Source organism: Rhizobium sp. WSM409, assembly GCF_057653825.1.
Window position 1 is genome coordinate 396,056 of record NZ_JBYGKP010000002.1, and the last position, 228,366, is coordinate 624,421.

Genomic DNA, 228,366 nt, shown 5'->3' on the forward strand with positions numbered 1-228,366 from the left:
CGCCCCATGGCGCAACGCTGACGCTCGACCTCACCCATATCCTGTCGGGCGGGCGCCGGGTCCGCGGCATCGTCGAGGGCGATTCCAATCCCGACGTGCTGATCCCGTTGTTGATCGACCTGCATCGGCAGGGCCGCTTCCCGTTCGACAGGCTCATCACCTTCTATGATTTCGCCGACATCAACCAGGCGGTGGAGGATTCGGAAAAGGGCATCGTGCTGAAACCGGTCGTGCGTCAGCCGGCCGTCTGACATCGTTCAAGGGAGGAAACAATGAACACCGTCACCCCAATCGCCACCGATACCAGCCCCGATGTCATGAAGGCGCTGCTTGGCCGGCAAAGGGCGTCGTTCCTGAGGGATGGCCCGCCGGGCATCGACACCCGCATCGATCGCATCGACCGCGTCATCGCCCTTCTTGTCGATCATAAGGATGCAATCGCCGCTGCCCTGTCGGAGGATTTCGGCAGCCGCAGCGTCGAGGCGAGCCTGCTTCTCGATGTCTTCACCTGTGTCGGTTCGCTCAAATACGCCAAGGCCCATCTTGTCGAATGGCTGAAGCCCGAGCAGCACGAGGCATTGTTCCCGGACGCCGTGGCCGAAGTGGTCTATCAGCCGAAGGGGATTGTCGGGATCCTGAGCCCGTGGAATTTCCCCTATCAGCTCGCCCTTGCGCCGCTTGCCGGCATTCTCGCCGCCGGCAACCGCGCCATGATCAAGCCGTCGGAGGTGACGCCGGCCTCGGCCGAATTGATGGCGGAACTCATTGCCGGGGCCTTCGACGAAACGGAAATATCAGTCGTTCAGGGCGGACCGGCGACGGGCACGGCCTTTACATCCCTTGCCTTCGACCACCTGATCTTCACCGGCGGAACCGCGGTCGCCCATCATGTCATGCGCGCGGCGGCGGAAAACCTGACGCCGCTGACGCTGGAGCTCGGCGGAAAGTCGCCCGTCATCGTCGGCCGCTCGGGCGACCTCGCAGACGCGGCGCGCCGGGTCATGACCGTCAAGACGCTGAACGCCGGCCAGATCTGCCTTGCACCTGATCATGTCTATGTGCCCGAGGAAAGCGTCGAAGCCTTTGCCGGCCACGCGGTCGCGGCGGTCGGCGCGATGTATCCGGCGCTGAAGGAAAATCCTGACTACACCTCGATCGTCAATGCTCGCCACCACGCCCGCATCCAGGGCCTGATCGACGATGCCAGGGCCAAGGGCGCGAGGATCGTCGAGATCAACCCGGCGGCAGAGAATTTCTCCCAGCAATCGGCCCACCGCATGCCTCCGACCTTAATACTCGATCCCACGGAAGAGATGCGCGTGCTGCAGGAAGAAATCTTCGGACCGGTGCTGCCGGTCCTTCCCTATCGCGATATCGCCGACGTCATCGATCGTATCAATGCCAGGCCGCGCCCGCTCGCTCTCTATTACTTCAGCCAGGATCAGCAGGAGGAGGCCCGCGTGCTCGACAATACGACTTCCGGCGGGGTGACGGTCAACGACTGCATGAGCCACGTCACGGCGGAAGGCCTGCCCTTCGGCGGCGTCGGCCATTCGGGCATGGGTTCCTATCACGGCAAATTCGGCTTCCTCGCCTTCTCGCATCCGCGCGCCGTCTATCACCAGAGCAGGATGGTGCAAGCGGAATACATGATGCGGCCGCCCTATGGCGATGCGATGCGTGGCTTCTTGGCGGCGGCGATCTGCAAGTAGTCGAAGAAGCGTTGGACGATGCCGTCGGCAGCCGCGGCTGCTGGCGGCATGGGATGGCTGCTTGCAACGGCCCGATTGCGCAGGCTTATCCGGATAACGGTATATTGTGTCATTGGGATATGTATCCCGACGCAGAGGATGCTGTTGTTAAATATACCTTATGCAGCGGCTGCTAGGCGTTGAACCGCAGGGCGTTGCGGACATGATGTCTCTTGCCGTGCTGGAGCATGACCTTTCCATAGATGTTGCCAAATCTGGCAGCGGGCCTCTCTGCCCATACCTAATCGTCGGGGCGGACGCCTGCTTTCCTGTCATCGCATTGCTGCCGACCGGCCGGGAGACGCGTCTGCGAAGGAATATGGCTTGATAGGTCTTTGATTTAACGAAGCTCAAACCAGTGTTGCCCTATGATTGGTTCGATACATGTATTGGAAGGTGGATCCAACGCAGTGAATGGCATCTGGACGCAATTCGGTGGCAACCTGTCATTCGTGTGCCTGGCGATTTCGCTCTGGGCGCATTTCTCGATCCAATTTCAGCGTCGTTCGGTCACACAGGAAAAAATCGCCTTCGGAATCATAGCCGGCGGCGCCTCCATCGGCTCCATATTGCTGGCCGTCGAAGTCAATCCCGGCATTTATATCGACATCCGCTTTTCGCCGCTTGCTTTGGCGGGCATGTTTGGCGGACCGATCGCGGCCGCCTTTGCGGCGTCGCTGGCGATAGTCTTCCGCTTCTGGGTCGGCGGCGCGGCAATGATCGACGGTCTGATCGCAATTGCTGTCGCGACCGGTATCGGCCTGGCTGCCAACGTCTGGATCCGCAAGAGATCTCCCGAGCTCAAAGACGTTGCGCTGCTGAGCCTCGCGCTCGGCGGCGCACTTATTGTTTTGATGGCGGTGCTTCCCACCCTGGTCCACGCCCGCGTATTGGCCATCATCGGTCTGCCGATGACGGTATTGAACTGCCTGGCGACGGTGCTGTGTGGTTTCGTTCTGTTGAAGACGCAACAATGGGAGCTGGAGCGAAGCATCCTGGTGACCGCATTTTCGCAGTCGCCCGATTATCTCTACGTGAAGGACCGAAACAGCCGGTTCATCACCGTCAATGAAAATATGATCCGCCTTTTTCGTTTCAGAACCACGGCGGAGATGACCGGATTGTCGGATTTCAATCTTATCTCGCGGCCGCGCGCCGAAGAATTCTATTATCTCGAACAGCAGGTCATGGACACCGGGGTGCCCCTGATCGACTCCGTCGAGCGTATCGAAGACAGATACCTGCTCGCCTCCAAGGTACCGCTGAAGGATAGGCAGGGACGGGTGATCGGCCTGGCTGGCGTCACGCGTGACGTGACGGAGCGGACTGCTCTGGAGCGGGAATTGCGCAGGAGCAAGAACATGCTGTCACATGCGATGGCCGGCATGTCCGATGGCATCGCCATGTACGACAGCAAGGGTTTTCTGGTTTTTTGCAACGACCAGTATCGCGCCGCCTTCCCGCTATCCGGAGACGCCCGCGTGGTTGGCGCCCATATCAGCGACATCCTTCGCCGCGTTGCCGAAACCGGCGAGCGCACCGGTATCCCGGACGCTGACCGCGAAGAGTGGATCAGGTCCGTCAGTGCGACGTTGCACAGCAACAAGGACGAAGAGGTTCAGCTTCACAACGGCGACTGGCGCAGCATCCGGACAAGGTTAGCGGAAGACGGCACGGCGATGGCCGTTGTCTCCGACATCACGGCGACCAAGCAGGCGGAAATCGCCCTCCGGCTGTCGGCGGAGCAGCTGAAGTCCCTCGCCGAGACCGATGGACTTACTGGCATGGTCAACCGCCGGGCCTTCGACGAGGCTTTCGCCCGCGAGACCGCAGGCAGCGCCAGGAAAAACACGCCGTTCAGCCTTCTGATGGTCGATATCGACCGCTTCAAGGCCTATAACGACACCTATGGTCATCCCGCCGGAGACCAGTGCCTGCGTGTCGTCAGCAGGTGTCTTCGCCAGTCCGTAAGCCGCCCGGCCGACATCGTCGCACGCTACGGCGGAGAGGAATTCGTGGTTCTGCTGCCTGCGACCAGTGCGAGGGGGGCGATGATCGTTGCCGAACAGTTCGCGCGTCTCCTAAGCCAGGAAAATATCGTTCATACCGGCAGTGAATTCGGCCGGGTGACCGCCAGCATCGGCATATCCTGTGCGACGGGAGCCACCTTGAGGATCAACCCGAACCGCCTCCTGAGCGAGGCCGATGCCGCGCTCTACGACGCCAAGACCCAAGGCCGCAATCGCATCCTGGCACATTCGCCCGAGGAGCGGCACGCCATCAAGGACGTCGGCTAGTCGAATCCTTGATAGGTTTTTCCTATCGAGCCATCGCGCGTGCGCCCTTGATGTTTTCCCCGCTTCGACAATACAGGGCGCCATGGACACAAAATTCATTGGTAAGAAGTCGGCAGCAGCCGGGGGCTGGGGCGCTTTGAAGAGCTGCGGCAAGCGCTTGCTGCAAAGCGGCATGCCGATTTCAGGGGCGCGGACGATGCTGAAGGCGAACCAGCCGGATGGATTCGATTGCCCGGGCTGCGCCTGGGGCGATCCGGAGCACGGATCGTCGTTCGAATTCTGCGAGAACGGCGTAAAGGCCGTCGCCTGGGAGGCGACGGAAAAGCGGGCAACGCCCGCCTTCTTCGCGGAAAGGACTGTATCGCAGCTTCGCCAGTTGACGGACTATGAACTGGAACTCAATGGCCGCCTCACGCATCCGATGCGCTACGATGCGGCGAGCGACCGTTACCTGCCGGTCGCGTGGGCGGATGCCTTTGCCGAGATCGGCAGCATCCTGAGGGGGTTCGATAGCCCCAACCGGGCGGAATTCTACACGTCGGGCCGGGCGAGCAACGAGGCCGCCTTCCTGTACCAGCTGTTCGTGCGCGTCTACGGCACCAACAATTTTCCCGACTGCTCCAACATGTGCCACGAGGCGAGCGGCATCGCCATGCGCCAGGCGGTCGGTGTCGGCAAGGGTACCGTGCTGCTGGAGGATTTCGAAGAGGCCGACGCGATCTTCGTGATCGGGCAGAACCCGGGCACCAACCATCCGAGGATGCTCGGCGATTTGCGCCGGGCGGCCATCCGCGGCGCGCGCGTCGTCGTCTTCAATCCCATCCGCGAACGCGGCCTGGAGCGCTTCTCCGACCCGCAGGACAAGGTCGAGATGCTGCGCGGCGGCTCGACCGATATCGCCAGCCTTTATCTGCAGCCGCAGCTCGGCGGCGACATGGCCGCGGTGCGTGGGATGGCGAAGGCCGTGCTGGCCGCGGAAGACGCAGCCGTCGCCGCCGGTCTGCCCTCCGTTCTCGACCACGCATTTCTTGTCGAACACTGCGCGGGTTTTGTCGAATACCGGGCGGCGGTCGAGGCGACGAGCTGGGCTGACATCGAGGACCAGTCGGGACTGAGCCGGCAGGAGATCGAACGGGCAGCCGATGTCTATATCAGCGCCGAGCGGGTCATCTGCACCTGGGCGATGGGCGTGACCCAGCATCTGCATTCCGTGGCGACGATCCGCGAGATCGCCAACTTCATGTTCCTGCGCGGCAATATCGGCCGGCCGGGGGCAGGCCTTTGCCCGGTTCGCGGCCATTCCAACGTGCAGGGCGACCGCACCGTCGGTATCAACGAAAAGCCGGCGGACGATTTCCTCGATGCGCTGGAGAAGCATTTCCGCTTCACCGTTCCTCGCGAACATGGTCACAATGTCCTTGCCGCGATCGGCGCGATGCTCGATGGCTCGGCCGAGGCCTTCATCGGGCTTGGCGGCAATTTTGCCCGCGCCACGCCCGACAGCGCGCTCGTTGAAAAGGCGTTGCGGCGGCTGAAGCTGACGGTGCACATCGCCACCAAGCCCAACCATTCGCATCTCATGCCCGGCGAGGTGGCCTTCATCCTGCCGTGCCTCGGACGCACCGAGATGGATCTGAACGCGGCGGGCAACTCCCAGCTTATAAGCGTCGAGGATTCGATGAGCATGGTGCATGGGTCTGCCGGCATCAATCGTCCGGCCTCGCCGCATCTCCTCTCGGAAGTCGCCATCATTGCCGGCATTGCACAGGCGACGGTCGGCTCCGCCGTGGTCGACTGGGCAGAGCTTGCCGACGACCACGACCGTATCCGCGATCATATCGAGGCGACCATTCCAGGCTTCGAAAATTACAATGCGCGCCTGCGCAAGCCGCGCGGTTTCCACCTGCGCAATACGGCAGCCCATCGGGAGTGGGATACGCCGGCCGGCAAGGCATCATTTTCTTGCGAAGCGCTTCCGAAGGAGACGGTGCATCAGCGGGCGCGAAAGGGTGAGGGGCGTTTCGCCCTGCAGACGTTCCGGTCGCACGATCAATACAATACGACGGTCTACGGTCTCGATGACCGATATCGCGGCGTCTACGGGGAGCGGCAGGTCATCTTCATTCATCCAGCCGACCTCAAGGCGATGAATGCCGAGGCCGGTGATCGGATCGACGTGGTCGGCGAGCATGATGACGGTATCGAGCGCATCGCCGAGAATTTCCGGTTTGTGCCCTATGACATTCCGCGAGGAAGCATCGCGGGTTATTATCCCGAGCTGAACGTGCTCGTGCCGCTTGGCAGCGCGGGCGTGGAAAGCGATACGCCCACCTCGAAATCCATCATGGTGTCCTTTCGCCGGCGACAAGCCGCGTGAGCCAAGAGGCCTCGGAGGTCGATCGCTTTCTTGCTCTCGTCGCTGCGGCGCAAGGCAGGGATATCGAGCTGACATCCGTACAGGCCGGTCTCCTTGTCGCCGCGGAATTGGGGATTGCGCATGACAGCCGCGCCTTTGCGCGCCTGCTGGGGATCGCGCATTCTCTCGTGCTCAGGGAACTCAACGCGCTCGCGGAACGCGAAGGGGTGCTGCAGATCGTGAAGCGGGATCTAAGGACGATGAGAGTGCACTACACATTGCCGCCGCCGCCGGATGAGGCGTAAACGCCCCTGCGCCGCAAGCGGCCGCTATCGACGGATCACGCGCTTCCTGGTGTCGGAAGGGTATTCTCCGTATGTGGTTTTATAGACTGCCGAAAACCGGCCGAAATGAAAGAAGCCCCATTTGAGGCAGATGGCCTTCATGGTCTCCTTGCTCTCGGGATCGAGCAGCTCCTGGCGCGCGGCACGCAGCCGAAGCGTCAGCAGATAGACGGCGGGAGAGGTTCCCCTGAACGCACGAAAACCGGTCTCGAGCGCCCGGCTGGATACGCCGGCGGCTTCGGCCACCTTCGGCATGGTGATCGGCTGATCGATATTGGCGTGCATGAATTCGATCGCCCTGCGGACATGCCGGGGGGCGATCAGGGCGGGGCGATTCTCCAGGAAATGCGACAGCCGGTGCGGCACCAGGCGCACGACCAGATCGGCGAGCGCCTGCGTCATATGCGCCATGGCGATCGGCGACTGCAGCAAGGGGCCATCGTCGCGCATGCCTGAGATGATCGTCTCCGTGAGATTGCCGATCAACCGGCCTTCAGGCTTGGACAGATCCAGTTCGGGCAGCAGGTCGAGGGAGCCGCTGAACGGCATCTCGAACGTCTGGCCGATCGTCTGCAGGATGACAGGCCAGTTGATCAGCAACTCGTCGATGACGTTCGATTGCCCATGCATGATGACGCTGTTGGGCTCGAAATTGTTATAGAGAAGCAATTTTCCTTGCCCGGCCTCGGCGATGCGGGACGATCCGTAGGTTACCCCCATGCCGCCGCTGCGCGGCACGACGATCGACAGATACTCCGCCGTATCGGCGGTCGGCTCGATATTGAACTGAAACTCCGCCTCATGATAACCGGTGAGCAGGACTGCTTTTTCACAGACCGAGAAATCCAATCCCCAATGGAAGTCCTGGGCGCGGCCGACGGGCTCGGCATCAAATGCGCCAAAAGCGCCGCCCAGCGTTTCGACCATGTTGTCGAAGGACGAACCACTAAATCGAAATGAAAATGGGGGAGGGCTATTTTCAGTCATGCTGCTCCCATTGTTCGGCCCGGCTGTTTCGGCATGCTCTTTTCCAAGGCTCGCAGGTGCCAGCGCGACGCGCGGCCGACCCGAATCTCGGATTTGTGCGCGTACCTCTGCCAGCCTTGCCGGTCGTCATGGATGGTCGTCCCCCGCCGCGGCGCTGCATCTGAGTCCGCAGATGGAACGGATGAGCGGGGCTTGGATGTATATTAGGCGATTATTGGATAAAGTGCAGCAGCTTGCAGCAGAGCAGGTGGATCTCCGCGTGCGATCGGCATCGAGGTCAGCGGCTTGCGCTAGACGATGCAGGCCGAATCCGGGCACGGTAAACGTCAAAAGACCAACCCGTTGAATACATTAGTTCCCATCCAGATCAGGAACTGACAGAACCCGCGGCCATTGGCAAGACTTCACGCTGCCGGTCATAACGACAACCCGCTGGCAAACGATCCCGCTGATGGAGCGATTCTACAGCTGTATCCGCCGCGCCGCAGGGTGACCGCGGCGATCTGGCCGAGATACGCATCATCTGAAACTTATAGAGAACGCCCCATTCGAGAGCCGCGCAGTCGCCTGCCGAAGGTTCTTAGTGGACCGCTTAAAGATGGCCTTCGGCAGGCAGACAGGCATGCAGGCATACGCACGGGATGGAGTGCGTATGTAAGATCCCTTCCATCCTTTGGGGGGTCATGGGATGGATGGGCTTGGCTTTTAGACCGCAAACCATCATGGCCTTGGTCGGGTTTCATCTTACTGTTCCTTAGCTATGGAGCAATTGTCTGGCCCCGATATTGTCGGCCAACCGGCTTTTCGTGACGCAGTCTGGACTGATCTTGCGCAAAATGTACATGAACCGGTCCCGCTGAAGCCGCCTGTTGCGCGCAATGAACGCCGGCATGATGCCGCCGGGCGCGATGCATTCGGTTCTTTCCGTTGAGCAATGATTTTCTCACTGAAGGCATAAGCGACGGATCGTTTCCAGCACGCCTATGTCGACGTCAAGACGATCGGTTTCCGCGACGCTCGCGGGCATCGTCCTGTCTCCGGGGATACGGACTCCCCTGGAACGCAGCCGTTCCAATTGAGCCTTGGCGCGCTCCGGGAAATCCGAATCCGCGGCCGCGGGAAAGAGCGCGATCACCGTCATTCCCGCATTCACCGGGTGCTCGCCCGAGAGAAAGTGGCCGGCATCGAGCGACCACGCGGCCCCGGAAAGACCCGCCGAAAGCATCTCGACGATAAGGGCGATATTGCCGCCCTTGTAACCGCCGAAGGGCAGGAGAGCACCGAGCATCGCCTTAACAGGATCGGTGGTGATGGCGCCGGTTTCGTCGATGGCCATGCCGTGAGCGATCGGCAATTGCGCCTTTGCCGCCTCGGCAAGCGTTATGAACGCCGTCGCACTCGTCGCCTGGTCGATGACGACAGGCGGCAAGGGTTCCGGCATGGGCACGCCGAAGGCGAGCGGATTGGTGCAGTAGACGCGCTCGCCGCCCTCGGCGGCGGCCATCAAGGCCGGTCCGTTGGCAGCGGCGATGGATATCAACCCGTCCTGAGCGAGGCGCCGGACGTAGTATCCCAATTCCCCGGCGGTATAGCTGTTTCTTTGCGTAAGGACTGAGATGCCGAAGGTTTTCACGCACTTTACGAAGTCGTCGTAAATGAGATCAAACCCGAGCTGCGCTATGCCGCCGTCCGCATCGGCCTGGATCAGGGCTGGCAGCACATGGTTGAAGCGGGGCTTGGCGTCGCCATTGATCCGCCCGTCGCGCAGGCTGGTGAGATAATCGACGAAATGCGGAAAACCGAGCTCAGTGCGCCCGAAGCAGGCGGCCGACAGCGTTGCATCGACAAGCGCCTTCGCCATGGCCGGGCTGCCGCCGCAGGCGAGACAGGCTTCGAGCGCCAGTTGCCGGAGCTCGTCGATCGGCATTCTCATCTTCTGCCCGGCCATCACAGCGCCAATGCCGCTCGTCTGCCCTCATAGAAGGCATAAGGCGCCTGGCGCGGCGCAGCGCAGTCCCCGATCTCCACCACCTGACGATCGTTTGAACGCAGTTCATCGCCCAACCAATTTGCTGCCGCATTGGTGGTGGCGAGCACCAGGCTGTCGCCTTCCTCGAAGAAACGCTCGCCGGTATTGTGATCCAGCAGGGTGACGCCCTTACCGTGCCATTCCAGCACGCTGACCTCCAGAAGCCATTTGACGCCCAGCGTCTTCAACGTCCGGCGCAGCGGGACGTCGGCGGTGGTGCGCTGAAGCTCTTTGCCGATGAACGGGTCGGGCGAGAGCATCGTGACCAGGTGCCCATCTTCGGCGAGCTTCCAGGCGGTTCCGCAGCCGCGCCAGCCGCCGCCCTCGTCCAGCAGCAGAACTCTCTTCCCCGGCCTTGACTGCCGCGCCATGACGGCCTCGACGGTGAAGACGTTTCCTTTTTCGATACCGGGCAGCGTCGCAACTGAGGGCAGAGCCTTCTGGAAGCCGGTTTCGGGTGAATAGGAACCCGTTGCCAGGATGACGGCGTCTGCGCCGATGGCCTCGACATCCGATGCCTCGACATAAGAGTTGAGCCGGATATCGACGCCGAGCTTCGTCAGCTGCCGCTCGTACCAGCCGATGAGGTCGAGGATTTGCGCCCGGCGAGGCTGCATGCCGGCGAGCAGGAAATTGCCGCCGAGCCGGCTGGATGCTTCGGCGAGGATGACCCGGTGGCCCCTTTCAGCGGCGGCGCGGGCGGCTTCCAGGCCAGCAGGCCCGGCGCCGACCACCAGCACCGTCCTCGGCTGGCCGGCCGGTGCGAAGCGGTCGCCGCCCCATTGGTATTCCGTCCGGCCGATGGGTTGATGAGACAGCTTATCCAATAATCGCGCGAACGCCGGCCCCAGCACATCTGGTTGCACGAAATGCAGCCACGAACATCGTCGGGGCGGTCCTCGCCGGCTTTTCGAGCCAGATGCGGATCGGCAATCTGGCCGCGCACGATCGAGACGAGGTCCGCCGCTCCTTCTCCAAGAACGGTTTCGCCGTTCTCCGGCGTTCTGATATGGCTTTCGGCAATGACGAGCGCATGTTTGACCGATCGCCTGATCGTTGCGGCAAGATCGGCGCCGAGCTTCTCCTGGTAGAGAAATGTCGGCATCAGCTTGTGGAAGTCGAGATAGCCGCCCGAACCGCAAGTCACATAGTCGACGAGGCCGAGATCGTCATGGAGAGCGACGATCTCGGCAAGCTCGTCCCGCGTCAGCGCAACGCTATGATCGGGCTCATCGCTGATCGCAAGCCCGATGATGAAATCCTGACCGCACACTGCCCGGATGCGGCTCATGATTTCCCGCGAGAAGCGGGTCCGGTTCTCCAGCGAACCACCCCATTGATCCTCTCGCCGGTTCGACCAAGGCGTCCAGAACTGCTCGATCAGGCCGAGATAGGCCGCCCAGACTTCGACGCCATCGAAACCGGCCTCGCGACAGCGCCGCGCCGCCTGCGCGAAACCGTCGATGGTTTCCCAAATCTCAGCCTCGCTCATGGAATGCGAGCCATCGCTGTCGTGGTAACTGGGCAAGCCGGAAGGAGACCAATGCGGGTGGTATGAATTGTCGGAATCCCCATGCGCGCCGACATGGTAGAGCTGCTGGATCGCGACCGCGCCGTTTTCCTTGATCGCGGTCGTGACCTTGCTGAAGTGAGGGATCACGCTGTCGTCGCCGGGAAGAAAATTTCCGCGCGTCAGCACGGCCGCGGGATGCACCGGCATCGGTTCGACCACGATCATCGCGGCGCCACCGATCGCGCGCTCGGCATAATAGGCGACGTGGCGTTCGCCGGGTACACCGTCGCTCGCCATGTTTGCCGTATGCGCTCCGAAGACGATCCTGTTGCGCAAGGTTTGTCCGCGCAGGCCGATCGGCGAAAACAGACGCGGGAAGAGCTTCGACATGGTGATTCCCAAGCGTCAGGCGGCTGACTTCCAGGCTCCTGCGATGGCGACGCGCCCGATATCGGCGTCGCCAACGAACCAGAAAGACGGCCGCATTTGGAGCTTCAAAGTGCGACCGAGAGGGCACTGTCGCGTCGGGGAGCCACCTCGTGCGAGTTCACCATCGCGCCCGCGAGCTGGCGGAAGGTAACAAGCCCCAATGCTTCCCCGGATGGTGAAACCACCCTGGCATCGTCGTGCGCCTCCGATGCTAGAATCCGGACGGCGTCTTCGACGGTCGTGCCTGATGCGATCGTCAATCCACCTGGGACCGCGCCGGAATGCAGGGATGTCATGATGGCATCGACCTGGATGACCCGGCCTCGATTGACCTCCTTGACGAAGTTGGCGATGTAGGCGTCTGCCGGACGCAGAACGATGTCCTGGCTGGTGCCCTGCTGGATGACTTCGCCATCGCGCAGGATCGCAATCTGGTCGCCCAGCCGAAGGGCCTCATCGAGATCATGGGTGATGAAGACGATGGTCTTCTTGATCTCCTTCTGAATGTCGAGAAGGACCGACTGCATATCGGTGCGGATCAAAGGGTCGAGCGCCGAATAGGCCTCGTCCATCAGCAGAACCGGCGCATCGTTCGAGAGGGCGCGTGCCAGCCCGACGCGCTGCTGCATGCCGCCCGACAGCTGGTTGGGATATTTGCTCTCGAAGCCCTTCAGGCCGACCCGCTCCAGCCAGCCCATGGCGACGTCAACGGCTTTCGAGCGCTCCATGCCCTGCACTTCGCGGCCGAAGATAGTGTTGTCGAGGACATTCCGGTGCGGCAGAAGCGCGAACTTCTGAAACACCATTGCCGTCTGGTGGCGCCGAAACGTCCGCAATTCGGTCTCGTTCATTTTCACCACATCGACGCCGTCGACAAGCACTTCGCCGGCGGTTGGATCGATCAGACGGTTGATGTGGCGGATGAGCGTCGATTTGCCCGAACCCGAAAGGCCCATGATGACCTGGATGCGGCCCGAGGGTATCTCGACATTGATATCTTTCAGGCCCAGCACGTGGCCGTGCTTTTCATTGAGCTCGGTCTTCGACAATCCCTTCTTGACGGCATCGACATGAGCGCCGGGATTGGGACCGAAGATCTTGTAGAGATGGCGGATCTTGATGCCGCCGAAACGATGATCAGCCATGGACGATCTCCCGATGCTTCTGGAGCCGCTTGCCATAGGCCTGGCTGACCCGGTCGAAAATGATGGCGATACCGACGATGGCAAGGCCGTTGAAAATACCCAGGGTGAAGTACTGGTTGGCGATTGCCTTCAGAACCGGCTGGCCAAGGCCCTGGACGCCGATCATCGAAGCGACGACGACCATGGCGAGCGCCATCATGATGGTCTGGTTGATGCCGGCCATGATGGTGGGAAGCGCCAGCGGCAGCTGGACCTTGAACAGCTTCTGCGAGCTCGACGTTCCGAACGCATCGGCTGCCTCGAGCACGTCCTTGTCGACCAGGCGGATACCGAGGTCGGTCAGCCTTATCATCGGCGGGATGGCGTAGATGACGACGGCGATCAGTCCCGGCACCTTGCCGATGCCGAGCAGCATGACGACAGGGATCAGGTAGACGAAGCTCGGCATCGTCTGCATGACGTCGAGGATCGGATTGATAACGCGCTGCAGCCGGTCGGAACGCGCCATCAATATCCCCATCGGAATGCCGATGGCGATGGAGAGCACGGTACAGACGAAGATCATCGAGACCGTCCGCATCGTATCGTCCCACATGTCGAAATAGCCGATCAACAGCAGTGTGACGAGACAGCCGAGGACGATCTTCAGGCTGCGGCTTCCAAACCATGCGATGACAAGGATGATTGCCGTAATGATCGGCCACGGCGTCTGCGTCATGAAGCGGTCGGCGGCGATCAGGAAATGCTGCAGCGGGGAGAAAAGGCTTTCGATCGCGTCGCCATAGCTGCGGGTAAATGCGCGAAAACCGTCATCGATCGCCTTCTTCAGATTGCGAAGGGCATCGTCATCCATATGCGGGAATTTATAAAACCATTCCATTCGGTTCCCCTTTTTCTTCAAAGAGCCGTGGCAGTCTTTTTGATTTTATCGGCAGCGAGAGGCGGTGCGCATCAAGCGCACCGCAGTAGTCGGCGTTAAAGAGCAGCTTCGATCTTCGTGGCTGCCTCAGGCGAGACCCACTTGGTCCAGAGGTCCTTGTTTTCTTTGAGGAAGTGCTTGGCACCGTCCTCGCCGGTCGCCTGGTTGTCGGTCATCCACGCCATCAGCTTGTTGACCGTGTCATTGCTCCAGGAGCGCTTCGTCAGGTAGTCCATGACCTCCGGCCCGGCCTTTTCCGAAAAAGGCTTTGCAACGAGGGTGACGATCTTGTCGACCGGCCATGCGTTCGGCTTCGGATCGGGGCAATCGGCGACGGTGTTGCAGCGCTTCCATTCGGCGGCGTCATTCGGCACGCCGGCTTCGAGCTTGACCATTTCATACTTGCCGAGCAGCGCGGTCGGCGCCCAGTAATAGCCGGCCCAGCCTTCCTTGCGTTCGTAAGCCTTGGAGATCGAACCATCGAGGCCGGCAGCAGAACCGGTATCGACGAGGGTGAAGCCGGCCTTATCGGCTTCGAAGGCCTTGTAGAGCTGCGTGGTCACCACGGTGCCGCCCCAGCCCTGCGGGCCGTTATAGATGGCGCCCTTCTTCGCATCCTCAGGAGCGGGGAAGAGTTCCGGATGCTTCAGCACGTCGCCGATGGTCTTGATATCGGGATGAGCGTCGGCCAGATATTTGGGAATCCACCAGCCCTGGACGCCGCCATCGGGCAAGGGAGAGCCGACCTGGACGATACGGCCTTCATCCGTTCCCTTCTTGACGACATCGGGCAGCAGGTCGATCCAGGCTTCCGGCGCGATGTCAGGCTGGCCCTTTTCGGCCATCGAGGTAATCGTCGGGACGGTATCGCCGACGGTGATTTCGGCATCACAGCCATAACCTTCGTTCAGGATGAACTTGTCGAGGTTGGAGAGAACCTCTGCACTCTGCCAGTTCATGCTGGCGATGGTCACCGTGCCGCATTCGGCGGCGCTGGCGAAAGACGCCCCGCCAATCAGGCCGAACGTCAGACATGTCGATGCGAGTAGTTTTTTCATTCTCGTTCCCTCTGTTTAGCGGCCGGTTTTGCTGAGCGGGGCGCCGCAGGACCCACTCCAACGGTTGTCAGGAAGCGTCTCCCATACTCACCGATTTCTTGAATGCTGCCGATAGTCCCTCCGCAACCGAAGCGTCGAACCCGGCAGCGCGCATGCCTTCGATGGCCGCCCCGGTGGTGCCGCGATAGCCAACAAAGGTTTGAACGACATCGTCAGGAGAATCGTCTTGGCGCTCCAACAGGCGGCCGGCGCCCGTGATCACGGTGTTGACGGCGCGGCGCGCAATCTCCGCCGGCAGGCCATTGGCGACGGCGTCGCGCATCATGGCGGCGGCGAGCAGCGCCGGGAATGCCGGTCCAGACCCGGAAAGGCCGGTGAGGTAATCGATGTCGCTTTCCCTTGCGACCTCGTCCTCAGATCCGCATGCCTGAAAAATCGCGCGGACAAGCGCTCGGTCGTCTTCGGTGACATCGCTCGCGCCAATCCACGGCGTATAGGACTTGGCGACTTCGGCAGCGGCATTCGGCAGAGCGCGGACGACGCGACCGGTGTTGTGGCACTCGGAAAGTGCGTCCAGGCGGATGCCCGCCATGACCGAGATGACCAGCTTGCCGCCGGCATCGACATCAAGAGCACGCCAGTCATCAGGACGGACGGAAAGAACGATCACGTCCGAGCGGTCGGCAAGCGCCTGACTGTCGGTGGTCAGGAAAGAATTCGGGAAACGGCGCGGCTGCTCACTGCGATAGGAGAGGGAGAGATTTCGAGGTTCGACCAGGCCGCCATCAAGGATCGAGCCGGCGATTGCTCCGCCAAGCCAACCGCCGCCGCCAATGATACCGATCCTCAAGGAAACGCTCATCCCGCCCTTCCCTAACCCGGCCTGTAGCCATGCCGCGAGAAGAAGCGATCGAGCTCCCTCTGCTGCGGCACTTCGCCGGTGTAGATCGCGATATATTCGGGTATCCGTTTCATGCGGACGGCGAGTTCCTCCCTGGCTTGCATGGAGATATATCCGATCTGCACGAGGTAAGTTGTTCGCGCTCGGACATCCGATGTCGCTTCTGGTAGCCCGAACCGGATAAACATCAGCTTGAGGGCTTCCAGTCGAAGCTGGTCGGCTTGCCGGACCTCGGCGAGAATCTCGTCGGACTGCAGCGCCCAGCTGCGCACGGCGAATTCGAACCTGGCGTCGAACAGCTCATTGTTGAGCCAGCAGTCGAAGACGTTGAGCATCGCCTCGGCAAGCGATTCCGCGTAGGCTTCGGACTGCTTGATGATGTTGCCGGTGTTTTTATCGCGCCACCGCGCCACGAGCCCGGCCAGCAGTTCCTCCCGGTCCTTGAAGAACCAGTAGAAGCTCGTGCGCGAAAGGTTGAGTTTCTTCGCCAGCGGCAGAATTTTCACCGAATCCACGCCGGAATCCAGCAGCGAGTGGTAAGCTGCTTCCAGCCATCCCTCCTGCGATCCGCGCCAGCCAGTGTCATTCAAAGCCTGATCCATGGATGATCTCCTATCAAATTGCGAGGCGGCGCACAAGAAAAATGTACATCTGTGTCTAAAGTAACGACCCAGTTGTTTTCATTATTGACACATATGTACATTATGCTTAGCGTCCCCTCCGATGTTTTAATCCGGAACCACGGCCCATGTCGAACGATCCCCTTCTTCAGCCCTACCAGCTCAAGCATCTGACGCTGCGCAACCGTATCATCGTGACCTCCCACGAGCCGGCCTATCCGGAAGACGGCATGCCGAAGGAAAGGTATCGCGCCTATACGGTGGAGCGGGCAAAGGGGGGCGTGGCCTTGACGATGACGGCCGGCTCGGCCGCGGTGTCCAGAGACAGCCCGCCGGTCTTCAACAATCTGCTTGCCTATAAGGACGAGATCGTACCCTGGATCAGGGAAATGACCGACGCCGTGCATGAAGAGGGGGCGGCGATCATGATCCAGCTCACCCATCTCGGCCGGCGCACGCGCTGGGACAAGGGCGACTGGCTGCCGGTCGTGGCGCCATCGCATCAGCGCGAGGCGTCCCACCGCGCCTTTCCGAAAAAGATGGAAGATTGGGACATCGAGCGCATCATCAAGGATTTTGCCGATGCTGCGGAACGCATGAAGGCGGGCGGCATGGACGGTGTCGAACTGGAGGCCTACGGCCATCTGATCGACCAGTTCACGTCGCCGCTCACCAACGAGCTCGAAGGACCCTATGGCGGATCGCTCGATAACCGTTTGCGCTTCTGCCTCGACGTCTTCAAGGCGATCCGGCAAAGGGTGGGGAACGACTTCATTCTCGGAGTGCGCTATACCGCCGATGAATGTCTTCCAGGCGGCACCGGCAAGGGCGACGGCATCGAAATCTCCAAGCGCCTGAAGGCAAGCGGCCTCATCGATTACCTCAATGTGATCCGCGGCCACATCGATACCGATGCGGGTCTCACCGACGTGATTCCGATCCAGGGCATGGCGAATTCACCGCATCTCGATTTCGCCGGCGAAATTCGCGCCGCGACCAACTTTCCGACCTTCCACGCGGCGAAAATCCCTGACGTTGCCACCGCGCGCCATGCGATCGCCTCCGGCAAGGTCGACATGATCGGCATGACCCGCGCCCACATGACCGACCCGCATATCGTCCGCAAGATCATCGAAAAGCGGGAAGACGATATTCGTCCCTGCGTCGGCGCCAATTACTGTCTCGATCGCATCTACCAGGGCGGGGCCGCCTTCTGTATCCACAATGCCGCCACCGGCCGCGAACTGACCATGCCGCATATCGTGGCGAAGGCCGACGCCAAGAAAAAGGTCGTCATCGTCGGTGCCGGCCCGGCCGGTCTGGAAGCGGCGCGCGTCGCTGGAGAACGCGGCCACCAGGTCGTGGTTTTCGAAGCGGCCAACAATCCCGGCGGTCAGATCCGCCTCACCGCCCAGAGCGAGCGCCGCAGGGAGATGATCAGCATCATCGACTGGCGCATGAGCCAGTGCGAGAAATACGACGTCACCTTCCACTTCAACACCTGGGCGGAAGCCGATACCATCGAGGCCGAGAATGCCGATGTCGTCATCATCGCGACAGGCGGCTTGCCGCATACCGAGGTTCTCGCCAGCGGCAACGACCTGGTGGTCTCGTCATGGGACATCATCTCCGGCGACGTGAAGCCTGGAACCAATGTGCTGATCTTCGACGACGCCGGCGACCATGCCGGCCTGCAGGCGGCAGAGTTTCTTGCCAAGGCAGGCGCAAAGGTCGAGATCATGACGCCGGACCGGTCCTTCGCGCCCGAGGTCATGGCCATGAACCTGGTGCCCTATATGCGCTCTCTGCAGAAGCATGACGTGACCTTCACCGTCACCTACCGTCTCGAAGCCGTGGAGAAGAGCGGCAACCAGCTCGTCGCCCATGTCGGCAGCGATTACGGCGGGATCGCCAGGCAGCAGAGCTTCGACCAGATCGTCGTCAATCATGGGACCATTCCGCTCGATGATCTCTATTTCGAGCTGAAACCCAGCTCGAGCAATCTCGGCGAAATGTCGCATGATCAGCTTCTTTCCGGAGAACCTCAGTCCGTCATTCGCAATCCTGATGGCAAGTTCCAGTTGTTCCGGATCGGCGATGCGGTCGCCGCACGCAACACCCATGCCGCCGTCTATGACGGGTTGCGCATCGCAAAAGATATCTGATCGCAAGCGCGGGCCGCTTGCCGGCCGATCGTCTCCAGAGGTGATGACATGAGTTCACGCAAGGAAAGCCTCCAGATTTTCCTCGATGCGGCTTTCGTGGCTTTCGACGAGTTCGCCAAGGCCCCGGAAGCCCGCCGCTCGATCCGTCAGATTTTTGCGGCGCTGGAGCGCCCGGGGGCTGCGCGCGTGGGGGAGGGAAGCCGATTGCCGGTTTGCGCTCAGCTTGATGTGGCGCTCTCGATCGATACGGCCTATCCTTCGCTGACGCGATTGATCGACGGGTTCAAAGGCATCGAGCCAAAGCTTGAATGGCGTCAGCGCACCAAGTATGACCACACGGCCAGCGACAATTTTGTCGATGGGCATGCCAATGCGATGATTATCGGCCCGGGAGGATTGGAGGAGCGGAGCGACCTGTGGATCGGTGTGACGTTGATGGCGCCTCACGTGCGCTATCCGGATCATGATCATGCGCCCGAGGAAGTCTATCTCGTGCTTTCCGAGGGAGAGTTCCAGCAGGGGGAAGGGAACTGGTTTTCGCCTGGTATCGGCGGATCCTTCTACAATGTCCCTGACATCAAGCATGCCATGAGGTCGCTCGACACGCCGCTCTTCGCCTTCTGGGCATTACTTGCCGAACGGCCAGCAGTTTAGAAATAAAGGGGGGTTGCCCATGAAAATTCTCGTGCCAGTCAAACGGGTTGTCGACTACAACGTGAAGATCCGGGTGAAGCCGGATGGCACGGGTGTCGAGCTTGCCAATGTGAAGATGTCGATGAACCCGTTCGACGAGATCTCGGTGGAAGAAGCGCTGCGGCTGAAGGAAGCCGGCAAGGCCGAGGAAGTGGTGGTCGTTTCGATCGGGCCTGCCAAGGCCGAGGAGACGCTGCGCACCGCACTTGCCATGGGCGCCGACCGGGCGATCCTGGTCGAGACCGACGATCAGATCGAGCCGCTCACTGTCGCCAAGATCTTGAAGGCTGTCGCCGATGCCGAACAGCCGGGGCTGATCATCGTCGGCAAGCAGGCGATCGACGACGACAGCAACCAGACCGGCCAGATGCTGGCGGCGCTGATGGGAACCGCCCAAGCGACCTTCGCCTCGAAGATCGAGATCGGGGACGGCAAGGCTCAGGTGACCCGTGAAGTCGATGGCGGCCTGCAGACGATCGAGATCAAGCTGCCGGCGGTGATCACATCAGATCTGCGCTTGAACGAACCGCGTTATGCCTCGTTGCCTAATATCATGAAGGCGAAGAAGAAGCCGCTCGACAAGAAGAGCCCTGATGATTTCGGTGTCGACACCACGCCGCGCCTCAAGGTCTTGAAGACCGAGGAGCCATCGGGCCGCAAGGCCGGCGTCAAGGTCAAGTCGGTCGCCGAACTGATCGACAAGCTTAAAAACGAAGCCGGCGTGCTGTAATCAGCTTGGAACAGGAGCCATCATCATGACCATTCTTCTTCTGGCTGACCACGACAATGCCAGCCTGTCCGATCAGACCGCCAAGGCGCTGACGGCAGCATCCAAGATCGCCAAGGAACAGGCAAGCGATATTCACATCCTCGTCGCCGGCAAAGCTGCCAAGCCTGCCGCCGATGCCGCCGCCAAGCTTGCCGGCGTCTCCAAGGTGCTGCTGGCCGAAAGCGATGAACTCGCCAACAATCTGGCCGAACCGCTGGCCGACCTGATCGTCTCGCTGGCTGGCAGCTACGACACGATCCTGTCTGCCGCCACCTCGGTCGGCAAGAACGTGCTGCCGCGGGTCGCCGCTCTTCTCGATGTCGCCCAGGTCTCCGAGATCATCGAGGTGATCTCGTCAGATACCTTCAAGCGGCCGATCTATGCCGGCAATGCCATCCAGACGGTGCAGGCGAGCGATGCCAAGAAGGTGATCACCGTGCGCACCGCATCCTTCGCCTCCGCACCGGAAGGCGGCTCGGCAACGATCGAGGCGATCCCGGCGGTTTCCGATCCGGGACTGTCGACCTTCGTCAGGGACGCGCTGTCGGCCTCCGACCGTCCGGAACTGACCTCGGCGAAGATCATCATTTCCGGCGGCCGGGCGCTCGGCTCGGCGGAAAAGTTCAGGGAGGTCATCCTGCCGCTTGCCGACAAGCTCGGTGCTGCCGTCGGTGCAAGCCGTGCGGCCGTCGATGCCGGTTATGCGCCGAACGACTGGCAGGTCGGTCAGACCGGCAAGGTGGTGGCGCCGCAGCTCTATATCGCCTGCGGCATTTCAGGCGCCATCCAGCATCTGGCCGGCATGAAGGATTCGAAGGTCATCGTCGCCATCAACAAGGACGAGGAGGCGCCGATCTTCCAGGTCGCCGACTACGGATTGGTCGCCGATCTCTTCGATGTCTTGCCGGAATTGCAAAAGGCGCTCTAGCGGGGGAGACCGAACGTGGCGCGCGTCGTGGGACGTCCAATCAAACCTGGTGCCGACCTTCTTCTGAACGATGACGAAAAGCCGGCATACATACGGCTGCACGACATCGGGAGGGAGAGGCGCTCTCGGCCGCTGCAGGAATTCCTCAATGATGTCGGCGGGCTGATGTTGTCGGCCGAGGCTCCTGCCGTCGCCAGTTTCGTCGCGGGCAAGGTCCTCCAGAAACTGCTCAAGACCGGCAAGGTGCGTCCGGAGGGCGGGCCTCTTCCCGGCGCGCCGGAAGGGCTTGATGACGCCATCGGCCATCTTGCAAAATCGGGACGGAAATACGAGGCGATCGCCGGCCAGTTCCAGAGTCTCGCCGATAAGCTGCTCTGGAGACGCGGCCGCTCCGGTCCGTTCGCAAGCCTGAATTTTGGCAATACGCACTCCCACGCAGTCTTGGTCGGTCCCGGCGGCATGGAGGAACGCGCCGATCTCAGGGTCGGCGTGATCTATATGGATCGCTATACAAGATTTCCCGATCATGTTCAGACGCAGCCCCGCGCCTTCATTCTGCTTTCGCCGGGTGAAATCCGCCTTGGCGATTCCCATTGGTTCTCCGCCGATATCGGTACGGTCTTTGCGAATGACGCCGGCGAATCCTTCGCGATAAGATGCACAGCCCGGCCGCTGCTGGCGGTCTGGTGCCAGGTTGAGCGGGAGAGGTGATAGGCCCTTGGCGACAATGAGCCTGAGATGAATGAAAAGCGCGAAGGCGAGAGCATGATATCTCGGCTGTGACGCAGCAGCAAATCGGTGAGAAGCCGGCCCCTTCGAATATGTAAGCATCAGAATTCAATTTAAGAGGAAGGATATCAAAATGGACGTTCGCGCCGCCGTTGCCGTTCAGGCAGGAAAACCGCTCGAAGTGATGACCGTGCGACTGGAAGGGCCGCGGGCCGGCGAAGTGCTGGTGGAGGTCAAGGCGACCGGCATCTGCCACACCGATGATTTCACTTTGTCGGGCGCCGATCCGGAAGGCCTCTTCCCGGCGATCCTCGGCCATGAAGGCGCCGGCATCGTCGTCGATGTCGGTCCAGGCGTCACCTCGGTAAAGAAGGGCGACCACGTCATTCCGCTCTACACCCCGGAATGCCGCGAGTGCTATTCCTGCACCTCGCGCAAGACCAATCTCTGCACCTCGATCCGCGCGACCCAGGGCCAGGGCGTGATGCCGGACGGAACCAGCCGCTTCTCGATCGGCAAGGACAAGATCCATCACTATATGGGCTGCTCGACCTTTTCGAACTTCACCGTGCTGCCGGAGATCGCCCTTGCCAAGGTCAATCCCGACGCGCCGTTCGACAAGATCTGCTACATCGGCTGCGGTGTCACCACCGGCATCGGCGCGGTCATCAACACCGCCAAGGTGGAGATGGGCGCGACGGCGATCGTCTTCGGCCTCGGCGGCATTGGCCTCAACGTGCTGCAGGGTCTGCGTCTTGCCGGTGCTGACATGATCATCGGCGTCGATATCAACCCTGACCGCAAAGCCTGGGGCGAAAAGTTCGGCATGACCCACTTCGTCAATCCGAAGGAGGTCGGCGACGACATCGTGCCCTATCTCGTCAACCTGACGAAGCGCCACGGCGATCTGATCGGCGGGGCCGACTACACGTTCGACTGCACCGGCAACACCAAGGTGATGCGCCAGGCGCTGGAAGCCTCGCACCGCGGCTGGGGCAAGTCGATTATCATCGGCGTTGCCGGCGCCGGCCAGGAAATCTCCACCCGTCCGTTCCAGCTGGTCACCGGCCGCAACTGGATGGGCACCGCCTTCGGCGGCGCGCGCGGGCGCACCGATGTGCCGAAGATCGTCGACTGGTACATGCAGGGCAAGATCCAGATCGATCCGATGATCACCCACACCATGCCGCTCGAAGACATCAACAAGGGTTTCGAGCTGATGCACAAGGGCGAAAGCATCCGCGGCGTGGTCGTGTACTGAGCCATGAAGACGATCTCGACCGAAAATTGTCATGGCGGCACCCAGGGCGTTTACGTCAATCGCTCGGATGTCTGCCAATGCGACATGACCTTTGCGGTATTCCTGCCGCCGCAGGCCAAAGCACGCAAGCTGCCGGTTCTATGGTACCTTTCCGGTCTGACCTGCACCCATGCGAACGTCATGGAAAAGGGAGAGTATCGGCGTCTTGCCGCAGAACTCGGCATGATCATCGTCTGCCCCGATACCAGTCCGCGGGGCGATGCCGTCCCGGACGAACCTGGCAATTGGCAGTTCGGCAAGGGTGCCGGCTTCTATCTCGACGCCACCGAGCCGCCATTCGCACAGAACTATCGGATGTACAGCTACGTCGTCGATGAATTGCCCAAGCTTATCGCGGCCGAGTTTCCGGTCGACATGGACCGACAGGGCATCTTCGGTCACTCGATGGGCGGACACGGCGCGATGACGATTGCGCTCAAGAACCCCGGACGCTTCGGCAGTTGCTCGGCTTTTGCGCCGATCAGCCATCCCTCGGTCTCCGGCTGGTCAAAGCCGGCATTCCAGAAATACCTCGGATCGGATGAGACGGCCTGGCGGGCATATGATGCCTGCTCGCTGATCGAAGACGGGCACCGGTTCCCGGAATTCCTCGTCGACCAGGGCACGGCGGATAGCTTCCTGGAGGATGGATTGCGCCCCGAAGAGCTCAGGCAAGCGTGCGAGACGGCTGGCATCAGCCTGCGGCTTCGCATGCAGGAAGGCTACGGCCACTCCTACTTCTTCATTTCGACATTCATGGAAGACCATCTGCGCTGGCACGCGCGGAGATTGGGAGACTGATTGCAGAGCTTGGCCGGGCATATCGCAAACGGCCCAGAAGGGGAGGAGAAACCCATGACCAGCATAGCCATACATCCGGCAGTGGATTCAGGCTTTCGTGCGACTGACGCAGCTTTCGCAGGCGGGACGCTCGTCTGCAAGTGCGCCAGCAACCCCGTGAAGGTCAGGATCAAGAGCGACATCGCCCATAATCACGCCTGCGGCTGCACGAAATGCTGGAAGCCCGAGGGTTTCGTCTTTTCAGTGGTGGCAGTTGCGCCGACCGAAAGCGTCGAAGTTCAAGAGAATGGCGACAAGCTCGCCGTCGTCGATTCCACCGCCTTGATCCAGCGCCACGCCTGCAAGGAATGCGGCGTGCATATGTATGGGCCGGTCGTGCGCGAACATCCGTTCCAGGGATTGTCGTTCGTCCATCCGGAACGCTTTCAGGAAAGCGGCTGGGCGAAACCGGGCTTTGCGGCCTTCGTGTCGTCGATCATCGAAAGCGGCTTCGACCCCGCGAAGATGGACGCCGTCAGGGCGCAGTTGAGGACGTCCGGCCTCGAGCCTTACGATTGCCTAAACCCTGGCCTGATGGACTACATCGCAACCTGGATGGCCAAGAAGAGCGGCGTCCTGGCTGCGTGATTGGCTAAAGCAATACCCAGCAAAAGTGCGCCGCGGTTTTGCGTCCGGGATTGCGTAAAAACAAAAGAGAGCATTTCCGTGACTTGAGAGAAAGCGGAAATGCTCGGGGAACGCCAAGCCGGCGCTCCCCGACAAAACCGCCGCTATCCGGATATCGAGATACTCCGTGATGCCGCGCGCCGGCCTGCCGGCGGCCAGGCTTCCGACGCCTGATGATCAAGGTTGATGCGCATAAAAACCGCATCAGCCTCGACTGCATAGAAATCCTCGCAGACCTGCCACCATAATCCGCTTGGGAAACTTCGCGTTGGCCGCCGCCGCGCAACGGCGATCCTTGAAACAGCGCTTTGAAATGACGCCTGACGCGCGCCCGGGACGCTTTGCTCGGCATCATTGTGTATTTAAGAAATACTCATTGTGTACGCAGAGTACACAATTGTTGACTCGCCGCGGGAGGCGTGCCATCTTCACGGCGTAGAGCAACCAGCGGCCGGAGAGCGACGATGGCGAAGACACCGAAGAGCAATCTCTACGAAGATCTGAAACGGCAGATTCTGACGATGGAGCTGGATCCGGATGCCGATCTGGACGAGGCCAGTTTGAGCGAAAAATACGGCCTCTCGCGGACGCCGGTCCGCGACATATTCCGTCGCCTTGCCGGTGAGGGCTATATCGACATCCGCGAGAACAGGGGCGCGCGGGTCATCCCGATGAACCACTCCACCCTGCGAAATTTCTTTCTTGTTGCGCCGATGATCTACGCGGCGATCGGCCGCCTCGCAGTGCAGAACTTCAAGCCTACTCAGCTTTCAGACCTGAAGCAGACCCAGGAGCGGTTCCGCGCCGCGAGCGAGAACATGGACGCTCTGGCGATGGTCCTCGAGAACAATCGCTTTCACGAAATCTTCGGCGAAATGTCGGGCAACGTCTATCTGCAGCCGAGTCTCGGCCGGCTGCTCATCGACCACGCGCGCATCGGCCACACCTTCTTCCGGCCGAGGAACGAGGACATGAAGCGGCGGCTTCAAGTGGCCGTCGGCCATCATGACAGCTTCATCGACGCGCTCGGCGCTCACGACGAAAACGCCGTCGTCGACCTCGTCTTCGAACACTGGGAATTGTCCCGCGAGAACATGGAAATGTTCATCGCCCCGCAAGGCCTCAAGGCGGACGCCTTCCTCGGCGGCCCCGCCACGCAATTATTGGAGAAATCGTCGTGAAGTTTGAGGGGATCTATACGCCGGCGGTGACGCCGCTCGACCAAAATGGTCAGATCGACAGGGCTGGATTTGCCGCCGTGCTCGAATCGCTGATCGAGGCGGGCGTCCACGGCATCATCGTCGGCGGCTCGACGGGCGAGTACTACGCCCAGAGCAGCCAGGAGCGTTTCGAGCTCGCCGCCTATGCGAGGGACGTCATCGGCACGCGGCTGCCGCTCATTATCGGAACCGGCGCCACGCGGACCGAAGATTCGGTCGAATACGCAAAGGCGGCCAAGGAAATCGGCGCGGACGCGATCTTGGTGTCCTCACCGCCATACGCGCTGCCGACCGAACGCGAGAATGCGGTCCACGCCCTGACCGTCGACCGCGCGGCGAACCTGCCGATCATGCTCTACAACTATCCGGCCCGCATGGGCGTGATGATGGGCGAGGAGTATTTCTCCCGCCTCGGCAAGTCGAAGAACGTGATCGCCATCAAGGAAAGCTCCGGCGACATGGGCAATCTGCACCTGCTTGCCCGGAAATTTCCGCATATTGCGCTGTCCTGCGGCTGGGACGACCAGGCGCTCGAATTCTTCGCCTGGGGCGCGAAGAGCTGGGTCTGCGCCGGCTCCAATTTCCTCCCGCGCGAACATGTCGCCCTCTATGAGGCCTGCGTGCTCGAAAAGAATTTCGACAAGGGTCGCGCGATCATGATGGCGATGCTGCCGCTCATGGATTTCCTGGAATGCGGGAAGTTCGTTCAATCGATCAAGCACGGATGCGAATTGATCGGGCTGAATGTCGGATCGGTCCGCGCGCCGCTGCGTCCGCTCAACTCCGAAGAAAAGCGAACCCTTCAGACCGTCGTCGCCACGTTGAAGCGCACGGTCGCCCAGATCACCTCGGGAGCAAATCATGCATGAACCCTTGACCGCCTCCGAATACAAGGCGATCGCCGCCGGCCTTCAGTTTCCAGCGAATGCCTTCATCGACGGCGCATTTCGTCCGGCCAATTCCGGGCAGACATTCACCTCGACGAATCCCGCGACGGGCGAGGTTCTCGCCGAGATCGCCGCATGCGACGCCACCGATGTCGACGCCGCCGTCGCCAAGGCAAAGCAAGCCTTCGACGACGGCCGCTGGCGGCTGCGTTCGCCAGGTGAACGCAAGGCGGTGCTCCTCAAGCTCGCCAGGCTGCTGGAGGACAATCGTCACGAACTCGCCGTCATGGAGAGCCTCGATAGCGGCAAGCCGGTCGGCGAATGCCAGGCGGTCGATGTTCCCGATACCATTCACACGATCCGTTGGCACGCCGAACTGATCGACAAGCTTTATGACAACACCGCGCCTGTCGGCGCCAACGCACTGACGATGATCGTGCGTGAGCCGGTCGGCGTCGTCGGATGCGTGCTTCCGTGGAATTTTCCGCTTTTGATGCTGGCCTGGAAGATCGGCCCGGCGCTTGCTGCCGGCTGCTCGGTGATCGTCAAGCCTGCACAGGAGACGACGCTCACCACGCTGCGCGTTGCCGAGCTTGCCCATGAAGCGGGCATTCCAGCCGGCGTGTTCAATGTCGTGACCGGCGGCGGCAAAGAGGTCGGCGAGCCGATCGGCATGCACATGGATGTCGATATGGTGGCCTTCACCGGATCGACGCCCACCGGGCGCCGCTTCCTGCGCTATGCAGCGGACTCGAACCTCAAGCGCGTCGTGCTCGAATGCGGCGGCAAGAACCCCGCCGTCGTTCTCGACGATGCCGAAGACCTGGACCTCGTTGCCGAGCAGGTCGTCAACGGCGCCTTCTGGAACATGGGCGAGAACTGCTCGGCCACGTCGCGTCTCATTGTTCATTCCAAGGTCAAGGACGAGCTGCTGAAGCGCATCGGCGCCTATATGCGCGAATGGAAGACGGGCGATCCGCTCGACCCTGCAAACCGCATAGGCGCGCTTGTCAGCAAGGCCCATTTCGAGAAGGTGAAATCCTTCCTCGACGACGCCAGGAAGGAGAAGCTGACGGTCACCCACGGTGGTGAAACGCATGGCGGCATCTTTATCGAACCGACAGTGGTCGAGGGTGTGACGCCTGCCAGCCGTCTTTTCCAGGAAGAGATCTTCGGGCCGGTGCTTTCGGTCACCACCTTCAATTCGCTTGCCGAAGCAATCGCTCTAGCCAATGACACGAATTACGGTCTGACGGCGTCCGTCTATACCGGCAGCCTGAGGAACGCCATCAAGCTCGCGCGCGAGATTCGCGCCGGCGTCGTCACCGTCAACTGCTTCGGAGAAGGCGACGCCAGTACGCCGTTTGGCGGCTACAAGGAGTCCGGCTTCGGCGGCCGCGACAAGTCGGTCTTTGCCCATGACAACTACTGCGAACTGAAGACCATCTGGATCGATGTCTCGGAACGCTCTGTCGACGAGACCATCCGATGACCCGCCATGTGATCAAGCGCTTGCCGATCGACACCGGCGTTTCGGGATGGGAGGCGATCAGCGAACGCGCCTTTCCCGCAACAGCGCTTGAGCACGACATGACCGCGGACTGGCTAATCGTCGGCGGGGGGTTTGCCGGCTTGTCGGCGGCGCGCCGCCTTTCGCAACTGCGCCCTGAGGACAAGATCGTTGTCCTCGAGGCTCGCGAAGTCGCCAAGGGACCGGCCGGGAGGAATTCCGGCTTCATGATCGACGTGCCGCACAATCTGTCCTCAGGCGAATATTCGGTGGCCGACGAAGAGGCGACCAAGGACGAGATCAGGCAGAACCGTCTGGCGATTTCCTTCGCAGCCGATGTCGCGGCGGAATACGGCTTGTCCAGGGAAACCTTCGATCCGTCGGGCAAGGTGAATGCGGCCGCCTCCGAGCGGGGGCTCGGGCTTAACGACAACTACAGGAAGTCGCTCGAAAAGATTGGCGAGGAGCATCGCGTTCTCGATGCCGATCAGATGCGGGAGATGACCGGCTCGCGCTATTATCGCGGAGGGCTCTTTACGCCAGGCGCCGTGATGATCCAGCCGGCCGACTATATCCGCGGCCTGGCGCGCGGACTTAGCTCGAAGGTCGTCATCCACGAGCACTCGCCGGTGCTGGAGCTTTCGCGCGAGGGCAGGTCCTGGAAGGCGAAATCCGGCCGCGGATCTGTTTCCGCGCCGAAGGTCATTCTCGGCGTGAACGGCCATATTCAAAGCTTCGGCCATTTTCGCGGACGGCTGATGCACATCTTCACCTACGCGTCGATGACATCAGCCTTTTCCCAGAACGAGTTCGGCGGCGATGTCACCGGCGCAGATCGTTGGGCGCTGCTGCCGGCCGACCCGATGGGAGCGACGGTCAGAAAGATCACCACCGATGGCCGTTCGAGAATCGTCATCAGGACCAGGTTCACCTATGACCCGAGCCTCCAGGTGTCGGAGAAGCGGGTCGCCGGCGTGGCGGCCGAGCAGCGCCGGTCATTCGACGCGCGCTTTCCCGGACTGGAAAGCCTGCCGATGGAATATAGCTGGGCTGGTGCTCTCTGCCTCAGCAGAAACCATGTGCCAGCATTCGGCGAGGTCGAAGAGGGGCTTTTTTCCGCCTGCTGCGAGAATGGTCTCGGCACTGTCAAGAGCACGCTCGCAGGGATGATGGCGGCCGATCTGGCTGCCGGCGCGGGTAGCCCCGAACTCGACCGATACAGGAACCAGCCGGAACCGAGCAAATTACCTCCCGAGCCCTTTGCGTGGCTGGGGGTCAATTCGGTTATCCGCTTTCAGGAATTGCGTGCAGGCCGCGAGGGATGATCCCTCGCCGCGCAATATGAAGACTGCCCGCTCGCAGACTTCAATGACAATGGGAACGAAAAACAGGAGTAAGAACAATGAAGACTTTGTGGAAGGCGCTCTGCGCCGCTGCGATGATCGGGGTCAGCATCCTTCCTGCTCGCGCGGAAGAAAAGACGATCACCATGGGCACGATGTCGTGGGAGGACCTGACGCCCATCACCGGTATCACCAAGAAAGTTCTCGAAGACGCCGGCTATACGGTCAAGGTGACCGAGTTCTCCGAATGGGGCATCGCCTATGCCGCTCTCGCCAAGGGTGACATCCAGGTCCTCACCTCGCAGACGGACTATGTTGCGCAAGACTACTGGGACAAGAACAAGAACCGGCTCGAGAAGATCTCACCCGTTTCGCACGGCCTCTATCAGGGCGTCGCGGTTCCTAAATATGTCCCGATCGACTCGCTGGAACAGCTCAACGAAAACGCCGACAAGTTCAGCGGCAAGATCATCGGTATCGAACCGGGCGCCGGCCTGATGCGCGATACTTCGAACGCGGTCAAGGATTATGGCCTCAAGCTCCAGCTCGTCGAGGGCAGCACCGCCGCGATGACGGCGGCGCTGAAGTCCGCCTATGATCGCAAGGAGTGGATTGCGGTGACGATCTGGGAGCCGTCATGGATGGTCCAGAAGTACGAGGTCAAGTACCTCAAGGATCCGAAGGGCGTATTCCCGCCGCCGCAGAGCTATTACTGGATCGGCCATAAGGGCTTCTCCGCAGAGAACCCGCATGCGCGTGAAGTGATGGCCAGTGTCTACGTGCCGATTGCCGACATCACCGCCATCAACGGCGCAGTCAATGAAGGCAAGACCATGGACCAGGCCGTGCAGGATTGGATCGGCGCGCATGCCGACCTGATCAAGCGCTGGGAAAACATCAAGAAGAACTAAACGCGTCGTGGCCGTCCGATCCGTCGGGCGGCCACCCTGAAACCTAATGAAGAAGCCAGCGCTGAATGGCTCGATGGGGATCGCTATGAAAACCGTAAATGCCGATATCAATGACGTCCTGATCGACTGCCGATCCCTTTGGAAAGTCTTCGGTGACAAGTCCGCTGCGGCAATGAAGTCGATCAAGGAGCGCGGCCTCGGCAAAAAAGAGGTCCTGAAGGAGTTCAACTGCGTCGTCGGCGTGTCCGACGCGAGCATTGAGGTCCGGCGCGGCGAAATCTTCTGCATCATGGGCTTGTCGGGAAGCGGAAAATCGACACTCATCCGCCTTCTCAACAAGCTGATCACGCCGAGCTCGGGCAAGGTCCTCGTCAAGGGACGCGACCTCGCCGCCCTGTCGCCGGTCGATCTCCGGCAGATGCGCGCCAGGAACATCGGCATGGTGTTTCAAAGCGTCGCTCTGTTGCCGCATCGGACGGTCCTCGAAAATGCGGCCTTCGGCCTCGAGGTTCAGGGAATTGCCAAGCCGGAGCGAAACAAGACCGCCGTTGCAGCGCTCGAGAAGGTCGGCCTCGCCGACTGGGTGAGCCGATATCCGAACGAGCTTTCCGGCGGCATGCAGCAACGCGTCGGGCTGGCCCGCGCGCTTGCTTCCGACCCCGAGATCATCCTGATGGATGAGCCGTTCAGCGCTCTTGATCCACTCATACGGCGTCAACTTCAGGACGAATTCCGGCAGCTGACGAAAGCCTTGGGCAAATCCGCGGTGTTCATCACCCATGATCTCGACGAGGCGATCCGGATCGGCGATCGCATTGCGATCATGAAGGACGGCGTCATCATCCAGACCGGCACGGCCGAGGAAATCATCCTCAACCCGGCGGATGCCTATGTCGCCGAATTCGTCGCCGGCATATCCCGCCTTCATCTGATCAAGGCGCATTCCGTCATGCGCAGCGTCGCAGAATTCCAGCAGAGCGCGCCGCATTCCGACATCGCGTCGCTGGCGCGCACGACGCCGGACGCTGATATCGACGAACTCATCACATTGACGATGCAGTCGGAGCGCGATGCCATCGCGGTCGTCGACAATGATCAGATCGTCGGCGTGGTGACGCCACGCAGCCTGCTGATGGGCGTCAAGGGAACCTCCACCCACGATCTCACGCCGGCGTCCCACAACTGGAGCTGATTGACATGGATAGTTCAGGCTTCACCGATCTTTTTGACGAATGGACGGACGCCGCGCTCGAGTGGGTGAGCGACAATGGCGAATTCCTTTTCGATTCTATCAGACAGCTTCTCGAAGGACTCTATGACGGGATCCTCTGGCTCCTGCAGCTTCCGCCTTTCTACCTGATCGCGCTGATCGTGGCGCTCATCGGCTGGCGGTTGGTCAATGTCTGGTTCGCTCTGCTGAGCGGCGCTGCACTGGCGCTTTGTTTTTCCATGGGCCTCTGGCCAGAGACGATGAGCACGCTGGCGCTGGTATTGACCGCAACCGCACTCGCCCTGGCGATCGGGATCCCAATCGGTATTGCCGCCGGATTTTTCCCCGCCCTCGATCGATTCATGGAGCCCGGCCTGGATCTTATCCAGACGCTTCCGCCATACATCTATCTGCTGCCGGCGATCGCCCTGCTCGGCTACGGACCGGCGACGGCACTGATCGCGACGGTGATCGTCGCCGTGCCGCCGGCGATCCGCCTGACGTCTCTCGGTATCCGGATGACGCCCAAGGAGTTCAGCGAACTTGGAGAGGCGCTCGGGATGACGCCGGCGAAGATGTTTTTCAAGATCCGCCTTCCCTTTGCGCTGCCGAGCATCATGGCAGGCATAAACCAGAGCCTGATGATGGCCTTCGGCATGGTCGTCATCGCCGGCATCGTCGGCTCCGGCGGGCTTGGCGAGACGATCTATGGCGCGATCAGAACGCTCGACATCGCGACCTCTATCAATGGAGCGATCGCCATCGTGGTACTGACCATGGTGCTTGACCGGATAACCCAGAGCGCGGCTCGCTTTGGAACGGGGAGGAAGTCATGAACCCATCCATCCTGCAGTTTTCGCCCGGCGCTTTCCTGGCGCCGTCAGTCGATTGGCTCAACACCAACCTGCATCCGCTGTTTGCGGCGATCAGCTATCTGATCGAAGCGGTTCTTTCCGGATTCGAGGCGCTCCTCCTCTTCGTGCCGCCCTATGGGCTTATCGCGATCGTCGTCGTCCTGGCATTCGTCGCCGTCGGTCTGCGCGCCGCGATCCTCGCGGGGCTTTGCCTGGGGTTCTGTCTCCTCATGGGACTGTGGACGGCATCGATGCAGACCCTCTCCCTGGTCACTGTCGCGGTTCTGATCTCCGTGCTTATCGCCTTCCCGGTCGGCGTCCTGTGCTCGCGCCACAAGACATTGGAGGCAATGGTTCGCCCGGTTCTCGACGTGATGCAGACCGTGCCGCCGTGGGTCTATCTCATTCCTGCGGTGATGATCTTCAGCCTTGGACGGGTGCCGGCAATCATCGCCACCATCGTTTATGGCATTCCGCCGATGCTCCGCCTGACCACGCTGGCGTTCAACCAGGTGCCGAGAGAATTCGTGGAACTCGGCAGCGCCATCGGCGCGCCTCCCAGCTCGGTGCTTTGGAAGATCGAGATCCCCTTGGCCAGGCAGACGCTCCTGGTTGGGCTCAACCAATGCATCCTTCTGTCGCTGGCGATGGTCGTATTGGCCGGGCTCGTCGGCGCCGGCGGTCTCGGCGCCGAGGTAACGCGCGGCCTGACGCGCATGGAGATGGGGCTTGGCCTGCGGGCGGGCCTGGCGATCGTTGCTGTCGCCCTTCTGCTCGACCGACTGTCCCGCGGCCTGCTCGACCGTGACAGGCCACGGAAGGCAGGATGAGCAAGGACATGAAAAGGTGAGAAACAGCTTCTTCTGTATCGATGCGCATACCTGCGGCAATCCCGTCCGCCTCGTCGCTGGAGGCGGTCCGCTGCTTCCGCATGCGCCGATCGGTGAGCGTCGGGAGATTTTTGTCCGGGACCATGACTGGGTGCGCCAGGCGCTGATGTTCGAGCCAAGGGGGCACGACATCATGTCAGGCGCGATCATCTATCCGGCCTATCGGGAGGATTGCGATTTCGCCGTTCTTTTCATCGAGGTGAGCGGCTGTCTGCCGATGTGCGGCGCCGGCACCATCGGCACCGTGACCGCCGCGATCGAGGAGGGGATCGTCAAGCCGCGGGAGCCCGGCCGGGTTGCCATCGAGACGCCTGCAGGAAGGGTCGACGTCACTTATGAGGAGAAGGGCGGATATGTCGAATCCGTTCGTCTCCACAACGTTGCGAGCTATCTTCATGAGGCTGATGTCGACGTCGACGTGCCGGGAATGGGCCGTCTGCGCGTCGACATCTCCTATGGCGGCAACTATTATGCGGTCATCGAACCGCAAGACAATTGGAGCGGGCTCGACGGCATGACCGCATCCGACATTGTCGGTTGCAGCCAGAAGCTCAGGTCAGCACTTGCCGATATCTGCGATCCCATTCATCCCGACGACGCCAGGATCCGCGGCGTGCATCATGCCATCTGGTGTGATCGCCCCGTCAACGACACTTCGGATGGACGTTGCGCGGTCTTCTATGGCGAGAAGGCCATCGATCGCTCGCCGGGCGGCACCGGCACTTCCGCCCGCATGGCCCAGCTCTATGGGAAGGGACGGCTTACCGTCGGGTCGAGATACCGGCATGAAAGCCTGATCGGAACCGTCTTCGAGGGCCGGGTCGAAGCCGAGGCACGCATTGGGCCCTATAGCGGTATTCTTCCAAGCATTGGAGGCTGGGCACGCGTCATCGGCCACAACACCATTTTCGTTGACGATAGGGATCCGCTAGCGCATGGCTTTCAGATCCGATGAGCGCGTTTTCGTCTGAAAAGACGGGCGGTGCGGTAAGAGCGGCGAGGAGATGACTATGCGACCCGAGCAGCATCGACAGGCAGACGACGCCGCGAAGTCGGCTGGCCGGCTCAAGGTCGGCGTCGTTCTTGCGCGATCCTTCACGCTGTCCGCTTTCGCGCTCTTCGTGGACACGCTACGGCTTGCCAGCGACGAGCAGGATCGTTCCGGAAGGGTCCTTGCCGACTGGCAGGTGATCGGCAGCACGCGGCACCTGATCACCGCGAGCTGCGGTGTCCAGGTCGCTCCGACGTCCGATTTCGTCGATCCGTCGAAGTTCGATTACATCGTGGTCGTCGGCGGCCTTCTGACGGTGGAAAACCCTGTCGACCAGGAGACCATCGCTTTTCTCAAGCAGGCGGACGCCAAGAAGGTGCCGCTGATCGGCGTGTGTACGGGGTCGTTCATTCTTGCTGCGGCAGGCCTGATGAAACGGCACGAATGCTGTGTGAGCTGGCTGCACTACAAGGAGTTTCGGGAGCGGTTTCCCGACCTCAGCGTTCGTTCCGATCGGCTCTTCAATCTCGATCGCCAGCGCGGATCCTGCGCAGGCGGCAGCAGTTCGGCCGACATGGCGGCATTGCTGGTCAGGAAATGCATCAGCCGCGACGCCGAACGAAACGCGTTGGAGGTCCTTCAGATCGAAAAGGCCCGAACTTCAGCGGATATACAGCCCCGGCGTCCGCTCTACGACGACTATGACGACGCCCGCGTCAAGGCGGCAATGATTACGATGGAACAGTTCGTCGATGGCAGCATGTCTATACAGAAGCTTGCCGCCACGGTTGGCCTGTCACGGCGCCAACTGGAGAGGATCTTCATCGACAAGACGGGAATGTCTCCCGCCAAGGCCTATAATCGTGTTCGCATGGAGCGGGCAAAATCGATCCTTGCCCAGTCGAAGGCGCCAATGATCGAGATCGCGCTGGATGTCGGCTTTGAAAACGCCTCGCAGTTCACCAGAACCTTCAAGCGCACATTCGGGCAAACGCCGTCGCAGCATCGCGCAGCCGCTTCGAGAGCGCACTAGAACAGGATGATTTTAGGCGGGGTCGGCCTAAAAGCTGAATCCTGTTCTACATTAAATAGTTAGAGCATGATGTCGTCCGAAAACCGCTCACACTTTTCGGCATCATGCTCTAGGCCTATTCAGATCTCTTCCCACGGAAATGTGTCCAGCCGCTCCGCTCCCCTTGCCGTGATCAGAGCCTGAGTTTCCAGCTTGATGCTCTCGGATCCGGCTTCGGCAATCAGGCTTTCGACGTTAAGCACCATGCCCTCCTCGATGATGCCGCTGAAATCCGGGTCGAAATCCGGATGCAGAAGGATCCCCGGCCATTCGTCCGCCATTCCGGTTCCGTGCAGAGCAAGCGTGTATCGATAAGGCTGGTATTTCTCCGGAATCCGCCACGACAGCGCGTTGAACTCCGCAAAGGTCATGCCGGGTTTCAGGATTGCGAGATTGTGCTCGATCTGATCCCTGGCAGCGGCGTAGAGTTCCTTCTGCCTGGCGTTCATCGCGACGTGTCCCGCTGTCCACGATCGCGAGAGATCGGCGCAATAGCCGTATGGTCCGATCATATCGGTGTCGAAGGATATCATCTCCCCGCGTTTGACCACGTAGTCCGAACATTCCTGATGCCAGGGGTTTGTTCTCGGGCCCGCGGTCAAGAGCTTGGTCTCGAGCCACTCGCCGCCACTGCGCGCGTTTTCGAAGTGAAGCTCGGCCCAGATCTCTCTTTCGGTGCGGCCGGGCTCGGACACCTCGTACATCCGCGCCATGCCCGCTTCGCAGACACGGATCGTCCATCTCATCAGCTCGATTTCCTCAGTGCTCTTGATGGATCGCGCCCGCTCGGCCAGTTCCTGACCGTCTAAGAGCGTGAAGCCGCGTTCCCGCAATTCGAACGCCCCGGCGGGTTCGAGCCTGTCCACGGCCACGCGCTTGTTGCCGCCATTGCGGCTCACGAGGTCCGCGACCTCGTCCGTCCAGGCTTTCAGGCGGGGTTCTATAAGGTTGCCTGATGTGAAGAATATCCAGGATTTCGCCGGCCGGATCTCGTCGATGCCGGGAAGCCCGACATTGACGTGTTCGGCGCCTTCGAATTCGAAAAGTATCGCCGGACCATCGGCCAGGATCAGAGCGTAGCGCGAGGCGTTGTGCATCGTCCAGATGCTCATATTCGATGAATCGAAGGCATATCGGATGTTGACGGGATCGTAGAGAAGCAGGGCGCCGCAATCCCATTCGCGCATCTTCGTGCGCAGGCGTCCCAGACGATAGCGGCGAGCCCGATCGAGTGTCGTGGCCGGCAAAGGACTGATAAGAGGCCGATCCGCTCCCTCAGGATTGAGATATGCCTGCTTTCGCTCATCCTTGAAGACTGCCGGGCCGGCCAACTCGGCGGAATCGCTTTCCTCTCGCAACATTTCAGTGAGCCCCTGTTGTCGGTGAATGACGCGGCGTACCGGGCGCTCAGCGCTCAGCGCTCAGCGCTCAGCGCTCGATGACGAGATCGCTGAGCGGCTTGGAGCAGCAGGGCAGAAAGAAGCCGGCGTCGATTTCCCTCTGACGAATTCCGCCATTGTGGTTCATGTCGACCGTGCCTGACGTAAGCTTCGACTTGCAGGTGCCGCAGACGCCATTCGCACAGGACGACGGGATCCTGACGCCTGACTTCTTGGCACAAGAGAGCACGCTCTGGTCGCCTGTTACCTCGATGCTGCGGGCCTGTTTCGAGAAGGTGACCTGAAAGACCCTCGTAGCTGCCTCCTGAACCGCGGGGATCTCGGCTTCGTCGATGACCGCCGCGTCGAAGCTTTCCTCCAGGTAGTTTGAGGCGGCGACGCCGAGCTCGGCGGCAATGCCGCGCGCGGCGGCCATGAACGGGGCGGGGCCGCAGCACATCACGGTTCGCTCGGCGATATCGGGAACTGCCAACCGCATATAATCTTTCGAAATGCGACCGGTCAGACCGGGCCAGGACGGCTCGCCGGCCACGGTCTCCGGGAGGAACTGGAGGCGAAGGCCTTTCAGCCTGCGGGCGATGCAGGCCAGTTCGTCGCGAAAGATCAGATCCTGTGGCGTCCGGCCGGCGTGCATGAAGACGACGTCGGCGGGTTCGCAACTGTCGGCGATCTCCCGCAGAATGGACATGACGGGGGTAATGCCGGAGCCGCCGGACAAAAGCAGAAGCTTGCGTCCCGACGTCTCGGGCCTGACAAAGTGGCCGAGCGGCCCGTTCGCCTTGACGGTCGCGCCGGGAACCAGGGTGTCATGAAGCCAGTTGGAGATCTTTCCGCCGGGAACGCGCTTCACCGTCACGGAGAAGGCGTTTGTCCGATGCGGCGAGGAGGAGATGCTGTAGCACCTGTTTTCAGCGTCTCCACTATGTTCCAGGTCGAACAGAAAATACTGCCCGGCCTTGAACGCGAACCGCTTGCCTTCGCGCGATGCGAAGGTGAATGTCTTGACGTCGTGGGTTTCCTGCTGGACGTCGAGGCAGATGAGCGCGTCGTCTTCCTCCGGGTTCCAGACGTCGTGAAGGGCGGCCCTGGCTACGGGCATCTGCGGGCTCCTAGTATCCATGGGCGCGCATCCGATCGATGTACCAGCTGGCGAACTTGTCGAGGTTCGTCTCGGAAAAGCGGGAGTAGGGGCCAGGCTGATAGGCCGGGTCGAGAGTGCCTGCATGGGAGCGCGCGACGAGATCGGCGTCCTGGTCCGTCGTCGCGACCCAGACATCCGTCAGCTTGTCGAGATCGTAGTCCACGCCTTCGACGGCGTCCTTGTGGACCAGCCACTTGGTTCTGACCAGCGTCTTGCCCGCCGAGAGCGGGATGACGGTTGCCACCACGGCATGGTCGCCCATGAAGTGGTTCCAGCTGTTGTGGCCCCAAAGATGCGTGTCGCCGAGATCCTTGCGGGTCATATGCCCAAGAAGCTTGGAGGACGCGGCGGTGGCGTCGTGGGTTTGGGATTCGCCGGCGCCTGCGATGATCAGCCGCTGGGTGCGGAAGTTGGTGGCGCAGTCGGCGAGCTGCTCGACGGCCGCCGAGGGAAAGCCGTCGGACTCCCACGCGTTTGTGCGCTCTTCATACAGCCTGAAATGCTCCTCGGCCTGTTCGCGATCCTCCGGGCTCAGCGTCTCGGGGTCGAAGCCGAAGTCGAGATCGACGAAGGAGACGCAAAGCTCCGGATGGTTCGCGGAGCAATGGTAGCATTCGCGATTGTTTTCCATCGTCAGCTTCCAGTTGCCATCCTCGATGACATCCGTTTGGAAGGCAACCTTTGCGTTCCGGATGTCGTAGGGGGCGAGGCGCTCGGTCATGGCCTGTTCGAGGAGAGCAATGTCCTCGGGCGGATTGTCGGAGAGACAGACATAAATCAGCCCGCCGATCGACTTGAAAGTGACGGGCTTGAGGCTCCGACACTCCTTGTCGAAGTCCTTGCCCATGTGAGGCGCGTAGCTGAGCTCACCCGTCAGTTCGTATGTCCAGGTGTGATAGGGACAGACGAGCTTCGAGACGATCGACTTGCCCGGATCGAGAAGGCGGGAGCCGCGATGGCGACAGACATTGTGCAGGACGCGAATTTCTCCGTCGTCGTCACGCAGAAGGATCAGGCTCGTCTTGCCGATATCGATCACCGTGGCGTCACCGGGTTCGGGGACATCGCAATCGAGACCGACACAGATCCAGTGATTGTGGAAGAAGACGTCGATGTCTGCTTCAAACACGTCTTCTCTGACGTAAAGGCCGGCCGGCAGGGAGTGACCGTTGGCACGAGCGTCGAGAAGGGCAGAAATGGACGATGGGAGCTTGTTTAGCATCAGAACCTCTTATGCGAGAGTTTCCCCAGATTGCCCTTGCAGTGCCGATGTTTCAACGGCATAAAAAATTAGGTTCGCATAAGTTTTTGTCATGCGATGAGGGGTTCTGTGATGCACTTTAGAAGACGGATCCCGTCACTGACGGCACTGGTGACCCTGGAGGCGGTGCTCAGAAAGAAGAGCTTCACCACGGCCGCGACCGAATTGGGTGTCACCCAGGCGGCGGTCAGCAGGCAGATTGCATTGCTGGAGGAGGAATTCGGCCAGCCCCTATTCGTGCGCAAGCATCGAGCGATCGAGCCGACGGCGGCATGCATCAACCTCGGAGCCACGCTTGCCAAGAGCTTTGCCGATATTGCCGAAAGCGTGGAAGCGCTCCAGTCGCGCAGCCAGGACGTGTTGACCATAGGGGCGACCGTTGCATTCTCTTCTTTCTGGCTGCTGCCGCGGCTGGCCGAGTTTCGCCGTGCGAACCCCGGCATCCTGGTGCGGGTGATATCCCAGGACAGCCCGATCGCTCTCGATGACGGAGAAGTCGACGTGGCAATTCGATATGGTGTGCCTCCCTTCACCGATAGCACCGTCATCGCCTCGCATGGCGACGTCATCTGCCCCGTCTGCTCTCCCGACCATCTCAAGCGTCGCGGAAATGGTCCGCTCGGCTCCGCCGACGAATTCATCGAAACGGACGTTCTCGATCGTTCCTGGTATAGCTGGGCGCAGTGGTTTTCGCTCACCGGCGCCAATCTCGAGGTAAAGCCGTCGCTTCGGTTCAACCACTATACCGAAACCATCGCAGCCGCGCGCGCAGGCCAAGGGATTGCCTTGGGATGGCGTATGCTGGTGGGCACCTTTCTGGAGGATGGAACCCTGGTGCAGGTCGACGGCGGCGAGCTTGCCGCGGAGGATCGTTACAACGTGATCGTGCCTATCAAAGCCAAGCGAAGCAACGCACGCGACCTTGCCGCCGCCTGGCTGACTGCATCACTGCACGGGTGATCAAGCCATTTTACAAGCCCAGTCCCACGGCTGCGGTTCGGTGAACGCCTTTCGGGACGAAGGCGAAGCGATCTGCCAGTCCCAGGAAATCGGCCGCCAGGTGAATGACGGAAAGCCACATTTCCGTTCCCTGCAAGCTCGGTTCACCACCATCGGCAAACGGGAATCCCTCGCCATCCCGCCATCTATCCAGCGCCCTTGAGATGACCTTGCGGGCGATCGCCTCGCCGTCGGCCCGTCTGTAGTCGGTCTGCCGGGCAATCAGCAGCAGAGGATGAATCGTATCGAGCAGGTTGCACGCATTGTATTTTGCAGCAACGAAGCCCTTGTGGTTGCGATAGTTGAGATGAACCGTTTCGAGTGAGGCGTGCGGGTGGGGAAGTGCCACGCCGAACTGGGCGTAGGTGCCGCGCGTCAGGCGATAAAAGCCGTTCACCGGTTGAAGCCATCCTTCCGCCGCGGTCGGTTCACCCCACAACCCCGAAACGCTGTTGGCATTGCGGCTTAGCCATTCGAAGAGCGCCTGCCGTGAATGCCTGATGCCGAAAGACTTCGCATTGAAGTACATGGCAGTTCCGATCGCATCGGCCACGCTTCCGGCGTGCCATGCCCGGGTCGACCAGGGCAGGGCGCTCAGCCATTCATCCAGTTCCCCGGCCTCGAGCTCGACTGCGTGGACCGGCTGGCGCGGACCTGAACCAAGCAGTTCAAGTGCATAGCCAACCGCAAGGACGTTATAGAGCGCCTTTGGATCATCCCTAGGGGTCTTGCCATGCATGCGCGCATGCTCTTCCGGGAAAAGGCCGGTCTCTCGGTCTTGAAGACCTTGGAGACGCTCGACGGTCTCCGCCGCATCGAGATCGGGCGGCAGGTGGCCGAAGCCGGCAGCGATCTCGATTGCATCGCAGAGATGCCGGATCGCCGGTCTGCGGATGCCGTCCGCTTCCAGCAATTCATAGGACCCTCGCGTTTTCCAGCGTGCAAGGATGTCCGGCCACTGGTCTTTCGCTTTCTGGCCGAGCCTCACCAATTGATCTTCGATGTCGCCGGTGCCGGTTTTCGTCGGCGCCGAGCCTCGGCTTCGCAGCACCCGGGCGGGCACGCCACCGGCAATTGCCATGGCGGGAATGTCTCCAGCGACCACCGCTCCGGCGGCGATCACCGCGCCGTTTCCAATCGTGGCGCCATCGAGGATCACGCAATTTGCGCCGATCCAGACATCGTCGCCGATCACGATGCCGATGCTGACGACGCCCTGGCGGTGTATAGGAATGGTCGGATCGTCGAAGCCATGATTGAAGCCGACGATCGATGCATGCGAAGCAATCCGAACGCCATGACCGCACGTCACCGTTCCGGAAACACAGGCATAGGGATTGATGGTGCAATCGTCGCCGAGGATCACATGGCCGCGAACGAGCGCGTGCCCGGCGATCCAGGACCGCTCGCCCATCGTCAGGCTTTCGGTGAAGATTGCGGCATGCTCGGCAATGTAGGACGTCTCGGCCAGTTCCGCACTGCATGATCGCCTGAGTTCCGCCTTGCGGGCGAGGTGAGTGGGATGACGGAGGTCAGACGCAATGTGTTCCCAGGTCAGGTATTGAAGCCTGCGCGCTTCCTTCTCTTCGCTCACTGACGATTGCGGGCTATTGACGTGATCCATTCTGCTCCTCATTCCCGGGTTCAACCGCAGAATATTCGTCTGACTCAGCGATCCATTGCCTCGCTGCATCAGACGGCCTGATCCGTCGAAAATCAAGACTTCCGACAATGGCGGCGCAGCCCTCGTTGAAATGGGGTCCGGCCTCCCGGCGACCGATGCGATCACAAGCGCTCATAGCGGTTTGCCGTGTGGGCGGCCGAATTCGCGATTTGCAGAGGCGTCATGCGCCACGCACCGATCATCGGCAACGCGCTGAGCCATCTGGAAACCGTGAAGTCGAGTTAAGCCGCGTTCAGAAGTTCAGCGCTAACCGGCATTCCCATATGAAAGCCCTGGACGCGGTCGATGCGAAGATCCTTGAGAAGGGAAAATTGTGCTGCAGTTTCGACGCCTTCCACCAGGATCGTATTCCCACGATTGCGGATGAGAGCAATCATGTCCTGAAGCATCGTCAGACCGCGTGGGTTCGAGCAGTCGTGCAGGAAGGTTCTGTCGACTTTGACCGTCTGAAACTCGATTGCCCTCAGCCAAGAGAGGCCCGCGAAACCGCAGCCGAAGTCGTCAAGCCAGATCTCGACGCCGAGTGCCCGCAGATCGGCAATGCATTTAAGCACCTCCGACTGCATATCCATGTCCAGGCCCTCGGTGACTTCCAAGGCTAGTCGCGACCCGCAAACCCCGCACCGATCAAGGATATCAGCGACACTGGCAGCAAAGCCGGGGGAACGCAGTTGTATCGGCGACACGTTGACGCTGACGGTCGCCATGCGATCGGTCATCAGTATATCCCGGCATGCCGTCTCGATCGCCCACCTGCCCAGTTCGAGGATAGCACCACTTCGTTCGGCAACCGGGATGAATGTCTTCGGCGAAATCGCGGTGCCGTCCGGCATCCTGAGGCGCATCAAAGCCTCGACAGCCCTTGCTTTCCCGTTCGTCACGTCGAAGATCGGTTGGTACACGAGCGAGACCAGTTTGCGATCGATGGCGGCCGCCAGCAGCGGGACGAGTTTGCCAGCATGGTCGTCGGGGCGAGGCAAAAACGGATCAAAACTGCGAATGCAGTTTCGGCCACTTGCTTTGGCATTGTAGAGAGCAAGGTCGGCTTCACGGACTATTCGTTCAACTTTCTCTCCAACTTTCTCGCGGGTGAAGGCGACGCCGATGCTGACGGTTACGGTCGACATATCATCTGGTCGCTCGTCGTGAGCAATCGCCAAAGACTCGACTTCCATTCTGATCTTCTCGGCGAGAGTCATCGCAACCTTGGGAAGGGCAGCCGGCATGACCACGATAAACTCCTCGCCACCATACCTGCCGATCATGCCATCCGACGACCCGACAACCGCCTTCAGCGCATTGGCGATGACAGTCAGGCATCGGTCTCCTTCCTGATGTCCGTAGCGATCATTGAAGCGTTTGAAAAAGTCGACGTCGATGAGGAACACGGAGAAGTCGCGGCGTTCGTCTTTCCAGGCGGCCCAGCATTCGTCGAGCCGCCGATCCAGCGCGCGTCTGTTGCCTATGCCTGTCAGGTAGTCAGTATGTGAAAGCTCGAGCAGTGACCTTCCGCGCTCGGACGCTTCCCAATGCTGGTGGCGAGCTTCCGCCGCGTTCAGCAACACATTTCGACGCTCCACGTTCAATCGCCAATTGACGAACGACGTGAAGGCAAAGCACGAAATGTAGAACATGCCGAAGGCAAGCTTGTAGGTCTCGCTTGAAGGAAAAAATTCCACGATCGTAATGAAAAATGCGCATAGAACGAGGCCCGAGGTGATCACCGAAAGCCGAAACGGGAAACTGAAAAACAGGTTGGCGCCCATCATGAAGATGGCGCCGAATATCATGTAGTATGACATGGCGGTGACGTCGCGTGTGGCAATCGCCGGGTAAAGCCAGCCCACATAGCCCACAAGAAGTGCAGTGGCACATGTGATGTCAAGCCAGACGGTTTTCGCGTTTGCCAGGCGCAGGGTCTCGAAAACCAGCAGCGCGATCGTTGCAACGACGAATCGCGCGGCGATCGTCACAGGCGCGACATCGGGGATCAGCCATCGGTCGGGAAGTGCGAAGGCCACATAAACGGCAACCGCGATCCAAAGACCATGTCGTGAGCTCCGCCTTCGGACAGCATCATTTTCAGTTTTCAGAGACTTGAGGGCCTCAGCGAATGAAAAACTGGCGGTGGATTCGTCGTGCTGGACATTAGCGTAAGGCGCGGTCATGCAATAACACCGGCCTGACAACCATCTAAAGTATGTTGAAAAGTAAGCCATACTTCGGCGCCCTCCAAAATCGCGTTCGGCAATCTGCAACCGGTTTGTCTTATTGCTTAGCTTTGTTAGAGGGGTAGCATCTGACCCGCAAGAGTAGAATTACCCTTATCCCGTGTGGATTCTAGTCGCATCCTATTTCGAGGTTGATTATGCTTAACGCTATATCAAGGGGGTCTCGAAATGGCACAAAGCCTGGTCTTGGACGGTGAAAGTCTTGTTGCGCCCGGCGAAATTCGTCGGATCGCAAGGAGGGTTGCTGCCCCAGATCCCGGCCAACTGATCGTTGCCAGAGCCGAGCTTGCCCTCAGCCTTGACGTGTCGACCCGTCAGTTCAAATCCGGCGTCCCCCCCCATGCGATCATCGAGCGTCTTGCCGAAGCCTTGCATCAGATACGGCGGCGCTTTCATCCGGAGGTGTGGGACGTCATCGTTCCGATCGCACAATCTCATCCGGTTGCTCACTATCTTCATCAAGATCCATTAACGCGCTGGTCGTTCGAAAAACCGCGCGGCTATTCTGGTGACGCACGCCTTCTCGACTTCATCTACGGCCGACCTGAGATTGAGGACGCAGTCTTATCATCGAGCAACTTGGGACGCTCGATCTACGCCTACACTCGAAATGCTTCGTCGTCCGTCGCGGTGAGGGAGCGTCGAGACATTCTGGCTCGCCGCGTTGACGAAATCGCTTCGGCCCGGCCTGGTTCCACCGAAGTCCTCGCCATCGCCGCCGGGCATCTCCGTGAGGGGCCTTTGTCGTGCGCGCTCAGCGCCGGCGCGATCAGACGCTGGGTGGCGTTGGATCAAGACCCGATGAGCGTTGGAACCGTCGCCCGCGATTTCGCCGGCACGTCCGTCGAGGCGGTGAACGGGTCGGTCAAATCCCTGCTCGGTGGGAGGCATGCGCTTGGAATGTTCGATTTCGTTTATGCCGCGGGTCTCTATGACTATTTGCCAGACGCAGTAGCCGTAAGGCTGACCAAGAAGTGCGTCAGCATGCTGAAGCCTGGCGGCACATTCCTATTTGCCAACTTCTCCCCGGAGACGGACGTCGATGGCTATATGGAGACCTTCATGAACTGGGCGCTGCTGTTGCGGTCAGAACGAGAGATGGGCTTGATCGCCAGTGAAAGCGTGACCGGGACGGATGTGAAGGTGTCTGTTTGGCCCGGCTCAAACCGCAGTATTGTCTACTGTGAAATTCAAAGACCGCATTAGGCCGCATGTCTGCCGTCCAATCCGGTAGTCTTCGGGCAGTCATTTAGTTCAAACCCGGGGCGACCCTATCAGAGGCTGCATGAGAAAGGGCGTGGCTGCTCTCAGCCACGGCCTTCGAGTTGTTTATCGGCCGGGGCAAATCAGACGGCCCATGGCTGTGTCCAGTGTGGTCGTGCCCTTCACCGGCTCGCCCTCGAACCGGATCCAGCCTTCGTTGAAGCCATCGATCATACGCATCCGCGGGAGGGGGTTCTGCATGCCCTGATCGGTGAAAATCTGCTCCCAGGTGTCGCGGGCGACCGGCTCCGCCCGGACGGGTTTGCCGAGGACGGACGATAAGACAGCGGCGATATCGTTGGGCGTGACGCCCTCTGGCCCCATCAATTCGACGACCTGCTTGCCCACCCACTCCTGCTGCAGCAGTTCTGCCGCCTTGGCTCCGACGTCGAAGACAGAAACCATCGGATAGGGCTGATCGAGCGGCTGCAGGAAGCTCGAGAGGACACAGGTCTCGCGCGCCGGCGCGATATCCCAGGCCGTGTTCTCCATGAACCAGCCGGCACGCAGAAAGGCGATCGGCATTGGCAAGGCAGATAACTTCTGTTCGACGAGACCGAGCTGACTCAAGAGGTTAGGTTCCCTGGCCTGTGCGCCGATGGTGGAGAGGCAAACGACCTTGGCAGGACGAGACGAATGAAGCGCGGTCTTCAGGGCGGCAATGACAGCGCGCACTTCCATCAAGCCAGGGGTCGGATCGAAGGTCGGCGGGATCAGCAGAAAGACGCCGTCGGCGCCGGCGAAAGCCTTGGTGAGCGCATCGGCGTCGGTCATCTCGGCCAAGGCCAGTTCCGCGCCTTTGTCCTTCCATTCCGCTGCTTTCTCCGCATTGCGCGCGACGGCGCGTATCGGCACCCCCGCATTCAGCAGACGCGCGGCGACAATGCCTCCGACTTGGCCTGTTACTCCGGTGATCACAAACATGGTTGGACTCCTTTGCTGCCTTCACCGCCAGCAGGTTGGCGGTGTGTTACGCTAATCATGTCCTTTGGCGGCATTTGACTGAAGCGCGCTTCTGTCACATGATTGGTGACTAAAAATCACGGATGCCCGATGTTTGACGGACGATTATTGAATGGCGTGAGCGTACTGGCCGCCGTTATCCAGAGCGGAAGTTTCGCGCGGGCGGCGGAGTCAATGGGACTATCGGCGTCGGGTGTCAGCCGCGCCATTTCCCGACTGGAGGGGCGGATCGGTCTGCGGCTGCTCGACCGGACAACACGCACGATGCGGCTGACCGATGACGGCGCGCGGTTCTACGAACAGGTGGCCCCACTCTTGAGCGGTATCGAAGAGGCTGCGCAGACAGCTGTTGGCGCCAGACAGGCGGTGCGTGGCCGACTGCGAGTCAATGTCGATCCATATTTCTCACGCCTTGTGCTCGGCCCCCGGCTCGGCGCCTTCCTCGATCGTTACCCGGATATCCAGATCGAGATCATCACCCGCAACGAGATCGGCGATCTTGTTGCTGATGGCATGGACGTCGCGGTGCGCTTTGGCGAGCCTGCACAGAGGTCGCTTATTTCGCGCCTGTTGATGCAGACGCGCGTGATCACGATTGCGGCTCCCGCTTATATCGAGCGATATGGTCGGCCGAGCCGTCCACAGGATTTGAGCGAGCATACCTGTATCCAGTTCCAGGACCCGCTGACTGCAAGGCCTTTCGAATGGGAGCTTCGGTGGGGTGAAGAGGTCGTCTCGATCGAGACCCGCAGCCGCATTTTAGTCAACGATGCCGGCACGACCTTGGCGACCTGCCTTGCGGGGATAGGCATCGCGCAAGTCTTCTCACTCGGGATGGCGGATTATCTGAGCAATGGGCAGCTCGTGAACCTCTTTCCCGACTGGTCGGACGAGACATTCCCGCTCTACGCCTTCTATCCCTCGCGTCAGCATATTCCGGCTAAGGTCAGGGCCCTTATAGATTTCTGCGTCGAGATCATCAAATAGACGGAGGCGCCGCGTCGCCACTGCCGGCTTAAGCCGGCCGCGGCTTTCTGGTTCTGGGAAATTTATCGTCTATGGGTTCTTTCATGCTTGGGAGGAAGTCGATGTGATATCTCCGGCCGTAAGATGCGTTCTATGCGGACCGGATACTCGCCGCGCACCAGCAACGGCTCGAAGCCATTGTCGAAGCGGCCGAGCCGGATCAGCCCGTCCCAGCGGTAATCTGCGTAGAACAGGGCCAGGTTACCCCACGGTTTGAAGTAGCAAAGGTCGCCCGGCTGCTCGTTTCCGAAAGCACCGCTGCCTTCTTCGGTCAGCTTGCGCGGCAAATGGACGATCTTTTCGTTCCTGCTGTAGTCCTCGATCGTGAGGTTCAAGGGCAGCATGGAAACGAGATCGCGCGCAGTCGGATTGTCGAAGAGTGTCGCGGTCAGGCTTAGCTTGTTGAAGCCTATCCTGATCCTGACGTCTGTCGCCTCGGGATCCCCCGGGCCGCGGTCGTTCTGCCCTTGCGCCACGAGAGGGAGAGCGGCGGCCGCCAAGGTTCCACCCAGCACCGCGCGACGGCTCATGACTTTGGATGTCGTCGACATTGCGCGCCTCGCGTCAGACAGGTTGAGCCGTCGGCCGAAACAGGATTTCGTTGATGTCGACATCGTCTGGTTCGTTCACCGCGAAGGCGACCGTTCGGGCGAACGTGTCCGCGCTGATGGCGATCTTGCTGACGAACACCTTGGCGCCCGCCTGGATGTCCTTTTCGCTGATATGTTCCAGGAGTTCTGTGCTCACTGCGCCGGGTGAAATGATCGTGGTGCGGATATTGTATGGCTTCACTTCCTTCCGCAGCCCTTCCGAGAGGGCGCGCACGGCAAATTTCGTCGCGCAGTAGACGGCGGCACCCGGATCGACCACGTGACCGTAGACGGAGGATACGTTGATGATGTGCCCAGACTTCTGCGCCTTCACGTGCGGAAGCGCTGCTGCTATGCCGTAGAGCACCCCTTTGATGTTTACGTCGATCATGCGATCCCACTCATCAACTTTGAGCCGTTCGAGCGGCGCAAGTGGCATCAGGCCGGCATTGTTCAGCATCACGTCGATGCGGCCGAACGTGTTGACGGCGGTGTCGACAAGCGTCTTGACCTGAAGTTGGTCCGTGACGTCGGTTTGGACTGCCTTGGCTCTATAGCCTTTGGCGGACAGCTCCTCAGCCAGCTTGGCGATGCGGTCGCTACGTCGCGCGCCGAGGACGACGGACGCGCCGCGTTCGGCAAGGTGACGGGCGGTGGCTTCGCCAAGTCCGCTGCTTGCCCCGGTAATGACGACCACTTTGTTTTCGATTCCTTGGGACATGATGATCGCCTGTTATGAGGTTTCTGAAGGTTCAGGAACGGCGACCGGCGAGCGCGGCAAGGACTGCCGAACCGGCAAGAAGGCAGGCAGCCAGAAGGAAGGTGCTCCACCATCCCACGGTGTCGAACAGCATGCCGCCAGCGAAAGCGCCGCCGGCAATGGCAAGTTGGATCAGCGCCACCTGCAGCCCACCTGCCGCTTCCAACTCACCGGGGACGATAGCGGCCATCCAGGTGTTCCAGGCGACCGGAATCGGCGTCGAGAAAAATCCCCACATGACGAGCAGGGATGCGGTAACCGCCGCGAACGGCCCGAGAGCGATCAGCAGCAGGGCAAGGACCGCAAGAGTAGCCGGCAAGCCTACGAGAACGAGGAGGAGGTGGCGCCGGGCGACGAAGCCAATGACGGAGGTTCCAGCCAGTCCGCCGACGCCGAGGCCGAGAAGCACCATGGACAGAACATTCAATTCCAGTCCTGTGACGCCTTCGAGGAACGGACGAAGATAAATAGACAGCGCGTTCTGGCCGATGAAGGCGAGAGCGGTCGCCGCCATTCCAATCGCGAATGTGCGATTGCGCAGCAGCCCGAATATTCTGGCCACCGAGACGGTTGATGTCGCCGGCATCCTCGGCAGGACGACCAGTTGCCAGACGAGCGCGGCAAATCCAATCGGTACCGTGATGAAGAAGGTTCCGCGCCATCCGATCAACCCGCCAAGAAAACTGCCGAGCGGCGCGGCAAGGACGAGGGCGAATGCGGTGCCACCTTGAAGAAGCGCAATGGCCTTGGGCAGGTCACGGTCTGACGTCAGGCGTGCCAGAATAGCCGTCGACAGCGACCAGAAGCCGCCGATCGACACGCCGACCAGGGACCGCCCGACGAGAAAGACAAGGAAGTTGGGTGCGAGGGCAACCGCCAAGCTCGATACAACAAGAACCGCGGTATAAAGCAAGACGACAGACTTCCGGTCGATCTTCGCCAGGAAGGCGTTGCCGAAAAGGCTGGTGACAACCGCGAAGACCCCCGACACGGTGATCGCCAATCCGGCCTGCCCCTCTGACACCGAGAGGTCCCTGGCGATCGGGGTCAGAAGGCTCACAGGGAGAAACTCCAACCCCACCAGAAGGAAAGTGAGAAGCGAGAGACAGGTCACAGCAGACCACGAGGTCGCCGTGTCGTCCGTCAGTGAGGTCTCATTCAATGTCAACTCGACGGTCATTCATGTTCTCCTGTCCGTTGCCAGATAGATAGCCGGACTGGTTTTGCGCGACTAGAAGCTATAATCTGAACATCGTAGTGAAGGAGATTCAACAATGCGGCGCGACGAGTTCACGGAAATGCGTGCGTTTCTGGAGGTGGCTCAAGAGCGGAGTTTCACGCGCGCTGCGTCAAAGTTGGGAGTGACTCGCTCGGCGTTGAGCCATACGATCAGCGCGCTCGAGGCGCGGCTCGGCGTCCGGCTTCTCTCCCGCACGACGCGTGACGTGGCTCCCACGGCGGCCGGTGCGCGTCTCATGGAAAGTATTCAGCCGCATTTCGAGAGTATCGCCGCCGGGATCGGTGCCCTCAGGGCGCTGCGCGACAAGCCTTCGGGCACAGTCCGCCTCGTATGTCCCGATGACGCCGTGGAGCTGGTCTTCCGTTCGAGGCTGCCGGCATTTTTACGGGAATGCCCCGATATCACCGTGGAACTCATCGTCGACAACGGTTTCACAAATATCGTCGAGCGCCAATTCGATGCCGGCGTGCGGCTCGGCGAAGCGATTGCGCGCGACATGGTGGCCGTTCGCATTGGACCCGATATCTCTTACGCCGTGGTCGGATCACCCGGATATTTTGCGGCCCGCACCGTGCCTTCGACCCCGCATGACTTGACGGACCACAATTGCGTCAACCTGCGTCTCCCGACGTCAGGCGCTCTCTATGCCTGGGAGTTTGAAAAGGATGGCCGCGAGTTCAGCGTACGTGTGGAAGGCCAGCTCGTGATGAGCAACATAGGGCCGGCGATCAATGCCGCTCTCGATGGCGCCGGGCTGTCTTATGTGCCGAGAGACCTCGTCCGGCAATATTGTGACAGCGGTCAACTGAACGAAGTGCTCGCGGATTGGGCGCCAACATTCCAAGGATATCATCTCTATTACCCCAGCCGGCGCCATCCATCCCCTGCTTTCTCCGCCTTCGTCGAAGCTTTTCGCTACCGGCATCGGTAACCAACACTCATGTCGGGAAGCTCTGCCGGACAACGGGGCGCAGCACGCTGCGCCCCTTGCTTATCGAAGGTTGCCGAGGGCTGTTACCGGGCGCTGTCGATGATTGCGCCGCCGTCGGGGGTAAGGCTGTATCCCGTAATGAATTGGGAATCCTTGCTGGCCAGGAACAGCACCACCGGGGCAATGTCGTCTTCCGGCGAGCCGAAACGAGCGAGCGCATTCGTCGGGGGAGGGATATCCTTTTTCTCGGCGCCCCAGGTGTCCGCGATCGGCAGAACGTTGTTCACGGTGATGTTGTCGGCACCCCATTCGCGTGCCGCCGTGCGAGTCAGCGCACGTACCGCCTCCTTGGCCATGTTGTACGGACCGTAACCAGCCAACCCCACGGTGCCGGCCATCGAACCGAAATTGATGATCCGCCCGTCTCCGCCTTCTCTCAGGTGAGGATAGCAAGCCTGCATGAAGCGTAGATATGCGATCGGCCCGGTGTCGAAGTTCCGTTGCAGTTGCTCGACCGAAAGGTCGATGACCGACGACGAGACCGCAGAACCATCGAAAGCATTGTTCACCAGAATGTCGATGCGGCCATATGTTGCGACAACCTTGTCCACCGCGGCCGTGATCTGATCGGCTTCACCGACGTCGCAGACGACGCCGAGGGCGGTGCCGCCCGCTTCGGCGATATCATCGACAACGCGTTCGACGCCTTCGGATGTCCGCGAAAGAATTGCGACCTTCGCGCCTTCGGCCGCAAACAGCTTTGCGGTGGCGCGGCCAATGCCGCGGCTTGCGCCAGTGATAACGGCAACTTTTCCATTGAGTCGACCCATGTGTATCTCCATTTGATAAGGCTTGGGAATCGTCGAGGCGTCAGAGGGCAGCGGCCTGGACGTAAGGCGAAGGGACGTTGCGAGCGTCGTTCTGCGTCATGAACGAGGTGATCAGCAGCGCCAGGCCGATCGCCGCTGGCAGAGCACCGACAGGTTTTCGAACGCCGATATGCGCGAGGCCCGACAGCAGCAGGTGAAAGAAGATGCCGGCATAGGCGAGATCGCTGAGCGGCACGCTGACGCGCGAAAGGATCGCGATCGGGCCGACGACCTTAACAATGATCATGAACGGAACGAGGTTGTTCGCGCTGTATCCGAGTTCCGTCAGCGCCTCGCGAACCCACTGTTTCCTTGTGGCGTACATGTAGGCTGAAGCGAGGTAGAGCGCGGATAGAAGTGGCGTGCTGATCCAGTATCCGTAAAATTCAAGCATAAGCTCATCCCTGTCGCTGCCCACGCAGCAACATTCCTCTCGTCGAGTCTGTCGGTTTCTATGTGAGAGGCGCTCCTTTTACTGCGCCCCCCTGATGCACGGATGGAAAATGTCGTCTAAGGTCTATCTTTGCAAGTAGGATGAATTACTTGCAGCTAGTATGGAAAACCAGACTATGGCCGATGGCGAAATCAATATGCATGAGGAGATGCGTCGCGCATTCGCGCTGCTCTCCGGCAAATGGAAGCTGGAAATCATGTGGCTGCTCCATCAGCGGGTCCACCGGTTTGGCGAACTGAGAAAGGCTATTCCCGGCATCACCCAACACATGCTGACGGCGCAGCTCCGCGAGCTCGAAGCAGACGGCCTCGTGTCCCGCACCATCTTTGCGGAGGTTCCTCCGCGCGTCGAATATGAGATCACGCAAAAAGCGCGGGGCCTCGGTCCCACCATGGAAGCCTTGACGGCATGGTGGAATGAGTACGGCAGGAGTGTGCCGGTGAAACCGAGCACACGCGGTCGGAAAGCCAGAGATGGCTGAACTGCCTGTGGGTCGATTGCTATCCTTGCCGCAACCGCTTTAGCCAGTGCTTCATGCGAATGCTCGGAACGATCGGAATGATCACATTCACGAAAAACTCGAACCGGACTTGTCCCAGCCTTCCTTGATCGTTTCCATTGCGACATTCGTCGATGTGCTGGCAACGTGAGGCAGCGTCGAGATGCGCTCGCCGAGGACGCGGCGGTAGCGGCCGATATCGCGGGTGCGGATCTTCAGCAGATAGTCGAACCTGCCGGCGATCATATGGCACTCTTCGACTTCGCTGATCTTCTTGATGGCATCGTTGAAGCTCTTCAGCGCGTCCTCGCGGGTATCGGAAAGCTTCACCTCGACGAAAGCAATATGGTCGAGCTGCATTTTCGACGGATTGAGGATGGCCTTGAAGCCTTCGATATATCCGTCGCTGATCAACCTTTTGAAGCGGATCTGGCACGGTGTCTTCGACAATCCGACACGCGCGGCCAGATCGGTGATCGACAGCCTTCCGTCCTCGGCGAGTGCAGCGAGGATCTTTCTGTCGAACTGGTCCAATTCACTAAAGATGTCGGTTTCAGCGGCCATTTGACCTCTCAAGAGTGAATTAATAAGTTCATACAGCCTGTAAATGGCTGAAATCAAGTGAGATCGCGATTTGAGGCTGTGGTAGATTGTGGGCCGGGCAGAAGAGTGCTGAAATCGGTATCGGCGCCGCGCTCAAAACGGGGATCATTCATGCACAACAAAGAAGCGGATGACGATCGGGCGCCGGACCTGCTCGCTCACTACCGGCCGCTTGCGATCAGGGCCGTGGCCGCGGCGCTCACCCTCAAGCGCGACAGACCGGATGCCCGCCCGTTGCGAGAGACGGAATATTCCGGCCCCGCCTGCACGGACGATGATCAGTGGGACGACGAGCCCGGCATCTCGTTCATCCGTTAAACCAGATATCGATTGATAGGTACTTTCATGGTGAACGCAGCGATCGACCCCGCCCCCTGCAATAATCCGACCGACGGCGCGCCGTTTTCCGGCTTTGCCCCACCGATCCGACCGCAATCCGAACTTCGCCAGGCCATTACGGCTGCCTATCGCCGGCCGGAAACCGAATGCCTGCCGCCGCTCGTTGCGGCAGCGCGCGTCTCCGAGGCCAAACGCTATGACATTCGCAGCACGGCTCGCAGCCTGATCGAAGCATTGCGCGCCAAGCATAAAGGGACCGGTGTCGAAGGGCTGGTGCAGGAATATTCGCTCTCCAGCCAGGAAGGCGTGGCGCTCATGTGCCTCGCCGAAGCGCTGCTGCGCATTCCCGATACCGAAACCCGGGACGCGCTGATCCGCGACAAGATCGCCGAGGGCAACTGGACCTCCCACATCGGCGGCGGTAAATCCATGTTCGTCAATGCCGCAACCTGGGGGCTCGTCGTTACCGGCAAACTCACCTCGACGGTCAACGACCGAAGCCTGTCGGCAGCGCTGACGCGGCTGATCGCGCGCGCCGGCGAACCGGTCATCCGTCGCGGCGTCGATATGGCGATGCGCATGATGGGCGAGCAGTTCGTCACCGGTGAAACGATCGCAGAGGCGCTGAAGCGCGCCCGGCCGCTGGAAGCGCGCGGCTTCCGTTATTCCTACGACATGCTGGGCGAGGCCGCGACGACGGGCGCCGATGCCGAGCGTTATTACCGAGATTACGAAAAGGCGATCCACGCCATCGGCAAGGCGTCGGACGGGCGCGGCATCTATGACGGCCCGGGCATTTCGATCAAACTTTCGGCCCTGCATCCGCGCTACGTGAGGTCGCAGGCCGGCCGGGTGATGAGCGAGCTGCTGCCGAAGGTCAAGGCGCTGGCCGTTCTCGCCAAGACCTATGATATCGGCCTCAATATCGACGCCGAGGAGGCCGATCGGCTGGAGCTTTCACTCGATCTCCTCGAGGAGCTTTGCTTTGCCCCTGATCTTGCCGGATGGAACGGGCTGGGCTTCGTCGTGCAGGCCTATGGCAAGCGCTGCCCCTTCGTCCTCGACCATATCATCGATCTCGCCCGCCGCTCCGAGCGCCGGGTCATGGTCCGTCTCGTCAAGGGCGCTTACTGGGATGCGGAGATCAAGCGCGCCCAGCTTGACGGTCTCGACGACTATCCGGTCTATACCCGCAAGATCTACACCGATGTCGCCTATGTCGCCTGCGCGCGCAAGCTGCTCGATGCTCCGGATGCGGTCTTTCCGCAATTTGCCACCCATAATGCGCAGACGCTCGCCACGATCTATCGTCTGGCGGGTCCTGATTTCACCGTCGGCAAATACGAGTTCCAATGCCTGCACGGCATGGGCGAACCGCTCTACGACGAGGTCGTCGGAAAGGAAAAACTCGACCGGCCCTGCCGCATCTATGCGCCTGTGGGAACGCATGAGACGCTGCTCGCCTATCTGGTTCGGCGTCTTCTCGAAAATGGCGCCAATTCCTCCTTCGTGCACCGCATCTCCGATCCGAATGTCTCGGTCGAGGCGCTGATCGCCGATCCCGCCGAAATCGTTGCAGCCATGCCCGTTATGGGTGCCCCCCACGCGCAGATCGCCTCGCCAAAGGCTCTTTACGGCAACGCCCGGACCAATTCCGATGGTCTCGATCTCTCGAACGAGGCCACCCTTTCGGATTTGGCTGAGGCGCTCGTCTCCACGGCTGCTGCCCCCTGGCATGCGTTTCCGCTCCTTGCCGACGGCTCTACGGATGGGGTGACGCGTGATGTTCTCAATCCTGCCGATCACCGTGATGTCGTCGGCACGGTGACCGAGGTGAAGGTCGAAGAGGCTGCGCGCATCGTTCGCATGGCGGCCGAGCATGCGCCGCAATGGGCCGCCGTGCCGCCGGCCGAGCGTGCCGCCTGCCTGGAGCGGGCCGCCGACATCATGCAGGCCCGCATCAAGGTGCTGATGGGCATCGTCATGCGCGAGGCCGGTAAATCGGCGGCCAATGCCGTCGGCGAAGTGCGTGAGGCCATCGACTTCCTGCGCTACTACGCCGAGCAGGCGCGCAAGACGCTCGGCCCCTCGCATGCGCCTCTCGGCCCGATCGTCTGCATCAGCCCGTGGAATTTCCCGCTGGCGATTTTCACCGGGCAGGTCGCCGCAGCCTTGGTGGCAGGCAATCCCGTGCTTGCAAAACCGGCCGGCGTCACGCCGATCATCGCTTCGGAAAGCGTGAAGATCCTCCACGAGGCGGGCGTGCCCGTCGGTGCCTTGCAGTTCGTGCCCGGCAGCGGCCGTCTCGGCGCCGGCATGGTCGGGGCGGAGGAGACGGCAGGCGTCATGTTTACCGGGTCGACCGAAGTTGCCCGCATGATCCAGGCGCAACTGGCCGAACGGCTGTCGGCAGGCGGCAAACCGATTCCGCTGATTGCCGAAACTGGCGGCCAGAACGGCATGATCGTCGACTCCTCGGCTTTGGCCGAGCAGGTGGTGGCCGACGTCATTGCGTCTGCCTTCGACAGCGCCGGTCAGCGCTGCTCGGCGCTCAGGGTTCTCTGCCTTCAGGACGATGTCGCCGACAGGACCCTCAATATGCTGAAGGGCGCCTTCCGCGAACTGACGATCGGCCGTACCGATCGGCTGAGCATCGATGTCGGCCCAGTCATCAACGACAGCGCAAAGACGGAGATCGACCAGCATATCGAGCATATGCGCGGCTTGGGCCGCAAGGTGGATCAGCTGCCGCTGCCCGAAAGTGCTGCGGCGGGAACCTTCGTTCCACCCACAATCATAGAAATCAAGTCCCTGGCAGACCTGACGAAGGAGATCTTCGGACCGGTTCTGCACGTCATCCGCTTCAAGCGAAACGGGCTCGACCGTCTGATCGACGACATCAACGCATCGGGTTATGGTCTCACATTCGGGCTTCACACCCGGCTTGATGAAACGATCGCGCATGTGACCAGCCGCATCAAGGCTGGAAACCTCTACGTCAATCGCAACATCATCGGCGCCGTCGTCGGCGTGCAGCCGTTCGGCGGCCGCGGCCTGTCGGGAACGGGTCCGAAGGCCGGCGGTCCGCTCTATATCGGCCGGCTCGTGCAGCGTGCGCCCGTGCCGCCGCAGCAGGATTCCGTTCATACGGACCTCGCCCTTCGTGACTACATCGGCTGGCTCGACAAGAAGGGCCTGTCGGGCGAGGGGGAAGTGGCGCGTGGATATGCGAGCCGCTCGGCGCTCGGGCTCGAACGCGAACTCACCGGTCCGGTAGGCGAGCTCAATCTCTACGCGCTCCATCCCCGCGGTCGTATTCTCCTCGTGCCGCAGACCGAAGGCGGGCTTCATCGCCAGATCGCCGCAGCCCTTTCGACCGGCAACCACATCGTCGTGGACGCCGGTTCCCTATCGAAATCAGTGCTGGCGGATCTTCCATCGGCTGTCGCCAGCCGAATTTCCTGGACCTCGGATTGGGAAAAGGACGGGCCGTTCTCAGGTGCCCTCGTCGAAGGGGATCGCGACAGGGTTCTCGCCGTCAATCAGAAGATCGCTCACCTGCCCGGTCCGCTGCTGCTGGTCCAGGCCGCGACGAGCGAGGAATTGGCGAGCGATCCCGAAGCCTATTGCCTGAATTGGCTGCTCGAGGAGGTGTCGACCTCGATCAACACCGCGGCTGCCGGCGGCAATGCAAGCCTTATGGCCATCGGCTGAGTAGAACAGGAGGGCGCAGAAAATGCGCCCTCGAAACTCCAGGCGGAAAAGAGGGCCTCTTCCCATACCGGCGGGCCCTACTGAGCGCTACATGACCGGAAGCGTGTCATTCCAGTAATATGCGTAGACGATTCACGTCATGCAGGTGGAGAGAGGTTCAGTCGAAGAAGCCAGCATCCTCTTCCCTGAGATATCGCCTGGCCGCCTCGGCGTCGATATCGAGGCCGAGCCCCGGCGCTTCCAGTAGGTCCACCATGCTGTCCTTCACGATCTGCGCCGGCAAGCCGATGACCAGATCCTCCCACCAGGGGTCGGAGGCGCTCGGATATTCGAAGGCGATATAATTTGCCGGCAAGGTGGCGCAGACATTGATCAATGCGCCGAGCCCCAGCAGGCCGTTAGCTGTGCCGTGCGGTGCCATCAGGATCGAGTGCATGTAGGCGTGCTCGGCGACCCATTTGAGCTCGGCAATACCGCCAATATCGGCTGGATCGGGGCCGATGACGCGTACCGCCTGCGTCTCGATCAGTTCCTTGAAATTGTGCCGCAGGTAGATCTGCTCACCAGTGTGGATCGGCGTCGAGGTGGAAATTGTCAGTTCCCGATAGGCCTGCGGATTGACCCACGGCACATAGTCGCCGGTCAGCATGTCCTCGAGCCACATCAAATTGTACTTCTCGACCGCGCGCGCGAACTTGATCGCATCGGGCAGCATCCAGCCCGGACCGCAGTCGAGCGCCAGGCTGACTTTGTCGCCCAGCACTTCCTTCATCGCGATCACGCAGTCGAGCATATGATTGAAGCCGCGCTCGCTGATCATGCCCTGATCCATGGCACCGTGATAGCCGGCCTTCTTCTGCGTCACGCCGTAGTGGAAATCCTCGATGGTGTCCTTCATGTTGGAGTGGAACGAGATCCCTTGTTTGACCATGAAGAAGTTCTGCGGCTGCTCCATCATCCATTTGACGTCAGCGGCGTAATCCTCCGGCCGGTCGCCGGTGCGTTTCTGGCGGATCGAGCCGTTGTAGACGCGCACCTTGTCGCGCACCTTGCCGCCGAGCAGTTTATAGGCGGGCACGCCCGCCGCCTTACCGGCAATATCCCACAGCGCATGCTCGATCGCGCTCACCGCCGCGCCGTAGGGCTTGAAAGAGCCGCGTTGGCGGATCTTCAGCATCACTCTCTCGACGTCGGTCGGGTCCTCGCCGATCAGCGCTTCGCGGAAATGCAGCACAAAGGGCTTGAGGTAGGACTTGGTGAACTCGACTTCGCCCAAGCCATAGAGGCCCTCGTCCGTGACGATGCGGACGATCGGATGTTTGCCGATAACGGCGCAGCGCAGATCGGTGATCTTCATCTTCGTTCCTTTTCGCCTCAGCTCCAGGTGCGATCCCAGGAATATTCGTCGTCCCAGCGATCCGTGGGCTGCCAGATGCCGGTGACGCCCGGCTGCAGATGTTGCGAGATCATTTCGTCGACGACGTCGTCAATCCCCAGGCCCGGCTTATCCGGAACAGTGATAAACCCGTCCTTCACCAGCGGCTTGGGAAGGCCGGTGACGATATCGTCCCACCAGTCGACATCGGCGGAATGGTATTCGAGCGCCATGAAATTTTCAGTCGCCGTCGCCACGTGTGCGGCGGCCATCGCAGCGATTGGACTTTCTGCCATGTGGATGGCCATGGCGACACCATGGTCCTGCGCCATGTCGCCGATCTTCTTGGTCTCGAGGATGCCCCCACTGGTGAGCAGGTCGGGATGGATAACGGAGATACCGCCGCTCTTGAGCAGAGGCTCGAAGCCCTCCTTGAGGTAAATGTCCTCGCCAGTGCAGATCGGCACTGTGGTTGAGTCCTGCAGTTGTCGGTACTGCTCGGTATACTGCCATGGGATCACATCCTCGAGCCAGGCTGGCACGTATTTTTCAATTCGCCTGGCAAGACGAATGCCGTTCTGCACCGAGATGTGGCCGATATGGTCGATGGCGAGCGGAATATCCATGCCGATGACCTCACGAACCTCGGCAATGTATTGCTCAAGGAAGTCGAGGCCCTTGTCGGAAAAGTGGAGGCCGGTAAACGGGTGCGGGACGTTATGCAAATCATACGTAGCGTTACGCACGCGCCGCTCTTCAATGGTCTTCAGCGGGCCGCGGCCGGGGTGGCTGCGGTACCCTTCAAGGGAACCGGCAGGAGACACGACCGCACCGGGCACATCTGCGATCTGCATCAGCCCCAGATCCATCTTGAGGAAGGTGAAGCCGAGCTCCATGCGCTGCTTGAGGCGCCTGCCGGTCTCGGTGCCGCTGGGCACGGTGGCATCGGTGTCGCAGTACACGCGCACTTTGTCCCGAAACCGGCCCCCGAGCATCTGGTAGATGGGGACGCCATAGGCTTTGCCGGCAAGATCCCACAACGCGATTTCGACCGCCGATACGCCGCCGCCTTGCCGGCCGTGCCCGCCGAACTGCTTGATCCGGCGAAACAGGCGGTCGATGTCGCAAGGGTTCTCGCCAAGCAACCGGCTCTTCAGCATCAGCGCGTAGGTGGCGCTGGCACCGTCGCGCACCTCGCCAAGCCCGACGATGCCCTGGTTCGTGTAAATCTTGAGCAGCACTGAAGTGAACGGCGCGCCGACAATTTCCGCTACCCGCATGTCGGTAATGCGAAGGTCGGACGGCTTGGAATGCGTATTCACCCGATTAAGCGCCTCGTCGGCTCCATCTGCCTCTGGCATGATCTATCCTCGTTCTGTCGGCGGGGTTCGTGCGCGCACGGCTGCGGCGGCATAGAGACTTGCTAATCGAGACTTGCTAATCCAGCTCTATCTCGTGATTTTGAAGGTAGTCGCGGTTGATTTCAATGCCGAGACCAGGCTTGGGCGTAAGCTTGAGGCTGCCGTTCGAAACATCGAGTGGTCTGTCGATAAGATGATCGTATTTGCCGAGGTTCCACTCCGACGTTTCGAGTTTATAGAAGTTGGGAACGGTCATCATCACCTGCGCTCCCGCAACCACGTTGATCGGTCCTGCGGCGTCATGCGGCGAGACCGGGATGTAGTAGGCTTCGCATAGGGCAGAAATCTTCTTGAGTTCGGTAATGCCGCCGGTCCAGGTGACATCAGGCATGATGTAGTCGGCGAGCCTGTTTTCGAGCACCGGCACGAAATCCCACTTCGTATGGCCGCGCTCGCCCCACGAGATAGGTGCGCTGACCTTCTCACGGACCTGTCTGAGAGCGTTGAGGCTCTCCGGTGGACAGGGCTCCTCGAACCAGTCGATCTGACCAGCTTCCTCGAGGCTCCGACAAAGGCGAATGGCGGTGGGAACGTCGAACCGGCCATGCGCATCGATGAGAATGTCGACATAAGGGCCCGCCGTTTCACGGATCAAAGCCGTGAGTTCGGCGGCTTCGCGCTCATCCTTGCGGGTCATGCTGCCGTCGAGGTAGCCGTCCCGCTGTTCGCGCGCCTGTCCATCGCCGCTGCGGCCCTGGTATGGGAAAGGATCGAACTTGAGCGCAGTGTGGCCGGACTCGACGATGTCTCGAATTTCCCGGACCACAGCCTCTTTGCTGGTGAACTTGGCCTGGTTGGGATGGGTGTAGAGCGCGATTTCATCGCGTACCGGTCCACCCAACAGCTCGTAAATCGGCTTGCCCAAGACTTTGCCTTGGATGTCCCAAAGGGCTATGTCGATGGCGCTGACGCATTCGACTGCGGCGCCGCGACTGCCCATGTAGGTGAAGCTGCGGAAAATCTTGTGCCACAGATACTCGATACGCGCCGGGTCCTCGCCTGTCAGAGCGGCACCGATCTGGCGCAGGATCGTGCAGAGGGCGCGATTGGCGAGCCTTGTCGTGGTGGTGATCTCTCCCCAGCCGCTCACCGCCTCGTCGGTCGTCACCTCGACGAACAGAAACTCTCCCCAATAAGAAGCATCGGATCTGATTAGCCACGGCCGAACGCTGGTGATTTTCATCTCGACTGCCTTTGCTTAAGTGGTCGGGATAACGATATCCCAGGCTATGTATTCTATCCTGCCCGAGCGGCGTTACGCGCACGCATGTGTTCGAGGATGTGCCGGCCGGAGCCCTCGACATGGCGTGCAATGAGTTCGGCTGCCTCGCTCGCATTTCCCGCTTTTACATGCGCGATAAGCTCGCGATGCTCGCTAAGGATCGCGGCACGCCGGGCGAGCGTGAAGTTGAAACGCCGGCTCACGGCTCGAAGCACTTCGCGATGCTTCCACCAAAGCTCGGCGGCATGGCGGTTGTAGTGCTTTTGGTACATGACGGTGTGAAAGGCGGTGTCCAGCTCGCTGTGCCTGAACGTGTCGGCGAAGTCGTTTTCTTCAATCAGGCCCTGGATTCGTTCGAGCTCAGCAATGTCTTCGACGGTGGCCATATTCACGAACCATCGCGTCAGGGCCGGCTCGATCAAGACCCCGATCTCGTAGATGTCCCGAACAAAATCCTGGTCTATGGGCCGCACGCGTGCTCCGCGGTTGGGAACGAGAGTGACAAAGCCCTCGCCACGCAACAGTTGCAGAGCCTCGCGCACGGGGTTGGTTGAGGTACCGTGGCGCCGGGCGAGATCGGTGACCACAAGCCGCTGGTTGGCAGCGAGCCGCCCTTCGATGATGTCTTCCCTGATCAGTTGATAAAGCGAGGCGCCCTCGCTGGAGGCCCCGATGGGGTCGATCCCTTCGGGGGGCTTTGCTTTGAAATCGCTTGTTTCGGCCAAGACGGTCCCCAATCAATACACATATTGGTCCGATATCACGCAAGGCTTCTCGAAACAATGTACGATTTCTTCAATTGACAGGCAATCTACAATCTGAAAACGTATGATCTGGTCGAAGGGATACATTGGGTGGAAGTCCCGCGGCCGGGAGCAAAGACCGCTTGCCTCGACGCAAAGCGGCTTGGGAGAACCTGGAGGATACCTATGACGAGGATTTCACTCGGCGGTGCCGCCGTGCGCGCAACTGTATCCACTGCTTTGATGCTATCGTTGATGTCCGCGTCTGCACTGGGCGCGCCGGTCGACCTGAGCAAGTGGTCGCCGGAATATGTGCGCTCCATTGCCGGCACACAGGACTTTGACACGGCGGGCGATTGCGCCAAGGTCACCCCCCTCGACTACAAGGGGCGACTGACTTTCTGGTATCAGGGCGTGTTCGAGGGTGACCCCGACCTCCTGCGCCAGTATTACAAGGAGTTCTTCGAGACCTTCCGCAAGACCTATCCAAACATCCAGCTTGAGGAACAAGCCCTCACCTATAACGACCTGCTGGACAAGTTCCGCACCGCGCTCCTTGGCAATGCAGCGCCAATGGCGGTGCGTCTGCAAATCCTGGGCGGCACCGAGTTCGCCTCGAAGGGCTATCTGGAACCCCTCAAACCCGAGGACGTAGGATATTCGACCGACGACTTCTGGCCCGGTGCAATGAAGGCCGTAACCTGGGAGGGGGTGACCTACGGCATCCCGACCAACAACGAGACGATGGCGTTCATCTGGAACGCCGACGTCTTCAAGCGTGCAGGCCTCGATCCGGAAAAGGCTCCGGCAACCTGGGACGACGTCGTCAAATATTCCAAGCAGATCCACGACAAGCTCGGCATTGCCGGTTACGGCCTCGTGGCGCGCAAGAACGCCGGCAATACGCCGTATCGCTTCATGCCGCAGCTGTGGGCCTATGGCGGCGGCGTTTTCGACGAAGCCACCGCCAATCCGACCTACAAGCAGGTCCAGCTCGACAGCCCGCAGAGCAAAGCGGCATTGCAAGCCTCCTACGATATGTATGTCCGCGACAAATCGGTTCCGGTTTCGGCGCTCACCAATCAGCAGGCGGATAACCAGCCCCTCTTCCTCGCTGGCCAGCTCGGCATGATGGTCTCGCACCCCTCCGACTACAACGTCATGCTCGACCTGCAGAAAAAGACGACGGGCAGCGACAAGGACAAAGCGCAGACCGTCATCGACAATATGCGCTACGGCCTGATTCCGACTGGCCCCGACGGCAAGCGTGCCGTCGTGTTTGGGGGCTCGAACATTCACATCCTGAAGCCCGAATATGTCGAGGGCGGCAAGGTCGACGAGCCGGCTGCAAAGGCTATCAGCTGCATGTGGGCAAGCCCCGAATGGTCGCTGAAAATGGCTTATGCCGGCTCGAACCCGGGAAACCTTAACGGCTTCAAGACCAAATGGATGAAGGAACGCCTGGACAGTATCAAGTTCCTTGATGTCACGACGTCGATGCTTCCATACGGCATCCCGTTTCCGGCGCTGCCACAGTCCCCCGAGATCATGAACATCATCGTCCCGGACATGCTGCAGAACGCCCTCACCGGAGCCATGACTGTCGACCAGGCAGCGGACGACGCAGCCAAGAAGGTCAAAGACCTAACGGATGGCGGACTCTAGTCCGCGCCTGCCGATCTGACCGGCTGCGCCTCGATCGCAGCCGGTTTCTTCCGAAGAACAAGGGCAGGGCACAGTGACGATCTTGACTAGCAAGGCCGAGGCGCGCCGAAGACTGCAACCTGACGGGCACGGCGTGCTGCGAAAGATTTGGGAGCATCGCGCTGACTACGCGTACGTGCTTCCCGCAATCGCCGTGATGCTCATCGTCATAGCCTATCCGATCTACTATACGATCGAGCTGTCGTTCTTCAACACGCCGCCTGGCCTGCAGCTCCGCGACAAGATTTTTATCGGCTTCGACAACTACACCGCCATCCTCACAAGTCCGGTGTTCTGGACAGTCACCTCGAACACTCTGATCTGGACGTTAGGATCCACTTTGATCTCATTTGTCCTGGGGTTTGCCTGCGCCCTGGCGCTTCATCGCGACTTTGTCGGTCGCGGCATCCTGCGGGCCATCCTGATTATTCCCTGGGTCATCAGCGCGGTCGCCGCGTCCTATATCTGGAAGTGGATCTACCATTCGGACTTTGGAATTATTGGGGCGGTGCTGGTCGGCCTCGGATTGGCCGACAGGCCGCCGAATTTCATCGACAGCGTCAGCACAGTGCTGCCCTCCCTGATCGTCGTCAATATCTGGCGGGAGTTTCCGTTTGCCATGATCATGATGATGGCTGGCCTGCAGACGGTTCCCGATCAGCTGCTGCGCGCCGCAAAGGTTGACGGAGCCAATGCATGGCAGCGGTTCTGGCACGTCACTTTCCCGCATTTGAGAAACGTTTCGACGGTAACGATCCTTCTGCTGGCCGTGGCCAACTTCAATTCATTCATCATCCCCTGGATCATGACCGGCGGCGGGCCGTCGAACGCATCGCATATCTGGATCACCCACATTTATGAGCTCGCCTTCGGCCGCCAGCGCTGGGGGGTGGCATCGGCCTATTCGGTGCTGCTGTTCCTGATCCTGATGTCGTTCGGCTACTTTTACGTCCGTGCTCTGAGCGGTAACGAGCGGAAGGATGGGAGCGCATGAGCACGATTGCCGAGACTGCTCCTCGGGTCAAAGCCCGTCGCCGCATGCGCATCGACGGATGGCGGTGGGGCGGACGCATCTTCCTCGTTTTCATGATGCTTTACACGGCGTTGCCGATGATCTGGATGCTGATCACCTCGATCAAGTCAGGCTTCGCGGCCATGCAATTCCCGCCGCAATGGTGGCCTGACCAACCCACCCTTGCCAGCTATGAGAAGCTGCTCGATCCGCAAAACAGCGTCGGCCAGGACTTCCTCCGCTTCTTCTGGAACAGCCTTTTCGTCTCCACCGCCACGACCATCCTTTCGGTCATCGTGGCAGTACCTGCGGCCTACGCGTTTTCGCGCTTCACCTTCCCGGGCCGAAACTTTCTGTTCTTCGCCGTCTTGCTTCGCAACATGTTCCCGGCGGTGATCTTTCTCGTGCCGCTCTTCATCCTGATGCGCGCGATCGGGCTGGTGAACACGCATGCGTCGCTCGTCCTCACCTACCTCACATTTGGCCTTCCGCTGGCAATCTGGCTCCTCAAGGGCTTCTACGACAACATTCCGGTGCAGCTCGAGCAGGCGGCGCGCATCGACGGCGCGACGCGGTTCCAGGCCTTTGTCCTGATCGTGATGCCGCTCTCGACGCCAGGAATCATCGCCACGGCGATCTATTCCTTTATCGGCGCGTGGAACGAATACATCTACGCATACACCTTCCTCTCCAAGAACGAGCAGTTGACGCTGCCGGTCGGCATCCAGCGCTTCTTTTCGGAAAATACGACGGACTTTCCGGGCCTGATGGCGGCCAGCTTTATGATGAGCGTGCCCGTCGTGGTCCTGTTCCTCGTCCTGCAACGATACTTCGTACGCGCCCTCACGGAAGGCGCAGTCAAGCACTAGAGGAGTTGCCGGTGGCCCACGTGGTCCTTAACGATCTGGTCAAGACCTATGGCAGCTTCAAAGCTGTCAACAACGTTTCGCTGACGGTCAACGACGGCGAATTCGTTGCGCTCGTCGGCCCTTCAGGCTGCGGCAAGACAACCACGCTCAATCTTGTGGCGGGGCTCATCCCCATTACATCTGGCGACATCGTCATCGGCGACCGGGTGGTCAACGACCTCGACCCCAAGGACCGGGACATCGCAATGGTGTTCCAGAACTACGCGCTCTATCCGCAGAAATCGGTCTACAAGAACCTGGCCTTCCCGCTGCAGATGCGCAAACTGCCAAGGGACGAGATCGACAGGAAGGTCAAGGAAGCAGCGCGCGTGCTCGACATGACGCAGCTGCTCGAGCGCAAGCCACGCGAACTTTCGGGCGGGCAACAGCAGCGCGTGGCGCTCGGCCGTGCCCTCGTTCGCGATCCGGCGGTATTTCTGATGGATGAACCCCTCTCCAACCTCGACGCAAAGCTGCGCGTGCAGATGCGCTCAGAGATCAAGCGTTTCCACCAGGACCTCAAGGCGACGATCATCTACGTGACGCACGACCAGCTCGAAGCGGTAACCATGGCCGACAGGATGGCGGTGATGAACGGCGGCTACCTGCAGCAATACGATTCACCGGCGCAGGTCTTCGCCCATCCGGTGAACATGTTCGTCGCCAGCTTCGTCGGCAGCCCGGCGATGAGCCTTGTTCCGCTGGAGGCATCAACGGCAAGCGGCAACACTGTGTTGACCAGCGCGGAGGGCTGGCACTTCGAGCTCTCGCCACACAACGCCCAGAAGGTCTCAAGGGCAACAACCAAGAAAGTCGTGCTCGGCGCACGTCACTCGGCGATCAAGCTGCACAAGAGTGCGGTACCAGGAAGCATCCCTGCCAAGGCCTATACGGTGGAGCCGACCGGAGACGTCACCTTCGTACAGGCGTTGCTGTCTGGCGCCATCGTCAACGTCAGCGTGCCGCCGACCATTACCGTTGCGCCCGACGAGCAGATTTGGCTCGAGTTCGACCAGGAGCGGATGCATCTGTTCGACGGCGAAACAGAAATGGCCCTCAAGGCCAACTGAGACCAAGCGGATGCGTGTGAAACGAGGGCGTGGATGACTACGAAGCTTAAAATCACGGCGATCAAGCCCTATCCAGTATGGGTAGGAACGCGCAACCAGATGCTGGTCAAGGTCGAGACTGACAACGGCATCTTCGGCTGGGGCGAGAGCGGCTTGAGCGGTCGCGAGAAGGCCGTGGCCGGCGCGATCGAGCACTATCGCGAGTTTCTCATCGGCCGCGACGCAATGCAGATTGGTCGGATCTGGCAAGAAGTCTATCGTAGCCAATATTTCGAAGGCGGACGCGTTCTGCAGGCGGCGATTTCGGCCATCGACATTGCCCTTCACGACATCAAGGGCAAGGCGCTGGGGGTGCCGGCCTACGACTTGCTGGGCGGCAAGCAGCGCGACCGCATTCCTACCTTCGCCTCGACCGGTGACGAGGCCGAGGGCGATGTTGCCATCGAACGAGCCCGCGAACTACGCGCACAGGGATGGCAGGCGATCCGCTTCTTCCCCATCGGGCAAAACAGCAAGGACTTCTTTGAGCCGCGGGAGTCGATCGGCGCGACCGCAACGATGCTAAACAAGGCGCGCGAGGCGCTGGGCGACGACGTCGTCCTCGGCATCGACTATCATCATCGGCTATCGGTGGCAGAGGCGGCGAGCTTCTGTAACAAGCTCGGCCGTGGCGTGATTGATTTCCTCGAAGAGCCGATACGAGACGAGACACCGGAGGCCTACGAATCCCTGCGCACGATGACCGACATCCCGTTCGCCATCGGCGAGGAATTTGCCAGCAAGTGGCAGTTCCTGCCCTACATCGAGCGTGGCATCCATCAGTTCAACCGGCTTGATATTTGCAATGTGGGTGGGCTCACCGAAGCGATGAAGGTCGCTGGTTGGAGCGAGGCGCACTATGTGGACCTGATGCCGCACAATCCCCTCGGCCCAGTCTGCACGGCCGCGACCATCCATCTCGCCGCCGCGGTGGCGAATTTCGCTTGGCTCGAGACCAGGGCGCCCGAAGCAAAGCTCGGCTTCGACAATTCCGAGTTTTTCCCCGTGCAACCGCGGCTTGACGGCCCCGACTATCCGGTCAGCGATCTGCCGGGGCTCGGCGTCGAGGTCAACGAAGAGGCGGTCAAGGCGGAGAGCTTTCGGTTCTGGGAAGCACCTCACCTGAAGCGCCGCGACGGTTCTGTTACGAACTGGTAGTTCACCACCGGAGTCTAAAATGACGCATACTTCCGACATTACGCGACCTCCCAAAGATATGATCGACGCACTGAGGGAAATCGGCGCCGCGACGGTTTCCGGCACGCTTGGCCACATGGGCTTCCGCAATCCGCACATGGTCGGTCCCGTACCGCAGAACCGCGGGAAGTCGATCGTTGGGCCGGCGCTGACGCTCCAGTTCATGCCGCAGCGGCCAGACCTCTTCACCGAGGGGGAATATGCCGATCCGGAGACGCAGTTGCACCGGCACGTGCTCTATCACGCGCAGGAGGGCGATGTGGTCGTGGTCGACGCGCGCGGCGATATGAGTTCGGGTGTCTTTGGCGATATGATGTCGACCTATTTCAAAGGCAGAGGCGGCGCTGGCATTGTAATCGACGGATGCATGCGCGATCGGCCCAATGTCGAGAAGCTAGATCTCCCCCTATGGCTGCGTGGCTGGACTCCCAACTACCATGTGCAGACCAGCATCTATCCCAATGCGGTCAACGTTCCGATTGCCTGCGGCGGTGTCACGGTCATCCCCGGCGACATCATCGTCGCCGACGATGATGGGGTGGTGGTGCTTCCAGTCGCAATGGCCTCGAAGGTAATCGAAGAGTCGCAAAAGCACCACGATTGGGAGGAGTTTTCGCGAGAGAAGCTTATGGAGGGCGGGTCGTTGCAGCGCTACTATCCGCTGCATGATGATGCCCGCGGAGAGTACGACGAGTGGCGCGGAGCAAACCGCTTGGAGAACCCCAGTTAGCCTATCGATTACCCGAGGCGGGCAGCGACCTGCCGCATCGACTTGCGCACCGCGTCAAGAAAGGCGTGGTCGGCGTTCTCCATCAAATGCGAGCGGTCGGCAACCTGATCTGCGTGTGGCAGGGCTTGTGCGGTTGTCCGGGCATATCACGACCGCCGTCTCGTGCGACGATTCCGAGCTGGGGCTGCTGGAGCAGCCAGGCATTGGCGGTCGCCGGTTCCCGGTCGGCGAAATGCGGTCGTCTTTTCTGCGTTTAAAATCGCAAATGAACGTGCCTTATCGATGATTGCGGCGCGACGCATCATGCACTGCTTCCACTTTTAACTCGCCAGGGACCGGATCGGAAAGCCGAAACTGTGCTCGCATGGTTTTGTTCGCCGATTGACAGATAGATGTTCGAAACGCCGAGCAGTGCGCGTAAAAGCCGCTTGACAAAACACGTCCGCCGCGAGTATTGGGTAATCGATAACCCAAGGAGGATGGCGAGGATCGTGGCAGTATCTCTTTCTGACATCGCGGAACGTGCGGGAGTCTCGGTGAAGACGGTTTCCGGCGCATTGCACGGCGGCTCCGCCCGCATGTCGGACGATACGCGTCAGAAGGTCAAGGCCATTGCGGAAGAACTCGGCTACGTGACCAACCTTGCGGCGCGTGGCGTGCGTCAGGGCTGGCTACCGCTGGTCGGAGTCGTCTCTGACGGCCTCATCACGTCGCCCTTCGCCACCGAGATCGTGCGTGGCCTCGACGGGGCGGCCCGCAGCGCCGGCATGGCGGTCTTTGCGGTCAACCACCGCAGCGGCCAGTCTATCGGCTCGGTGCTCGACGAGGTGCAGCAGTTCCGGCCGCGCGCGGTTGCTTATGCCGCCATGTACCACAAGGATGTCGCCCTGCCGGACAGGTTGGCGGGCGCCGTCGGCGTCATGATCAACTGCCGCGAGGCTACCGGCCGCGTCACCGCGCTGGTGCCGGACGAGGAGGGCGGCGCGCGGGAGATCGTGCGTTATCTCCTCGTCGCCGGCCGCCGTCGCATCGCCTTTATCAACCTGCCGGGCATTCTCGCCGGTACGCTACGCGAGATGGGGTTTCGTGCGGCGCTTGAGGAGGGGGGCATTGACCCCGTCGGCGTGTTGCCGGCGGTGCGCCGCAGCGTCTACAGCGACCGCGCGCCAAGCCTTGTTGCCTCTCATGTGGAGGCGCTTCTGAAATCCGGTCAACGGCCTGACGCCATCTTGTGCGGCAATGACCGCGTGGCGATGGAAGTCTATGCGGCGCTTGCCCGTGCCGGCCTTCGCATTCCGGATGATATCGCGGTGGCAAGCTTCGACAACCAGGTCGAGCTGGCCTCGCGGCTGGACCCGCCATTGACGACGATGGCCCTGCCGCACCGCGCCATGGGCCGCCTTGCCATGGAGATCCTCCTGGCCGAGCAGCCCGAACCGCCGCATCTGCGGAAACTGCCGTTCCATCTGGTCGAACGGGCATCCGTCTGAACATCGAATAGTGCCAAACAGGAGGAGAATACGAAATGAGGATTTTGATGGGTAATCGTTTACTTTCCGCACTCCTAGCGTCCGCTACCCTGGTCGCGACCGCCGTTTTCGCCGAGGCGAAGACCGTCATCCACGTCATGCACCAGGGTGATCCCGGCTGGGTAAAGGCCTATGGCGACGTTGCCACCCGCTTCGAGGCCGTCAATCCCGATGTCGACATCGAGATGATCTACGCGCCGCACGATGCCTATAACGAAAAGTTCAGCGCCGCCGTCATGGCCAAGCAGCTGCCCGATATCATGGAACTCGATGCTCCGTTCCTCGCCAATTATGTCTGGTCCGGCTATCTACAGGCCGTCAAGCCGCTGATTGACAAGGACCTGCTCGATGACATGACGGATTCGAATATCGCCCAGGGCACCTATCCGATCGACAAGGACCTCTATGCGATCGGGCTCACCGACTCCTCGGTCGTGCTCTACGGCAACAGGAAATATCTTGAAGCCATTGGCGCCCGCATTCCGAAATCGGTCGATGATGCCTGGACCCGCGAGGAATTCGAAGGCTATCTCGAAAAGCTTTCCAAGCTCGAAGGCGTGAAGTGGCCGATCGACACCTTCCGAGGTTACGGCATCAAGACCGAATGGATCACTTATGCCTACGGCCCCCTGCTCGAAAGCGCCGGCTGCGACCTGATCGACCGCAAGACTTGGAAGGCCAGCGGCACGCTCGATGGCGAGGCCTGCGTCAAGGCGCTGACGATGATGCAGGACTGGGTGAAGAAAGGCTGGGTCGTACCGACTTCGTCAGGCACCAACCAGTTCTACGCCGAGGGACAGCCGGCCGCGCTCGCCATGGGCGGTCACTGGTTCTACGCGGAGGCGTCGGCAGCGATGAAGGACAATATCGTCGTCATGCCGCTGCCGAAGATCGGCGACAAGGGCGTGAGCCCGAACGGAACCTGGATCTGGGGTATTTCCGCGACCTCGAAAAACCCTGAGATCGCCGGCAAGTTCCTGAGCTTCCTTTTGAAGGACAAGGAGTACCGGGAGTACGCCAAGACCCAGTCCGCCTATCCGGGCTTGAAAAGCTTCGCCGCCGAATCCCCGCTCTATGCGGAAGGCGGTCCGCTCGCCGTCGCCTTTGAGCAGGCTTCCAAGACCGCGGTCGCCCGTCCGCCGCACCCGGCCTATCCGACGATCACCTCGGCCTTCATGCAGGCCGTCGACAAGATCTTCAACGGTGGTGACGCGCAGGAAGCGCTGACGGCCGCTGCCGAGAAGATCGACGAGGATATCGAGGACAACGCCGGTTACCCGCCCTTCGACGAGCAGAAGTAAGGGGTTTTGACGGGGCCGGCTCGTCCTGCCGGCCCTGGACTATCTCGGGAGGATGACCGATGAGGAGGAAACAATGACTTTGCAACAGACCTCCACCCCCGCTTTGCGACGTCCGGCCAAACGCCGCGACAACAAGCGGCTCTGGCAGGAAATGGCGATGATCGCGCCTGCCTTTCTGCTTATGGCGATATTCCTGATCACGCCGTTCCTCTTGTCCTTCTGGACGGCGATGACCAACCAGCCGCTCGTGCCGCGCCCGACGCCGGTGCGCTTCGTCGGCCTCCTGAATTTCGAGCGCGTCTTCACCGATCCGCTGTTCTGGACCTCGCTGTGGAACGTCACGCGCTTCACCGTATGGGTGCTGCCGCTGCAGTGCGGCCTCGCCTTCCTGACCGCGCTCCTCTTGCATCGGAAGCTGCCAATGCAAAACCTGCTGCGCGGCCTGTTCTTCCTGCCGGCGATCACCTCCATGGTGGTGGTCTGCGTCATCTGGGGCACGCTTTTCCAGTACCCGAGCGGCCCGCTCAACCAGATCGTCGGTTTCCTTTCCGGCGGCACGATTCAGCCAATCGACTGGCTCGGCGACCCCAACTGGGCGATGTTCTCCATCGTGTTGCTTTCAGCCTGGCAGGCCTATGGCTTTCAGATGATCATCTATCTCGCCGGCCTGCAGGGCATTCCCGAAGAACTATACGATGCCGCCCGCATCGATGGGGCAAGCGCGCTGCGCCGCTTCTGGCACGTCACTATGCCCGGTCTTCGCCCGACCCATGTCTTCGTGCTGGTCATCACCACGATCCAGGCCTTCAAGCTCTATACGCAGGTGGCAATCCTCACCCAGGGCGGCCCGAACGAAAGCACCGAAACCGTTGTCCACTACATGGTGCGCGCCGGCTTCGAGGAGCAGAAACTCGGCTACGCATCGGCAGTGTCCGTCATCCTCTTCGTCATCGTTCTTCTAATCGCGCTCCTGCAACGCAAACTCCTGAGGCGCTTCGATGTCTGATCTCGCTTTGACCCAGCCCGTCCCGCTGGCAATCGCAAGGGGCGACGGCAAGAGAAGCCTGCGCATCGTGCAGAGCCTCTGCATCCTGGTCATCGCGCTGGTGATGATCTCGCCGCTGTTCATGCTGCTGATCGCCAGCCTGAAGGACGACCGCTTCCGCATCCTCGCTGACATGGGCAGCTTCCGCGCCTTCTGGGTCAGCGACCCGACGCTGTCGAACTACAAGGAGGTCGCCCATTTCTCCGGCGAACTGGCCTATGGCCGATATCTCTTCAATTCGTTGGTGATCCTCGTCGCCACTGTCGTCTCAGGACTGGTCGTCAATTCCATGGCGGGCTTCGTTCTCGCCTGGGGCTCGCTGCGCGGCAAGGCGGCGCTCTTGGCGCTGGTCGTCGCGCTCTATGTCATCCCGCAGGAAAGCATCATCATGCCGCTCGTCGTCATGATGTCGCGGGCGGGGCTGACGGATACCTTCGCGGTGCAGATCCTGCCCTGGGTGGCAAGCCCGCTCTATGTCTTCCTCTTTTACCAGTTCTTCGCGCAACTGCCGAAAGAACTCTATGAAGCGGCGGAAATGGATGGCGCGTCGACCTTCCGCATCTACCGGTCGATCTATATGCCGCTCAGCCTGCCGGCGCTCGCCACGGTCTCAATCCTCATGGGCATCGAAAGCTGGAACCAGTATCTCTGGCCGACGCTGGTCACCCAGACCGACTATGCACGGCCGATTGCCGTCGCCATCGCCACCTTCTTCGGACAGGACAGCATCTACTGGGACCGCGCCATGGCCGCCTCGGTGCTGATGATGATCCCGGTCCTCATTCTCTATCTGGCTTTCCAGCGCTGGTTCGTCAGTTCATTCGTCGGCTCCGCCGTGAAAGGTTGATCATGTCTCTGCAGGCAAAATCCGAAACGTCAGCACCTGAAACCATTGAAGCGGAACTGCCCGAAGGTACGGTGCTGCATCTCTGGCTGAAGGCGCGCCATGCCGGCGGCGAGGCGAAGCTCTTCGTCGCCGTTGATGGCAACGACATCGGCGAGCCCTCGACCCACCGCGCAGGGGAATTTGAGTTCTTCGCTGTGACGCTCGCGAAAGGCGGTCGTGCCACGCTGTCTTATGATGCGACAACCACAGCGCTCTCCGTCGCTTACGCCTTCCGGCCGGAAACCGTGATGAAGGCGGGCATCCGCGTCCTGCACAGCGATGCCCGCACCTCCGCCCCCGACGTACCCGACAGCTACCATTTCCGCCCGCCCTTCGGCTGGATGAACGATCCGAACGGTTTTGGACGGTTCGGCGGAAACGCTCACCTCTTCTACCAGCACTATCCTCATGAGCCGCGGTGGAACACTATGCACTGGGGCCATGCCGTCTCGAAGGATTTCGTCCGCTGGACGCATTTGCCCATGTTCCTCTTCCCGGCGGCGCATCTATCGGAAAAGGACGATGGCCGCGGCGGCGCCTTCTCCGGCTCGGCGATCCCCGGCACCGGCCCGGAAGGCGAGGAGATCCGCGTCTTCTACACCGAGCATGTGCGTGACCGTCTACCGGAAGAGCAAATCCAGCTTTCCGCCGTCAGCCGCGACGGCATCGTCGCCGGCCCGTCGGAAATCGTGATGCCGCTGCGCCCGGAAGGCTTGAACCTCACCACCGATTTCCGCGACCCCTATGTCTTCAAAGGCCCGGACGGGCGCTGGAAGATGCTGCTCGGCAGCCGCGACAGGCAGGGCGGCGTCGTACTGCTCTATGAAACCGCAGACGCGCAAGGCGCCGATGGCTGGACCTTCCTCGGCATCCTCCATCGCGAGGACGGTTTCGGCATGACGGCGGCGGAATGCCCCTGCATGGTGCCGCTTTCCGGCAAAAACGCAGAAACCCGCTGGGCGCTGATCTTCGGTCTGCTCACCAGCCGCGACCCGGCCACCGGCCGCCGCAACCTCACCTCCGTCACCGTCGGTGGTTTCGATGGCCGCACCTTCGTCGCGGAATTCGTGCAGGAGTTGGATTTCGGTTCGGATGCCTATGCTTTCCAGGCCTTCGTTGATGGCGACGAGCCGGTCGGCATCGCCTGGCTCGCCAACTGGACGGATTTTTCCAAGAAGGACGATTTCCCGACGGCCATGACCCTGCCGCGCCGCATGTTTCTCGACGGCGACACCGTGCTGACTCCGCCGGTCGCAGCCGTCGAAAGCCTACGCCATCGGTTGCTGGACGACACCGCGCTTGCCGCCGGCAAGACCGTGCCGCTCGGCACCGGCGCCGTCGAGATCGTGCTTGATCTCACCGCGCCGGGCGCCGCCTTCGATCTCACCTTCGATCATCCGGATGTCGATCTCGGCGTGAAACTCGACGCCGATGGTCTGGCGATTGTCTTCGATGCCCGCACCGGTATGAGGCCGCCGCGTTACGTCGCCGCCGGCGCGAAACCGTCGAGCCTGCGCATCTTCCTCGATGCCGGCTCCATCGAGGTCTTCGCTGACAACGGTCGCTGGACGGGGTCCAAACGCATTCCGAGCTTTGCCGCCGCACGTTCGGCAACGCTCGCCGGCGCCGTCGCCGGGGCCGGCGTCTGGCAATTGAAACTGTGAGGGAGGACAGACAATGGCATCGGTAGCAATCGACCGGGTTCAGAAGCAATACGGCGCGGCCTCCGTTATCCACGGGGTTTCCGCAGATATCGAGGACGGTGAGTTCGTCACGCTCGTCGGGCCGTCCGGCTGCGGCAAGTCCACGCTTCTGCGCATGCTGGCGGGGCTAGAGGATATCAGCGGCGGTGAAATCCGCATCGATGGCCGCGTCATGAACGACGTCGCGCCGAAGGAGCGCGATATCGCCATGGTGTTCCAGTCCTACGCGCTCTATCCGCACATGACGGTGCGCGAAAATATGGGCTTTGCCCTGAAGCTGCAGGGGCGCGATAAGGCGACAATCAACAAGCTGGTGAGCGAGGCCGCCGGCATTCTCGCACTTGAACCCCTGCTGGAGCGCCTGCCGAAACAGCTTTCCGGCGGCCAGCGCCAGCGCGTCGCCATGGGCCGCGCCATTGTACGCCATCCGAAAGTGTTCCTCTTCGACGAGCCGCTGTCCAACCTCGACGCCAAGCTGCGGGTGACTATGCGCAGCGAGATCAAGGAGCTGCATCAGCGCCTTGGCACGACTATCGTCTACGTGACCCACGACCAGATCGAGGCGATGACCATGGCCGACAAGATCGTCGTCATGCGCGCCGGCCGCATCGAGCAGATCGGCAAGCCGCTCGATCTCTACGACCGCCCGGATAACACCTTCGTCGCCGCCTTCATCGGCTCGCCGTCGATGAACCTCTTCGAGGGCGGCATCAGCGACGGCGGCTTCCGTATCGGAGGTGGCGTTTCCCTGCCGCTTCCGCCGCGATTGAGCCAAAGCGCGGCGCGCACCTACGGCATTCGCCCTGAGGACCTCGAAATTGCGGAGACGGGCATTCCGGCCACCGTGCTGACTGTCGAGCCCACCGGTGCGGAGACCCATCTTTCGGTGCGTGTCGGCACGGAGACGGCAACCATCGTGCTGCACCGGCGGGTGGATTTAAAACCTGACCAGCAAATCCACCTCGCGCCCAAATCCGAGAAAGTCCACCTCTTCTCCGCCGAAGGCCGTCGGATAGACTGATCCCCCGGCCCCTCCTGCTGAGCCGCGTCCGTCATTTGACGGCCACGCCTGGTATCCTCGGACGGCTTCCGCGTTATCCAGACAGAGCACAGGTCGAAACGACGCTCGATGAAAAGGAGCTTCTTCGCGAAGAGGTACTTAACGCTCTGGAAATCCAGATAATACCGAGAATATGCATGGCAATGCCATCCAAAGTGGCCGTCACATACAGAATTCAAAACCCGAATCTATCAATGAACTTGAACCAAGCTCTGAAAAAGAGCAGGGCGAAAGCTTGCGGGACGAGCCGCAGACACAGAGTATGAAGCGTGAAGGGCCAAAGCCGGTTGTTGAACCGATTAACTCGTTTCCGTTGGGCATAGTTCTTCGAGCCCGCCCACAAATTTTGGACTAGGGGCCAAACGGCGGCATATCGCATTGGCGCGAGCTGATGACAGCTGCCCTGGTGGTCCGCTCAATGCTGGGCGTAAGCCCCTCAGCCGATGAGGAAGCTTGCGAAGCCATGGGTCCTCGAAATGCCGCGGCAGCGATGGCGTGCATTCTGGAATGCTCAAACTTACGTCATTCGTCGATGTCGCGACCGATTTCAGGAGCATTGGTAGCGCAGGGCTCGCCTCATGATACCGGAATAGGGGTTTGACGCTTATTCCAACTCGTAGATCATGCCGGCGTGCTCGCAGGCGCGGGCTACGAGTGTGGGGTGCAAGACCACGAACCTCAGCGCCTGCGGGTGACTCGAGAACGCCAGATGATTTTTCTGCAGGTGACGCTGCGACTAGCAGGAGGCGGCAAAAACCCTCTATTGCCCATAGTGAGAGCATGCTCTATATATCCGAGAGGATCTATATCATTCAGGATATGAAAGGACGGAATGGACGGTCGATTTTCATGGTCGCTTCAAGAGTGAGGTGACCGACCTGCCTGCCGATGTTCGGGTGGAGTTGCTGGCGTATTTGGTACTCCCGCGCCAGAAAGGCTTACGACTAGGCCGTCCTGAGGTTGACACGCTCGGAGGTTCCAAACACGTGAACATGAAGGAACTACGTATCAAGGTATTGAAGGTTCAATGGCGGTTCGCCTTTGCTTTTGATCCCGAGCGAAAAGCCATCGTCCTTTGCGGCGGAGCGGAGAGCGGCATGAGCCAGAAACTCTTCTACAAAGACTGATTGATCTGGCGGACAAACGATACGACGAGCACTTACGCGAGTTGGAGAAGAAACATGGATGACCTCGACAATCTGATACAGACGCTTCCCGAAGCCGAACAGCACGCTGTTGCAAAGCGTGCTGAGGAACTTGTCACGGCGCACAATTTGCGAGAACTGCGGGCGCTCGCCGGACGGACGCAAGAACAGGTGTCTGCCGGGACCGGATTTAAGCAGACGAACGTCTCGAGGCTAGAAAAACGTGCGGATATGAAGCTTTCCACACTTCGCGAATACGTTGAGTCACTCGGTGGCACATTGAGGATCGTTGCGGATGTCGCGGGCAAGAAAGTCGATCTGTCCAGCATTGCTAAACGATCTCGGCACGGTTCAAAACTCTGATTGGCAACCGTCGATTGACGCAGCCCACATTGATGCTTGTTTGTTATCGAAATCAGCACTACAGCATCCGGGCGGCCCGCCCGCTTCGCCGCGTCGCGTTGATAAAATAACTAGATGCCTGCTGAACCGAGCGATGGCGTAACTTTTCCATTGCCTCGGGGAGGGGAATACCGCGGTTGGCCGCCTCGGAGAGATAACCACCGCAGCCCAGGCGGACCCTTCCCAACGAGCGCCGCAGCCAACTCATAGGCGGGAAAAGGCTGCCCAAAGTAATCTATCCATTATTTTTGGGTGGCCAGCGCCTCGATCATCACGACCAGTCTTCGAAGGTCATCGCTTTGAAGTGCCTTGAGCGCCACGGCTAATCTTTCATGGAACAGCTCATCCGTCGTTCTGACGTTCTCCTCAGCATTGTTACCAAGCAACTCGTCGATGCTCACGTTCAATACCGAAGCGATGCGGACCAGGGTTGCCAAGTCCGGTTCACGACGGCCGGTAATGTAGTTTCCGTAGCGGCGGTCGCTAAGGCCAGCGCGACGAGTTACCTCCGCGTTCGAAATGCCAAATTGTTCAGCGCGTCGTTTGAGATTTGAAGAGAATGGCTCCATGACCACATTTTGTTCATGACAAACCACACGGGTCTCTATGTACGATACGTGGTGCCTAGTGAGAACGGTACGTGCGGTGACTGATGGAACTACGCCAGCTCTCCTACTTCGTCGCGGTGGCCGAGGAACTGCACTTCGGCCGGGCGGCAGCCAAGGTGCGCATCGCCCAGCCGGCGCTCTCCAACCATGTGCAGGCGCTGGAGCGGGAACTCAGCTGTCCGCTGTTCATCCGCTCGACCAGACGGGTGGAACTGACCAGGGCAGGGGAGATCTTCCACGAGCGCTGCGTCGGGATCCTGAGCGAGGTCGATCTGAGTGCCGAGATCACCAGGGCGGTGGCCGGCAAGACGATCCGGCAGATCAGGATCGGCACCGTTTATCCGGCCACCACCGGCGTGCTGCCGGCGTTTCTGGCAAAGATCGCCCGCAAGTATCCGGATATCCGCATCCATATATCAAGCGGCAACACTGGCGACATCATCCGCGGCCTGGAAAACGGCCAGATCAATCTCGGCTTCATTAGACCGGTGGAAAACATCGGCTCCTTGCGCTTCTCCTCGATCGCCCATGACTGCCTCGCGTGACGACATCGTCGATATCGCGAGGTCGTTGGCGCGGCCGGGCAGGCGAGGCGAGGGGCACCACGGGTACACCAAAAGCGGAACGGCTTGCCGGGGGCAGTCGGTCCCGGGTTCCGCTCGTTCCCGAGCGGCGCTCCGCTAACCCTCCTGCGGCTGCCCTTTTAACCGGTCAAGCCGTGCGCGAACGGGCGCCGGCGCGGGCGCGCCTTCGCCTGGTATGCTCATTGTTTGGAGGGGACCCTTGCCGTGGCGTCGACGCAAGAACGGCCAAGCCGTCCGTCAGAATTCCGGCGACTGATCTTACAGATCGATGCCGGGCTTGCCAAAACGAGCGGGAGCGAGATGTCCACAGGGGCGGCCCGGTCCCCACCGGCGGCTCTCTGATTGCACCGACGCCCGCTCCTGCGCCGGCCGCCCCGCAGCAGATTGCACCCGCGAAGCCACTTCCCGGAAACTCGAACAAGGTCAGGCGGATCGTCATCCAGGTGCAGTCGGGATTGACTGCCTACGGCTATTACGCTGGTTCCTCGCTTCCCTTCAAGGCGACAAAGATGGGTTTCGCCGACGAGCAAGGGCATGTCCATCTGAGATATTAGCGCCGTCCTTTGGCTGCGACGATCGCTTCCGCCAGTATGATACATAGCTGTAGTTCTTCGAGCGTCATGCCGTTCGCGGCATTTGCAAAGCGTTCCAGGAGATCTGTCGTTTCAGCAATTGCGTCGGCGTGTCCTACGACGCCCAGCAGCCAATTTGGTGTTGTGCCCAGCGACAACGCTATTCTTACCAGTATCGCTAGGTCGGGTTCTCTTCGGCCGGCCACATAGTGCGCATATCGGCGCTCATCGAGGCCTACCCGCCTTGCGGCCTCGGCGTTCGATATGCCTAGCTGTTCAGCTCTTTCCCGAAGCCGCTTTGAAAGAATCTCCATGGGAACGATTTGTTCCCCATTGATAACGATCTGGCCACGAACGATATGGAGTGTTATAACTACAAACTGTAGTTTTGGAAATTGAAAGGTCGGATTCATGGAACTACGCCAGCTCTCCTACTTCGTCGCCGTGGCCGAGGAACTGCATTTCGGCCGGGCAGCCGCCAAGGTGCGCATCGCCCAGCCGGCGTTGTCCAACCATGTGCAGGCACTGGAGCGGGAGCTCGGCTGCGCGCTGTTCATCCGCTCGACCCGGCGGGTGGAACTGACGCGGGCAGGGGAGATCTTCCACGAGCGCTGCGTCGGGATCCTCAGCGAGGTCGATCTGTCCGCCGAGATCACCAGGGCGGTGGCCGGCAAGACGATCCGGCAGATCAGGATCGGCACCGTCTATCCCGCCACCACCGGCGTGCTGCCGGCGTTCCTTGGAAAGATCGCCCGCAAGTACCCGGATATCCGCATTCATATATCAAGTGGCAATACCGGCGACATCATCCGCGGCCTGGAAAACGGCCAGATCAATCTCGGCTTCATCAGACCGGTGGAAAACATCGGCTCGTTGCGCTTCTCCTCGATCGCCCATGAGCGCTATCTCTTGGCGGTGGCGAGGACGAACCCACTGGCGGAGCGGGCGGAGATTGGTATCGACGATCTGCGCGGGGAGAAGATCATCGCCTTCAATCGCAAGAACCTCTCCTACACCGAGCGGTACTTCAACGAGAAGTTCGAGGAATACGATCTGACCCGCAACATCGCCTATAGCTGCGACGACACCTATTCGCTGGTGTCGCTGGTCTCGGCCGGGCTTGGCATCGGCTTTGCGCCGGAATGGACCGAGGGCCTGCCGAACCGGGCCTTCGAGCTGAAGGCGGTCAGAGGCATCGACTTCAGGATCGGCCTCGGTGTCGCCTGGAGCAAGGACGACCCAACCGCCTCGCGCGATGACATCGTCGATATCGCGAGGTCGTTGGCGCGGCCGGGCAGGTGAGGCGAGGGAGCCCACGGGCGCCGTGGCGGTCCCCATGGCCCCGATTTGCGCACTGAAATCAATCTCGCATCGATAAGAGCTACTTATCGATGGTTGGCTCGACAACTATCAATCATACGATGTGAGGAACTGTAATATCCATATAGAGTTTCTTTAGCGAATCATTTACCATAAAATCAATGGTTTACGATCTCGCGAAAATCAGCATGACAGCCCTGATGCGCCCGGCGTTCGACGCCGGTATCGCGCTGACGCGTTTGGACGAGCGTACCGCCCGTTCACCGGTCGGCCAGGGATGGATCGAAAGATCCCATTTTGCCGACGCGTGCGCTTCGCTGTGGATCGACGGCGAACTCGTCCATCTGGAAGACCTCGTCCTCCACGACGCCACGAAGGATATTCGCACACCTACCCACGAACTGACAATCGCCCGCGACGTGTTGCGAACCCGTCGGCGGATCGCCGGCCAATCACCGGATTGGGCGCTCGCTACCGACGGCATCCGCTCGCTGCGGAAAACCTCGGAGATCGGGTCGGGCGGCGGGGACGAGGCGACGACGGCCAAAGTTATTTGGCCGGCGGCCGCGATCCACGCGGAAGGGGAGGGGGAGGAAGGTGACGACGTCGAAAATCTCCCCGGCATCGACTATGCCGCCATCGATGCGGTGCTCGCCCGATCAGAGGCGGCGATCGAGAATGTAACACGGCCTGGCCGTGGCGGCGCGGCGGAAAAAGATCCGTTGGTCTATGACCTCGACTGGGACGAGGACGCCCGGCTGGAAGAGTGGCGAAGCGTGTTGCAACAAACGCAAGACTTGCCGGCGGTGCTGCAGGCCATCATCGCCCTCGATGCCTGGAACGAACTGTCCGTCCTTCAGCATGCGCCCTGGCTCGGCCGGCTGCTGGCCGCGTCGATATTGCGCCAGACCGGCGTTACCACCGGTGCCCATCTCGCCGCCATCAATCTCGGCCTCAAAACCATTCCAGTCGATCGTCGTCGGCATCGCGACCGGGAAACCCGAATGCTGGCCATCGCCCAAGGACTGATCGAGGCCGCGGAGATCGGGCTCAAGGAGCATGACAGGCTGGCGCTGGCTCGAACACTGATGGAGCGAAAGCTGGAAGGGCGCCGGACATCTTCAAAACTGCCGGAGCTGGTTGAGTTGGTGATGGCCAAACCGTTGGTGTCGGCAAAAATGGTGGCGAAGACGCTTGATGTGACGCCGCAGGCGGCGCGGCGGATTGTTTTGGAACTGGGCTTGAGGGAGATGACGGGCAGGGGGAGGTTTCGGGCGTGGGGTTTGGTCTGAGGCAAAGGTCCGACCAACTTTCCGGTTGATGGGAAAGAATGGAGCATTCACGCGAATGCTCGGCGGTTGCTGTGCTCGGTTGCAACTGACGGCTCACGCCGGATAGCCTTTGGCGCGAAGACCATGCTCTGCGGTCAATGTCTGCTGGAGAAATTGTGTTGAGAAAGGTGGTGCCTTTTCAAGTCATCTTGTATTCGCGAGTAGAACATTTACGGTTGTAGACAATGATTTGCATTCGCCTTACAGGGTTTGATTTTGTCAGCTGTTCCAATCTTCGCAAAAGTTTCTGCCAACGGTGGTTGCGCCGATGTGGTGTTTGTTCATGGCCTGACCGGTGATCCCAAGGAGACCTGGTCGTCCAAAGGCACAACCGAACCTGAAGGTGAGTACTGGCCGCACTGGCTCTCGGCAGACCTCCCACACCTAAACTATTACACGCTCGGGTACCCAGCAAGCATATTTGCGCAGTGGGCGAAGAAGGAAATGAACCTTTTTGACCGAGCAAAGAACGCGCTCGAGACTCTGACTGTATACGGGTTTGGAAGCAGGCCGATCGTATTCATTTGCCACAGCCTCGGTGGTCTCCTCGTCAAACAAATTTTGAGAACGGCAAATGACTCTTCAGATGATGATTGGAAGAAAGTTGCTAAAAGTTGTGCAGGGATTTTCTTTCTTGCGACACCACACAGCGGCTCGTCGCTTGCCGATTTGCTAAAAATGTTTTCCGCATGCTTCGCATCGCCGCACGTCAACAAACTGCAGAAAGACTCTTCTGACCTTGATGAGCTCAATGCCAGCTTTCGGTCTTTGTGCCTGAGCCAAGCGATCCAGATCTCCGTCTACCATGAGATGCACAAAACCGCGAAGATTGCGCTTGTGGTCGACCCAAAGAGCGCGGATCCAGGTGTAAACGCTGTAATGCCGGTCGCTATCGACGCGGACCATCTAAGCATTTGTAAGCCTATCGACAGGTTCGACATCGTTTACGCGAGTATCAGACATCGTTTACAGAAGATAGCTCCATTGCCTGCCAGCACTTCGGAACCTTCGGTATTGTTCGATGATGATGGCCTGGATGAGGTCAGCGAGCATGATCGCAGAGACCTTCTAACGAAAATGATCACAGCAGGCCGGGAGGGTGAATATGCTTTTGCGAATGACTCCCAGAACCGGTTTGCACGCAACTTTGTCCAGTCTGGCCTTAGGACAGCGACAAACGAGCACCATTTGAACCTTCTGTCTGATATCGAGCAACGCTTCAACGCGCTCATTTATCATCCGCTGATATGCACCGGCGCGGATCTCGCAACGATTTCGATGGCAGTGCAAACGCATGTAATTGACCCTCTTGCAGAAAAGTATGCTGAGCAGAGAGCTACTTCGAAAACAGTGATGAACGCCCTCTATTTCCTGACGGAGCGCTGTCATGTTCGGTGGGACAGGGCATGAAGTACCGCCTTTGGTATGCACAACTCGATGTGTACGATACCGTAAGACGGTACGTCGCTATTTTGAGCAGGTGGAAGGCCGACACGCTGACGCGGGACCGGCTGTTCGTTTCTGACTTCTATCTCGTCAATCCGAGCCTTTTACATAAGACGCAAATGTCTGCCGATGTTCGCCGTGCGTTCAACAGTTTGCAAGTATTGAAGCCAGAAGACTGCTTTTTAGATTACCCGTCGCCTGCGCTTCTCTACAATAAGATGGCGGGGATCCAAGTCCAAGCACTGCACAATCTTATTGGTAAAGGTCTTCTGGATATTGCTGCTATAGACAGCGGCCAGTGTGTTTTGAGCTCCGCCGGTGCAACGTTTGCAGATGAAGTCGGGGATCAACTTGTCTTGCCAGGCGAAGAGGCTGTGCTGAATTTTCTTACCATTGAGTTTGCAACAATTGGTCATGGCAAAGGCGGACTTCGCTCAGTAACAGGCCTCCGAAGGACAGGAACATAAATCGTGGTCTCTTTTTTCGCCCTGAAGCGCTTGCAGATCACGCAAGGTACTCATGTCGCTTACGATCAGACATTCCACCGCGGTGTGAACATCATTCGGGGCGAGAATAGTTCTGGAAAATCGACAATCTCCGACTTCATTTTTTACGGGTTGGGCGGGGAGTTTGATCGGTGGAAGGACGCCGCTCGCTACTGCACAGCAGTCCGAATTGAAGTTGAGTGTGAACAGGCGATTTTGACAGTTCATCGGTCCGTTGGTACAAAGCTCGAACCAACCTTTGTCTTCTACGGTGGGCTCGAAGAGTCCTTGGGTAAAGGGGTAGATCATTGGCAGAAGGTTCCTATTCGGAGGCCCGCTGGTGGCAAGGAACTGTCATTTACCCAGGTTTTGTTTCGTGCATCGGGTATTCCTGAGGCACCCAATGCAGCCAATTCAAACATTACCATGCATCAGATTCTGCGATTGCTCTATGCGGATCAGCAAACGCCGCCTGGGAAGCTCTTCAGATTTGAGAGCTTCGACACTCGTGATATTCGCGAAGCAGTTGGCCAGCTAATAATTGGAGTAAATGGCTATGATCTTTATGAGGGACAGATTGCGCTCCGCGAATTGAAGGCGGAGTACGCTGAAAAGGATAAGCTCTACAGCGCAGCACTTCTCGCTCTCCCGTCCGCAGAGGGACTGGCGTCGATTTCCGCTTTGGACATCAGGTTGCGAGAGCTGGCGACCAACCGAGATAGAATACTTGCTGAGGTCAGAAACGTAGATTCGCTTGTCGCAGAAGAGCAGTCGCAACAGTTTGTGTCAGAGCGCCGAGCCATGCTGACTCGCGTGAGAAAGCTAGCGCTTGACGTACAAGAAAACGAGCAACGGATACTCGATCTTACTGATGAACAGGGAGAGATAGAGCAGTTTATTGACCATTTAGAGACTCAGTTGGCCACGTTGAATGCGGCGAGCACACTGGCCGACAAATTGGGGAGCATCGAGTTTCAGTTTTGCCCCGCTTGTTTGAAACCTCTTTCTGACGTCGATGGTCAGCATTGTGTCGTTTGCCACGAAGTCGTTGATGATGACAAAGCCAGGTCGAAGTATTTTGAAATCAAAATAGACAACGAGCTGCAAATTAGAGAGTCGCGGCAACTTCTGAAATCAAAAGCCGCTGACCTTGAGGCGCTCCAAAGCGATGGTCGAGGATTAAGGAGATCATATGCCGCGGCGATCGCCGAATTTTCGAGCCGGTACGACGTCAGTAACTCGCCACGCGAAAGCTTTTTGGCGGAAAGGAATAAGCAGCTTGGTCGTCTTGAGTCGGAAGCGGCATATTTGGAAGAACTGCGATCTTCAATCGAGAGGCTTGATGAGTTGTCAAAAGCAAGAGCGAAACTGAACGATGACATCGAAATTCTTCAAGCTCGCTTGAGACGCCTGGAGGCTTCCTCAAATGCTCGCACAGTAAAGGCGATGGAATCGGTAGGTTCGATTGGGCGGCGTTTACTGATGAGCGACCTTCAACGGGAGGATACGTTCGAAAATCCATCCACATTTTCGGTCAACTTCGGCGACGATGCTATGCTCGTTGATGGGAAAATGAATTTCGCGGAAAGCAGCAATGTCGTTCTGAAAAATACGGCGATACTTTCGTTGCTTCTGGCCGCCACCTATGACGCAGCGTTCTGGCACCCCAAATTTCTGCTGATGGACAACATCGAAGATAAAGGAATGGAGCAGGAGCGCAGCCACAACTATCAAAAGCTAATCGTGAAAGAGTCCGACAAGGCAAAATTTCCACATCAGATCATTTTCACGACGTCAATGATTTCTCCAGAGCTGGAAGACAGCGGGCTTACAGTCGGTCCGAAATATACGCGGCAAAATAAAACGCTGACCATAGTGTAACTTAAGATTGGGATCTCAAAAATGGGCGTAGCGAAGCCAGTAAAGTTGCGGAGCGGTATGAATTTTGACAAGGCGGGAGATGCCGAAAATTTCTACCAGGCAATACTCAACACTGGGGATTTGCGTGTTGCTCTGATTGGAGCCGAGCACGAGGCTGTCGACGCGCTTTTTCGTGATTACTGTGCTGCCGAAGAATGGACCATGCCCGGGGAACCGGTCGAATTCTATCGAGACCTAAATCGCGCGTACGAGCGGACTACAAAGAGCTTCTTCGTGCGTTACAATCACGGCGAGGTGGACGACTTCAGCTACATTAAGGCAATCCGAGCGGTCGCTAACTGGAAAAGAGAAACTTAATGCAGCCTGCCTGGCTCGTAACCGATTCTGCCATTTCCTGCGTCGTCTGATCTATCGGATGAGGAAAAAATCCATTTGGCCACTAGCTGTCCTAGCGGCGCTCATTTGCGGCATCTGCAAGATTCAACCCCTCAACGCTTTCCGAATGGAAAGGGCACTACTTCACCCGTGCCGCTTGGGGTCCGTGACGAGTGATTACCGCTAATCCGCAATGTGACTACCTCAGCTACCTCTCGTTCGAACCAACCTTGCGGTAGACTGCAAAGAGCCTCGATGTCTCCCGCTGAGATGGTGAACTCTGTCGCCAAAAGGTCGGCCTTCCCCCTAATACCATTCTCAACGATCAGCGTCAGACTGTCACGCAATGCCTTTGGAGCCGGAATTGGCCACTGCTGATCAAGGGGCTCGCCTTTAGCCCAACCCTTGGCGGAGTAGAGTTTATAAAGTTGACGAGAATAGTCTTCCGGTATGATTTCCAGATCGGAAAGCCTTTTGATCTGAGCTTTGATGGAAACTCTCCAGCGTTCCTTGAGCGTCGTTAGCATTGCAAGTGAAGGGTGCCTCACTTCGTGAGGATAGGTCGTTGAGGGTAAGAGTAGAGCGCTTGCGAGGCGGAAGGCCTGCTTCTCGATAATACGAAGATTTTCTTCAAACTCAGCCTCGGAAACATTCTTATGCAGTACCGCATGGGCCAATTCATGCGCTGCATCCATCTGCCGGCGAGGAAACGACATCTTGTCAGTCGCGAGCAGAACATGAGGACGCTCGTCGATCGGTGACCAACTGCACAGTCCATCGAGCTTAGTTGTATTCATGGGAATGGTTGCGACAACGACGCCTATGCGCTCCATCAAGGCAACAACATCGCCACAGGGACCTTCACCCAGATTCCAGTGCCGTCGAAGCTGCAACGCGATCCGCTCGATGTCGTCGTCGCGCAATTCGCTGTAACGACCGCCAGAAAGCACATCGGGGATATCGACCTCAGGGAGATCAACGTAGTGCCCAAGGACGAAACTGGCTTCTTGAAGCCAGTGCATCTGCGCCTTTTGGTAATTCAGATCTCGAACCAGGGTGCTTGCAAGCGATCGCAAGAAGGTTGGTTTTTCGCTTGCAAAACGAGGGCGTAGGAAGAATTCTGGTCGAACTTCAAGCTCATCCGCAAGACGGATCAAAGTCGCATAATCTGGACTTTGATCGGCGCCTTCGTCTTCCCAACGGGAGACAGAGGTAGGGCTCACGCCCAAGCGTCTTGCAAGTGCCGACATTGTCGTCACGCGCCTCGCGTCACGCGCCTCGGTCAAACGGGCGGGAATGAACCCCGGAGTGCCAATTCTCATAGTTTTGAATCCAACAAGCTCCGTACTTGACGGTACGGAGCATCAAACGTTTTGCAGGGTTTAACCTAACGAGCGACTTTATTCACCCGTGCCGTCTTCGGATTCTTTGTCTTGCCGTGTTTCCGGAGGAACAAACAATTTTCGAGCCTGGCGAAGTTTGACTACGCTACCGCCGCCATGCAGATCCTGCGGGCCGGCCGCTGGCGTCTGCGCACCATATCCGCCCAGGAAGTTCTCAAGGGACTCGTACAAGAGAAAGTCTTTGTAGTCCGAGCCAATAACGCCGATCGCAATCTCTTCGATCATGCCGGCGCGCTCGCGGTCTCTCGCCGTCAGAAACAAGGCGAAGATATCTGTCGGTTGCGGACTGCGGTCATCAGAGAATAGCGTGTGTTGAAGGCTGACGTTCAACGTCACGCCGGCCGCACGGGACATGTTTTTCGGAGGGATTTTTTTGCGTTCAGGCATGGAGGCGAAGCCGAGAATAACGCCGATTTTGGGGCCAACAAATCGGGCAAATGGCTGAAACACCTTGAGGTCTGTCCCGACCATCACACCGTCAGTCAGAAGGTGCCCGCCGTGAAGCTGCACGACTTCCTCGTAGCCCTGCTCTTGCAAACGAAAGCGGATCTGCCCCTCGGCTTCGCGACTACGCTTTGGATTCAACGAGAATTCGCGCTGTACGACGTCATTGGCCTTCAACGCCTCTGCACGAAGCCGATCTTCTAAGTCGAGCAGAAGGTCCTTCGGAACCGCATCAAGGATGGTCTGGCGGACGTCAATCATGCGATTCCCTTTCGTGATAAGGGAAATGATGCCACATTTTTTGCGTTTTGCAACTGTTATACCAATATTTATCGCGGGAAGGCGGTTTCATCGAGTACAAGTCGTTGAGCGCAGACCCACTAACGCGGCATTTCGCTGACGCAGCCGTCGGCAAGTAAGGCTTCCTCGCTTCAAGAAGCCGAAGCGCCGGATCTCGATCCGAAGCGAGCAGGTGCTACTCTCTTGCGTGCAGCAGATCTGCAAACGTAGCGGATCGGATGCGTCGGCACGATTTATGCCGGTATCGATCCTATTCGCGACCTGCAGGTCAGCATAATGTCTCTGCCCGATGGTTCAGTGTCAACATCTAACTGAAGGCGGGCGAGTTCGGCCGAAAGCGATGAATCCGCCCATTGTCGTTCAATGTTTCTAAAATCTCTGCAGCTTCTGCGGCGGATTTGCCAAAGTCCGAGCGTAGAACCGACGAAATGACCGCATATTCGTTCCGGATGTTTGTGCAGAAAATTCCAGGATCGTCACTTCCGATCACTACGGTCGGTCTGTTTTTCAGCACCGGTCCCGTTAATCCCAGCCATCTGAAGATGTGGTGTTCAGCCATCGTTTGATAGATGCTTATCCTCATGTTACTTGTCGGGAGTGCCTCAAGCGCAATGCCTCGTCGCGTTATCTCAGAGAGAACAATGTCCTGAAGGGCACAGAGCGCAGGTATTGACACGAGGTCGGTCACGCTTTCGCAAAGTGGCCTCTTTGTTTCGTCAAGCAGATGCCGCTTTCTGTAGAAAGCGTATCCAGATGCGGCATGTTCGACCCGGTCGGCAACCAGATCGAGCTCCCGGGCACGGAGTTTGTCCATTACTTCCTGTGCCAGCACACGGGCCTCTTTAACAACATTGGCCGGCGTGACAGGCAGCAAGCGCTGCGCAAGACGGTGCTCGATCCGCCTGATTTCGCGGATATCAAGATCTCTGAGTTGCCAGGCTTGCGACAGGACGACCGGGCTCACGTCCAGACCGTAGATATCGTGCGAAAGTCGCGTGATCATATCCGTCAATCTCCCGACATCTTCTGCAAAGCCGTCGAGCTGAACCAGGTTCTGCTGCGCGAAAACAGCGTCATCCAGAAGGTCGTGCCGATTGAGCATTATCCGGTCGGGGGTCCGCGCACGCCAGAGGGTGGGATCAACGCCAAGTGCGATCGCGTGACCGATGCGATCGCCCGCGCGCAGGTCAAGATATGCTATGGCCTCCGCGACAGAGCGGATCCCCGAAACCAGATGGCGGAAATCTTCGCCTACATGAAAAGTTGCTCTGCCGACGCCTGCCTGCCGCATGATTCGAAAAGCCGGGGCGAACGGTTCCGGCGGCGCGTGTAGTTCGTTCGAAGCTGCGTCAATCCCGACAAGAACGGTTCTGATTAAGTCCCTTCGTGCAATCAGTTCACGAAGATGACGCGCTTGTCTATCTAGATCTGCGCGCAGGTCACTGTCCAAATATCCTCTGGAGTTATCTTTCTGACCACTGGGCGGCTTCTTGATGAAATGCGCAACCAGCGAAAGTTCTGCGTCGGGACGACCGCGTCTTGCGCACCGATCGCCGTCACACGGCTGTGAAACAAGACATGGTGGCACCTTGCCATGCAGCTTGCGCAAGTGCCCACGATGACTGCAGCCGCGAAACGCAAGATAGTCTTCAGTAATCTGAAGCACGAGGTTTTCGGTTTCGGAAATGCTGCTTTTGGGGGCAAACCGACCCTCCAGATGTGACAGCAAAGTGTGAGGTGAGGCGATGTTGAGCTGACGGAAGCGTGCTTCGTAATGCCGCTCAAGTTTTTCGCGTGTTCCGAGCAGGGTATATTTCTGGAACTGGTCGAACCCGGACTCTTCCGGCTGCTGGACCGCCAGGCGCGTTACCTGATTGAGGAGCAAAAAGTTGAAATAAAGACCTGTCCCGATGATCGTGTCTGATCGATTGTGACGAAGGTGCGACAGGCAACGATAGAGCCATGCCGCTTCGTTGATGAGCCGGCTGTATCGACGCCGACCGTAGAGCTTTGAACTCGGATGTTCGGACAGCGATGACTGTCGCTCATAGTTCCATTCTCCATCGCTGAGATCGGCTGTCATCGCCTCAGTCAACTTGGAAAGACCACGCAAACGCGACCCATAGTCTGGTGCCGCACCAAGTATATCGGCCATGTAGTGACGTACGCGTCTTAAAGCACGCATGCGTTCGTAGAGCTTATAAGGAGTCAGTCCAAACTCCAGTTGCTCATAAAGCTCTGCTACTGGAAGCTTGCTCTTTCGGGAAGCTGCCAAAAGCTCTCCGTAGAATCCGTCAGGATCGGTGCAGGCGTCGGCCCAGACGATATCCAGTTCGGTGCTGCCGTTCAGATGCATATGCAGTTCGTTCAAACCCTTTCGCTCGATAAGATCGTCAAGCGCGAGGTCATGCGGACCCAGGACAGCCGTGTCGCCAATCTCGCGTTCGAGATCTACGCGCGGATCAAGCGTGGAATTGCTGGTCGCCCGGTCTTCGTTCACGAGAAAAGCGATAAGAACGGCGAGCGGTGAAATGAATGGCAGGAGCTCGTGCCATTCGGCAAACCGGTCGAGGCGCACGACGATCTTTCCGTCCCGGCGCTCCAGATAACGCTCTGCAAGCCTGGTGAGCGTGTGATACGGCAGCTCGCTAACCGTACCCACGTCACTCATACGATCGGCCAGATAGCCCTTATAGAAGTGATCGGGAAAACCGAAATTGGTTCGACGCTCCGTAATGAAGATCCTGCGTTTTGTCTCGGTGATTGACGGAATAGCTCCACGGCAAAGTTCTGCCAATCCGTGGCTGTCGCTGAAGGCACGCCGATCAATCAGGGCCGCCATCAGGACTTATCCACGTTGTCACCGCCGGACGGAACAGGCCTGCCTCGAACGACCAGGCGACGTGTAGCCGGCTTCGGCTCGGCTGCACGTGCAGCTTTATGGCCTTGCAAATAGACGCTGTTCAGGAGGAAAAACAAACCGTCGAATTGCACTGTTCGACCGTCATTCGGCTGGCGAAAGCTCACGCTGTAGTCGAGTTCGATACCTGTGAAAGCGCGTGATTGTTGCCGGTAGAGATCAAAAATCTCGGCCGCTGCGTCGCGGCTTTTCGATCCTGTGAGATCCGCCTCGTGTCTTGCGAGAAAGTAGCCCCAAAGGGGGCAGGCAAAAACCCAACGAAAGAAACGAACCTCGTCGTCAGAAACATCGTCTTCGTCTTCGTCGGTATTGGCGTCCACCTCTCTGATGTCCAGCTCCTGAAGCATAGCCAGAAATGGTTCGTTTGAACGGATCGGGTTATCGGCCATCTTCGGGCCGATGGTGTTGCCTTCGGCGCGATAGGTCTCGACCGCCAGCGCGTGTAGAAAAGCGATAATTGAGCGATGCATCAACACGCCAAGATAACGCGTTTTGGTATGACGAAGTTCGTCACGAATGGAGTCGAACGCATAGGAAAACCGCGTCCATACGCGCGCCAGCGTTATCGGCGCCAGAGACAGCGAAGCGGCATCAAGCGCATCGAGCCACCGGATCAATGCGTCTAGCGCCTCGTCGTTCGAAGCCCAGGAATCTGCGCCCGGTTCCTCCGGTTCGCCCGGGAGATTAGATGAGATTTCACCGTCCTCATCTACATTGCTCCCGGCCGTGCTGGTGGCCGCTCCACCGGGTGTAGGATAGCTCCGCGGCATTCCAGCCGTGACTAAAAACTGATCGAGGCGGCGGCGAAGTGTGCGGGGCGTGAGGTTGCCACGGTTCACTCCGAGTATACCACTGATGAAACCCAGAATCCGGAGCAGGGAATAGCTGCCATTGTCGGATTGCTGACCGCTTGTGATCCGGCTTGCCGGGATCATCGCAATCGACGCGACCTGGCCACTTAATCCGGCTCGCAGGCTTTCCAGCGTGTTGCCGAATACAGGAACGAAACCCGCTTCTCCTTTACCATTGTAGGAATAGTCCCAACCAGACTGGGCCAACCGCGAATGGAAGCCACGAAGCGGTGCTGGTAACTTCTGAAGTGCACGGTTGACAGAGTTCTCGTTCTTGGACCCTAATTCTCGCCTGAAGCTCTCGAAATCGAAATTGCCATAGAGTTCTGAAGAGGCAGCTCCGGTTTCGCGAATGCGTGGGCCGGCTGGCACAGCGGCACCGCTGATGCGTATTCCCCGGGCGATTTGTTGTCCTTCAGCTGCCTCCCATGCAGCCAGGCGGCCAACAGTCTGCAGAGGTTCCTCTTTGCTGCGGATGTTGAGATGATCGAGAAGCTCTTTGAGCCGCTCAGGCGTTGTGATGTCCCCGCGATCAATTTTTTCACGGATTGTACAAACCTTCAGCCAGTAATCGAAAATCGCTCTTGGCTGCCGACGAAACAGGTCCACGAGTGTTGCGCCGACCGACATCGCGGCAAGATCACTACTCTCTTCGAGACCTTCCGGATAGAACCGCGCCATCGGGCGCCAAAGGTCCTTTTTCGTCATCCAGCCCGCAAACACTCCGAAAATCCGGTCGGGTTCGGGATTGCGCAACTCGTTTTCATCGAAATCAAGTACCATAAGACCGGTCGATGCGACATGACGAAGCGTGTCCAATGCTATCTCGTACTGTTGCGATTGGTCGCCGCGCCCCCCGTTAGACGAAAGAGGCCATACTGACGAATACAGCTGGAGACTACTGCGCATGGGCAGGCGAAGCATGATCGACCGTATCGTTGCGACATCCTCCGGGGCGCCAAGCCCCAGCAGGCGTTTCGCGTAGCGCCGCGACACCATTCGCTCTGTGATGGCTTTCGTATTGCCATTTGTGAAGGATATGGATGCGCGCTCGGCGTAATAAGTCAGAGGCTGCAGATCGATCCTGTTTTCGGGGCGGACAATTTTCACAAGATACTGATCCTGGAGCACGTCAATCATCGGTGCAATCTGATCACTGTAGGACTGATTTCGTGGAACCTGCCGCTCTGCATTGATGAAGTCCGAAGTCATCTGCTTCCATTGCTGCTGTCGGACAAGCAGATTGTAGAGTTTCATGTCACCAGCGAGCAAAAGCTTCAATCGGGGTGTCGCAAGATATTTTCGGATCGCCTCGAGTACCGGCCAGCCGCGCTCAAACGAGGTATCGACGTCATCCACTGCCAGCACAAAGGCATCTACGGTCAGGAAACGACAAGCCTCGCTGACATAGCGATAAAACGAGCGTTCGAATGCCGCCGCTGCGCTAGCGCGATCCAGCCCTTTGTCCAGCACATAGTCAGGATCGACCCATTCCTTGCCGTGAAGCGATTCATCACCGATGCCGTCGAGGAGCGTCAAGCCGGCCGCGAGTTCACGCAACCGCTGCTTGAATACGCGATAGTGGTCTTCGGCCGCAGGCCTGTCGGCTCTTTTCGCCTGGTCTACCGCTGCTTTGATCTTTTCAATGATCATTACAACGATATTCTGTTTGGTCTCGATCAGGGTAGGATCGACAATGCCAAGGCTATAGAGTGATGCCGGACCACCCTCCATTTCCATGTTTTCAAACAGCTCATTGGGAGCCTCACCGGCCTGCCTCTTCTCGATGAACCGCAAAACATCCGTCAGGAATGTCGTTTTTCCATCACCTCGTCGCGCGCTGATCATGACTGTCTCATGGCGACGGGACTTCATTACATTGAGAGACGATGGGCGATACCCCGAATTTCTCTCCAGAGGTTCGTCATCTTCCGGTCGGCGATAGAGCTTTTCTATCACGCGTTTAAAGGCATCGCGGCGGACTATTTTGTCGAGCTTGAATTCGCCGTACATCGAGGCGAGATCTATCGTAATCTTGTCGGGCATCTGGAGCCAATAATGCGAGGGGTTGAGGGTAAGCAGTCACGGAAACGAACTGAGTCCTGATAGCTGCAAACCTACTAAGACGAATCGGTCGAGTTCAAAATGATGATCAGAGATTGCATAGTTTCACGAAACTTCAACTGAAATTTCCGCTTGGCTGGTGGAGTGGTTTTTTGGCTTGCCTATCCAGGTCGCTGGAAGCGTGAGTGCACTGGGCTTAATTGACCGAAATCGGCGCCAAAAGACTTATTTATCAACAGCCTAATGCTGAACGGACTACGGGGCGAAGGTTCATTCTGGTTCAAGGCGTAGGAGCGTCCGCTGTCCCAGCGGAATAGCAAGTCGGCTGGAGCTAGCTGAGAAGTTCAGGCACTTGCTGTGTGCAACGGCATTGATGGTGGTCGCATGGAAGCCGCGCCATAGGCGGGGTGTTGAGCCACAAAATGAATGGACGCGACGGCTTCTTTCAGAACACGCCGCGTCGATTGCCGTCTATGTTCTGCCATTCGCCGTCGCCGGACCGATCTGCGACGCAATTTCGGTCACCAGATCAGCGGGGAAACCACCTTCGCGAGCGTGCCTATAAATGATCTCGGCGCTTTCCGCCTCGTGGACGCAGTAGATCTTGTCGCCGGCGACATAGCTCGTCACCCATTCATAGGGCACGCCGAGGCCTGCAACAACATCGTTTGACTTAGCCGAGATGCCCTGAAGCTGTTCGGCATTGAGCTTGGATGCTCCTGGGATGTTCCTCTCGATCAGGTATTTTGGCATTTTCACGTCTCCTCAATGGATTTCATGGTCCTCACCATGAGATTGATACCCTGAGGTAGGAGAGACCGCTTCGGGGGATGTCCCTATTTTCTCTTTGCGCATTCCCCATTTTTTCCGCTTAGTTGCGTTCAACGCCGCTGGATGATGATGGGCATACGTCATGCAACTCTTGGAGCGCGCCGAACAACTCGAACAACTGCAGTCGCTTCTGAGCGAAGCTGCTGAGGGAAATGGCCACGTCGCCGTTTTGGTGGGCGAGGCCGGAGCGGGAAAATCCGCGCTCGTCAACATATTCACCGATCTCGTTGGTAAGACTACACGGGTCTTGCGGGGTGCATGCGAGAATTTCGGCACGGCAGAACCGCTCGGCCCCTTGCGCGACCTCGTTCGCGAAGCTGGGTGGGCCTTGTCGGAGACGCTTTCGTCCACCGAAAGTCGGATCGCCTTGTTCTCCGAGGTCTTTCGACTGTTGAGCGTGGGAGCGCCCACGAGCCTGATTGTGATCGAGGACATCCACTGGGCCGATGATGCGACACTGAACCTCATTCGATATCTGGGGCGACGGATCCGCGACGCGCATGTCTTGATTCTATTGACGGCACGGGACGATGATGTTGGTTTACAATCACGTCTGCGGAAAGCCTTGGGCGATATCCCAGCCGCCAGTCAGAGGCGAATAGACGTCCCTGCATTGAGTAGGGCTGCCGTAAGTGAACTTGCAATGCTACGCGGTTTTGACGGTGATGAGATTTTTCGTGTCACCGGGGGCAATGCCTATTTCATTACCGAGCTGATCGAGGCGGGCGACTGGAAGGTGATGCCGAGAACCGTTCGCGATGCCGTTCTTGCGCGTGCGGAGGGCCTAACGGCTCCTGATAGGGATATTCTTGCCGCAGCCTCGATCTTTCCCGATGCAGTCGACCTCAAGTCTCTCGACGCGATTTGCGGCGATGGCGCCGAAAAATCCTTGCAGGCATGCCTCGACTGCGGCCTGATGCGTCGGGTTGATGGAACATACTCGTTTCGTCACGAGATCACTCGCCAGGTGATAGAGCAATCTTTGTCGCCCATTCGCCGGCGTGGGTTGAACGCAACGGCCCTGGCAGCCTCCCGTCATGCCGGACATGTGCCGTGGGTGCGGTTGATACACCATGCGAATGAAGCGCAGGATCTCGCTGCCATCTGTGAACTGGCACCGCAGGCGGCAGCAGAAGCGGCAAGGCTGGGTGCCCATCGCGAGGCGATCAAGCACTATGAACTTGCATTGACTCACGCCTCTGCTTTTGATGAAAAGCAGCGGGCAGACCTGTATGAACACCACGCCTTCGAATGTCACCTGGTCGGCCAGGTCGAGCGGGCCATAGTTTCGCAGAAGAAAGCGCTCGCTATTCATCACCGCCTCGGCGCGCCACTGCGGGAGGGCGAAAGCCTGCGCTGGCTGTCTCGACTCAGTTACCTCGCAGGCAACCGCAAGGATAGCGATGCCTATGGAAAGGAGGCCGTGGATCTCTTGGAGGCGCAGACTGAGGGAGCAGAGCTCGCCATGGCATATTCCAATCTCTCGCAACTGAGTATGCTCGCAGGCGACACGGAGACAGCGTGCCACTATGGGGAGAGGGCGATCGGCCTGGCGCAATCCGAAGCTATCGGCAGACCCGATATTCTCTGTCATGCACTGAATAATGTTGGCACCGCAGTCTTGTGGCGTGACCCCGATCAAGCCCGGCAGCTCCTTGGACGTAGTCTGGAAATCGCGCTCGCTCACCAGCTCGAGGAGCACGCAGCTCGTAGTTTCACCAATCGAGGCTGGATAGAGCTGCGTTTGCATTCTGTCGCAGACGCGGAGGATTTTCTCGGGCGCGGAATTAGCTACTGTATCGAACACGACCTCGACACGTGGCGTGACTACATGCGTGGCGAACAGGCGGAGTTGTTCACTTATCTCGGGCGCTGGGACGAGGCGGAGCGGGCGGCCAGCTTGGTCGTCGGCAATGTCAATGCTGCTTCTTTATCACGATACCCAAATGTTCTTGCGCTCGCCGTTCTCAGGACACGACGTGGTGAGCCGGCAGACGCATTGCTGGAGGAACTGTCGCGTTTTCTTGAGACGGGCAGGGAGCTGCAGAGGCTGGCACCCTATGCCGAGCTGGTAGCGGAGCGGGCTTGGTTGGGCTTGGAGGACATCGGACGAGCCTTGAGTTTGCTCGATCAGGCCATTGCTCTTTCCAGGGATGACGCCGCAGTTTCGCTGCTGCTTGTCTGGAAACGAAAACTTGGAGCAGACGTTTCGCTCTGCTCGGACTTCGACGGAGATGAGGTCGTTCGCCAGATGCTGGCTGGTGACTGGGCGGCCGCAGCGGAGACCTGGAACGAGAGGGGATCGCCATATTGGCAGGCCATGACACTCCTCGATGGTGACGATAATGCCGTCTATCACGCACTAGACCTGCTTGAAGGCATGGGAGCCTCGGCAGTTGCCCAGCATGTCCGCGCGATCATACGTGGCCGACTTGGCCGTGTTGCCGCCCGTGGTCCAAGGGCCAGCACGAAGGCCAACCCGGCCGGCCTGACGATGCGCGAGATGGATGTGTTGCGATGGATTGATCTGGGTAAATCCAACGGTGAGATAGCTGCGTTGCTGTTCGTCTCGGCCAAGACGGTGGATCACCACGTTTCTTCGATCCTCGCCAAGCTCAATGCAAGAACGCGGACAGCTGCTGCATCTCACGCCCGTAGTCGGGGTTTGCTTTCATAACCACAACAAAGCCAAGAATAAGATATTTGGAGGACTATTTCATTCGACGACAGGTCGCCGGTGTCAGTACCGGAGCAATACTCCCCATTAGTGCCGTTTGAATCTTCCCCAGGTGCTGCGGCCGCTGGTCTTCCGGGGCGCGCCCCGGAAGACCAGCGGCGCGTCATCGCCGATACTCCTTCCGATGGTCGGAAGGGGGACATTGGTGATCAAGCTGAGGGAGACGATCATGATCCTGGATCTGCATCAGCAGGGGCTGACGGTGTCGGCTATTTCCAGAGAAACAGGCATCGATCGCAAGACGGTGCGCAAATACATTGAACGAGGCCTCGAGGCTCCGGCTTATGGGCCGAGAAAGCCTCGCGCGACGGTGATCGATCCGTTCGCTTCATACCTGCGGGAGCGGGTGAAGACCTATCCCGGCCTCACTGGCAGTCGGTTGCTCCGAGAACTCCGGGATCGAGGTTATGCCGGCGGTTACACCGCCGTCACGGACTTTCTTCGTGACGTGCGACCTCCGGCAAATCCAGGTTTCGAAGTTCGTTTCGAGACGCCGCCTGGCGAACAGGCCCAAGTCGATTTCGCCCAATTCCATGTCGTTTTCACCGATGAGCCAATGACGCCAAGGATCGTTTGGTTGTTCTCGATGGTGTTGGGTCACAGCCGCCTCATCTGGGCCCGCTTCGTCATGCATCAGAACTTGCCGACCGTCCTGCGTTGCCACATCGCCGCTTTCGAGGCGATTGGTGGTGCGCCGCGGGAGGTGCTCTACGACCGGATGAAGACTGCTGTTATCGGCGAAGGTCAGACGGAGGGCATCATCTACAACCGTGCTCTCATCGACCTGGCCCGCCATTATGGATTCCATCCTAAGGCGTGCAAGGCCTACCGAGCCAAGACAAAAGGCAAGGTCGAGCGGCCGTTTCGGTATATCCGCGAGGACTTCTTCCTCGCTCGTTCGTTCCGCAATCTCGACGACATGAACGCCCAGCTCCGGCACTGGCTCGACACCGTCGCCAATCCAAGGAAGCACGCGACGACCCAGCGTGTCGTCAACGAGGCCTTCGCCGAGGAGCGTCCGTATCTGCGGCCGCTACCGCTGGCACCCTTCAAATCCGTTCTGAAGCTGGAGCGCCGCGTATCGCGGGAGGGCATGGTCAGCGTCGGCGGCAACACCTACAGCGTTCCGGATGCGACCCGCAGTCGAACGGTGGAGGTCCATTCGCTTGCCGACGAGGTCCGCATCTTCGAGAACGGCACCCTGATCGCCGCGCATCCTGTCCTCGAGGGCCGCAAACAACGCCGGGTTCATCCTGACCACCGACGAGCACTCACGCCGCAACAGTGGCCACGAACACGAGGCGAGGCCATTGTCGTCAAGCCCGCCGGCGACACCGTGCTGCAGCGGTCTCTCGCCTTCTATGACGCCGTCGGTAAGGTCTTGGCAAAGGAGAACCGCCCGTGAGTGCGACCCTCGATGCAATACCGTCCATGATCGACCGTATTCGCCATGATCTCGTGGGCCTGAAGATGCCGCGCGCACTGGAAGCGCTCGACCATGTCGTGCGACGCCTCGAACATGGCGAGCTGTCTGCACTCGAAGCGATCGATATCCTTCTTTCCGAGGAACTGACCCTACGCGAGAACAGCCGCATCAAGACGGCGCTGCGGATGGGCAGGCTCGCGACGATCAAGACACTCGCTGGTTTCGACTTCACTTTCCAGCCTTCGCTCGATCGCGATCGCATCTTCACTCTGGCGCAGCTTGGCTTCGTCGATCGACACGAGGCCGTGCATTTCCTCGGCCCACCTGGAACCGGCAAGAGTCATCTTGCCACGGCGCTCGGCGTCGAAGCCGTCAAAGCTGGAAAGAGCGTCTACTTCACGAACCTTGCCGACCTCATCGGTTCGCAGGCCCGTTCCGAACGGGAGGGTCGGCTTCAGGAGCGCATTCGCTTCTTCTGCAGGCCAAGCCTGCTCATCGTTGACGAGATCGGATATTTGCCGGTCGTCCAGGGTGGCGGCAATCTGTTCTTCCAACTCGTGAACGCCCGATATGAACGAGGTGCGATGATCCTGACATCAAACCGCGGCTTCGCTGAATGGGGCGATGTCTTCGGCGATCCCGTTGTCGCCACCGCGCTTCTCGACAGACTGCTTCATCACGCCGTCGTCGTGCAAATCGAGGGATCGAGTTACCGGTTGCGCCAGCATGCCGAACTGATGCCGGAGCATGTTCGCTCCAAAGCTCTCATTGCTCCGCCCGCATTCGCTCCACCTCAAAAGCCGCGCGGGCGGCCGCCGAAAAATCCTCAATTCTCCCTGGCATCCACGTCGGCATAAGTGGGGAATTTTACTTCGGCACTATTGGGGAAAATTCACGCGGCATTGACAGCCGGCTCGTATCTCAATCAAGACCTCCAAGACCCTGGTAGTCTCATTACTTGCTAGGTTCGGATTCCTCCTGCGCGCACTCGACCAGCACATCAATGGCTTCCCGTGCCATCGGGCCGAGATGTCGGCCCTTTTACCAAAACACAACGTAGTGGTACAGGGCGCTCGGTTCAAAGGGGCGGACCACGACGCCGGGCGCCAGTCGAAGACGTTTTCATCTAGCGGCAAGCGACCAACGCCCAGATCCGCCCGTCCTTCGAGGACATGGTGGGTTAGCGCCATATTGCGGGCTCGGGCAGAAAGGAAAATCGAGACGCTATGGGATCCGGTCGGCACCTTGATCCCCCCGCTTCACACCGAATGCGCAAATGACTTAAAGCCGCAAGCTATAATCCCGATTGAATAGGATCTGCCCTAGCCACGACTTTTTCGACGAAACTGACAAACGCGCGCGCTTTGGCACTTGCCAAGCGGCCAGATGGGTAGACGGCCCAAAGATCGATCGGTGGAAGCGTCCAATCCGGCAGCAGACGCTGCACCGCACCCGTTGCCAGCTCCGGCGCAAACATCCAATCGGACGTGACCGCTAAGCCCATATCAGCAAGGACGCCGGCTCGGATCCCTTCCGCGGCGCTAAGCCTAACGCGGCCACGGACAGTCACGGAGGCAACCTCTTCCCCTCGCCGAAATGCCCAGGTGTCGTCGAGCTGGCTGTAGACCAAGGCGTGATGATTGACCAAGTCCGCTGGTATCTGGGGCATGCCCGTCCGCTCTAGATAATCCGGAGTAGCGACTACTGACCGGGTGCCAGTCGCAAGCTTTCGTGCGACTGCTGTGGAGTCTGACAGGCCACCCATGCGAAGCGCTATGTCGATCCCTTCGGCGACGACGTCGATAACGCGATCATCCAGCAGTATGTCAATATCGAGTGAAGGGTGCTGCGCCAGGAACTCCGGCATTCTCGGTACGATCATCAACCGAGCAAAGGTGGTTGCTGCCGAGACCCGCAGTCTGCCAGACAGGCCCGCGCCAGCGCCACGAGCCTCAAGCTCAGCTTCATCGACTTCTTGGATAGCAATGCGGGCGCGCTCGTAAAAACGTAAGCCGGCATCCGTAGGCGCCAGCGAGTGCGTCGACCGTATTAATAGGCGCACCTGCAGCCAATCCTCAAGCTGCGCAACCGTCTTAGACACTGCAGGCTGCCCAACGCGCAGTTGCCTGGCCGCCCCTGAAAACGAGCCGGTGTCGACCACGCGAATAAAGGTCGTCATTGCCTGCAGTCGATCCATCATTCCTCACAAGAATAACCATTATCTCCTCAAGCAGTCTGACGCCCGGCCTCAGGAATGGCAATATTCATTTCATCGGCTGCAACGAGATTTCCTCAATCGCCCGATGAGTTCAATCAATCCGCTTTCAGCGGTCATCATGGAGCATGCTATGTCTAGTCTCGAAGGCAAGGTCGCAGTCATCACCGGTGGTTCGAGCGGTATCGGGCTGGCGACCGCCAAGCGCTTTGTTCGCGAAGGCGCATACGTGTTCATCACCGGTCGCCGCGAGTCCGAACTTGCCAAGGCAAAAGCCGAGATCGGCAACAATGTATCGACGGTGCAGGGCGACGTCAGCAGCCTTGCCGACCTCGACCGGCTGTATGAAACGGTCAAAGCCGAAAAGGGCGTCGTCGATATCTTGGTCGCAAACGCTGGATTTGTCGAACACGCCAAGATCTTCGACCTTTCGGAAGCCCATTACGACAAGACCATGGACATCAACGTCAAGGGTGTCGTCTTCACCGTGCAGAAAGCTCTGCCGCTCATGAGCCGGGGAGGTTCTATCGTTGTGATCTCCTCGATCGTCAACGTGAAGGGCATTCCCGCGCACGGCATCTATACTGCCACCAAGGCGGCCGTCCGTGGTCTCGTGCGGGTTTGGGCCCAGGAGCTCAAGGAGAAGGGCATTCGTGTCAATACCCTGAGCCCTGGCGCAACGGATACGCCGATCATTCGTGGTCAGTTCGACAGTGATGAAGCATCGGAAGCCGCCAAAGGTGTCTTCGCCTCGATGACACCTCTTGGCCGGCTCGGCCTTCCAGACGAACTCGCAGCCGGCGCCTACTTCCTGGCGTCAGACGAGTCGTCTTACGTCACCGGTATCGACCTGCCCATTGACGGGGGCCTGGCCCAGGTCTGACCGACGACTAGACCCGAGCCTGCGGACCAATCGGCTCCGCAGGTCAGCTTCCTCTCAACGCGTAAGAGGCTCTTTCCCGGTCAAGCGCAGAGGTCATACATACCTTTCCGGAATGCTCGCCTCAAATTTGAGGAACCCGTGATCGTGAGAGGTCCAATGCAGTCAGGTTTTCGAGGCTATCATCGCTGTTCGGCGATCTACGGGCCGCCGAAGACCACAATGCCGGCCAGCCGGAGGTCGCCCAGGCGCCTGAGCCAAAAAGCCTCCGAGGCCGCCGTCAGAGCGGACGAAGTCCTTCAGCCCATGACATCCCGAACCAAACAGCAGAATCCGGCGCCTTGCTCCAAGCGATCAAGGCGTCGAGCGCTGCGGCGACCGCATCTCGCGAAAGACCAGTCGCTACGATCTCGTCGATCGCTTCGTCGACGATACTCGCGATGTTGCGAACCACGTCATCGAAATCCGGATCGCCCGCGCACCCGCCGAAGAAGACGAACGTGTTGCGGCGGGGAAGGAGTTCCGCCTGGTGGAGCAACTGCACGAGGCGGCGCCCGACGACCGGATCGTTGCCGTGTCTGTCATAGGTCCGTTGATAGGCGGCCCATACCGACGAGAACCCTGGCGGCTCCGGCCACAGCCTGAGGCTGTCGTAGTCGTCGTCGGAGAGGATGACCCGCCCGCCTGGTCGAACCGCACGTGCCATGTTGCGGACGACCGCCAGCGGGTCCGGTATGTGCTCAAGGACGAAGCGGGCGTGCGCGACGTCGAACTGCCCCACCTCGTCTTCGCGAAGAGGAGGATCGAGGACGTCACCCTTTCTCATCTCGATCATCGCGGTCTCGCCGTCGGCCGCCGCCTGACGTAGCGCCTCGGCGATTTGTTCTGGACTTCGCTCGATCCCCAGCACAGGGACGCCGGTGGCCTGCGCCATCATCCGTGAATACTGGCCAAGGCCCGCCCCGAAGTCGACGACGCGTTCACCGGCGGCCAGCCGCGCGGCATCGATGCAACGTTCGTTGAGCCGCTTATTCAGGGCTGTCAACCGCTGTTGCTCCGCCTCGCTCGACCCATGCGTATAGTGGGATGATGACATTTGCTGCCCCCGCTGATGGCGTTGCAACGGTGCCAGAAAACCGGGCGGAGTCAATGAGGGCTTGCGGAAATGCCGCCGCTCCCCATCTCGAATCCATACCTCGAAATGGAGCCTCGAGATGGACGACATCCTCACCGAATTGTTTGCCGACCCGATAGTTGAAATCATCCCGCCGGAGCGGGAAGACCGCTTCGTCGAAGAGCGACCGTCATGCCTGTGTTGCGGGCGGGCGGCTGTCATGAACGACGACTGTTGCGGCATTTGCGAACAATGTCTTCGAAGCTGACAAGGCAATGTTCCGTTCGACTGAAACCTGAATCAGATACCCCACTCAAGGCCAAGTTGGAAGAGGCAACGGCGGAGTACCGGCGGGGCGACGCCGTGCTCTGATTATTAGCAGTAGGGCGGCACGTCGCAGCGTCAACTACCCGTGAATTGAGGGTACCGATAAAGTGCCAGACTTTCCAGTGACGACTGTGGAGCCACTAGGGCAGCAGTCCGTTCTCTCGATATGTCGCAATGATCTCCTCATACAGCGAGACATTGTTTCGGGTATGCGCGATGAGCTGCGCGCCTTGGACAGCGGCGTAAATGGCCTTTGCCCGACGCTGGTTTTGCTCCGTCTCATCCGGATCGCGCATGGCCAGCACGCGTTCAAGCCAGCGTTCGTTCATCTCGCCGTATTTCACCACTTCAGTTTGCACTTCTTCCGGAAGCTGGTTCCGCTCGGCGCCTAGCATTCCGGCAAGGCACAGACGGTTGTCGGCACGCAGGGTATCGGCGAAGACCTCGGTGTAGCGCGCCATGCATGTCTCGACATCGAGCCCCTGCGTCAGCATATCCTCGAGAACAGCCCAGTAATGCGCCGTATAGCGGTTGGCGAGAGCCGCACCCAGTTCGCCCTTGGTCGCGAAGTAATAGTGAATGCTGGCGCTCTTGATACCGACATCCTTGGCGAGCTCACGAAAGCTGAGGCCGCCATAGCCAAGATCCTGCACGGTCAGCCGTGCCGCCTCCATGATCCTATCCTTGGTATCCGCCGTCATTGTCGTCTCCTGCTTTCGTTGCCCAAATATTTTATCTACCTGACGACAGATAGACGTTGACAAGGAAAATTGCAAGGCATAGGTATGGCTCCACAGACTACCTGACGACAGATAGATAGTGAGACCAACCCGACCAGTCAACTCAAAGGGAACTCCACAATGTCCGACAAGCTTCACCTCTTCACATCGCCTTCCGCTTTCCCAAACCCGCAGCGCCTGCGCCTGTTCATGCACGAGAAGGGCATTGCCGACCGGTTCGAGGAACAGATCTACAACATGAGCCCAGCCGGCGAGCAGCGCCAATGGAAGCATGTCAAGATGAACCCTTGGGACGAGACGCCCACCCTGAAGCTTTCCGACGGCACCTACATTGCCGAAACCGACGCCATCGCGCGCTATCTCGACCAGTCCATGCCGGGCCGGAAGATCATGGGCGAAACGGCACGGGAGCAGGGGCTGGACACCATGTGGGGCAACCGCATCTGGGTTCACATCCTTTACCGCATCGTCACCGCCTTTCACGTCCTGCACCAGGGCCTTGGCCCCAAGCTCGAACTGACCACCAATCACGCCTGGGGCGAGCATTGCCGCAAGGAGGCCCTGGCCCACGCCGGCCTGGTTAATCAGCATCTGGCCGATGGCCGTGAATGGATGCTCGGCGGCGAGGCTCCAACCTTCTCGGACATGACCATGGCGGTCGCCATCGCCTTCTCGAAATTTCCCATCAACGCAACGCCGCTCGACGAACGCTTCGAGTATATCGACGCCTATTGGAAGCGCTGGCAGGCGCGCCCATCCTTCCAGTCCGCCTATGCCGACCGCCAAAGTGGCGTAACCGAAATCGACGAACGCTAATCGTCGGCGCAACCGGCAGCTCCGTGACCTGCCGTCCCCCCAAAACCTTAAGCCATCAATCTCGCAGCTTGCACGTCAAGCTCAATCAAAGGAGACCACCATGCCCTTCGCACGTATCGATCTGATCAAAGGAAAGACCCCGGAATACCGCGCTGTCGTTGCCGACATCGTCTACCGCGGCATCGTCGATGTCCTGAAAGCGCCGGACGGCGATCGATTCATCGTTGTTAGCGAGCATACCGCCGACAATCTCATCTACGATCCGAAGTTCCTCGGATTCGAGCGCTCGCCCGACTTTCTGCTGATCCAGGTGACCAGCACGGTCGGCAACGACAAGCCTTCGAAACTCGCATTCTTCCGCTTCCTCGCCGATGAACTGAAGGAAGAGCTCTCCGTCCGTCCCGACGACATCATGATCAACATGCTCTACGTCGATCGCTCCGACTGGTCCTTCGGTAATGGTGAGCCCTGGAACTGACAGCTTGGCGTGACGATCGCCCAAGGGGCGATCGTCAATGAAGCGATTTCTTCGCGTGACACTTGAGATCGATCAATCCATCAAACCTGGGAAAAGGCAAACCAATGACAATGTCAATCGAACAACTCAAAGCCGATGGCTGGATGAAGGAAGCCAACTACATCGGGGGTGAATGGGTCGGCGCCGACGATGGCAGGACTTACGCGGTGGAAAATCCGGCGACCGAGGCCTGGATCGGCGATGTCCCATGGGTCGGTGCGGTCGAAACCCGCAAAGCCATCGACGCAGCGCAGTCCGCGTTCGTCAGCTGGTCGCGAACAACGGCGGCCGAGCGCGCCGCGCGGCTGCACCAAATGGCGCAGATCGTCTACGACAATCTAGACACGTTCGCCACCATGCTCACTCTGGAGCAGGGCAAGCCGCTGGCCGAAGCCCGCGCAGAAATGAAGCTGGGTGCGGACTATATCCAGTGGTTTGCCGAAGAAGCGCGGCGCATCAACGGCGAGATCGTGCCGTCCCCTTGGAAGGATCGCCAGATTTTGGTGACCCGCGAGCCGGTCGGTGTCGTCGGTGCGATCTCGCCGTGGAATTTCCCCTTCTCGATGCTTTCTCGCAAGGTGGCGCCGGCGCTGGCTGCGGGCTGCACCATCGTCATCAAGCCCTCCGAGTTCACGCCGTTCTGCGGCTTGCTCTATGGAATTCTGGCAGAAAAGGCCGGTGTGCCTGCAGGTGTGGTCAATGTTGTGACCGGTGATGGCGCTGCAGTCGGCGGGGAACTCACCAGCAACGTGAAGGTTCGCAAGATCACCTTCACCGGCTCCACGCGCGTCGGCAAATTGCTTTACAGGCAATCTGCAGACACCATGAAGAAGTTGTCCATGGAATTGGGCGGCAATGCGCCGACCATCGTCTTCGATGATGCGGATCTCGATCTCGCCGTCGAACAGGCTATCGCCGGCAAGTTCCGCAACAGTGGCCAGACCTGCGTCTGCACCAACCGCTTCTATGTGCAGGACGGCATCTATGACGAATTCGCCCGGAGACTGACCGAGCGTGTCAGGCAGATGAAAGTCGGCAACGGTTTTGAAGCCGGCGTTGAACAGGGGCCACTCATCAACCAGGCGGCCGTCAAAAAAGTTGAAGCGCATGTCGAGGACGCCAAGGCCAGGGGTGGACGTATTCTTATCGGCGGCCAGCGGCACGCGTTGGGTGCGACGTTCTTCGAGCCGACGGTGATCGCCGACGCCACTTCCGAAATGCTCATTGCCCACGAGGAGACATTTGGCCCCGTCGCAGCGCTGTTCCGGTTCAGGCACGAACAGGAGGGCATTGACGCGGCTAACGCTACCGAGTTTGGCCTTGCCGCCTACTTCTTCACGCGTGACTTGGCTCGCACGTTTCGCGTTGCCCGCGCGATTGAGAGCGGCATGATCGGCATCAACGCCGGGGTAATCACGACGCCGGAAGCCCCGTTCGGCGGGGTCAAGGATAGTGGGATTGGCCGAGAAGGCTCCTCCCACGGCATCGAGGACTATCTCAACATCAAGTATCTGAGCCTGGGCGGGCTTTGATGATGCATTGGGTTCGTTTTGAGGCGCTATCGATCTCAAAACGGACCACCCCGTCACGTTCCGGGTAGCAAAAGCTCATTGAGCCTTTGCGATCTTGACAGTGACCTTACCGGGCCGATCGAAGACCGAAACGTCGCCTTGGACTTGTCCCAGGATCACGATGCCCGGCTGCGGCACGCGTCCGTCGCGGTAGTAGATCACGAAATCCCCAGAGCTCCACAAACCCAAAGTACCGGTGGAAAATTCGCGCTGACGGGGAGCAGCCGGCAAGGCGGTCGGCAGGTCACCCGTCTTTTCCTGACGAAGATGATCGTCCATCTCGATCGTCAACGGCAGCATCGTGGCAAGCGCGCGAGCGGAGGCATTGTCCGCCAGTTCGGCTGAAACATTGCCCCAGTCGGACGAAATCAGAATGCGTTCCTGTGCCAAGGCGGATCCTCCAAGGTTGAGCGTGAGTGCGGCGGCGGTAAAGCCTGCGCTAAAAATCGGTTTCATGTTTGACCTTCCGTTCTACGAATACGCGTCTTATCGAGCAGTCTTAGACAGGCCATAGCGTAGTGGGAGAGCATGGCCACACCCGCCATCACAACTGTCCAGTGCGCGAAAAATGGCGAGACCCCGTTGGTGAAGTCCCAGAACTCCAGGCTGTAACCAAACGTCAGTTTGGTCGACACGCCGAGCACGACAAAGCTCCAGGCGCCAAAACACAGAAGCAACAGGGCCGCTAGCCGCAGTATGCCAGACCTGATCGGCGATGGAGAGAGCCTCAAGACGTTTCCTGTCACCGTCATGACTCGGGTCCAATGGGTTCCAGCATGAACGGCAACAATAACGGCGACCCAGTATGCCGAGAACCAGTGAAGTTCGATGACGCTCACGTTATTGGTGAACTGCGCGAAGCTGAGAACCGCCCGTGAGATCAGCACGCTGGTGACGACCAGCACCGTCATAGTTATCCCAAGCCAGATATGCGCCACCAGGACCACCCATCGGCGCGCGTCGTAACGGCCGTTGCGGAGCATCAAGAACCAGCGCCGGTTCGTGGTCAGGTGCCACCCAAGCAGGCCGAATATCAACGTGCCGAAGATTTCATGAGGACCGTTGTCGAGCCACCAATAGGCGAGGGCCGATATCAGGAGGGCCGCCATGGCGGCAGGAAGAAGCAGTCGATCTCTGGCTGACCTCAACATCGGAGCTCTCACCTCCGTCACAGCGGATCATCGTCTGACATCGCGCCGCTCATCGTGAACATGAACTGCTCGGACTGTTTCGAGCGATGACAGGAGTAGCATCGGGCGACATTCTCGTCGGCCTTAACGCTGCGATCCGGCCAGAACCACTGGTATTCCCACTGATCCGCGCCGGCACCGATCTTCTGGGCCACGAGGTAACGGGTCAGAACATCGCTCTGATAATCGACGAGAACCATATGGGTGCCGGTTGGAACGGGTTGCCCGGCCTTAAGTGCTGCAAGTGCCGCCGGGTTTGTCAGCATATGCTCGCGGGTGATCCCTCGCCGAACCGTCGTGTAGTGCTCGAGCTGTTCCAGCGGCGGAAACGTCACGGAGTTGGACGCTGCAAACGCTGGGGTTAGCGACAGCTCGGTGTCAACAATGAAGTAGCCAGTGAGGACAATGGCGAGCGGCGCAACCAGCAAGGCGGACCGGCGAAACACTTTCATATCTTTTCCTTCAAGTCGTGCGGTGGAAGCAGACAAACGCCGCACCGGCTGTCGCTCACAATCGGCGGATCTGGAACGCCTCCACGCAGACTGCAAAGTCCGCGTGGGCAACGAGCAAAACCTCAGTCGGTTCGTTTGCTATGCGAGGTGCTGATCGAAGAAGCCCTTCAGCTTGTCGAAGGGGATGAGATCGACGCGGTCATAGAGATCAACGTGACCAGCCCCCTTGACCCAGACGAGTTCCTTCGGCTCGGACGCGCGGTTATAGGCGTCCTGGCTGAATTCCTTCGAGTGGGCCTGGTCGCCCGAGATGAACAGCATCGGCCGCGGCGAGATCGTCTCGATGTCGTTGAACGGATAGAAGTTCATGAACTTGACGCTGCTGCTCAGCGTCGGCTTTGTCGTCGTTTCGCGAGCCACACCAGCAGGCGTGAATTCACCACGCTGCGTGCGATAGAAGTCGTAGAACTCGCGCTGGATTGGATCTGTATCAGCCGTCAGTTCGAGCGTGGTGCCGCCGATGTACTGGATATTTGCACCATCCGATTCAGCCCAACGCTGTTCAGCCGCGGTCGCGATGAACTGCTTGCGCTGCTCGACCGTCTGCGACTTGTTGAGCGCGTCCCGGAAGGCTGCACCCATGTCATACATGCTGACGGTGGCAACCGCCTTGATCCGCGGGTCGATCTTGGCGGCGCTGATGACGAAGCTGCCGCTACCGCAAACGCCGATCGCGCCGATATTCTCTCGATCGACGAAGTCACTCGACCCGAGGAAGTCGACGCCGGCACTGAATGCTTCGGCATAGGCTTCCGGTGAAACGAGATTGCGCGACTGGCCTTCGCTTTCTCCCCAGAAGGGCAGGTCGATCGACATGGCGACAAATCCCTGCTCGGCCATCTTAGTGGCATAAAGATTTGCGCTCTGCTCTTTAACCGCACCCATGGGATGACCGACGATGATGGCAGGGCTTTTTGCCGTCCGGTCGAGATCCTTGGGGAGATAGAGATTGCCAGCGACAGACGTCTGGTACTGGGTTTTGAACGTGACCTTGTGCCGGGTCACCTTGTCACTAGTGTAAAAATTGGATGCGCCGTTGGACATGTCCTGCGCTCTTGCTTCCATGATATCGAACATCGACATGGCGCCAAGCGCGGCCACGCCTGCGCCAGTCATCTTAAGCAGGTTGCGGCGGTCGATACCGGTGCTCGAGATTCGAGTGTCGTCGTCTGGAACGTTGTTGTTTGTCATTTGGATATCTCCTGTTGTGGTGTCGTATTGAAATGCAATGATGGATAACCGCTGGCTCAGCGGCGTGTTGACCGCCAGGCCGCGACAGCCAACAGGGATGATCCGGCAAGCAGGACTGCGGCGAACAGGAAGGTTGACCACCAGCCAGTGGCGTCGAACAGCACTCCGCCCGTAGACGCCCCGAGGGTGATGGCGAGCTGAATGGTTGCGACCTGCAATCCGCCGCCGGCCTCCGCGTCGTCAGGCATGGTGCGGCTTAGCCACGTACCCCACCCGACCGGGGCCGCTGTGCCGAACAAACCCCAGCCAATTAGAAGGGCGGCTGTGGAGGTAGCGGATGATCCGCCGGCAATCAGGCCTAAGGCGATCAACGCCATGATGAGCGGGATTGCCACGAGAATGGGAAACAGCCGCTTCTGAAGCAGATGGCTGATGAGATATGTTCCGACAACACCCGCCAAGCCCATCAACAGCAACAGAAAGGAGAGGGTCGATATCGACACTGCCGTTACCGTCTCCAGAAATGGCCGCAGGTAAGTGAAGAGCGCGAATTGGCCCATGAACAGCAGCATGACCGAGGCCATGCCGATCGCGACCTGTGGGCGGGCAATCAGCCGGAAGACGTTAGAGGATCCCTCGTTGCGCTGCGGTGGCAACGACGGCAGGCTGATCCACTGCCAGACGAGCGCAACAAGGGCGAGCGGAACGACCGCGAAGAAGGCGCCCCGCCAACCGATATAGCTGCCAAGCAGGCTTCCGAGCGGCGCGGAGATCGTCGCGGCAATGGCATTGCCCGCGTTCAGCATGGCCAGTCCCTTGGGGACAGACTCCTCAGGGACCAGCCGCATGACGATCGAGGTCGACATCGACCAGAAGCCGCCGATGGCAACCCCCAGCATGGCACGTCCTATCATCAGCACGAGATAGTTCGGGGCAAAGGTGACGATGGTTCCTGAGATCACCAGGATCAGCGAGAAGGACGCGAGAACCACTCGCCGGTCCCATCGACGCGTCAGCCCGGCCACGAAGAGACTGGTCAGGACGGCAAAGATCCCCGAAATCGAAATCGCTTGGCCGGCATGACCTTCGGTAACGCCCAGCTCAGAGGCGATTGGCGACAGAAGGCTGACCGGCATGAATTCCGATGCGATCAGCACGGCGACGCATAGGGCCATCGAAACGACAGCGCCCCAGGCGGCCTTCGGCACAGCCGAGTTGGCAGGCGCCACCGCGTTCGGTCCGGCTTCGCCATCGAGAAATTCTGTGTGTGTGAGAGCTTGCTGTGTCATGGCGGCAATATATGCCGAGCGCAGTTCGATGATTAGTCATTGCAATTCGCTTGGACTTATCGATCTATGACATGAATGGACGATGCAGGAGGCGGCGATGAAACGCGAAGATCTCAACGACATGCTGTGGTTTCTCGCGGTTGCGGAAGAGCGAAGCTTTACGAAAGCGGCTGCCAAGCTCGGGACATCGCAATCGACAATCAGCCACACGATCAAGAAGCTTGAAGCCCGGATGGGACTACGTCTTTTGACACGCACTACCCGCAGCGTAGTTCCAACAGAGGCCGGAGAGCGGCTCATCCGCTCGCTGGCGCCACGGATCGAAGAGCTCGAAACCGAGATCGACGAACTGATGGAAATCAGGGACAAGCCGACCGGCTCAGTTCGCATCACCCTGTCAGATCACGCCCTGGAGAGCGTCGTCTGGCCGAAGCTTCGGCCTGTGCTCAAGCAGTATCCGGACATCAAGGTGGAACTGAACAGCGATAACGGCTTCAGGAATGTCGTCGAGGAGAAGTTCGACGCCGGCGTGCGCCTTGGTGAGAGCCTGGACAAGGATATGATTGCCGTTCGCATCGGTCCTGACTGGCGCTTGGTCGCGGTCGCCTCTCCGGATTATCTTAAGAAGCGAGCCGCCCCAGAAACGCCCCGTGACCTCGTTGGTCACGACTGCATCAACCACCGGCAGGCCCGGGCAGGCGGGCTCTATGTGTGGGAGTTCGAGAAAGACGGTGGAGAGGTCCGGGTCCGGGTCGATGGCCAACTGACGTTCAATACGTCGTATGCCATGATCGACGCGGCCGTCAGCGGGTACGGGATCGCTTATGTGCCGGAGAGCCTCGTCGGAGATGAATTTGCTTCCGGAGAGCTTGTCCAGGTTCTCGACGACTGGTCGCCGATGTTCCCGGGCTATTATTTGTATTATCCGAGCCCCCGGCAGAATTCGCCAGCGTTCAGAGTTATCGTCGAAGCATTGAGGACCTGAGGGTCCGCCAGCTGCCTCATCCAATAAGCCATCATCGTTGAATGTCAGCTTTACATTTCTCGAACCAAAATAATCGCGAGCATCGGTTCTAATCAGCCCGGAACCCTTCTTCACTCATTTCTTCGGAATAGCTTTCGGTTTCGGTTGATAAAGCCGCCGTTTGACGTTCGCCCGTAGAGCATTGCGGACATCTTTATCCGTCATCGAAAGGTCGAACCATTCGGGATCAAAGTGGCCACCGCACCACCGAATGGTTTCGGCGTATTCAGGATCCTCCCGGTCGGCAATAATCTCCAGAAACCGCTCATAACCCGACACACCGCCGACATCCTCGGGCGGTCGCGCTCTCTTGCCATCGACGCAGGTCCCGTTTCTGGGTGAGGTCGCAAGCGTCAGGAACTCCTCAATGATGACGGTGTGCCGCCAGCCATCACCGAAATCGTAGTGGTAGCTGAAGTCGGAACCTTCCTTGAAGTCCAGCAATCGAACTTCTCTTTGATCGAAAACCCTAGGATCGTCGTCGGTCGCATCCTCTGTCAGGATCTCGACGTCCCCGTACCGCAGGCCGCCAACACGGAACTCATAGAGATGATAGTTCCACCAGTTGAATGCGGCCTGAATGGCTAAATGAAGTTGCTCTAGGTTCCAATGCACAGGCAGGACCAATCGGCGCCAGACGTCCGGCTGGATCGGCGGCAGCTGCTGTGCGCCCGACGCCGCAAATAAATGCTTGCCTAGCATAATGCGTTATGGCGCATATGACGGCAGGTGTGGAATACGGGTTGCATTGTCTCCTATGGTTGGCGAGCTCGCCCGAGGCGCCGCTTAGCAGTCGCGACCTGGCAGATTTTCAGGGAATTTCTCCGAGTTTTCTGGCGAAGGTATTTCCGAAGCTCGAAAAGGCAGGGATCGTATCCGCCTCCGAGGGTATCAAAGGGGGGTACCTGCTCGCAAAGCCGCCCGGAGACATCACGGTTCTGGAGGTCGTCGATGCGATCGAAGGCAGGAAACCTCTGTTCGATTGCCAGGAGATTCGAGGGCGCTGCGCGGTCTATCGCGAGCGGCCGCCGTCATGGGCGATGAAAGGCGTGTGCGCTATCCACGCGGCGATGCTGCGTGCGCGCGGAAAAAGCGATGCGGGATTCGCTCGCCAGCCAGACGCTGGCCGATATCGCCGCCGAGTTCGGTCCAAAGGCGCCGCCTGAGTTTTCCGACGACGTTCGCGATTGGTTCGCGGACCGGACGAAGGGACGGACCCGAGGTGGTGCAGCAGAGGATTGAGCGTTGTCCTGAGAAGCTGGAAGAGCAGGTCCTGTGTGGTGGCTAAGAATACAACCGTGCGGCGCTGAGACGCCGGCGCAACCGCAAATGAGGATTTAAAGTGATGCAGGAGATTTTCGACATGGCCTGCCACGACGTCTCTTACTCGCCGACGAGCGTGGTAGAGCCAATGAACTGCCGTGCTGGGAGTTGATCAGATGCTACACAAGCTGTCGCTGCGGAAAGTCCGCTGGTTCTGGTCGTCGATGATGACGAAGATGTGCGCAATTCCCTTCAGGAACTGATGGAATCGGTCGGCCTCGATGTCGCCTGCTTTCCTTCACCGCGCGAGTTGATGAGCGCCGGCCTTCCCAATCGGCCGGGCTGCTTGGTGCTGGACGTCCGCATGCCGGGCGCGAGCGGACTCGACCTACAGCACCAACTGTCGACGCGTGGGGTCACGAAACCTATCGTGTTTCTCACTGGATACGGCGACATCCCGATGACTGTCCAGGCCATGAAGGCTGGAGCCGTCGATTTCCTGACGAAACCCGTGCGGGATCAGACCCTTCTGGACGCCGTTATTGCCGGTATCCAGCGCGACGTGGAGCAAAGGGCGCAGGCGGAAAACATCCAGCAGCACTCCACCCGCTTTGCGACCCTAACCCCACGCGAACGCCAGGTCCTTGGCGAAGTCGCGCGCGGGCGGCTCAACAAGCAGATCGCGTTTGAGCTCGGAATTAGCGAGATCACCGTGAAGCTCCACCATAGCAATGTGATGCGCAAGATGCGGACTATTTCCGTCGGCGAACTGATCCGTGCCTGGGATTCACTGCCTTCCAGCTAGCGTGACAGACAGCAAGTCTGAACTTGGCCCCTGCCGTCGAGTGCCTGACGTCCATGTCCATTCTCCGCAAAGGTCTAGTCGCGAAGCACAGCGCCGGGCTTGCTGTTCTTCGTCACTTCGCAGAGCGCGTGAGACTTTCGAGCTCGTTCTACGACTCATGCGTCCATCATCGCTGCCGTACGTAACCCTCCCTCGTAAGTGATTTGCGCGGCGGTGAGTTCAGGCACGGCGTCTAATCACCCGATCTATCATACCTGTACTCTGGGACTAGGTGCCTGATGCCTGTGTTCGATAGGCTGGCGGCCTCCCGTAGCGCATTCTCCTGACCGGTCGAAAGGCACAAACAGGAGACATTAGATGCGCAGTATTCTCAGAATTCTAGTGCTTGTCGCAGCGGTGGGCACGGCGGGGATCGCAGTCACACAGGCCGCGGAACCGCGAGCAAAGCCGACGATCGTCCTGGTGCATGGCGCGTTTGCCGAAGGGGCGAGCTGGAACGGCGTGATCGGCGTCCTTTCCAAGGACGGCTATACGGCGATCGCCGCCGCCAATCCACTTCGCAGTGTCGCAAGCGATGCTGCTGCTGTTGCAAGCGTGCTCCGCTCGATCCCGGGACCGATCGTGCTGGTCGGTCATTCCTATGGTGGGCCTGTCATCACCGAAGCGGCCAACGGAAATTCGAATGTGAAGGCCTTGGTCTACGTAGCGGCCTTTGCTCCTGAAACCGGCGAATCCAGCGTGAGCCTATCGGCAAAATTTCCCGGCAGCACCTTGGCCGATGCGTTGACGACCACTTCGCTGCCAGGCGGGGGCCAGGACCTCTACATACGGCCGGACCGGTTCCACGACCAATTCGCCGCCGATGTGCCTGAAGGCGAAGCGCAGCTGATGGCGGTCACCCAGCGTCCCATCGCGCAGACCGCATTGGCCGAACCATCGAGGGTCGCTTCATGGAAGACGTTGCCATCTTACGCGATTTACGGTTCCGCGGACCGCAACATCCCGCCGGCAGTCATGGCGTTTATGGCGAAGCGCGCAGGAGCCTTGAAGACCGTTGTCATCGAGGGCGGATCGCACGCCCTGCCGGTCTCCCATCCAAAGGAAGTTGCCTCGCTGATCGAGGAAGCAGCCTCCGCACAGTAGTGCGGGCGCGCGACCCTGCAACCACAATTTCAAACTTGAAACCAGGAGATTGAACATGAAAATCGTCGTCATCGGAGGCACAGGCCTCATTGGTTCGAAGGCCGTCGAACGGCTGCGCAAGAAGGGGCACGAAGTACTCGCCGCGTCTCCGAGCTCCGGCGTAAATACCGTCACCGGAGAAGGCCTTGCCGAAGCTGTGGCCGGTGCGCAGGTTGTAGTCGACCTGGCAAACTCGCCGTCCTTCGAAGAAAAAGCCGCCATGGGATTCTTCGAAGCGGCCGGCCGCAACCTCTTCGCCGCAGAAAAGGCCGCAGGCGTTCGCCATCACGTCGCCCTCTCGGTCGTCGGCACCGACCGCATGCAGGCGATGGGATATTTCCGCGCCAAGCTGCGCCAGGAAGAACACATCCGGAGTTCTGGAATTCCCTATACGATCGTCCAAGCGACGCAGTTCTTCGAGTTCGTTGGGGCCATTGCCCAGTCGACGACCGAGGGGACAAATGTTCGCGCGCCGACCGGCGCTTTCCAGCCAATTGCAGCGGACAACGTCGCCGATGCCATGGCCGATACCGCTCTGGCCGAGCCGGTTAACGGCGTGATCGAGATCGCCGGTCCGGAGCGGGCACCGATGAACGAGTTCATCGCGCGTTACCTCAAGGCGACCGACGACCCGCGCACCCTCGTGCCTGACCCGGACGCTCGGTATTTCGAGGTCGCGATCGATGCCCGGACGCTGGTTCCCGATGCCGGCGCTCGCCTCGGCGCCATCCGCTTCGAGGACTGGCTGAAGTCCCCCGCCGCACAGAAGAAGTAAGCGCTCGCAAATTCCTCTCAGTCTCGCCGGCCCGAGGGGCCGGCAGACGCCAGCTCAATAAGGAGACAGAAAATGATCAGGACTTTTCTCTTTGCGACGGCTCTCGTATTCGCCACCAGCCCTGCGGTCCTGGCCCACGACGACGGGGGAGATGAAAAGGTGACGGTGGTCTTTGATCAGCCACTGCCGAACGTACCCGGCAAGAGCATGAAGGGCGTGCTTGTCGAATACGCGCCAGGCGGCACTTCGCCAGCCCACACCCACCCGAATTCCGCATTTATCTATGCGACTGTACTGGAGGGAGCGATAACCAGCCAGGTCAATAACGGGTCCGTTACGGTCTACCACGCCGGCGAGAACTTTTCCGAGTTTCCCGGCGATCATCATGCCGTCAGCGAAAATGCAAGCAAGACGGAGCGCGCTCGCCTGCTTGCGGTGTTCGTGGTCGATACCGACGAAACCAACCTGACGATCTACGAAAAGTAGTCCGGCGAGGCACTTGCATCGTTCTCGAGGTGGCACCGATAGCGGCCGCCATCCCGAGAACGAACCATAACCAATACTGACATACCCGGCTGCGCCAGCCAGCGCCGTCAGGAGGGGCCCATGCGCATCGAAAAACTCTATCCCATGACATCGGCTCGCCTGATGGTGATCAATGTCGCCACCACGCCGCAGTCTGCTGCCCGGACGCTTTCCAATCCGGGGATCGGATTGGCTGTCGTCAGCGAAACAAGTGGCAATGCGGCGGGCGTACTCAGCAAATCCGACCTTATTCGCCATCTCACGGATATTGAGCAGAACGCCAGCATCGAGACGCTAATGAGCCGCAACATCATTTTCTGCAGCCCGGCCGACGAATTGCAGGCCGCATGGCAGGTCATGGTTGAACACCGCATCCAGAACATGCCGGTTCTCGGCGCAGACGCGAAACCGCTGGGGGTACTGGATATCCGTGATGCCCTGAAGGTGCTCTTCGAATAGGAACAGCTGCAGGAACATATGCTGGCAAACTACATCGCCGGCATTGGTTACTGATAGCCAATATCGGGATGATCGCCATGCTCCATGCATATCTGGTTGAAATCGCCGCGACGCCGTTGGCATGGCTCATCATTCTTGGCCTGACCGGAATAGCCGTGTGGAAAGCAATCGGCTCGGTACGTTCCAATCTGCGGCTGGTGGTGCAGATTATCTTTTTCACCGCCATGACGTCTGTCCTCGTTCTTGGAGATATTCCGCTAGGTCAATCGGAACGTTTGCGCTTAGGCGACGAACGAGCCGCTTTTATCGTCTTCGCCCAGTTGCTGTGGTGGCTTCATCTCTCATGGGCTGTCATCGGGTTTGTGCGGATCTATCTTGTTCTGGAAGGCCGGCCGCGCGAGGCCCGTTTGCTTCAAGATATCGTCGTCGGCGCGGTTTACCTGTGTGCCACGCTCGCCGCACTGGCTTTCGTTTTCGGCGCCCCGGTCGGAACGCTGATCGCGACGTCCGGCGTCATCGCCATTGCGCTCGGCCTTGCTCTTCAGAACACGCTCGGCGACGTATTTTCCGGTGTCGCTCTCAATCTCGGGCATACCTACGCGCTGGGCGACTGGATTCTCCTTGAGGACGGTACTGAAGGAAGGGTCATCGCGAGCACCTGGCGCTCGACCCAGATATTGACGGGCGCCAACAATATTGTGGTTCTACCGAACAGTGTTCTTGCGAAGCAGAAGCTGACCAATGTCAGCCGGCCCGACGAAACGCATCTGCTCAATATGATGGTGCGGGTGGTCCCGACGCAGGCTCCTTCGATCGTCGAAGAGGCGATGCTGACGGTTCTGGCAGGGTGCAATTCGATCATGCGCGAGCCGCCGCCACTGGTTTCGCTAAATGGTGTGGATGCGACAGCGTTGGAAATCCACCTGTTTTTCCGGGTGAGCAATCCGATGCTGAGAATGAAGGCGCGAAACGAGGTGATCGACCGCTTTTACCGGCATTGCAGGTCCATCGGTCTGCAGCTCGCAATGCCGTCTTCGGCCATCGCCGCCGGGGTTCAGTCGGATCAAATCAGCAGGCCGCGAGAAGAGATCCTGGAGGAGATGCTCGATGAAAATCCGATCTTTTCCAGCCTAACCCGGCTCGAAAGAGAAAAACTGGCTCAGTCTGGCGTAGACCGTGAATACCGCAAAGGCGATCTCATTGTCTCGCAGGGGCAGGCGCTGCCATCGATGATGATTGTCCGCACTGGGGTGATATCGATGCAGCACGACCAGCAGGAAAAGCGGCGACTTTCCTCGGGCGACTTTTTCGGAGAGACGGGCCTCTTCGCCGGAATGCAAGAAACCTACGCGCTGCAGGCGCTCACGCGGGTGACCGCCTATGAGATCGACCAGAAGAGTTTTGCGCACCTGATCGCCGACCGGCCGGCAATAGCTGAAGAGGTCTCGGCGATACTGGCTGCAAGTTCCGACGACGTCGGCCAGCTGCCGTCGGTAGCGATCAAACACGAGCGGAGTGCTTCCGCTTTCTTGAAATCGATCCGGACGATCTTCAGCACCTGAATGTCGGCCACAGGCCGAAATCCACCGAAAACGCCGAAGGAAAACGAGACAATGGTCGTGAAACTCTTTTACGCGCCTGGCGCCTGCAGCCTGGCGAGCCACATCTGCCTGATCGAGGGCAAAGCGCAATTCGAAGCCGAACGTGTCGACCTGAAAACGAAGATAACCGCATCCGGTGGTGATTTCCGCGCGGTGACCGCCAAGGGATATGTGCCGGCGCTGATGCTTGATAGTGGCGAGGTCGTCACTGAGAACGTTGCGGTGCTGTCCTATCTCGCCGGAGAACTGCCTGCCCTTGGCGTCAGCGGTGAGTTCGGCCGTATCCGACTTATCGAGGCCCTGGCGTATCTCTCGACGGAAGTCCACAAGCGCTTCGAATCTCTGTTCTCGGGCGCAGATCCGAAAGAACAATCCGGAGCTAGCGCCTCTATCACTTATCGCCTCCGGTATCTAGCCGACCGGATGCGCGAAGAATACCTGTTCGGCGATCAGCCGAGCGTAGCCGACTTCTATCTGTTCGTGATGATGCGATGGGCCAGTATGTTTGGTGTCGCAATTCCGACGCCACTGTATGGACTCTATAAGCGCCTGTTGGCGCGGCCTTCGGTCCAGACGGCGTTGGAAAGCGAGGGCCTGGCCATCTCCTGATGACCGCCCGCGTTTCTTCCCGACAAGTCACTCAGAGGGACTATGATAGGTCGTTAATCCCCACCTTGCGAGCATTGCGTCTCGTTGCTGCGTGAGTTTGGTAAGTACTCGACCACCGTCGGATTCGTATTGCCTCGCCAACCTCGCCCTATTCTTCGGCACAGGTGTTTCTGCCAGACGCTTCGATATACCATTCTCCCCAGATGGCTGTGGTGCTGTCACGCAATCAGGCGCACCACGGTGATCTCGAATGTCATGGGATCCGGGGTGAGGCATGTCGAAGCTTGCGGGAATATCGGGAATGGATAGGCGCGGTGGATCGCAAGAGCCGCCCCGTACCAAAGCAGTAGAAGCCGCGAAGCTGGCCGAGCGGATCACCGGCAATGCCTGGGCGACCGATGCCATTGGCAATTTTATCTATTTGACACCGGCTGCGCTTGCTCCCTTGAAAGCCAGCCTGGAAAGCCTCAATTGGCCGCCGGACAACAATTCGTCTGGCTGGAGGCGGATTATTCACCCGGACGATTACGACGCGGCCGCCGAGGCATGGCGTCGGTGTTAAAAGACGGGCGAGCACTATAGTGTCGAGCATCGGATGCCGCGTGCGACCGGAGGTTATGGCCAGGTGCGCAGCAGCGGCCAGCCGACATATGACGCGGACGGTGCGATCGCTGGCTGGTACGGCACGTTCATAGACATCGACGCGCCGCCGCGGACCCTCGAGGTTGAGCTGCGCGAGCGAGAACGCCAACTGCAGCAACTGATCGACTCCGTACCGGCGCTGATCTGGAGCACGATGGCCGACGGAACTCCGACCTATGTCAATAAGCCCTTCACCGAGGTCACCGGGGCCACGCTTGAGGACATCACCGCGCCGGATCGATCTGCGTCGCTTGGCGTCGTTCACGCCGAAGACAGGGCGGCGGCGCGAGAGGCCTTCCTCCGTTCCGTGGCATCAGGTACGCCCTATATCCAGAGGTATCGCCAGCATCGCGCCGATGGCAACTATCACTGGACCGAGACGCGAGCCCATCCCTTACGGGATGAAGCAGGCCTGATCGTCCAGTGGTATGGCGTGAGCTCAGACATCGATGACCTCATAGCCACTCAGGACGCGTTGCGGGAAAGCGAACAACAGCTTCAGCAGCTCGTTGAAACGCTGCCTGCTTTGATCTATTGCGCTTTGCCGTCGGCAAGCCGATCTATCGCAGCAAGCGTCTCCGCGAGTACCTCGGCCTCAACCTCGAAGAAACGGATGGTCTGGGTAAAACCCGGCTGGAGGGCACTCTCGACGCTGTGATCCATCCCGACGATCTGGTTGAGGTCAAGCGGCGGTACGCTCATTCACTAGCGACTGGCGAGCCTGATTTGTTAAGACACCGGCTGCGTCGCTTTGACGGGGTGTACCGCTGGGTAGAGACCCGGGCTTCGGCGATGCACAATGGAGACGGTGAGATCGTTCAGTGGAACGGTATCTGTCTGGATATCGAGGATCAGGTGAACGCGCGAGAGGAGCTGAGCCGCGCCCAGGAAAATCTCACGCGATCAAGCCAGGCCGCCAGCCTCGCAGAATTGTCAGCCTCGATCGCGCATGAGGTAAATCAGCCGCTTTCCGCCGTCATGAATTATTCCAGTGCATGCCAGCGATGGCTCACCGCCGGCCCGCCCAATATCGAACGCGCGCTGAAGGCGCTTGATCGTCTGGTTCAAAGTGCCAATTCCGCAGCCGATGTCGTCAGCCGAATTCGTGCCCTCTTCAAGCAATCGACGGACAAGCGCGACAGCGCTGAGCTTGGCACGGTCGTCAGACAGGCACGTGACCTGCTCGCAGAGGAGGCGGGGAGGCGGCGCATCACCATGAATATCGAGGGCGAGAGCGGTCTTCGGCTTGTCCCGTTCGACCGGGTGCAGATACAGCAGGTGTTGGTTAATCTCATGCGCAACGGCATGGATGCGATGGCTTCCGTTTCGGGCGAACGTGTTCTCGATATCCGGGCCTTCCGGGCAGGGGATATGGTTCGCATCGAGGTCAAGGACAGGGGGCGAGGCATCCAGTTCCCGGACAAGATTTTTGAGCCGTTCTTCACCACAAAAGACGACGGGATGGGAATGGGCCTCGCTATATCGCGCTCGATCATCGAATCGCATGGTGGCCAGTTATGGGCAGAAAAGAATGAACCGCTCGGCGCGATACTCGTTTTCACACTGCCGCTCGACGTGGCGAAGATGCCATGACCAGGTAACTGGGCCTTAGGGAGGACGGTATGAACAAACCTCTAGTAGCGATCGTCGACGACGACCCGACGGTACTTGCTTCGCTGGTTGAACTCCTGGAATCGGCGGAATTCCGAACGCGAAGCTTCCACTCGGGTGAGGCGCTGCTCGCTTACGGCCTCGAAGGCGTCGAAGTCTTGATTAGCGATATAGGGATGCCTGGCGCCGACGGTTTCGAACTTCGGGATCTCGTCAGGCAAGCAGATCCGCAGCTGCCTGTTTTCCTGATTACCGGGCGCCATGAAATCGCGGACCAGGACCGCGCCCGGGGCATTGACGGGTTTCTACGAAAGCCGTTCGATGGGCACGCCCTCGTTGCGGCCGTTCGCAATGCCCTGAGCGACCGACAAAGCTGATCCAAATGATCAATTGGCAAATGTCATTTCAGCTCGTCAAGAGACGAGCCCTGGCGAGCAATGCCAGGTGGTGGAAATGGATTTGGCCTCTACTTAACCTTCGGGCTTGTAAACTAAAAACAAGGCCACCCTATCCTCTGCGGTAGGCTCTCCTCTGCCTTGACCCAATCGACCGTCCAAATGCTCCTCAATACACTTCGCTGCATGGTTCGTGCGCGGCACGTTCCAGTCCCGAAAACAGGAGCGCATCATGACGCAAGCAGAAGCAACCGCCGGTACAATGGGTCACCAGCGGACAAACACGAGCCTGGAAAACACGCAACGTGCAGGCCGACCGGCAACCCAGGAACTGGTCCCGTCTCGGTACGCGGTGAAGGTCGGCGATATCGAAGTGTTGGTGATCAGTGACGGCGTGCTACCCCTCCCAACCAATATGTTGGGATACAACGCCGACCCCGCAGACCGTGCAGCGTGGCTGAACAATATGTTCCTGCCTCAGGAAGCCTTCGACTGGGCGCTAAATGCAGTGGTGGTGCGCAGCGGCGCACAGGTTATACTCATCGACGCAGGTCTTGGTCTCGATCCTGAACTGAACCTGCCGCGGGCTGGGCAGCTTGTGCAGCGACTGGAGAGCGCCGGCATCGACCTCGGCTCCGTGACCGACGTCGTCCTTACCCACATGCATATGGACCACGTCGGCGGGTTGCTCGTCGATGGCGTGAAGGAAAAGCTGCGCGCGGACCTGCGCATTCATGTGGCCGCCGCCGAGGTCAAGTTCTGGGAGGCACCCGATTTCACGCATGTCAAAATGCCTAACGGCTTTCCCGATGCACTACGCGCAACTGCCGCACGGTTTGCCGAGGAATACCATGACCAGCTGCGTCTCTTCGATGAGGAACATCAGGTGGCTCCCGGTGTTGTCGTCTCTCGCACCGGTGGCCATACTCCAGGACACAGCGTGGTGCGCGTCGCATCCGGAAAAGACAGATTGATGTTTGCCGGCGACGCCGTATTCGCGGTTGGCTTCGAACATCCCGACTGGTTCAACGGCTTCGAGCACGATCCCGAAGAGGCTGCTCGCGTACGGGTCGGACTCCTAAAGGAGCTGGCGGCAACAGGGGAATTGCTGGTGGCCACGCATATGCCATTCCCGTCGGTCGGGCATGTTGCGGTCGACGGAGACGCCTTTCGTTGGGTCCCCGTTTTCTGGGATTATTGACCACGCGATGGCCTAAGTCCCATCCACGCGACTGCATGCGATCCCACTGTCGATCGCATGCGGCTCTCGCGGCAGAGCGTGGACGATGCCAATGCGCAAGGTTTTCCTCAATTCTTCACGCCACAAATCCCAGGGGAAGGTTACGTCATGACTTCGAAGCAAACACGGATAATCGCTGATGTCTTGGTTCCCAGTACGCCGCTCGTAGACCGGGCGATTGAGTATGCGCGGGATATTTGTGAACCCTACCTTTTCAATCACGTGATGCGATCCTGGCTCTTTGCGGCGAAGATCGCCGAGATACAGAAATTAGCGCACGACGCAGAAGTGCTTGCAGCCGGCACATTATTACATGACATCACCCTCAACGACCGATTTGAGGGGCCTCGCCGTTTCGAAGTGGAAGCCGCCGATCTCGCTCGAAATTTTGCGACTGAAGCCGGGCTCGATGGACGGCGCGCGCAACTGATCTGGGACAGCGTGGCTCTTAACTCGACGCCTTCGATCGGGCTCTACAAGGAGGCAGAGATCGCACTTTGCACGACCGGAATCTGCTTTGATGTCGTGGGCCTCAAATACAGCCTCATCCCCTCGTCCGAGGTGCGAGCGATCATTACCGCGTTTCCCCGGCTTGGGATGAAGAAAAAAATGACCGCATGTTTTTGCCACATTGCCAAGACGCAGCCGGAAACCACCTACGACAATTTTGTGCGGGATTTTGGCGAGCGGCTGGTCCCTGGCTACAAGGGTCCTTCCTCGGTCGATCTTGTTGCCGCGGCTCCTTTCGATGAGTGATGCAGCAAGATCGGGCGTCATTGATGCCGATGCTAAAGGTTGGCTAGGATTTTCGCTTCGCTGGCCATGAAGCCGCAGAATAGTCTCACCCGCATCGGGACTGTCCGCCCGAAGGCATGCAGGACGCTGAGCGGAAGCTTTGGAAGCGCGATATCCGGAGCAAGATCGACAAGCGTGCCAGCCTCCAATTCCGCCATCACCAGGCATCGCAGAAGATAGGCTACCCCTAGACCGCTGCGCGCGGCGTGGATCATCGCAGTCCCCGTATCGCAATCGACTCGCCCCTTGGGAGTGAACGCAGGACCGTCGGCAAGCCTGACAGGCTGCACCGCGCCGCCCATCGCGTAACGCACAAACGGCAAGCCGGCCAAATCTTCCATGGATTTCGGATAGCCCCGTGTTTCCAAAAAGGCAGGGGAGGCGACAATGACCATTGGTAGGTCAGCCAGACGCCGCACGATAAGGTCTTCCTGTAAAGGCGTTCCAGCGCGTAGAGCTACGTCATAGTCCTCGCGGACCAGGTTGACGAAGCGATCGGTCAGCCCAACATCGAGCTGGAGGTCCGGATAACTCTTCGCGAAAGTGCCGAATAGCTGCGGTAGCAATAGCGGAGCAAGTTCGCTCGGCATACTGATGCGCAGCCTGCCAGACGGGCCCGCCTGTGAACGGATGGCGTCGTCGCTGGCATCGAGTTCTCGCAGAAGCGGAGCGACACGCTCGAAAAACACCTGCCCGTCCTGTGTCAGGGTGAGTGCTCGGGTGGAACGAAGGAAGAGCCGCGTCCCGATTTTTCTCTCCAGTCGCGCCACGCTTTTAGAGACCGCCGATGGCGTTGTGCTCAGGTCGCGTGCGGCTGCCGTAAACGAGCCGGCCTCCACGGTTCGCACGAAAGCCGTCATCCCAGGCGTCTCATCCAATAGGTTTGGCATTGGCATCTCCGGGGCACAGATCATGTGCCCGATCGCGATCTAATGGCATTTGACGCAAGGGTTTACCTCTGTCTCGATGGAAACAGGAGATAGTCAAATGCAACAACTCAAGGACAAGGTTGCCGTCATCACCGGCGGCAACAGCGGCATCGGCAAAGCAACTGCACTTCTCTTCGCGCAACAAGGAGCGCAAGTGATCATCACCGGCAGACGTCAGGACGTCGTCGACCAGACGGTCGGCGAGATCGGCCATGGCGTCATCGGGTTGGTGGGCGACGTCGGCGATCTGGAACATCACAGAATGCTCGCGGAGTTGGTGAAAACCCGCTTCGGCGGTCTGGATGTCTACATGGCCAATGCCGGCGTCATCAACCTCACCGCCTCCAGCGACGTGATGCCGGACGACTACGATCGCCACTTCGCCACCAATACCCGCGGTGTGTTCTTCGGCGTGCAGGAAATTGCCCCGCTGATCCGCGATGGCGGCAATATCATCGTCACGAGTTCGCTCGCCGCAACTAAGGTTCTTCCGGACCACACCGTCTATGCAGGCTCGAAAGCTGCCGTCGCTGCTTTTGCCAAGAACTGGGCCATCGAGTTCAAGCCACGCAAGATTCGCGTGAACATCCTGAGCCCTGGACCGGTCGAAACCGCAATCCTTGGCAAGCTCGGTGTTTCGGAGGCCGATCGCCCGGCGTTCGAAGATCACATGGCATCCCTTATTCCCGCAGGCCGTATGGGACGGCCGGAGGAACTGGCCCGCGCCGCATTGTTCCTTGCGTCCGATGCAGGGAGCTTCGTCAACGGTATCGAACTGCACGTCGATGGCGGCATGACCTTGGCTTGAAGGAGTACAGTTATGAATGAACAGCATAATCCCGAAATCGTCGCATTCATCGATCGCTTGGCGGAAACGGGCAGCAATTATCGTATGGAGGAGATGGAGAACCTTTATACGGAGGATCTCGGCTTCCTTGCTTTGACAGAAGACGGCACGATTGCGCGGTTCTCCAAGGCGGAAATATTCGCGGAATTCCGTGCCCGGCGCGACGCCGGTGAAAGGCCTCTTTCGACCGAAAAGCGGATATTGCACATCGAAGAGCAGGGCGACGAGGCGACCGCGGTTCTTTACCGACGCATGAGTGATAGCGCGTCGCCGGCGTTCTACGAGCTGCGGCTGCGCCGGGTGAATGGGGAGTGGCGAGTTTCGGGCGAGACGGTACTGCCTTGGCCTGAGCTCGCTACCGTCAAAGGGTTCCTTCCGCCGCGCGAGCACTAAACGATCGGTCATCTTGCACCCACCCGTTGCACGAAAACATGCAGCCGGCTCCCGAAGAGTCGGCTGTAGCTTTTCATCCCGGTAGCAATCCGATCTATGTTTCGCGTCATAAGACTGTACGCCGCCATTCGCCAGGTGTCAGGCCTGTATAGCGTTTGAATGCCACGCCGAAGGCGGTAAGCGTTGCATATCCCAACGTTCCGGCAATTTCGGTTATCTGCAGGAACGGGTCGCGTAGCATTGCCATCGCCTGTTCCATTCGCCTCTCGCGCAGCCATTCATGTGGCGTGAGCCCCGTGCTTTTCTTGAAGGCGCGACAGAAGTGGAAGCGCGAAAGATTGGCGGCTTCGGCAAGCGCGCCCAGCGAAAAATCCCCGCCATTTTCCGAGGAAAGTCGCTCCTGCGACATGCGCAAAACCCTCGGAGCAAGCCCACCCAGGGCCTTATCGGCAGCTTCGACTAAGCCGCTATGGGTCTTTACCAGATGGATGGCGATCAAGCTCGCCAGTTGCTGGCGATAAAGCGCCTCCAGGTGAACCGGATCGCCGGATGACTGGAGGATCAACTCCAGCAAAGTTGCCATGATGTTGTCCGGCCGCGCCGTGCTTTCGTTCAGCGGCCGTACTGCCCCTGCGGATTCTCGTGCGACACGGTCCAGAAGTTGCGGCGACAGATAAAGCTGCACTATATCCATAGGACCGTGGATATCCCAGCGTGAACTGGAGCCGGCCGGGATGAACGTGATGCTGCCACGCCGTCCCATGCCCGTCGAATATTCCCCTCCAGACCGACGTTCCAGGCGCTGCATCGCACCAAGATAGGTCATGATCACGTTGTCGGTCATGGGCTGCACGACCTCGTGGAATGGATTATGCTTCCAGCGGGCCAGCCGGGTGTCGAAGGGATCGTCGATTCGGAAGGTTTCCACTGGCGCGGTCCGTAGCACACGCTGCATCTCCCGGTCCGGCGTCACGGTCGTTTCCAGGGGTTTGACGCCTGTCTCATCCAGGCGCTGCTCATTGATGCTAAAGAGAGCCATGTGCGGTTCCTTCCAACGGGCTCGGTGGCGAGTACGGGGAAGGAGGATAAAATTCTCTGTGGATCAGCGATATCGTCTACCGGACTAACCCGACCTGTTCCGGAGTTTAGGAACAGGGTACCAAGCGCGAAGGCCGCTCAACCGATCGAGGGGGTAGCCTGTGCAAAGGCACCGCACGCCTAAGTGAAGCTGTACCCGACACAGTATTTGGTAGCAGTTATCACTGGCAGAATAAAACGGGAAGCGGCGCCGGCGGCGGATGGCGCCGCTTCCCACCCGACTAGCTCTGGATGAAGGCGAGCAGGTCGGCGTTGACGATCTCGGCATGCGTCGTGCACATGCCGTGCGGGAGGCCAGGGTAGATTTTAAGTGTCGAGTTCTTCAGGAGCTTTGCCGAAAGGGGCGCGGCGTCGGCGACCGGGACGATCTGGTCGTCGTCGCCGTGCATGACGAAAGTAGGCACGGTGATCGCCATCAGGTCCTCTGTGAAGTCGGTTTCCGAGAACGCCTTGATACCGAGATACTGCGCGTTGGCGCCGCCCATCATCGACTGGCGCCACCAGTTCTGGACGACGGTCTCAATCGTCTTGGCGCCTTCACGATTGAAGCCGTAGAAGGGGCCGCTTGCGAGGTCGTAGTAGAATTGACCGCGGTTCGCGGCAAGCTGTGCGCGGAGGCCGTCGAAGACCTCGATCGGCAGGCCGCCGGGGTTGGCTTTCGTCTTGACCATGATCGGCGGCACGGCGCCGATCAGCACTAGCTTTGCCACGCGCCCGTTCGGCTGACCGTGCTTGGCAACATAGTGCGCTGCCTCGCCGCCGCCGGTGGAGTGACCGATATGAATGGCGTTGCGAAGATCGAGGTGTTTGGCAACCGCCGCGAAATCTGCTGCATAGTGATCCATGTCGTGGCCATCGCTAACCTGGCCCGAACGTCCATGGCCGCGCCGGTCATGCGCGATCACGCGATATCCTTTGCCAAGGAAGAACAGCATCTGGGCGTCCCAGTCGTCAGCAGAAAGGGGCCATCCGTGATGGAAAACGAGCGACTGGGCGTCTTTGGGGCCCCAGTCCTTGTAGAAGATCTCGACGCCGTCGGGGGTGGTGACATAATTCATATTGCGGCCTTCCTTGGCGGTATTGCTGACCTTGGTGGAGGTGGTTTTGGTTGCCGCAGTGGCGGGCATTGCCGCTAGAACCGGGGCCGAAAGACCAGCGATCAGCAGGCTGCGGCGAAGCGGCAGCGGCACTGCAAAAAGATGTTCTTTTGGATTTAAATGGTCAGGGAAAGAATTTTCGATCATGGCTATCTCCGTGTTGAGGTTTTCCTCGGAGACATTCCTACATGAGGCGGAAAATCATGACCTTTCGGTCTTGCTGAGTGTATCGTTGGATTGCTGTCCGTTTGATCTGACCAGATCTAAAAGGGAACTGGACCCTGCCCGATGATGCGCCGAAGCCCCAGGCGCAACGCTGTCGAAGAATGTCGTGAATGATCGATGGAGATCAGCCGCTACTACACGGACTGCCGCAAGCTGGAGGAAATAGCCACGACAGTGGCGCTGTATCAAGACATCGAAATTGAGGGGTCGCCGGTTCGATTCCTATCAAGGCGCGTAAGGACCAGCTAGTCGAACGAATTTCCTACCACCGTTAGAACCGATCACGGTGAAATTTCACTGAGGAGAGGAAAGGACGCGGTCACGTTCAGCGACTTGACGGGTCTGGACCGGCCAAAGAGCGTAGTCGCCGCCGAGTTCACGATTGGCATGTAGCGGCCAGTTGGGATCGTTGAGCGCGCCCCGCGCTAAAGCTATGAAATCTGTATCGCCGTTCTCAATAAACGCTTCGGCTTCAAAGGCATCGCCCAATAGTCCGACTGCGATAGTCGGGATACCGGCTCCTTGTTTTACCGCCTTAGCGAACGGGACTTGATAGGCTGGAGCAGACCTAATGCGGCCCTGAGCGAAACCGCCGCTAGAGCAGTCGATAGCATCAACACCACGTGCCTTGAGTTCCGTTGCCAGGGCAACGCTGTCGTCCACCTGCCAGCCGCCGGCATTGTTGTCACTGACCGAGAGGCGAACGATGAGCGGCTTTTCGGCTGGCCACACGCTGCGGACGGCCTCGGTCACTTCCAGAACAAGCCGCATTCGATTTATGCGGCTACCGCCATACTCATCAGTTCGATGGTTTGCGAGCGGCGACAGAAATTGATTGAGCAGGTAACCATGCGCGGCATGGATTTCAACCGTGTCAAAGCCCGCCTGGTTGGCGCGCGTAGCCGCAGCCGCGAATCCGTCGACCGCACGGCGGATGCCGTCTCTGTCGAGTGCTTTGGGGACCTGATAGTCAGCGTTGGCTGGGTCGTTCGATTGGGCGCTCGGCCCTACGGGAACCCAGTGCTCGAAGCCAACGGCGCGGCGCTGGTCTTCTGTTGCTGGCTGATCTGCCTTATCCCGCCAAACCGGCGTCGAGGCTTTACGGCCTGCGTGGCCAAGTTGAATGCCCGCGGCGGCACCCTGGCCGTGCAGGAAATTCACGATCCGGGCAAGCGGGGCAATGTGTTCGTCTTTCCATAAACCGAGGTCGGCGTATGAAATGCGCCCTTCGGGGAGGACCCCGGTCGCCTCAACCAGAACCAACCCGAAGCCTCCCATTCCGAAGCGCCCCAAATGGACATAGTGCCATTCATTGGCAAAACCGTCCTGCGCCGAATACTGGCACATCGGAGAAACGACTGTGCGGTTGCGCAGCGTGACACCACGCAGGGTGATCGGTGAAAAGAGCTTGGACATGAGGGCCGCCGGACACAATTGAAAGGAAAATACGCGGCTAGATGCGCATCACTATGATGCCTTGGCAACCCCCGATAAGCTGATGCAACGCGCCCGGCCAAGTCGCGGCGACCGAGGACGAGAACCGGGATGTCTAGGTCTCTGACGTCTCAAACACCTCAGATCAGATGGACGTGCAACAACCGCGGGGTTTTAAGTTCGACCCCGCTCAAGGCGCGCAAGGCTGGCTCGCTTTCGCAAGCGCCAAATTGGAAATGAAGATCAGCTGGCTGAATGTTGGCTTGGCGCCCGTCATGTCGATCGTTCAGGCATCTCGGAACGGGGCGTTAAGCTACCGTTCGCTATGGCGAGCAGATAGAGCCCCCGCCGGCGGATTGCGTTGAAAAGTCGGCGTTGCTGTCGGTGGGAAGTTCTGATTCAGTCTTTCCAGAAATTGGGAGGACCTGGCGACGATAAGCGCTCGAGGCTGGCGAGACGGCAGGATGGGTCCGATCCCGTCCCCCCGTCTCGGGCCATAGGGGCGCTCTCACACGTTGATTATGCCGACCTCGATCATGCTCCGCGCGGCCGCCTCGATCGCCTCGGCGGGCACGCCTGGCCTTGGCGCCGCTGGCCGACGGATCAATGCCAAGAAGCGGAAGAAGCGCTCTCACCTTGGCATCGGTCTCGGCTGCGGCCGTCATGTCTGCGTCCGACACCTCTTTGGTGGATACCTTTCGCGCCTGCTCGCCGAGGCGTTCCTTGAGAATCCTGGCTACATCGACGAGCCATAGCGCGTCACCGCCCCTACACAGTATCGAGCGATCCGTCGGTGACGCCGCTCGACGCGATGGCGCTGTTTTCCGGTCGTGGTCGCTCATTCGTCACGTTGGGCGAAGAACGGATTGCAGTTATGTGGGGGGCATGTCCTGCTCGATCCAACCACTTGAACGCTTCTGTCTGAAGCCCTGCCGCCGTGGCTGCGCATCGACGGCGCGACCGAGCAGGCCGGGCGGTTTCGCTGGTTGCTCGATGAACTGGTGACCGAGCGCACGCAGCGCCTTCCGGGAAACGCTCTTGTCGCTTCGCAGCTGGCGCAGTTGCTGTTCGTGCAGATCCTGCGGGCACAGATGAACGGCAACGGCCGCATCCCGCCGAGTTGGTTGCGCGCACTGGGCGATCCACGCCTCGCGCCGGCCGTGCAGCTCATGCATGACGAACCGGCGCGGTCGTGGCATCTACACGAACTGGCGCGGGCCTGTGCAATGTCGCGATCGAGCTTCGCCGCGCGCTTTACCGCGACGGCAGGTATCGGGCCGCTTGGCTATCTTGCTCGCTGGCGTATTCACATTGCTTGCAAGGCGCTGCGGGACGACGATTTGCCGGTGGCATCGATTGCCGCCCTGATAGGCTATTCCTCGCAAGGAGCGTTCAGCAATGCCTTCAAGCGGGCGACCGGCCTTTCGCCTTCTCTGTGGCGGGAAAGACAAGCGGGAGCCAACGCGGCTTGAAGCCGTTCAGGATGGATGTAGGCTCGGGTTTTTTTTCGAGACGTTCCACTTCGAACCCTCACCCAACTCATTTCTTTGAGGCGGTTTTCGGTTTCGGTTGATAGAGACGCCGTTTGACGTTTGAGCGCAGAGCGTTGCGCACATCCTTGTCTACCACCGACAGGTCGAACCATTCTGGATCAAAATAGCCACCGCACCGGTGAATGGTTTCGGCATATTCGGGATCTTCCCGATCGGCGATGATCTCCAGGAACCGCTCATATCCGGACACGCCACCAACATCCTCGGGCGGTCGCGCCCCCGCGCCGGCGACGCAGGTACCATGTTTAAGCGTCGCAGAAAGCGTCAGGAATTCCTCGACCACGACGGTGTGCCGCCAGTTGTCCCCGAAATCATAATGGTAGCTGAAAACAGAACATTGTTCGAAGTCCAGTAAACGAACCTCTTCCTGATCGAAAACACGAGGATCGTCATCGGCCGCATCCTCCATTAGTGTCTCGACGTCGCCATACCGCAGACCACCAATGCGGAATTCATAGAGATGATAGTTCCACCAATTGAATGCTGCCTGAATTCCGAGATGCAGATGCTCCAGGTTCCAATGGGTAGGCAGGACCAACCGGCGCCAGACGCCCGGGTCGATCTCGTCGATGGAAACTCTGATCTGCACAGCATTCGCGCGTTTGAACATGGCACAAATGAACAAGGTCAGAGGAGGGTCGTCAAGAAGGCCGCTCGATTGTAGTCATATTCGCATTGGCCTTCATTGATAGCGATCTGCCGGCTTGTGCAGCCTTTGACGCTTACTATCTCTGATACGACCCTAAACAGGAGCATCGCCATGGATCAAAGCGCGGCCGATCTGCTGCCGAAAGTCTGCATCGAAATTCTTCCGCCGGACCGCGAGGAGCCGTGCGCTTCGGATGCAACCACCTGTCCGTGTTGTCGAAAGTTGCGCCCGGCATCCAGCATGGACGAGGATGGCTGCGGGATCTGCGACGAATGCCTGGCGCCGTGACTTCCAGTCGAGAAGCACCTCTTTCTGTTCCTGCGTCATTCGAATCCGCGCTTGCGAAATTGCCAGAAGGCTATGTTGACGGAATTTTTGGTAATCGATCATGGGGCGTGACCGTCAAGCGGTCGGAGGATGGCAAACGAACCTGGCTCTATGGCGAGGAGCTTGGCGGAACAGATATCGTCAGCTTCAACCTCTATCGATTGGCTGGGCGGGGGTCAGCACTGAACCCCTGCGAAATGTCCTCTACCAAGGTGATCGAATTCGTTCTCGGTTTCGAGCCCAGCAGAGAGAAGGCTGCACTTCGACCATAATGGCCGAAACATAAGCGCGATTTTCATGCTGCGTTGCAACATGCGCATGGCTGCACTGCGATCTGAGCGCTGGCCGTCGAGGCAGCCTCTGATATCTTTAGGTCAACGAAGCAATGCACCTCCTCCCGCAGAGCTTCGTGTTTCAGGCGACCCACTCCTCCTCCCGAGGGGAGCCTGACGGAACAGCGGCACTCCTCCTCCCAGCTGTTGTTCAATTCTTTCGAAAAGCCTGCCGCACCTCCTCCCGCGGCAGGCTTTTCGTTTCTCCGAGATATTTAAGCCCCTGAGTTCAGGCGTTAAAGCAGACTGCCCTGTTCCACCGGCTCTCCGGATCGAGACGATGGTGGATCCGTATGGCTCGCGCGACGAAATGATCAGCGCATCATTCAGCGCATCATTAGGTAGCGGACTGGCCAGCTCCTTGGCTTCATCCCAAGGCCCCCTCATCCAAGTGTCGGTCTCTTCCTTCGTTAGCAACAGAACCGGCATCGCCTTCTCATGGATCGGCTTCACCAGGTCGTTGGGATCTGTGGTCAAGAACCCGTATAGATCATCGGTAGTCAGGCCGTCCCTGACCTTTCGGACACTCTGCCATTGCGGCACATGGATGCCGGCAAAGAACATCAGTGGCTCCGTGGCGTCCCGCGCAAACCAGGCATTCGGTACCTTGCCGCCTTCCTCCTGGCTGGTCGGATCCGGCTCGGCGAAGCTGGTAACCGGAACGAGACATCTATTTTCGACCCCGAATCATCGCGTCCAGTGCGGAAAATTCAGCTTGCGCACGTTGGTCGTGCCGCGGTCGGCCTCCATCCGGATCAGCTCTTCGAGATCGAATGGCTTGCCTTTCGCCGCAAGTTTCTCGGCCTTGGCTTTGGCCGACTTCTCGAGCGCGAAGCGCGGCGAGGGCAGTCCCCAGCGTGGCGCCACCCGACGGCGTTGCAATCTACGGCGATTCTGCAGGCGGGTTGATGGTTGGCGCAGTCGTGAACCAGCGTCCCGACCTGTTTGCGGCGGCACTGCCGAGCGTCGGCGTCATGGACATGCTGCGTGTCGACAAATTCACCGGCGGCGCCTTATGGCTCGGCGAATATGGTAATGCTGCGCGGGAGGAGGATTTCCGCAATCTGCTGTCGTACTCGCCCTATCATAATGTCAGGCCAGGCAAGCCGTATCCGGCAATTCCGGTAACGACTGCCGACGCCGACAATCGAGTCGTGCCGGCTCACAGCTTCAAATGCGTCGCCGAGCTTCAGGCTGCCGACCTGGGGACCCGGCCACGGCTGCTCCGGGTTGATACCGGTGCGGGCCAGCCGCGATCCCGTGCTTTTTTCCACGCACAAATAATCTCTCCCACGATCCCATGTTCGTGGAATCCTAGTCTGCTTTCGCGACACCGATTTTGGTGAGTGGCTTGTCCGCAGGAGAACACCCAGATTGAGCGACATCCAGAAAGGTGGGATGTTCTTCGCAAGTGAGCAAAACGGCCGACATTGGAGAATAGCATGCAAGAAGAACCCGACCCGATCCTGGAGGCAGACAGGATCGTGATGGCCGCTGTCGATGAGGCGATCGACAACGCAGTCAGGGCCGCTGGATCTGAACTTCAGGCAGTTGGTTCACGTGCCTCGCCACAGGATTACTTTGCAGACGGCGTTCTGCGCTACTTGTTCTTTCGTTTGTGCGGAGCCGACCCGACAACGAACAGGGGAGGTGATCCTGAAACGGCATGGAAGATTTTGTATGCAGCGCGCAGCGTAGCCTGTCACTGGGAGAGGGAAAGTGGCAGGTCGCCGGCGCGCCGAGTTAAGAAAGACCGTCCGGAGGATGCCGAAAAGGATAGAAGCGAACGCCAACTGCTGGCACGCTCTGCACAGAACTTTGCGTTGACGACGGTTATTCGAGCTTTGGTCGATCACGCGCGCACTTCGGATCCCGAAATCAAAAATCGCATTGAAGCAGTCATCGACGCACGCCACGCGAGGCTTGAGGCGTTATCAGTCGCTCCTCACCGGCCGGACTTGGGCAATGATGGGCGCGGCGATTGATGCTTGTGAACGGATTGAGGCGGCCGCCGGCTGGTGGCATCGAGGTAAGCCGCGAAACTGTCGCAAAAGTCAGTCGTGAAAGTCAGACTTTTGCGACCGACTTTTGCGAAGGAAATTCCCTTAAATTCAGGGGCCGCCGATCTGTCGCAAATGTTAGACTTTTGCGCGACAACCGCTTCATGGGATCTCACGGAAGCAACGGTTTGCTCTCCACAGTTCCATATCCTTCCTCTCCAAAAACGAAGGCCGGTAGAGCTACGCCGCCAAGGCGTTGCCAAAGGCCTTCAACCCACTCCATGCAGGTATCCACGATAGCATCGTTTACGGCGAAGGCGGCTTCATCCGGATCAAACATGGGAACATCGGGCTGCATTTGACCATCGATGCACTTGACTTCAAATAAGAACCGATGTGGCGCTATTGCCTTTTGAAGAACATAAAGGTCTGGTCCGTCTAGGTGAACGACAATATCGAAGAAACCTTCCTCGCTTTGTCCCGGATGAATTCCCACCATGACCTGTCGCGCTTTCGGCGGAAGGGACTGCTTGATGGTGTTGAGACGTTCCAAGGCTGCGTTTGTGTGAACCTGCAAGACGCTTTTAAGTGCTGCTTTGTACTCGTCCGCTGTCATCCCAGCTTGTCTCATTTCCGATCCTTCCCTTACCATGTCCTAGCTCTCAAAATTCCCGGATTTTGCTCGGTATGTTAACCCGGCTTTTGCTGCGCTGCAAAATCAGGAGGTTTGCGACAGCACCGTCAGCTTTGCGCCGCCCATTGCAGTCATTGCGGCGATGGGGGTATGCGCTAATCTATTGTATCGTCACGCCGGGAGATGCCGATGCGGAAACCACAGATCGAGATTACAATTCGTACAGAGATCGACAATCTGCTGGCGCGATCCGGCAAGCAATTTGCGTCTGGAGCGTCGCAGTCATCTCTTTCCATTGCGCTAGAAGCTTGGGACCTTATCCCGGAGCCCAAGGAGGCCTGAAGCACTGCGGAGATCCTTGTCCGAGGTCGAAAGATCTAACCATTCTGGATCAACGTAGCCACCGCACCACCGAATGGTTTCGGCGTATTCCGGATCTTCGCGGTCGGCGATGATCTCGAGGAACCGCTCATATCCCGACACGCCACCCACATCTTCGGGCGGCCGCGCCCTCGCGCCCGCGACGCAGCTCCCATGTTTGGGCGTAGAAGCGAGCGGCAGGAATTCCTCTACCGCAACGGTGTGGCGCCAGCCATCCCCGAAATCATAGTGGTAATTAAAGATGGCACCTTGCTCGAAGTCCAGCAAGCGAACTTCCCTCTGGTCGAACACCCGAGGGTCGTCATCGGTCGCATCCTCCGGCAGGAGTACAACGTCTCCATACCGCAGACCACCAATGCGGAACTCATAGAGATGGTAGTTCCACCAGTTGAACGCGGCCTGGATTCCGAGATGCAGATGCTCCAGGTTCCAATGAACTGGCAGGACCAGATGGCGCCAGATGCCTGGCTCGATCTCGTCGATGGTAACTCTGATCTGCACATCGTTTGCGGCTTTGAACTTTGTCCGAATGAACAAGGTTGGTCGAATATCCTCAAGATGGTCGCGCGCGCCGCGTGTGAGCATTTTTTGCGGCGTCGTTCACGTGATTCAGATCGAGACACGACAAGATTACTTCTTCGCCGCTGCGCTTATGCGACTGGCCAACAGTCTTCCACCGGTCGCCGACGCTCGCGGAATTGAGCTTTCCTGCTCAACCGGTCCAGGAGCCGTGAAACTGACAGCCCGATCGGCAACAAGAGCGGAGCAGCCAGCACGGCAGACCAGATCATTGGCTCCAACAGTGCGAAAGCGCTCCAGTGCGCTCCAGCGACGGAAGCTGCGAGTTGAACCAGAGGCCCGCCGATCGCGCCGGTAGCCATCGCTGCGACGAAAGCGGAAATTATAGGTAGGAACCTGGGCAATACCGAGCATATGTCTCTCTTGCAGCGCCCCGAAAGCGCTCAGTTCCCGCGCGTCGGCCTGGAGACGCATCCGGCCGAGCGATGATGAGCCTATTGCTATTATCGCGCCCCGGTTATGAGGTCGAAACCACTTTGATAGCCCCAGCGATCGACGACCTCAACGACAACCTGCCGCCCCGACCGGAACGTAAATGGGCTGCGCGAAAGTTTCGAACGCCATCGTTTCCCTCCTTTGTGTCGCTGAAGCGCGGGTGATTTAGGAATAGCGAATTCGGGCATCAAGAGGTCGTATGACGGTCTCGAGCCCGGCGCTGGTGAGTGTCGAAGGTTCGTATCCTATCAAGACCTTGGTTTGCACCAAAGTCATCGGTTCCACGACGTTCATTTCGGCTTGGTCTTATCCAGCCATCCAAGCATATTCCTGCTAGGAACAAAGCCGCCGCGTCGAAGCTGGCCACTGAAGCAGTAACCAGTAAATTCGTCGACGACGGGCGGGCTCTTGGTGCTCGTTCGCATCCGTGAGGCTCTGCAGCAACACAGCGGACTACAGCGACACGATGACCCAGAGTTTGCGGACTGTTTCGATTGTCCGCCACGTTCCTTTGAAGCCGGGACGCAGGATGAACGTATCACCGGCCGTGAGGCGACGCGGCTCCTTGTCGTCTTCGACAAGTTCGATGACGCCTGACAGGATGGTGCAATATTCCCAAGTCTCACCCTTGATTGATCGGGTAGCGCCCGGTGTCGCCTCCCAAATCCCGGAACGAATTCGGCCATTCCCCACATTGTCCTGTTCCCAGGTCTTGTAGGACGGGCTACCCTCGACAAGGCGTTCCGGAAGGGCTTGGCTTTCCCGCGCGACGCCGGGATTCTGCAGATCGAAAACGATCATGTTCGACATATTATTGCTCTCCAATTTGCGTCACGAAAGCGCGTCCGCGATAGATTTTCCGCATGCCTGCGTACTGGCGGATCCGCCGAGATCGCCGGTGCGGAGGGCCTGCTGCTTCAGCACCGTCTCGACCGCCGTCATGATGCCGGCTGCGGCTTCCGTCTCGCCGAGATGTTCGAGCATCATGGCTGCCGACCAGATCTGGCCGATCGGGTTGGCAACATTCCTGCCGGCGATATCAGGCGCCGAACCATGCACCGGTTCGAACAGAGAGGGGTGCTCGCCGCCCGGATTGATGTTGCCCGAAGGGGCGATGCCGATCGTGCCGGCGCAGGCGGGGCCAAGGTCGGAAAGTATGTCTCCGAACAGGTTGGACCCGACGACGACGTCGAAGATCTGGGGTTTCAGCACGAAGTTGGCTGTCAGGATATCGATGTGAAACTTGTTCCAGCTGACATCGGGATAGTTTTTCGCGATTGTTTCGACGCGTTCATCCCAGTAAGGCATGGTAATCGCGATACCATTTGATTTGGTGGCCGAGGTGAGGAGCTTGCGCGGCCGCTTTTGCGCCAGATCGAAGGCGAATTTAAGGATGCGATCGACGCCCTTGCGGGTCATGATCGTTTCCTGCAGCACGATTTCGCGGTCTGTACCCTCGAACATGCGTCCCCCGACGGACGAATATTCACCCTCGGTATTCTCACGCACCACCCAGAAGTCGATGTCGCCGGGCTTGCGGCCGGCGAGCGGGCAGGGCACGCCCTCCATAAGACGCACCGGCCGCAGGTTGACATATTGGTCGTATTCGCGACGGAACTGCAGCAGCGAGCCCCAGAGTGAAATGTGGTCGGGCACGATGTCTGGCCAGCCAACGGCGCCGAAGAAGATCGCAGAAGGCCTGCCGATCTCCTCCTTCCAGTTTTCGGGCATCATCCGGCCATGCCGGGCGTAGTAGTCGCAGTTGCCGAAGTCATGCCATTTCTGCTTGATCGTAAAGCCGTAGCGACTGGCCGCCGCCTCCAGCACGCGGATGCCTTCGGGCATCACTTCCTTGCCGATGCCGTCGCCGGCAATGACGGCAATATCATAAGTTCGCTCGGCCAATGGTTCTCTCCTTCTCGGCAATCGCAGTCTTACAGTGCTCTGGTCTTCAGGCCGCCCATGTGGAAGGCCTTGGTTTCGAGATATTCATCGATGCCGGTCGGCCCTCCTTCACGGCCAAGGCCAGATTGCTTGATGCCGCCGAAGGGCGCGATCTCCATCGACACGCTGCCGGTATTGAGCCCCACCATGCCGAATTCCAAGGCTTCACTGACGCGCCAAGCGCGGTGCAGACTCTCGGTGAAAAAATAGGCGGCCAGGCCGAATGGCGTGTCGTTGGCGATGGCGATTGCCTCAGCCTCGTCGGCGAAACGAAATAGCGGCGCCACCGGCCCAAACGTTTCCTCGCTGGCGAGGCGCATGGCGATTGTGGCGCCTTTGAGCACCATCGGCGCAACATAGCGGCTGCCTTCAGGAAGGGTGTCTCGTGGGGTGATGTTCTCGGCCCCCAGCGCCAGCGCATCGGCGACATGGGCGTGGATCTTGGCAACAGCGGCATCGTTGATCATCGGGCCGATATCGGTTCCCATGGTAGTGCCGGGACCGACCTGCATTGCGCCGACCCGCGCCGCCAGCCTTTCGGCGAAGGCATCGTGAATGCCATCCTGCACCAGCAGCCGGTTGGCGCAGACGCAGGTCTGGCCACCATTGCGGAATTTCGAGGCGATGGCGGCCTCGACAGCCGTGTCGAGATCGGCATCATCAAAGACGATAAAAGGCGCGTTGCCGCCCAGTTCCAGGCTGAGACGTTTAACGGTCGGCGCGCTCTGCGCCATCAGCATCGAGCCGACGCCGGTCGAGCCGGTGAAGGACACCTTGCGAACGTCGGGGCTTGCCATCAGCGTCGCGCCGATCGCCTTGGGCAGGCCAGTGACGATGTTGATGACGCCGGGCGGAATGCCGGCCCGCTCCGCCAGTACGCCGAGCGCCAGGGCGGAATACGGAGTGAATTCCGAAGGCTTTATGACGACCGTGCAGCCGGCTGCCAAAGCCGGGCCGCATTTGCGGGTGATCATCGCATTGGGAAAATTCCAGGGCGTTATGATGGCGGCAACGCCGACCGGCTCCTTGGTCAGGAGAATACGCCGGTCGGCAGAAGGGGCGGGCAATGTCATGCCGTAAGTGCGTCGCGCTTCCTCGGCGAACCATTTGATGAAGGATGCGCCGTAGAGAACCTCGCCGCGCGCTTCCGCCAGCGGCTTGCCCTGCTCGGCCGTCATGATCTCGCCCAGATCGTCGACATGTTCCAGCATCAAAGCGTGCCAGCGTTCCAGAAGGCGGGATCGCTCTCCAGGCGACGTCAGACGCCATGTCCGCAAAGCCTCCGAGGCCGCCGCAATGGCTGACTGCGTGTCGCGCGCACCGCAATCGGGGATATGGCCAATGACGTTTCCGGTGGCGGGATTGTCGACGGCTACCGTGGCGCCCGAGCCGGCCGATAGCCAGGCGCCACCGATCAGGGCCTTGTCGGCGAACAGGGTGGGATCTTTCAGATTCAGCATTTCGTCTTCCTCAATGGTCCAGCTTTCTGTCGATCAGGGCGGGGGCCGGTATGCCCGCCGCCCCGTCTTTCCGGCTCGGGTCTGGAAGTTACTCAATCGTCGGCGTAGCCGACGACGCCCTTGATTTCTGTGAATTCGTGCAGGCCGAACTTGCCGTATTCGCGGCCGTTGCCGGACTGCTTGTAGCCGCCGAAGGGGGCGGCGCCGTCCCAAGCGGAGCTGTTAAGGCGCACAACGCCTGCGCGCAACTTGCGCGATAAGGCGCGCGCCTCGGCCGGATCACCCTGGATATAGGCCGCCAGGCCATAGGGCGTGTCGTTGGCGATGGTTACGGCGTCATCCTCGCTCTCGTAGCCGAGAATGACCAGCACTGGCCCGAAGATCTCTTCGCGCGCAATGGTCATATCGCTGGTAACGCGTGCAAAGACCGTCGGGCGGACATAATAGCCGGCATTCAGATGGGCCGGACGATCTGGGCCGCCAGCAACGAGTTCGGCGCCTTCCGCGATTCCCTTGTGGATCAGGCTTTGTATCTTGTCGAACTGCAGCTGGCTGACCACCGGGCCGATATCGGTGGCGGGATCGGATGGCGCACCGACGATGATGGCATCCGCCGTCCGGGCGGCGATGGCAACGGCCTCCTCCATGCGCTCCATCGGTACCAGCAGCCGCGTCGGCGCATTGCAGGACTGGCCGGAATTGTCGACGCACCGGCGAACGCCGGCACTGACGGCGGCCTCGAGATCGGCGCTGCGGAGCACGATATTGGGGGATTTGCCGCCGAGTTCCTGATGCACCCGCTTGACCGTGGGCGCAGCGGCTTGCGCCACGGAAATACCGGCGCGGGTGGAGCCGGTGAACGAGACCATGTCGATGTCGGGATGGCTGGCGAGCACGGCCCCGACCGTCGGGCCATCGCCGTTGACGAGATTGAAGACGCCTTTGGGGACACCTGCCTCATGCAGGATCTCGGCGAAAAGGATGGCGTTGAGCGGCGCGATTTCGGATGGTTTCAGCACCATGGTGCAGCCGGTGGCAAGCGCCGGGGCAACCTTGCAGGCGATCTGGTTGATCGGCCAGTTCCAGGGCGTGATCATGCTAACGACACCGACCGGTTCGTGAATGATCCGCGTGGTTCCCTGCATGTAGTCGAAATCAAAGGCTTCCATCGCCTTGATCGTTTCGGAGAAATGCGCAAGTCCGATGCCGGCCTGCTGGCTGCGGGCCATTGCAAGCGGCGCGCCCATCTCCTTGGAAATGATATCGCCGATCTCATCGTTACGGCGTGTAAGAATGACGAGGATGCGCCTGAGCAGTTCAAGGCGCGTCGCTTTCGAGGTTTCGGAAAAGCCGGCAAAAGCGGATCGGGCGGCGACAATCGCCTTCTCCGCATCTGCGGCGCTGCCCATGGCGATCGCCGCGAAGGGCTGTTCGGTGGCCGGATCGATGACGTCTATCCTTTGCTGGCCGATCGGCTCGACCCATTTGCCGTCGATGTAGATTTTCTGTGCATTGTTCATTGCTGTCTCCATCGCCGCTTACTGCCCGTTGCGGATGAAATCGGCGATCCGCTCGGCGATCATGATTGTCGGTATGTTGGTGTTGGCGCAGGGAATGGACGGCATCAGGGACGCATCGCAGACCCGCAGTCCCTCGACGCCATAAACACGCCCGGATGGCGAGGTCACCGCCGTCGGGTCGGCGGGGGCGCCCATGCGGCAGGTGCCGGAGGGGTGCCAAGTGCCGCCGACATGCCGGCGGACGAATTCGGTTAAAGCTGTATCGTCATCGAGCAATCCGTCGATGGTGGTGCCGAGCGTGACTGCGGAATGGACCAGCGCTGCACGCAGAGGCCCGGCGAGGTCAAGCATTGCGGACAGCGCGCCCCGCTGCAGCGCATTCCATGCGCCGGGTCCGGCGACTTTTGCGACACGGGGAGAGTAGCTGGAGGGAAATACCGTCCCTCTATAGCCGTTCATATGCGGGTGTCGCAGGGTTTGCGCGCCCATACGCAGTGCCAGCTTCAGCCGTTCCAGATCGCGTTCGTCGCTCAGCATCCGGAAATCGACTTCGGGCTCGACAAGCGGATCGGTTGAGGCAAGTTTGAGGAACCCACGCGAATAGGACTTGTTGACCCAGAAGAACAGGCTGCCCAACCGAAGCCCGACCGAATGCCAACCGGAGCGTGACAGGATGGCGGCGTGCATATCGCCCTGCGGCGTATCCGGTAGGCCGGACGAAAAGCGCCAGATCGACTGTTCGTGGTGTTCTGACCGGTCGCGTACCCGCATCGATGGCGGCAGGTAGGCGGCGACCGCGATGGAAGGGTGCTCCATCAGGTTCCGGCCGATGCCGGAACGCGATGCAATGACCGGAATGCCAAGTGCCCCCAAATCGGCGCCGGGGCCAATGCCAGAGCGCAGCAGCAAAGCCGGCGAGTGGATGGCGCCTGACGCAACGATGACCTCCTTCGCCGTGATCGTCTGTGAGATGTTACCGGCAATCTCGGCTCCAACTGCCCTGACGCCGTCGAACAGGATGCGGGTGGCGGTGCTGTCGGTGATGATCTTGAGATTCGGACGACGGCGGACGTCTGGCGTTAGATAGGCGATTGAGGTGGGCAGACGTTCGCCGGCATCACTGACGGCAATCGCGCCGTGAAAGGTGCCGTCCTGCCAAGGACCGTTCTGGTCGGGACGGATCGGGTGGCCGCGCGTCTCAAGTGTCTGCATGACGCGTTCGACGAACGGCGATATCTTCTCGCTCGTAATCCGACGGATCGTCAGCGGTCCGTCGATTCCGTGCAGGGGGCCGTTGAAATCGCGGTCGGTCTCGATCTTGCGGAAATAGGGCAAGCAGTCTTCCCAACCCCAGCCCTCGGCGCCCAGCGCCTGCCATTCCGCGTAGTCGGAGGGCGCGCCGCGATTGGCCATCAACGCATTGATCGCCGAACCGCCGCCGAGGATTTTCGCCTGTTCGTAGCGGCGCGGTGTCGGTGGCGCGCTGTTGGACCTGGAATAGCCCATCAGCGAAGTGAGCGAGGACCAGATGTTGCGGGTGTCGAGATAGGCACGGCCGGGATAACGGCTGCGCACCGCGTCGGGCATATCGCCTGCGGCGATATTGCGTCCGGCCTCGACCAGAACAACCGTCCGGTTCGGATCTTCCGACAGCCGTGCTGCGAGCACGCAGCCTGCCGAGCCGCCGCCAAGGATCAGGTGATCGGCGATCATGCCACCTTGCCTTGCTTGCGATCGGCGCTACGGGCATTGAGCGCCACTAGCATTACCAGGATGAAGGAAATCGCCGTCAGCAATGAGCTGATTGCCGCGATCGTCGGGTCGATCTCGTCGCGGAGTGCCGTAAACATGCGCTTGGTCAGCGTCTGATATTCGCCGCCGGCAATGAACAGCGACACGACGGTCTCGTCAATGGCCGAGATGAAGGCGAACAGCATCCCGGAAACTACGCTCGGGCGGATTTGCGGCAGGGTGACCACGAAGAAGGTGCGCAGCCGGTTCATGCCGAGGCTGCGCGATACCATTTCCTGCGTCGGATCGAATTTTCTCAGGCCCACCAGAACGGAAATGACCACATAGGGAAGGCCGAGCATCGTATTGGCCAAGATTAGCCCAGTCATACTGGCGAGCAGACCGACCTGGGCATAGACGAGGAAGACGCCGACGGCGGTAATGACGATCGGCACGACGAGCGGCAGCAGCAACAGCATCTGCAGGCTGCGCACCAGCCGGGAGGATGTCATGTTCAGCGCATAGGCTGCCGCCGTGCCGAAAATGGTTGCCAGGATAGCACTCGAAACCGAGACGATCAGACTGACCCGCGTGGCTTGCATCCAAACTGGGTTGCCGAGATAGGCCTCATACCAGCGCAACGACCAGGACGGCGGCGGAAATGTCAGGAAGCGGGCGCTCGAAAACGACATCGGCACGATGATGATGATCGGAATGATCAGCCAGGCGAGAATGAGCGCAACGAAGCCGTAGAGCAGAATGTTGGATATGCGCATGCGTCACCTCGTTCCCATGATGCGTTCAAACGGAATAAGCAAGCTTGCCAGCCGGAAGATCAGGAAGACACAGAGCATCAGCACGACGCTGATCGACGACGCCGCACCCCATTCGTTGTAGACCTGGATGTTGCGAGAAACGAGCATGGAAACCATATAGGTCCGTCCGCCGCCCAGAAGTTCCGGTGTGATGTAGAAGCCCAGGGTCAGCACGAAGACCAGAACCATACCGGCGATCACTCCGGGCAGGGAAAGCGGCAGGAAGATCCGGGTGAAGACATGCAAAGGCGAGCCGCCAAGGCTGGCACCGGCCATGGTCAGTTCGGGTGGAATCTTCTTCATTGTGGCGTAGAGCGGCAACACCATGAATGGCAGCAGGATATGGATCGTCGCCATGACGGTACCGAATTCATTGTTGATCAGCAGCAGGGGCGTATCGATCAGGCCGGCCTTCTTGAGGGCGGAATTGACGATGCCGGTTCGCTGCAAAAGTATGAGCCACGCATAGGCTCTCACCAGCACACTGGTCCAGAAGGGCAGCAGCACCATTGCCAGAACAAGCACGCTCCAGCGTTGGGGCAGAGCCGCCGCCACATAGGCGACGGGATAGCCGAGCAGCAGCGTCACCAGGGTCACGACGACTGCGATGCGGAAGGTCTGCAGGAATGTCATCCAGTAGACGGAATCGGTCAGGAATCTTTGGTAGTTGATGACCGTAAACCCGCCATCCTGCCAGATCGATTGCCAGGCGAGCCAGACAAGCGGCACGATCAGCAATGAGACGATGACGAGGAGCGCCGGCGCCAGAAGCAACAGCATCAGCCTCTGCTCCCTGCGATCATGCTGCATCGATGGATTGATTGTCGATGTGGTCATCAATGACGCTCCTCATTCTGGCCTCGGTTGGCCGGTGGTTACTGCTGGATGAAGGATGCCCAGCGCTTCTGTGCTTCCTCGCCAGCCGGCGAAGTCCACCATTCGTCCGACACCAGCACCTGCTTGGCGGCGTTTTCGGGCGAGCTTGGCATTTCTGCTGCGCGTTCAGCCGAGATCTTGCCAGTCTTATAGGCTTCGGGGTTGCCCGGACCGTAGTCGATGTAGGCAGGGAAGTTTGCCTGGATCTCCGGTGTCATAGCCGCATTGACGAACTTTACCGCCGTTTCGAGATTGGGCGCGCCCTTGAGGATACAGAGCGACGTATATTGCAGGAAGCCCTGGTTGAAAGTGTAGCTGATCGGCGCGCCTTCCTTGGCCACTGCGGTCACACGACCGTTCCAGGCCATTTCCATATCGACCTCACCATCGGCCAGAAGCTGCGCCGACTGGGCGCCAGATGTCCACCAGACGGTCACATAGGGTTTGATTTCCTCGAGCTTCTTGAAGGCACGATCGACATCCAGCGGATAGAGCTTGTCGGCTGGGACGCCATCGGCGAGAAGCGCTGCCTCGAGCGTCGCCAGCGGGTGATTGCGCAAGGCGCGTGTCCCCGGAAACTTCTTCACGTCCCAAAAATCCGCCCAGGTCTGCGGCGGCTTGTCGCCGAACTTCTCCTTGTTGTAGGCGAGCACGCTGGAATAAAACTCGTATGCAACCGAATAGGCGCTCTTATACTCTGCAGGCATCTTCTCGGCATTGGGGATCTCTGAGAAATCAAGAGGCTCGATCATGCCCTGCTGGCCGCCGCGAATGCAGTCTTGCGTCGGTGTATCGATGACATCCCAGATTGGTTTTCCCGTCGCGGTCTGGGTCTTGATGACAGGCCAGGCGTCGGGCGCGCTGTCTTGATTAACGGTGATGCCGAGCAGTTTGGCGACCGGATCAAGAATGGCCTTGGTCTGGGCCTCCTGGTAGGCGCCACCCTGCGAAATGAAAGTTACCTGTTCAGCCGACGCGAGACCGGCAGAAAGAGCGAAGGCTGAAGCAGAAAGCACGAGCGTAGAAAATTTCAGTATCATGTCCGTTCTCCTCTTGTGGCGGGGCTTCGAACCCCGTTTTGATGGTTGAATGTCGGGTCTTAGCGCCCAATTGCATCGAGGAACTGGTACCAGCCGGCGACAAGCCGGACGGCGGGTTCCCGGATGGGATAGAAAGGGACGGGTTTGAGCCGTTCTGAAGTCAGAAGCCCGAGATCGGGACTTTCACCAGTGACGATAGCCGCGACGTGCTTTCCCATGGTTGAGGCCAGTGCCACGCCGGTGCCATTGTAACCAACCGCATAGACGATGCGGTCATCCAGTCGTCCGGCATGCGGTATGCTGTCCATCGTCATGGCGACGAGACCGGACCAGCGATGCGTGACTGTAACGCTTGCAAGCTCGGGAAACTGGCGCACCATCGCCCGATGCAAGGCCGCAAAGGCGCTCTCGGAATCGTTCTTGCCGAAGGCTCCGCGACCGCCGTAGAGCAGGCGGTCGCCTGCCTTGCGGAACCAGCGCATCATCCGTCGGGTTTCGGTGTAGCTGCGGCCGTACGCCAGCAGCTTTCTGCCCGACAGCCCGGAAAGCGGCGCTGTGGCGATCATTGCCGAGCGGAACGGGATGATGGCCTTGCGTACCGCTGAGGTGGCGGGGGTCAGGTCCGAATATGAATTGGTGGCAATCACCACCTGCCGGGCCGTGACTGTGCCTCCCGCTGTCTCCAGGACTACGCCGGATCCTTCGCGGCGAAGACCCGTCACCGGGGTGTTTTCGAAGATATCGAGGCCAGACTTTTTTAGTCCGGCAGCGATGCCGAACACGAAATTGAGCGGATGGATGATGCCGCCATGGGTGTTGAGCATGCCGCCCAGGAAATCTCGCGAGCCGGTCTCCGCCTCCATTTCAGCCGCCGACAAAATGGAGCAGGCGCGATCACCGAGCGCCTCATGCAGCCATTCGAATTCCTTCTTCAGCGAAGTGAGCGATACTAAATTGTGCGCGCAGCGTAACGACCCGGTCGGCTGATAATCGGCCGCGGCAATGCCGTAATCCTCGACAAGCTCGCCGACATGATCGATGGCCTCGATGCCGAGATCATGCATACGTCGGGCCGTGTCGATACCGAAACGGCGGGCAATCTCGGAAAAGGCAAGCCGGAACTTGCCCGATACCACGCCGCCGTTGCGTCCGCTTGCGCCCCAGCCGATGCGGCTTGCTTCCAGCACAACGGCCGATAGGCCGCGGCGGGCAAGGTAGCGTGCCGTCGACAAGCCGGTGTAACCGCCGCCGATGATGGCAATGTCGTAGTGACGACCGCCCGTCAGCGCACCGAAGACCGGGCGGTCGGCAGCTGTCGCCTGCCAGAGCGAGGCAATGTCAGGGAAAGGAGGACGGGCGGTCATCATTTTTGGGTTCCGTGATCAGGCTGCGCTGGCGGTATGGATGCCTGCGGCCAATTCGGCATCAACCGCGTCAGCAAGCTGCTTTAGCGAAGAAAAATGGAAGTCCGGCTTGGTCAGCACCTTGGGTTCCGGCGTGCCGCCAAAGCCTTGCTGGCCTTGGCGCCGCTCGATCCAGCAGGTCGTGTAGCCCAGTTCTTTTGCAACGCCGATATCGTGATGCTGGCTCTGGGCAACATGCAGGATTTCCGACTGTTTGAAGCCGGAGGCCGATTGGCGGCCCTTGTTGAAAGCGAAGAACTGCGGGTTGGGTTTAGCGCATCCGGCCTCATCGCAGGTAACGCTGTCATGGAAGGGATTGCCAAGCGTCGCGGAATAGGCCGAGAAGGCGGTACGGTCTGCATTGGTCATCGCAACCAGCCGGAAATTCCTGCGCAGACGGGCCAGGGCGTCGACCGAGTCGGAAAACGCCGGCCAGCGCAAGACGGCGAGTTGGAAGGCCTCCGCCGTCGCATCATCGCGCGTCAGGTCGAGTTCTGTTGCCAGCGACAGATAGACATCCTTCATTGCGAAGGAGGAACGACCGTAGAACTTGTCGCGGCCGCGCTTGTAAGGTTCGAAGATTGCATCGTCAGAAGCGCGGGCGGCCTTTTCGCCGCCCAATGCCCGAACCGCATTCAGCACGCCGGTTTCGAAATCGATCAAAGTACCGACGACATCGAAGGTCATGACCTTGAAGTGGGTGAGATTCATAGTCTTCTTTCCTTGTTGACTGTAAGGTTGGAACGGCAAGTTTTAGGACGCTTCCGGCACCACGATCGTATCTTCGGGATGCAACGCCACGGTTATGGCTTCGCCGGGCTTTTTAAGTTGCAATCGGCCGGCATGGTTGCTGGCAAGCCTGAGGCTGAGGTCGTCACCGGACGAGAGCTTCAGAAAAACCCGGATGCTTTCGCCCTGGTAGAGTGTCTCGGTCACGGTTCCGGTCAGTCGATTGACACCGGCCACTTCGTTGCCATCGGCGACGACGAGCTTTTCGGAGTGGACCGCAAGATGCAGACGGGTGTTCTGGGGGACGGCGTGCGACGTGCGCAGGACGACATCGCCGAGCCGGACCGTGTCGTCGCTGGCCCGCTCGACCGACAACAGTGTTGCTTCGCCGATGAAACGGGCAACAAAGGAATCGGCGGGGTGGTCGTGAAGTTGCTCCGGCGTATCGACTTGGACAAAGCGGCCTTTGTTCATGATGGCGACGCGGTCGCTCATCGTCAAAGCCTCTCGCTGGTCATGGGTAACGTAGATGATGGTCGCGCCCAGCTTCCGGTGAAGCCGCTTGAGTTCTATCTGCATGGATTCACGCAGTTGTTTATCGAGCGCCGAAAGCGGCTCGTCCATCAGGATCAGTCCCGGCTCGAAGATCATGGCACGGGCAAGCGCAACACGCTGGCGCTGTCCGCCGGAAAGTTCGTGGATGCGCCGCTGCTCGTATCCGGCGAGCTCGACCATATCCAGGGCTTCGTGCAGCATTTCGGGCCAGCCCGATTTCGGTAGGCGGCGCGCCCGCAGCGGAAATGTGATGTTCTCGGCGACGCTCATATGCGGGAAGAGCGCGTAGTTCTGAAAGACGATTCCGATATCGCGTTTGTGTGGCGGCTCGAATGTAATATCCCGTTCGCCGAGCCAGATGGAGCCCGACGTCGGTTGGACGAAGCCGCCGAGGATTCCCAAGAAGGTTGTCTTGCCCGAACCCGATGGGCCGAGAATGGAGACGAATTCTCCCGCCGCGACTTCCAAGCTAACATCGTCCAGGGCCTGAAAAGCCCCATAGCTCTTGTGTGCCGAGCGGATAGAAACGCCCACGCGTTCTGATTTTTTCAAAACAACCATCTGATCCCACTGCAAAATTAATGCGCGCAAAGGTTCGGATAACCGGCGCCGCATTTGCTGTTGAGCAGAAACCTGAACATATCTGTCGCGCTTGGGCTTCGTTTGCCCTAAGGCTTTAAATGTTCTGTTCCCCGTATTCGTTGAAGGTCTTTTGCCTTCTGTGATTGGCAGCAGACCAAAGAAAAGACGAGCCCGCAATTGAAAAAAAGTTCAGAAGCCTGTTACATCATGTAATGAACAATTTGCGCCGCTCTTTGCCATCGATGAATGGGTTGTTTACGTTCGAGGCTGCTGCACGCTGCGGAAATTTTTCCAAGGCAGCAGACGAACTCAATGTGACGCCCGCTGCCGTCAGCCGCATGATCGCACGACTGGAGGAGCATCTCGATACGGTGCTGTTTGTTCGGCAGTCTGGGGGCGTAGGCTTGACGGAATCCGGCAGGCTGTTGTTCGACGCGATTGCCCGTGGCTTTTCGGGAATCGAAAATGCCCTGCGAGAGATTGACGACCGGCGCATCGGGATCCAGACGGTCTCCCTCTCGGTTTCAACCGGCTTTACCACGCACTGGATGATGCCGCGCATGCCGGAATTCAAGAAGCAGTTTCCGACAGTGGATTTGCGCTTCCAGTTGGTGATGGGAGCGCTCGCGGGGCCGGTTAACGATGTCGATCTCGGGATGCGCTTTGTGAGCGGCTCGGATGAGCGGCATGAGGCTGCCTTCATCATGCCGGAAATACTCATCCCGATCTGCAGCCCGTCCTATCGGGAAAGTCATGGACTAGATGACGGTGAGGTCCAGCGTACCCCAGACACCACGATCAATCTCAGCGACGCCCAGCCGAACTGGTCCACCCTCTTTTCTCCGGCAAACGAGGGCGATGTGGTCAATTCGATGATCTTTTCCGACTATGCCATTGTGGTGCAGGCAGCGCTTCTGGGGCAGGGTGTGGCACTCGGCTGGCTGAACGTGGTTGCGCATTGGCTGCGAACCCAGACACTCGTGCCGGCGCGCGAGCATCTGATGACAACAGGCCGCCAATGCCATCTCGTCCGTCTTCGGGACAAGCCGGCGCGCGACATCGTCATACAGGTTCGTGACTGGATGATCGCAGAGCTCAATGACGACATTGTTGCCGTGGACAGGCTCTATCCGGATCTCGGCCTCATGCCGGAGAGTTGGTCTAAGATTTGACTGCGGGTGATGCTTAGAAAGAAAGCAGAGATGCGCTAACCTCCTGAAATCTGATGATCAAAGAACTGCGTCGTTATGCGCTACGGCAAAATCGACAGGCACACGGGTTGAAGGTTCGTTTCCTTTCAAGGCGTCCACCTGCAACACTCGGGGGCTAGCTGTCAGGGGGAAGCCTCGCCTCCCATCGACCTCTTGTACACACCATGGAACTGAACCCACCGTGATCTCGTAGGCGCGATGAGACAGCGCACGGTGCGTACGCCGGTAGATCGCGTTTCCGTGGCCGGAAGCGACGTAATACGGTACCGACCGAATGACAGCCCAACCGTTCAGTTCTGCTGCAGCACCGCGGCAATGAGCATTTCGGCGAAGGCAGTCACTTTAGGGGGACGGAACCGCGCTGCTGGATAGACCGTGTAGATCCCGCCGGACGGCAGCGACCAGTCCGGCAGGCCCTGGATCAGTCGCCCGGATGCGAGTTCGTTTGCAACCAGGTACTCCGGCAGGACCGACAAACCGCCCCCGGCGCGAACGACCTCGAGCACCCCCGGTGTCGTATCCACCGCGACGCGCGCCTGCATCTGAACTGCGCGCCGGTCAGGATCCCCTCGCGAAAACTCCCATACCAAAGGATCGCGCAACGCCGTGTTGGAGATGAACGGCAGATCCGCAATATCGTCTGGCTCGAGCGCCGAGGCGATGCGATCAGCGAACCGGGGGCTGCCGACGAGGATTTGCCGGAAAGACCCGATCTTACGTGCCTGAAGGCTGGAATCGGGGAGCCAGCCGACCCGCACCGCCATGTCGATCTTGCCGGATGTGAGGTTCATCATCAGATCGCTCAGTGTCAGCTCAACATGGCACGCCGGATAGCGCGCTGCGAACGCTGCGACGACGGGAGCAACAACGGCGGCGCCATAGTCATTGGGTGCGGTGATCCGAAGGGTTCCTGTTGGCTTGACGGCCGCCTGGGCAAGCTCGCCGAATGCATCCTCAGCTTCGCGCAAAATCAACCCACAACGGGCATGGAACATTATGCCCGCCTCGGTCGGATGAACGCGTCGCGTGGTGCGGATGAGCAGGCTGGTCCCGAGATCCCGTTCGAGTTGCGCCACATGGTGGCTTACCACCGCTTTGGTGATGCCAAGCCGTTCTGCCGCTCGCGTGAACGATCCGGTATCAACCACAGCGGCGAAATAAGAGAGTCGATTGAGATTCATCGTTGCCCAGGCCCTCAGATCAAGATTGTCTGATAGTCGCATACATTCTGTATTATTTATCGATCTTCCTCAATAGATGCCGGCCTGTCATATGAGGTGGAGAAGGAATGAGAACATGGTCGCCACCATCCGCATCACCTCTTCGACCCTCTTTGCGGCTGGTGCTATGGCGCCTCTGGAGGGAGTGAAAGTCGCGCCGCCGGGCCGGACATCGCGCCGACCGGACTATTTTCCCGGGTCGGTGAGACCGCCGTCTCGTGCCCGGCGCAGCGCTTTTGACAACCCCTAAGCTCTGGCCGTCAGATTGACCGGCCCCGAGCCAGCCCGCCGCCCAGGCAGTCAAGCAGTGCCTGGGCTTTGTCGAACTCTGCTTCAAACAGGAGATGGAAACAACATGACGGTAAAATGCTTCAAGCTCGCAACCCAAAGCCTGGCGGTTCTGCTGTCCGGCATGGCCACACCTGGTTTTGCCGAAAATGCGCTATATGGCGCTCCCGTCACCGTGGAACAGGCGAGGCAGGCAGCGCAAGCCGCTGCAACCGAGATGCGACACCGCAACCTCGCCATGACCATTGCCGTCGTGGATTCAGGCAGCAATCTTGTCTATCTGGAACGCGCCAACCAGGCCGGCATCGGCACCGTCGAAGCAGCGATCGGCAAAGCCAGGACCGCGAACGGGACCAAGAGTCCCACCAAAGGCGTTGAAGATGCCATCCTGAACGGGAACCGCATCAACCTTCTTGGGGTGCCAGGCATCCTTCCTATTGAGGGCGGTGTCCCACTGATCGTCGACAACCGGATCATCGGCGCGATAGGCGCCAGTGGTGGACCGTCGACGGATGATGGCGCAGTTGCGAACGCGGGCGCAAAAGCTCTGCTCCCCTGATTGGCAATCTCGCCAATCAAGCGATCCACTCTCCATGCACGACACAGGAAAGGAGCACGCCATGAAACGCAGAACTGTCATCGCCAAAGGAGGCGCGCTGCTTTCCGTCGCCGCGCTAGGCACGGTCCCATTTGTGCGCCGGGCAACAGCACAATCGACCCAAGGTCCTACCTATGACTGGCCAATTTCGAATCTTCGCTCCGGCGGAACGGCCGGCTTGCCAGCACAGTTGCCAACGCCGACGTTTCGCACCGAACCGCAATGCATCGTGACCCTCAACAAGATACTCGGCCCCTGTCACACCAACGACGTTCCGGTCCGGCACGACATAACAGAGGGCATCGCTGGATTGCCGATGCAGATCAGCCTGCGGCTCGTTGAGGCCACGAGCTGCAATCCGATCAAGGACGCAGATGTCGAAATCTGGCATGCGGACATTCGTGGCGTCTATTCGGGACGCGCCGCTGCCATGTGCAATCCCGGCGATGGACCAGCACAGAATGCCGGCTTTCTTCGGGGACGGCAGATCACCGATGCCGATGGCGTCGCGAATTTTCTCACTATCTATCCCGGTTGGTATGGGGGACGCACACCGCATGTCCACTTGCGTATCCTGGCGAACGGTCGCGAGCTGCTGATCACACAATTGATCTACGACGATGCGCTTAACGACCTGATCTATGGTCGCCATCCGGACTACGCCGGAAGACCACCGCGCGACACGATGAACGATGGGGACATGGCGTTCGCTGCCGCCGAAGTGGAGCGGTTCATCTTCGATGTCGAGAAGCTCGACATCGGTATTCTCCAGGCCAGCTACACGGTCGGGCTCGCGACCTGACCGCCACGCGGCGAAGGCGGATAGCCTGAAACCCATCCGACTGGACCGACCAACAGGAGGTCGTCATATTTACGAGGAGAAGCATCAAGAAATCGACCTTTGCCGCCGGCGCCGCGTTTGCCGACCAGCGGTTTGATGCGGGCACGCCAGACGGAATCTGGGGATCGAAATCTTCGCCGCACTCAAGGGGTTTCAGCGGGCCCATGGGCTCACGCCTTCCGGCGTCGTGACCCAGGATTCGCTGAAGTCGCTGTTTCCGAGTTCGAATGCTGATGCGCAGCCCGCCGCGCTGCCGGTGGATCTGGTTGCGGTACCTATTGTATCTTCTGTCGATCCAAAGCCTGAGGTCCTTTCTTCCGAGCCGGTGAGCCTTTCGCCGCAAGTGTCGCCGCCGGCTTCCGCCATCCCCATCGCAAACCGAAGCGGGAGCAATAGCGGAGACAGTTCCGGTTACCTCGTCTTCGTATTCCTCATTATGGTGGCCTTCCTTTTCTTCCGGAGAAAATCGAAGCATCGTCGCCTGCGGAGAAGCCATGTCGGCTCGAGATGGCCGTTGGTTGATGACAGCTGGTCTTGTTGTGGTCTGTCAAATGCCCGGATCGGCAAAAGGCGTGATGTTTCTGACGTTCGAGGATGAGACAGGTCCGGCGAACGTCGCCTGGCCGAAGCTCTTCGAGCGACGCCGGCGTGTTGTACTTGTATCGAGCATGATGGCTATCAATGGCCGAATCCAACGGGAAGGGGAGGTCGTGCACATCATAGCCAACAGCTCTTCGATCTGTCAGGCGACCTATCCACCTTGGGGGATCGTGATGGGGAGTTCAAACTGCCGACGGGTCGCGGTGACGAGGCTTGTCATACCGCCAGATCCCACGTTTAATCGATGCCCGGTTACCGTGACGATACCGCACCTCGACCTCTGCTACGAAATTGGCGATGGCCGCGGCTTCTATAAGCTGGAGGGTGTTCGGCGGCGGGACGATTGTGTCGCCGAAGTCTAAGCCGACGCACTTCACGTCCGAGGACATCGGGCCACAATCAAGCAGCTGCGCCCACAAAGTACGTTCAGGGATTATAACGCTGCTACCTTTGGTGAAGTCGCTTAGGAAATTTCAATTTCGTCGATCGGCTGCGGTCCGGGATCGGAGGGCAACTTGGCGCCCCTGGCAAGCGCACGCCGCTTGAGTTCGGAAGCTTGTTCTCGCAGGAACCCAAGATACCGTTCCCGGACCTCTTGCATTTCAATTTCGCCGGCGATCCATTGTTCGATCCATACGAGGAAACGGGGATCCTCCTCCGTCGGCAATCCCGCGCGACGGAGACGATCAAAGGCTTTTTGCGCGGCAAGGCGTCGTTGTTCGCTCGTCATAACCTTTGCTAATATCCGATTCGGCAAAAGAAAACGTGACCGACGTCTCTGGCGAACCGTCAGCGAAAATCCGCCTACGCCGAACACATTCTGATATGCATTGCACCCTTTCCATGAAGACCTCGTCTGTTGGTCGAAAAGAGCTGGGATCATTGCGAAGTCAATTCGATCGCCGCCAAAATGAAAACCAGGTATTCCACTTTAGGTAGATCACCAAAACGGCCGCCGGTGTCGTCCGTTCAGTATCGGAGCTTGATAGAACCCGGGCCTGCTACCATAACTAATATCTCCGATTCAGAACACGCTCAGGCTTTTTGGATCACGATTTCCCTGCGGGCATGTCGCAGACTTCCAGAGCTACCGCAGGTCGCATCGCCGCGTGTCTTCTAAGCAAAACGCGTCGCGCGTCCGTGAAGACGTAGCGTCGCCCTCCGCTTTGGCGAGCAGTCCTTCGGGCGCGCAAAGCGAAGGTCCGCGCAACGGCTGGATTTGCAAGCTGTAGAGAAAAAATATGTTGGAAAATCCGCATTTACCGCGGATATTTAAACATGAATTACCGGAGAAGACAAAGCGTGTTGCAATGTCTGCACATAGAGCGGATAAATGGACATGATTTACGATAAACGGGCCGTGCTTTCCGCCTATACATCAAACTTGCTCTCCCAGGGGAGGGTGGTTTTTGATGGCCGAGAGGCGATCGAAGCGCTGGGCATCAATCGTGGCGCGTTCCTGGACTCAGCCGAGCGTTTGCAGCGTCGAAAACTACTCCTCAACCCGCGCCACGACTTCTATATCGTGGTCCCTCCACAATTCATGTCATTGGGCGCTCCGCCACCAACCTGGTACATTGACGCGCTGATGCGCCATGAGGGGAATTCCTATTACGTCGGTCTGCTTAAGGCTGCCGAACTGCACGGTGCCACGCATCAGGCCGTGATGGAGTTTCAAGTCGTGGCGGCCAAACGGCTCCCCAAGATCGAGGCCGGTCGCAACCGCTTCGTCTTCTACTACCGAAAGGATATGGAGACCGTCGCCGCGGGCGTTGTTGACAAGAAAACCGAGACGGGTTCGATGAGAGTGTCGTCACCAGCTCTCACAGCGCTCGACATTCTGCGGTATTCTCGTGGCGCCGGCGGTCTTGATAACATCTTCACTGTCCTCAGGGATATCGCGCCGCAGATTGATTTCGAAAGCCTGACCAACCTGTCGCGCGTCACCGAACGGCCGGTCGTGCAGCGCCTCGGCTACCTTCTCGACAGGCTGGGTCACGGCCCACGCCTGGCGTCGATGCGTACCGCCTTGGAAGACCGCGGCAACCTGCCCTGGACGGAGCTGGACCGCAAAGAAGCCGGCGATCCCGACTTTTCTACTGAAGTGCTCGAGCGCGACCCGCGTTGGCGGGTCATCGTCCGCCGCTATCCGGAGGCCGATGAATGATACCAGCTCAGAATTTTGTCGCGTGGGGCAATGTCGCGCCTTGGGCCGATCAACGTCAGATCGAACAGGATCTGATTATCAGCCGGGCGGTGGTCGCGATATTCACCGACCCCTTCTTGCGCGAAGCCTTGAGGTTTCGCGGCGGCACAGCCCTCAACAAACTGCACTTCCCGGCTCCGCTGCGCCACTCGGAAGACATTGATCTCATGCGCACAGAGGTCGGGCCGGTCGGTCCGGTCCTGGACGCCTTGCGTGTCGTTCTCGAGCCGTGGCTTGGACACGGTCAGTACGAGTCAAGTCCGGTCGCACCGAAGTTGAAATTCCGGATTGAGGCCGAGGACGGCGGCGGCGTCCCCATCCGCCTCAAGGTCGAAACCAACATCAGCGAGATCGAAGCGTATGATCCGCCGATCGACTTGCCGTTTGGCGTGGCCAATCCATGGTTCACCGGGAATGCGTCCGGCCCGACATTCTCCCGTGAGGAAATGTTGGCCACCAAGTTGCGCGCGCTGCTGCAGCGGGAGAAGGGTCGCGGTCTCTATGACCTGGCGCATGGCCTGGAGACGTTTGAGGGCCTGAATGTGGAGAAAGTGGCTGATTATTTTGGCCGCTACGTCGCACTTTCGGGCCAGATCATCACGCGGGCACAGGCTGAGCAACGGATGTTCGCGAAGCTTGCCCGGCCGCGCTTTCTGGCCGACATGCAGCCATTGCTTCCGACACAGCAGGCCGAAGCGCTGACCGACCAAACGACCCTCCAGTAATTTACTAGCGTTTTTGCGGCATTCATCGAACGCTTGCCCGGTGACACGTGGTTACGCACCGCTGAAATGCGCAGGCGCTTCGGCGTGGTGTAGAGATATGAATTGGAACGATGGCGGCTAGGTGGCCCGGGATGAGCGACGGAACGAGAGAAGAGGAGCCGCCGACGCACTATTCTCGCCACTATCAAGCGACAATCTGCCACGGCTTGGGATCCGGGTTACACTTAGCCTATCGTCGTGGTCGCCGCGCTCAACGAATCCACAAGGGCAATCGCCCGACCGACACTCTTCCGCATGACAGACGCCTCTGTCGCATGCAGTGGCTGTCGATTTTTTATTCCGAGCAGTTCAGCAAGTTTACCGAAATACCGAAGCGCTATTGAGAAGGAACTGGAAAGTCTAATACTTTGTCCGTGTAGCGTTCGACCAAGGCGCTAAACGGCGTGCCGTCTCGAAGTTTCAGTACGGCACGATGTTCGAGCAGGAACGGCGGCAGGCTAAGGGAACTTGTTTCATGAGCTGTTAAGCCGTCCATGTCCCAGCCTTCGGATAGAGGGGACCAGAGCAACGTGGCAGACAGGTTTGTGCGAGTGAAATTAAGAGCCTGAACGGCTCTCCCAAACGCGATATCGCTGGTCTTCAAAGCCTGATTCATCTCTGCAGTTAATTTTGCGGGTACATACCAATTGTCGGCTTCCGACAAGACGCGGTCGCCGCAGACCAGGCGGACGCGGCGATAAGCGATCAGCTCACCGGGTCCGACGGTCAGAAGTTCACGGATGTGCTCATCGGCCGGCTTGTCTTGCCCGCCCACACGCTGAGCTACAATCTTAGAACCTTCCGGTGCGAGCTTGTGCGCGGCGCACCAGCGATCAAGGGTCAACGTAGCACTGGCGTTACTCAGGAGATTGGCATTCAAGGTCTGAAGGACCGCAAGCGCTTCCACTCGAGATGTCGGCGAGTTCAGCCACTGAGACCCTATAGACGGTTCTTTCGCAATTGCGATCTGGGTGCCCAGCACAATGGCAGTCGCTGCAAGTGCGGCGATGCGAAAGCGTTTCGAAGAACAAAATGACACGGAGAACGAATCCTTTCTGCAGTAAATTTGACTTCTGCGCGTCAAATTTCCTTGATTTTGGCAGGCGCGCGCGGTGTCAGCGTATTTGATGCCAGCAGCAAGATTTGAACTGCGCCTTGCGGTACCGTTTAACGGTCGGGTTCCCGATAGACTTTCTTACCAACTTCCGATGTCCTGCCGTGCTGGTTCACACCTGTTGAAGCCTGTGTGCGCGAGCCGTCCTTTGCTTGCGTCGCATCAAGGTCGTCCATGATATCCTCCATCCGCTCGCCGACCTGTTGTTGGAATTTGCAGCCGTTGGCGACTGAGCCGGCGCTTCCATCCTGGAATATGGAAACCCGATAGACGTGGATTTCAAATGAGGAACATGGCGGCCGTTCCGAAACCTCCTCATCAAATATCGTAACTCTCGCTTAACGGTTTAGCGCCTTTGTCGCCCCTCCCTCATTGCGGAATGTTCATATAGCTGGAGCGGACAAAATAGCTCGCAACCGACAGCAAAATCGAGGAGCAATTGTTGGAAAAAGGCTTTCTTTGTCGACGCAGAGCCCTCCTTCCGGTCGAGTGACAATTGTAGACCAGGCAGCGACACGCCGTCGATGGTTGCCAACCGCAGATGCGAGTAGCCAAGACGCTTCTCTGATTTCTTTTGGTGACCCATGTCGTCGTGCTCCTTGTGCAAGCCTCCCGACGATGACGTCGCCGGCAAGATTTCAGCATTCATGAAAAAATAGCTTGCCTGTTACACTATCGTAACTCCTCACAACAGGACACTTGATGAAAACGACAAACAACGCAACAGGTGTGGCGGGTATATTTTAAAGTATATCGTCTCAAGATTGGCCGGTGGTACGTTAACCTGCCGGAAGCCGTGAGTTATAGAATAAATTATTGTATATATTACTATATATATCGCACTCCATGTCTTTGGCGGTCGCATGAAATGGCAGCTCTCTAACGGCTACGGCAAACGCTCGCTGATCGAAAAGGCAATCGGGCGATAAAAGTCCATCATCGGGCGGCGATTCGGGGCAGTCGCGGCCTGGTCGGGAGACTGAAGGCGTCATCGGCTGCCGTTCTCAATCGCATGCTTGACTATGCACGCCCAAAATCCCTCCGCCGCAAGGCACCGCGGCATGATCAGCCGTTTCAATGATCCCCCATCAGTTCAATTCCAGATCCGTGCACCAACGCCCGGGACGGCTTGAATGCGGTCGTCGCCGATCGCCTTCGTAGAGTTTGCTGTCTCAATGCATCACTTCTTTTCGGAGCTTAAAGCGGCCGTGGAGAGGAACGCGCGGAACTCAACCGTCGTTCAAGAAGTCCGAAGCTGACGCTGAAAGAGTCGTCGTGGCAGGTGCACGGCCATCATTTTTACGCCTTGTGTAATTGTACAATCTATCGCCAGCGATTGGACGTGGTCATGAAAATTGCATCGACAAATGGAGATGACAATGCCAATGACATATCCAGAGAGGTCTGCGCCGGAGCCAGGAGCTCTGCGAGAGTGTAGACTTGCCGCCTCGACCGGCCCAATTCAGCGAATGCCCGCTCCATTGCGGCACCGCCGCTCGTGAATCTCTCCTGCCATCGCATTCGATATTCCAGAAAATCGCGGGACTGATGGGGTTCTCTCATTCACGGCGACGATTCTTTCAGGAATGAGAGACTTCACAAACAACGATGAATGGACCTCAAAACGAAATAGATAGAAGCTTGCCAAACTTCGTCACGTTGACTCGCGATCACGCGAAACTGACGGAGAGATTGGACAATATGGCATGTGTCGGGTTTGCATCATTGTGGTGTCCTCGAAGAAAGACCCACGACATTGGCGCTGTTGGAGACTGGGCACTTAAGTCATCAAATCAGGCACCAAAGAATTTGGGATTCGCGCGAGTCTATGTAGCGGCGAAGGAGAGGCTAGTCGTCAGCATCGAGATTGTCTTGATATCTTATGGAGATGTTCGGCCTTTTTCTGGCGGCCCTGGTAATTGTTTTCGGCCAGCGTGCTGAAAACCCGGCGTGAGGAGGGTGCAGCCGGGCACCGCTTTGTGGAGGAAGTAAAATGAAAAAGTTTATCCTGGGCACTGCGATGGCGCTCGTCATGTCGACGGTGGCTCACGCGGAAACTGTCGGCGTCTCGATGGCGAAATTCGACGACAATTTCCTGACGGTTCTGCGCAACGGCATGACCGATTATGCAAAGACACTGAGCGGTGTGACGCTGCAGGTCGAAGACGCACAGAACGACGTTTCCAAGCAGCAGAGCCAGATCCAGAATTTCATCGCCTCCAAGGTCGATGCAATCATCGTCAACCCTGTCGACACCGATGCGACCACGGCAATGTCGAAGCTCGCGGCCGATGCCGGCATCCCGCTGGTTTACGTCAACCGTCAGCCGGTCAACGTCGACACGCTGCCGGACAAGCAGGCCTTCGTCGCTTCCAACGAGCTGGAATCCGGCACGCTGGAAACCAAGGAAGTCTGCCGCATTCTCGGCGGCAAGGGCAAGGCCGTCGTCATCATGGGCGAGCTCTCCAACCAGGCTGCGCGCATGCGGACCCAGGACGTCCATGACGTCATCAAGACGGATGAATGCAAGGGCCTGGAGATCGTCGAAGAGCAGACGGCCAACTGGGATCGTACCCAGGGTGCCGACCTGATGACCAACTGGCTCTCCAGCGGCATTGAGTTCGACGCCGTCATCTCCAACAACGACGAAATGGCGATCGGCGCCATCCAGGCGCTGAAGGCGGCCGGCAAGGACATGAGCAAGGTCGTCGTCGGCGGTGTCGACGCCACGCAGGACGCGCTTGCCGCCATGCAGGCGGGCGATCTCGACGTCACGGTGTTCCAGGATGCCGCCGGTCAGGGCAAGGGCTCGCTCGATGCAGCGCTCAAGCTCGCCAAGGGCGAGAAGATCGACAAGAAGGTCTACATTCCCTTCCAGCTCGTGACGCCTGCCAACGTCAAGGACTTCGTCACCAAGAACTGAGGGCGAACGCCACATAGGATGCGGGCTTTGCGCGCATCCTATGTTCGGGCGCTCGAAGTTCCACAATCCTCAAAGATGAAGGACCCTTGAGCTCAGGCTGCTTGAGGATAGCGCTGTAAGCCTGGGTGACACCGACAGTCTCATCTATCATCCAGCCAGCATATCCCGGGCGCGCCAGTCGATCAGGAAAGACGCACACTTGGTCGAAGGGGTCGGGGAAGACCTCCTCCGTCTCTCTGTCGGCCTTGAGGATGTTGGCGATCTGATCGGCGATCTGCGTCAGGCCCTTCAGGTCCTATGACGGAACTATAGCATCGCCATTCAAATATCTCAGCGAACAAAACGAACGCGCCTGCAATATCTCCAGCGCCGGCACAAGGTCAGTATCGTTGGTGACGAGCACCACCTGGTCGACGTCGCCGCTTAGGCGTCGTCGTAGAGGTCAAGCGCCAGATTCACATCCGACGGCTTTTCCTCGAGCTTCCAGACCTGGATCTTGTAGCAGTCGCGCGGCCAGCGCCTCGGATCGTCTGCGGGAACGATGGGCTGGTTGGCCTTGGAGAGCGAATAATGGCCCATCACGAAAGAGAGCCGACCGCCGCGATGCGTCGTCAAGGCATAGTGATCTGGGCCTGCGACGATACGGAATCCTCACCCTTCGCCGCACTTTCGATGATCTTTGTGGTGAGATATTTGATCGCGCAGTCCGGATGGAGCGTCATCATTGCAGGCGTGGCGTCCGGCGTTGGCCGGTAAAGGATCGACGGCAGAATTTGTGTTCGAACAAGGTGAGAACGTCCCATTTAAAGGCGGTCTTGCGCAAGCAACCATAGTAGAGATTGTAGCCGCCGATATAGACGCGTGTTCGAACGCTGGCACTCCTTGCCCCTAAGACATAAAAAAACCGGCTTGCGCCGGCTTTTTCCCCCAACCGCCCGGAGCGCATGTCTCTCAGGATGCTGGGTTAGTTGTTAGCTCTCAATTGGGTGGCCCTCTCGTCAACTTGCTAGCGGACGCCAATGGCGATCGCAGGGAAGGGACGCAAGGGTCGTCCACTCCTTCACCACCTAGGACCTGTACTCCATCGCACAAACTGCTAGAAAGAGCGCCCGCGGAAATTGGAGAAATCGTCCGCTACCGGAGGCGGACGGTAGCGGTGGAACTAGAAACCCGTTTGTTTTCCGGCCGCCAGAAGGAACCTCAAAGAAATGAATTTGGCCTCGAAGATTGCGAAATCCCCTGTTTTCCCATCCATTGGTGCACTGCTTGCAGAGGCTCGTCAGGCTCGCGGCTATTCTTTGGACGACCTCGCAGAAACCACTGGTCTGACTGTGGCCGAGGTGACAGCTCTTGAGAGCGACGAGGATTTTGACGCGTCAAGGATCCGAAGGACCGCAGCCGCTCTAGGTGTTTTAGACAAGATTAGAAGCACGCGTCGCGCTGAAGTCGTTACGCAACTGCGATAAGGGGTGCCTGCAGTAGCTCGCCGGGGTACGGCCGCTCTTAATGGGAAACCCTTGAACGCTCCTATAGCTTATAGGCCATCCAAGCTTCAGACTCAGCCGGGTTGGACGCTTCCGCCTACTCGGGTGGCGCGAATAAATTGGCTAGCGCCTGAAGTCATTCGTCCCACTCTTGCTCTGAAGAGACGCGTGCGCGCCAGCTTGCCGACCGCAATTGTGGAAACCAGCCACGCGATCATCGCAGCACGGTGATCAATGAGCGATCTAACCGAAATTATTTTTCCACCAATCGCAACACTGGCGGCGCGCCATATGTGCTGAACGTCTTGAGGTCGACTTGAACCATCGGGCCACGCCGCGTGTGCATGGTGAGGGTGCTGATATCGACGTCAATGCCGGATTTGTGTACGTCGCGGATTGCGTCATTCATTTGTTGAAGCGCTGTACGGAGTCTTTCCTCAGCATGCTTCTGTCTCGTGAAGTAAGGTGTCATGGTTGACCTGATTGTTTGCTGCTTGTGTCGCTTATGCGTTTATTCGGGATAGCGCTACATATAGATAGGCATTTCGGGCATACCATCGAGCATGCTCCTCTTTAGTCTAGGAATGGTGGCCGGTCGCCAAGTAACTGCTATGGCATTTCGGCCTTTTTGACTTTCGGATTATTCCGTCCAAAGGGCGGGAGGCGGGACGAAAATATGCCTCCCGATCATTGGGAGAGCTCCGTTATCGCTCCAGCACCAGCGCATCCCATTCGGCATTAACAGTTCTTCGCTCTCGACATGGCCTTAAGCTTGTTGCGCCACATAGAACGCATGCCGAAGTTTTTATTCGTCCAGTTGGCGCCATTTCAGATTCCACGATTGAAAGAAATATTGGCATCATGTCGTTATGATAAGTGCAGTAAAGCTGGGTCTGGACGGGCGCACCATAGAACTGGTTGACGCTGCCCCCATTCTCTTCAAGGCGCTTCGATCCGATCACCTGGATGCGGAGGGGCGAGCGGTCATCGACGCGGTCGAGGCGGCTGATGTGCTGGTTGCGGATCGCCGGTCTACCGGGCGTCGTATACAGGCGCCCTCAAGCATCTTTTCGATCTTGTCGACCACCGCGCGCTTACCGGAAAGCGCGTCATTCTCGCTGCCACAGGCGGCACTCCGTTGCACGGTTTGATGACTGAACATCAGCTGCGCCCGCTGTTCGGTTTCTTCAACGCCCTGACGCTGCCGACGTCGATCTACGCCACCGAAACCGATTTTGCGGATTATGAGATCACCAGTGCAGTGGTTCGCGAGCGCATCGAGCGGGCCGTTTCAGAACTACATTCGGTGAATGACGTCCTGTTGCATCTCAAGGTTCAGCGTCTCGATGATGAGTGCGTTGGGGTGAGCGTTGCCAAGGGGCTAGTCCGGTGACGCGGGAGTCGGTATTTGCAAACGTAAGCAGCATTGGCTAAAACTCGCCGAGACATCATCGCAGATACAAGGCTTCTCATAGTGAAAAAAGTGCAGCGCAGCTTTGCCATCGAGTACAAATCAGGTGGGCGAAAACTCAATTCCAGGCCGAACTCCATCTGGGGAAACATGGATCTAAAATCCGTTGCTCAAGATCTGGAGGACGAGGCAATGCCGTTTATGTCATCAACTCCTCAGGCAATAAGCAGCGAGATGCTTGTATCTGGAGAAGAACAGGCCCGGCCGTTATTGACAGTGCCGATTGAGCACGAGACAAATGCATCGGCTTTACAGGAGACCACAATGGCCGACGAAAACGCTGAGATGATCAATGCTGACACGCCGGCCGCCACGGCGCCCGATGTGCCGAAAAAAATCCGCAAACCTCGCGCCAAGAAGGTGGTGCCTGAAACCGCCTCAGCCGCCGTTTCTCTGGAACCGGCTGCGGCTTCGAATGCTACCCCCGGCAAGCAGAAGAGAGGACGCAAAGCAAAGTCTGACGAAGGTGCGACAAGCGCCAGACGTGCGCCTGTCAATCGTGCTCCGAGGGCGGTGCAGGCAGCGGCTGCATCGGCGGTGGCTGCAGTTGATGAGATCGCGGATCTTCTGCAACTCGAAGAGGAAAACCAGAGACTGCGAAAGCTGCTGGCGGAAAAGCTCCGCGCTGAAAATGCCGATCTGCGAAAGCGCCTCAACCTCGGTTGATCGGCAGCAGACGGTCAAGCGCTGGCCGCATTCTCATGCTTATTGAAGTGGATTTTGGCGGCGGTTCGTTCTGCCTCCAGCGTTTCGCTCGCTGTTTGCATGCGCAGTAGAATCCGAGGTCGACTACAATGGCGTCTCCATGGAAACTTCTTGCCCGGCTGGTGTCCCCGAAACGGAAGCAGAGGCAAGAATACGGCTCGACCGATGAAGTGAAGCCTGACGTCATGGCCATCGCTCAGCCGATTGAACCAGCAGCCAAAAACGAGCTTGGCGCCACAGACCGTCCAGCGGACGAAAGGCCACTCCTTGACAGTCGTTCCACGGCGGCGTCAGTCGACCCGGATCATGCCGACAAAGCGGGCAGCACTGTTGACGATCACGCAGATATCGAAGCCGCAAAGTCGGCGGAAGCGGCTGATCCGGCTTTGCCCGATGTGGCCAATACAGCCGCGCGTGCCGCACCGAAGATCTTTCGAGTTGGCGGGGGTCAAACGCTAAAGCGCAGCATGCGGCGCACGAAAGTGGAAGAGATCGCGGTTGTTCTTGCACCGTCTCGAGGCGCCGCCGCTTCTGACGATGCAATCAATCTCGATGAAGAAATCCGGCTTCTCCGGGATCAGCTGGCGCGCAAGCTTCAGATACAGAATACACAATTAAAGAGGATGCTGCAGCGGTTTGAGCGCTGAAGCGTCCAGTCACGGACAGCCCGCTCCGGTTCCGTCACCAGCCTCGGGGGCGGTCGCACGCGCGCCTGAAATCAGCCGGGATGCCAATCGGCTGCTGTGTTACAGGAGGATTGAACAATGTCAGGCTCTCCATTGACGCGAGTAACGGTTGCGTGTGTATCTCCGTTCGCCGTTGGTACCCTGCCGAAAGCTGTGAACAGATCGCGGTTCCTCAGCAACTCGGAGGGAACCTGATCTGGAATGGAATAGCTTCGCGCTGTGTCTTCTCCGCCTGCAACCCCTCACTGCCCGCTAGGCGCTTTCAAAACGCGAGCGAACGGGTGCCAAAACACAAGCTGTTTAGGTTCTTCAGTCGGATGACGTGATATGGCTCTGACAGTTCTTGGGGCAGACGCGGGCGCATGCGCCGCAGCCGATACAACGGCCCGGATGATCGACAATCATCAGCAAACGCTCCACCTCATCGTCTGCGCCATCCCCGGCGTCTACAATATCGCCGGAGTCGGTGATGCCGCCAAGGTGCATGACGTCACGCGAGCAGACTTTGAAACAGCGGCCGCAGCCAATGCAGCTTGCGTTTATCCGGCTCAAATATTCGGGTAACCACCTAGACCCGTCGCGGCTTACGAATGAAACCACCATCGTGTTCTCCGATGCAGTGAGTTCTGCTCCGGCAACGCCGGATATGGCGTTGCTCTTGAGAGTCGTTTCGGAAACGTTGGGATCGACGGTGCGACATGGATGCTTTTCCTGTAAACAGGTCTCATTGAGCGTTGCCATGGTACCTCCTTCAGCCGTTTGAGCTTTTTCTGAACTGATGCTCCAGCGACAAGAGCTGTCGTCCTTGCGTGAGAAGAATTCTCAATCGTCGTGCCAAGTCGCCCAAAAATGGCTGCGAAGTCCAACACGCTGCTATTTCATCTACTTAGACGCCAAAAAATAAGAGACTAAAAAAGAAACCAAGTGGCTGACGCCGCGGGATGTCGTGACAATTTTGTATACTGTGTCTTATGGATGTCGTTGCGTACACAATCTGCCTCGTTGAGGGCGGAACAAAAAACACGTCCAAGACGACCACCAGCCTCTTGAGTGGCCTCCTTATATTGGTCGGCCCTCACGGAGGGGCCAATATTCCCTTATGGCCAACTCAGCGGGAATAGGCCCGACCCGGAAATAGGTACGAAGGAACAGCCGAATGACAGTCAAAAACCCATTCACATGGACGAACGACGATTTTCCCGATCTGGGCGCGTCCAATGTAGCAGCTTCGATTGAGTTCCGATCTTTTACAGGAGCTTTCCGTTTAAGCGACCGAAAGCCTTCTGGCGACTAACGATGTGCGAAGCTTCATGGCCGGCTTTTCAATCAGCGCCCATGATAGAGCGGCTAATGCCACGGTCCCGACCGGCTCGACGATCCAAAGCCACCAGTGGCCGACCCATCCGATGCCGATCAGCGTGTGCATGACGAGCATATGGTAGAGGTAGATCCCGTAAGACAGATCCTGCCCGCGCAAAAGGTTAGGGCGCGGAATTGAGTACGCTGCTGACAGGACTAGACCGGCAAGAATAGCGATTCGGAATGCATCGACAGGCGCCGCATTGTTGATAGAGATGAATGCAGCGGACGTCCCTGCTACCCACCACGTGATTGCGAGATGAGTTGCCAGCCACCACAAGAGCTTCCCCTCAAAGATCCTGCTTACGCGATGCCAGTAAAGCCGAGCAAGGACTCCCATCGAAAAAATCCAGAAAGTCGGGCCCACTGTCACCGATAGGAACGGATTGTACCTATCAGTTATGTTGAAGTGCTGCGCCATGACCCAAGACCCGAGAGCGGCGACGGCAACGACTAGCGCCCCTGCTCGTTTCCACTGCCGCCAAAATTCCAGCAGCGTTGGCAGGGTGAGGTAGAATGTCAGTTCCACCGTCAGCGTCCACAGCACCCCACTTGGGTCCGAGACGCCGTAAAAGCCGCTCATCGTGTAGGGCTCGTAGGTGAAGTAGACGGCCCAGATTCGTGCAGCGGTCAGGATGTATACCGTGAAGTAAGACAGATACTGCAAGGTGCCAGTGACATTTAATCCCCCAGTTACCAGCAGGGCAAATTCCATCAGGGCGATGTTGACGAACAGTGCAGGAAAGATCCGGAGCGACCGCTTAACAAAAAAAGAGGCCGCAGAAGATGAGCGAATATAAGAATCTGTTACTAGAAAGCCGCTTATTACAAAGAAGATCGCAACACCCGGTGTCGAAAACAACAGATTGAAGGCCGCTGTGCCGTTCAAAGGATCGCCCAGGTGAAGCCAATTCCACGCGTGGCTGAACATCACTTGGCAGGCGGCAAAGAGCCTTAACAGGTCAAAGTTGTTCCGGTGGCCGGATGAGTGTTCATTGGATGGTCCCATGATGTCATTAGCCGGCAGATGCCGCGCAACCTTTCGGCGTTGTATTGAGAACAGAGCTCAGGTGTGGCGGTGGACGGCTTAATCGTCTGCAGCCAAGACGGTGTAATTGCCGCTTCTGGAGGACCAGATGGCCTGTCGTCGAGGGAGAGAGCCGTTTGCGCCGTGGTGACTGATTTCGCCCCAATGCCGCCTGCGGATAAAAACCCGAGCGGCATTGGCATCCCCCGTCAGATCGTTTGCCCTCGTTGGTCAACAACATCAATGGGTAGTACCTATAGCTTGGATCAACTATGAGACGTCTTTGGCCGATCTTTTGGATCAAACTGAACAATCGTGATCCAATTGGCAGTGAGTGCGGGCCGGTTCTCGTTTTCGATCTCGACAGTCACCTCGTAGGTCGTCACCAGCATGCTTGAGCCCCGAAAACGGCAGTCAGACAATACGAAGCGGCCGCGTACGCGGCTGCCAGTCTTAACGGGCGACATGAAGCGCACGTTGTCGAAGCCGTAGTTGAGGCCCATTGACTGCTCGCGAATTTTTGGCATTCCGCTGAAATTCATCACCGACAACAGTGAGAGTGTCAGGAAACCATGAGCGATCGTTCCGCCGAACGGGCTTTCCGCCGCAGCGCGTTCGGGGTTCACATGAATGAACTGATGGTCATGCGTTGCATCCGCGAAGAGATCGACTGTTGATTGATCGATCATGATCCACTCGGATCTTCCAACTTCCTGGCCAACTCGCCCAGACACATCCGCGAGCGAAATTTCATTCATACGACCTCACTTATTCTAAATTTCAATGGAAAGGTTTCGGTATTTGCCCGAAATCGTGCTAGCTCCAGGAGCTACGCAATTATTCGACAGTGACCGATTTTGCGAGATTGCGCGGCTGGTCGACATCGGTTCCTTTGGTGACCGCCACGTAGTAGGCAAGCAGCTGTAGAGGTAGAGAAAAGATGATGGGAGCGATTATTTCCTCGACATCCGGCAGCACGAGTGTGTGAATGGTATCGAGCTTCGAACGCGCAGCTCCGCTCTCATCGGTGAGAAAAATGACGCGGCCGCCGCGTGCGGCGACCTCCTGCATGTTGGAGACGGTCTTGTCGAAGAATCGATCATGTGGCGCGATAATGATGACGGGCATGTTCTTATCGACAAGCGCGATCGGGCCGTGCTTCAGTTCGCCGGCGGCATAGCCTTCAGCGTGGATATAAGAAATTTCCTTGAGCTTTAGCGCGCCTTCCATCGCCAAAGGGAAACTGGTGCCGCGGCCAAGAAAGAGCGCGTGAGTGTATCCCGAAAGTTCCTTCGACAGGAGTTCGATCTTTGGCCGAACGTTCCGCAGCACCCGCCTCATGATGCGCGGCATTTCAATCAAGCTCATGACCAGTTGCCGCTCCTCGTCCTCGGTGATAGTACCGCGCGCCTTGCCTGCACTGATCGCCAGAGCAGCAAGAACTGCGAGCTGACAAGTGAACGCCTTGGTCGAGGCGACCCCGATTTCAGGACCTGCAAGGATCGGGAAGATGACATCGGCTTCTCGGGCAATGGTCGACTCGCTTATATTGACGACGGCGCCGACCTTCAGCCCGTGTGCCTTGCAATATCGCATTGATGCTAGCGTGTCGGCGGTTTCACCGGACTGCGAGATGAAAAGTGCCGCCGCATGTGGCGACAGGGGGAGATCGCGATAGCGGAACTCTGAAGCGACATCGATTTCCACTGAAAGGCGTGCGTAGCGTTCGAACCAGTACTTGCCGATCAGGCCTGCCAAATAGGCAGTGCCGCATGCGGAGATCACAAGGCTACTCACGTTTGCGAAATCCACTTCCGTTGATACTTGGACCGCCCGGTGGCTGGCAATATCGATGTAGCGGGCAAGAGCTCCGGCTATGACCTCGGGCTGTTCGTAGATCTCCTTCTCCATGAAGTGGTCATAGTCACCCTTGCTCACTCGGTCGGCTGAAGCCATCGAGGTGTGTCGAGCGCGTGTGACGACCTTGCCCTCACTGTCGAAGATCCTGAAGTCTGTTTTCTCGATCACGGCCCAGTCGCCGTCGACCAGGTAGGTAACTTCGTTGGTCAAGGGAGCAAGCGTGATAGGGTCGGAGCCTAGAAACATTTCCCCGTCGCCATGACCAATCACCAGCGGAGGTCCATTGCGCGCCGCCATGATAGTGGATGGGTCATCTTGGAAAATTATTGCAAGGCTGAAGGCCCCCTTCAGACGCTTCAGCATCGCATGCATAGCCTCTTGGCTACTCATACCCTCGCGACAGGATTTTGCGAGGAGATGCGCGACGACCTCGCTATCGGTGCTCGTCTCGAAATCCGCACCAGTCGCCTCCAGTTCGGCCTTCAGCTCCGCGAAGTTTTCGATGATACCATTGTGAACAACAGCAATACCGTCGACAATATGGGGGTGAGCGTTTCGTTCTGTCGGCGCCCCATGAGTAGCCCAGCGGGTGTGGCCGATGCCAATGATCCCGTCTAGGGGCTGTTGCTTCAGCCTCATTTCGAGATTGACGAGCTTGCCCTGCGCACGGCAGCGCTCCAAATTGCCCTCAGAGATCGTGGCAACGCCAGCGGAGTCATATCCGCGGTACTCCAGACGCTTTAGCGCGTCGAGCAGTCGCTGCGACACCGGGTGCCGCCCGACGATGCCCACAATCCCACACATTGATTTGTCTCCGTTCGGTGTGCCAAAGGACGCAGGTACGATGCTTTCCATCGTGACCCATTTGAGGACCTTCTAATCTCATTCTCAGAGATATTTAAAATCGATTGTTGTGATCGCTGTCATCCAAACCATGGATGCGATGCCCGTAAGGCCGTTAGGCAATTTGTATTCGCGGGAATATCACGAGTCCTCACACCAACCCTTCATTGGTGGTGAGACCTGCGTCTTCTCAGCCGACCAGCTTTCACCGGTCCGGCGAGACGTGCAACGGCCACACCCTGTGCATTCGTCGGGACACTTTTAGGTTGCCGCGTTGACGTTAATACCAGAAATCTACCGAACCCCAGCCGCGCATCGACTTGGTGACAAATGTGAGCCCGACTGTGGGGTTGACATGCAGAGCCTGGGAAATGGCGTCCTCAGGCTTGCGTCAGCGCTTCAACCGAGCCGGATTTCCCATGGCCTTTTCCCCTGCGGGTATATCGCGGGTGACTACGCTTCCGGCGCCGATGACGGCGTTGTCGCCGATCGTCACCCCTGGGAGGATAATTGCTCCACCACCAATCCAGACGTCTTTACCAATCCGGACAGGCCGACCGAGCTGCAGACCAGCCTGCCGCTGCTCGGGATCATGCGGATGGTCGGCGGTGTAAATCTGCACAGCGGGTCCGATTGCTGTCCCAGCACCGATCGTCACTTCTGCTACGTCAAGGATTACGCAGTTGAAATTGATGTAAACGTAGGCACCAAGCCTGATGTTGAAGCCGTAGTCGCAATGAAATGACGGACGGATGACGGCTCCAGTTCCGACCTCTCCTAGTCGCTCCAGAAGAAGTGCGTTCCAATGCTCGGCCGTACTTCCCAGAGTATCATTGTATCTCTTCAGCCAAGCTCCTGTGGCCAACAGGTCCGTCTGAATCTCCTCGTCCGCCGGGTTGTACATGTCGCCCGCCAGCATCTTTTCTTTTTGAGTGCGTGTCATTGTCTGTTCTCAGTTCGCGTTCATCGATGAAGTTGTTAGTCCTCTGACGCCCGGCTTGAACGAGTTTCAGATAGCTCCTCTTCTCGACGCTCTACATCGCATGGCGCAGAAGAGAAGTCCCGGCGGGAAAACGCTCGACTACGCAGCGTTTGCGTGGTCCAGAGGCTCGTTCGACAGCAGTGGATTGAAAGTGGCAGTGACTAGCCCGGCCGGCAAGCGGAATCGATAGCAAGTGGAGTTGAAGAGCCGCTCCGAGTGCCAAACCCGGAGCGGGCGCTCTTTCCAGCCGGTTGCTTCAATGATCATAACTACGGAACGCAACCATATTTTCCTCACCCCGCCTTGCGAGCAATCCCCAGCGAGCGGTTGTGGGCTAACCGTTGGTGCGAATTGACCCACATTAGTAACGGCACGCCAGTTAGCTTCTCTCCAGCGGCACCACCCTCGCGGTTGCACCTGGAACCATTCCGGCCACACCGTCCGCCTCTTCACACTTGTCTGAATGCCAGGACGGCGTTGGTGCCTCCCATGGCGAACGCATTGCTCATCGCCACACGCACCTTGCGCTCACGAGGGACATTGGGCGTGACGTCGAGATCGCACTGGGGGTCAGGCTCACGATAGTTGGCGGTGGGCGGTATGACACCTTCTTGGATCGCCATGACGCAGGCAATCATTTCAAGTGCGCTGGCGGCACCCAGGCAATGGGCGTGCATGGACTTGGTGGAGGAGACGGACATCTGAAAAGCGTGGTCTCCGAAGACGCGCTTGATCGCGGCCGTCTCCATCTCGTCATTCGCAACGGTGCCGGTCCCGTGCGCGTTGAGGTAGTCTACATCGTCCGGGTTCAGCTCGGCATCGGCGAGGCAGCTGCGCATTGCGGCCTCGGGTCCCTCGATGGACGGCATGACGATGTCGTAGGCATCGCCGGAGAGTCCTATTCCGGCAACCTCGGCAAGCATAGTCGCACCGCGGGCAGCGGCGTGCTCGTAGCTTTCCAGGACAGCCATTCCGGCACCCTCGCCAAGGACAACACCTTTTCTGTCGGCGGAGAACGGGCGACAGGTATCAGGGGCAAGCACGCGCAGTGCTTCCCATGATTTCAGGACTCCCCAAGTGAGCGGCGCATCGCTTCCCCCGGCAAGCATGACGTCTGCACGGCCCAGCCTGATCTGATCTACCGCGGAAGCGATGGCATGATTCCCCGCCGCGCAGGCGGAGGTGACGCCGAAGACGGGGCCGCGCAGGCCGAGATAAATGCTGACCTGACCGGCAGCCGCGCTTGGCATTCCCTTCGGTGCTGTGAAAATGCGCGCGCGGGTCACTCCGTCTAGAAGGATACTGCGGTAGGTTTCTTCAATCGTTCCCCAGCCAGGCCCGCCGACGCCCATCGCGGCGCCGTAGCGGTGGGCATTCTGTTCATTGGAGGAAAGCCCGGCCTGTCGCATGGCTTCGGTTGCAGCAATCACTGCGAGCAGGCTGAAGCGGTCCATAGAGACAAGCTGTTTGCGCGGGATGTCGTGTGTTGGAATCGCCTTGATCTCGGCACCGACCGTGCCTTCCATATCATAAAGATCAGTCGTGATGATCGGGCTGATTGCAGAGCGGCCGTCGCGCATTTCCTTCCAAATTGATGAAGCGTTCGTTCCTAATCCGCATATTCCGCCTATCCCCGTGATTACGACGCGCCTGTCCATCACGCCTCCTTCGCGATCAAACCGCGAACGGCTTCGACGACATCGCCGATATTTTTCAGATTAGACCAAGCATCGGCCGTGTTCATCTCGATCCTGATACCGTAGGCCTGCTCCAGGTCCCAGAGCACATCGGCCAAAGCCAGTGAATCGATGCCAAGGGAGGTCAATTCGCTATCAGCGGTGATTTCTCCGATTGCTACAGGAATCCTCCCGCCATTTTCTGATTGGGCGAGATTTTTGATTGCAGCAATAATTTCTACTGTGAGCTGATCGGCCATCGTGTTCCTTTCCATCATTCCAGCGAGTCCTGAACGCGGCGCACAGCCGGGCAGAGCAAGGCTTGAGCGCGTTCGATGCTCCTGCGGGAGGGGTTGGCCCCCGTCTGGTCTGTGCTATGGAGCATGCTGAAGGATCGGTAAAATTGATTGATTGGATCGGAAGCATCCGCAGTATGGATAATGCAATGAGCCACGCGCATCATTCGCTTCTGCCGTTGTTCATGTGGCGCTCAGATGAAGCGCGAGATCCAGGACGAGGAGAGGTTGGCGTGGGGTCGCGACTTTCAACATAGCACAAACGCTGATGGAGCCGAGCATGGCTGCCGGCCAAAATGGACCGATGGCAGCTCTCGCGACGTCACCTGCTCATCAAATCCATCGCGATCCTAGAAACCGTGCGGCTGGTCAACGCGTGAGGTAGGCGAGTCCCGTTTGAATTGTAGTACTTTAAGCGACGGTAGCTCGACGAGGATTAGGTCGCTCTGGCCTCTTGGGAGCATCCTTCGGCGGATGACTCAATGCGCGAAGCCTCCTCCAGTATTATGTTGCGCATCCAGATGTTGCCGGGGTCTGAATTGTGAAGCAAGGGCCACTGTAGTGCTTCTGTGAACGAAAGCGGAGGCAGGGGATGATCTACGATCTGCAGGGGAACCGTCGGTTCGAAATGTCTGACAAGTAGCAAGGGAAGGGTTGCTATCCGATTAGTCCCCTGTAGTAACATCGGGATCGAGTTGAAACCCGGGACCACTATTTCAATACGCCGCTTAAAACCGTGCTCCAGCAATAGCCATTGTTCAATGGAAGGTTTCAACGTACGTCCAAACATGGCCGCGACGTGTCCCAGCGACATGAATCGCTCGAGGGAAAGCTTCCCGCGCAGCTGCTGATTGTTAGGGCAGCCGACACATACGAGCTTGTCTTCAAACAGCTTGGCACTCGGATGAGTGGCTGACATGAACTGATCCGGAAGGATCAAAAAATCCAAGTCTCCACTCCGCAGGCGCTCCTCCGGATCATCGTTGACGTGGAGCAATTCAAAACTGACGCCGGGTGCCTCGCGCGCTACGCGCTTTATGACCTTTTCGAAGAATACCAGCGTCATGAAATCCGACAGTACGATCCTGAAGCGCCGGTCAGATTCCGCGGGGACTAGTGGATCCCACGCAATCACGGAGAGCTGAATCTGCAGTAGAGCTTCGCGAACGGCAGGGGCAAGCGCCTCGGCTCGCGGTGTCGGGACAAGTCTGCGCTGCTGCATCACAAACAGCTCGTCATTGAAGTAGGCGCGCAACCTACCGATGGCTGCGCTCATGGCTGGCTGACTGAGATTGATGCTGCGCGCTGCCGCAGTGAGCTTCCGCTCGGTCATCAAAGCATCGAGCGCCACGAGAAGGTTTAGATCCAGGCCCTTAAAACGCATATTCGATCCATGATGTAGATGATTGTGATCCAAACAATCAATTTTACCAATCTTTCGGAGTGCTTATTAGAAAGGCCGGAACTTATCAAGGCGCCAAAGCAAACTAGCGAGCGGAGGCGGATCGTATCTGTCGCAAATTGACGACGAGCGGTCCCATCTGTCCCATCAGCGTGTGCGCTTGCACCAATCTTTGCTGCTTTGGACTTGTGGCTGAGAAACGAATTGGAGCTTTGCATGTCTGCTGGAGTGCGGTGGAAAATAACTTGGGAAAATGATCTCGAACCGTCGGATCATGCGGAACTGTCTGAATTTTTCCGAGCAACCTATGGTCCGACTGGCGAATTCAATGCCAAACCTTTTGAGACTGGCCGCAGTTGGGCAGGTGCGAGGCCGGAACGCCGGGCAATTGCTTACGATTCAAAAGGCATAGCAAGTCACATGGGGTTGCTGCGTCGTTTCATAAAAGTTGGTGACACCGATTTGCTGGTCGCCGAACTTGGCTTGTATGGTGTGCGGCCGGATCTCGAGGGGCTTGGCATCCCTCACTCGATCCGCGCTTTGGCACCGGCTTTGCAGGAGCTGGCGGTGCCGTTCGCCTTCGGCACCGTCCGACATGCCATGCGGAACCACGTGGAGAGATTCTGCCGAGACGGTATCTCCAATATCGTCACGGGGGTTCGTGTACGCTCGACCCTTCCAGATGCGCTGCCGGATATGCCCTCCACGCGCACCGAAGACGTGCTCGTCCTGGTATTTCCGATAGGGCGACCGATGAGCGAGTGGCCTTCCGGATCATTGATCGAACGAAACGGCTGCGAGCTATGAAGCGGCGCGCTTATATCAGCGAAGTGCCGTGGAGCGACGATCGAAGCATCTACTTGACGTTCGACGACGGTCCCAATCCGCACTGTACTGGCCAGATCCTGGATGTGCTCGCCGAACACCGCGTACCAGCCACCTTTTTCGTCCTCGGCGCGTATGTCAAAGACCATCCGGATCTTGTCCGCCGTGTTGCGGCAGAAGGTCACTTGGTTGCCAATCACACGATGACCCACCCCGATCTTACGGCCTGTGACCCGGAGGCGATCGAACGAGAGATAAATGAGGCAAACAAAGCCATCGTCTCGGCGTGTCCCCAAGCTGCGGTTCAACATTTACGAGCGCCATACGGCGCTTGGAACGCGGATGTCCTTTCAAGATCGATGAACGCCGGACTTCGACCTGTTCACTGGTCGATAGACCCGAGAGACTGGTCCCGTCCTGGAGCCAATACTATCGTGGAGGCGGTACTCGCTGCTGCTCGGCCAGGTGCAATCGTGCTTTTGCACGACGGTTGCCCACCCGATGAGGTCGGGAACTGCAAGCTTACCGGACTGCGTGATCAAACACTTTCGGCGCTCTTGGCAATTATCCCGGCACTGCATAGCCGTGGATTCTCCCTTCGTTCACTTCCCCAATAAAACCAAATCGACGAGAAATCATGACCTTGCTTGAAACAACCAGCATCGCCGCCGTCTCGGTTTATGGACTGCTTTCCTCCGCCTATAGGAGTGTGCAGGTCCTTCATGCTCGGCGAACTCTCACGTCGGAAACAGCTGAAATCACGGTTGAAGAGAGACCTTTTCCTAGCGTGGACGTTATTGTTCCTTCGTTTAACGAGAGCCCACGCGTCCTGTCAGATTGCCTGGCATCCCTTGCCAACCAGGATTATCTGGGGGTGTTGCGCGTTTATGTGGTTGACGACGGTTCCAGAAATCGCGACGCCGTCGTGGCCGAGCAGCTTGCCTATGCGGGCGACGCGAGATTCGAATTCATCATGCTTCCCAGGAATGTCGGAAAGCGCAAAGCGCAAATCGCTGCCATTTCCCGATCATCCGGGGACCTGATCCTGAACGTGGATTCAGACACCACTCTCGCCTCCGACGTCGTTTCAAAACTGAGTCAGAAAATGCGCGATCCGGCGGTCGGTGCGGTGATGGGGCAGCTTGTAGCGAGCAATCAGAGCGACTCGTGGCTGACCCGATTGATCGACATGGAGTACTGGCTGGCCTGCAATGAGGAGCGCGCCGCGCAGGGCCGCTTCGGTGCCGTGATGTGTTGCTGTGGACCTTGTGCCATGTACCGCCGGTCCGCTTTCGTCCTGCTTCTTGATCAATACGAGACACAGCTCTATCGGGGAAAGCCGAGTGACTTTGGCGAGGACCGTCATCTGACCATCCTAATGCTAAGCGCCGGCTTCCGCACCGAATATGTCCCAAGCGCCATCGCCGCAACCGTTGTTCCTGACGGTTTGGCTGCCTATCTGCGCCAGCAACTGCGTTGGGCACGGAGTACATTCCGAGATACAATGCTTGGGCTTCACCTCCTCCGCGGCATGAACTGGTATCTGACTTTGGACGTCGTCGGGCAGAATGCCGGCCCTCTTCTGCTCGCATTGTCCGTGCTGGCGGGTCTTGCACAGTTCGCCCTGACGGGTTCAGTGCCCTGGTGGACGATAGGAACGATTGGATCATTGACACTGATACGATGCGGCGTGGCTGCTTATCGTGCCAAGCAGCTTAGATTTCTTGGCTTCTCGCTGCACACGCTCGTGAATGTCTTTCTATTACTTCCGGTGAAGGCTTATGCGCTCTGTACGTTGTCCAACAGTGATTGGCTGTCGCGCGGCTCCGGAGTCACCGCTTCAGGCGCCGTTCGAAAGCAGAAGGCATCCGAAACTCCAATGCTTGCGGCCCCCGAAGCTACTTTCAGCGGCGAATAATCGCTGTGTCGCCGCATCTTGTAAACCTTAGGAACCACATGAACGGTCAATCGGATCTACAGGCAGCTGTGGCTGAGACGCTCCGCCGCCAAAGCAACCTACCGTGCATTTCGATTTCAGAAGCAATCGCTCCCCAAGTAGGAGCGATATCTTCTATTGCGATCGAGCTCGTCGGCGTTACCAAATCATATCGTGGGAAGGCCGTGGTTGACGGAATGTCTTTCAACATTGGGTCGGGAGAGTGCTTTGGCCTTTTAGGCCCAAACGGCGCCGGAAAAAGTACGATCAGCCGTATGATTCTAGGAATGACGTCGCCCGATGCGGGCACTATTTCGGTGCTCGGAGCGCAGGTACCCCGGCAGGCTCGTTCGGCGCGCGCCCGTATCGGTGTTGTTTCTCAGTTCGACAATCTCGACATGGAGTTCACGGTTAGAGAAAACCTGATTGTCTACGGCCGGTACTTCCGCATGAAAGCCAGGGAGATCGAAGCGATCTTGCCCTCGCTGCTGGAATTTGCGCGGCTTGAAAACAAGGCAGATACAAGGGTGGCGGATCTTTCTGGAGGCATGAAGCGGCGCCTGTCATTGGCGCGCGCCCTGATCAATGACCCGCAAATCCTCATATTAGATGAACCGACCACCGGCCTTGACCCGCACGCACGCCACCTGATCTGGGAGCGTTTGCGATCGCTCTTGGCGCAAGGCAAGACGATCCTGTTGACGACCCACATCATGGAAGAGGCAGAACGCTTATGTGACCGGCTGTGCGTGCTCGAAGGTGGAGTTAAGATAGCCGAAGGCCGCCCCTTTGACCTGATAAAGGAGCAGATCGGCTGCCCCGTCATCGAGATCTATGGCGGGGATCCGCAGGAGCTTAGCCTCTTGATCAAGCCATACGCACGGCGCATCGAAATCAGCGGCGAGACCCTGTTCTGCTACACCCCCGACCCAGAACAAGTTCGGGCGCAACTGCGCGGACACTGGGGTCTGCGCCTCCTGGAGCGGCCGCCAAACCTAGAGGACGTCTTCCTGCGGTTAACCGGACGCGAGATGGGGAAGTACCAATGAGTGGAGATTCCGTAACGGCTTTGCCGGGCGGCAGCTTGAACTGGATTGCTGTCTGGCGCCGAAATTATCTTGCATGGAAAAAGGCGGCGCTGGCGTCGCTTCTGGGGCATTTGGCCGAACCTCTGATCTACCTTTTTGGCCTTGGCGCTGGCTTGGGCGTGATGGTGGGCCGCGTTGGGGGCGTTTCCTATACTGCTTTCCTGGCAGCTGGAATGGTCGCGACAAGTGCGATGACGGCTGCAACGTTTGAGACGATTTACGCAGCTTTCGGCCGGATGGAGGGTCAGCGCACTTGGGAAGCGATGCTCTACACACAGCTGAGGCTAGGCGATATTGTTCTCGGTGAGATGGCTTGGGCGGCGACGAAGGCCGCTTTGGCGGGTGCCGGCATAGGCGTGGTCGCCGCCGCTCTAGGATACACGCAGTGGCTGTCGCTGCTGTATGCGCTTCCGGTCATCGCGCTGACGGGATTGGCCTTTGCAAGCCTTGGGATGGTCGTCACCGCCCTTGCTCCGAGCTATGATTATTTCATCTTCTATCAGACGTTGGTTATCACCCCCATATTATTTCTCTCGGGTGCCGTCTTTCCAGTCGACCAACTGCCCATTGTCTTCCAGACCGCGGCGCGATTTCTGCCCCTGTCGCATTCAATCGACCTCATACGTCCGATCATGCTCGGTCACACTGTCGTCGATGTCTGCCTGCACGTCGGCACACTTTGCATCTACATCGTCATCCCATTCTTTTTATCGACAGCCTTGCTGCGGCGCCGACTATTGCGCTGACGATCAGCGCGCATCGGGAGCCATAGAACTCTCGAAACGAAGCGTGCGGCCGCAGATCAATCGTAGCTCAATCATCCCGGAGCAGCTCTCCCTCAATTCAGGGGTATCGTTCTGCACGGCATTTAGATCGACGGGAATGAACAATGCATTCGAAGACACCGGGAGCAGCCCCTTCTTCTTGAGCTCGCTACGCCAGGGGTATATCTGCTGCCGCGTTACATCATGACGATGAGCAATCTCGGTGATCGTGGCTCCAGGAACCCCAACCGACATGACAATCGCAAGCTTGTCTTCTTCGCGCCACCGCCAACGACGTTCCTGCCCAAGAATTTCAACGCGCGTCGCAATCCTCGCCTAAGACACGTCGCTAACGACGTCGTTAAACACGTGTCTTAGGCCATCAGGGCGCTAGGCGGCAGGCGGTGCCAATCGGGCGGTTACTGTCGTACTCAATATTGCAATCGGGGGCGGACACAACCCTGTGGCAAAGGCAGGCTTATAAGTGTCCGTGCGATTGCATAATATTTGACTTCAGAGTTAGCGGCGACCGGCCGGGGCGGAGATGCAAACTTTTCCACGTTGCCTATTCGTCACCAAGTCAGTCGTGCGAATTCCGCAAGTTGGGCGTTTCGCGTCAGTCCTGATCGGGTTGCTTCATTGCCCGCACTGTGATGGGTAACCGGGTGCCCTGCGGTAGGTCAGGGAGGGCGAGGAGCCATCCATGCCTCACCAATATAAAACCGCCCCACAAATCTTCATTCTCCACCGCAACAACCGGCTCCTCGACATCCTTTTTGGACATATAGATCGACAAGCCGACCCCATTCCTCCGGATCATTGCTTTCATGGGCTGTACCTCTTTTACACGCATGAGATTTGCTCTGTTTCACGCCCGCGCGACCCGACGATGCTGCCACGCTCGAACACCTCCCCTTAGCGAGAACTGCTGATGAAGGGTGCCCGCCTGCGTGAAAATGCTTCCGCAGGCGAGCCTTTTTTGTCACTCTTTTTCTCGCGTTTAGTGCGGCTGCTTAGGCGGGGACGCAGGTGTTTGGCATCGGGCAAATGGCCCTGCATTTGGGCGCGTCGAACTCAATCCTGCACTCCGTGCATATTTTGGGATCGACCACGAATTTGTCAGTTTTGTAACTAATTGCGCCTGAGGGGCACTCAAATTCGCATGCGCCGCATTGGGTGCATTGTGAGGCGATGATTTTGAAGGCCATGGTTCAGCTCCTCTGGTTTAGTCAAAGTGTGTGTCAAATCGCGGCTGCTAAAGCGTCGTCGTGAAGCACCGCGCGATAAAGAGCGCCGATTGCCTGCTCGATATAAGAGCCGTCATAAGCGCCCGTTGCTCGAACACCTCGGCGCGCAAGCTTATTCTTGGGGCTCTTGCCGATCTCAGAACAAATCAGCAAATCTAAGCCTTCGAGCGCATTGATGATACTGTTGAGGGTAGCCTCCTCCCCCCATCCACCAAGGCAGTACGGGTCGATCTTTAGGTGACCTATCAATCCGATGCCTTTTTGACAGACTGAGAAAATCTGCATTTCCTGCGGATGACCGAAATGTTCATTGACCCGGCCTCCACCTTTGGTGGTTACAGCTATAAGGAAAAGTTCGTCAGATGGAGCTGAGACCGGTGTGGCCGCGTCACTTTCTTCCAATGTTTGGCCGCGTCGCTCGCGCTCGATCAACTGGCGATAGGCATTTCGCTTGCCACTGTCGTAGGTCTCGTCAGCTGGGAGCTGGCCCAGTGTGAATTCGTGTGCGCGATCATCACTGAGCAGACCGACTGCATCGGCACGGCACTGGCGGCAATGGCGCATCACCTTCGTATTACCTTCAAGCCGGTCCCGAAGCGCGATTAGTTCAGAAGGGGCAGGGCAACGCTGACCGTTCAGACCATAGAAAGTACCATGTGAACGCTCTGAGATCAGGGGCATCACGTTGTGCATGAACGCGCCCCTGTCCTTGACCCACTTGTTAACCTCGATGAGATGCTCGTCGTTGACGCCCGGAATCATCACCGAATTGACCTTGGCGAGAATTCCGCGTCCTGTCAGCATTTCGAGCCCCAACATTTGCCTCTCATGAAGGATCCTGGACGCGTCGATGCCGTTGTAGCGGCGACCATCATAGAATATCCAGGGGTAGATCTTGGTCCCGATCCTTGGATCTACCATGTTGATGGTGATCGTTACGTGCCCGACATTCATGTCGACAAGCTCGTCGACATGTTCAGGAAGTGCGAGGCCATTGGTCGAGATGCAAAGCTTGACGTCGGGGATTTCGCGGGCGATCGGTATGAGCGTCGCTTTTGTCTTCCTCCAATCGTAGCAGGCATCGCCTGGCCCGGCGATGCCGACCACTGAAAGCTGCGGCACTTCGTTTGCCACCGCAATGGCCCTGCGCAGCGCCTGGTCGGGAGTCAGCCTATGTGATGCTACTCCTGGTCTGCTTTCGTTTGCGCAGTCGTATTTTCGATTGCAGTAGTTGCATTGAATGTTGCAGGCTGGTGCGACCGCGAGGTGCATCCGTGCGAAATAAAGATGCGCTTCCCGCGAGAAGCACGGGTGGTCTTTAATCTTTTCACGGATCGCTGGATCCATAGCATCCGGCTCTGAACTGCCACGGGACGAAGGTGCATAGTCACCGAACGTTGTTGCCTCCGACACGCGTGCGGCAGGTGCTGCGTTGGTGATCCTACACTTACTCATCCCTCTGGACATTCCGGAACTCCAATGACATTTGAAATCTCAATTCCGCGAGCAAGAGCGATGCCAGTCTGAGAAACGTCACCCTGCAAGGCCGATACGCTCTTCGATGTCCGCTTTAGACCATTTTGCTACAGGGTTTCGTTGGAGACACGACAGGGCCACTTGGCAGACCTTGTCTGGTGGGGGGGGGGAAGCTAGAATCGCCAGGCGTCTGTTGGGCGCGACCTGGCGAACCAGGTCTGCGCCAATGATCTCCGTTGTTAGAAGACTTTTCGTTCGATCCCGTGTCGGCGCAGAGAGTAACCGACCTGTCGCGGCGTTCGGCCAAGGAGCCGCGCAGCTTTAGCCTGAACCCATCCGGCCGTCGCCATTGCGTGTTCCAACCTCTCTTTGCCGATCAGGCCGGACTGCCCCATTATGGTTTCAGGCGCGAAGGAGGCGGCACCACCCGGCTGTCCCATTGACACCGTTTCATCTCGAGCGTGCCCATGCACTGCGCCCTTGCCAATTCGCTCGGCAACGGCCTTTTTGAGGAGCGGGGAATAGCATCGACCCTGTTCACAGGCGAGATCTTGAGGAACGATGACGTCCGAACGGGCGAGAGTTGCGGTCCTCTGTGTGCAGTTTTGCAGCTCACGAATATTGCCCGGGAACTCGCATTTTGACAGTATATCAAGCGCCGAGGGTGCGAAGCTTAACGAACGGCCGTTCTCCCTGTTGAAACGCTGGAGGAATTTTTGGGCCAAACGCGGGATGTCACCATCGCGCTGCCTGAGTGGTGGCAAAGTGATCGGTACGACATTGATCCGGTAATATAGGTCGGCTCTGAATTCTCCCGCCGCCACGGCCGTTTCAAGATTCTTATTGGTCGCGCATACCAATCTGACATTTACTTTCAATGTTCTCGTCCCACCGACACGCTCGAGTTCGCCTTCCTGCAAGACGCGCAGCAACTTGGCCTGAAACTCGGCCGAGATTTCTCCTATTTCGTCGAGCAGCAAAGTTCCACCGTGCGCCAGCTCGAACCGACCTTCTTTCTGAGAGGTAGCGCCGGTGAAGGCGCCTTTCTCGTGCCCGAACAGTTCCGATTCCAGAACGCCTGCCGACAGCGCAGCGCAATTCAACTTTACGAAGGGCTTTTCGCGGCGCGACGAGGAATCGTGTATCAGCTTTGCAAAGAATTCCTTGCCCGTGCCGCTCTCGCCTCGCAACAGGACAGGCGCGTTGCTCCTTGCGACAATCTGGGCGATTTCAAGAACCTCCTTGAGTGCGGCACTCTCGCCCACAATTTCAGCCGGCCGCACTGCAGATTTGGGCATCGTCTCATCATCTGATCCAGCCACGGGACTACTCCACTCAGCACATGGTTGAGAGTGCTTTGGGCACTCAGGACATGGAACGTCCTCCGCGCTACATATTGGACTTCGAAGGTCAACAAAAATTACAAATTGGTAGGGCGTTCCACCAGCCGGTTCGTCATTGCTTGCTTACCCTGCGTTTGCCACCGAATGGCTGTATCGACTACAGAAGAAGCTGTTCATCCAAACTTGAAGAGAACGCCGAACCCACCTCGTGGATACGTCCACTCAATGTCGCCGTCGGGTCCGCATAACACGTTGCATGTCCCGCATTCCAAGCAGCCATCGGAAACGATGATCACCTGACGTCTCTCGTTCAGCTGGTAGCATTTCGCCGGACACACTTGCGTCAAGGCGATCAGGTTTGGGGTTGGAAACAGGTGCTTCCTGACCGATATGTGTGGGCGGCCCGGGTCAACCAGATATCGGTTCTGGTAAAGCTTGTCCTCGACTCGCCGTTTAACGATGGCCTTCATCTGGATCTCCTTTTAGCGCCACGCGCGGGCGAGCCGGACTGCATCTGAAATTAATCCCCACCGGGATCGTGCTTTCGAAAAGGCGGCAGACGTGGCCTTTTCTTTGTCGATTTTCGAAGTTCCATCGACGCGGACGAAACTTTGCGCAGCTTTAGATATTAACTTTGGGTATAAAACAAACAAACTCTGGCTGTTCGCGTGGAGAAACCTTGGCATCTCTTTATGCTTGATCAGATCTTTGATGACAAAAGATGAGTCGAGCATGCTCTTGTAAAGAGCCAAGTTGCTTTTCACCATCGAGCCGCCACGATCCTGTATTTCTGCGATCGCTTTGCCCGCCAGGTAACCTGATGTCATCGCAAGGTTCGAGCCCTCGCGATGTGCGGTATTGTTCAACTGGGCAGCGTCTCCAACCGCGACCCACCCATCGCCGAACAGCTGTGGGATAGCCGTATAACCGCCTTCCGGAATGAGATGAGCAGCATACTCTTTCACCTCAGAACCGGCGATCAATGGCCGGATCGAAGGATGGTGCTTGAAGGCTTCAAGCATATCGTATGGCCTTTCCATGGCCGCGACCAAACCGGAAACGAGGCATCCTATTCCGATCGAGATGGACTCCTTGTTCGTATATAGAAAGCCAAGCCCCGGCACTCCCCGTGAAATTGTCCCGCCTGCCTCGATCACACAGCCTTCGTCTGCAGTCAGGGCGAAGCGTTCCGCGATAACGTCCTCCGGTAGGAAATGCATCTCTTTCACGGCAAGTGCCACGCTGTCCGGTTTGGGAATTTCACGCAAACGTCCTCGTGTTCCTAGGAAGCCGTTCACCCCCTCAGCAAGCACCACGACGTCGGCAAAAATTGCCTCGCCTGGTCGGTCGGTGTATACGCCTGTCACGTTGCCGCTCGAATCCTGGTTAAGTCTTGTGGCCAATGTCTCGCAGAGGACGGTGCATCCGGCCTCGCGCACCTTGGCCGAGAACCATCTATCGAATTGGGCACGGATGATCGTGTATCGGTTTGGCCGCCGTTCGTTGAAGTCATCCGACCGATAGTGAATTCCGGTGTGCGACGTGCCGTCCATGATCCAGAAGCGCTGCTCGACCAGATGCCGTTCAAGAGGCGCGTCATCGCGGAAGTCTGGAATGATTCTCTCCAGCGCGTCTGCGTACAGTATCGCTCCTTGAACGTTTTTCGAACCGGGGTATTCGCCCCGCTCCAACTGCAGCACTTTCAAACCACGCATGGCCATCGCATAAGCGGCCGCGTTACCTGACATACCCGCCCCGACCACGATCGCATCGAATTTCTCGTTCTTCATCAGCGGCACCTCAGTTTACTTGCATCGATTGGTTATGCGGCGCTAGTCGCCTGGTGAACGCCGTGGTCAGTGCCGGCAGAAGCCCAACCGCATCAGCCACAACCGCGACATGGGCGAAATCGAAGATCGGGGCGTTGCCGTCGGTGTTGATAGCAACGATCATATCAGCCCCTTCGACGCCAACCCGATGTTGGATCGCCCCTGATATTCCAGCGGCAAGATAAAGTTTGGGCCGGATCGTCTGGCCCGTTTGGCCAATCTGCCGATCAACCTCCATCCAACCTTTTTGAACCAAAGGTCGGGAGCAACCGTATTCACCGCCAATCGTCCTCGCTAGCACCATTACACGCTCCAGATTCTCGGCCGTGCCAATACCAAGCCCACCGGCGACCACGATGTCGGCATAGGCGAGGTTGATTTTTTCTGATCGCCCATCCGGAAGGAAGCCGAGAACCTTTGTGACAATCTCTTCCTCAATCATCATCAGGTCATGTCGAATGATAGGTCCAATCCCATTGGTCACGCGATTGGGAGTCGCCATGACCCGGGGCCGCACTGTCGCCATCTGCGGGCGAGAGTTGAGAGTGTAGATCGTGCACAGCAGCGAACCGCCAAATGTGGGCCTGGTGGCTGCGAGCGAGCCGTCTGCATCGACATCCAATTCGGTGCAGTCAGCCGTAAGCCCTGTTTCCAAGGTAGTTGCCACAGAACCGGCGAGGTCTCGCCCAAGCGAGGTGGCGCCGAGCAGCAGAATTTCCGGCTTATGAAGGATGACCAGGTCTGAGAGAGCTTTAGTGAAGGGCTCGTTTCGGTAGTCCGATAGCAGCGGTGATTCGACGAGATATGTGAGATCGGCCCCGTAAGCGAACGCCTCTGCAATGGCAGACCGATTCCCCAGGCCTTCCGCGGTTCCAATGACCACTCCCGCCAGTTGAACGCTCAGCTTATCGGCAAGCTTGCGCCCTTCACCAAGCAGTTCAATAGACACGGGGTGCACTTGACCTCGCTCCAGCTCGACGAAAACCCAGACGTGCCGATTGTCGCGGAAGTGTCTGGGCAATTGCTTCTTCGCGCTGGCACGACTGACGATTGGAGATTGACTTTCAGCTTCGCGGGCTTCCATTTATGCTCCTTGTTTCTCACGTGAGCCCATTCGGTTGAAAGCTCGCTTCCAATGCTGGCTGGTGCTCGAAGATCGATGCGATTATTTCGTCAGACAGCGCACCGCACTCGTCATCGTTTATCTCGATTTGGATTGCTTTCTCGGCTCGTGGGGTCGGGGCGAATACGCGCTTGACGACAGTCGGCGATCCTCTCAAGCCGCAGTTAGCTATCTCCACAATACCGGCGTCGGCGGCACGCCAGGTCGGTATTTGCGCGCGTGCGGCACGCAATGCGTCAGCGACGGAGCCGCGACGGATGGCGTTGACGCCTTCAAGGACACTGATCAAGCACGGCAGTCGGGTCTTCAGCATTTGTGTGCCGCCTTCCGAACGGCGCTCCACCGTGATCTCTCGGGCATGAAGATCGACTGAAACAATTTTCGTTACGTAGGTCAGTTGTTGCAGTTCGAGACGCCTGGCAATCCCCGGCCCCACCTGCGCTGTATCGCCGTCGATCGTCTGCTTGCCAGTAAACACGATTTCAGGCGCGTGGCGGAGACCAAGGTTCGTAATAGCTCGGGAGATAGCAAATGAAGTTGCCAGGGTGTCTGACCCGGCGAAGTGACGGTCGCTAAGGAGGATCGCTTCATCTGCCCCGTATGCCAGAGCTTTCTCCAGCGCTTGTTTTGCCATGGGCGGGCCCATGGTAAGCACAGTGACTTTACCCCCATACCGGTCACGTAGTTCAAGAGCTTCTTCCAAGGCGAAAAGATCGTAAGGATTGATGATTGTCGGCACGCCTTGGCGCATGATCGTGTTCGTAACCGGATGAACCCGGATCTGTGCGGAGTCAGGCACTTGCTTTATGCAGACCACGATATTCATGCTGTCTTTGGCTCCAACCGAATGTAGCTTTTGTGTCTCGGTCGGTCCTAGCACTCGTCGTGCCAAGCCGACTGCGCGGAGTTTGGCTGGCGGATTTCGGGGGGATTCGGCTTGGCTGGTAGTCGCAATGCGACAGCTTTGTCAGGTTTGCGACACAGGTCGCTGCATGCGCTTGGCAAGATTTTTAACCGCAACCGACTTCGCTAGAGCACCGCGCCGCTTCCATTGCCAGCATTTACAGCAAGCGCAGCTCATTCGACCGAGAATTGTAGCGCATTGAAGCCGACCCACTGCTTTCTCTTCAGGAGCAACATGACATGTGTGCGACATTGTCGTCTCCTTTGTCGACATAGTGACACGTCTTAGGATTCTTCGGTCTGGTATTTTAACCCTGTAAGTGTTTGCGGCAGCACCAAATTCCGTTCTGCCACATCAATCCACCCAGTCTGGCACGACGCTTGAAAATTGTCCTCGGGCCGCGACGGAACCAGCCGCGTCCGATGTCGCGGCATCACCTCGGTCGGTTGGAACACGAAAAGGAAGCAATAATGGCTGCTCTGCGTCAGATCGCGTTTTACGGAAAGGGAGGCATTGGCAAATCCACTACATCCCAGAATACGCTCGCTGCCCTTGTCGAACTTGGGCAGAAAATCCTCATCGTCGGCTGCGACCCAAAGGCTGATTCGACGCGATTGATCCTGAACTCCAAAGCGCAGGGCACTGTTCTGGATCTAGCCGCAACGAAGGGTTCAGTCGAAGATCTGGAACTCGGCGACGTGCTCAAAACTGGCTACGGCGGCATCAAGTGTGTGGAGTCGGGCGGCCCTGAACCTGGCGTCGGCTGCGCCGGACGGGGCGTCATCACATCGATCAACTTCCTGGAAGAAAACGGCGCCTACGACGACGTCGACTACGTCTCCTATGACGTGCTCGGAGACGTGGTGTGCGGGGGCTTTGCTATGCCCATTCGCGAGAACAAGGCTCAGGAAATTTACATCGTCATGTCCGGTGAGATGATGGCCTTGTATGCTGCAAACAACATTGCGAGGGGCATCCTCAAATATGCCAGCGCCGGAAGCGTGCGGCTTGGCGGTCTGATCTGTAATGAGCGGCAGACCGATCGAGAATTAGACCTCGCGGAAGCGCTGGCCGCCAAGCTCAATTCCAAGCTCATTCACTTCGTGCCACGCGACAACATTGTCCAGCACGCGGAGCTTAGAAAGATGACCGTGATCCAATACGCGCCACGCTCCAAACAGGCGGCGGAATATCGATGGCTGGCCGAGAAGATCCACTCCAACTCGGGAAAGGGCACTATCCCTACTCCGATAACAATGGAGGAGCTGGAGGACATGCTGCTCGACTTCGGCATCATGAAGTCAGACGAGCAGATGCTTGAAGAACTTCTCACGAAAGAGATGCAGGCGACATCCTAGAGATAGTCGGAACGGATGACGCACCGCGTTGATCGACAAACCATGCCTCCTCGCCGAGGCTCCATGCGAACCTTCGAGAGAGGAAAGGCCCTATGAGCCTCGACTACGAGAACGACGGTGATTTCAACTCCAGGCTTATAGATGCGGTACTCTCCCAGTATCCGGACAAGACGGCTAAGCGCCGCAAAAAGCACCTTGGCGTCGCGAAGGGCCGAGAGGCAGCCGAGCAGGGCTCCGATGCGCTTTGCGAGACCGGGGTGAAATCCAACATCAAGTCCATTCCGGGCGTGATGACTGTTCGCGGCTGCGCTTATGCCGGCTCGAAGGGTGTCGTGTGGGGCCCGATCAAGGATATGGTCCATATATCACATGGGCCTGTCGGTTGTGGGCACTATTCCTGGTCGCAACGCCGCAACTATTACGTCGGTCTGACGGGTGTCGAAGCCTTTGTCACCATGCAATTCACGTCTGACTTTCAAGAAAAGGATATTGTTTTTGGTGGCGACAAAAAGCTCGAGAAGCTCATCGATGAAGTTGAGCAACTGTTTCCACTGAACAACGGTGTCAGCTTGCAGTCAGAGTGTCCAATCGGATTGATCGGCGACGATATTGAAGCTGTGGCGCGCAAGAAGGCCAAGGAGCACAACAAAACGATCGTGCCGGTGCGATGCGAAGGGTTTCGTGGAGTGTCGCAATCGCTTGGCCATCATATCGCCAATGACGCGATACGCGACTGGGTTTTCGATAAGAAAGACACCCACTACGAGGCCAGCTTTTTCGACGTTAACGTAATAGGTGACTACAATATCGGCGGCGATGCGTGGGCTTCCCGCATTCTGCTGGAGGACATGGGGTTGCGGGTGGTCGGCAACTGGTCGGGAGATGCCACACTCGCGGAGGTGGAGCGTGCGCCAAAAGCGACGCTCAACCTTATTCACTGCTACCGGTCCATGAACTACATCGCTCGGCATATGGAGGAAAAGTACGGCATTCCCTGGATGGAGTACAACTTTTTTGGTCCTTCTCAGATCGAAGCCTCTTTGCGCAATATCGCCGCGTTTTTCGGGCCGGAGACCCAAGATAGGGCCGAAGCACTCATCACCAGATACCAACCCCTCGTCCAGGCGGTGACGGAGAAATACCGTCCGCGCCTCGATGGCAAAACTGTGATGCTCTACGTTGGCGGATTGCGTCCCCGCCATGTCATCACCGCCTATGAGGATCTCGGAATGGAGATCGTTGGCACGGGCTACGAATTTGGCCATGGCGACGATTACGAGCGCACCAGCCACTATGTCAAAAAAGGTACGCTTATCTACGATGATGTGACCGGCTACGAGCTCGAGAACTTCGTCGAGGCCATTCGCCCGGACCTAGTAGGCTCGGGCATCAAGGAAAAATATCCGGTTCAAAAAATGGGCATACCGTTTCGCCAGATGCATTCTTGGGACTATTCGGGTCCGTATCATGGTTATGACGGCTTCGCCATCTTTGCCAGAGACATGGATCTTGCCATCAACAATCCGATCTGGGGCCTCTACGACGCGCCATGGAAAGAAGCGCACTGCAGCCATGCCTGCAGTTGCGGCGGACAAGACGAATAGTCTCTGCCGAGCGACAAGATGTAACAGGTCTCCCAAGGGCCACGCAGCCGCATTCGCGGCAAAAAAGGATGAAAACTATGCCGCAATCGGCCGAGACTGTTCTCGATCATGCTCCTCTGTTCTGCGAGCCGGAATACAGGAAAATGTTCGCCCGTAAGAAGTTGACGTTCGAATGTCCGCATCCGGATAAGGTCGTCTCTGCTCAAAGCAAATTCACCGAGACATGGGAATATCGAGAAAAGAACCTGGCCCGCGAGGCCCTTGTCGTAAACCCGGCGAAGGCCTGCCAGCCGCTGGGCGCCGTTTTCGCGGCGGCTGGTTTCGAGCGGACGATGTCATTTGTCCACGGCAGTCAAGGCTGCGTCGCGTACTACCGCTCGCACCTGTCACGCCATTTCAAGGAACCCTCGTCGGCAGTTTCATCTTCGATGACAGAGGATGCGGCCGTGTTTGGCGGCTTGAAAAATATGATCGACGGGCTCGCCAACACCTATAAGCTTTACGATCCCAAGATGATTGCGGTCTCGACGACTTGCATGGCCGAGGTCATTGGGGATGATCTTCACGGCTTCATTGAAAACGCCAAAAATGAAGGCTCCGTTCCGGTCGATTTCGACGTGCCCTTCGCCCATACCCCAGCCTTCGTCGGCAGCCATGTCGATGGTTACGACAGCATGGTCAAAGGCATTCTCGAAAATTTCTGGAAGAGCACTGAACGTGTGCCGACGCCAGCACTCGTCAACATTATTCCAGGCTTCGATGGCTTCTGCGTCGGCAACAACCGAGAAATCAAGCGCCTGCTCGACACGATGGGAGTCGCCTACGTTTTCCTTCAAGACGCCTCGGACCAGTTCGACACACCTTCCGACGGCGAGTACCGCATGTATGACGGAGGGACAAAGATCGAGGACGTGAAGGCAGCCAAACATGCGGAGGCGACAATATCGCTGCAGCACTACAATACGCGCAAGACGTTGGACTATTGTCGCGAGCTTGGTCAGACGACTGCCTCGTTCCACTACCCGCTGGGCATTGCGGGCACGGACGAATTCCTGATGAAGATATCCGAGCTTTCCAAGAGGGAAATTCCCGAATCTATCGATCGTGATCGAGGTCGATTGATCGATGCCATGGCCGACAGTCAATCTTGGTTGCATGGCAAGAAATACGGAATCTACGGCGACCCGGACTTCGTATACTCAATGGCGCGCTTTGTCATGGAAACCGGTGGTCAGCCTACACATTGCCTTGCCACCAACGGCACCGCAGCCTGGGAAGCGGAGATGAAGGAATTGCTCGCGTCCTCTCCCTTCGGAGGAGGTGCGCAGGTGTGGGCTGGCAAAGACCTGTGGGCAATGCGCTCGCTTCTTTTGACGGAACCAGTGGATCTGCTGATCGGCAATTCCTACGGCAAGTATCTCGAGCGTGACACCGACACGCCACTGGTTCGGCTTACGTTTCCGATTTTCGACCGCCATCATCATCATCGCTTTCCTCTCATGGGCTACCAAGGCGGATTGCGTCTTCTGACGGTCATTCTCGACAAGATCTTCGACGAGCTTGATCAGGAGACCATGTGGGAGGGCGTTTCGTACGACCTCACGCGCTAAATGCTTGGCCGGCGTCGGCCGGCCATCCCGCCACTGCATTGGAAGGTTGCGCGATGTCATCGATCGAGACACAAATGCGAGATGCCTCCGGCGCGGTATTCCGCACCACGGAAACCAAGGAGACATGTCACAACGCGTCACAGGGATCAGCAGCGGGCGGTGGCTGCGCCTTCGACGGAGCTAAGGTCGTGCTGCAGCCAATCACCGATGTCGCGCATCTCGTCCACGCGCCGCTCGCGTGCGAAGGCAATTCCTGGGACAACCGAGGCGCCGCGTCTTCAGGTCCAGTTCTTTGGCGCACAAGTTTCACCACTGATCTTACCGAACTCGACATAGTGACGGGAGATAGTGAGCGAAAGCTTCTCAAGGCTATCCGGGAGATCAAGGAGGGGTATGCGCCGGCCGCAATCTTCGTCTACGGAACCTGTGTCACGGAGCTGATCGGTGACGACATCGATGCGGTCTGCAGGCACGCCGCGCAGAAGTTCTCAATACCAGTGGTGCCGGTGAAGTCGCCAGGCTTCGGCGGTTCGAAGAACCTCGGTAACCGGCTCGCAGGCGAGGCTCTGCTCGAGCACGTCATAGGCACGGTGGAGGCCGATGATCCAGGTTTATACGACATCAATATACTCGGCGAATTCAACCTCTCAGGGGAATTCTGGTTGGTGAAGCCGCTTTTGGACCGACTTGGGATCCGTGTCCGCGCCTGCATTCCCGGCGACGCGCGCTACGCGCAGGTGGCTTCTGCCCATCGCTCACGTGCAGCTATGATGGTGTGCTCCACTGCTCTCATTAATGTTGCTCGCAAGATGGAAGAACGCTGGAACATTCCATTTTTCGAAGGCTCCTTCTACGGCATTTCCAGCACTTCTGAATCCCTGCGGCGGATCGCCCAACTGCTCGTAAAGAAGGGCGCTGGTTTCGCTTTGCTCCATCATGTCGAGACTCTCTTAGCAGAAGAGGAGGAGGGGGCCTGGAGGAAGCTGGAAGTGTATCGGCGTCGGCTTGAGGGGAAGCGCGTTCATCTGAACACCGGCGGGGTGAAATCCTGGTCCATCGTACACGCACTGATCGAAATCGGCATGGAGATTGTCGGTACATCCGTCAGGAAATCGACTGCCAGGGATAAGGAGAGAATCAAGCAGATGCTGAAGGACGAGAACCACCTTCACCAATCGATGGCAGCGAGCGAGCTCTATGCAATGTTACGTGAACACAAGCCTGATATCATGCTGTCGGGCGGACGCACTCAGTTCGTCGCGCTTGAGGCGAAAATTCCTTGGCTCGACGTCAACCAGGAACGCCAGCATGCTTACGCCGGCTATGAGGGCATGGTGGAACTAGCACGCCAGATTGATTTGGCAATCCGTAACCCGGTCTGGGCGCAGTTGCGCGAACCGGCGCCTTGGAAGCAGTTCATTACGACCCTAAGATCGGCGGAACCAAGCAATAATATGAGATCTGCCGACGAGGCGACAGGTGGTTTCCATTGAGGTAAAAATTATGGCTCGCATCCTGACCCAAACAAAAACGGCAGCGATCAACCCTCTAAAGTCGTCTCAACCATTGGGCGCTGCCTTGGCGTTCCTGGGCGTCGATGGTGCGCTGCCAATACTCCATGGCAGCCAAGGATGTAGCAGTTTCGCACTGGTGCTGCTCGTGAGGCATTTCAAGCATATGGTCCCGTTGCAGACTACTGCAATGGACCAGATCGCGACGGTGGTGGGCGGTGCGGATTTTCTCGAGAAAGCTCTCGTAAAGCTAAAAGCTCGCACGTGGCCGCGGCTGATCGGGATCTGCACCGCCGCGGTGGCGGAAACTCGCGACGAAGATATCGCAGGTGATATCTTCAACGCCAAAGGCGCGCGCCCGACAAAACTCATTGATACGGTAGTGGTACTCGCACGCACTCCCGACTTCGCAGGCGCGGTGGAGGAGGGATGGTCGAAGGCTGTTACGGCTATTATCGAGGCAATCACGCGGCCAGGGACTCAGGACCGCGATGCGGGGAGGGTCGTGATTCTGCCCGGCTCGAATATGACAGTTGCCGATGTAGAGCATCTGCGGGAAATGGTTGAGAGCTTCGGCTTAATACCACTCATTTTGCCTGACGTGTCCGGCGGGTCTGACGAAGCTGTCCGCGATCGATGGATTCAAATCTCACGCGGTGGCGCGAAGGTGGAGCATATCCGTGATCTCGGGGCGGCAACACAGTGCATCGCGGTCGGCGAACAGATGCGCCGACCGGCTGAAGCTTTGCAGGGTCTGACTGGATTGCCATACGTGATGTTCAGATCACTCACGGGCCTGATTAACGCCGACCGTTTCGCCTGGCTCCTTGCAGCGATTTCGCGGGACAGCGCGCCGGCAGCTGTCCGTCGTGGCCGCATGCAGTTGCAGGAGGCGATGCTCAGCGGGCATTTTCATTTTGCAGGAAAGAAGGTCGCCATTGCGTGCGAGCCGGACCAGCTCTTGCAGTTCGCCCAATTCTTTATCGGCATGGGGGCGGTCATTACAGCCGCGGTCACCACTACCGGGCACCCAAAGGTGCTGCAGACAGTATCAGCGGATACTGTCCAGGTGGGTGATCTTGGTGACCTGGAACAGCTCGCAGCGGATGCTGATCTGCTCGTCACGCACTCCCATGGCCGACAGGCCGCAGAACGCCTCAGCGTTCCACTGATGCGAGTCGGTTTCCCTGTTTTCGACCGCATTGGAGGCCAGCATAAATTGAAAATCCTTTATCGAGGAACGCGCGACATGATCTTCGAAGTTGCCAATATAATTCAGGCGAGCCAAGGTCTGCCGCCCGCTCGCGCACCAGCGGACCCGTAGGACAAGGTCAGCGGTACCTTCATCCGTCACGAACTCCTCCTCATCTCGAGTATCGCCGAGCCGTGATGATTTGATCGACTGCAGCGCGGAACTGAAGAAAAAGGAGGTCTTACATTGAGAGGCAAACGCACATCTGATGAGTTTGTGATCGTACTGCTCGGTCTAATCGCCAATGAAGAGACGTGACAAAACACCCCTTTCGAACTGACGCCGTACAAACACATTGTTCCAGAGCTCATTCTTGAAGGCGAAACCCATAAGCTTTCCAAAAATCGATCAAAAGAACTTCAGGTCGGAGGTTCTACAATCTTCGGTACCTCTTCTCCTCATTTTCCGGGCTGCCGGCTGCAGCCTATGCGAAATCATTGCTCCGATCCTTGACGACACCTCACCTACGGGTTTTAGCGCCTTTGTCGTCCTCCTCATACTTTGCGAAATGTTCATGACCCTGAATCGGATAAGATAGGTCGCAACCGTAAGCCCAATCCAAGAGCAATTGTTGAAAGATGGTCTTCCTCTTCGACACAAAGTCCTTTTGCCGGTGATCGACGGTCGCTGCTCGCAGGCGCGGGTCGGCAAGGTACTTGTCTGATTTCTTTTTGCGCTCCATGTCATCGTGCTCCTTGTGTAAACCTACCGGCAATGATGTCGCCTGCAAGGGATCAGCATTCATAGTAAAAGGATTGCCCTGTCGCGATATCGTTAGCCGTAGCAGGACATTTGATGAAAGCGGTAGATAAAGCAACGCACTTGTTGGATATATTTTTCGTTGTAACGTGCGCCATCCAATATTATAGTTTATAATGTAGGAAAACAGTGGGCTATAAGAATATAAATCTGCATATATTATCGTATATATTGCGTTCGTTGCTTTAGCTCCAATCCTCATCGCGAATTTATCCGCGACCGCTCTACGGCTGAAGCAAATCAGCTGCACGATATGAAGCGCTGACTCCGGTCTCCGAGTCGCGGAGGAAATGCTCGCGGCCGAAGGCATCCAGGTCAGCCACAAAACGCGCGGCAGACGGATGGCTGCCGACGACTCTAGAATGGCAGCCTGGCGTTTTCCTTGGCTTCCTTCATCACGAAAAAAGTGCGCGTCTGGCGCACGCCAGGCAGGGCGATCAGCTTCTGGCCATGCAGCTTGTTGAAATCGGCTATGTCGCGGACGCGGATTTTCAGTAGGTAATCGAAATCTCCGGGGACCAGACTGCAGTCCAGCACTTCCTTCAGCTCCATGACGCGCCCTCAAATGCGCCAAAGCTCTCAGGTGTGGAGCGATCCAATACGACGCCAACCATCACCTTCCGTTCTTTGCCTCTCTCTTTTCAGCCGCCGTCGCAGACGATGGCAGTCCCTACCTTAACGGTCCCAAGCCCAAATCCCGACCCTAGATAAATTCAACGGCGCGCCTGAGTGTCTTCGCGAGTTTACCGGGCAGACCCAGACGGGAACCTCCCTTCCTTGCAGGTCGGCTCCCTATAAAACCTCAAATGACTAGCTTTAGGTGGCTGGATAAAACCAGACCCGCGGCGCCACGTAGAGCCGTATGGCCTTCGCCGATACCATTCACTGTGATTGATATCTCCTGACCAGGTCTCTTTACCACTAGCTGCTTGACATGCCGTCTGATCAGCTCCGCAGCCTTCATTCCGCCTCCGGCGACGTCTCCGTGAAGGACGTAGGAGTTGAGGGACAGTGTTTGCTGCAGGTTGACGATGCCGAAAGCCACGTTGCGTGTATAACGGTCGAGAAGTTCCTCTGCCGCATTCGAGCCTTCGTCTGTTTCCTTGACAAGTCTGGCACAGGTGACGCTTCGGGGATGTGGTAAGCCCATTCGGACGGCTTCTTTTCGTAGCCACGGAAGGGCAGCTACCGTCTCCCAGCAACCGTGCTTTCCACAATTGCAAAGGGCACCGTCGATCTGAACCACGCTGTGCCCGAGCTCACCGCCGGATCCGGCGAGTCCACGATAAACCTTGCCGTCGATGAAGAAGGCGCCGCCAAGCACCTCGCCGGTATAGACCGCGGCAAAATTTTGTTGGCCGCGGCCGGGCCCGAACCATCTGTCCCCAACAAGCAAGGCACGAGGGTGATGATCGATAACAACGGGAAGAGAGAAGCGTTCTTGTAGTATCGCTACAAGAGGTAGTCCCGTTAGAACGGGAGCAAGGTTGACGGTAAGAATTGTTCCTTTGTCACTGTCGATCATTCCAGCAGAAGCCACGCCAATGCCAAACGGTGCCCGCTGGGCCTGAGACAGTGTGGCAGTAAGCGTCTTCGTCATGACAGCGATGAATGCTTCTGTGTCGCCATGCGGATCAAACTCAGCTTTCGTAACGGCCTTGATCTCGCCGGTTAGAGCCACGAGGCATGATTGTATCGTGCCGGGCAGAAGGAGGACTGCGCCAAGCATCGGTGCATCGGGGTTAAAATAAAGGGGACGAGCCGGCTTGCCGCCTTTGACGTCGGAAGGCGACGCATCTCCCTCGATAAGAAGCTGGTCTTCGATCATCGGCTGCACAATACCGGTGATCGTGGTCCGGTTGACGCCCGCAAGTCGAGCGAGATCCGCCCGGCTTTTGGGTCCGTTATCATACAAAGCTTGAAGTACGCGACCGCGATTTATGGCGCCGAGTGCCGATTGGGAGACAAGCGTAACGTTGCCGCTGTTCTCGCCGGCGGCGACTTCTCTGGTGGCAGGGGTGCGCTGGCCCAACGAATAGGACGGCTGGCTCTCAAACTTCACTTCTCTTCTCCAATCTACCGGATCCTTTTAGCCCGTACATTATCGAACGGCCATACAGCAAAGGGCCCTATCCGGTGGCGCAAGCAGGATGTCGATGACAAGCGCGGTGCAGCGGAAATTTTGGTGACCACTTCTTGACACTAACATAAGTTTGTGCGAGGTACAAACTAACCGCTTACAAAAGGCGAATTAGGGGTAACAATCTCAGATCGACAAGCGGAAGCCCGGTGGCTCCGCTGAAGGGCCGAGGTTGGGATACGAAGCAACTGAGGAGGCTGTTTATGACAATCGATATCGGAAATATGTCGCGACGTGACCTGCTGAAAAGCGCTTCCGTCGCAGCTCTTGTGGCTGGCGCGGGATCACTGGCCATTCCACGGCGAGGAGCCGCGCAGGATGCGAACACGGTTCGCGTCCTGTCCGTTGAAGACCCATTCTTCTTCTCAATGAAGGCGTTGGTGCCGGAATACGAGAAAGAAACCGGTATCAAGGTCGAACTGGAGAGTCTCTCCTATGACGCCCTTCAATCGCGCCTCGTGTCTGCCTTTGTCGCCAAGACCTCAGACGCCGACGTCATCGTTGTCGATCAGATGTGGCTCGGGCAGTACCTCGACAATGGCTGGATCATCTCGCTGAACGATTTTATTGCCCAGGACAGCGAATTCGACCTCTCAGACTTCATCCCGGAGGTCCTTTACTCCTCGAACATGTGGCGCGGCCAGATCGGGACATTGCCGGTCGCCGCCTATGCCCAAGGGGTTATGTACCGCAAGGACGTGTTTGACAAACTCGCCATTGAAGCGCCGCCGACCAAGACCTCGGAAGACTGGACCTGGACCAAATATGTCGACACACTGAAGTTGATGGAAGGCAAGTCATTTGGCGGCAAGCCGTTGTTTCCCACGGTTGTCTGCGGCTCCCAACCGTCGCCGATCGTCCACATGTTTACGCAGGTGTCGGCAAGCCACGGTGCCAACTGGTTCAAATCATTCCCTGCCGACCCGTGGGATTTCTCTCCGCAGTTGACAAGCCCCGCCTGGGTCAAATCTGTTGAAGTCTATAGGCAGCTCTACAAGCTGTCTCCGCCTGAAGCGATCAACTATGTCTGGTTCGACGCCGGCACCCGTTTTGCCAAAGGTGACATCGGGATGTTCTACTGGTGGACGCCGTACTTCTACCTGATCAAAAACTCGGGCTACATGACCGGCAAGAAGTCGGACGTGATGGACAAGTACGCGACGGCGGCCTTGCCAAAGGCTGAGGGCGTGCCTCAGACGGTCAGTCTCGGCGGATGGAGCCTTGGCATCCCATCCAGTTCCGAAAGGCAAGAAGCAGGCTACGCCTTCATCAAATGGGCGACCTCGAAAACCACGCAGAAGAAAATGGCTCTTTGGCCGGACCTTAACTACCAATTCTCCGACTTTGCGCGTGTTTCACTCTACGAAGACGAGGAAGTCAAAGCGCTCTACCCGTACCTCGATGTGCAGTATGCGATGATGAAGCAGGGTAACGGCAAGGTCACACGCCCGCCTGTACCTGGTTACACGGCCATTGAAAGCGTGCTGGGCCTCACATTGAACCAGCTTTTGACCGGTAGCGAAGAGCCGAAGACCGGCCTTGAACGTGCCAACAGCCTGTTCGAGAGCATCCTGAAGGGTAATCTCATGATCCCTTATCAAAAAGCCAGCTACGCAGACACTCTTGACGGGGCCAAAGCCCAGATCGCCAAGAGGTAATAGAGTTCTCCTCGGGCCGGCGCGACAGCGATCGCGCCGGCAGCTACTTGAAGAAGAACTGGATCTGCCAATGCACACGACAACTGTTCGCTCACCGCGAGCCTTCAGGCCTGCCTGGAAGAGCTTTATCCGACGAAACCTGCCTTACTTGCTGATCGCGCCTTCGGTCGTGATGCTGCTCGCTCTGATCGCCTACCCCTTACTGTTTGCCCTACGATCGAGCTTCTACTTCTGGAACCTGCAAATCGGCCCGGAGCCGCTTCAGTTCGTTGGCTTCGAGAATTATGTGCAGGCCTTTAACGCCTTTGACTTTCGCGCCGCACTGACCAACACCTTGATCCTGTCGATCCTTGGCACGACACTTGAGTTCACGTGTGGCCTTGCGATCGCCCTCATCCTGCTCAAGGCACTGCCTGGCATGAACGTCGTGCGTGCCCTGCTGATCCTCCCCACCACGATTGCCCCTATCGTCGTCGGATTTTTGTTCCGCTATCTCTATGATCCAGGCGGTGGACTGTTGAGCTGGGTGTTGCAGTCGCTTTGGCTACCTGTGCCGGCAGAGGGAATTCTTGGCTCGCCTTCAACCGCACTTGCGGCAATCCTCTTCGTCGACATTTGGCAATGGACGCCGTTCTTTGCAATCGTCCTCTACGCAAGCCTCTTAGCCGTTCCTGACGAAATCTTGGAGGCCGCACGACTGGATCGGGCATCCGCGTGGACGATCCTGATGCGTATCAAGCTGCCGCTGATCAAGCGCACCGCGATTATCATCGTCATGCTTCGCTTCATGCAGATCTTCAACACCTTCGACACGGTGCTTGTGCTCACCCGCGGAGGACCGGGCACCTCGACGCGCACCCTTGGATACTCGCTCTACGAGCAGGGCCTCGTCAACTTCAACATTGGCCTTGTCAGCGCAATGACCTGGATCACCGTGCTGATCGTCAATGTCATCGTTGCCCTCTACGTCTTCTTCGCGTTCAGAAACGAGGAGTGGTAAAATGTCCCGTCGTCGCACAAGCTTCAACACGGCACTCACCTACGCCGCCGGCCTCCTCTTCCTGGCAATCTTCGTTGGGCCGATCCTATGGTTTATCGCTCTTGCCGTACGCCCGGCCGAGACGGCCTTCACCATGCCGCCGCAAATTACCTTCGAGCCCAATCTCGACGCATTCCGGCACATCCTCGTCGATCCCGGCACCAATGCACCGCAACTGGTCAACAGCCTGATCGTCGCTATCGGCGCCGTGTTGCTCAATCTGCCCTTTTCCGTTCCTGCGGCCTACGCGTTGTCCCGTTTCAAGCTCCGAGGCAAGAAGAACATCATGTTGTGGTATCTCGGGCTGTTGATGGCCCCGCCAGTCGCGTTCCTGATCCCTTATTTCATCCTCATCACGCGCATCGGTCTCCAGGGTTCCTACTTCTCGATGGTCCTCGTCCTGCAGACGCTGACGATCCCGTTTTCCGTCTGGTTGATGAAGAGTTTCATCGACGAGGTGCCGGTGGAACTGGAGGAGGCTGCCCGGGTCGACGGCGCGCGATGGTACACGATTATGTTGCGGATCACGCTACCGATCGTTCGTCCCGGCATCATCGTAACCTCGATGTTTGCCTTCGTGTTCGCATGGAATAACGCGGCTTTTCCGCTGGTGCTGAGTTCGCGCTCCACCGCCACCCTCCCGATCGGAACACTTGGATATTTCGCTACCAGCGGCGTGACGTGGAACTACATCGCCGCCGCCGCAGTGCTCGCGATGATACCGCCGATGATCATCTTCCTTGTTTTCGATCGATACGTCGTTCGAGGCCTCACCTTCGGTTCGGTGAAGGGCTGAGCTTTCCCTTATGAATGGAGTAATGCAATGAACAAACTGCGAATGGGCGTCATCGGCGCCGGTCTTTGGGGCGGCAATCATGCCCATACCTTTAATGTCTTGCCGGAGACCGAACTGGTCGGCGTCTGTGACCTCGATGAGGGCAGGGCGCTGAAGATGAAGGAAGCCTACCGCGCAACGCAGGCCTTTACCGACTATCAGAAGCTGATCTCAAGCGATCAGATCGACGCCATCTCGGTTGCGACACCTGACTTTACCCACACGCCGATCATTCTGGCCGCGCTGAAAGCCGACAAACACGTATTGAGCGAAAAACCGCTTGCGACGACAGTGCGCGAAGCCGAGGAAATTGCTGCGGCCGCCGCAAAGTCCAAGGGCAAGCTGATGATTGATTTCCATAATCGTGTGAATCCAATCCTCGCCCAGGTTCGTGACATGATTCAAGACGGTCAGATCGGCTTGGCAAAGCACGGTACTGCGCGTCTTTCGAATACGACATTCGTTCCGTTTGAAATGCTGAGCTGGGCCGCGAAGTCTTCTGCACTCTGGTTCCTGGGCAGTCATCTGGTGGATGTCCTGCGCTTCATCCTGGCGGACGAGGTCGTACGGGTTTATTCCGTCGCCCGCTCGGGGACCCTGTCGGCCGGCGGCGTGGATACAAAGGATTTCCATGTCTCGGTGCTTGAATTTTCCAAGGGCACGGTCGTGACCATGGAGAACAGCTGGATCCTGTCGCGTGACAATCCTTCGCTTGTCGATTTCAAGATCGAGTTTGTCGGCGAAAAGGGCCAGGTCCAGGCGGACCCCACCCACAATGGCGGCCTGCGAAAGATCGTCGACGGCGGACTAAAATACAATGACTATATCGGCATAACACCAACCGGCGCGACGCGCATCGGCGGCTTTGTCCTGGAATCCATCGCTCGTTTTGTCGATAGCGTCGTGCGCGACGCTCCGCTACTGGCAGATGCACAGGACGGCCTGGCGAACACCAAGACCCTGGCAGCCATCGAGGAATCCGTCGCGACCGGCAAGGCTGTGAACATCGGCTAGAGCCGGAACCAAAAGCGCGGGGCATGTCCGCACGAACAGTGCGGCTTGCCTCGCTTGAAAATACGGGGAGTAAATAAAAATGGCGTCCATGACCTTCGACGGGATCGGCAAGACCTTTCCGGACGGAACCGTTGCCGTTGCGAATGTAAGTTTTTCGGTGGCCAACGGAGAATTCGTCGTGTTGGTCGGCCCGTCCGGTTGTGGCAAGTCGACATTATTGCGGATAGCAGCGGGTCTTGAAACGCTCAACAGCGGCCGGTTGCTCATGGATGACGCTGATGTCACCGAGACTGAGCCCCAGGACCGGGATATCGCGATGGTTTTTCAGAACTACGCGCTTTACCCCCATATGACTGTCTACGACAATATGGCCTTCGGTCTGCAGCAGCGCAAAATGCCCAAGGACAAGATCGATAAGCTGGTGCGTGACGCGGCGGAAATGCTCGACCTTACCCGCTATCTCGAACGCAAACCAGGGGCGTTGTCCGGTGGTCAGCGCCAACGTGTGGCAATGGGTCGCGCGATCGTTCGCCATCCCATGGCCTTCCTGATGGACGAGCCGCTTTCAAACCTTGATGCCAAGCTCCGCGTACAGATGCGCGGCGAACTGAAGCTGCTCAACCAGCGGCTCGGCGTAACGACGCTCTACGTAACCCACGACCAGGTCGAAGCCATGACCATGGGCGATCGTGTCGCTGTGCTGAAGCCAGTATTCAATGGAGAGGAGAGCAATCTTCAGCAGATCGACACCCCGCAAATGCTCTACGACAAGCCCGCCAACCTCTTTGTCGCGGGCTTCATCGGATCGCCCGCGATGAATTTTGTGCGCGTCGAGCTGACTGCGGAAGCCGGGTCACTCAAAGCTGCGGTAACTGGAACGCAGATATCCTTCTCCGTCGCCGCCAAGCCGGCACTTTCGGAATATATAGGCCGGCAGGTCATCGTTGGAATTCGCCCGGAGATGTTTCTGGTTTGCCCCGCGTCTGAAGCCCTCTTCAACGAGCAGGTCCCGGTTGCCGAAGCGCTGGGAGCCGACACCTTCGTCTTTTTCGACATCGCGTCACCGCCGGTCAACGTAAACGATGCCGAAGATACCGAAGACTTTCCAAACAAAGGTAAGAACCGACTTGTCGCGCGGATCCCACCGGCGCTCACACCGCGTCCCAACCAACATTTGCCGCTCACTGTCGATCTGGAGAAATTGCACTGGTTCGATCCGGTAACCGGAACTGCGATCCGAGACTGACAGGACATCCGCAAATTATCGCCACACTAGGAATTCAAGTCTTTTCTCCTGCCCTCCCAGGCAACTTGGCTGTCGTCGAATACGAGGTCGGCGGCAGCCATTTTTTTCTTCGGATTCCGAATTTTGAAATGCAGAACCTGAACATTCATGCACCGTGACAGAGCTTAGAGGAGTGGCTTGTGAAACATGTTTCCATTGTCGGGAAGTTCTTTGTCATCATGGCGATTTTTGGTGTCACGGCGCTGGGACTGACATTCTATCAGAGCCGCCAGATGCTTGCGGTAAACGACGGTTACCAAGGGCTTCTCGACCGGGATGCATCTGCAGCGCTTCGATTGACACAGTCAAACAGAAGTCTCGAAACGGCGCGTGCCAGCATCAGCGACATGGTGATGACGCGGTCGAAAGAAGCGAAGGCGCGGGCAGAAGCAGGTCTGAATGACGCGCGAGAGAACTTCGTCAGGTTCATGGATCTGGCCATCCAGGCAGTTCCCGAGCAGGGTGAACTGCCGAAGTTGAAGGCGGATGGATTCTCTGTCCTGACCGACACGTGTGGTGCAGCGGTCGCTGTGGCCCGCGGCGCGACCAGTGAAGCCGAGCTTGCCATGGTACAGCAACTCTATCTGACTTTATGTCAACCCGCCTTCGCTGCCATTTCACCGAGGTTTACGTCCGTGACGGAAGAACTCGCTTCAGACGCGGAGCAAAAGCGTGCTGATGTTTTACGCGTTGTCGGTGACACGTCAGTAGTGAGTTTGGGAGCAGCGATTGCCGCACTGCTCGCCGTCTCAGTCTTTGGTTTCATCACGATTCGCTCCTGGTTGGTCGAACCCATCAAGCAGATGGTTTCGACGATGAAGGTCATTGCCGAGGGCGATCTGACGTTGTCTGTTGAGGGAACGATCCGCCGTGACGAGATCGGATCCATGGCCCGCGCAGTGCAAATCTTTAAGGACAACGAGTTACGGACACGCGATCTCGAAAAGGATGTAGAGGCCAGTCGTGGGGCAAGCGAGATCGAACGTACCCGCCTCGCCGACACCGAGCGCCAGCGGGCACGTGATATGGCGGAGGCCACGGCCGGGCTGGCTGAGGGCCTGAAGCAGCTTGCGGGCGGCAACCTCGTGTTCAGTCTCGACGTCAGTTTCGCTGAGGATTTCGAACCATTGCGCGCAAATTTCAACGCCGCTGTTGTTCAACTCGCTGAAAGCCTGAGAGCCGTGTCGCACACTACCAGATCGATAAATGATGGCGCGCAGGAGATCGCTTTGAGCGCGCAGGACCTGTCCCGGCGGACTGAGCATCAGGCCGCTTCTCTGGAGGAAACTGCCGCCTCCCTCGATCAGATCACCCAGAATATCGCCAGCTCTAGCACGCGCACGGCGGAAGCCCGACACGTTGCGGTCGAGGCGAACAAATCCGCCCGTCATTCCGGGAAAGTTGTTTCCAGCGCTGTCGCAGCAATGCAGCGGATCGAACATTCTTCCTCGCAGATATCGGCTATTGTCGGCGTGATCGACGAAATCGCGTTTCAGACCAATCTCCTGGCCCTCAATGCAGGCGTTGAAGCGGCACGGTCCGGCGAGGCCGGAAAGGGCTTTGCAGTCGTTGCACAGGAGGTGCGGGAGCTTGCTCAACGCTCAGCGCACGCAGCAAAGGAGATCAAGGACCTGATCCTCAATTCCGTTGACGAGGTCAGCAGTGGCGTCACGCTGGTTTGCGATACCGGTGAGACGCTCAAGATAATCGAGGAACAAATCGTGTTGATCAACACCCAGCTTGATGCAGTCACGGTTGCTTCCAATGAGCAGTCGGCAACTCTTTCCGAGATCAATCGGACTATCAATCAACTGGATCAAGTTACGCAGCAAAATGCTGCCATGGCCGAGGAGTCCACGGCTGCAAGTACTGCACTTGCCGCAGAGGCAAAGCGGCTGCGGTCGATCGTCGCCGGGTTTCAGATTGACATCGGCAATGGGATCTCCGACCAGCGAACCGATCAGACCAACGCCGGTACAGCGTCGATGTCTTCACCACCGCGACTTAGGCTGGGAAAGGGTGCGCACCCAGTCGGAACATTGAGATAGCTCGGCAGCGCCATTTGGCGCCGTACAATACATACCCGAGGATCGCATGCGGAGGCAGTTAGATGACGAAATTCAGCAATTCAGAAAGAAGCAGACTGGCGGCACCGCGTAGAGCAGCCAGGCATTCGCCATCTCCGAAAACAAGGGCGATATCATCACCTGGGCGATGGAATACCAGATCGTGGAAGCTTTCCTGAATCAGACGAAGAATGGGGCCTCCCCCCCGTACAATGTCCCCGTGAATAACAATGAAATTCGGCGCCATAAACTGCTGGAGGTTCGCCAGGCCAACCGCGATATTGAACGCGTAGTCGCGAATGAGATCTCTCGCGCCCGGCACGTCCTTGTCGGCCAGCGTCGACAATCGGCTCACATCCAGGGAGAGAGGTCGTGGCAACCGCCTGACCTTAGCTTCGGTCCTTAGCCACTTCGAGCTGGCGATCGTTTCCCAGCATCCGCGTCTGCCGCACTGACACATCCGACCTTTGATGTCTACGGTCGTATGACCGATTTCACCACCTGCACCTGCGGGTCCGCGATAGAGATGTCCATCAAGGTAAAGCGCTCCGCCCAAAGTCTCTCCGATATAGACCGAGGCGAAGTTTCTCCGACCGCGGCCCTGTCCAAACCAGCGATCCCCAACGAGCAGCGCCCTCGTATCCTGATCGACGCAGACTGTGACTCCGAAACGCTTGTTCAATTCGGTTTCGAGCGGAAATCCATCGAGGAAAGGCGCAAGGCCGACGGTCACGATCGTGCCAGTCTCCGTATTGATCATTCCTGCGACGGCTACACCGATCCCCAAGATCGGCTTTCCAAATGCGACCGCTTTTTCGATACAGGTGCTTATAATACGGAATGCGTCGGCCGCATTTGCTACGTTCTTCGGGAAGTAGACGACATTTTGCGCATAGACCTCGCCCTCCAAAGAGACCAAACACGCACTCACTCGGTCGTGCAGCAGGAGCACCGCGCAAATTGGCCTTGCGTCCTTGGAAAACCACAATTTGGTAGCCGGCTTGCCGCCTGTTTCATTGGGAGGGATCACCTCTCCTTCCGCGAGCACCCCCTGATCGAGTAAAGGCTGCACTATCCCACCGATAGTTCCTCGAGTCACACCGGTAACGCGGGCCAGATCCGCCCTGCTAGATGCTCCTATGTCGTACAAGGCTTGTAGCAATCGTCCTCGATTTGCGGCCCCTAAAGTTCCCGTCGAGATTAGTTTTTGAGCCAGCATAATGCCCTTACCGCTTTCGCTTTTTTGGCTATCGTCAGGGCTGCTCTCATTCTCTCCAAGCCGGAAAGCTTGAAGTCTTCTTATCAACGAGTCCATTTCATCCGATCCTGTTTTACGAATCCAACTGAGCCTAAGCGGTGAGCACTATCAGCCGGATAACTGGAGCTCCCCGTTCGGACCGGATCGTGTTTTTAGGGCCATCTGGGGCTCCTTCAACGCGTCTTATGACCGCACGTGCCGCCTGGAAAACCCGGAAAGATCCCCTCACAAGGCTTTCCTCAATGACCTCAGATGTCCGAGTAATCGTTAAAAAACAATTGAAATATTGAAGTGACGAGCCGAAGCGGAGCGGGGCTCCAATGGCTGCGCCAATTATTCCACGCAGCCATATACGAGATGCAGTCTGTACTTGTCTATATTGATGCCCCCACATATATCTTCATATATACTTGATTTTATACTCACTTTTAACTTTTGCATCTCCGAAAACGGTGATAGCGATTGCGAGGGCTGATCAGCATTTCAATGAACGATGATTGGACAATGCAATGAGCGGATTTGGTGCACCAGAGCGCAAAACGCGCAACGCGCAAGGTGCTTGCGCAGTCGAGAAGCTCGCCATTTTCGGCGGGAAGCCCGTGATCCCTCTGGGACGCGTCATACCTTGGCCCGCGGCAGAGAAAAAGCACTTGGATGCGCTTCGCGGAGTTGTGGATAGTGGGAAATATCACCGCGTCAATCATCCAATTGTCAGCGATCTGGAGCAAAATCTTGCAAGGTGGATTGGAAAGTGGCAAGTGCGGGCTGTCGGCAGCGGAACGGCGGCCATTCACATTGAACTCGACTACTTCAAGGAGCGCGGGGAGCAAGTTGTTACCGCGGCACTGAATTGGCCGGGAGCGGTAGGACCAATTACAATCAATGGCCTTGAACCCGTCTTCGTCGATGTCGACATGAGCGTAGCCGGGATTGATCAGCGGGCGGCCGCTGAGAGGTTCAACCCCAACGTCGCTGCGGTTCTGATCACCCACCTTTTCGGGAACAATGTTCTCGTCCCCGATGGAAGGCATGCTGCGCGTGCTCAAGGAATTGCGGTAATCGACGACATCTGCCAGTCGATCGCAGCCGCGAAAGCAATCGTCGGCGGCTCTCATCTTGATGCAGACGCACTCGCTCTTTCCGGAAACGGCGCTAAACACCTTGGGGCCGGCGAGTTGGGATTTGTGATAACGGAGGACGACGACCTAATTGCACATGTTGATCGCGTATCGCTGTCAAGCTCGTCTCGCAGCGGAGCGCGAATATTTTCGCCTCTTTCCCAAGGGTACAATTACCGGCCCAACGTATTCTCTTCATCTATTGCGAAGCTGCGGGTCACAGAGATGGATGCGCAACTCGAAATTCGAAGAGACAATAGCAATCTGTTATGGGAGATGATCAGCGACCTTGCGGGTATACTTCCGCTTTTCGACCCGTCAGACCGCGACCATTCGATGCTCAACTTTCCTTTGCGGATTGAACCTGAGGTGCTTGGCTTTCCGCCAGGTCCGGCTGCAAGGGATTTCGTCGTCAAATCGCTGCAGGCCGAAGGTGTGCCTATCTGCGTTTGGCTCACGAAGCCCGTTTTTGAATATCTCCCGGAAATTCGCAACAAGTGGAACGCCGCCGATTTTCCACACACCGTGAAAATATTGGATACGATGTTCTACGTCTCCGAGATCGCACCGCCAAATGGTGGCGAGTTGATGCATCTTTACGCAGATGCTTTTCACAAGGTTTGGAGTGCTCTTCATAAGCAGGGGCCGGAGATCGCAGCTGGAGCAATTCCCAGCTGAGCACCACGCGTCGCGACAATTCCCCGGGCCGCAATAGTCTAACCCACAGGTTTTAAGCACACTCTGCTCAATGGGCAAACATCTAAGCAGCACTGGGACAAAACTCAAAGCCATTTCTACGACGAGGCCCCTTGTATGTCTTTCTCAAAAAAACCGGAATTATTGATCTTCGACTGCGACGGGGTCCTCGTCGATAGCGAGCTTATCGCAACCGCGGTGCACATCGAAGCGTTGGCGAAGTGTGGCTATATCATATCCGCTGAAGAGTATAATGATCGTTTCGTGGGAATGACTGACCAGCAGAGTTATTCAGTCATAGAATCCGAGCGGGGCCTCCGCCTACCAGAGGATCACCATGAAAGCGTTATGGCCGAAATCGCAAATCGTTACGCGCGTGATCTGCGCGCGACCAGCGGCGTTCGGCAAGCGTTGCAAGCTATCAATTTGAAGAAGTGCGTCGCGTCGAACAGTGACACTACAAAGCTCTGCTTGGCACTCATAGTCACAGACCTACACAAGTTTTTTTGGCCCCATGTCTTCAGCGCTTCGCAAGTTGCTCGTGGGAAGCCGGCTCCGGATCTCTTTTTGTTTGCTGCACAGAATATGAAGAAACCAGCTGGCAGTTGTCTTGTTATTGAAGATAGTGTTGCGGGAACCCAGGCGGCGGTGGCTGCGGGGATGACGGTGATTGGCTTTGTTGGTGGCTCCCATTGCCTACCTGGGCATGGAGAAAAACTGGCAGAAGCAGGTGCGATAAAGCTGTTTAATGACATGGCGGCACTGCCACAAATCTTGGCTCGTTTGTGATCACCAATTGCGCGCAAGCGATCCGTTTGAGCCCCGGTATCACTGTCCAGATTCATGGTGCGTGCGATAGCACTAGGGTAGTGCACGGGCTCGTCATTTGACTATCCGCGCTTGTTTGCTCGGACCGCTAAAGACATGGAGACACTATGACAGCTGAAACTCCGGTGACGATAGATTACCTAGAAGGATTTCCGAATTTCCTTTCCGTTTGCACAAGCTGGGCCTTCGGACAATGGGGTTGTCAATCGTATGGCTCATATGAACAAACGCGACGTGAGTTTGAAGCCGCAACGAGCGGTTCAATGCCGCTAACACTTATTGCCATTGAAAACGCGGTGCCCGTAGGAATGATCACGTTAGCTGATCGTGACTTCGACGGAAAATCCAATCTATCTCCATGGCTTAAGTCGCTGTATGTCCATCCATTCCACCGCAATAAAGGAATAGCCGCGTTGTTGATTAAGCGGCTGGAGCAGGAGGCATCGCGTCTCGGTTGCAAAAGCCTCTACTTGGTAACAGAGGACGCGCGCGTTCTTTACGAAAAGAGTGGCTGGCAGGCAATTAACTACGTCCAAACACCGTTCGGCGCAGCAGATTTGATGACGAAGGTTCTGCCGGAGAGTCCACTTGACTGAAAAACCCCTACGCCACAGCGTTGAGAACGCGATATTGCGACCCCTTTGGTGTGATCCAATTTTATGGACCATCTTGATGTTGCTGTTGCAGCCATAAACGCCAGCGGCGACCGAGGCGCTGGCTCACTGTCCCTTGTCGCTGCCATGGCATTCACCCTGCTTCCGTTCCCACCAGCTTAGCCATTGCTGAGATGCTTGTGCTGCAAAAAAGCCGCAGGTGTAAGAGGTACGACGTAGCGAGCTAACGAACATTATCATCGAAAGGTTCTGAGTCTTTATGCAATCCAGCAACAACGTAGCAGCGTCAGCGACTCTTCATTCTAGCTCCTGGCGTTTTGGCCACCTCTGCGGCCGGTCGTGTCTGCGAGCATCGCTCATATTGACTTCTTTTTTTGCCTTCGGCGTTTCATCTAGTGCCGAAGCAGCGGCTCTGCTGCCGGTAAAGCCTTCACCATATCTTGTAAGTGCGATTACGAGAAACATGTTTAAGGTGCCGGAACCCGACGATGACCTGGTCATCTTATCGGCGCACCGCGGATCCTGGGAGATCTATCCAGAGAATTCTGCCAACGCCTTGCAAGACGCCTGGAATTCGCAAATCGAGAGCGTGGAAGTCGACGCCCGCTTCACTGCGGACAAAGAAGTCGTTCTATCTCACGACTACAGGATTGACCGCGTGTCAACTGGAAGCGGTTTTTTATATAACCAAAACTTTTCTCAATTGAGCCGGACGGATCTAAGGGACCGGCATGGTCGCGTTTTTACGGATTCGCAGGGGCACAAGGCTAAGTTCCTGACGTTCTCTGCCGCGCTCGATCTACTCGCCCAATATGTTTCCGACGATGGTCGTGGTTACGTGATGATCGTGGATGTCAAGGCGGCGGTCGATGATCAGGACCCGACCGATCCCATCGAGCTCATGCAACATTGCCTTGACAATTCTCGCGACCAAGGCGAACGCTGAAACTCAGCAAAGCCGTCGTATTCAAACTCAAAGCGAAGGATGCAGTGGATGTCGGCACGGTCTTGAATCGGACGACCTACGACCCCGACCTCATTGGTGGGCTGATTATTGTCGAGAACCCGGATGACCAGAACGTGAAGGATTCCAACTATGATCCGCACGAGGACTCAATCTACGATCAATGGAATGTGGCGCCGTTTTTCATTCAATTCGAGATGAACCAATTCTACAAGGGCGACGGTCTTCAGGCGTATTTCGACTATACCGACCAGAAGCAGGGCTTCGCCACCTATCATGAACGTAACTACTATCCAGAGGGCGTTGCCAACAGCGCTGGCAAATGCTGCTTCGAGCATAACACCGATCCTAGGTCGACCGCGCAAGGAGGTATCGTTCCCGATTACCGAGGTGATCCGGAGATGGCGATCGTCAATCGTACGAATCTCATCACCACCGATTTACCCGACGTAATCGGCGACATGCTGCGCCAGATGGGGCGCCGCAACACAACCAAACTCAGCCGCTAAGGCGAGACCAACGCGTCCACAAAGGATTGTTTTATGAATTATGGCAAAAGAATCTTCCTACTGTTTTCTGCGGTGGGTTGTCTTGCTGCTGGCGTGGGCCAATCAGCATCATGCATCGATGAAGCCAATTGTCTTAGAAGCGCATCCGGCAAAGTATCTCAGACCCTCACACCGAAGGTCGTGCCGATTTTCGGGCAATATCCAAAGGTGTACATACACGACTCGGCGGCAGGATTGGATTATCCAGTGCCTGAAAATACGAGGCAGGCATTTGACTTTTATACCAACAAGACTTCTTTCAACTTTCCACCGCACGGATCAGTCGAGACCAGTCAACCCGCATCGATCAGACCGGACCGAGGATTCACAGTCCTTTTGGTGGAAAAAACCCGAGATAATACCGTTCCTAACGGCGGTAGCGCGCTGTCGCTACTCAGTTCAACTTCGAACGGCGCCTACCTATCCTTCGCGTTAGGTGCCACGCCTAACGCCAATGGTCAAAAGTGGTCTTTTGCAAAAAGCCTGCTTCAAAGTGGAAGGGCGGATACTGCGTGGTGGCAAAAGCCGTGGGATATGAACGTTGTGGGGCCAATAGGCGCATTCTCCGGCACAGAGTGGATTTACTACACCTTCACTCCAGACGGCAAACTTCGCATCGACCGTTTCGCGCCATATACCTATCTTTTGGTGTTTACAGCTTACCAATGGGATGAGGCTCGACAGCGGTTTCCCGCATTCTGCCTACAGCTCTGGTACGCCAACCGGCCGGCCGAAATCCGTCACTTTCGGCTCGGTTGGGCCATGGGTTATTGGCGCGGCCGCGGTGCCCGGGCAGAGCTCGCCCATGATCGAGCCAGTAGAGGCACTGCCGGGCTTTGAGGGAGTGACGATCTTTTCGACGCCGTTGTCCATGAAAGAAGTAATAGCGTATCAGAACTCCCTGAAGTCGAGCGATTTTCTCGATGTCGACATGCTGCCATGCAATAGCGGCCAGTACCTTTCGGGTGAAATCAAAACCCCTTGTGGTACGGCTCGTCCTGGCAATCCTCCGTCCAATGTTAATTCGGTGGCTCGAAATGAGATCAGCAACAAAATCGAACGCCAGTGACTCTCATTCTGTTCCGACGGCAGTTAGACGGAACCAGTTCCAGGGACGACGGTTAGCGGGGAAAGCTGCGCGAGAAATTGATCGTGACAAACAAACAGAGCCGTCTCCAGGCAGCTGAGTGGACGGATTGCGTGACCATCAATAGTCGGCACCCCTCACAGACCCAATGCCCGCATCATATTGCGAGGGCGGCAATGTGTCATGCGGGGTGCATGGGTGTGATCGGACGCTGGATCTATGATCGCTGAGATCAGAGGCGGGATCGATCGAAATCAAGCAGCCTTCCGATTTTCATGAGGCGTTTCTGCTTGAGCCTCATCTCGGATATTTTGTGCCGGTTAGTTAAGGTTAGCACGCCTTGCGAAGCAGATCGACGCTGTCGATTAGGAGGGCCTTGCCTCTGACTTTGACGCCCGACGCCGCAAGCGCCGCAAATGCGCGGGAAAGGGCTTCCGGTGCCAATCCCAGTTTGCCGGCTAGGATTCTCTTCCGATAAGGAATACGGAACGTGATCCGTGTGGTGGTCGTCGATGCGGAGCAGCGGCTTATGAGATAGCTTGCCACCCGTTGCGCGGCCGTCAACAACCGATCTCCCGCAATACAATCCATCGCGCCGAGCAGGTGCCTGACCATGATGCGCATGACGTTCCGATGTACGACCGGATATTGCGCGGCGAACGCCTGCAAGTCCGTAACCGCAAACAGCGCGACCTCGGCCCCGTCGGCGGACCGCGCGCTATAGGCATAGGAGTCGCCCCCCACGAGGAGATATTCCCCAAAGGTGTCGCCCGGCTCGCACACGCAGATATCCGCCTCGCGCCCGGCGGATTCCGATTTTGAAAGTCGGACAAACCCGTTCATGACGCAGTAGACGAACGATGCCTGCTGACCCTCGGTTATGATCTTCTCGTCAGCGGCGAAGGTTCGAAGCTCAGCCGTTGCGGTGAATTGCTCCGCAGTCGCCTGATCCAAACCAGCGAACAGTTCAGACTGCAGAAGTACAGAATTTTTCGCAAGCATCCATCTTCCTTTCGTGTTTGGACCCAGTGTGCGGTCAGGGTTCTCGTTGATCGGTTTCGTCCTCGGCGAGGATTCGCCAGGCGGCGCCTTGAAGGTCGTCATACTGGCCGCTCTTCAGCGACCAAAGGAATGCCAGGAGTCCTATTCCTCCCATCAGTAGCGCGATCGGTATGAGATAGATCAACATGTTCATGCGGCTTTGACCTCCGCACTCCTGCCGATCCCTCCTCGAGTGTGCATACCCGGACGCTTGCTGAGGGCGTTCAGCCGCAGTGCGTTGGTCACGACGATGATCGAAGATGTCGACATTGCCACCGCCGCTATCAGCGGCGTCGCCAATCCGGCGATGGCGATCGGCACCGCCAGAACGTTGTAACCAATGGCGAGAGCGAAGTTCTGCCGGATGAGGCTGGCGGATCGTCGCGCAACGGCGATCGCTTCCGGAACAGCGTCAAGGCGATCGTTGAAGAAGACGAGGTCGGCCGCCAGTCTGCCGATATCGGAGGCCGTGGCGGGCGCCATCGAGACATGCGCGGCAGCAAGCGCCGGGGCGTCGTTGATCCCGTCGCCAACCATGAGCACGCGACGACCTTCGCCATTCAGCCTCTGGCATTCCTCGACCTTCTGTTTCGGCGTCAGAGAGCCCAAAGCCCTGTCGATACCCAGGGCATGCGCCGTATTGTCGACGACGGTCTGCCTGTCGCCCGACAAGATCAGCGTTTCAAGGCCGGCTGCATCGAGCCGGTCGATGGCCTCGCACGCACCCGGATGAAGCGTGTCATCGAAGAAGAAGCGGGCAAGATCGACGCCATTCTTCGACAGGACCACTTCCGAGAACGGACTGTCGGCGGTGCGGGGCACGAAGCTGGTTCCGCAGGCAAACGCCGCGTTGCCCAAGCGATAGATATCCGCTCCGTTCCTGGCTTCCAGTCCCCCGCCGGGGATTTCCGTGACCCTGTCGAAGGAGATGGGGGCAGTTTCGGTGTCCCGCACCAGAGCCCGAGAAAGAGGATGCCGTGAATGCGCTGCCAATCCACCGGCGATTGCAGTGGCGCTCTCGTCCATGGCATCCACTCTGACAAGGCGCGAACTGCCCATCGTCAAAGTGCCCGTCTTGTCAAAGGCCACGGTGTCGGTCTCAGCCAGTCTTTCGAGTGCTGAGCCGTCCTTCACCATGATGCCCTTCCGGAAAAGCTCCCCCGCGGCGACGACCTGGACCACGGGCACGGCAAGACCCAATGCGCATGGGCAGGTGATGATCAGGACCGCTACGGCGACCAGCATGGCCTGTTTCCAGTCTCCGCCCAGGAAGCCCCAGGCAAGGAAGGAGACCAACGCCAGCAGATGCACGACCGGCGAATAGAGTGTCGCAGCGCGATCGGCGATCCTGCGATAGCGAGCTCTTCCGCCCTCGGCGGCTTCCATGAGGCCGATGATCTCCGAGAGAAGTGAATTCTTGGCAATTCTCGTCGCCCGCAACACGAGCGAGCCGGTCAAATTCATCGCCCCGGAACTCACTTCGCTGTCGCTGGCGACGGCGACGGGGCTGCTCTCGCCGGTGACGATGGAGAGGTCCAGGTCGCTTTCTCCGCTGACGACTATGCCATCGACGGGAACCCGTTCGCCTGCGGCTATCGAGATTTCATCCCCCGCCGCGATCTCTTCTACCGCAATGTAGCGTCGCGCCCCGTCCGGATTGATCAGCAATGCTCCGCGCGGGGCCAGCCGTGCCAGTCCGTTGATCGCTGCCCGAGCCTTTTCCCGCATGATATGATCGAGGGTTCTGCCGATCAGCAGGAAGAAGAGCAGCGAGACCGAAGCGTCGAACCACGCATGCTCGCCGTGATGGACGGTCTCCCACAAGGAAACGGCATAGGAGAGCGACACGGCGAGTGAGATCGGAACGTCCATGTTGGTGCGCCCGTGCCGCAGCGCATTCCAGGCCGATTTGAAGAAGAAGCGCCCCGCATAAACCAGCGCGGGCGCTGCTATCATCGCCGAGATCCAATGAAACATATCGCGCGTCGCGGCATCTGCACCCGACCAGACCGATACGGAGAGCAACATGATGTTGGCGGCCGCAAAACCGGAAACGCCGATCGCGAGGAGAAGCTGATTTCTGGTCTTGTCGTTCTCGGGAGCTGAAGGCGTGAAGAGATGCGCGCGATATCCGGCCGAGTTGATCGCTGCGAGGATCTCGGACGGATCGGCGGCATGCGTCTCGATCTCCTCCTGGTAGACGCAGGTCACCCTTCGAGCTGTGAGATTGACGCGCGCCGTCTTGACGAAGGGAAGTGTCAGCAGCGCCCTTTCTATGGCCGAAATGCAGCCACCGCAGTGAACGTCGGGAACACTCAGGTCCAGCTGACGCAATCCCTCGCCGAGCGGCTGACTGGCAAGACGGACCTCTTCGGCACTGAATGATGTCGTGCTGAGGGCAAGCACGCTTTCCGCGTCCATGGTACAGCAGGTCATTGGTTCAACTCCGCGCTATCGATGCGTTTTGCCTCATGCATGACGACCACGCCGCCGTTGCGCGAGATGGCCTCGACGATCCAGTCACCTTCGGCTAGATCATGTTCCGCTTCGAACCGCCCCGCGGCTGCCTTCTTGAGCGTAAGGAGGAAGTCCTCGTGGTCTCCGACGGGCCGTTTGAAATTCAGAACGACGTCGTCGACGATCGCAGGCGATCCTCTCTTGTCGTGAATGTCGTAGCGGATCTCGTGCCCCTTTATGGAGAGGTTGCCCTCGATGCCGGAAGCGGCCATTGCCTTCATCGCCGCCGCTTTGCGGTTGAACTCCTGACTGGCGACATAGGTGTTTTCCACGACCAGACCGCTCCAGCTGGAGGAGGCATAGAAGGCCATGGTGACGTTCACCGCGATCACCACGCCAAAGAATGCCGAGGTCGCAAGCAGCATGTGCAGGCCTGTAAAACCTTGAGCGGAGGTCTTCATTTGATGTCTCCCGGTGCATTGAACGCCGCGCGGTAGGTTGCCCGATCGGCATGATCGGTATCTTCGATAACGAACAGAAATTCATTGATCGCGGCTCCGGTAGGCTTGCGTGTAACGAAGACCTTGAGCGTCGTGGCCGCGTCGGGTTCGGCATGGACTGTAAAGCTGCGAGCGTCTTCCTTGCCGAACTCGGGGATGCGCATCGTCGCCCCCTCCAGCCCGACCAGGCTTATGTTCACATCCCTCGGCGTCGGCACCATGTTCAGGACACGAAGCGTGTAGCCATTCCTGAGAGAGCCGTCGCTTTCCAGAACATATTGGGGGTTTCGGTCGTGAACGACGTTGAGTTCAAGGCGCTCCCGAAAGGTGAGATGGACGAGCATGGCCACGCCGACCGACGCCCAGGCGACTGCGTAAAACACGGTTCTCGGACGATAGATAATACGCCAGTCGAAGTGCCGGATCGCCGGAACGAAGGTCCCATCCTCGTTTCGAACCCTGGACGGCTGGACGGCCGTTCGTCCTTCATCCGTGGCAACCGACATGTTGCTCGAGTATTCGCTCAGCGTGGCGTAGGCGATCAGGCCGCGGGGCTTTCCGAGCTTGTCCATGACACCGTCGCAGGCGTCGATGCAGAGCGCGCATGTGATGCACTCCATCTGCTGTCCGTCGCGAATGTCGATTCCCATCGGACACACCGCCACGCAGGCATTGCAATCCACGCAATCCCCGACCGATAGGCCATTGACCAAAGCCTTCTTGGCGTGACGCGACCGCTGCTCGCCCCGCCAGTCATTGTATGTGACGACGAGAGAATTTTCGTCGAGCATCGCACCCTGGATGCGTGGCCATGGGCACATATAGGTGCACACCTGCTCTCGCATGAGACCGCCGAGCACATAGGTCGTCGCGGTAAGGATGGCGACGGTGGTGTAGGCGGCTGCAGGAGCGCGGCCGGTGAACAGCGAAACAAACAGGCTCGGCGCGTCGGCAAAATAAAAGATCCACGCTCCGCCCGTGACGACGCCGATCAGCAACCAGATCGAGTGTTTGACGACACGCTTCCTCAGCTTGGCAAAGCTCATGGGACCAGCATCAAGCTTCATTCGCGCGTTTCGATCGCCTTCGATCGCACGTTCGACGACGAGAAAAAGATCAACCCAGACGGTTTGCGGACAAGCGTAGCCGCACCATGCGCGGCCAACCGCGGAAGTGACGAGAAACAGGCCGAACCCCGCCATGACGAGGAGGCCCGCTACATAATAAAATTCCTGGGGCCAGATTTCGATGAAGAAAAAGAAGAAGCGCCGTGAACACAGGTCGATGAGGATTGCCTGGTCAGGCGCGTACGGACCGCGATCCCAGCGAACCCATGGAGCGAGATAGCAGATGCCGAGCGTAATCAGCATGACGATCCACTTGAACCGGCGAAACCTCCCCTCGGCGCGCTTGGGAAAAATCTTCTTCCGGGGGGCATAGCGGGGCTGCCTGTTACGGCGTGCATTGACGGGCTCGACGCCGACGCGCTTTATGTCGTTGGGATATGGGGCACTAGAGAGATTCATGGCTCTGTCCGATTTTGACCTCCCCTTTTCCCACCTGCGGGACATCAGTTCCTTGATGCAGATCAAGAAATGCCCAAATGCGATGGCGTGGGAAAGTGATCTTCCTGAAAAAGGAACAGGCCACGCCCTGGACAGAGGGCGTGGCCTGCAGGAGCTGCCGAGGAGAGGCACGGTTGGGACATCCTCGACGAGCTAAGGACTAACGGCGCGTCTGCTTGTGGTCCTTGACACAGGTCAAACTTACCGTCGAATTGCCGATCTTTGTCGGATCGTCCTGCTCGGGTGACGGGGCATCGTCTTGGCATGCGCCGACACACGCGATCGTATGGTGGCGCGCGGCGTGCAATAGAGATCGAGGATCGGGTTGTGGCCGTGAACTGCCATGGCTTTTCTCCTCACGTCCCACCGCCAAGCGAATGCACGAAAATGGTAAGTTCCTTGACCGTCGTATCGCCGAGACGCCCTGCCCAGGCAGGCATGACGCCATGCTTGGGAGCGGCCACCTGACGGATGATCGCATCCTCGCCGCGTGCCTTCAGCCAGATCGCATCGGCGAGATCCGGCGCGCCCATTTCGGCTTTTCCTTTGGCGTCGTCACCGTGACATGCGGCACAGTTATCGACGAAGACCTGTTTTCCGGCCTCTGCGAGACCGGGGTCCGACGGTGTATTGGTCAGTCCCCAGACGTAAGCCGCGACCTGCCTTGTTTGGAGGGGATCCAGAACATCGGCAAACGGCGGCATCTCGGACGCATGAGTGTCCGTATCCCCGTCGAAACGAATCCCCTGCGCGATCGTCGCCTGGATGGCATCCAGGTCTCCGCCCCATAGCCAGTCGTCGTCGTTGAGGTTCGGAAATCCCGGGCCGCCGCTTGCTCCCGAGCCATGGCATGTCGCGCAGTTCACCTTGAATGCAGATGCGCCGCCGGCGATCGCAAATTCGCGAAGGGCAGAATCGGAATCGATCTCGTGTACCGTCTTGGCGGCGATCAGATCATGAAGCGTCGTCTGCGATGCCTTGGCCTGATCCAGGTTCTGCTGCAGCTCGGCGCGGCTGGAAAAGCCCAGCATGCCCTTCGTGGCGTCGGTAATCATCGGGATCGCGGGATATGCGATTGCATAGCCCAACGCCCAGACAATTGTGGCGTAGAAGGTCCATACCCACCAGCGGGGCATCGGATTGTTGAGTTCGCGGATGCCGTCCCATTCATGTCCGGTCGTTTCGACGCCGCTAAATTCGTCGATATGTTTTTCCGACATCTCAATCTTCCTTTAGGGGAATATCGGCGGCCTCTTTCGCCGTCTGCTTGCTGCCTGGGCGAAGGGTGAACACAACGACGCCGACGAAGAATGCCGCCATTGCCAGGAGGCCCCAGCTGTCGGCGAAGTGTCTCATTGCAGTGTAGGTTTCCATGGATCACCTCATCGGTAGCCGGTCGCATCGTCGTAGGTCGAGAAATCGACCAATGTTCCGAGCATCTGCAGGTAGGACACCAAGGCATCCATTTCGGTCAGCGCAGCAGGATCGCCGTCGAAATCGCCGGTCTTCGCCTTCGGATAGCGGGCGAGCAGCGCCGTCGTATCTGCGTTCGGATCGGCCTGGGCCTTAATGTCGGCCTCTGCGTTCGCCAGCATGTCGTCGTTATAAGGCACGCCCACATCCTCGTTGGCCTTCAGGTCCATTCCCACGTCCTTGACCGTCACCCTCTGTTCTTTGAGGAAGGCGTAACTTGGCATGATCGACTCCGGCACGACTGCCCGTGGATCCGCGAGATGCTGGACATGCCATTCGTTGGAGTAGCGTGCGCCGACACGGGCCAGATCCGGTCCGGTTCGCTTGGATCCCCACTGGAAAGGATGATCGTACATGGACTCGGCGGCGAGCGAGTAATGGCCGTAACGTTCGACCTCGTCGCGGAACGGCCTGATCATCTGGCTGTGGCAGAGATAGCAGCCTTCGCGGATGTATATGTTTCGTCCGGCCAGCTCGAGCGGCGTATACGGCCGCATGCCTTCCACTTTTTCAATCGTGTTCTGCAGGTAGAACAGCGGTGCGATTTCGACGATGCCGCCGATGCTCGCGACGAGCAGCGAGCCGACGAGAAGAAGGGTCGCGTTCTTCTCCAGGACCTTATGTTTATCCAATATCGATGCCATGTCTCACCTCACTCGGCGGGCTGTGCTTGGGGCACGAAAGTGGTTGGGATTGCAGCCTCGTTGCGCACGCGGCCGCGGATCGTCATGAACACGTTCCAGGCCATGACGAGACCGCCCGCCAGATAGAGTGTCCCGCCCACAGCGCGCAGCACGTAATAGGGAATCATCGCCGCGACCGTCTCCGCGAAGGAAAAGACGAGGAAGCCTTGGGAATTGTACTCGCGCCACATCAGCCCCTGCTGGATCCCCGCAACCCAAAGCACGGCTGCGTAGACGACGATCCCGAGAGTTGCGAGCCAGAAGTGCCAGTTGACCATCCGCAGGCTGTAGAGACGCTCGCGTCCCCATAGCTTCGGCGTCAGGAAGTAGATCGCCCCGAAGGTGATCATTCCAACCCAGCCGAGTGCGCCGGAATGCACGTGACCGATCGTCCATTCGGTATAGTGGCTGAGCGAATTGACTGTCTTCACCGACATCATCGGGCCTTCGAAGGTTGACATGCCGTAAAAGGCGATGGCGACGATCATCATACGGATGATCGGATCGGTGCGGATCTTGTCCCAGGCACCTGAAAGGGTCATGAGACCGTTGATCATGCCGCCCCAGGAGGGCATCCAGAGCATGATCGAGAAAACCATTCCAAGCGTCTGGGCCCAGTCGGGCAGTGCCGTGTAATGCAGATGATGCGGGCCGGCCCAGATGTACATGAATATCAGCGCCCAGAAGTGGATGATCGAGAGCCGGTATGAATAAACGGGTCGGTTGGCCTGCTTCGGCACGAAGTAGTACATCATGCCCAGGAAGCCGGCGGTCAGGAAAAAGCCGACGGCGTTGTGGCCGTACCACCATTGGGTCAGCGCGTCTTGGACGCCTGAGAAGGCAGAATAGCTCTTGGACCCCAGGAACGAGGCGGGAACCGCAAGGTTGTTCACTACGTGCAGCATCGCGATGGTGACGATGAAGGCGAGGTAGAACCAGTTTGCTACGTAGATATGCGGCTCTTTGCGCTTCAGGATCGTACCAAGATACACGGCGAGGTAGGCGACCCAGACGATCGTCAGCCACAGATCGACGTACCACTCAGGTTCAGCGTACTCACGGGCTTGGGTGATGCCGAGCACGTAGCCGGTCGCAGCCATCACGATGAAGAGCTGGTAGCCCCAGAACACGAACCAGGCCAAGCTGCCTCCGAAAAGGCGTGCATGGCACGTTCGCTGAACCACGTAGAATGAGGTCATGATGAGCGCATTGCCGCCGAAGGCGAAGATTACGGCGGAGGTGTGCACCGGTCGAAGACGGCCGAAATTAAGGTAAGGCGCTACATTGAGGTCCGGGAAAGCCAATTGCAGCGCGATGATCACGCCAACCAGAAAGCCGACCACGCCCCAAAACACGGTGGCGATCAAGCCGTATCGGATCACCTCGTCGAAATAGCCCGAGACATCGACTTTCCGCCTGTGGGCTGCAGGTGAAAAATCAACCTTGCTGATCAGCAGCGCAGCACCCGCGAGCAGGCAGAAGCAAAGAATACCCATGTGGACTGCAAAGAGGTGGTCATGCCCGAATGCAGCTCCTAGCAGCGCCAGAAACGCCGCGACCGTGATCACCATCGTTTCCGTTGTGTAATTCATGATATCGTCCTCAGTGCACAGACGGCCGTTTTCCGGCCGGCTTTCTGGTACTTGCGCCAGGACTGTCATGAAGCCGGTGCTGGCCTCTTGATCCAAGTCAAACTAGGCCAGCGTTTTCCCACTATGTGCGAGGTTGTTTCATTCGTGAAGGGGCTTGGACGCCAGTCTGATGGCTACACTGAAACGACAAACACGAAGATGCAGATCAACACTTTTCGCAGGAACCGCAGGCCGCAGTCGAGCGCCCAGATGATTTCGTGGCTTGCGGAAGAGGACATTCGCGAAGTACACCGCCGAGCCGTCGCCAACGGGGCTATGCGGGGCCATCTTTGACTTTGCTTAAGCCGAGGGGCGTGACCTTCAACGTCGGGGAGGGGCTGTGATCATGTTCGCCTTCAGCCCGGCGAGGAGATGATGGCTGATCTTGTGAAGACCGCGGCCACGAAAACCCGCATCGGCGTGGCTGCAGCTTAGTTGTGAGGCGAACAGGTCATCGTCGAAGGCTATGCGGAGCTCTGCATCGAACGGGAGTAAGATTGGGGACCACAGGGGCAGTGAAGGTCCGCCAAGATGTCTCGAACCGTCGCAGGATCTGACCGCTTTACTCTTCTGGCAGCATTGCAGCAGTGAGGTTTTCTCCCCGCTCCTCCGGCTTGCCGGAGTACGATCACCCAAAAACGCCTCAACTGCGAGATCGTCTTTACGAGGGGCTTTCGAAACCACAGAGCGGCGTCGATTGAATTCTCGGCTTGGGGCTTCGGTATGCGATCACAAGACTCACGCGGGGCGAGAAAATCCTGTTAGTCCACGTTCGTTCACCTCTTGTACGATCCTTGAGACGGCACCCTGTTCTAGATCAAGGTGGTTCATCAACGCGGACTGCGCCCGGTCCGTTGCCATGCCTAGTTCAGACATTGCGGCACTTAGTCTTCCGAGACTTTTGACAAACGCGGGCCGAAGATCGGACGCGGTTATTTCCATTCGTAGAGGGTGAGTACAAAAACAGAATCGGTGGACGATTTTGCAGGCCTCACAATTGGCCGCTTCCTCGGCGATTTTAGAGAAGATCGCTTCTGCCCTTAAGGCGAGTTCGTCAGGGGACAATTTGTCCGACACGCTCCAGCTCTCTGGTACCTGCGGCCGCATTCGATTTAAGGCCGAAATGAGGGTCTCGCGTCCAACAACGTAAAAATCCAACAGTGTATTTTCTGACATCGGTCTCGTGAAAAAACCTCTTTGAGGGATGTATTGGATCTTTCCTTCCGCTGCTAGCCGTTGAAGTGCTTCGCGAACTGGGGTTCGACCAATATCGAGCTTAGACGCCAGATCCTGTTCCCTGAGATGTTGCTCCGGCACACGACCGTAACTGTGGAGCAATCGTCGAATAGCATCGTAGGCAATATCGGCCTTTGCAGGTTCTGGTTCAATGTCAAAATTTGAATCGACCCCGCGACGTGGGGGCTCGTTCTTGCAACACCGCATTTGATAGTTTTCCTCTGTCGATGTCCTTTAAGGACCCTACAGGAGCTTATTCGTTCATATCGGGCGTCGTTCCGAATTCAAGGCTGAACTATTTGGCCCCTATGCCGGCACGAATTTTGGCTCGAGCGAAAATGGGCGGCCTGTATTACAGCCCCAGTTGGCTTTCATCGTATTCTCTGGCCGCTGAGTATGCCACGGGCAAGAGGTCGCGGTCACGTTCTCCAACGAGAAGGCCGTCCTTCATCTCTGGCCGATCGATTTGGCTTTGTCGGTGTGCATGTTGTCACGTCGGTTCATCTAAGCCTCCCTTCGCTGACCGGGGTAGGCCCCCGCGCCGCGTGTTGACCAGATCTAGACGGCGGCTAGCCACAGATCAATATATGAGGATAATATATTTTTTGATATTCTGGATTGCCGCACTAGCGTCTGATTTTGTATTTTAGCTGCCGCCGAATTACTTAGTAAGATTGAAATTTTTTATGTATTAGTCAGACGGCGGTAAATGTTTAGCAACAAGATTCGGCAGTTGGCGGTTCGTAAAGCCTTAATGGTCATGTTCCCTTATCAACCGCCCAAGCAGTCGGATGGGTTCTCCGTCTTGCTAGACAATCCCAACATTTTAGGTGGATCGATTAGTTCCTCACCTAGGAACGCATGGCCACGCAAGTGAATTCCTTGTAGAAAATCAATGGACATGGATAACACAATAGAAGTGAATTATCGCTGTGTCGGGGTAGGGGATCGAGAACTTACGAGCATGTGGATAACGAAGACTTTTAGCCCGCGCCCTAAGTCACACAGATTTAAGAGCCTGTAGATTGAGTTGGTGCGCTAGATCGACAAGCTGACGCTGCTGATGCTTTGATAGGACGGTGTCGCAAAATAGGCAGCGACGTGTCCGTGATGCCAAATCCAATTTGAGCCATGACATACAGCTTCGACGAGCGCGACTTTCTGCCGTTGTGAGTTAATGGCGGACCGTGACTTGCGGGTTTTGAGAGGCTAACCGGTGCGCCTGATTTGGGCGAGAAGTTTCTGGCGAAAGACTTCTGCCGGCGTTTTGTAGCCGAGGCATTTGCGTTGCGTTCAGGCGGTTGCAGATCTCGGTGAGATCGCGGTCGCCGAGAGACAGTGGATCGACCTCTCTCGAAAGCCATTTCCTGGCCCGGTCTATTGGTGTTCTCGACAGTGCCCTTCTGCCACGGGGATTGCGGATCGCAAAACCATGTCTGCGCTCCGATGCTGGCCTGCAGGTAAGGCCAGTCGGTGAACTCCGTGCCACGATCGAAGGTGATCGAGCGACGGGCGAGGTGGGGCAGGGATTGTAGCACCTGGATCAGGCCGTCCATCACCGGCCTCGATTGCCGGTCATTGTTGCGCAGGAAAATGGCAAAGCGACTGACCCGCTCGACCAGTGACGTCACGTTGGCCTTGCCGAACTTCTTGCGAAACTGGATGAGATCGCACTCCCAGTGCCCGAACTGTTTTCGCTCGGCGACGGCGTCTGGCCGGTAGAGAATGTTGACATCCGGGGTGAACCGCTTGCCATGGCGGCGTCTGGCGTGCCGCGGCCGGCGAATATCTAGTCGATACAGCCGTACGCGAGTTCAGTCGCTTGGACGTCATGCTGAACAACGCCGGCCTCATGCCGCTGTCACCATTGGAACGTCTCCGCATCAATGAGTGGGACCGCATGATCGATGTGAATATCAAGGGCGTGCTATATGGCATCGCTGCAGCTCTGCCGCATATGAAGACGCAGTCGGGCCATATCATCAACGTCTCCTCCGTCTACGGTCACGTCGTGGATCCGGGCGCGGCCGTCTACTGTGCCACGAAATTCGCGGTGCGGGCGCTGTCGGAGGGTCTGCGCAAAGAGGTGAAGCCTTACAACATCCGGACAACCATCATTTCGCCCGGAACCACTCAAGACTGAGCTTCACGACCATATCAGCGAGCAGGACATCCATGACGAGACCAGGGCCTTCGTCGCGCAAATTGCTGTTCCGGCAGCCACATTCGCCAGAACTGTTGCTTTTGCAGTCAACGAGCCGGACGACGTCGATATTAACGAAATCCTGTTCCGGCCCACAGCGCAGCCGGTCTGAAAAAACATCAGGACGAGCAGGGGGCACGTCTCAAGGCGGATCGTTCTTCCAGATCGAATGGCTTGCCTTGGCCGCAAGTTTCTCGGCCTTGGCTTTGGCCGCCTTCTCAAGCGCGAAACGCGGCGATGGCAGTCCCCAGCGCGCATGGACCAGTTGCTTCTTTCCGTCGGCGGTGTTGCGGAAGATCGGCGCCATCTGATCGGGGTTCATCTGGTAGGCCGGCATCAGGTTGATCAGACTTTCGGCGTCCTGGGGCCATTTTAGGACCCAGTCCTTGAATTCCATGCGATAAAGATTGCACATTGCAGGCCATCCCCTCCGCTGAACTCGAATGGTGGACAATCGAACGCACGGCGCTGATTTCGCTAGTCGAGCGCAGGAACTGTTGCGCGACGTCACTGAACGTACGCACACGCGACGTACAAAGATTCGTATATCAACTTGACGGGTACGTCATTTTGACGTACACATAACCACACAGTTACACCCGAAGAGGAGGCGACTATGCTTGCTTTCAAAGACATGACTGCCGAAATCAATGAACCAAACGACGCACGTATGGGCTTCCGTACGAAGGCGCGTATCAAGACGGCAATTCAACGCGCTGCTGCGCTGGCCGGTGTAGACGACTCCGCTTTCACGATCAACGCTGCTTATCAAGCCGCCATGACGACGATCGCCGTCCATGAACGGACCTTTTTGCAGCCAGCCGATCATGCTGCGTTTTTTGCTGCACTGGACAACCCGCCGGAGCCGACAGATAGACTTAAGGCTGCTTTCAAGCGTCACAGCGAGACTGTCGTTTCAAAATAATGCCGCAAAACGAAGCGCCAAAGCTAATCATCGAGCCGCTCGATCCCCTAAAACATGATCGGGCGGCTTTTTCGTGCGGCATTGAGCAGGTCGACAATTTCTTTCAGAAGACCGCAAACAAGCTTCAGAAGAGCGACAATGTTCGTGTTTTCGTGATGACGCAGGACGCAGGCCCGGTGATGGGCTTCTACGCCATCAACAGCCACGCTGTTGATTATACGGAGCTTCCGAAAAGGTTCGCCCGCGACCGGCCCGGACATGGGTCAATTCCCGCGGCCTACATCTCAATGATCGGTCGCGACTTGAAATTCGCTGGCAGCGGATACGGCGGTGACCTGCTGATCGACTGCTTGACGCGCATAGCGCGTATCTCGGATGACATAGGTACGGCAATCGTCATGCTCGATGTCCTGGATTGCGGTGATGCAGAGCGGACCGAGAGACGAGTAAAGCTTTACAAGGAATACGGCTTCCAGCCTCTGCCAACAAATGCGATGCGGATGTTCATCCCAATCGCGACGATCAAAAAGATGTTCGACTAAACCCTGCCGCTCATGGAGTTCTCGGCGGGCCCGTCGTAAGGATTTCGTCATGAGTTTAGAAGGTGAGGTCTCCTCGACCAGGGGTGCAGCGAGACCGACCGCAGCCAAGCTAGGATCGCGAAGTCCGGGCGTGCAAGAACCTCATCTTCGAAGACCCGTTCACCGGTAGGTTGAATGCGGTCATGTCCCACGTCTCTCAACGAGTTCCATAAATCGACGATATGCCGCACGAGGAAAATCGTGCGTCGATGATCTGAATAGGGGCCTTCGCGACCCTGAAACTCGCTATGGATTTTGTCATTCAAATGCATTACCTTGCGTCTAACTTGGAGATAGCCATGGCTGCAAACGCACTTGTCCAAACACGTATCGATGCCGAAGTTCGGGATCGTGCTTCCGCCGTCCTTGAGAACATGGGCCTGACGGTCTCGGACGCGGTCCGCATCCTGCTCACGCGGACGGCTAATGAGGGTGCGCTGCCACTTGAACTTTTTTCGGGAAGCGAGGCTCACGACGATTGGTTTCGTACGAAGGTGCTCGAAGCACTAAACGACACTCGGCCGGACGTGTCTGATGATGAAGTCGAGGCGCACT

Annotated in this window: 204 protein-coding genes and 16 pseudogenes (2 of these 220 only partly in view); 121 read left to right on the plus strand and 99 right to left on the minus strand. The window is 58.4% G+C overall.

Going from position 1 to position 228,366, the window contains the following annotated elements:
* The 5 genes from AC25BC_RS25405 to AC25BC_RS25425 all read left to right on the plus strand — a co-directional run.
* Nucleotides 1–251 carry the 3' end of an NAD(P)-dependent alcohol dehydrogenase gene (locus AC25BC_RS25405; protein WP_128438728.1) on the plus strand. Its footprint begins 856 nt before the window's first position, so only the last 251 of its 1,107 coding nucleotides appear in the window; the start codon falls outside the window, past its left edge; it ends in the stop codon at nt 249–251.
* Between the two features lie 21 nt (nt 252–272).
* Nucleotides 273–1,712, plus strand: a complete 1,440-nt coding sequence (locus tag AC25BC_RS25410; protein ID WP_128438727.1) for a coniferyl aldehyde dehydrogenase — start codon at nt 273–275, stop codon at nt 1,710–1,712.
* Nucleotides 1,713–2,119: 407 nt separating this feature from the next.
* On the plus strand, nt 2,120–4,048 hold the full coding sequence (locus AC25BC_RS25415) for a diguanylate cyclase (protein ID WP_128438726.1): 1,929 nt from the start codon (nt 2,120–2,122) through the stop codon (nt 4,046–4,048).
* Nucleotides 4,049–4,130: 82 nt separating this feature from the next.
* The gene (locus tag AC25BC_RS25420; RefSeq protein ID WP_128438725.1) at nt 4,131–6,425 is read left to right on the plus strand and encodes an FdhF/YdeP family oxidoreductase; all 2,295 of its coding nucleotides are present in this window, start codon (nt 4,131–4,133) and stop codon (nt 6,423–6,425) included.
* The gene (locus AC25BC_RS25425) at nt 6,422–6,709 is read left to right on the plus strand and encodes a hypothetical protein (RefSeq protein WP_128406591.1); all 288 of its coding nucleotides are present in this window, start codon (nt 6,422–6,424) and stop codon (nt 6,707–6,709) included. Before AC25BC_RS25420 ends, AC25BC_RS25425 begins: the two co-directional genes overlap by 4 nt.
* A 24-nt stretch (nt 6,710–6,733) precedes the next feature.
* Here AC25BC_RS25425 and AC25BC_RS25430 read toward each other — a convergent pair whose 3' ends face one another.
* From AC25BC_RS25430 to AC25BC_RS25465, 8 genes and pseudogenes are all read right to left on the minus strand, one after another.
* On the minus strand, nt 6,734–7,735 hold the full coding sequence (locus AC25BC_RS25430) for an AraC family transcriptional regulator (protein WP_128438724.1): 1,002 nt from the start codon (nt 7,733–7,735) through the stop codon (nt 6,734–6,736).
* Nucleotides 7,736–8,678: 943 nt separating this feature from the next.
* On the minus strand, nt 8,679–9,683 hold the full coding sequence (locus AC25BC_RS25435; RefSeq protein ID WP_012755271.1) for an Ldh family oxidoreductase: 1,005 nt from the start codon (nt 9,681–9,683) through the stop codon (nt 8,679–8,681).
* A pseudogene (locus AC25BC_RS25440) lies at nt 9,683–11,667 on the minus strand (oxidoreductase). The gene AC25BC_RS25435 and the pseudogene AC25BC_RS25440 overlap by 1 nt, the downstream one beginning before the upstream one ends.
* Nucleotides 11,668–11,771: 104 nt before the next feature.
* The gene (locus AC25BC_RS25445) at nt 11,772–12,851 is read right to left on the minus strand and encodes a quaternary amine ABC transporter ATP-binding protein (protein ID WP_128438723.1); all 1,080 of its coding nucleotides are present in this window, start codon (nt 12,849–12,851) and stop codon (nt 11,772–11,774) included.
* On the minus strand, nt 12,844–13,731 hold the full coding sequence (locus AC25BC_RS25450) for an ABC transporter permease (RefSeq protein WP_012755274.1): 888 nt from the start codon (nt 13,729–13,731) through the stop codon (nt 12,844–12,846). The genes AC25BC_RS25445 and AC25BC_RS25450 overlap by 8 nt, the downstream gene beginning before the upstream one ends.
* A gap of 95 nt (nt 13,732–13,826) precedes the next feature.
* Entirely contained in the window at nt 13,827–14,828 is a 1,002-nt protein-coding gene (locus tag AC25BC_RS25455; RefSeq protein ID WP_017996001.1) for an ABC transporter substrate-binding protein, read from the minus strand.
* 67 nt (nt 14,829–14,895) lie between these two features.
* Nucleotides 14,896–15,690 carry a pyrroline-5-carboxylate reductase family protein gene (locus tag AC25BC_RS25460; protein ID WP_128438722.1) on the minus strand — a complete coding sequence of 265 codons (795 nt, stop codon included), beginning with the start codon at nt 15,688–15,690 and terminating at the stop codon, nt 14,896–14,898.
* An 11-nt stretch (nt 15,691–15,701) separates the two neighbouring features.
* Nucleotides 15,702–16,331 (minus strand): TetR/AcrR family transcriptional regulator, encoded by a 630-nt coding sequence (locus AC25BC_RS25465; protein ID WP_128406586.1) that lies wholly within the window; start codon nt 16,329–16,331, stop codon nt 15,702–15,704.
* 146 nt (nt 16,332–16,477) lie between these two features.
* Here AC25BC_RS25465 and AC25BC_RS25470 point away from each other — a divergent pair, with 146 nt between their 5' ends.
* The 18 genes from AC25BC_RS25470 (at nt 16,478) to AC25BC_RS25555 (ending at nt 35,249) form a co-directional block, all read left to right on the plus strand.
* Nucleotides 16,478–18,514: an NADH:flavin oxidoreductase gene (locus AC25BC_RS25470; protein WP_128438721.1), complete on the plus strand. Its 2,037-nt coding sequence runs from the start codon at nt 16,478–16,480 to the stop codon at nt 18,512–18,514.
* Nucleotides 18,515–18,562: 48 nt separating this feature from the next.
* On the plus strand, nt 18,563–19,168 hold the full coding sequence (locus AC25BC_RS25475; RefSeq protein WP_128438720.1) for a dimethylsulfoniopropionate lyase: 606 nt from the start codon (nt 18,563–18,565) through the stop codon (nt 19,166–19,168).
* Between the two features lie 19 nt (nt 19,169–19,187).
* Nucleotides 19,188–19,937, plus strand: coding sequence for an electron transfer flavoprotein subunit beta/FixA family protein (locus tag AC25BC_RS25480; RefSeq protein ID WP_128408011.1), 750 nt, complete (start codon nt 19,188–19,190; stop codon nt 19,935–19,937).
* A 25-nt stretch (nt 19,938–19,962) separates the two neighbouring features.
* Nucleotides 19,963–20,904 (plus strand): electron transfer flavoprotein subunit alpha/FixB family protein, encoded by a 942-nt coding sequence (locus tag AC25BC_RS25485; protein WP_221973472.1) that lies wholly within the window; start codon nt 19,963–19,965, stop codon nt 20,902–20,904.
* Nucleotides 20,905–20,919: 15 nt separating this feature from the next.
* Nucleotides 20,920–21,615, plus strand: coding sequence for a dimethylsulfonioproprionate lyase family protein (locus AC25BC_RS25490; RefSeq protein WP_128439873.1), 696 nt, complete (start codon nt 20,920–20,922; stop codon nt 21,613–21,615).
* Between the two features lie 151 nt (nt 21,616–21,766).
* Nucleotides 21,767–22,894: an S-(hydroxymethyl)glutathione dehydrogenase/class III alcohol dehydrogenase gene (locus AC25BC_RS25495; protein WP_128439872.1), complete on the plus strand. Its 1,128-nt coding sequence runs from the start codon at nt 21,767–21,769 to the stop codon at nt 22,892–22,894.
* Nucleotides 22,895–22,897: 3 nt separating this feature from the next.
* Complete coding sequence (gene fghA / locus AC25BC_RS25500) at nt 22,898–23,734, plus strand: S-formylglutathione hydrolase (protein WP_128439871.1); 837 nt, start codon at nt 22,898–22,900, stop codon at nt 23,732–23,734.
* A 54-nt stretch (nt 23,735–23,788) separates the two neighbouring features.
* Nucleotides 23,789–24,361, plus strand: a complete 573-nt coding sequence (gene gfa, locus AC25BC_RS25505; protein ID WP_065283259.1) for an S-(hydroxymethyl)glutathione synthase — start codon at nt 23,789–23,791, stop codon at nt 24,359–24,361.
* A gap of 503 nt (nt 24,362–24,864) precedes the next feature.
* The gene (locus AC25BC_RS25510) at nt 24,865–25,581 is read left to right on the plus strand and encodes a GntR family transcriptional regulator (RefSeq protein ID WP_003551038.1); all 717 of its coding nucleotides are present in this window, start codon (nt 24,865–24,867) and stop codon (nt 25,579–25,581) included.
* Nucleotides 25,578–26,489 (plus strand): dihydrodipicolinate synthase family protein, encoded by a 912-nt coding sequence (locus tag AC25BC_RS25515; protein ID WP_003562211.1) that lies wholly within the window; start codon nt 25,578–25,580, stop codon nt 26,487–26,489. Before AC25BC_RS25510 ends, AC25BC_RS25515 begins: the two co-directional genes overlap by 4 nt.
* A complete protein-coding gene (locus tag AC25BC_RS25520) occupies nt 26,482–27,999 on the plus strand; it encodes an aldehyde dehydrogenase (protein ID WP_128439869.1) in 1,518 nt (505 codons plus the stop codon). Before AC25BC_RS25515 ends, AC25BC_RS25520 begins: the two co-directional genes overlap by 8 nt.
* The gene (locus AC25BC_RS25525) at nt 27,996–29,342 is read left to right on the plus strand and encodes an NAD(P)/FAD-dependent oxidoreductase (protein WP_128439868.1); all 1,347 of its coding nucleotides are present in this window, start codon (nt 27,996–27,998) and stop codon (nt 29,340–29,342) included. The genes AC25BC_RS25520 and AC25BC_RS25525 overlap by 4 nt, the downstream gene beginning before the upstream one ends.
* A 77-nt stretch (nt 29,343–29,419) precedes the next feature.
* Nucleotides 29,420–30,271, plus strand: a complete 852-nt coding sequence (locus tag AC25BC_RS25530) for a glycine betaine ABC transporter substrate-binding protein (RefSeq protein WP_003562208.1) — start codon at nt 29,420–29,422, stop codon at nt 30,269–30,271.
* An 85-nt stretch (nt 30,272–30,356) separates the two neighbouring features.
* The gene (locus AC25BC_RS25535; protein WP_432431587.1) at nt 30,357–31,463 is read left to right on the plus strand and encodes a quaternary amine ABC transporter ATP-binding protein; all 1,107 of its coding nucleotides are present in this window, start codon (nt 30,357–30,359) and stop codon (nt 31,461–31,463) included.
* Nucleotides 31,464–31,468: 5 nt separating this feature from the next.
* Nucleotides 31,469–32,317: an ABC transporter permease gene (locus tag AC25BC_RS25540; RefSeq protein WP_128439866.1), complete on the plus strand. Its 849-nt coding sequence runs from the start codon at nt 31,469–31,471 to the stop codon at nt 32,315–32,317.
* A complete protein-coding gene (locus AC25BC_RS25545; RefSeq protein ID WP_003562204.1) occupies nt 32,314–33,165 on the plus strand; it encodes an ABC transporter permease in 852 nt (283 codons plus the stop codon). Before AC25BC_RS25540 ends, AC25BC_RS25545 begins: the two co-directional genes overlap by 4 nt.
* A 16-nt stretch (nt 33,166–33,181) precedes the next feature.
* Nucleotides 33,182–34,180: a 4-hydroxyproline epimerase gene (locus AC25BC_RS25550; protein WP_128439865.1), complete on the plus strand. Its 999-nt coding sequence runs from the start codon at nt 33,182–33,184 to the stop codon at nt 34,178–34,180.
* A 55-nt stretch (nt 34,181–34,235) separates the two neighbouring features.
* A complete protein-coding gene (locus tag AC25BC_RS25555) occupies nt 34,236–35,249 on the plus strand; it encodes a GlxA family transcriptional regulator (RefSeq protein ID WP_128439864.1) in 1,014 nt (337 codons plus the stop codon).
* Nucleotides 35,250–35,368: 119 nt separating this feature from the next.
* Here AC25BC_RS25555 and AC25BC_RS25560 read toward each other — a convergent pair whose 3' ends face one another.
* From AC25BC_RS25560 to AC25BC_RS25570, 3 genes are all read right to left on the minus strand, one after another.
* Nucleotides 35,369–36,649, minus strand: coding sequence for a M24 family metallopeptidase (locus tag AC25BC_RS25560; protein WP_128439863.1), 1,281 nt, complete (start codon nt 36,647–36,649; stop codon nt 35,369–35,371).
* Nucleotides 36,650–36,716: 67 nt separating this feature from the next.
* Entirely contained in the window at nt 36,717–37,787 is a 1,071-nt protein-coding gene (locus AC25BC_RS25565; protein ID WP_128439862.1) for an FAD-binding oxidoreductase, read from the minus strand.
* A 10-nt stretch (nt 37,788–37,797) separates the two neighbouring features.
* Nucleotides 37,798–39,051, minus strand: a complete 1,254-nt coding sequence (locus AC25BC_RS25570; protein WP_003562199.1) for an aromatic ring-hydroxylating oxygenase subunit alpha — start codon at nt 39,049–39,051, stop codon at nt 37,798–37,800.
* 111 nt (nt 39,052–39,162) lie between these two features.
* Between AC25BC_RS25570 and AC25BC_RS25575 the strand changes: the two genes are divergently transcribed.
* Nucleotides 39,163–40,050 carry a LysR substrate-binding domain-containing protein gene (locus AC25BC_RS25575; protein ID WP_032996848.1) on the plus strand — a complete coding sequence of 296 codons (888 nt, stop codon included), beginning with the start codon at nt 39,163–39,165 and terminating at the stop codon, nt 40,048–40,050.
* Between the two features lie 10 nt (nt 40,051–40,060).
* Here the strand turns inward: AC25BC_RS25575 and AC25BC_RS25580 are convergent, their stop codons facing one another.
* Together AC25BC_RS25580 and AC25BC_RS25585 are read right to left on the minus strand one after the other, a co-directional pair.
* Nucleotides 40,061–41,713, minus strand: coding sequence for an acyltransferase (locus AC25BC_RS25580; RefSeq protein ID WP_487778562.1), 1,653 nt, complete (start codon nt 41,711–41,713; stop codon nt 40,061–40,063).
* Between the two features lie 281 nt (nt 41,714–41,994).
* Nucleotides 41,995–43,992: a putative bifunctional diguanylate cyclase/phosphodiesterase gene (locus AC25BC_RS25585; RefSeq protein ID WP_128439860.1), complete on the minus strand. Its 1,998-nt coding sequence runs from the start codon at nt 43,990–43,992 to the stop codon at nt 41,995–41,997.
* 180 nt (nt 43,993–44,172) lie between these two features.
* On the opposite strand from AC25BC_RS25585, the gene AC25BC_RS25590 reads away from it, so the two are divergent.
* Nucleotides 44,173–45,210 carry a class I SAM-dependent methyltransferase gene (locus tag AC25BC_RS25590; RefSeq protein ID WP_128439859.1) on the plus strand — a complete coding sequence of 346 codons (1,038 nt, stop codon included), beginning with the start codon at nt 44,173–44,175 and terminating at the stop codon, nt 45,208–45,210.
* Between the two features lie 123 nt (nt 45,211–45,333).
* On the opposite strand, the gene AC25BC_RS25595 is transcribed toward AC25BC_RS25590, so the two are convergent.
* Nucleotides 45,334–46,191, minus strand: a complete 858-nt coding sequence (locus AC25BC_RS25595) for an NmrA family NAD(P)-binding protein (RefSeq protein ID WP_128439858.1) — start codon at nt 46,189–46,191, stop codon at nt 45,334–45,336.
* Between the two features lie 129 nt (nt 46,192–46,320).
* On the opposite strand from AC25BC_RS25595, the gene AC25BC_RS25600 reads away from it, so the two are divergent.
* Nucleotides 46,321–47,217: a LysR family transcriptional regulator gene (locus tag AC25BC_RS25600; protein WP_003562191.1), complete on the plus strand. Its 897-nt coding sequence runs from the start codon at nt 46,321–46,323 to the stop codon at nt 47,215–47,217.
* Between the two features lie 62 nt (nt 47,218–47,279).
* Here AC25BC_RS25600 and AC25BC_RS25605 read toward each other — a convergent pair whose 3' ends face one another.
* From AC25BC_RS25605 to AC25BC_RS25615, 3 genes are read right to left on the minus strand one after another with little or no spacing between them, the layout of a single operon-like run.
* The gene (locus AC25BC_RS25605; protein WP_128439857.1) at nt 47,280–47,807 is read right to left on the minus strand and encodes a cyclophilin-like fold protein; all 528 of its coding nucleotides are present in this window, start codon (nt 47,805–47,807) and stop codon (nt 47,280–47,282) included.
* Nucleotides 47,808–47,820: 13 nt separating this feature from the next.
* On the minus strand, nt 47,821–48,567 hold the full coding sequence (locus AC25BC_RS25610) for an SDR family oxidoreductase (RefSeq protein ID WP_128439856.1): 747 nt from the start codon (nt 48,565–48,567) through the stop codon (nt 47,821–47,823).
* A gap of 31 nt (nt 48,568–48,598) precedes the next feature.
* On the minus strand, nt 48,599–49,786 hold the full coding sequence (locus tag AC25BC_RS25615; protein ID WP_128439855.1) for an MFS transporter: 1,188 nt from the start codon (nt 49,784–49,786) through the stop codon (nt 48,599–48,601).
* A 94-nt stretch (nt 49,787–49,880) separates the two neighbouring features.
* On the opposite strand from AC25BC_RS25615, the gene AC25BC_RS25620 reads away from it, so the two are divergent.
* Nucleotides 49,881–50,777 carry a LysR family transcriptional regulator gene (locus tag AC25BC_RS25620; protein WP_128439854.1) on the plus strand — a complete coding sequence of 299 codons (897 nt, stop codon included), beginning with the start codon at nt 49,881–49,883 and terminating at the stop codon, nt 50,775–50,777.
* An 83-nt stretch (nt 50,778–50,860) separates the two neighbouring features.
* On the opposite strand, the gene AC25BC_RS25625 is transcribed toward AC25BC_RS25620, so the two are convergent.
* Together AC25BC_RS25625 and AC25BC_RS25630 are read right to left on the minus strand one after the other, a co-directional pair.
* On the minus strand, nt 50,861–51,607 hold the full coding sequence (locus AC25BC_RS25625; RefSeq protein ID WP_128439853.1) for an SDR family NAD(P)-dependent oxidoreductase: 747 nt from the start codon (nt 51,605–51,607) through the stop codon (nt 50,861–50,863).
* Between the two features lie 40 nt (nt 51,608–51,647).
* Nucleotides 51,648–52,040: a DoxX family protein gene (locus tag AC25BC_RS25630; protein WP_128439852.1), complete on the minus strand. Its 393-nt coding sequence runs from the start codon at nt 52,038–52,040 to the stop codon at nt 51,648–51,650.
* Nucleotides 52,041–52,200: 160 nt separating this feature from the next.
* Between AC25BC_RS25630 and AC25BC_RS25635 the strand changes: the two genes are divergently transcribed.
* Entirely contained in the window at nt 52,201–52,581 is a 381-nt protein-coding gene (locus AC25BC_RS25635) for a winged helix-turn-helix transcriptional regulator (protein WP_128439851.1), read from the plus strand.
* A gap of 87 nt (nt 52,582–52,668) precedes the next feature.
* Here the strand turns inward: AC25BC_RS25635 and AC25BC_RS25640 are convergent, their stop codons facing one another.
* Entirely contained in the window at nt 52,669–53,163 is a 495-nt protein-coding gene (locus AC25BC_RS25640) for an Lrp/AsnC family transcriptional regulator (protein WP_128406445.1), read from the minus strand.
* 150 nt (nt 53,164–53,313) lie between these two features.
* Between AC25BC_RS25640 and AC25BC_RS25645 the strand changes: the two genes are divergently transcribed.
* Nucleotides 53,314–53,520, plus strand: a complete 207-nt coding sequence (locus tag AC25BC_RS25645; RefSeq protein ID WP_003562185.1) for a hypothetical protein — start codon at nt 53,314–53,316, stop codon at nt 53,518–53,520.
* A 27-nt stretch (nt 53,521–53,547) separates the two neighbouring features.
* Complete coding sequence (putA, locus tag AC25BC_RS25650; protein WP_128439850.1) at nt 53,548–57,255, plus strand: trifunctional transcriptional regulator/proline dehydrogenase/L-glutamate gamma-semialdehyde dehydrogenase; 3,708 nt, start codon at nt 53,548–53,550, stop codon at nt 57,253–57,255.
* Nucleotides 57,256–57,412: 157 nt separating this feature from the next.
* Here the strand turns inward: putA and AC25BC_RS25655 are convergent, their stop codons facing one another.
* From AC25BC_RS25655 to AC25BC_RS25670, 4 genes are all read right to left on the minus strand, one after another.
* Nucleotides 57,413–58,612, minus strand: a complete 1,200-nt coding sequence (locus AC25BC_RS25655) for a mandelate racemase/muconate lactonizing enzyme family protein (protein ID WP_128439849.1) — start codon at nt 58,610–58,612, stop codon at nt 57,413–57,415.
* Between the two features lie 17 nt (nt 58,613–58,629).
* Complete coding sequence (locus tag AC25BC_RS25660) at nt 58,630–59,991, minus strand: mandelate racemase/muconate lactonizing enzyme family protein (protein WP_128406443.1); 1,362 nt, start codon at nt 59,989–59,991, stop codon at nt 58,630–58,632.
* A 76-nt stretch (nt 59,992–60,067) separates the two neighbouring features.
* The gene (locus AC25BC_RS25665) at nt 60,068–61,234 is read right to left on the minus strand and encodes a mandelate racemase/muconate lactonizing enzyme family protein (protein WP_128439848.1); all 1,167 of its coding nucleotides are present in this window, start codon (nt 61,232–61,234) and stop codon (nt 60,068–60,070) included.
* 53 nt (nt 61,235–61,287) lie between these two features.
* Nucleotides 61,288–61,998, minus strand: a complete 711-nt coding sequence (locus tag AC25BC_RS25670) for a GntR family transcriptional regulator (RefSeq protein WP_128439847.1) — start codon at nt 61,996–61,998, stop codon at nt 61,288–61,290.
* Nucleotides 61,999–62,202: 204 nt separating this feature from the next.
* Between AC25BC_RS25670 and AC25BC_RS25675 the strand changes: the two genes are divergently transcribed.
* The 15 genes from AC25BC_RS25675 to AC25BC_RS25745 all read left to right on the plus strand — a co-directional run bounded on the left by AC25BC_RS25675 (nt 62,203) and on the right by AC25BC_RS25745 (nt 77,708).
* Nucleotides 62,203–63,681: an ABC transporter substrate-binding protein gene (locus tag AC25BC_RS25675; protein WP_128439846.1), complete on the plus strand. Its 1,479-nt coding sequence runs from the start codon at nt 62,203–62,205 to the stop codon at nt 63,679–63,681.
* Nucleotides 63,682–63,754: 73 nt separating this feature from the next.
* On the plus strand, nt 63,755–64,714 hold the full coding sequence (locus AC25BC_RS25680) for a carbohydrate ABC transporter permease (RefSeq protein WP_128439845.1): 960 nt from the start codon (nt 63,755–63,757) through the stop codon (nt 64,712–64,714).
* On the plus strand, nt 64,711–65,601 hold the full coding sequence (locus AC25BC_RS25685; protein WP_128439844.1) for a carbohydrate ABC transporter permease: 891 nt from the start codon (nt 64,711–64,713) through the stop codon (nt 65,599–65,601). Before AC25BC_RS25680 ends, AC25BC_RS25685 begins: the two co-directional genes overlap by 4 nt.
* Nucleotides 65,602–65,612: 11 nt before the next feature.
* A complete protein-coding gene (locus AC25BC_RS25690) occupies nt 65,613–66,710 on the plus strand; it encodes an ABC transporter ATP-binding protein (protein WP_128439843.1) in 1,098 nt (365 codons plus the stop codon).
* 33 nt (nt 66,711–66,743) lie between these two features.
* A complete protein-coding gene (locus AC25BC_RS25695; protein ID WP_128439842.1) occupies nt 66,744–67,907 on the plus strand; it encodes a mandelate racemase/muconate lactonizing enzyme family protein in 1,164 nt (387 codons plus the stop codon).
* Between the two features lie 19 nt (nt 67,908–67,926).
* Nucleotides 67,927–68,676, plus strand: a complete 750-nt coding sequence (locus AC25BC_RS25700) for a ribonuclease activity regulator RraA (RefSeq protein WP_017995961.1) — start codon at nt 67,927–67,929, stop codon at nt 68,674–68,676.
* Between the two features lie 479 nt (nt 68,677–69,155).
* Nucleotides 69,156–70,166, plus strand: a complete 1,011-nt coding sequence (locus AC25BC_RS25705) for a LacI family DNA-binding transcriptional regulator (RefSeq protein ID WP_128439841.1) — start codon at nt 69,156–69,158, stop codon at nt 70,164–70,166.
* Nucleotides 70,167–70,213: 47 nt separating this feature from the next.
* Nucleotides 70,214–71,506: an ABC transporter substrate-binding protein gene (locus AC25BC_RS25710; protein ID WP_164903039.1), complete on the plus strand. Its 1,293-nt coding sequence runs from the start codon at nt 70,214–70,216 to the stop codon at nt 71,504–71,506.
* A gap of 73 nt (nt 71,507–71,579) precedes the next feature.
* On the plus strand, nt 71,580–72,512 hold the full coding sequence (locus tag AC25BC_RS25715; RefSeq protein WP_128439839.1) for a carbohydrate ABC transporter permease: 933 nt from the start codon (nt 71,580–71,582) through the stop codon (nt 72,510–72,512).
* Entirely contained in the window at nt 72,505–73,398 is an 894-nt protein-coding gene (locus AC25BC_RS25720) for a carbohydrate ABC transporter permease (RefSeq protein WP_003562168.1), read from the plus strand. The genes AC25BC_RS25715 and AC25BC_RS25720 overlap by 8 nt, the downstream gene beginning before the upstream one ends.
* 2 nt (nt 73,399–73,400) lie before the next feature.
* Nucleotides 73,401–75,101: a beta-fructofuranosidase gene (locus AC25BC_RS25725; RefSeq protein WP_003562167.1), complete on the plus strand. Its 1,701-nt coding sequence runs from the start codon at nt 73,401–73,403 to the stop codon at nt 75,099–75,101.
* 13 nt (nt 75,102–75,114) lie between these two features.
* Complete coding sequence (locus AC25BC_RS25730; RefSeq protein WP_017995955.1) at nt 75,115–76,161, plus strand: ABC transporter ATP-binding protein; 1,047 nt, start codon at nt 75,115–75,117, stop codon at nt 76,159–76,161.
* Between the two features lie 457 nt (nt 76,162–76,618).
* Nucleotides 76,619–76,801 (plus strand): replication initiation protein RepC, encoded by a 183-nt coding sequence (repC, locus tag AC25BC_RS25735; protein WP_487778574.1) that lies wholly within the window; start codon nt 76,619–76,621, stop codon nt 76,799–76,801.
* A 268-nt stretch (nt 76,802–77,069) separates the two neighbouring features.
* The gene (locus AC25BC_RS25740; RefSeq protein WP_348629797.1) at nt 77,070–77,327 is read left to right on the plus strand and encodes a type II toxin-antitoxin system RelE/ParE family toxin; all 258 of its coding nucleotides are present in this window, start codon (nt 77,070–77,072) and stop codon (nt 77,325–77,327) included.
* A gap of 54 nt (nt 77,328–77,381) precedes the next feature.
* The gene (locus tag AC25BC_RS25745; RefSeq protein WP_128439838.1) at nt 77,382–77,708 is read left to right on the plus strand and encodes a helix-turn-helix domain-containing protein; all 327 of its coding nucleotides are present in this window, start codon (nt 77,382–77,384) and stop codon (nt 77,706–77,708) included.
* 58 nt (nt 77,709–77,766) lie between these two features.
* On the opposite strand, the pseudogene AC25BC_RS25750 reads toward AC25BC_RS25745, so the two are convergent.
* Both AC25BC_RS25750 and AC25BC_RS25755 read right to left on the minus strand, forming a co-directional pair.
* Nucleotides 77,767–77,907, minus strand: a pseudogene (locus tag AC25BC_RS25750) (integrase); the annotation flags it as partial.
* An 82-nt stretch (nt 77,908–77,989) separates the two neighbouring features.
* Nucleotides 77,990–78,316 (minus strand): helix-turn-helix domain-containing protein, encoded by a 327-nt coding sequence (locus AC25BC_RS25755; protein ID WP_128439837.1) that lies wholly within the window; start codon nt 78,314–78,316, stop codon nt 77,990–77,992.
* Nucleotides 78,317–78,399: 83 nt separating this feature from the next.
* Here AC25BC_RS25755 and AC25BC_RS25760 point away from each other — a divergent pair.
* Nucleotides 78,400–78,888, plus strand: a pseudogene (locus AC25BC_RS25760) (LysR family transcriptional regulator); the annotation flags it as partial.
* 601 nt (nt 78,889–79,489) lie between these two features.
* On the opposite strand, the gene AC25BC_RS25765 reads toward AC25BC_RS25760, so the two are convergent.
* Nucleotides 79,490–79,825 carry a helix-turn-helix domain-containing protein gene (locus AC25BC_RS25765; RefSeq protein WP_128439893.1) on the minus strand — a complete coding sequence of 112 codons (336 nt, stop codon included), beginning with the start codon at nt 79,823–79,825 and terminating at the stop codon, nt 79,490–79,492.
* A 97-nt stretch (nt 79,826–79,922) separates the two neighbouring features.
* Between AC25BC_RS25765 and AC25BC_RS25770 the strand changes: the two genes are divergently transcribed.
* The 6 genes from AC25BC_RS25770 to AC25BC_RS25795 all read left to right on the plus strand — a co-directional run bounded on the left by AC25BC_RS25770 (nt 79,923) and on the right by AC25BC_RS25795 (nt 86,331).
* A complete protein-coding gene (locus tag AC25BC_RS25770; protein WP_128439836.1) occupies nt 79,923–80,813 on the plus strand; it encodes a LysR family transcriptional regulator in 891 nt (296 codons plus the stop codon).
* 170 nt (nt 80,814–80,983) lie between these two features.
* On the plus strand, nt 80,984–82,123 hold the full coding sequence (locus AC25BC_RS25775) for an RHE_PE00001 family protein (RefSeq protein ID WP_128439835.1): 1,140 nt from the start codon (nt 80,984–80,986) through the stop codon (nt 82,121–82,123).
* A gap of 255 nt (nt 82,124–82,378) precedes the next feature.
* The gene (locus AC25BC_RS25780) at nt 82,379–83,572 is read left to right on the plus strand and encodes an ABC-three component system protein (protein WP_206642403.1); all 1,194 of its coding nucleotides are present in this window, start codon (nt 82,379–82,381) and stop codon (nt 83,570–83,572) included.
* Nucleotides 83,569–84,075: an ABC-three component system middle component 5 gene (locus tag AC25BC_RS25785; RefSeq protein ID WP_128439834.1), complete on the plus strand. Its 507-nt coding sequence runs from the start codon at nt 83,569–83,571 to the stop codon at nt 84,073–84,075. Before AC25BC_RS25780 ends, AC25BC_RS25785 begins: the two co-directional genes overlap by 4 nt.
* 3 nt (nt 84,076–84,078) lie before the next feature.
* Nucleotides 84,079–85,974 carry an ATP-binding protein gene (locus tag AC25BC_RS25790; RefSeq protein WP_164903038.1) on the plus strand — a complete coding sequence of 632 codons (1,896 nt, stop codon included), beginning with the start codon at nt 84,079–84,081 and terminating at the stop codon, nt 85,972–85,974.
* A gap of 21 nt (nt 85,975–85,995) precedes the next feature.
* Nucleotides 85,996–86,331, plus strand: coding sequence for a DUF3223 domain-containing protein (locus AC25BC_RS25795; RefSeq protein WP_128439832.1), 336 nt, complete (start codon nt 85,996–85,998; stop codon nt 86,329–86,331).
* A 131-nt stretch (nt 86,332–86,462) separates the two neighbouring features.
* Here the strand turns inward: AC25BC_RS25795 and AC25BC_RS25800 are convergent, their stop codons facing one another.
* From AC25BC_RS25800 to AC25BC_RS25820, 5 genes are all read right to left on the minus strand, one after another.
* Nucleotides 86,463–87,599 (minus strand): helix-turn-helix domain-containing protein, encoded by a 1,137-nt coding sequence (locus AC25BC_RS25800; RefSeq protein ID WP_245459886.1) that lies wholly within the window; start codon nt 87,597–87,599, stop codon nt 86,463–86,465.
* 150 nt (nt 87,600–87,749) lie between these two features.
* Complete coding sequence (locus AC25BC_RS25805; RefSeq protein ID WP_128439830.1) at nt 87,750–88,457, minus strand: hypothetical protein; 708 nt, start codon at nt 88,455–88,457, stop codon at nt 87,750–87,752.
* Nucleotides 88,458–88,803: 346 nt separating this feature from the next.
* A complete protein-coding gene (locus AC25BC_RS25810) occupies nt 88,804–91,338 on the minus strand; it encodes an amidohydrolase family protein (RefSeq protein WP_128439829.1) in 2,535 nt (844 codons plus the stop codon).
* Nucleotides 91,338–94,313, minus strand: a complete 2,976-nt coding sequence (locus AC25BC_RS25815) for a hypothetical protein (protein WP_128439828.1) — start codon at nt 94,311–94,313, stop codon at nt 91,338–91,340. Before AC25BC_RS25815 ends, AC25BC_RS25810 begins: the two co-directional genes overlap by 1 nt.
* Nucleotides 94,314–94,802: 489 nt before the next feature.
* A complete protein-coding gene (locus tag AC25BC_RS25820) occupies nt 94,803–95,084 on the minus strand; it encodes a DUF4242 domain-containing protein (protein ID WP_128439827.1) in 282 nt (93 codons plus the stop codon).
* 160 nt (nt 95,085–95,244) lie between these two features.
* Between AC25BC_RS25820 and AC25BC_RS25825 the strand changes: the two genes are divergently transcribed.
* From AC25BC_RS25825 to istB, 3 genes are all read left to right on the plus strand, one after another.
* The gene (locus AC25BC_RS25825; RefSeq protein WP_128439826.1) at nt 95,245–97,839 is read left to right on the plus strand and encodes an ATP-binding protein; all 2,595 of its coding nucleotides are present in this window, start codon (nt 95,245–95,247) and stop codon (nt 97,837–97,839) included.
* A gap of 205 nt (nt 97,840–98,044) precedes the next feature.
* The gene (gene istA, locus AC25BC_RS25830) at nt 98,045–99,304 is read left to right on the plus strand and encodes an IS21 family transposase (RefSeq protein WP_128439825.1); all 1,260 of its coding nucleotides are present in this window, start codon (nt 98,045–98,047) and stop codon (nt 99,302–99,304) included.
* Nucleotides 99,301–100,182: an IS21-like element ISRel3 family helper ATPase IstB gene (istB, locus tag AC25BC_RS25835; protein WP_128439824.1), complete on the plus strand. Its 882-nt coding sequence runs from the start codon at nt 99,301–99,303 to the stop codon at nt 100,180–100,182. Before istA ends, istB begins: the two co-directional genes overlap by 4 nt.
* Before the next feature lie 437 nt (nt 100,183–100,619).
* Here the strand turns inward: istB and AC25BC_RS25840 are convergent, their stop codons facing one another.
* Nucleotides 100,620–101,522: a LysR family transcriptional regulator gene (locus tag AC25BC_RS25840; RefSeq protein ID WP_128439891.1), complete on the minus strand. Its 903-nt coding sequence runs from the start codon at nt 101,520–101,522 to the stop codon at nt 100,620–100,622.
* A gap of 151 nt (nt 101,523–101,673) precedes the next feature.
* On the opposite strand from AC25BC_RS25840, the gene AC25BC_RS25845 reads away from it, so the two are divergent.
* Complete coding sequence (locus AC25BC_RS25845; protein ID WP_128439822.1) at nt 101,674–102,423, plus strand: SDR family NAD(P)-dependent oxidoreductase; 750 nt, start codon at nt 101,674–101,676, stop codon at nt 102,421–102,423.
* Between the two features lie 277 nt (nt 102,424–102,700).
* On the opposite strand, the gene AC25BC_RS25850 is transcribed toward AC25BC_RS25845, so the two are convergent.
* Nucleotides 102,701–103,465, minus strand: coding sequence for a class I SAM-dependent methyltransferase (locus AC25BC_RS25850; RefSeq protein WP_245459885.1), 765 nt, complete (start codon nt 103,463–103,465; stop codon nt 102,701–102,703).
* 169 nt (nt 103,466–103,634) lie between these two features.
* On the opposite strand from AC25BC_RS25850, the gene AC25BC_RS25855 reads away from it, so the two are divergent.
* Nucleotides 103,635–103,802, plus strand: coding sequence for a hypothetical protein (locus AC25BC_RS25855; protein WP_164903037.1), 168 nt, complete (start codon nt 103,635–103,637; stop codon nt 103,800–103,802).
* A 199-nt stretch (nt 103,803–104,001) separates the two neighbouring features.
* On the opposite strand, the gene AC25BC_RS25860 is transcribed toward AC25BC_RS25855, so the two are convergent.
* A complete protein-coding gene (locus AC25BC_RS25860) occupies nt 104,002–104,562 on the minus strand; it encodes a TetR/AcrR family transcriptional regulator (protein ID WP_128439820.1) in 561 nt (186 codons plus the stop codon).
* Between the two features lie 159 nt (nt 104,563–104,721).
* Between AC25BC_RS25860 and AC25BC_RS25865 the strand changes: the two genes are divergently transcribed.
* From AC25BC_RS25865 to AC25BC_RS25875, 3 genes are all read left to right on the plus strand, one after another.
* On the plus strand, nt 104,722–105,417 hold the full coding sequence (locus AC25BC_RS25865; protein WP_128439819.1) for a glutathione S-transferase family protein: 696 nt from the start codon (nt 104,722–104,724) through the stop codon (nt 105,415–105,417).
* Between the two features lie 100 nt (nt 105,418–105,517).
* On the plus strand, nt 105,518–105,895 hold the full coding sequence (locus AC25BC_RS25870; RefSeq protein WP_128439818.1) for a tautomerase family protein: 378 nt from the start codon (nt 105,518–105,520) through the stop codon (nt 105,893–105,895).
* 104 nt (nt 105,896–105,999) lie between these two features.
* Nucleotides 106,000–107,466, plus strand: a complete 1,467-nt coding sequence (locus AC25BC_RS25875) for an NAD-dependent succinate-semialdehyde dehydrogenase (RefSeq protein ID WP_128439817.1) — start codon at nt 106,000–106,002, stop codon at nt 107,464–107,466.
* Between the two features lie 75 nt (nt 107,467–107,541).
* Here AC25BC_RS25875 and AC25BC_RS25880 read toward each other — a convergent pair whose 3' ends face one another.
* The 5 genes from AC25BC_RS25880 to AC25BC_RS25900 all read right to left on the minus strand — a co-directional run bounded on the left by AC25BC_RS25880 (nt 107,542) and on the right by AC25BC_RS25900 (nt 111,687).
* Entirely contained in the window at nt 107,542–107,961 is a 420-nt protein-coding gene (locus AC25BC_RS25880; protein WP_128439816.1) for a cyclophilin-like fold protein, read from the minus strand.
* Nucleotides 107,958–108,656 (minus strand): hypothetical protein, encoded by a 699-nt coding sequence (locus tag AC25BC_RS25885; RefSeq protein WP_128439815.1) that lies wholly within the window; start codon nt 108,654–108,656, stop codon nt 107,958–107,960. The genes AC25BC_RS25880 and AC25BC_RS25885 overlap by 4 nt, the downstream gene beginning before the upstream one ends.
* Nucleotides 108,657–108,673: 17 nt before the next feature.
* Nucleotides 108,674–109,147, minus strand: a complete 474-nt coding sequence (locus AC25BC_RS25890; RefSeq protein ID WP_245459884.1) for a cytochrome P460 family protein — start codon at nt 109,145–109,147, stop codon at nt 108,674–108,676.
* 138 nt (nt 109,148–109,285) lie between these two features.
* Nucleotides 109,286–110,398: an alpha/beta hydrolase gene (locus tag AC25BC_RS25895; RefSeq protein WP_128439814.1), complete on the minus strand. Its 1,113-nt coding sequence runs from the start codon at nt 110,396–110,398 to the stop codon at nt 109,286–109,288.
* 56 nt (nt 110,399–110,454) lie between these two features.
* Nucleotides 110,455–111,687, minus strand: a complete 1,233-nt coding sequence (locus AC25BC_RS25900) for an MFS transporter (RefSeq protein ID WP_432431586.1) — start codon at nt 111,685–111,687, stop codon at nt 110,455–110,457.
* A 97-nt stretch (nt 111,688–111,784) separates the two neighbouring features.
* Here AC25BC_RS25900 and AC25BC_RS25905 point away from each other — a divergent pair, with 97 nt between their 5' ends.
* Complete coding sequence (locus AC25BC_RS25905; RefSeq protein ID WP_128439889.1) at nt 111,785–112,672, plus strand: LysR family transcriptional regulator; 888 nt, start codon at nt 111,785–111,787, stop codon at nt 112,670–112,672.
* A 114-nt stretch (nt 112,673–112,786) separates the two neighbouring features.
* On the opposite strand, the gene AC25BC_RS25910 is transcribed toward AC25BC_RS25905, so the two are convergent.
* Nucleotides 112,787–113,413, minus strand: coding sequence for a plasmid pRiA4b ORF-3 family protein (locus tag AC25BC_RS25910; RefSeq protein WP_128439813.1), 627 nt, complete (start codon nt 113,411–113,413; stop codon nt 112,787–112,789).
* 8 nt (nt 113,414–113,421) lie between these two features.
* Here AC25BC_RS25910 and AC25BC_RS25915 point away from each other — a divergent pair.
* The 13 genes and pseudogenes from AC25BC_RS25915 (at nt 113,422) to AC25BC_RS25975 (ending at nt 124,574) form a co-directional block, all read left to right on the plus strand.
* Nucleotides 113,422–113,953: pseudogene (locus AC25BC_RS25915) on the plus strand (RrF2 family transcriptional regulator).
* A 229-nt stretch (nt 113,954–114,182) separates the two neighbouring features.
* Entirely contained in the window at nt 114,183–114,779 is a 597-nt protein-coding gene (locus AC25BC_RS25920) for a response regulator transcription factor (RefSeq protein ID WP_128439812.1), read from the plus strand.
* Nucleotides 114,780–115,136: 357 nt separating this feature from the next.
* A complete protein-coding gene (locus AC25BC_RS25925) occupies nt 115,137–115,922 on the plus strand; it encodes an alpha/beta fold hydrolase (protein ID WP_128439811.1) in 786 nt (261 codons plus the stop codon).
* Nucleotides 115,923–115,977: 55 nt separating this feature from the next.
* Entirely contained in the window at nt 115,978–116,736 is a 759-nt protein-coding gene (locus AC25BC_RS25930; RefSeq protein ID WP_128439810.1) for an SDR family oxidoreductase, read from the plus strand.
* A 72-nt stretch (nt 116,737–116,808) separates the two neighbouring features.
* Nucleotides 116,809–117,222 (plus strand): cupin domain-containing protein, encoded by a 414-nt coding sequence (locus tag AC25BC_RS25935; protein WP_128439809.1) that lies wholly within the window; start codon nt 116,809–116,811, stop codon nt 117,220–117,222.
* Nucleotides 117,223–117,342: 120 nt separating this feature from the next.
* Complete coding sequence (locus AC25BC_RS25940) at nt 117,343–117,720, plus strand: CBS domain-containing protein (RefSeq protein ID WP_128439808.1); 378 nt, start codon at nt 117,343–117,345, stop codon at nt 117,718–117,720.
* A 77-nt stretch (nt 117,721–117,797) separates the two neighbouring features.
* Nucleotides 117,798–119,282, plus strand: coding sequence for a mechanosensitive ion channel family protein (locus AC25BC_RS25945; protein WP_128439807.1), 1,485 nt, complete (start codon nt 117,798–117,800; stop codon nt 119,280–119,282).
* Nucleotides 119,283–119,333: 51 nt separating this feature from the next.
* The gene (locus AC25BC_RS25950) at nt 119,334–119,930 is read left to right on the plus strand and encodes a glutathione binding-like protein (protein ID WP_245459882.1); all 597 of its coding nucleotides are present in this window, start codon (nt 119,334–119,336) and stop codon (nt 119,928–119,930) included.
* 274 nt (nt 119,931–120,204) lie between these two features.
* Nucleotides 120,205–120,492 (plus strand): hypothetical protein, encoded by a 288-nt coding sequence (locus AC25BC_RS25955; protein ID WP_245459881.1) that lies wholly within the window; start codon nt 120,205–120,207, stop codon nt 120,490–120,492.
* A gap of 33 nt (nt 120,493–120,525) precedes the next feature.
* Nucleotides 120,526–122,165 (plus strand): annotated as a pseudogene (locus AC25BC_RS25960) (PAS domain-containing sensor histidine kinase).
* Nucleotides 122,166–122,194: 29 nt separating this feature from the next.
* Entirely contained in the window at nt 122,195–122,560 is a 366-nt protein-coding gene (locus tag AC25BC_RS25965; RefSeq protein WP_128439806.1) for a response regulator, read from the plus strand.
* Between the two features lie 280 nt (nt 122,561–122,840).
* Nucleotides 122,841–123,779 carry an MBL fold metallo-hydrolase gene (locus AC25BC_RS25970; protein ID WP_245459889.1) on the plus strand — a complete coding sequence of 313 codons (939 nt, stop codon included), beginning with the start codon at nt 122,841–122,843 and terminating at the stop codon, nt 123,777–123,779.
* A gap of 147 nt (nt 123,780–123,926) precedes the next feature.
* A complete protein-coding gene (locus tag AC25BC_RS25975) occupies nt 123,927–124,574 on the plus strand; it encodes an HD domain-containing protein (protein WP_128439887.1) in 648 nt (215 codons plus the stop codon).
* A 32-nt stretch (nt 124,575–124,606) separates the two neighbouring features.
* Here the strand turns inward: AC25BC_RS25975 and AC25BC_RS25980 are convergent, their stop codons facing one another.
* On the minus strand, nt 124,607–125,503 hold the full coding sequence (locus AC25BC_RS25980; RefSeq protein WP_128439804.1) for a LysR family transcriptional regulator: 897 nt from the start codon (nt 125,501–125,503) through the stop codon (nt 124,607–124,609).
* 97 nt (nt 125,504–125,600) lie between these two features.
* On the opposite strand from AC25BC_RS25980, the gene AC25BC_RS25985 reads away from it, so the two are divergent.
* Nucleotides 125,601–126,350 carry an SDR family NAD(P)-dependent oxidoreductase gene (locus AC25BC_RS25985; protein WP_128439803.1) on the plus strand — a complete coding sequence of 250 codons (750 nt, stop codon included), beginning with the start codon at nt 125,601–125,603 and terminating at the stop codon, nt 126,348–126,350.
* A gap of 12 nt (nt 126,351–126,362) precedes the next feature.
* Entirely contained in the window at nt 126,363–126,782 is a 420-nt protein-coding gene (locus AC25BC_RS25990) for a nuclear transport factor 2 family protein (RefSeq protein WP_128439802.1), read from the plus strand.
* A 106-nt stretch (nt 126,783–126,888) separates the two neighbouring features.
* Here the strand turns inward: AC25BC_RS25990 and AC25BC_RS25995 are convergent, their stop codons facing one another.
* The 3 genes from AC25BC_RS25995 to AC25BC_RS26005 all read right to left on the minus strand — a co-directional run bounded on the left by AC25BC_RS25995 (nt 126,889) and on the right by AC25BC_RS26005 (nt 130,618).
* Complete coding sequence (locus AC25BC_RS25995; protein ID WP_128439801.1) at nt 126,889–127,821, minus strand: helix-turn-helix transcriptional regulator; 933 nt, start codon at nt 127,819–127,821, stop codon at nt 126,889–126,891.
* A 280-nt stretch (nt 127,822–128,101) separates the two neighbouring features.
* A complete protein-coding gene (locus AC25BC_RS26000; RefSeq protein WP_128439886.1) occupies nt 128,102–128,938 on the minus strand; it encodes an alpha/beta fold hydrolase in 837 nt (278 codons plus the stop codon).
* A gap of 558 nt (nt 128,939–129,496) precedes the next feature.
* On the minus strand, nt 129,497–130,618 hold the full coding sequence (locus AC25BC_RS26005) for an NADH:flavin oxidoreductase/NADH oxidase (RefSeq protein ID WP_128439800.1): 1,122 nt from the start codon (nt 130,616–130,618) through the stop codon (nt 129,497–129,499).
* Nucleotides 130,619–131,151: 533 nt separating this feature from the next.
* Here AC25BC_RS26005 and AC25BC_RS26010 point away from each other — a divergent pair.
* Together AC25BC_RS26010 and AC25BC_RS26015 are read left to right on the plus strand one after the other, a co-directional pair.
* Nucleotides 131,152–131,391 (plus strand): hypothetical protein, encoded by a 240-nt coding sequence (locus AC25BC_RS26010; protein WP_487778563.1) that lies wholly within the window; start codon nt 131,152–131,154, stop codon nt 131,389–131,391.
* 192 nt (nt 131,392–131,583) lie between these two features.
* Nucleotides 131,584–132,108, plus strand: coding sequence for an AraC family transcriptional regulator (locus tag AC25BC_RS26015; protein ID WP_245459888.1), 525 nt, complete (start codon nt 131,584–131,586; stop codon nt 132,106–132,108).
* A 67-nt stretch (nt 132,109–132,175) separates the two neighbouring features.
* Here the strand turns inward: AC25BC_RS26015 and AC25BC_RS26020 are convergent, their stop codons facing one another.
* Complete coding sequence (locus AC25BC_RS26020) at nt 132,176–132,799, minus strand: plasmid pRiA4b ORF-3 family protein (protein WP_128439797.1); 624 nt, start codon at nt 132,797–132,799, stop codon at nt 132,176–132,178.
* Nucleotides 132,800–132,949: 150 nt separating this feature from the next.
* On the opposite strand from AC25BC_RS26020, the gene AC25BC_RS26025 reads away from it, so the two are divergent.
* Nucleotides 132,950–133,126: a hypothetical protein gene (locus tag AC25BC_RS26025; protein ID WP_164903036.1), complete on the plus strand. Its 177-nt coding sequence runs from the start codon at nt 132,950–132,952 to the stop codon at nt 133,124–133,126.
* Nucleotides 133,111–133,437, plus strand: a complete 327-nt coding sequence (locus AC25BC_RS26030) for a hypothetical protein (protein WP_128439795.1) — start codon at nt 133,111–133,113, stop codon at nt 133,435–133,437. Before AC25BC_RS26025 ends, AC25BC_RS26030 begins: the two co-directional genes overlap by 16 nt.
* Before the next feature lie 296 nt (nt 133,438–133,733).
* Here the strand turns inward: AC25BC_RS26030 and AC25BC_RS26035 are convergent.
* Nucleotides 133,734–134,364 (minus strand): annotated as a pseudogene (locus tag AC25BC_RS26035) (SOS response-associated peptidase family protein); the annotation flags it as partial.
* On the opposite strand from AC25BC_RS26035, the pseudogene AC25BC_RS26040 reads away from it, so the two are divergent.
* Nucleotides 134,358–134,750: pseudogene (locus AC25BC_RS26040) on the plus strand (prolyl oligopeptidase family serine peptidase); the annotation flags it as partial. The pseudogenes AC25BC_RS26035 and AC25BC_RS26040 overlap by 7 nt on opposite strands.
* Before the next feature lie 189 nt (nt 134,751–134,939).
* Complete coding sequence (locus tag AC25BC_RS26045) at nt 134,940–135,482, plus strand: hypothetical protein (RefSeq protein WP_128439793.1); 543 nt, start codon at nt 134,940–134,942, stop codon at nt 135,480–135,482.
* Between the two features lie 187 nt (nt 135,483–135,669).
* Here AC25BC_RS26045 and AC25BC_RS26050 read toward each other — a convergent pair whose 3' ends face one another.
* The 13 genes from AC25BC_RS26050 to AC25BC_RS26110 all read right to left on the minus strand — a co-directional run bounded on the left by AC25BC_RS26050 (nt 135,670) and on the right by AC25BC_RS26110 (nt 150,160).
* Nucleotides 135,670–136,113 carry a DUF6389 family protein gene (locus AC25BC_RS26050; RefSeq protein ID WP_128439792.1) on the minus strand — a complete coding sequence of 148 codons (444 nt, stop codon included), beginning with the start codon at nt 136,111–136,113 and terminating at the stop codon, nt 135,670–135,672.
* Between the two features lie 318 nt (nt 136,114–136,431).
* Entirely contained in the window at nt 136,432–137,097 is a 666-nt protein-coding gene (locus AC25BC_RS26055; RefSeq protein WP_128439790.1) for a plasmid pRiA4b ORF-3 family protein, read from the minus strand.
* Nucleotides 137,098–137,979: 882 nt separating this feature from the next.
* The gene (locus tag AC25BC_RS26060; protein WP_128439789.1) at nt 137,980–138,336 is read right to left on the minus strand and encodes a cupin domain-containing protein; all 357 of its coding nucleotides are present in this window, start codon (nt 138,334–138,336) and stop codon (nt 137,980–137,982) included.
* 21 nt (nt 138,337–138,357) lie between these two features.
* Nucleotides 138,358–139,371: a tartrate dehydrogenase gene (locus AC25BC_RS26065; protein WP_245459887.1), complete on the minus strand. Its 1,014-nt coding sequence runs from the start codon at nt 139,369–139,371 to the stop codon at nt 138,358–138,360.
* Nucleotides 139,372–139,460: 89 nt separating this feature from the next.
* The gene (locus tag AC25BC_RS26070) at nt 139,461–140,930 is read right to left on the minus strand and encodes an NAD-dependent succinate-semialdehyde dehydrogenase (protein WP_128439787.1); all 1,470 of its coding nucleotides are present in this window, start codon (nt 140,928–140,930) and stop codon (nt 139,461–139,463) included.
* A 92-nt stretch (nt 140,931–141,022) separates the two neighbouring features.
* The gene (locus AC25BC_RS26075) at nt 141,023–142,450 is read right to left on the minus strand and encodes an aldehyde dehydrogenase family protein (RefSeq protein ID WP_128439786.1); all 1,428 of its coding nucleotides are present in this window, start codon (nt 142,448–142,450) and stop codon (nt 141,023–141,025) included.
* A gap of 18 nt (nt 142,451–142,468) precedes the next feature.
* Nucleotides 142,469–144,163 (minus strand): GMC family oxidoreductase, encoded by a 1,695-nt coding sequence (locus AC25BC_RS26080; RefSeq protein ID WP_128439785.1) that lies wholly within the window; start codon nt 144,161–144,163, stop codon nt 142,469–142,471.
* Nucleotides 144,160–144,957: an ABC transporter permease gene (locus tag AC25BC_RS26085; RefSeq protein WP_128439784.1), complete on the minus strand. Its 798-nt coding sequence runs from the start codon at nt 144,955–144,957 to the stop codon at nt 144,160–144,162. The genes AC25BC_RS26080 and AC25BC_RS26085 overlap by 4 nt, the downstream gene beginning before the upstream one ends.
* Nucleotides 144,958–144,960: 3 nt before the next feature.
* Nucleotides 144,961–145,833, minus strand: a complete 873-nt coding sequence (locus AC25BC_RS26090) for an ABC transporter permease (RefSeq protein ID WP_128439783.1) — start codon at nt 145,831–145,833, stop codon at nt 144,961–144,963.
* Nucleotides 145,834–145,871: 38 nt separating this feature from the next.
* Nucleotides 145,872–146,912: an ABC transporter substrate-binding protein gene (locus AC25BC_RS26095; RefSeq protein WP_128439782.1), complete on the minus strand. Its 1,041-nt coding sequence runs from the start codon at nt 146,910–146,912 to the stop codon at nt 145,872–145,874.
* Between the two features lie 59 nt (nt 146,913–146,971).
* Nucleotides 146,972–148,279: an NAD(P)/FAD-dependent oxidoreductase gene (locus AC25BC_RS26100; RefSeq protein ID WP_128439781.1), complete on the minus strand. Its 1,308-nt coding sequence runs from the start codon at nt 148,277–148,279 to the stop codon at nt 146,972–146,974.
* Nucleotides 148,280–148,294: 15 nt separating this feature from the next.
* Nucleotides 148,295–149,026 (minus strand): HAD-IA family hydrolase, encoded by a 732-nt coding sequence (locus tag AC25BC_RS26105; protein ID WP_128439780.1) that lies wholly within the window; start codon nt 149,024–149,026, stop codon nt 148,295–148,297.
* Between the two features lie 42 nt (nt 149,027–149,068).
* Nucleotides 149,069–150,160: an ABC transporter ATP-binding protein gene (locus tag AC25BC_RS26110; RefSeq protein WP_128439885.1), complete on the minus strand. Its 1,092-nt coding sequence runs from the start codon at nt 150,158–150,160 to the stop codon at nt 149,069–149,071.
* A 233-nt stretch (nt 150,161–150,393) separates the two neighbouring features.
* Between AC25BC_RS26110 and AC25BC_RS26115 the strand changes: the two genes are divergently transcribed.
* Nucleotides 150,394–151,353, plus strand: coding sequence for a LysR family transcriptional regulator (locus AC25BC_RS26115; RefSeq protein WP_128439884.1), 960 nt, complete (start codon nt 150,394–150,396; stop codon nt 151,351–151,353).
* 329 nt (nt 151,354–151,682) lie between these two features.
* On the opposite strand, the gene AC25BC_RS26120 is transcribed toward AC25BC_RS26115, so the two are convergent.
* Complete coding sequence (locus AC25BC_RS26120) at nt 151,683–152,573, minus strand: LysR family transcriptional regulator (protein WP_128439779.1); 891 nt, start codon at nt 152,571–152,573, stop codon at nt 151,683–151,685.
* Between the two features lie 394 nt (nt 152,574–152,967).
* Here AC25BC_RS26120 and AC25BC_RS26125 point away from each other — a divergent pair, with 394 nt between their 5' ends.
* The 3 genes and pseudogenes from AC25BC_RS26125 to dnaE2 form a co-directional block, all read left to right on the plus strand.
* On the plus strand, nt 152,968–153,459 hold the full coding sequence (locus tag AC25BC_RS26125; protein ID WP_128439778.1) for a GlcG/HbpS family heme-binding protein: 492 nt from the start codon (nt 152,968–152,970) through the stop codon (nt 153,457–153,459).
* A 61-nt stretch (nt 153,460–153,520) separates the two neighbouring features.
* Entirely contained in the window at nt 153,521–154,300 is a 780-nt protein-coding gene (locus AC25BC_RS26130; RefSeq protein WP_128439883.1) for a dioxygenase family protein, read from the plus strand.
* Between the two features lie 506 nt (nt 154,301–154,806).
* Nucleotides 154,807–155,159 (plus strand): annotated as a pseudogene (dnaE2, locus tag AC25BC_RS26135) (error-prone DNA polymerase); the annotation flags it as partial.
* A gap of 243 nt (nt 155,160–155,402) precedes the next feature.
* Here dnaE2 and AC25BC_RS26140 read toward each other — a convergent pair.
* Nucleotides 155,403–155,669, minus strand: coding sequence for a hypothetical protein (locus AC25BC_RS26140; protein ID WP_128439777.1), 267 nt, complete (start codon nt 155,667–155,669; stop codon nt 155,403–155,405).
* A gap of 609 nt (nt 155,670–156,278) precedes the next feature.
* Between AC25BC_RS26140 and AC25BC_RS26145 the strand changes: the two genes are divergently transcribed.
* Both AC25BC_RS26145 and AC25BC_RS26150 read left to right on the plus strand, forming a co-directional pair.
* Complete coding sequence (locus tag AC25BC_RS26145; RefSeq protein ID WP_128439776.1) at nt 156,279–157,106, plus strand: type IV toxin-antitoxin system AbiEi family antitoxin domain-containing protein; 828 nt, start codon at nt 156,279–156,281, stop codon at nt 157,104–157,106.
* Nucleotides 157,103–157,870, plus strand: coding sequence for a nucleotidyl transferase AbiEii/AbiGii toxin family protein (locus AC25BC_RS26150; protein ID WP_245459878.1), 768 nt, complete (start codon nt 157,103–157,105; stop codon nt 157,868–157,870). Before AC25BC_RS26145 ends, AC25BC_RS26150 begins: the two co-directional genes overlap by 4 nt.
* A gap of 376 nt (nt 157,871–158,246) precedes the next feature.
* Here AC25BC_RS26150 and AC25BC_RS26155 read toward each other — a convergent pair whose 3' ends face one another.
* Both AC25BC_RS26155 and AC25BC_RS26160 read right to left on the minus strand, forming a co-directional pair.
* Entirely contained in the window at nt 158,247–158,948 is a 702-nt protein-coding gene (locus AC25BC_RS26155) for a hypothetical protein (RefSeq protein WP_128439775.1), read from the minus strand.
* Between the two features lie 128 nt (nt 158,949–159,076).
* A complete protein-coding gene (locus tag AC25BC_RS26160) occupies nt 159,077–159,199 on the minus strand; it encodes a hypothetical protein (protein WP_280114186.1) in 123 nt (40 codons plus the stop codon).
* A gap of 681 nt (nt 159,200–159,880) precedes the next feature.
* Here AC25BC_RS26160 and AC25BC_RS26165 point away from each other — a divergent pair.
* From AC25BC_RS26165 to AC25BC_RS26175, 3 genes and pseudogenes are all read left to right on the plus strand, one after another.
* Nucleotides 159,881–160,104: pseudogene (locus tag AC25BC_RS26165) on the plus strand (IS5/IS1182 family transposase); the annotation flags it as partial.
* A gap of 912 nt (nt 160,105–161,016) precedes the next feature.
* Complete coding sequence (locus tag AC25BC_RS26170; RefSeq protein WP_128439773.1) at nt 161,017–161,946, plus strand: sugar ABC transporter substrate-binding protein; 930 nt, start codon at nt 161,017–161,019, stop codon at nt 161,944–161,946.
* 160 nt (nt 161,947–162,106) lie between these two features.
* Entirely contained in the window at nt 162,107–162,247 is a 141-nt protein-coding gene (locus AC25BC_RS26175; RefSeq protein WP_487762919.1) for a PLP-dependent transferase, read from the plus strand.
* 122 nt (nt 162,248–162,369) lie between these two features.
* Here the strand turns inward: AC25BC_RS26175 and AC25BC_RS26180 are convergent, their stop codons facing one another.
* On the minus strand, nt 162,370–162,561 hold the full coding sequence (locus AC25BC_RS26180) for a hypothetical protein (RefSeq protein ID WP_128439772.1): 192 nt from the start codon (nt 162,559–162,561) through the stop codon (nt 162,370–162,372).
* 593 nt (nt 162,562–163,154) lie between these two features.
* Between AC25BC_RS26180 and AC25BC_RS26185 the strand changes: the two genes are divergently transcribed.
* From AC25BC_RS26185 to AC25BC_RS26200, 4 genes and pseudogenes are all read left to right on the plus strand, one after another.
* The gene (locus tag AC25BC_RS26185) at nt 163,155–163,412 is read left to right on the plus strand and encodes a helix-turn-helix domain-containing protein (protein ID WP_012755312.1); all 258 of its coding nucleotides are present in this window, start codon (nt 163,155–163,157) and stop codon (nt 163,410–163,412) included.
* A 914-nt stretch (nt 163,413–164,326) separates the two neighbouring features.
* Nucleotides 164,327–164,823: pseudogene (locus tag AC25BC_RS26190) on the plus strand (NAD(P)H-dependent oxidoreductase); the annotation flags it as partial.
* An 81-nt stretch (nt 164,824–164,904) separates the two neighbouring features.
* The gene (locus AC25BC_RS26195; RefSeq protein ID WP_128439882.1) at nt 164,905–165,567 is read left to right on the plus strand and encodes a transcriptional regulator; all 663 of its coding nucleotides are present in this window, start codon (nt 164,905–164,907) and stop codon (nt 165,565–165,567) included.
* A 128-nt stretch (nt 165,568–165,695) separates the two neighbouring features.
* Nucleotides 165,696–166,253, plus strand: a complete 558-nt coding sequence (locus tag AC25BC_RS26200; RefSeq protein ID WP_012755315.1) for a hypothetical protein — start codon at nt 165,696–165,698, stop codon at nt 166,251–166,253.
* Between the two features lie 348 nt (nt 166,254–166,601).
* Here the strand turns inward: AC25BC_RS26200 and fdxB are convergent, their stop codons facing one another.
* The 8 genes from fdxB to AC25BC_RS26240 all read right to left on the minus strand — a co-directional run bounded on the left by fdxB (nt 166,602) and on the right by AC25BC_RS26240 (nt 175,719).
* Nucleotides 166,602–166,895 (minus strand): ferredoxin III, nif-specific, encoded by a 294-nt coding sequence (fdxB, locus tag AC25BC_RS26205; protein ID WP_012755316.1) that lies wholly within the window; start codon nt 166,893–166,895, stop codon nt 166,602–166,604.
* A 661-nt stretch (nt 166,896–167,556) separates the two neighbouring features.
* On the minus strand, nt 167,557–168,660 hold the full coding sequence (nodX, locus tag AC25BC_RS26210; protein WP_128439771.1) for a nodulation protein NodX: 1,104 nt from the start codon (nt 168,658–168,660) through the stop codon (nt 167,557–167,559).
* 284 nt (nt 168,661–168,944) lie between these two features.
* Nucleotides 168,945–169,436 (minus strand): MaoC family dehydratase, encoded by a 492-nt coding sequence (locus tag AC25BC_RS26215; protein WP_012755321.1) that lies wholly within the window; start codon nt 169,434–169,436, stop codon nt 168,945–168,947.
* Nucleotides 169,437–169,515: 79 nt separating this feature from the next.
* Nucleotides 169,516–171,342: a glutamine--fructose-6-phosphate transaminase (isomerizing) gene (glmS, locus tag AC25BC_RS26220; protein WP_128439881.1), complete on the minus strand. Its 1,827-nt coding sequence runs from the start codon at nt 171,340–171,342 to the stop codon at nt 169,516–169,518.
* 430 nt (nt 171,343–171,772) lie between these two features.
* Entirely contained in the window at nt 171,773–172,324 is a 552-nt protein-coding gene (locus AC25BC_RS26225; protein WP_012755323.1) for a sugar O-acetyltransferase, read from the minus strand.
* A 488-nt stretch (nt 172,325–172,812) separates the two neighbouring features.
* Nucleotides 172,813–174,021, minus strand: a complete 1,209-nt coding sequence (locus AC25BC_RS26230; RefSeq protein WP_017996990.1) for a beta-ketoacyl-[acyl-carrier-protein] synthase family protein — start codon at nt 174,019–174,021, stop codon at nt 172,813–172,815.
* Nucleotides 174,021–174,299, minus strand: coding sequence for a phosphopantetheine-binding protein (locus AC25BC_RS26235; RefSeq protein ID WP_012755326.1), 279 nt, complete (start codon nt 174,297–174,299; stop codon nt 174,021–174,023). Before AC25BC_RS26235 ends, AC25BC_RS26230 begins: the two co-directional genes overlap by 1 nt.
* A 472-nt stretch (nt 174,300–174,771) precedes the next feature.
* Nucleotides 174,772–175,719, minus strand: a complete 948-nt coding sequence (locus tag AC25BC_RS26240; protein ID WP_012755327.1) for a LysR family transcriptional regulator — start codon at nt 175,717–175,719, stop codon at nt 174,772–174,774.
* Between the two features lie 234 nt (nt 175,720–175,953).
* On the opposite strand from AC25BC_RS26240, the gene AC25BC_RS26245 reads away from it, so the two are divergent.
* Genes AC25BC_RS26245 through AC25BC_RS26265 form a run of 5 tightly spaced genes read left to right on the plus strand, consistent with a single transcriptional unit; the run spans nt 175,954 to nt 180,332 of the window.
* Complete coding sequence (locus AC25BC_RS26245) at nt 175,954–176,544, plus strand: NodA family N-acyltransferase (RefSeq protein ID WP_012755328.1); 591 nt, start codon at nt 175,954–175,956, stop codon at nt 176,542–176,544.
* Nucleotides 176,541–177,179, plus strand: coding sequence for a chitooligosaccharide deacetylase NodB (gene nodB, locus AC25BC_RS26250; RefSeq protein WP_012755329.1), 639 nt, complete (start codon nt 176,541–176,543; stop codon nt 177,177–177,179). The genes AC25BC_RS26245 and nodB overlap by 4 nt, the downstream gene beginning before the upstream one ends.
* A 20-nt stretch (nt 177,180–177,199) precedes the next feature.
* Nucleotides 177,200–178,480, plus strand: a complete 1,281-nt coding sequence (gene nodC, locus AC25BC_RS26255; RefSeq protein ID WP_128439770.1) for a chitooligosaccharide synthase NodC — start codon at nt 177,200–177,202, stop codon at nt 178,478–178,480.
* Between the two features lie 38 nt (nt 178,481–178,518).
* Complete coding sequence (gene nodI / locus AC25BC_RS26260) at nt 178,519–179,547, plus strand: nodulation factor ABC transporter ATP-binding protein NodI (protein ID WP_128439769.1); 1,029 nt, start codon at nt 178,519–178,521, stop codon at nt 179,545–179,547.
* Entirely contained in the window at nt 179,544–180,332 is a 789-nt protein-coding gene (locus AC25BC_RS26265; RefSeq protein ID WP_012755332.1) for an ABC transporter permease, read from the plus strand. The genes nodI and AC25BC_RS26265 overlap by 4 nt, the downstream gene beginning before the upstream one ends.
* A gap of 3 nt (nt 180,333–180,335) precedes the next feature.
* Here the strand turns inward: AC25BC_RS26265 and AC25BC_RS26270 are convergent, their stop codons facing one another.
* From AC25BC_RS26270 to AC25BC_RS26310, 9 genes are all read right to left on the minus strand, one after another.
* On the minus strand, nt 180,336–180,605 hold the full coding sequence (locus AC25BC_RS26270; RefSeq protein WP_164903034.1) for a transposase: 270 nt from the start codon (nt 180,603–180,605) through the stop codon (nt 180,336–180,338).
* Between the two features lie 361 nt (nt 180,606–180,966).
* Nucleotides 180,967–181,179: a putative nitrogen fixation protein NifT gene (gene nifT, locus AC25BC_RS26275; protein WP_128439768.1), complete on the minus strand. Its 213-nt coding sequence runs from the start codon at nt 181,177–181,179 to the stop codon at nt 180,967–180,969.
* Between the two features lie 184 nt (nt 181,180–181,363).
* Entirely contained in the window at nt 181,364–181,558 is a 195-nt protein-coding gene (locus AC25BC_RS26280; RefSeq protein WP_487778564.1) for a 4Fe-4S binding protein, read from the minus strand.
* 33 nt (nt 181,559–181,591) lie between these two features.
* Nucleotides 181,592–183,064: a nitrogenase cofactor biosynthesis protein NifB gene (gene nifB, locus AC25BC_RS26285; RefSeq protein WP_245459877.1), complete on the minus strand. Its 1,473-nt coding sequence runs from the start codon at nt 183,062–183,064 to the stop codon at nt 181,592–181,594.
* A 248-nt stretch (nt 183,065–183,312) separates the two neighbouring features.
* Nucleotides 183,313–184,395 (minus strand): nif-specific transcriptional activator NifA, encoded by a 1,083-nt coding sequence (gene nifA / locus AC25BC_RS26290; protein WP_017996980.1) that lies wholly within the window; start codon nt 184,393–184,395, stop codon nt 183,313–183,315.
* 194 nt (nt 184,396–184,589) lie between these two features.
* Nucleotides 184,590–184,886 (minus strand): ferredoxin family protein, encoded by a 297-nt coding sequence (locus tag AC25BC_RS26295; RefSeq protein WP_128439766.1) that lies wholly within the window; start codon nt 184,884–184,886, stop codon nt 184,590–184,592.
* Between the two features lie 12 nt (nt 184,887–184,898).
* Nucleotides 184,899–186,206 carry an NAD(P)/FAD-dependent oxidoreductase gene (locus AC25BC_RS26300; protein ID WP_017996979.1) on the minus strand — a complete coding sequence of 436 codons (1,308 nt, stop codon included), beginning with the start codon at nt 186,204–186,206 and terminating at the stop codon, nt 184,899–184,901.
* Nucleotides 186,207–186,216: 10 nt separating this feature from the next.
* Nucleotides 186,217–187,329 (minus strand): electron transfer flavoprotein subunit alpha/FixB family protein, encoded by a 1,113-nt coding sequence (locus AC25BC_RS26305; protein WP_128439765.1) that lies wholly within the window; start codon nt 187,327–187,329, stop codon nt 186,217–186,219.
* 16 nt (nt 187,330–187,345) lie between these two features.
* Nucleotides 187,346–188,194: an electron transfer flavoprotein subunit beta/FixA family protein gene (locus AC25BC_RS26310; RefSeq protein WP_128439764.1), complete on the minus strand. Its 849-nt coding sequence runs from the start codon at nt 188,192–188,194 to the stop codon at nt 187,346–187,348.
* Nucleotides 188,195–188,742: 548 nt separating this feature from the next.
* Here AC25BC_RS26310 and nifH point away from each other — a divergent pair.
* The 5 genes from nifH (at nt 188,743) to nifN (ending at nt 195,679) form a co-directional block, all read left to right on the plus strand.
* Complete coding sequence (gene nifH, locus AC25BC_RS26315; protein ID WP_012755340.1) at nt 188,743–189,630, plus strand: nitrogenase iron protein; 888 nt, start codon at nt 188,743–188,745, stop codon at nt 189,628–189,630.
* 92 nt (nt 189,631–189,722) lie between these two features.
* On the plus strand, nt 189,723–191,234 hold the full coding sequence (gene nifD, locus AC25BC_RS26320; protein WP_128439763.1) for a nitrogenase molybdenum-iron protein alpha chain: 1,512 nt from the start codon (nt 189,723–189,725) through the stop codon (nt 191,232–191,234).
* A 77-nt stretch (nt 191,235–191,311) separates the two neighbouring features.
* Nucleotides 191,312–192,844, plus strand: coding sequence for a nitrogenase molybdenum-iron protein subunit beta (gene nifK / locus AC25BC_RS26325; protein WP_012755342.1), 1,533 nt, complete (start codon nt 191,312–191,314; stop codon nt 192,842–192,844).
* A 53-nt stretch (nt 192,845–192,897) separates the two neighbouring features.
* Entirely contained in the window at nt 192,898–194,337 is a 1,440-nt protein-coding gene (gene nifE / locus AC25BC_RS26330; protein ID WP_128439762.1) for a nitrogenase iron-molybdenum cofactor biosynthesis protein NifE, read from the plus strand.
* A 10-nt stretch (nt 194,338–194,347) separates the two neighbouring features.
* The gene (gene nifN, locus AC25BC_RS26335; protein ID WP_128439878.1) at nt 194,348–195,679 is read left to right on the plus strand and encodes a nitrogenase iron-molybdenum cofactor biosynthesis protein NifN; all 1,332 of its coding nucleotides are present in this window, start codon (nt 194,348–194,350) and stop codon (nt 195,677–195,679) included.
* Between the two features lie 388 nt (nt 195,680–196,067).
* On the opposite strand, the gene AC25BC_RS26340 is transcribed toward nifN, so the two are convergent.
* The 3 genes and pseudogenes from AC25BC_RS26340 to AC25BC_RS26350 all read right to left on the minus strand — a co-directional run bounded on the left by AC25BC_RS26340 (nt 196,068) and on the right by AC25BC_RS26350 (nt 198,428).
* Nucleotides 196,068–196,289 carry a hypothetical protein gene (locus tag AC25BC_RS26340; RefSeq protein WP_128406341.1) on the minus strand — a complete coding sequence of 74 codons (222 nt, stop codon included), beginning with the start codon at nt 196,287–196,289 and terminating at the stop codon, nt 196,068–196,070.
* A 434-nt stretch (nt 196,290–196,723) separates the two neighbouring features.
* Nucleotides 196,724–196,983 (minus strand): annotated as a pseudogene (locus AC25BC_RS26345) (Lrp/AsnC ligand binding domain-containing protein); the annotation flags it as partial.
* A 185-nt stretch (nt 196,984–197,168) separates the two neighbouring features.
* Nucleotides 197,169–198,428 (minus strand): ROK family transcriptional regulator, encoded by a 1,260-nt coding sequence (locus tag AC25BC_RS26350; RefSeq protein WP_012755347.1) that lies wholly within the window; start codon nt 198,426–198,428, stop codon nt 197,169–197,171.
* Nucleotides 198,429–198,709: 281 nt separating this feature from the next.
* On the opposite strand from AC25BC_RS26350, the gene AC25BC_RS26355 reads away from it, so the two are divergent.
* From AC25BC_RS26355 to AC25BC_RS26380, 6 genes are all read left to right on the plus strand, one after another.
* Nucleotides 198,710–200,164 (plus strand): ABC transporter substrate-binding protein, encoded by a 1,455-nt coding sequence (locus AC25BC_RS26355; RefSeq protein ID WP_128439761.1) that lies wholly within the window; start codon nt 198,710–198,712, stop codon nt 200,162–200,164.
* 70 nt (nt 200,165–200,234) lie between these two features.
* Complete coding sequence (locus tag AC25BC_RS26360) at nt 200,235–201,164, plus strand: carbohydrate ABC transporter permease (protein ID WP_128439877.1); 930 nt, start codon at nt 200,235–200,237, stop codon at nt 201,162–201,164.
* Between the two features lies 1 nt (nt 201,165).
* Entirely contained in the window at nt 201,166–201,999 is an 834-nt protein-coding gene (locus AC25BC_RS26365; protein ID WP_064682883.1) for a carbohydrate ABC transporter permease, read from the plus strand.
* Nucleotides 202,000–202,026: 27 nt separating this feature from the next.
* The gene (locus AC25BC_RS26370) at nt 202,027–203,052 is read left to right on the plus strand and encodes a Gfo/Idh/MocA family protein (protein ID WP_128406343.1); all 1,026 of its coding nucleotides are present in this window, start codon (nt 202,027–202,029) and stop codon (nt 203,050–203,052) included.
* Between the two features lie 79 nt (nt 203,053–203,131).
* A complete protein-coding gene (locus AC25BC_RS26375; RefSeq protein WP_025397870.1) occupies nt 203,132–204,298 on the plus strand; it encodes an ABC transporter ATP-binding protein in 1,167 nt (388 codons plus the stop codon).
* 179 nt (nt 204,299–204,477) lie between these two features.
* Nucleotides 204,478–206,385 carry a methyl-accepting chemotaxis protein gene (locus AC25BC_RS26380; protein ID WP_128439760.1) on the plus strand — a complete coding sequence of 636 codons (1,908 nt, stop codon included), beginning with the start codon at nt 204,478–204,480 and terminating at the stop codon, nt 206,383–206,385.
* A gap of 58 nt (nt 206,386–206,443) precedes the next feature.
* Here the strand turns inward: AC25BC_RS26380 and AC25BC_RS26385 are convergent, their stop codons facing one another.
* Nucleotides 206,444–207,718, minus strand: a complete 1,275-nt coding sequence (locus AC25BC_RS26385) for an ROK family protein (protein WP_025397872.1) — start codon at nt 207,716–207,718, stop codon at nt 206,444–206,446.
* Between the two features lie 452 nt (nt 207,719–208,170).
* Between AC25BC_RS26385 and AC25BC_RS26390 the strand changes: the two genes are divergently transcribed.
* The 6 genes and pseudogenes from AC25BC_RS26390 (at nt 208,171) to AC25BC_RS26415 (ending at nt 213,498) form a co-directional block, all read left to right on the plus strand.
* Nucleotides 208,171–209,457, plus strand: coding sequence for a DegT/DnrJ/EryC1/StrS family aminotransferase (locus AC25BC_RS26390; RefSeq protein WP_128439759.1), 1,287 nt, complete (start codon nt 208,171–208,173; stop codon nt 209,455–209,457).
* Nucleotides 209,458–209,592: 135 nt separating this feature from the next.
* Entirely contained in the window at nt 209,593–210,264 is a 672-nt protein-coding gene (locus AC25BC_RS26395; RefSeq protein WP_012755356.1) for an HAD family hydrolase, read from the plus strand.
* Between the two features lie 146 nt (nt 210,265–210,410).
* The gene (locus AC25BC_RS26400) at nt 210,411–210,899 is read left to right on the plus strand and encodes a GNAT family N-acetyltransferase (RefSeq protein ID WP_012755357.1); all 489 of its coding nucleotides are present in this window, start codon (nt 210,411–210,413) and stop codon (nt 210,897–210,899) included.
* Nucleotides 210,900–211,278: 379 nt separating this feature from the next.
* A complete protein-coding gene (locus AC25BC_RS26405; RefSeq protein ID WP_245459876.1) occupies nt 211,279–211,863 on the plus strand; it encodes a glycerophosphodiester phosphodiesterase family protein in 585 nt (194 codons plus the stop codon).
* 44 nt (nt 211,864–211,907) lie between these two features.
* Nucleotides 211,908–212,390 (plus strand): hypothetical protein, encoded by a 483-nt coding sequence (locus tag AC25BC_RS26410; protein ID WP_245459875.1) that lies wholly within the window; start codon nt 211,908–211,910, stop codon nt 212,388–212,390.
* 33 nt (nt 212,391–212,423) lie between these two features.
* A pseudogene (locus AC25BC_RS26415) lies at nt 212,424–213,498 on the plus strand (hypothetical protein).
* Nucleotides 213,499–213,846: 348 nt separating this feature from the next.
* Here AC25BC_RS26415 and AC25BC_RS26420 read toward each other — a convergent pair.
* The 12 genes and pseudogenes from AC25BC_RS26420 to AC25BC_RS26475 form a co-directional block, all read right to left on the minus strand.
* Nucleotides 213,847–214,518, minus strand: a complete 672-nt coding sequence (locus AC25BC_RS26420) for a Crp/Fnr family transcriptional regulator (protein ID WP_128439758.1) — start codon at nt 214,516–214,518, stop codon at nt 213,847–213,849.
* Nucleotides 214,519–214,552: 34 nt separating this feature from the next.
* Entirely contained in the window at nt 214,553–214,711 is a 159-nt protein-coding gene (gene ccoS / locus AC25BC_RS26425; RefSeq protein WP_003549679.1) for a cbb3-type cytochrome oxidase assembly protein CcoS, read from the minus strand.
* Nucleotides 214,708–216,993 carry a cation-translocating P-type ATPase gene (locus AC25BC_RS26430; RefSeq protein WP_487778565.1) on the minus strand — a complete coding sequence of 762 codons (2,286 nt, stop codon included), beginning with the start codon at nt 216,991–216,993 and terminating at the stop codon, nt 214,708–214,710. The genes ccoS and AC25BC_RS26430 overlap by 4 nt, the downstream gene beginning before the upstream one ends.
* A complete protein-coding gene (locus AC25BC_RS26435) occupies nt 216,990–217,475 on the minus strand; it encodes a FixH family protein (protein ID WP_128439756.1) in 486 nt (161 codons plus the stop codon). The genes AC25BC_RS26430 and AC25BC_RS26435 overlap by 4 nt, the downstream gene beginning before the upstream one ends.
* The gene (gene ccoG, locus AC25BC_RS26440; protein ID WP_128439876.1) at nt 217,472–219,040 is read right to left on the minus strand and encodes a cytochrome c oxidase accessory protein CcoG; all 1,569 of its coding nucleotides are present in this window, start codon (nt 219,038–219,040) and stop codon (nt 217,472–217,474) included. The genes AC25BC_RS26435 and ccoG overlap by 4 nt, the downstream gene beginning before the upstream one ends.
* A gap of 199 nt (nt 219,041–219,239) precedes the next feature.
* Nucleotides 219,240–219,424, minus strand: a pseudogene (locus tag AC25BC_RS26445) (hypothetical protein).
* Nucleotides 219,425–219,435: 11 nt separating this feature from the next.
* On the minus strand, nt 219,436–220,299 hold the full coding sequence (ccoP, locus tag AC25BC_RS26450; RefSeq protein ID WP_003563092.1) for a cytochrome-c oxidase, cbb3-type subunit III: 864 nt from the start codon (nt 220,297–220,299) through the stop codon (nt 219,436–219,438).
* 1 nt (nt 220,300) lies between these two features.
* On the minus strand, nt 220,301–220,453 hold the full coding sequence (locus tag AC25BC_RS26455) for a CcoQ/FixQ family Cbb3-type cytochrome c oxidase assembly chaperone (protein WP_003549664.1): 153 nt from the start codon (nt 220,451–220,453) through the stop codon (nt 220,301–220,303).
* Between the two features lie 8 nt (nt 220,454–220,461).
* Entirely contained in the window at nt 220,462–221,196 is a 735-nt protein-coding gene (ccoO, locus tag AC25BC_RS26460) for a cytochrome-c oxidase, cbb3-type subunit II (RefSeq protein ID WP_003563090.1), read from the minus strand.
* 8 nt (nt 221,197–221,204) lie between these two features.
* Nucleotides 221,205–222,827: a cytochrome-c oxidase, cbb3-type subunit I gene (ccoN, locus tag AC25BC_RS26465; protein ID WP_003563088.1), complete on the minus strand. Its 1,623-nt coding sequence runs from the start codon at nt 222,825–222,827 to the stop codon at nt 221,205–221,207.
* A 777-nt stretch (nt 222,828–223,604) separates the two neighbouring features.
* Nucleotides 223,605–224,309 (minus strand): GntR family transcriptional regulator, encoded by a 705-nt coding sequence (locus AC25BC_RS26470; protein WP_003563085.1) that lies wholly within the window; start codon nt 224,307–224,309, stop codon nt 223,605–223,607.
* Between the two features lie 1,002 nt (nt 224,310–225,311).
* Nucleotides 225,312–225,886, minus strand: a pseudogene (locus AC25BC_RS26475) (IS30 family transposase); the annotation flags it as partial.
* A gap of 5 nt (nt 225,887–225,891) precedes the next feature.
* Between AC25BC_RS26475 and AC25BC_RS26480 the strand changes: the two are divergent.
* Nucleotides 225,892–226,417, plus strand: a pseudogene (locus AC25BC_RS26480) (SDR family oxidoreductase); the annotation flags it as partial.
* A 43-nt stretch (nt 226,418–226,460) separates the two neighbouring features.
* Here the strand turns inward: AC25BC_RS26480 and AC25BC_RS26485 are convergent.
* Nucleotides 226,461–226,720 (minus strand): annotated as a pseudogene (locus AC25BC_RS26485) (SOS response-associated peptidase); the annotation flags it as partial.
* A 201-nt stretch (nt 226,721–226,921) separates the two neighbouring features.
* On the opposite strand from AC25BC_RS26485, the gene AC25BC_RS26490 reads away from it, so the two are divergent.
* The 3 genes from AC25BC_RS26490 to AC25BC_RS26500 all read left to right on the plus strand — a co-directional run.
* The gene (locus AC25BC_RS26490) at nt 226,922–227,230 is read left to right on the plus strand and encodes a type II toxin-antitoxin system TacA family antitoxin (RefSeq protein ID WP_128439755.1); all 309 of its coding nucleotides are present in this window, start codon (nt 226,922–226,924) and stop codon (nt 227,228–227,230) included.
* On the plus strand, nt 227,230–227,772 hold the full coding sequence (locus AC25BC_RS26495; RefSeq protein ID WP_003563075.1) for a hypothetical protein: 543 nt from the start codon (nt 227,230–227,232) through the stop codon (nt 227,770–227,772). Before AC25BC_RS26490 ends, AC25BC_RS26495 begins: the two co-directional genes overlap by 1 nt.
* Nucleotides 227,773–228,110: 338 nt before the next feature.
* Nucleotides 228,111–228,366 carry the 5' portion of a type II toxin-antitoxin system RelB/DinJ family antitoxin gene (locus AC25BC_RS26500; RefSeq protein WP_128439875.1) on the plus strand. 53 nt of this gene lie beyond the right edge of the window, so the window shows 256 of its 309 coding nt (coding positions 1–256); its start codon is at nt 228,111–228,113; its stop codon lies beyond the right edge, outside the window.

What these genes read in the sequence shown, in the direction of transcription:
- AC25BC_RS25410 (WP_128438727.1), top strand. Translation starts at nt 273, where the DNA reads ATGAACACCGTCACCCCAATCGCCACCGATACCAGCCCCGATGTCATG.
- AC25BC_RS25415 (WP_128438726.1), top strand. Translation starts at nt 2,120, where the DNA reads ATGATTGGTTCGATACATGTATTGGAAGGTGGATCCAACGCAGTGAAT.
- AC25BC_RS25420 (WP_128438725.1), top strand. Translation starts at nt 4,131, where the DNA reads ATGGACACAAAATTCATTGGTAAGAAGTCGGCAGCAGCCGGGGGCTGG.
- AC25BC_RS25430 (WP_128438724.1), bottom strand. Translation starts at nt 7,735, where the DNA reads ATGACTGAAAATAGCCCTCCCCCATTTTCATTTCGATTTAGTGGTTCG.
- AC25BC_RS25435 (WP_012755271.1), bottom strand. Translation starts at nt 9,683, where the DNA reads ATGGCCGGGCAGAAGATGAGAATGCCGATCGACGAGCTCCGGCAACTG.
- AC25BC_RS25445 (WP_128438723.1), bottom strand. Translation starts at nt 12,851, where the DNA reads ATGGCTGATCATCGTTTCGGCGGCATCAAGATCCGCCATCTCTACAAG.
- AC25BC_RS25450 (WP_012755274.1), bottom strand. Translation starts at nt 13,731, where the DNA reads ATGGAATGGTTTTATAAATTCCCGCATATGGATGACGATGCCCTTCGC.
- AC25BC_RS25455 (WP_017996001.1), bottom strand. Translation starts at nt 14,828, where the DNA reads ATGAAAAAACTACTCGCATCGACATGTCTGACGTTCGGCCTGATTGGC.
- AC25BC_RS25460 (WP_128438722.1), bottom strand. Translation starts at nt 15,690, where the DNA reads ATGAGCGTTTCCTTGAGGATCGGTATCATTGGCGGCGGCGGTTGGCTT.
- AC25BC_RS25465 (WP_128406586.1), bottom strand. Translation starts at nt 16,331, where the DNA reads ATGGATCAGGCTTTGAATGACACTGGCTGGCGCGGATCGCAGGAGGGA.
- AC25BC_RS25470 (WP_128438721.1), top strand. Translation starts at nt 16,478, where the DNA reads ATGTCGAACGATCCCCTTCTTCAGCCCTACCAGCTCAAGCATCTGACG.
- AC25BC_RS25475 (WP_128438720.1), top strand. Translation starts at nt 18,563, where the DNA reads ATGAGTTCACGCAAGGAAAGCCTCCAGATTTTCCTCGATGCGGCTTTC.
- AC25BC_RS25480 (WP_128408011.1), top strand. Translation starts at nt 19,188, where the DNA reads ATGAAAATTCTCGTGCCAGTCAAACGGGTTGTCGACTACAACGTGAAG.
- AC25BC_RS25485 (WP_221973472.1), top strand. Translation starts at nt 19,963, where the DNA reads ATGACCATTCTTCTTCTGGCTGACCACGACAATGCCAGCCTGTCCGAT.
- AC25BC_RS25495 (WP_128439872.1), top strand. Translation starts at nt 21,767, where the DNA reads ATGGACGTTCGCGCCGCCGTTGCCGTTCAGGCAGGAAAACCGCTCGAA.
- fghA (WP_128439871.1), top strand. Translation starts at nt 22,898, where the DNA reads ATGAAGACGATCTCGACCGAAAATTGTCATGGCGGCACCCAGGGCGTT.
- gfa (WP_065283259.1), top strand. Translation starts at nt 23,789, where the DNA reads ATGACCAGCATAGCCATACATCCGGCAGTGGATTCAGGCTTTCGTGCG.
- AC25BC_RS25510 (WP_003551038.1), top strand. Translation starts at nt 24,865, where the DNA reads ATGGCGAAGACACCGAAGAGCAATCTCTACGAAGATCTGAAACGGCAG.
- AC25BC_RS25520 (WP_128439869.1), top strand. Translation starts at nt 26,482, where the DNA reads ATGCATGAACCCTTGACCGCCTCCGAATACAAGGCGATCGCCGCCGGC.
- AC25BC_RS25525 (WP_128439868.1), top strand. Translation starts at nt 27,996, where the DNA reads ATGACCCGCCATGTGATCAAGCGCTTGCCGATCGACACCGGCGTTTCG.
- AC25BC_RS25530 (WP_003562208.1), top strand. Translation starts at nt 29,420, where the DNA reads ATGAAGACTTTGTGGAAGGCGCTCTGCGCCGCTGCGATGATCGGGGTC.
- AC25BC_RS25535 (WP_432431587.1), top strand. Translation starts at nt 30,357, where the DNA reads ATGAAAACCGTAAATGCCGATATCAATGACGTCCTGATCGACTGCCGA.
- AC25BC_RS25540 (WP_128439866.1), top strand. Translation starts at nt 31,469, where the DNA reads ATGGATAGTTCAGGCTTCACCGATCTTTTTGACGAATGGACGGACGCC.
- AC25BC_RS25545 (WP_003562204.1), top strand. Translation starts at nt 32,314, where the DNA reads ATGAACCCATCCATCCTGCAGTTTTCGCCCGGCGCTTTCCTGGCGCCG.
- AC25BC_RS25555 (WP_128439864.1), top strand. Translation starts at nt 34,236, where the DNA reads ATGCGACCCGAGCAGCATCGACAGGCAGACGACGCCGCGAAGTCGGCT.
- AC25BC_RS25560 (WP_128439863.1), bottom strand. Translation starts at nt 36,649, where the DNA reads ATGTTGCGAGAGGAAAGCGATTCCGCCGAGTTGGCCGGCCCGGCAGTC.
- AC25BC_RS25565 (WP_128439862.1), bottom strand. Translation starts at nt 37,787, where the DNA reads ATGCCCGTAGCCAGGGCCGCCCTTCACGACGTCTGGAACCCGGAGGAA.
- AC25BC_RS25570 (WP_003562199.1), bottom strand. Translation starts at nt 39,051, where the DNA reads ATGCTAAACAAGCTCCCATCGTCCATTTCTGCCCTTCTCGACGCTCGT.
- AC25BC_RS25575 (WP_032996848.1), top strand. Translation starts at nt 39,163, where the DNA reads ATGCACTTTAGAAGACGGATCCCGTCACTGACGGCACTGGTGACCCTG.
- AC25BC_RS25580 (WP_487778562.1), bottom strand. Translation starts at nt 41,713, where the DNA reads ATGGATCACGTCAATAGCCCGCAATCGTCAGTGAGCGAAGAGAAGGAA.
- AC25BC_RS25585 (WP_128439860.1), bottom strand. Translation starts at nt 43,992, where the DNA reads ATGGCTTACTTTTCAACATACTTTAGATGGTTGTCAGGCCGGTGTTAT.
- AC25BC_RS25590 (WP_128439859.1), top strand. Translation starts at nt 44,173, where the DNA reads ATGGCACAAAGCCTGGTCTTGGACGGTGAAAGTCTTGTTGCGCCCGGC.
- AC25BC_RS25595 (WP_128439858.1), bottom strand. Translation starts at nt 46,191, where the DNA reads ATGTTTGTGATCACCGGAGTAACAGGCCAAGTCGGAGGCATTGTCGCC.
- AC25BC_RS25600 (WP_003562191.1), top strand. Translation starts at nt 46,321, where the DNA reads ATGTTTGACGGACGATTATTGAATGGCGTGAGCGTACTGGCCGCCGTT.
- AC25BC_RS25605 (WP_128439857.1), bottom strand. Translation starts at nt 47,807, where the DNA reads ATGTCGACGACATCCAAAGTCATGAGCCGTCGCGCGGTGCTGGGTGGA.
- AC25BC_RS25610 (WP_128439856.1), bottom strand. Translation starts at nt 48,567, where the DNA reads ATGTCCCAAGGAATCGAAAACAAAGTGGTCGTCATTACCGGGGCAAGC.
- AC25BC_RS25615 (WP_128439855.1), bottom strand. Translation starts at nt 49,786, where the DNA reads ATGACCGTCGAGTTGACATTGAATGAGACCTCACTGACGGACGACACG.
- AC25BC_RS25620 (WP_128439854.1), top strand. Translation starts at nt 49,881, where the DNA reads ATGCGGCGCGACGAGTTCACGGAAATGCGTGCGTTTCTGGAGGTGGCT.
- AC25BC_RS25625 (WP_128439853.1), bottom strand. Translation starts at nt 51,607, where the DNA reads ATGGGTCGACTCAATGGAAAAGTTGCCGTTATCACTGGCGCAAGCCGC.
- AC25BC_RS25630 (WP_128439852.1), bottom strand. Translation starts at nt 52,040, where the DNA reads ATGCTTGAATTTTACGGATACTGGATCAGCACGCCACTTCTATCCGCG.
- AC25BC_RS25635 (WP_128439851.1), top strand. Translation starts at nt 52,201, where the DNA reads ATGGAAAACCAGACTATGGCCGATGGCGAAATCAATATGCATGAGGAG.
- AC25BC_RS25640 (WP_128406445.1), bottom strand. Translation starts at nt 53,163, where the DNA reads ATGGCCGCTGAAACCGACATCTTTAGTGAATTGGACCAGTTCGACAGA.
- AC25BC_RS25645 (WP_003562185.1), top strand. Translation starts at nt 53,314, where the DNA reads ATGCACAACAAAGAAGCGGATGACGATCGGGCGCCGGACCTGCTCGCT.
- putA (WP_128439850.1), top strand. Translation starts at nt 53,548, where the DNA reads ATGGTGAACGCAGCGATCGACCCCGCCCCCTGCAATAATCCGACCGAC.
- AC25BC_RS25655 (WP_128439849.1), bottom strand. Translation starts at nt 58,612, where the DNA reads ATGAAGATCACCGATCTGCGCTGCGCCGTTATCGGCAAACATCCGATC.
- AC25BC_RS25660 (WP_128406443.1), bottom strand. Translation starts at nt 59,991, where the DNA reads ATGCCAGAGGCAGATGGAGCCGACGAGGCGCTTAATCGGGTGAATACG.
- AC25BC_RS25665 (WP_128439848.1), bottom strand. Translation starts at nt 61,234, where the DNA reads ATGAAAATCACCAGCGTTCGGCCGTGGCTAATCAGATCCGATGCTTCT.
- AC25BC_RS25675 (WP_128439846.1), top strand. Translation starts at nt 62,203, where the DNA reads ATGACGAGGATTTCACTCGGCGGTGCCGCCGTGCGCGCAACTGTATCC.
- AC25BC_RS25685 (WP_128439844.1), top strand. Translation starts at nt 64,711, where the DNA reads ATGAGCACGATTGCCGAGACTGCTCCTCGGGTCAAAGCCCGTCGCCGC.
- AC25BC_RS25695 (WP_128439842.1), top strand. Translation starts at nt 66,744, where the DNA reads ATGACTACGAAGCTTAAAATCACGGCGATCAAGCCCTATCCAGTATGG.
- AC25BC_RS25700 (WP_017995961.1), top strand. Translation starts at nt 67,927, where the DNA reads ATGACGCATACTTCCGACATTACGCGACCTCCCAAAGATATGATCGAC.
- AC25BC_RS25705 (WP_128439841.1), top strand. Translation starts at nt 69,156, where the DNA reads ATGGCGAGGATCGTGGCAGTATCTCTTTCTGACATCGCGGAACGTGCG.
- AC25BC_RS25710 (WP_164903039.1), top strand. Translation starts at nt 70,214, where the DNA reads ATGGGTAATCGTTTACTTTCCGCACTCCTAGCGTCCGCTACCCTGGTC.
- AC25BC_RS25715 (WP_128439839.1), top strand. Translation starts at nt 71,580, where the DNA reads ATGACTTTGCAACAGACCTCCACCCCCGCTTTGCGACGTCCGGCCAAA.
- AC25BC_RS25720 (WP_003562168.1), top strand. Translation starts at nt 72,505, where the DNA reads ATGTCTGATCTCGCTTTGACCCAGCCCGTCCCGCTGGCAATCGCAAGG.
- AC25BC_RS25725 (WP_003562167.1), top strand. Translation starts at nt 73,401, where the DNA reads ATGTCTCTGCAGGCAAAATCCGAAACGTCAGCACCTGAAACCATTGAA.
- AC25BC_RS25730 (WP_017995955.1), top strand. Translation starts at nt 75,115, where the DNA reads ATGGCATCGGTAGCAATCGACCGGGTTCAGAAGCAATACGGCGCGGCC.
- repC (WP_487778574.1), top strand. Translation starts at nt 76,619, where the DNA reads ATGCTGGGCGTAAGCCCCTCAGCCGATGAGGAAGCTTGCGAAGCCATG.
- AC25BC_RS25745 (WP_128439838.1), top strand. Translation starts at nt 77,382, where the DNA reads ATGGATGACCTCGACAATCTGATACAGACGCTTCCCGAAGCCGAACAG.
- AC25BC_RS25755 (WP_128439837.1), bottom strand. Translation starts at nt 78,316, where the DNA reads ATGGAGCCATTCTCTTCAAATCTCAAACGACGCGCTGAACAATTTGGC.
- AC25BC_RS25765 (WP_128439893.1), bottom strand. Translation starts at nt 79,825, where the DNA reads ATGGAGATTCTTTCAAAGCGGCTTCGGGAAAGAGCTGAACAGCTAGGC.
- AC25BC_RS25770 (WP_128439836.1), top strand. Translation starts at nt 79,923, where the DNA reads ATGGAACTACGCCAGCTCTCCTACTTCGTCGCCGTGGCCGAGGAACTG.
- AC25BC_RS25785 (WP_128439834.1), top strand. Translation starts at nt 83,569, where the DNA reads ATGAAGTACCGCCTTTGGTATGCACAACTCGATGTGTACGATACCGTA.
- AC25BC_RS25795 (WP_128439832.1), top strand. Translation starts at nt 85,996, where the DNA reads ATGGGCGTAGCGAAGCCAGTAAAGTTGCGGAGCGGTATGAATTTTGAC.
- AC25BC_RS25800 (WP_245459886.1), bottom strand. Translation starts at nt 87,599, where the DNA reads ATGTCGGCACTTGCAAGACGCTTGGGCGTGAGCCCTACCTCTGTCTCC.
- AC25BC_RS25805 (WP_128439830.1), bottom strand. Translation starts at nt 88,457, where the DNA reads ATGATTGACGTCCGCCAGACCATCCTTGATGCGGTTCCGAAGGACCTT.
- AC25BC_RS25810 (WP_128439829.1), bottom strand. Translation starts at nt 91,338, where the DNA reads ATGGCGGCCCTGATTGATCGGCGTGCCTTCAGCGACAGCCACGGATTG.
- AC25BC_RS25815 (WP_128439828.1), bottom strand. Translation starts at nt 94,313, where the DNA reads ATGCCCGACAAGATTACGATAGATCTCGCCTCGATGTACGGCGAATTC.
- AC25BC_RS25820 (WP_128439827.1), bottom strand. Translation starts at nt 95,084, where the DNA reads ATGCCAAAATACCTGATCGAGAGGAACATCCCAGGAGCATCCAAGCTC.
- AC25BC_RS25825 (WP_128439826.1), top strand. Translation starts at nt 95,245, where the DNA reads ATGCAACTCTTGGAGCGCGCCGAACAACTCGAACAACTGCAGTCGCTT.
- AC25BC_RS25840 (WP_128439891.1), bottom strand. Translation starts at nt 101,522, where the DNA reads ATGGATCGACTGCAGGCAATGACGACCTTTATTCGCGTGGTCGACACC.
- AC25BC_RS25845 (WP_128439822.1), top strand. Translation starts at nt 101,674, where the DNA reads ATGTCTAGTCTCGAAGGCAAGGTCGCAGTCATCACCGGTGGTTCGAGC.
- AC25BC_RS25855 (WP_164903037.1), top strand. Translation starts at nt 103,635, where the DNA reads ATGGACGACATCCTCACCGAATTGTTTGCCGACCCGATAGTTGAAATC.
- AC25BC_RS25860 (WP_128439820.1), bottom strand. Translation starts at nt 104,562, where the DNA reads ATGACGGCGGATACCAAGGATAGGATCATGGAGGCGGCACGGCTGACC.
- AC25BC_RS25865 (WP_128439819.1), top strand. Translation starts at nt 104,722, where the DNA reads ATGTCCGACAAGCTTCACCTCTTCACATCGCCTTCCGCTTTCCCAAAC.
- AC25BC_RS25870 (WP_128439818.1), top strand. Translation starts at nt 105,518, where the DNA reads ATGCCCTTCGCACGTATCGATCTGATCAAAGGAAAGACCCCGGAATAC.
- AC25BC_RS25875 (WP_128439817.1), top strand. Translation starts at nt 106,000, where the DNA reads ATGACAATGTCAATCGAACAACTCAAAGCCGATGGCTGGATGAAGGAA.
- AC25BC_RS25880 (WP_128439816.1), bottom strand. Translation starts at nt 107,961, where the DNA reads ATGAAACCGATTTTTAGCGCAGGCTTTACCGCCGCCGCACTCACGCTC.
- AC25BC_RS25885 (WP_128439815.1), bottom strand. Translation starts at nt 108,656, where the DNA reads ATGTTGAGGTCAGCCAGAGATCGACTGCTTCTTCCTGCCGCCATGGCG.
- AC25BC_RS25890 (WP_245459884.1), bottom strand. Translation starts at nt 109,147, where the DNA reads ATGAAAGTGTTTCGCCGGTCCGCCTTGCTGGTTGCGCCGCTCGCCATT.
- AC25BC_RS25895 (WP_128439814.1), bottom strand. Translation starts at nt 110,398, where the DNA reads ATGACAAACAACAACGTTCCAGACGACGACACTCGAATCTCGAGCACC.
- AC25BC_RS25900 (WP_432431586.1), bottom strand. Translation starts at nt 111,687, where the DNA reads ATGACACAGCAAGCTCTCACACACACAGAATTTCTCGATGGCGAAGCC.
- AC25BC_RS25905 (WP_128439889.1), top strand. Translation starts at nt 111,785, where the DNA reads ATGAAACGCGAAGATCTCAACGACATGCTGTGGTTTCTCGCGGTTGCG.
- AC25BC_RS25910 (WP_128439813.1), bottom strand. Translation starts at nt 113,413, where the DNA reads ATGCTAGGCAAGCATTTATTTGCGGCGTCGGGCGCACAGCAGCTGCCG.
- AC25BC_RS25925 (WP_128439811.1), top strand. Translation starts at nt 115,137, where the DNA reads ATGCGCAGTATTCTCAGAATTCTAGTGCTTGTCGCAGCGGTGGGCACG.
- AC25BC_RS25930 (WP_128439810.1), top strand. Translation starts at nt 115,978, where the DNA reads ATGAAAATCGTCGTCATCGGAGGCACAGGCCTCATTGGTTCGAAGGCC.
- AC25BC_RS25935 (WP_128439809.1), top strand. Translation starts at nt 116,809, where the DNA reads ATGATCAGGACTTTTCTCTTTGCGACGGCTCTCGTATTCGCCACCAGC.
- AC25BC_RS25940 (WP_128439808.1), top strand. Translation starts at nt 117,343, where the DNA reads ATGCGCATCGAAAAACTCTATCCCATGACATCGGCTCGCCTGATGGTG.
- AC25BC_RS25945 (WP_128439807.1), top strand. Translation starts at nt 117,798, where the DNA reads ATGCTCCATGCATATCTGGTTGAAATCGCCGCGACGCCGTTGGCATGG.
- AC25BC_RS25950 (WP_245459882.1), top strand. Translation starts at nt 119,334, where the DNA reads ATGGTCGTGAAACTCTTTTACGCGCCTGGCGCCTGCAGCCTGGCGAGC.
- AC25BC_RS25955 (WP_245459881.1), top strand. Translation starts at nt 120,205, where the DNA reads ATGTCGAAGCTTGCGGGAATATCGGGAATGGATAGGCGCGGTGGATCG.
- AC25BC_RS25965 (WP_128439806.1), top strand. Translation starts at nt 122,195, where the DNA reads ATGAACAAACCTCTAGTAGCGATCGTCGACGACGACCCGACGGTACTT.
- AC25BC_RS25970 (WP_245459889.1), top strand. Translation starts at nt 122,841, where the DNA reads ATGGGTCACCAGCGGACAAACACGAGCCTGGAAAACACGCAACGTGCA.
- AC25BC_RS25975 (WP_128439887.1), top strand. Translation starts at nt 123,927, where the DNA reads ATGACTTCGAAGCAAACACGGATAATCGCTGATGTCTTGGTTCCCAGT.
- AC25BC_RS25980 (WP_128439804.1), bottom strand. Translation starts at nt 125,503, where the DNA reads ATGCCAAACCTATTGGATGAGACGCCTGGGATGACGGCTTTCGTGCGA.
- AC25BC_RS25985 (WP_128439803.1), top strand. Translation starts at nt 125,601, where the DNA reads ATGCAACAACTCAAGGACAAGGTTGCCGTCATCACCGGCGGCAACAGC.
- AC25BC_RS25990 (WP_128439802.1), top strand. Translation starts at nt 126,363, where the DNA reads ATGAATGAACAGCATAATCCCGAAATCGTCGCATTCATCGATCGCTTG.
- AC25BC_RS25995 (WP_128439801.1), bottom strand. Translation starts at nt 127,821, where the DNA reads ATGGCTCTCTTTAGCATCAATGAGCAGCGCCTGGATGAGACAGGCGTC.
- AC25BC_RS26000 (WP_128439886.1), bottom strand. Translation starts at nt 128,938, where the DNA reads ATGAATTATGTCACCACCCCCGACGGCGTCGAGATCTTCTACAAGGAC.
- AC25BC_RS26005 (WP_128439800.1), bottom strand. Translation starts at nt 130,618, where the DNA reads ATGTCCAAGCTCTTTTCACCGATCACCCTGCGTGGTGTCACGCTGCGC.
- AC25BC_RS26020 (WP_128439797.1), bottom strand. Translation starts at nt 132,799, where the DNA reads ATGTTCAAACGCGCGAATGCTGTGCAGATCAGAGTTTCCATCGACGAG.
- AC25BC_RS26025 (WP_164903036.1), top strand. Translation starts at nt 132,950, where the DNA reads ATGGATCAAAGCGCGGCCGATCTGCTGCCGAAAGTCTGCATCGAAATT.
- AC25BC_RS26030 (WP_128439795.1), top strand. Translation starts at nt 133,111, where the DNA reads ATGCCTGGCGCCGTGACTTCCAGTCGAGAAGCACCTCTTTCTGTTCCT.
- AC25BC_RS26045 (WP_128439793.1), top strand. Translation starts at nt 134,940, where the DNA reads ATGCAAGAAGAACCCGACCCGATCCTGGAGGCAGACAGGATCGTGATG.
- AC25BC_RS26050 (WP_128439792.1), bottom strand. Translation starts at nt 136,113, where the DNA reads ATGACAGCGGACGAGTACAAAGCAGCACTTAAAAGCGTCTTGCAGGTT.
- AC25BC_RS26055 (WP_128439790.1), bottom strand. Translation starts at nt 137,097, where the DNA reads ATGCTCACACGCGGCGCGCGCGACCATCTTGAGGATATTCGACCAACC.
- AC25BC_RS26060 (WP_128439789.1), bottom strand. Translation starts at nt 138,336, where the DNA reads ATGTCGAACATGATCGTTTTCGATCTGCAGAATCCCGGCGTCGCGCGG.
- AC25BC_RS26065 (WP_245459887.1), bottom strand. Translation starts at nt 139,371, where the DNA reads ATGCCCGAAGGCATCCGCGTGCTGGAGGCGGCGGCCAGTCGCTACGGC.
- AC25BC_RS26070 (WP_128439787.1), bottom strand. Translation starts at nt 140,930, where the DNA reads ATGCTGAATCTGAAAGATCCCACCCTGTTCGCCGACAAGGCCCTGATC.
- AC25BC_RS26075 (WP_128439786.1), bottom strand. Translation starts at nt 142,450, where the DNA reads ATGAACAATGCACAGAAAATCTACATCGACGGCAAATGGGTCGAGCCG.
- AC25BC_RS26080 (WP_128439785.1), bottom strand. Translation starts at nt 144,163, where the DNA reads ATGATCGCCGATCACCTGATCCTTGGCGGCGGCTCGGCAGGCTGCGTG.
- AC25BC_RS26085 (WP_128439784.1), bottom strand. Translation starts at nt 144,957, where the DNA reads ATGCGCATATCCAACATTCTGCTCTACGGCTTCGTTGCGCTCATTCTC.
- AC25BC_RS26090 (WP_128439783.1), bottom strand. Translation starts at nt 145,833, where the DNA reads ATGACCACATCGACAATCAATCCATCGATGCAGCATGATCGCAGGGAG.
- AC25BC_RS26095 (WP_128439782.1), bottom strand. Translation starts at nt 146,912, where the DNA reads ATGATACTGAAATTTTCTACGCTCGTGCTTTCTGCTTCAGCCTTCGCT.
- AC25BC_RS26100 (WP_128439781.1), bottom strand. Translation starts at nt 148,279, where the DNA reads ATGATGACCGCCCGTCCTCCTTTCCCTGACATTGCCTCGCTCTGGCAG.
- AC25BC_RS26105 (WP_128439780.1), bottom strand. Translation starts at nt 149,026, where the DNA reads ATGAATCTCACCCACTTCAAGGTCATGACCTTCGATGTCGTCGGTACT.
- AC25BC_RS26110 (WP_128439885.1), bottom strand. Translation starts at nt 150,160, where the DNA reads ATGGTTGTTTTGAAAAAATCAGAACGCGTGGGCGTTTCTATCCGCTCG.
- AC25BC_RS26115 (WP_128439884.1), top strand. Translation starts at nt 150,394, where the DNA reads ATGAACAATTTGCGCCGCTCTTTGCCATCGATGAATGGGTTGTTTACG.
- AC25BC_RS26120 (WP_128439779.1), bottom strand. Translation starts at nt 152,573, where the DNA reads ATGAATCTCAATCGACTCTCTTATTTCGCCGCTGTGGTTGATACCGGA.
- AC25BC_RS26125 (WP_128439778.1), top strand. Translation starts at nt 152,968, where the DNA reads ATGACGGTAAAATGCTTCAAGCTCGCAACCCAAAGCCTGGCGGTTCTG.
- AC25BC_RS26130 (WP_128439883.1), top strand. Translation starts at nt 153,521, where the DNA reads ATGAAACGCAGAACTGTCATCGCCAAAGGAGGCGCGCTGCTTTCCGTC.
- AC25BC_RS26140 (WP_128439777.1), bottom strand. Translation starts at nt 155,669, where the DNA reads ATGACGAGCGAACAACGACGCCTTGCCGCGCAAAAAGCCTTTGATCGT.
- AC25BC_RS26145 (WP_128439776.1), top strand. Translation starts at nt 156,279, where the DNA reads ATGATTTACGATAAACGGGCCGTGCTTTCCGCCTATACATCAAACTTG.
- AC25BC_RS26150 (WP_245459878.1), top strand. Translation starts at nt 157,103, where the DNA reads ATGATACCAGCTCAGAATTTTGTCGCGTGGGGCAATGTCGCGCCTTGG.
- AC25BC_RS26160 (WP_280114186.1), bottom strand. Translation starts at nt 159,199, where the DNA reads ATGGACGACCTTGATGCGACGCAAGCAAAGGACGGCTCGCGCACACAG.
- AC25BC_RS26170 (WP_128439773.1), top strand. Translation starts at nt 161,017, where the DNA reads ATGAAAAAGTTTATCCTGGGCACTGCGATGGCGCTCGTCATGTCGACG.
- AC25BC_RS26185 (WP_012755312.1), top strand. Translation starts at nt 163,155, where the DNA reads ATGAATTTGGCCTCGAAGATTGCGAAATCCCCTGTTTTCCCATCCATT.
- AC25BC_RS26200 (WP_012755315.1), top strand. Translation starts at nt 165,696, where the DNA reads ATGGCGTCTCCATGGAAACTTCTTGCCCGGCTGGTGTCCCCGAAACGG.
- fdxB (WP_012755316.1), bottom strand. Translation starts at nt 166,895, where the DNA reads ATGGTGGTTTCATTCGTAAGCCGCGACGGGTCTAGGTGGTTACCCGAA.
- nodX (WP_128439771.1), bottom strand. Translation starts at nt 168,660, where the DNA reads ATGGGACCATCCAATGAACACTCATCCGGCCACCGGAACAACTTTGAC.
- AC25BC_RS26215 (WP_012755321.1), bottom strand. Translation starts at nt 169,436, where the DNA reads ATGAATGAAATTTCGCTCGCGGATGTGTCTGGGCGAGTTGGCCAGGAA.
- glmS (WP_128439881.1), bottom strand. Translation starts at nt 171,342, where the DNA reads ATGTGTGGGATTGTGGGCATCGTCGGGCGGCACCCGGTGTCGCAGCGA.
- AC25BC_RS26225 (WP_012755323.1), bottom strand. Translation starts at nt 172,324, where the DNA reads ATGACACGCACTCAAAAAGAAAAGATGCTGGCGGGCGACATGTACAAC.
- AC25BC_RS26230 (WP_017996990.1), bottom strand. Translation starts at nt 174,021, where the DNA reads ATGGACAGGCGCGTCGTAATCACGGGGATAGGCGGAATATGCGGATTA.
- AC25BC_RS26235 (WP_012755326.1), bottom strand. Translation starts at nt 174,299, where the DNA reads ATGGCCGATCAGCTCACAGTAGAAATTATTGCTGCAATCAAAAATCTC.
- AC25BC_RS26240 (WP_012755327.1), bottom strand. Translation starts at nt 175,719, where the DNA reads ATGCGTTTTAAGGGCCTGGATCTAAACCTTCTCGTGGCGCTCGATGCT.
- AC25BC_RS26245 (WP_012755328.1), top strand. Translation starts at nt 175,954, where the DNA reads ATGTCTGCTGGAGTGCGGTGGAAAATAACTTGGGAAAATGATCTCGAA.
- nodB (WP_012755329.1), top strand. Translation starts at nt 176,541, where the DNA reads ATGAAGCGGCGCGCTTATATCAGCGAAGTGCCGTGGAGCGACGATCGA.
- nodC (WP_128439770.1), top strand. Translation starts at nt 177,200, where the DNA reads ATGACCTTGCTTGAAACAACCAGCATCGCCGCCGTCTCGGTTTATGGA.
- nodI (WP_128439769.1), top strand. Translation starts at nt 178,519, where the DNA reads ATGAACGGTCAATCGGATCTACAGGCAGCTGTGGCTGAGACGCTCCGC.
- AC25BC_RS26265 (WP_012755332.1), top strand. Translation starts at nt 179,544, where the DNA reads ATGAGTGGAGATTCCGTAACGGCTTTGCCGGGCGGCAGCTTGAACTGG.
- AC25BC_RS26270 (WP_164903034.1), bottom strand. Translation starts at nt 180,605, where the DNA reads ATGTCGGTTGGGGTTCCTGGAGCCACGATCACCGAGATTGCTCATCGT.
- nifT (WP_128439768.1), bottom strand. Translation starts at nt 181,179, where the DNA reads ATGAAAGCAATGATCCGGAGGAATGGGGTCGGCTTGTCGATCTATATG.
- AC25BC_RS26280 (WP_487778564.1), bottom strand. Translation starts at nt 181,558, where the DNA reads ATGGCCTTCAAAATCATCGCCTCACAATGCACCCAATGCGGCGCATGC.
- nifB (WP_245459877.1), bottom strand. Translation starts at nt 183,064, where the DNA reads ATGTCCAGAGGGATGAGTAAGTGTAGGATCACCAACGCAGCACCTGCC.
- AC25BC_RS26295 (WP_128439766.1), bottom strand. Translation starts at nt 184,886, where the DNA reads ATGAAGGCCATCGTTAAACGGCGAGTCGAGGACAAGCTTTACCAGAAC.
- AC25BC_RS26300 (WP_017996979.1), bottom strand. Translation starts at nt 186,206, where the DNA reads ATGAAGAACGAGAAATTCGATGCGATCGTGGTCGGGGCGGGTATGTCA.
- AC25BC_RS26305 (WP_128439765.1), bottom strand. Translation starts at nt 187,329, where the DNA reads ATGGAAGCCCGCGAAGCTGAAAGTCAATCTCCAATCGTCAGTCGTGCC.
- AC25BC_RS26310 (WP_128439764.1), bottom strand. Translation starts at nt 188,194, where the DNA reads ATGAATATCGTGGTCTGCATAAAGCAAGTGCCTGACTCCGCACAGATC.
- nifH (WP_012755340.1), top strand. Translation starts at nt 188,743, where the DNA reads ATGGCTGCTCTGCGTCAGATCGCGTTTTACGGAAAGGGAGGCATTGGC.
- nifD (WP_128439763.1), top strand. Translation starts at nt 189,723, where the DNA reads ATGAGCCTCGACTACGAGAACGACGGTGATTTCAACTCCAGGCTTATA.
- nifK (WP_012755342.1), top strand. Translation starts at nt 191,312, where the DNA reads ATGCCGCAATCGGCCGAGACTGTTCTCGATCATGCTCCTCTGTTCTGC.
- nifE (WP_128439762.1), top strand. Translation starts at nt 192,898, where the DNA reads ATGTCATCGATCGAGACACAAATGCGAGATGCCTCCGGCGCGGTATTC.
- nifN (WP_128439878.1), top strand. Translation starts at nt 194,348, where the DNA reads ATGGCTCGCATCCTGACCCAAACAAAAACGGCAGCGATCAACCCTCTA.
- AC25BC_RS26340 (WP_128406341.1), bottom strand. Translation starts at nt 196,289, where the DNA reads ATGGAGCGCAAAAAGAAATCAGACAAGTACCTTGCCGACCCGCGCCTG.
- AC25BC_RS26355 (WP_128439761.1), top strand. Translation starts at nt 198,710, where the DNA reads ATGACAATCGATATCGGAAATATGTCGCGACGTGACCTGCTGAAAAGC.
- AC25BC_RS26360 (WP_128439877.1), top strand. Translation starts at nt 200,235, where the DNA reads ATGCACACGACAACTGTTCGCTCACCGCGAGCCTTCAGGCCTGCCTGG.
- AC25BC_RS26365 (WP_064682883.1), top strand. Translation starts at nt 201,166, where the DNA reads ATGTCCCGTCGTCGCACAAGCTTCAACACGGCACTCACCTACGCCGCC.
- AC25BC_RS26370 (WP_128406343.1), top strand. Translation starts at nt 202,027, where the DNA reads ATGAACAAACTGCGAATGGGCGTCATCGGCGCCGGTCTTTGGGGCGGC.
- AC25BC_RS26375 (WP_025397870.1), top strand. Translation starts at nt 203,132, where the DNA reads ATGGCGTCCATGACCTTCGACGGGATCGGCAAGACCTTTCCGGACGGA.
- AC25BC_RS26385 (WP_025397872.1), bottom strand. Translation starts at nt 207,718, where the DNA reads ATGGACTCGTTGATAAGAAGACTTCAAGCTTTCCGGCTTGGAGAGAAT.
- AC25BC_RS26390 (WP_128439759.1), top strand. Translation starts at nt 208,171, where the DNA reads ATGAGCGGATTTGGTGCACCAGAGCGCAAAACGCGCAACGCGCAAGGT.
- AC25BC_RS26395 (WP_012755356.1), top strand. Translation starts at nt 209,593, where the DNA reads ATGTCTTTCTCAAAAAAACCGGAATTATTGATCTTCGACTGCGACGGG.
- AC25BC_RS26400 (WP_012755357.1), top strand. Translation starts at nt 210,411, where the DNA reads ATGACAGCTGAAACTCCGGTGACGATAGATTACCTAGAAGGATTTCCG.
- AC25BC_RS26420 (WP_128439758.1), bottom strand. Translation starts at nt 214,518, where the DNA reads ATGCTTGCGAAAAATTCTGTACTTCTGCAGTCTGAACTGTTCGCTGGT.
- ccoS (WP_003549679.1), bottom strand. Translation starts at nt 214,711, where the DNA reads ATGAACATGTTGATCTATCTCATACCGATCGCGCTACTGATGGGAGGA.
- AC25BC_RS26430 (WP_487778565.1), bottom strand. Translation starts at nt 216,993, where the DNA reads ATGACCTGCTGTACCATGGACGCGGAAAGCGTGCTTGCCCTCAGCACG.
- AC25BC_RS26435 (WP_128439756.1), bottom strand. Translation starts at nt 217,475, where the DNA reads ATGAAGACCTCCGCTCAAGGTTTTACAGGCCTGCACATGCTGCTTGCG.
- ccoG (WP_128439876.1), bottom strand. Translation starts at nt 219,040, where the DNA reads ATGAATCTCTCTAGTGCCCCATATCCCAACGACATAAAGCGCGTCGGC.
- ccoP (WP_003563092.1), bottom strand. Translation starts at nt 220,299, where the DNA reads ATGTCGGAAAAACATATCGACGAATTTAGCGGCGTCGAAACGACCGGA.
- AC25BC_RS26455 (WP_003549664.1), bottom strand. Translation starts at nt 220,453, where the DNA reads ATGGAAACCTACACTGCAATGAGACACTTCGCCGACAGCTGGGGCCTC.
- ccoO (WP_003563090.1), bottom strand. Translation starts at nt 221,196, where the DNA reads ATGGCATCGATATTGGATAAACATAAGGTCCTGGAGAAGAACGCGACC.
- ccoN (WP_003563088.1), bottom strand. Translation starts at nt 222,827, where the DNA reads ATGAATTACACAACGGAAACGATGGTGATCACGGTCGCGGCGTTTCTG.
- AC25BC_RS26470 (WP_003563085.1), bottom strand. Translation starts at nt 224,309, where the DNA reads ATGCGGTGTTGCAAGAACGAGCCCCCACGTCGCGGGGTCGATTCAAAT.
- AC25BC_RS26490 (WP_128439755.1), top strand. Translation starts at nt 226,922, where the DNA reads ATGCTTGCTTTCAAAGACATGACTGCCGAAATCAATGAACCAAACGAC.
- AC25BC_RS26495 (WP_003563075.1), top strand. Translation starts at nt 227,230, where the DNA reads ATGCCGCAAAACGAAGCGCCAAAGCTAATCATCGAGCCGCTCGATCCC.